Here is a 230,686-nt window from a genome sequence, read left to right as displayed (position 1 = left end):
TATTGAGCATCATACCATAAAGTCGGACAGGATGGCATTTTCCCTGCTGAATTTAAGAAAAGAAAAAAATGAAAAAATGATTTTTTATTAGTTTGAGGCTTTTTTTTGAATGTCATGCACACATTAATGATTTTTTTAATATACCCGCAGCGTCAAGAAGGCTTTTTTACTAATTCATCAAAATCTTCTTTTGAAATTTTGCAATATGTAATGATTCAGGGGTGAACATCTCGCCGCATTTGCCGACTAATATCTCTTACACCGCCATGCAGCATTGGTACGGGGGGCAGGCGCTGAATGACTATTTTTGTTCCTTCCAGTGTTCCATGTTTTCCCCTAGTTAGGTTTATTGTTTTATGGATTGTCTTATGCTTTGGCAAAATAAAAAACTTGGCGGGGGTAGCGCCAAGTTTTTTCGGATCTTGATCTGATAGAGGGGTTGGGGAACAGAGAGTAGGTATCTCTCTATAATTAAATGATAATGATTATCAGTATCAATGTCAATCGTTTTTTAACATTTTTTCAATTATAAAAAAAACGGCCTTTCAGCCGCTTAAATCAATCCATCCTGCTCATATAAATAAGAGTAAGGCAAGTCTATAAATAAATACATCTGATCATCCATTGGATATGAAAACGTTCTGATCATTTCACCAGTTTCCAAATCGCTGTACAAATCACTGAAAAACCCTTTTCTGAGGTTTCTCATTCTCATGATATTCTCCAAAAAATAAGGACGCCAGCTCCAATTCTTTTCCGCGTATTCCGGCTGGTAAATCCACTCTCCATCCTGTTTAAACACATTTCCCGTCAGCTGATCGCCTTCTTCATCACACATGTAAATTCTAAAGCTGCAATCTGTCAGCTCTTTTGCGAGTTTTTTTATAAAGTCATCATCAGAAGACAAGTTGTTTTTTCTTAAAGATGTCACAGCTTGATGGACTCGTTTGTAAAACTGTTCGGAGTGCTCATAGACGGTTTCAAGCTTCTTTTTCTCATGTGTGATAAATTGGTGAAATTCAGCTTTAAGTCTTTGCTTCAATACATCTCTCTGTGGAAACGTTTCAGAAGGAGACAACAAGTAATACCCCTGAAAATAGCGGCCGCCGTTTCTCCAAGCGTATTGAAGCTGGAAGTTCGCCTCAATATCTTCATACAGCAGCGCCGCACCGATTTTTCTCGCTAATAAAGATATGCTGAACAGCACATGCTCATATGATGGTGACGGCTGTGATATTTTCAGCGCCTGCAAATCGATTTTTAACAGATCTGGTGAAAGCAGTGCGATTCTGTCCAGGTTGCTGCTTTCTTTCCCGATGTTATCAACTGCGATTTTAATTCCGTATGTACGATAGTAGGCAAGCATATGGTAGAGCTGCTCAATATCCCCTTCAAAATTGTGCTCCGTAATTTCAAGCACAAAACGATGAAGTTCGATTCCCTTTGCTTCATACTCTTTCAGAAGCTCCAGAAAGCTTTCACCATGATCAAGCATCAGCAGATTGGCGTCCTGATTCATAAAAATCAGCAGATCAGAATCAGCCTCTAAAAAGCGGTCAAGAGCTTGGCGGATAATTCTGTTATCCACCTCTAATTTATATTCTTCGGGTATCCCCGCGTCTAAAAAAAAGGGCCCGAGACTTTGGATTTCTGAATCTGCCATTATACGCCCAAGCACCTCATACCCGACGATTTTCTGCTCCTCAGCACTGAAAATCGCTTGGTAATATGGAAGGACATCATCAATGTTCGTTAAAATATCAAGTGGATCCAACATGTTATCACCTGCTTCTCTATCTTTGTCTGATTATACCACATTGAATCCAAAGTTTAATATGCTTTAAAATGGATAAGGATTGAGCCATTGCCCCCCATCTAGAGTGACACATTCCCCATTCATATAGGAAGCTTCATCAGAAAGCATAAACGCGGCTAAAGATGCGATTTCCTCCGGCGTGCCGAGCCGGCCGAGCGGCACACTGTTCAGCGTTCGGGCTCTCGCTTTTTCTGATTCAAATAGTTTCTCCGCACCGCCTGTTCGTTCAATTGGACCTGGTGCAATCGCGTTTGTGCGAATGCCGTATTGGCTCCCCCACTCCACGGCCAGAGTTCTTGTCAATGACAATACCCCTGCTTTGGCTGCAGCGGAATGGACGACCCCCGCTCCCGCTCCCCAAGCGTATGTGGCGGCCATATTTAAAATGACGCCCTGCTTCTGCTTCTCGATCCAATGTCTGGCTGCAGCTTGGCTGCAAAAAAATGTGCCGTTTAAGACAATCTCAATTACGGCTTTCCATCCATTGGGCGTCAGCTTTTCTGCCGGGCAAATAAAGTTTCCGGCCGCATTGTTGATCAGCGCATCAATCCGCCCAAATGCTTTTATCGCTTCTGTCATCATGTCAGAAGCGGCGGAATCAGAACGGACATCCATTTGAAAACAGGCGACCTGTCCCTCAAAGGTTTCAATGTCTCGTTTCGTTTCTGCGAGTGCTTCCTCGTTCCTCCCTGTCACCATAACGTACCAGCCTAATTCAGCCTGTCTTTTTGCCATTGCTTTTCCCATGCCGCTTGACCCGCCGGTAATAACAACCGCCTTTTTTTCCATGATTTCTCCCCCTTGTTATGAATGAGTATTCATTCAATTTTATTCTATCATGGTATGCCTGCTTCTGTCAGTACACGCTGATATGAGATTTTTTCAAGATACAGATGATATAATAGAAAAACTCTATTAAAGGTTGGTTTGAAATGAAAAAGATGTCCAGAAGGCAATTTCTAAAAGGAACGTTCGGGACTCTTGTTGCCGGGGCTTTAGCGGCCGGCGGCGGATACGGCTATGCCAGATATTTGGAGCCGCATATGATCGAGACAACCGAACACACAATCAAAAGCTCTCTCATCCCGCACGGATTTGACGGTTTCAAAATCGTGCAGTTTAGTGATACACACTTAAGTGATTCTTTTACTCTTGAAGATTTAAAGACTGTTATCCAGTCAATTCATGAATCTAAACCTGATCTCATTGTGTTTACAGGTGATATCATCGATAATCCTGATACGTATCAGCAACATCAGGAAGTCATTCCATTATTGAGAAAACTATACGCGCCCTTTGGCAAGTTTTGTGTTTACGGCAATCATGATCACGGAGGCTATGGAACTGCCGTTTACAAAAGCCTGATGACGGCCGGCGGTTTTACGGTAAACCGCAATGGCTATCAAACATTGTCGCTTGCAGATGGCAGCAAGATCGAGATTGCATCACTTGATGACTTAATGCTAGGAAGCCCGGACTATGAAGGCATCCTTTCAAGGCTAAGTGACAGACTTTTTTCTATTCTGCTCGTTCATGAGCCTGATGCAGCATTAAAAACAACAGGCTATCCGGTGAACCTTCAGCTTTCCGGCCATACACACGGCGGCCAGATTCAGCTTCCTTTTTACGGGCCGATTATTACACCTCCTTATGGAAAGGTCTACACAGAGGGAATGTATCAGACAGGCAGCACCCATATTTACGTGAACCGCGGCCTCGGGATGACCAGATTGCCTTTGCGGTTTCTGGCCAAGCCTGAAATCTCTGTCTTCACCTTAAAAAACGCAAATTAATGTAGCAGGATGGGCTCCTCATCAATACTTATAAGTAAAAAAGAGAGGATGAGGAAACTGCTTACGTACCGGGTAAAGCAAGGTGAAACACTAAGCAGCATCGCGGCTGATTTCAGAATCAGCACCGCTTCATTACTCAAAGCTAATCCGTCACTGCAGGCAGGGCTCACTGCGGGACAGTCCATTGTCATCCCCGGCCTGCCGGACCCTAATACGATTCCGTATCATATCTCAGTCTCAATCGGCGCGAAGACCCTTACGCTGTTCCAGAATAATCGAATGATGAAGACCTATCCGATTGCGGTCGGCAAAATACTGACCCAAACGCCGACTGGCGAATTTTATATTATTAACCGCCAGCGCAATCCCGGCGGCCCATTCGGCGCCTATTGGCTAAGCCTTTCTAAGCAACACTACGGAATACACGGGACGAATAATCCTTCTTCGATTGGCAAGGCTGTCTCTAAAGGCTGCATTCGCATGCATAACAAAGATGTGATCGAACTCGCTTCAATTGTGCCAAACGGAACAAGAGTCATGATGAACCGGTAATGTTTTCTTATTTGTTTCAAAAACAGGCGGTTTATAATATGATAAAGTGGGACCTTTAGGGTAAGGAGCGTTTTTATGGATATATTTAAAAATCGTAATTTTGTTCGTCTATTTTTCGCAGCACTCGCTTCTCAAATGGGGACGACAGTAGGCAACATGGCATTTGCTTTTTTCTTGCTGGACCGCTTCAGCAGCCAGCCTTCATATACGACCTTGGCGGAGCTGATGTATTCTCTTCCGACCGTATTTGTATTTCTGATCGTGGGAGTCGTCGCGGACCGGTTTGACAGAAAAAAGGTGGCGGAAAACTGCGATTGGATTAGAGCAGGTCTGACTGTCGTCCTTTTTTTCACTTTATTTACCGGCAATATTCCTCTTGTTTTCTGTATTTTATTTGTCAGAAGCGCTGTCACGAAGTTTTTCTTTCCGGCAGAAAACAGTTTGGTACAAGCCATCCTGCCAAAGGAGCACTATGCCAAAGCAGCTGGGCTTAATCAGATGCTCTTTAGTATTTTTATGGTGTTCGGAGTCGGAATAGGTGCTTTTATGTACAACACAATCGGAATTGAAGGCGCCATTATTCTCGATTTTGTCAGCTTTATCATTTCCGGGCTGCTGATCCGCAGCTGCCGAATTCCAAAGGAAGCCCGACAGCCAAATGGCGCATTCAGCTGGAGAAAAGCCTCTGTTAAAGATTCAATAAATGATTTTAAAGAAGGCATTCTCTATATATCAAAAAACAAACTGCTGGCATCCCTGATTTTCGGCTTCTTCATTTTTGGATTTGTCAACGGGGGATTCGCTGTATTGCCGATGTTTACAATGAAATATGGATTGGCGCCCGACCGTTATGAATGGCATACGTCTGTATTTACGATCGCACTCGGTTTTGGGCTGCTGGCGGGAAGTGTTCTCGGCACGATCATCTCAAAAAAAGTGAAACCTCACTTTTTAATGTCGATACCGATTTTTATCGCAGGTTTGCTGATTTTTGTCCTCGGCTACACAAATGTGTTATGGGTGTATTACGCGGCAGCATTTGTCCTCGGAATGTGCATCGGACCGGTCAACATTGCGATCGGAGGCTGGATGCCAAAGATTGTTCACCCTAAGCTGATGGGACGTGTAAGCGGCTTGCAGGACCCGTTTATGATGTTTGCACAGTCACTGACACTCGGCTTAGTTGCGCTGTTATTCCCTAAGTTCGTTTCAAACATTGATTATCTTTATTACGGCATGGGCGTTATCACCCTGCTTGTTTTTATTTTTTATTTTGTTGCACTGCCAAAATACAGTGCACAGGCTGTGGAAGTGAATGTTCAGGAAGCCTTTCAAGAGCAGCCCAAAAAGAAAGTAAAATCTGTATAATTTAAGTTGTAAATGCGCTTTTTTTCTCAGAAAAAAGCGCATTTTCATATTCAATATTTGCATTTCAACTTTAAAAAAGTATAATCTAATCATATAGAATTTGATAAGAGCAAAGGAGAGAAATAATGGACGACCATGCACATACGAAAGATCTGCAGCCAACCGTAGAAAATCTTTCAAAAGCAGTTTACACTGTGAATCGCCATGCAAAAACCGCCCCTAACCCTAAATACCTATATCTACTGAAAAAACGGGCTTTGCAAAAGCTTGTCAAAGAAGGTAAAGGAAAGAAAATAGGGCTTCATTTTTCAAAAAATCCAAGGTTCAGCCAACAGCAATCGGACGTGCTTATCTCAATCGGAGACTACTATTTTCACATGCCTCCAACGAAAGAAGACTTCGAACATCTTCCGCATTTAGGTACACTTAATCAATCGTACCGAAATCCTAAAGCTCAAATGTCTTTAACAAAGGCGAAACACCTATTGCAAGAATATGTCGGCATGAAAGAAAAGCCGCTTGTGACAAATCGCCAGCAGCCAACTTATCATAAACCCGTCTTTAAAAAACTCGGCGAGAGTTACTTTTAACATAAAAACAGCCGTGCCCCCTCGGGCATCGGCTGTTTTTATTTATTCGATAACATACGTATCCACTTTTTTAATCAAATCACTGATCTCAGGCTTGCTGATCTGTTCATCTGCGCCAACGACTTCCCCGCGGTGACGCAAATCATCGGTAATTAGCGATGAGAAAATCATAACCGGCACGTCTGAGCTTTTCGGATTTTCCTTCAGCAGCTTTGTGAGCCTGTGTCCATCCATTTTTGGCATTTCAATATCAGTGATGATCATATCGATCTGTTCTGATAAATCTGTTTCGTTTTCAGCAAGGTCCATGATATACTCATAGGCCTCTTTTCCGTTTTCAAACGAAGAAATATTATTGTACCCAGCCTCTTTTAATTCATCCTGCAAGAGGCGCATTAAAAGCGGTGAATCCTCTACAATAATAAGCTTTTTATCAGCTCTTCTTTGATCGAAGCCCTCGGTATGCATATTGTACGTATCCACACCTGAGTCAGATTCAATATCATAAATAATTTTTTCATAATCAGGCAAAAAGATCATCAGGTTTTCGAGCTTAATAATCCCGGTAAGGTGCCGCTCCATTCCTTGGTTTAACGATGTCGGCTTTTCAATTGCTTCCCAGGATACTCTGTGAATTTGAGACACAGAGCCGACATGGAAAACAATTTTCCGTTTATTAAATTCAGTTACGATATATTTCTCATCTTTTGATCCGTCAGGCTCCACACCAAAAAATGAGAAGAGGCTGATCACAGGGAGAATTTCTCCTCTGAGCTTGATCATTCCTTCTACATGCTGATGAGAGTGAGGCACAGATGTTACCTCAAGCGGCTGAATAATTTCCCTTACTTTCATGACGTTAATTCCAAAAGCATTATCGCCCACGCCAAACTTCACAATTTCCAATTCATTTGTTCCAGAATCCAATAAAATTTCGTATTGTTGTAACGACACTTCAATCCCTCGCTATTCGCATTCAGTATTGTACTGTATATATCGGCGTAAATTGTAAAAAGTGAATGGCATGGCTCTTCAAAATCCGATTTGGAGAGCGTTAAGACGCGTTTCTCTAAAAAAGAAACTTTTTTTCTGCTAACCATTGACTTTACAACTAGCAGTGATAAAATAGTCAGGGATTTTTCCAAAGAAGGGTGTAAATAATGGGTACCTTAGTAATATTCAAAGAAAATGAAATGACTGTTTTAGAAGATATCAGTGAAGAGACTTACCTGCATATGAAGAAAGAATCAGCTGACCTTCAAGAAGAGCATCCCCCGTATATGATTTGGCACGAAGACCTTCACTTTGATTATGGTTATTAATGAAAGCAGCACATATAAACAATAATAGAACATGATACAATAAAGACAATCAAAATGCTGGTTGTCTTCTTTTTTTCTGAAAAGAAAGGTATGTTTAGAAAAAAGGCGCATACAATCGATATATATCGGCTAAAAAGGTGACAAATAGCCAGCTAGTGGTAAAATAGGATAAACTCATTATATTTGTTAAGGTGATGAATTATGGAACATTTGCTGAATCCGAAAGCAAGAGAAATTGAAATTTCAGGAATACGCAAATTCTCAAATCTTGTAGCTCAACACGAAGATGTCATTTCGCTAACAATCGGCCAACCAGACTTTTTTACACCGCATCATGTGAAAGCTTCCGCAAAAAAAGCCATTGATGAAAACGTGACGTCATATACTCCGAATGCCGGCTACCTGGAACTGAGACAAGCTGTACAAATTTATATGAAGAAAAAAGCGGATTTCAACTATGATGCTGAATCTGAAATCATCATCACAACAGGCGCAAGCCAAGCCATTGATGCCGCATTTCGGACGATTTTATCTCCTGGTGATGAAGTCATTATGCCGGGCCCGATTTATCCAGGCTATGAACCGATTATCAATTTGTGCGGCGCTAAGCCTGTGATTGTTGATACTAGGTCTCACGGATTTAAGCTTACTGCCCGCCTGATTGAAGAGGCTCTGACTCCTAACACCAAGTGTGTCGTGCTTCCTTATCCGTCGAACCCTACCGGTGTGACTTTATCTGATGAAGAGCTGAAAAGCATCGCTGCCCTTTTAAAAGGCAGAAATGTCTTCGTATTATCTGATGAAATATACAGTGAATTAACATATGACAGGCCGCATTACTCCATCGCTACGCATTTGCGGGATCAAACGATTGTCATTAATGGCTTGTCAAAATCACACAGCATGACTGGCTGGAGAATTGGATTTTTATTCGCGCCGAAAGACATTGCTAAGCACATTCTAAAGGTTCATCAATACAATGTGTCGTGTGCGTCATCAATCTCTCAAAAAGCCGCGCTTGAAGCTGTGACAAACGGCTTTGACGATGCCCTGATTATGAGGGAACAATACAAAAAACGACTGGACTATGTATATGACCGCCTTGTCTCCATGGGACTTGACGTTGTCAAACCGTCGGGCGCGTTTTATATCTTCCCTTCTATTAAATCATTTGGAATGTCTTCATTTGATTTTAGTATGGCTCTTTTGGAGGATGCTGGTGTCGCACTCGTGCCGGGCAGTTCATTCTCAAAGTATGGTGAAGGATATGTGAGATTGTCTTTCGCATACTCGCTGGATACGCTAAGAGAAGGGCTGGACCGCTTGGAAATATTCATATTAAAGAAACGGGAATCCATGCAGACAATAAACAACGGCGTCTAAGCCGTTGTTTTATTTTTTTGGAAATGAAATTTTAAACGCTGTGCCTTTTTCCGGCTGGCTGTCTACATGGATGGCTCCCTGATGATTTTCAATGATATTAAATGTTACCATCAGCCCAAGCCCCGTGCCTTTTTCTTTTGTCGTTAAAAATGGTTCACCAATTCGGTTCAGCACCTTTTCAGGTATGCCTTCCCCTTCATCTTTGATCGTGACATGAACAGAATGCTCATCCTCAGTTATGATAATGTCTACTGTTCCTCCGTCAGGCATCGATTCAACCGCATTTTTAATTAAATTAATGAATACCTGCTTCAATTGATTCTGATCACCGTTTATATAAATGCTGTCTTTTTGATAGCTTGTTCTGATAAAAATGCCATTCAAATTCGCCTGCGTTTCCAACAGGGCCGAGACCTCACCAATTAATTTTTTTAGGTTCAAATATTCTTTAACGGCATTTTGCTGGGGTTTCGCCAGCATGAGAAGCTCACTTAGTATTAATTCGATGCGGCTGAGTTCAGAAAACACAATATCAAAGTAGTGTTCATTTTCTTCCATCGTCGGTTTCATCAGCTGTAAAAACCCTTTAATCGCTGTCAGCGGGTTGCGGATCTCATGGGCGATTCCCGCCGCGAGCTGCCCTGCGATTGATAATTTTTCCGATTGCAGCATCAACTCTTCTGTTTGTTTTCTCTCAGAAATGTCTCGAAGAATGATTTGGACTGCCGCTTCACCAAAAAAGGTCGTCGGAATGCAGACCATCTCGGTATAGATGACCCTATTTTGGAAGGTGAACCAGGATTGCTTGACAATTTCTGATTCTGTTTTTTTCTCGGCGATGTTTTGAATTCTCTCTTTTACATCCTCATGATCGCAAGGGTGCAGCTGATCATATATGTTTTTGCCAATTAAATCCTCATAGGTAGCTGCTTCAAACAGTGAAATTCCCGACTCATTCATAAACACCCATTTCCCATTGTGAATCACCGCAATGGTATCGATTGAATTTTGAATGAGCAGCTGATATCGTTCACGGCTTTTTTGCAGGATGGTTTGGAATTTTTTCCTTGAAGAGATATCGATCAGCAGCAGCAGTTCAGCCTGCTGGTTTTTGTAGACGGTCGGGGACGCTTTCACTTCTAAATGAACAGGTGTGCCATCAAGCCTTTTCCACGTCTGTTCAATCATTCCGACTTCCATTCCTTTTTGCATTCGTATAATCCTGTTTTTCACGATATCGTGATATTCTTCTTCAATAAATTCATAGGACCATTTGCCAATAATAGTATCCTTGCTTTTCGCTCCCAGCATTGAAAGCATCGCGCTATTTGCATAGACGATCTTTCCTTTGACACTGATGCATAGCGGACTCGGAAGATTTTCAACGAACCGTTCATAATCATCCGTTATATATGTAGTCGATTCCGGGCTTGCAGGCTCGATTTCATGTTTTTCGCAGTTTAGGGATTGATGGCCTGTTTCTTCTTCAAGAACTTTCATTTTCAAAATGATTTCCCGTTCTGTCCGCTCAGCTCTTGTCGTAACAATTTCTACTGCAGCCTCCACCCACACAATCGTATGATCTTTTTTTATAAAACGAAAGGTACACGGCATCAGATGATGTTCATTATAAAAGTAGCTTTCAACTAAAAATTGGTCTTCCTCATGCAGGAACGTTTTGAGGAATGATCCGATCATCTCTCCTTGGAGATAGCCCAAATGCAGTTTGGAGTTGGCAGATATGTAAATGATGCGTCCATTAGAGGCCAAGACTGCATGAATATCGGTTTTTGTTTGAAATGGTTTAACATGCTGCATATCCTGTTCCACAGAATCCCTCCTTTGCATGATCATCTTGTTTCGACATATACAGATTGACTTTTACCTAGTATGATTCGCTAGAAAATCAGGATTCTCCTTCTATTCTTATGGTGAACGTCATTTTTTGAATAAATGAAAGGGCGCACAATCATTTAGATGTGCACCCTCTTTTTTATTTTTTGCTGTGTTTTTTTTCGAGCTCTGCGTAAGCGTGGATCGCTCTTTTCGCAATAATTTTATTGATCTTATCATCATCCTTTACAGAAGGTACAACGACACTGAAAGCCACTTTTGGATTTTTGGAGGGATAATAGCCTACGAAAGTTAGGTTATATGTTTTTTTCCCCCACCAATTACGGTTCGTGCCATAGTAAAATGTTTCCGCTGTTCCTGTTTTTCCAGAAACATCTTCTGTAAACGTATTTTTAGCAGTCCCTGAAGCGGTAACTAATTTCATTCCTGTCTTTACCTGCTGTATGTCACTTTCTGTATTGTTAATTTTATTGAGAATGTTTGGCTTTCGTTGTTCTATTGTTTTTCCAAGACCGTCTTTACTGCTGGGCTCATGAATACTTGTAACAATTCTTGGCTGAATACGGTAGCCTCCGTTGGCTATGGATGAAATGTACTGCGCCATTTGAAGCGGTGTATATGTATCGTATTGACCGATTGCCAAGTCTAATATTAATCCCCCTACAGCATCAGGCGTGGTTTGCATACCGGCTGATTCCTGCGGCAGATCAATACCTGTCTTTACGCCCAGACCAAATTGGCTGTAGTAATTTCTCATCTTATTTAAATCCTTCTGATCAGCAGGCAGAGGTCCATGCGGCTTATATGTTACACCTGCAATATGCATGGCGACATTAAACATGTATACGTTTGAGCTTTTTTGCAGTGCGGTTAATTCGTTAATAGTTCCCATATTCATATAGGACTTCTTAGGCTTGTTACCGTTTCCTGCAAAATAAAGAGGTGTATCCACAAAATATTTATAATGCGGAATCCCGTCCTGATAGCCGGCAAGTACGGTGGCACCCTTCACTGCCGAACCCATTTCATATTGGGTCGTAAATGCGCCTATCGCATAATCTTGAATTTTGTTTGTTTCTGCATCTATCTTTTTTCCCGCCATCGATAAAATATCGCCGTTATTCGGATCCATCATCACAACAAAGGCCCTGTCAAGCATATAGTTTCCACGTGCACGGCTGTTTCTCACTTCTTCTTCAATGATCTTTTCTACTTTTGCCTGAAGCTCCATATCGAAAGAAAGCCGTAGATCGTATCCCCTGCTGCCCTTATCAATGGTTTTTTGGCTGACGACATTTCCTTTATTGTCTTCTACGTATTGCACTTTTTCTTTATGGGAATTTAAGTAGTCTTCATATTGATATTCTAAATAACTTTTCCCCACCCTGTCATTATTGGCATAACCTCTTGTTAAGTAGAAATCTTTCCGGTCGCTAAGCAGGCCCTGTTCAGGTGTTGTGACGCCGCCGAAAACGGAATAGAGGGTTTTGTCATAAGGGTATTTTCGTGTCCAATCGTTTACGATGTCGATTCCCGGAAGCTCTTCTAAATGCTCAGAAACAATTGAAATTTCATCATATGTTAAGTCATTTTTTGGTCTTTGCGCGGAGCTTTTCTTCTCATCGAGGAGCGTGCCATTTTTTCCAGTGCTGTTGCTTTCATTTGGATTCATCGCCTTTACGATTTGAGGTTCGTAAGCATTGCCGCTTGAAAACCTTGTATATATTGCAGCAGTTTCCATTTCTTCATCATTTCGCTGAATAGCCTTCAATTCTTCATCCGGAACACGCTCGATTTGGAGTTTGTAAGCCTCCGCCCCTTTCAGATTGCTTTCAGATTCCTTGAGCAGAGCAGCAGCTTTTTTAGGGTGGGATGCGATCCAGTAATCACGCAAATCCCTATCCTTCAAAAATTCTGTATCAATATGAATGAAAGCAGCAAGCTTCTTCGCTGTTTTGATTTTATCCTCTGTTTTTGTGCTTGATGTTGAAACATAGACAATCTCAGGCACGCTCTGGTTATCGACAGCAACTTTCTGATTTCTGTCATACATCTTCCCTCGAGGCGCGGGATAATACGCTGTTTTTGCATTGGCTACCTCAGCGTCTTCTTCATGCTGTTCACCTTCAACAATTTGAACAACACCTAGCTTGAAAATTAATGCAGTGAATAGAACAAAGACAGCAAGGAAAAAAAGGTTCATTCTGATCGTTCTGTTTCCTTTGCTCTTTTTCTTTGGTTCACGTCCTATTTCAGTCACTTCTGGTTACCCCTCTCAGATCATTCAATATATTTACATATACTGAGATTAATTGTAACACCTTTGTAATAGTTGTTACAGCATAAAGGGATAAAAAAAACTGTCAATATAAAAACATATTTAAATTTAACTAACGATTCAAAAAAAAGGAAGACATGTAACAGTCTGATAAAACATGATTTGCAGCTGATTCCCTGATTTTCAACGATTCAGCACACACTGATTACAAAAATGACAATCTCTCTTTGTCAAAGGAAAGAGATGGTTGCTTTATGACAAAAAAGCTATGTTATGATTTTTTTGTAGAAACAAACAACTCTAGGAGGTTATGAACTAATGAAGAAAGCATTTATTTTATCTGCTGCCGCTGCGGTGGGATTATTCACATTCGGAGGCGTACAGCAAGCATCAGCGAAAGAACTCTCCTGCCAGCATGTGGTAAAGGTAAAAATGGGGAACACAGTGCAAAACATGTCCCTTAACGATATCGTCAAAAAACTGCATATGAAAACAAATATCAAAACATTAAACGCTGCAAATGAAAAAGAGCTTAAGAAGCTTCTTCAAAAACATGCGAAGCAATCTAACATGAATATTCAGGATGTTCAAAAGACAGAAACGGCAAAACCTGCGAAAAAGACAGCCAAAAAAGCAGCTCCTAAACAAAATACTGCTTCTAAAGCACCTGCAGCTGCTGAAAAAACAAATAAAACAACATCTGCGCCTTCATCTGTAAGCGCATATGAGAAAAAAGTTGTTGAGCTCACAAATGCAGAAAGACAAAAACAAGGCTTAAAGCCGCTTCAAATTGATGAAACATTAAGCAAATCTGCACGCGCAAAATCTCAGGATATGAAAGACAAGAACTACTTTGATCATCAAAGCCCAACTTACGGTTCACCGTTTGATATGATGAAATCTTTCGGTATCAGCTACAAAACAGCAGGTGAAAACATTGCTAAGGGCCAGAAAACACCAGAAGAGGTAGTGAAAGCCTGGATGAACAGTGAAGGACACAGAAAAAACATCCTAAACGCTAACTTTACTCATATCGGTGTCGGCTACGTTGAGTCCGGAAGTTACTGGACACAGCAATTCATCGGAAAATAATATAAAAAAGATTGCCTGTATCTTACCAGGCAATCTTTTTTATTTCACCCAAAGCTTATAGATACTCTGAGTTCCGCTGTTTTCTTCACCTTGTGCAGCGAGCTTGTCATAAAAGGATTTCGCAAGCGATAAGCCTGGCATTTCTTCTCCCATTAATTCCGCTTCCTCCAACGCAATTCCCATATCTTTAATAAAATGCTTTACATAAAAGCCCGGTTCAAAGTTGCCTTGCAGCATACGGGGAGCAAGATTTGACAATGACCAGCTTCCCGCTGCGCCCGTCGTGATGCTTTTCAGGACATTTTCAGGCTGCAAGCCAGATTTTTGTGCATATGCCATTGCTTCAGCCACACCGATCATTCCAGCTGCGATTGCAATCTGATTACACATCTTGGTATGCTGGCCGCTTCCAGCCGGTCCTTGGTATTGAATATTTTCTCCCATTAAAGAAAAAATTGGCATGCAGGCCTCAAAGGCTTCTTTTTCTCCACCAACCATAATTGCGAGTGTTCCGTTTTGTGCACCGATATCTCCGCCGGAAACAGGGGCATCTAAAGCGAATAATGCTTTTTCTTTGGCCGCTTCAGCAATCTTCTTCGCAAGCGAAGGCTTAGATGTCGTCATATCAACCAGATATGCGCCTTTTTTTGCGTTTTCAATGATTCCGCTGTTTCCGAAATACACTTCTTCAACGTCACTGGGATAGCCGACCATTGTAATGATAACGTCCGCTTCTTTTGAAAGATCTTTGACGGTTTCTTTCCATACCGCGCCTTTTTGCAGGATGGTATCTGCTTTTTCTTTTGTCCGGGTGTACACCAATACAGGATGCCCGTCATTCAGAATATGTGATGCCATACTCTTTCCCATCACGCCAAGACCGATAAAACCAATTGTTTTTTTCAAAGTCATTCCTCCCAGAGGGCTTATTTGGATTTTAGTTAAAATTTATCATATTTCCTTCATTTTCTAGACTACCATATCTATTCTTCGTATAGTAGACTCTTCACATAAAAAAATCCCCAAGTTTTTGGGGATGTAAGGGTTACAATGTGAATTTCGCAATTGTGTTCATCAGCTCTTGGCTTGCATGCTTTAATGTTTCCGTTGAGTGTTTGACTTTATCAAGGGTGATCAGCTGCTCATCAGTTGATGCATTCACTTCTTCTGCTGCAGCGGCTGATTCCTGTGATATGGCTGAAATGCTTTGAATGGCTTCAGAAATCGCGAGCTGTTCGTTACTCATTCTTTGAATTTCTTCGTAAATGTGGTCAATGCCTTGAACCAGTGACTGCATTTCCACGGTAATCGTGTTTAATACCTCTCCAGTCTCATGAATGGCACCGTTTTGTTCATCATTCATTCTGCTTGCCTCAACCATTGCGTGAGAAGCTTCTTTCGTCTCAACCTGGATAAGCTTTACAGTCTCGCTGATATGCTTTGTCGAAAGCGCAGATTGCTCAGCAAGCTTCCGCACTTCTTCGGCTACGACAGCAAATCCGCGTCCGCTTTCTCCGGCTCTGGCAGCCTCAATGCTGGCATTTAAAGCAAGCAAGTTCGTTTGGTCAGAAATATTCGAGATCGCTGTAACCACTTCTTCAATATTCTTTGTTTGATTTTCTAAATCAAGCAGCATTGTTTCAACTTTTTTCGTTTCCGTGTTGGCTTCGTTTGACTTCATCAGCAGCTGGCCAAGCGCATCAAGCCCTTTATAGCTTGCATCCTCAGACGATTTTGAGCGTTCTTTCATTCCGCCTGCCTCCGCAGCAATTTGTCTGATTTTTGTTGACAGACTTTCTGATTTTTCGTTAATGGTCTCTACTTCTGAAGCTTGTTCCGATGCCCCTGCTGCCACTTCTTCAATCGCTTTTGCAATCTGTCCGCTTGTTTCATTTGTTTCGGCGGAGACAGCTGTTAACTGCTCAGAGGTATCAGATACTTTCCCTGAAGACAGTCTCACTTGTTCAACCATTTCCTTCATATTTTCTACCATCTGGTTAAAGTCTCTAGTGAGGATCCCGACTTCATCCTTGGATTTAGATTCAGCATGAACGGTTAAATCGCCTGCGGAAACTGCCTTTGTTTTTACAATCAGCTGCTGTATCGGACCGGTTATCGTTTTGGCCAGTAAGTAGCTGAGAATGATTGTAACAACAAGCGCAATCAATGATATCAAAAGATTCGCCCGATTCATTTTATCGGAAATCCACATTAATTTGTCAGTATCAAATTGGGTTCCGACTTTCCAGCCCGTTTCTTCAATCGTTTGGTACACAACCATTTTCCCATTGTCATTCTGTATCCCTTTTTTGTCAGATGCAATGGTTTTCAGTGTTTGATCCTTTGATATATTTTTGCCTTGGTTTGCCGGATGGGCTAAAAGATTGCCGCTCGCATCAGCTAAAAAGGCAAATCCATTGTAAGGCACCTTTTGCTTATTGACCATGCTCTGGATGGCAGAGAGTTTCAAATCGTAGCTGGCAACCCCTACCACTTTTTGTCCGTCAAGGATCGCTTTCGAAGCGGTGACAATCATATCTCCCGTCACGACATCTTGATAAGGCTCCGTCCAAACGGCTTGATCAGGAGTTTCAGCTGCAAGCTTATACCATGGTCTCGAGGTTGGATCATAATCATCAGCAAAATCGGCTTTCGGATATGTAAACATTTCTTTTTTTGCGGTGCCTATGTAAGCCATCGCAACATAATCATCATGATCTTTGATTTGTTTAATATCATCGTTAAACAGCCGAGAAGCTTCTTTACTTGGTTTCGTTACAAACGTATGGGCTAATTCCCCGTTAGCCAATCTTGATAACGATGTGGCATAATTTTTTAATTGCAATTCAATATTTTGTTCAAGTGACTGCGTCACGTTTTGAGTAGTATTTTTCCCATCCTCTGTAATCAACGGTTTTAGTGTCAGATACGAAGACAGCATTAAAAGACCAACTGTGACGATTAACATGATCGAAACAAAAACAGCAATCTTCATGTGCAGTTTTTTAAACAAACCAATCCCCTCCTACTTTCTATATCGGTCCCTTCGTTTAAAAAATGAATAATCAAAAAATAAATTATATGAAAAACGGAACGTATTTACTGAAAATTCAGTCTCATTCTTGGTTGAAACGACATAAGGAGGGGAATGGCCATAAAATCAAATGTATGTGCACCACGGCCGTAGTTTGAGGCGATGTTTCAGCAGCCGACCAAATGGAGCTGATTTAATCAAAGAGATGGAAATACTTTCATTGTAGTGAATATTTCAGTTTTGATTGCTTCGAATTGGAAAATGGCTCATGAACACCATGTATGAGCTGACTATTGAGAAACGGCTTGAGCGCCTTCTCGGCGGTGGGCGTATTCCTTCTATCATAGATTCGCACACGAGATCAGCGCTGTACAATACAGGATAAAGGGCAAGAAAAAACCCATGTGCTCTCTTTCTCCTCCAGTGCGGCCGTTCACCGATTCATGTAATCGGCAATGATTTCGAGGATAAAGAATGATTGGATGTCGGTGTCTTAATGGAATGGAAAAATTCTTTTAATATAAAAAAGCGAGCTGTTCATCACAACAGCCCGATTAAGTGAAATATTCGAGTTTCGCATTAGGGAAATAAGCATCAATATAGGATTCAAGCGTTTCCCGAAGATCATGTTCTTCATCTTTCTGATAAATATATTTTCCGATCCCGTAACGGCCCCATTTATAACGCCGCTTTTCTTCATCTAATTCGAGTTTTGTCTTTGGATAATTCTTCTCAATCACCCGTTTGGCTGGTTTGGTAAAACGGTGCTGTATTAATTCAAACGTAATATCATGTCTAACGTCCTGCGGCAAAGCAGCGTCAAGCTTTTCAAACAAATGTCTGTATCCTTCTTCCCAGCCTTCATGAATATAAATCGGCGCTACTATAAAGCCTAGTGGATACCCTGCTTTTGCAACTTTTACAGCGGCCTCTATCCGTTTATCAAGAGGTGATGTTCCCGGCTCAAAGTTTTTAATTACATAGTCGGCATTAATACTGAATCTAAATCTTGTTTTCCCGTTGTGCTTTGCGTCTAAAAGGTGATCGACATGATGGAATTTCGTTACAAATCTAAGCTTTCCGAGATCACTTTGTCCAAAATGTTCAATGGCGCGCTTCAATGTGTGAGTCAGGTGATCAATTCCGACAATATCTGATGTACATGAGGCTTCAAACCTTGTGAACTCCGGTGCTCGCTCCTTCATATACTTATCTGCCTGATCTAAAATCTCTTCGACATTGACATAAGTTCTGATATACGGCTTTGATCCCATGGTTGTTTGCAGGTAGCAGTAATGGCAATGCCCCATGCAGCCTGTTGCAAACGGAATGGCATATTCAGCCGAGGGTTTGGAAGAGTCAAACTTTAATGTTTTTCTGACACCGATGACTAAAGTTGATTTCGCATTGCGATATTGCTGAAGGTGGTTTTTCCCAGGAATATTACGCACCTGATTGTGGGATGTCGTTTCTCTGATTTCAATGCCCATGTTCTCAAATTTATCCTGTAGTTCTTGGGCCAACGGGTATTCCAGCGCTCTCGGTTCAATATACACAAGCTGCGGAACAAATGGGTTCTGCATAATGCCACATCCTTTTCCTTTACTAACGTTACTTTTCTCATAAGACGGAAAGGATATGAGTTGTAATGATTTCCTTGTTACTCATAAGGATCGATATCAAATAGTTCTTTGTAACTTGATTTCGCTTCTTCATAGCTTGCAAACACAGCATCATCCTCTGCAAACGGATGATAGGTCTCAAAAATAAACAGAGAAAGCTCACCTTCATGGTATGGGTGATGCACAATTTCTGCTTCCTTTATGTGAGCAACATTGGCGGCGTGCGGATTTCTGTAGATCACATACACCTGATCTCCTGCGTTAAAATGGTTTGACATACTATCCCTCCTAGCCATGTTATTGTGCCCTTTTATACCCTTGCTTATGAAAAAAACCAGACAGGCCGAAGGCCGTCTGGTTTTTGTATATTACTTGAATGTTTCTTTTACAAACGCGACAACTTCTTCTGTCGTGCTCATAGATAAGATTGTCTCTTTGAATGATTCAGCTTCTTGTTTAGACAATTTGCTGATTTGTGTTCTAGCCGGAAGGATAGAAGTTGCGCTCATTGAGAACTCATCTAAGCCCAAGCCGAGAAGGATTGGAATCGCTATCTCGTCTCCTGCCATTTCTCCGCACATGCCAACCCATTTACCTTCTTTGTGTGCCGCTTCAATCACGAGTGTAATCAAGCGCAGGATTGCCGGGTTGTATGGCTGATACAGGTAAGATACACGTTCATTCATACGGTCAGCAGCCATTGTGTATTGAATCAAATCGTTTGTTCCAATACTGAAGAAATCAACTTCTTTAGCAAACTGATCAGCGATGACTGCAGTTGACGGAATTTCAACCATCATACCGACTTCAATATCGTCAGATACAGTCTGTCCCGCTTTGACAAGCTTTTCTTTCTCTTCAAGCAGGATCGCTTTTGCTTCTTTGAATTCATTAACTGTCGCAATCATAGGGAACATGATTTTCAGGTTTCCGTATGTACTTGCGCGAAGCAGGGCGCGAAGCTGTGTTCTGAAGATTTCTTGCTCTTCAAGGCAAAGACGAATCGCTCTGTAACCCAAGAATGGGTTCATTTCTTTAGGAAGGTGCAGGTAAGGAAGCTCTTTGTCTCCGCCGATATCAAGTGTCCGCACGACAACTGATTTTCCTTCCATACGCTCAAGAACCGTTTTGTATGCATCAAATTGCTCATCTTCTGTAGGCAGCTGATCTCTTCCCATGTAAAGGAACTCTGTACGGTAAAGGCCAACTGCTTCTCCGCCGTTTTCAAGAACGCCTTTTACATCATCAGGTGTACCGATGTTTGCTGCAAGCTCTACATGATGGCCGTCTTTTGAGACAGTCGGTTCATTGACAAGCTTCGCCCACTCAGCTTTTTGAGCCAAATAAGCATTATGTTTTTCTTCATACTCTTTTATAGTTTCCGCAGATGGATCGATAATGACATCGCCATTGATACCGTCAACGATAACAGTCACGCCGTTTTGGATCGTGCCTGTAGCCGTTTTCGTACCGACAACTGCTGGAATCTCAAGAGAACGAGCCATGATGGCAGAGTGAGATGTGCGTCCGCCGATATCAGTTGTGAATCCTTTTACGAACTCGCGGTTTAATTGAGCTGTGTCAGACGGTGTTAAGTCTTCAGCTACGATAATAACCTCTTCTGAGATCATGCTCGGGTTTGGAATTTCGACGCCAAGCAGGTGGCCGGTTACGCGTTTTGTTACGTCGCGAATATCAGCCGCACGCTCTTTCATATATTCGTTGTCCATTGATTCAAACATAGTAACGAACATAGAAGACGTTTCTTTTAAAGCGAATTCAGCGTTCACTGAATCAGTGCTGATTTTTTCTTTCACAGGGTTTAGCAGCTCAGGGTCACTGAGAACTAAAAGGTGAGCAGAAAAAATGTCAGCTTTATCCTGACCAAGTTCTTTCAAAGCGTGCTCTTTAATTTTTTCGAGCTCTTCTTTTGAACGTGCAATCGCTTCATCAAAACGGCTTACTTCCGCTTCAGAATCAGAGATGTTTTTCTTTTCAACCGTTAAATCTGGCTCTTCAAGCCGGTACGCTTTTGCAATCGCGATGCCGGCTGAAGCGCCAATCCCTTTTAATTCTTGCATTACTCGCCGAGTCCTTCGCTTTTCATTGTTTCTTCTAAAGCGTTAAGAGCATCGTTTTCGTCAGCGCCAGTAGCAGAGATTGTGATCTCAGCGCCTTTAGCGATTCCTAGAGACATAACACCCATGATAGATTTAAGGTTTACTGTTTTGCCGTTATATTCTAAGTTAACATCAGCGTCGTATTTGCTTGCAGTTTGTACTAGAACTGTCGCAGGACGAGCGTGGATTCCAGAATCTGCAGTTACTTTAAATGTTTTTTGTGCCATTTTTATCATTCTCCTTTTAACTTAAAGCTATATTACTTCACAATATTATATCATACAGCTGTACTTGTCATCTGACAAGCACAGCGTACTAACACCTTATTTTTCAATCTTCACAATTTCTTCTTGTTCTCTATTGACCGAACCGCTTGCCTTGATGCTGACTGTTTCTCCTTCAGCAAGATTCGTAAACACAATCGGTGTCATGAGAGATGGTACATTCGGTTTGACTGCGTCAAGATCAACTTCAAGAAGTTTTTGTCCGGGCTCAACGCGGTCTCCTTCTGATACGAAAGACGTAAATCCTTCACCCTTCAGGCTGACCGTATCAATCCCAAAGTGGATCAAAATTTCTCTTCCACCGTCGGATTGCAGGCCAATCGCGTGTTTTGTCGGGAACACATTAAGAATTTTTCCTCGAACCGGCGATACAACAACACCTTCTGAAGGGAGAACCGCAAAACCGTCGCCCATCATTTTTCCTGAGAAAACTTGGTCAGGAACATCGGTAATCGGGTGAATTTCCCCGGTAATCGGAGAAACGAAAACTTCCTCGCCGATTTCATTTTGCAGCGGTTCTGCAATGACTTCCTCTACCTGCTGACCTACTTCTTCTTGAGCAGATGTTGTCGGTTCAGGTCTTGGCTTGCGTCCCGCAATGATATCTTGCATTTGTGTTTTTAAACCGTCAGAGCGAGGTCCGAAAATAGCCTGAATGTTGTTGCCGACTTCCAGCACGCCGGAAGCGCCAAGCTGTTTCAGACGGTCTTTATCAACCTTTTTCTGATCGTTTACAGTCACACGCAGACGAGTGATACAAGCATCAAGGTGTTTGATGTTTTCTTGGTCACCCATTGCCTGCAGGATCTCATACGGAAGATCTCCAGCTTCACCTGTTTTCCCAGTTTCTGCAGTTTCAGCAGCAGCATCCTCGCGTCCCGGTGTTTTCAGATTGAATTTGCGGATGGCAAATCGGAATCCGAAGTAGTAAATGACCGCAATCGCTAAGCCGACAGGGATGACAAGCCACCATGCCGTCCGGTTCGGCAAGATACCGAATAGGAAGTAGTCAATAAGACCGCCGGAGAATGTCATCCCAATTTTAACATTCAACAGCTGCATGACCATAAATGAAAGCCCTGCGAACACACAGTGGATCGCAAACAAAACAGGGGCAACGAATAGGAATGAGAATTCCAATGGCTCTGTAATCCCTGTTAAGAAAGAGGTCAAGGCCGCAGAACCCATAATACCCGCAACGAGTTTTTTGTTTTTCGGTTTTGCTTCATGATAAATCGCAAGCGCCGCGGCAGGCAGACCGAACATCATAAATGGATATTTACCTGTCATGAACGTACCTGCTGTTAACTGTACGCCGTCTTTAATCTGCGCCATAAAGATACGCTGATCCCCGCGGATGATTTCCCCTGCTGCACTCTTATAGCTGAAGAATTCATACCAGAACGGCGAATAGAAAATATGGTGCAAACCGAATGGAATGAGCGAACGTTCAATTACCCCGAAGATAAATGCCGCAAGGGTTGGATTCGCTTCCACTAATCCTGTTGAAAAGGCATTCAATCCATTTTGGATAGGAGGCCAGATCACTAACATAATAAGACCCAGAATCAGTGCAGAAATTGACGTAATAATTGGAACGAAGCGTTTACCCGCAAAGAAACCAAGATATTGCGGCAGTTCAATTGTGTAAAATCTGTTAAACAATAAGGCAGCTAACACACCGACGATAATACCGCCGAACACGCCTGTCGCCAAGGTAGGTATACCAAGCATGTTTACATATGCTGGATGGCTTTCCGTGAAAAACTTGGCTCTTTCGATTGAATCGGAAGGAATGGTTCCGTTTGCAAGAAGAACCGCACTCATGGATACGTTCATCACCAAATAACCGATAATTGCTGCAATCCCTGCAACTCCATCACCGTTGGCAAGCCCGATGGCTACACCTACTGCGAATAGGAGCGGAAGGTTATCAAAAACAATCTGTCCAGCGCTTTCCATAACACCTGCTACGAGCTGGACATTGTCATTGCTCAAGAAATGCAGGACTTCAATCATGTCCTTATTTTGCATCGCATTTCCGATCGCAAGCAGGATGCCCGCAGCTGGAAGGATCGCAACTGGAAGCATAAGGGCGCGCCCGATTTTTTGAAGAACGCCGAATAATGCTTTAAACATAAGAATTGACCTCCTCTTTTTTACTAGTCTGACCTTACAGCTAAAAATCATGACAACGAATTCACAGGCGTAAATTTCCCAGTTTAACCGTTTACATTTGCCCTTTTACACAACAAAAAGGGCATGAGCAAAATTGGGTGCACAAAAGAACGAGAATTGATTTCCCGTTTTTTCCCCTCAATCACTCATGCCTGATCGGATCAGTAACACGTTATAAGGATAAACTGATTTTATGAAATTTTATTGGTTAATCGGTACAGATGAAGCGTCAGATAAACCGCTTCCGCCTCATGAACTGGTTTCTTTAATGTTTGCTGCAAGATTTTAATCAATTTCCAAGCTGTATTGTAGCATAGCGGATATTCATTTTTCAATAACAACATTAATTTTTCTGGTTCTTTAGTCGGTTCTTCTTTTTTAATTCTTTCTATTGTAAATCTGATATGGCGGATCAGCCGCAAATAGTTGACACTTTCTTTGTTCACTTTCATTTGAAATGAGTCTTCAATCACCTCGACAAGCTGCGCCATCAGCTGCGAGTGCTGATTGACTTCGGACAGCGAACGGTTTGTCAGGGCCGAATGAATATGAAGGGCGATAAAACCGACCTCCCCTTCTGGAAGGAAGATTCCAGCTTTTTCATTGATCATATCTATGACTTCTTTGGCTATTTGGTATTCTTCAGGGTATAGTGATTGAGTCTCCATTAAAAATGGATTTTTCATATCAAAGCCCTGCTGCTGTCTTTTGATCGCAAAAGCGATATGGTCAGTCAGCGCAATGTGAATATGTTCATTTAATGAGTGGTTCGTCCTATTGCTGATGTGATAAATGACATCGTTTGAAATATCAACAAGTTTTTCATCAACATAGTCAAGGAGCTTTTTAAACTGTTTTTGTTCCTTTTCGTCCTTTAAAATGAACATTTTCTCGTAGCCTTTATCTTCAATGACGTCATCTTGTTTTTTTCCGAAACCAATCCCTTTTCCGATTAAAACGACTTCACTGTATTTATGATGAGAAGCAATTAATACGTTATTATTCAGTACCTTTTTCACTGTAAAGGACCCATTCACGATCCTCAGCTCCTTTGTCATTCAATACCTCATATCGTACATAACGAACGGAATGCACGTCAAACATTTTTTCAACGCTTTCACTAAACAGTCGATCTTTCGATGAGGCGGTAATCGAGAACTTTCTTTTCAATCGGCTGTCCCTGAATTCTTTTTTCCAGCATCGCAAACGCCTGCTTTCCCATTTCCTTTGTTTGAATGTCGATCGTTGTGATGCCAAGCGATTGGCTGATTTCATGGTTATCAACACTTAAAATGGCAAGCTCATCTGGCACCAATACCCGCCGCGCCTTTGCTTCAAGTAAAAGCCCTGCTGAAACTTGATCATTGGCGACAAAAATAGCCGTCGGCTTCTCCTTCCAATTTTTCCACTTATGAAAGAGCGCCTTCCCATCATTGATTGAAATCGCTTTCTCGATCACCCAATCTTCATGAAACGCCTCTCCGATCTCTTCCAATGCTTCTCTATAGGCTTTGATTCGAAAATGGCTGTTCATGCCCTTCTTTCTTGCCAAACAGATGGCTATTTTTTTATGGCCTTTGGCCATTAAATAGTCCAAGCCGTACCTGAATGCTTGTTCATGAGGGATGCTGATGGTTGAAAAACGGCCGATATCTGAATTCTGGCAAAGCAATATCGGGCCCTTCCAATCCATGAGCCTCTCATCAGCAAGCGCTTTCGAACAAAAAATCAAACCATCAACTTGGCACTCTTTTAACTGGGTCAGCGCAAAAATTTCTTTCTGTACATCGTAGTTGGTTTGGAATAAAGAGAGGTGAATCCCGGATTCCTCGGCTGCATCGGCTATGCCCGCAATCAGCTCTGCAAAATAAGGCAGATGAATCGTCGGCAAGACAACGCCAATCATGTTTGAATATCCTTTCGATAAATGCACGGCATGGATATTTCTCGTGTACGCCAACGCTTCCATTGCCTCAAGCACCCTATTTCTTTTGTCTTCGCTGACGTAAGGATGGTTGTTGATGACTCGGGAAACCGTTGTAATGGAGACACCGGCTTTTTCTGCAATGTCTTTAATATTGGCCATAGATTCCCTTCTTTCGAAAACCCCTTGATCTGGAATGCGTTTCATACAATAAGATATGAACATACCAGACATATTTTATGTTTTTAGCTGAAAGGAGAAGGATTACATGGGTTTCTTCATTTTAATTGGATTATGTTTGACTGTTCTCGGCGGCAGCTATCTTGCAGTAAAACCGCTCAACCAAAAACATGAAATCGAACCATTTCGAACATTTGATGATTTTTTTATGTAATGCAGAGAAAAAAGGACGATGTCGAGAACAAAGTCCTTTTTTATTCCTGTTATGGCAGTATGATCAATTCCTTCGGAAATTGGGTCAGAGCAACCGCTCCGTCTTTTGTCACATGAACGTCATCCTCTATGCGCACGCCGCCGATCTCAGGCACATAAATCCCTGGTTCGATCGTGTAGACCATGCCTTCCTGCAGCAGTGTATCGTTGGCTTGGCTCATTGATGGGTACTCATGGACAGAAATTCCGAGTCCGTGTCCCAGCCGGTGAGGAAAATAATCACCGTATCCCGCCTTTTCAATGATACCGCGGGCAGTTAAATCCAGGTCTCCGATTCTGATTCCGGGTTTACTTGCCTCAATCGCGGCTTTTTCCGCTTGAAGCACCGTCTCATAGATCTCTTCTTGCTTCGTATTGATGCTCTTGTATGCAAATGTTCTTGTAATATCAGAGCAGTACCCGTCAAGAATAACCCCGAGATCAAATAAAACAAAATCACCTTTCTTCAATGTGGCTGAGCCCGGATTTCCGTGGGGCTGGCCTGATTTTTCCCCGAATAAAACCATTGTGGAGAAAGACATGCCCTGAATCCCTTTTTTCTTCAGCTCATACTCGATTTGAGCGAGCACTTCCACTTCACTAACGCCTTCACGTAAAGCAGCTGTGCCGACTTCAACACCGAAATCAGCAAGCTTTGCCGCCTCTTGCAGCACACGAATTTCCTTGTCGTCTTTAATGAGCCGAAATTGATTGAGTGTTTCTTCGGCTGAAACAAACTGAGCCCCGCCGACAGAGTGCTTCAGCTGTTCTCCGCGTGACAGTGAGATCGAGTCCTTTTCTACCGCAAGTGTATGTATGCCGATATGTCGCTTTTTCAAGGCTTTCTCTATCAGCTCCCACGGATTTTCGTGATCCGCATAACCAATGATTTCATGATTCCAGCCTGCATTGCGGGCCTGGTCTGCTTCCATTCCGGGACAAACAAAGAAAGGCTCTTCTTCTTGAAAAATAAATAAACCCATTAATCTTTCATGCGGCTCTGTGTAAAAGCCGGTTAAGTAAAAAACATTTTCTTTCGTATGAATAAATGCGGCAGTATGCCCTGCTTCCTTCAGCCATGAAGAGACGCGTTGTATTCTATTCACTTTTTGTTCCTCCCTGCCATTTCAATACATCGTTCTATCTTTCCATTGTAACAGGTTTTACAGGTGTTTGCCTTTCGCGGCGCCTTCATTTTCAGATCCATTTTATTTCCTCTCTCCCATCCTGTATACTGACAGTAGAGTTCAAACGCAGGGAGTTGTTCCGTTTTGCTGATGAATTTTTTTAGGCGAAAAGCAGTTATGCTCTTAACGGTTTTGGGAATTTCCGCTCCTTTTATTGGCATGAAGATGGTTGGTTTTTATTATTACAGCTCGATCATAGGCTGTGCAGCGGGCTGCCTATGTTGCATCCTTGCACTCATTCTCGTTACGAAAAGACCTGAAAAAGACAAAAAAGAAGGAAAAGCTTGATACATAAAAAACCAGCAGCCCAATTGGACTGCTGATTTTATTTTAAAAGTCTTAATCCATTTAATATAACCAAGATCGTACTTCCTTCATGACCAATCACGCCAAAAGGCAATTCCATCACCTGTAAAAAGTTTGCACAAATCAGCAAGCAGATGACAGCTAGAGAAAATACGATATTTTGTTTGACAATCCTGTTCATTTTCCGTGACAAGCGGCACATGTTTACGAGCTTTTTCAAATCGTTTTGCATGAGGACCATATCGGCGGTCTCAAGAGCGACATCTGTTCCGCCGCCCATTGCAATGCCGACATCCGCCGCTTTGAGTGCCGGCGCATCATTGATTCCGTCACCGACCATTGCAATCGTTCCAAATTCTTCTTTTAACCGTTTGATTTCATTCACTTTTTGGTCAGGCAGGCACTCAGCTGCAACAGTTGTCATTCCGGCTTCCTTCGCTATCGCTTGAGCCGTGTCCTCATGATCCCCTGTCAGCATGGCCGTTTTAATCCCCAGTCGGTTCAATTCTTCCATGACCTCTTTTGCTTCGGGCCTGATTTGATCTTTCAGTGCGATACAGCCTGCTATTTGGTCATCCTTTTTCACAAATACAATCGTATGGCCGCTTTGAATAATATCTGGTGCTGTTTGTTTGATAAATTGTGCTGCCTTTTCCTCGCCGATAAAACCCGCTTTACCGATCTTCCATTTCGCGCCCGACACTTCTGCCATAACACCAAACCCTGATGTTTCTTCTATTGATATGTATCCGGACTGATTCACGCCGCGGCTTTCAGCGTACGCTGTTATAGCTTGAGCGAGCGGATGGCTTGATTGCGTTTCGATGGCATAGACGGCCTCCAGAACCTCCGTTTCGCTGAAACCGTCTGCGATCCTGACAGCTTCGACAGCAGGCTGCCCTTTTGTTACAGTGCCTGTTTTATCAAAGGCGATCATTTGCACAGAGCCCAGCTGCTCAAGATAGACACTTCCTTTTACAAGCATGCCGTTGCGGGCGCCGTTAGAAATCAAGGAGAGCGCCGCCGGCATAATAGAGGCGACAAGCGCGCAAGGTGACGCGACAACCATAAACACCATTGCGCGGTAGAAGGTTTCACTCCAGCTCCACCCAAGCGCAAAGTGCGGCACGAATAACAGGAGCCCCACCACGATCAGCACACCTTTTACATAAGCATTTTCAAATCGTTCGATGAAAGCCTGTGCGGGTGAAACACTGTTTTGGGCTGATTCAACCAGTTTGATGATTTTTCTGAACAACGAATCTTCATTTGCTTTTGTGACACGGACGGTTAAGGAGCCGTTGCGATTCACAGTCCCAGTAAATACCGCGTCACCAATGTGTTTTTCTACAGGCATTGACTCACCTGTTAATGCTGACTCGTCTAGATTTGTTGAGCCAGATTCAATGACACCGTCTGCCGCTACTCGTTCTCCGGGCTTGATCATAATCATATCACCGGCCTTCAAGTCGGCAACCGCAACTCTTTTTGTTTCGCCATTGACCATCAGTGTCGCCTCTTCTGGCTCAAGTTGCATCAAAGAAGTTAAATCTCTGCTGCTTTTATTCATCGTGTATGTTTCTAAAGCGCCGCTTAAGGAAAAAATAAATATTAAAATAGCACCCTCTGCCCAGTATCCGATTAATGCCGAACCAATGGCAGCGAAAATCATTAAAAGTTCTACATTCAGGGTTTTGGATTCGAACGTTTCTTCGATTCCTTCCTTTGCTTTAGCAAACCCGCCGATCACAAAAGCCAGCAAGTAAAGCGATACTGACAATACTTGATGTCCGGATAAGAGCCAGCCGGCCAAAATAAGAGCGCCTGATACGAGTGCTGCAATAAGCTCAGCATGCTGTGCCCAGTTATTTTCTCTCTGTTCTGTTTTTAATGGCTCGTGCGGATCGTGTGGAGCGATAACTTGTTCATTCATATCAAATTCTCCTCTCTAATTGAGAACGCAAATCATCTTCATTTCCCTTATAAAAACAAAATTGCTGCCCAAAAGGCAGCTTTATTGTCAGATATTCCTTGATGTCTTCCTTTATTATAGCACGCCCGAAGAAAATTACAATTATAATTATTTTAATTTCTTTTTGATAATAATTATCATTAACATTTATCCAATTCTTCTTGAAACATAAAAGCTGAGAGTTTACGCCCTCAGCTACAGAAAAATGGTTTTCGTTTTCGGATGTTGTTGAAAATCCTTGAAGTCTAGGAAGGACGAGTATTGGAGCAGACTTCCACAGGATGTGATGAAGTTAAGGCAGGACGTCTAAGCATTTAGCCGCCGTTCCTTTCATAACACGTGAGCACCAATGTGCAGGACTGACACCGAATGCGCGGGTTTGTCGACACGCTAAAGCTTAAAGACTACACGCTCAGCTTATTCTTTCGTCCACTCTTTCAGTTGTTCTGCCGTCATTGGGCCTACTTTTGTTTTTTCAATTTCGCCCTTTTCATTTAGCAAAAACGAAGTTGGGATCGTGATGATATGGTACTCCTTCATTAATTCTCCTTTTGAATCAAGAACAATCGGAAAGGTCAGCTTGTTTGCTTCAATAAAGTTTTCGACAGCTTGCTGATTTTGCTCCGCGTTCACTAAATTCACTGTTACCAGCTTCACGTTCCCAGATTGATGGGCATCATAAAACGATTGAAACTGTGGAAGCTCCTTTTTGCAGGGCGGACACCATGAGGTCCAAAAATGCAGGATCGTTTTTTGCCCTTTATGCGGGATCGAGATATCCTCCCCTTCTATCGTTTTCATAAGAAAAACAGCGGGAACTGCAGGCTGTTTATCCTCAGCGGCTGCTACATCGGGAAGGCACGCAAGCACCCCCCATAACATAAGGCATACAGCAAGCAAGCGCTTCGTCAACATGGAATCTTCCTTTCATGCTTTTTAATTAGCTTGCCCCTGCTTTTCTTTATCATCCTTCAATACGCGGCGTTCTGTTTCCTCCCGTAAGAAAAACAGATACACGCAGCGCTTTGCAGATCGTGGCATAGTGCAGGCTCGTCAGCAAAATCATGCCGGTGTTCATTCCCAAAATAATCCCGAGCATTTGCAAATTCTCCATTGACCCCAGCACATACATCATACTTAACGCAACGATATGACTCCACACATTGTGATAAAAAGCTTCTTTCACAAATCCCATCCCAATTAAGCACGCCTGCAGCGGCATGACAAACAGATGAAAGAGAAAATATGGCCACAACAGCTGCAAGTAATACTGCGCCTCAGGTGAGTGAAAAAACAGATGTGTCAGAGGGCCTGCAAACTGGAACATGATCCAGACAGCCGGTATACCGTAGCCAAATGTAATGAAAATCGACTGCTTCAGCCTTTTTAATACGATGTCATATTGCGAAAGCGCATAAGCTTCCGAAATACTAGGTATCATGACAACCATTAACGAATGGGCAATGAAAGCAGGGAACGAGCCTATTGTTACAGCCACCCCGGCAAGCATTCCGTATTGATCAATTGCAGCTGTCCCGGCAACGCCAGCTGCCAAAAGCGCTCCTTTTACTAAAAAGGGTTCAATTGCGTTGACAATGGCATGAAAAATACGCAGCCCTGTTGTAGGAATGGATACTGCAAGCAGTCGTTTTCTTACATCCTTTCCGCGCAAATGAATGTGCTGCTGGCCGGATACCGCCCGCCTCGCGATGATAAATTGTGAATATAAATAAACAAGCACGACCACATCACTCACGACGAGGACAAACAAGGAAATCAGCACAGCCATATCCAATTCAAATGAGTACCATTGAAAAAAGAGGAATAGGCACAAGAGCTGGATGATTTTTTTCAGCACATTGGCGATTGCGATTTTCCCCATTTTTTGAACACCCATAAAGTAGCCCCTGGCAATTGAAGTAAAGGCGACAATAGGAATTAAGCCGATCACAATCCCTTTAATAAACGGGTGGTATGTATCAAATACCGGAATAAACGGAAGCGCAATACTGGCGGCGGCAGTAGAAAACGCTGTAAAAACGGCTGTCATTTTGAAAGCGTGCCTCAGCATGCTTTCATGAAGCTTAGGGTTTGACTCGGCAATAAATTTAGAAATCGAGATCGGCAGTTCCAGGCTTGCGATGACGATAATTAAAAAGATCGTGGGCAAAATACTCATGTAAAGCCCCATCCCGTGCTCGCCAAGCTCCCGCGCCAAAATCATATTCACGACAAATTCAAGGCATTCGGCGAAAAAGGCGGCAATGGATAAAAGTATGATCCCTTTCACAAATCGATTCATGATGTCTCTCCTTGTCTCTTGTACTATCAACATCATATGAGACAAGTTCAAAAATTATTTTATTTTTACTCTTTATATAAAAAAAAGCACAGCTGAGACAAATTGTCTCTTCTATGCTTAGATGGCAAAAACGTGCCCGCCGATTTTTTCTATGATTTTTCTTGAACGAATCCAATCATCCGACGCTGTTTTTGGATTATAAAAGAATATGGCATCTGTTTCTCTATTTTGTGAGGACAGCGCTTCTTCAGCAGCAGCAATCGATTCTTTATCAGGTTTTTGCTTAATGCTTCCGTTTGCGACTGGTTCAAAGGCGTTTTTCTGATAAATAACCCCTCTAATGGTATCAGGAAACCCTTTTTGTTCCGTTCTGTTCATCACAACGCTTGCTACAGCGACCTTGCCTTTATAGGATTCTCCCTTAGCTTCTGCGTGAACGAGACGAGACAGCAGATCTTTTTCAGACTGTGTATATGTTTCTTTCTTTTCAGTTGTTTTGGCTGGCTTGTCTTTTTTTTCTTTCTTTTCAGTGTGTGCTGATAGCTTGATCGGCTTTATTTTTTTCTTGTCCTTATCAGCAGACAGTGAAGGGAAAGATCCGTCTGTACCTCGTTCTATATGTGAAAGCCATTTCGCTTCTTCATGTTTTGTCTTCTTTGTGCTCATGAGTGAAGCATGTGTATGTTCAATTTTTGCTGCAGGCATGAAACAAAGAAGCAAAACAGCCAGAGCAGTGAATTTTGTCGTCATACAGTTCCCTCCTTAAAGTGCCCAAAAAACACTTCATCACCTTAACAAGAGATCCATTCATTTTCACGGAAAAAGATTTTCCAACTCTCCCAAGGAGGCATCGGGATGGAATATACCGGATGACAGACTGATTAATGGAAGAAAAACAGCCCGAAATTCTATAAATCTTGTCAATAAGAAACACATTTATCCATTTTTGGCGATTTACATTTTGTTTACGCCTGTTACAGTTGCTTGTCATAAAAGGCCTGCATTCTGTCACATATGAGAAAAAGGCTCCTCACAAATGAGAAACCTCTAGCTTCTTGGCTGTTCTAAATATTGAAAGATCACATCTCCGCCTTGTTGGGCAATTCCTCGGAAATATTTAAAATCATCTTGCTTAGATAATACGGCCCTGAACGCCAAGAAATGCTCTTTCTGGACTCTCAGTTCGTTAATTGTGCCGGTGCGCAGCTGGTCAATTATTTCTATTATCTCTTCTGGACGCAATGAAATCCCCCCCTTTTTTCTTTTTATTGACGAAAATCAATATATCATCTTTATCGCATCTGGACAATTCATGAGGGAGATAACACTCCTTATCACTTTACTTCTTAATGAAAATACTGCAAAATACTTTCAAAAGGCATTATTATGTTAAAAGGAGAGGAAGCTTGTGAAAATCGCTAAGGTTGGAAACGTCATTGAATTTAAAAATGGATTAACCGGTGTTGTTGAAAAAGTAAATGAGAATTCTGTTATCGTTGATGTGACGATCATGGATAACTATCGGGATCTTGAGTTAGATTCATTGACAGTTGTTAATCATAAAAATTATAAGATCATCAGAGACTCCTATAAAACCTCCTAATTTCCCACATTCATTCGCAAAAACTGCAAGACGGTCAATTAAACACCTTACATATGAAATTCGCTTTCTCAAAAGCTGCCGGCCGGCAGCTTTTTTACAACCAAAAACACCGATTATGAATCGGCGTTTTGATCTGTTTCCGTTATCTCTATATAGAACTCGCTGACGGACCCTGCTTCGTACAGGTTGGTCAATGACGTTGAGTAATTGGCGATGTCACCCCGGAAGGCAAGACTCTCGTCAGGAATCTCGACGTTGAACGTTTTTTCATATAACAGGACAGTGATATCATGATAAGTCTCACTTGTCACATTCAGGGTGAAAGCGATTTTGCGCTTCGGCTCGCTTTCCACTTTAAATGCATCCATTTCTAGCGTTACATCATTTAAACGCAATGTCTTCACTTCGTATCACTCCTTTAAAAGTCCATGTATCTTAGCATACCTTAACAACCGTTTACAACGAATCTGTTCTCCAACCGTTATATTAACCATTTCTTAAAAAAAGACACCTTTACAAACATACGTTCGATAAATTATAATAAAACAGACGAGCTGCCATCCAGCATCCCGTCTTTTCATGGGAAAGCGGCGAGTGGAATTCCCCCCGGATTCACTCGTCTTTTTTTACATAAGTCCGGCGATAAATATGATTTTAGGGGATGGTTGGTTTAGTTAAATAATGAAAAAGTTAATATAGGAGATCTTTTGGAAAAGCAGAATCTTTCGCTCAGAGCTCTTGCTGATAAATGCGGAATAAGACAACCAGCGTTAAGCGAGCTAATAAATGGTAAGAAACAGAATATTAATTTCGGTCATATCGAACGTATAGCAAATGCCTTAGATATTGAAGATATAAACGAGATTATAAGTTTAATCGAAGTAGAAGGAGATAATCTTGATATTTGAAGGAGAAAAACAAGAATAGCTACTCTTTAAGGAGAGGGATCTATCGGTTAGAGTGTTTAAAGCCAATAATACATACGAAGCATATGCGACAATAGCAGATAAAGGTACACGTGTAGCTCGCGGTTTAGAAAAAGTCCACGATATCCGAGGCAATTGAAGGTATAATACAAAAATAAAGACGCCAGCCTGGCGTCTTTATTAATAATCACACTCTTTCTCCTGACAATCCGGCTTCTCTTCTGCATCGACTGATGAAACCCCTATTTCGTCATTAGTTTCATCATAAAGTCCAAAGAATTCTTTTTCCTTATTACCATTCAAATACCCTTTTACAGAAATACCGCCCATAGGATTTATTTTGTACTCGTTATAGTATGTAATTTGATTTATATCGCTGTAATTAGCTTTTATGTAACTATCCATTTTTTCTTTCGCTTGGTTAAAGAGTTCTTGTTCTGTTTCATCTTTATCGTGTTGGTACTTCATGTAAATACCTCCTAATGCTATAATTACAACAGAGATTAGGATAATTATGTTTTTTTTCACAAACTCATCCTTTCTTATATTAATTTTACATCAACTTTGAGGTGTTGTACATGTCTAAAAACGTCGTTGTGCCGAAAATCAGTGATCGAGAATATTTTTATATAAGCCAAATATCTTATGATTATGAAACCCTTAAAAATCATTTAAGAACCCAAAAACCCTTAAAAATAAAATCTCCTACTAGGTGGTACGTTGACCAAATAAAATCAGACGATGACACAGGGCTTGACGCGGTTGTATTAGTGCAAGCGGAACAGAAAAACGGCAAATGGGTGAAATCCAAAAACCCAGAAAATGTTGTCGTATCCTTTGCAGGAACGGATCTCGCAAAAGATCCTATTAATGACGGTGTAAAAGCCGACGGCGGCAACATTGTTTTTGGAAGCGACCCCAAAAATGGAGCTCATTATATCGTTAAAAAGGACGCAAAAGACACGTCTAAAACACTCGGAAAATACAACGGAACACCTTCTCAAGACGCGCTGCTTACAACCGGAGACTATAAACTCATTATGAAAACATCGCAAATCGACCAAGCAGATCAGCTCGTTAAGGAAGTGAAAAGAAAGTATAACGGAACATCGACGATTGTTTCAACAACAGGTCATTCGCTTGGAGGCGCAGAAGCCGAATACAGTGCGGTCAATAATGATATTTATGCGGTCGCATTTAATAGCCCTTCTGTCGTCAAACTGCATACTGATAACAAGCAAAAAGAAATAAACGATGGCTTGTACGACCCTTACGTGAGGTCTATCATCAACCCGGATGATATGGTCGGAGCCGGTTACTGGAACGAATATGATCGCCACAACGGGACCACAATTTACACAAAAAATCCAGCTCTATCGCAATTCAGTCGCGAACAGAGACTTAGCGGGAGATGGAGTGACCAAATCGCTAAGAACCTCGCCTACTTTATAGGCACAGTTATTGTCCGCAATCCAGATACACACGGTTTAAATGAGGCTAATTTTACTTTTGATGAAAACGGAAATATCACAAACGTAAACGGCGATGGGCTTGTGTACGAAAAAAACTTAAACGTATTGCTGCCGGCTGGCACGATCAGCGGCGGGGATGCCATTAAAGTCACTCCCAAAAGTGCGAAAAAACTCGCCGAAAAAGTTGACGCGATGGTCGAGGATCTGAGAACGATGATAAAAGAAGCGCAAAATGCTTATCAAGAGCACGATGAGAAAGTTGCCGAACTAAAAACGGAATTTTACGGTCAAGTTGGGCATGGCTTTTATGACCAGCTTAATGCGCAGGATGTAACAAATACGTTAGAGGATATAGCTCAATCTTACGATAAAGGACCAATATTTTACGACACACAGGCAGAACAATCATACATAGACTCATTGCAGGCAGCGATTACAGACCTTGAGGAGATAGGCGGCTTCTTGAATAAAATCGCCGACGACTTTGAGGAAAAAGATCAAATGCTCGCCAATTGGCTTAGATTATAGGAGTGACAAAGCAATGCCTACATTAGATAACCTTTTAGAACATAAAGATGACCCGATGCGAAAACAGCTGCAGCGCCAAATGCTGAAATCAGGGATGACGCAAGTGGCCAATACTAAGCTGGCTACCGTTCGAAAAAATCTTAAACCAACGTTCGAAATGAATTCGCTGCAGGAAGAATTAAACGATGTTTATTCAGCCCTTTTATACAGCTTTGAAGGGAAAGCACAAAAAGCACTCGCTCAGCGGATTAGTGAAAGTGCCTTGCTGATCGTTAACGCAGAGAACGACGGAGAAACTTTTGTTACTAGCTTTAAAACGAGATAAAAAGCTACCTTAATTATCGATGATAACCAGTAGTTTACTATAGACAAGTTCAGTCACAAAGGTGATCGAAATGAAACTTAACGCTACACCACGCCTACACATTGTTATGAAGGCAAAAGGATGGACGCAGGCAAGACTCGCATAAGCATCAGTCGTCCCGCAAGATTCAATAAGAAGAGTCGCCACGAAAGTTGGCATATTTCCCCTATTGCGGAGACGCTCGGCGTGAAAGTCAAGGAGCTATAAAAAATAGAGGAAACTACGGAAGATGACGCTGAGTAAATCGGCGTCTTTTAAATAATTTTATCAAATAAAAATCCCCGTCAAAAAGACAGGGATCATGGTCATACGTTTATATATTTTGAGTCACGGTGTGGTCACAGGAGGGCCGCCAAATTGTGACCGGGTCACATTTCCACTTACAAATAACGCTAAATGTTCGGATTTTACTGGGACCTCACTCCGTAACACACAACGGATTCATTAACGATTATCAATCGTCTCCGGATACAAATCATGATTCATCATACGATACTCGGCCATTTCCTCATACTTCGTGCCCGGTTTTCCATAGTTTGTGTACGGGTCAATTGAAATTCCGCCTCTTGGCGTGAATTTGCCCCATACTTCAATGTAGCGGGGGTCCATTAATTCGATCAAGTCGTTCATGATGATGTTCATGCAGTCTTCGTGGAAGTCACCATGGTTTCTGAAGCTGAACAAATACAGCTTTAATGATTTGCTTTCAACCATTTTTTCATCAGGAATGTAGCTGATGTAGATTGTCGCAAAGTCAGGCTGTCCTGTTTTCGGGCATAGAGATGTGAACTCAGGACAGTTGAATTTTACAAAGTAATCACGGTTTACATGTTTATTCGGAAATGATTCCAGCACGTCCGGCGCATATTCAAACAAATAATTTGTACCTTGGTTGCCAAGCAGTGTGACACCTTCTAATTCTGAGTCTTTTCTTGTCGTCATATTTATCTTCCTTTCTATTATACGCCGCGTTTGTTGCCCCATAACAGGGTGTGCAGCTGCGGAAGCACCCTGACCAGATTCAGCTCCGCGTCAGCAGCTACCTTATCAACAAGCGCTTCATATTTTCCTAACAAATGTGCGATCAGTGACTGATCATCTGTCGTATGCACGTCATCATTACCGACTTGTAAATAAAACGGGATTCCCGGGTAACGCTTGTGCACTGTTTTGGCAAACGCCAAATCTTCATCATTAAAAATGACTACCTTCAAGCTGACTGCGTGCTGCCTGTTATTCTCTTTAAGTGAAGTCAAAATGTGATCGAGCTTTTGAAAGTTCGTCACCATTTTTGAGCTTGGCGGTTTTGGAGAAATTGTCAGATCATCGATCAGCGTAAACCAATCTTGATAAATGGTCCCTTGGGTTTCCAGCGCTGCACGAATGTTGTTTTCTCTAAGCAGTTCGATAAAAGCATCCAGCTGCTTTAACAGGGCCGGGTTGCCGCCCGAGATCGTCACGTGGGAAAACGCGTCTCCTCCAATGTCTTTAAGCTCTGCAAAAATCTCCTCAGCCGTCATCCAGCGAATATCTTTTTTAGCAGACCCGTCCCAAGTGAAGGCGGAGTCACACCAGCTGCAGGAATAATCACAGCCGGCTGTGCGAACGAACATTGTTTTCTGTCCGATCACCATGCCTTCTCCTTGAATCGTCGGGCCGAAAATTTCTAATACAGGAATTCCTTTAGCCATTCAAACCACCCTTTTTCGGACGGTAGACACAGTAACTTGTCGGTGTTTCACGAACAAACACCTGTACACAGCTTGGCTTATTCTCCAATGTGTCTAAATAAGCCTGTACGTTGTCATAAATCGTTTTCGCCACGACTTCAGTTGTCGGCAGGGAATATCGATCGTCCTGAGAAAAATCATCATGATCATTTAAAAGCGTATGATCATAGTTTCCGTGCACCAGTTTTTTGAGCACGCTGAAATTGACAAGGAAGCCGGAGTTGTCAAGTTCGTCGCCGGCAACGGTTATATTTACGGTATACGTATGCCCGTGAACCCTGCTGCACGCTCCCGCATTTTCCCGGGGGATAAAGTGGGCAGCTGAAATGTGCATATCCTTATTCAATTCAAATGAATAAGGATGCTGGGCCTGCGGGTAAATTTGAGATAACAATTTATGCACGCTCCCCTTTCATCACCATATATTCTTCATAACCTCTTGAACGCAGGTGGCATGCCGGGCATTCGCCGCAGCCGTCTGCGATAATGCCGTTATAGCATGTCAGCGTGTTGTTTTTCACAAAATCAAGCGCGCCAAGCTCATCTGCAAGCTTCCATGTTTCCGCCTTATTAAGCCACATGAGAGGCGTATGAATGACAAACGGCTTCTCCATTGCCAGGTTTACCGTTACATTGCAAGATTTCACGAATTCGTCACGGCAGTCAGGATAACCGCTGAAGTCTGTCTCGCAAACTCCTGTAATAATGTGGCGCGCGCCAATTTGATATGCCAGAATAGACGCAAAGGATAAGAATACCAAATTGCGGCCCGGAACGAATGTGGATGGCAATTCACCGTCTTTTGCTTCTATATCAATATCATTTCTTGTCAAAGCATTCGGTGCAAGCTGATTTAAAAGGGACATATCGAGCAAATGGTTTTTCACACCCAGCTTTTCCGCAATCGATTTTGCCACTTCAACTTCTTGTGAATGACGCTGATTATAATGAAAAGTCACCGTTTCGACTTCTTTGAATTCCTGTAAAGCCCATAGTAAGCAAGTGGTACTGTCTTGACCGCCGCTGAATACGACAATTGCTTTTTCTTTTTTCATGATTCCTCTCCTTCTCCGCAATAAAACCATCGGCGAGAGACATCGCTACAGCTGATTCACACAAAAAAACACCTTGTCGGAAGGTGCTCTAGAAAAACGTAAAAAAGGCCGTATCCAAGGATACAGCTCGTCCTTAGTTTTTTATAGAGGGTGTAGCTAGAACCTCTCCCGCATATCGCACGGATTTTCTTCAATTTTTCACTTCTGCTATCTTACCATAATACTGTTTTTCTTGACAATAAAAAAAGTCAGCCCTGACTTCCCGAGCACATATTGCTCTGCAATGACGGCCCGCTTCATTAGATGTATTTACAAGCCGGGCTTCCTGGGGACCTTTTTGCAAATCAGGGCGCCTATGAACGCCAGACTCACATAACCAAACAAGGGATAAATCGTTGAAATGAGCTTTCCGTATCCTATTTGGCTCGTAATGTAAGCCGTGGTCATAATGGCTGCAAAGATATATTTGCTTTTTATCGGAAGAAAGCTTTGCACTTGTTTTTCCAATCCGTATAGATTGCCGATAACCGATGTGAACACTTCGCCGAAAATAATGAGCAAATAAATCAAATGGACAGATCTTGCAAAGAGATAAACCACTTGAGCCATCGGTATATCATACAAAAAAACATCCGGCAGCATCGATAAAGACAGAAAACTCGCGGACAGCACAATCGTCAGCATCGTGCCTCCGATTAAAGCGCCTTTTTTTATCACTTTTTCCGATGACATTTCATTCGCCAGCGGAACCAAAACCGCTTGAGCAAGCGATAAATTTAAAGCGCCGTAAGAAAACGCTGATAACAGCCAATCCCAGCGGTGCGGCCATACCCACTGATCTGCGTTACGAGACTCGGTGAAAATAAAAGAGTCGGCCACCACAATCATAGAAAAGATGATTAAAAGAGGAACAACAAACACATTGACACCAAAAATGCCTTTCACCCCTCTAGTCATCACAATTAAGCTCAAACCGATTGTAATCAGCATCCCTATCTGTGGAGACATCCCCAGCTGTTCCTCAAAAAGCGCCCCTGCCCCGGAAAGCATAACAGATGTCACGCCGAGGAGAACAAACAGCATAAACACATTGATAAACCGCCCAGCCGTCGCCCCGAACAAGAATATATTCATTTCTTGATAAGAATTGGCATTGATTCGCTTTGAAATGATCATCAGCTTGGCCCCCAGAAATGTAAACATCCCGCCGCTGACGATAATCCCGAATAAACCGAACCAGCCAAACTTCAAAAAAAACTCAACAATTTCCCTGCCAGTCGCAAACCCAGCTCCGACTACTGTACCCACATACACAAAGGCAAGCTGACTTGCCGACCCTTTTGATTGTTCCATTTCTCCCCTCCGAACGAACCGCCGTTTTGTCCACATGCGCCTTTTTATACCCTATGAGACAAGTTCCTTGAAAAGAAGAAGAAAACATGTTTTACTTTGTAAACGATCCAAAAAGATTTTGCGCAAATGACTTGAAAGTCAAAGAAGGTCAGAGTATACTATGAATCAGGGCTGGTCAAACGAACCGGCATTTTTAATAACCGATTGGTCAAAGTTAGTCAAATAATCAGACAGCTCTGAGCATATCGTTTTGAAATCCAATAAGTTTCCCGTATACTAATAGTCAAAGAAGGTCAAATAAAAGCGGCCTTTTTATTCACATTCATTGGTCAAAGAAGATCAAATTTTTAAGGAGGTTTTGGCAAATGCGTTGTCAACATTGTCATCAAAACGAGGCGACGATTCGCCTTAACATGCAAATAAATTCCGTTCATAAACAAATGGTTCTATGTGAGACTTGCTATAACGAACTGACTCGTCAACCTTCAATGAGCATGGGGCCTCACTCATTCGGTTTCCCGTTTGAACATGCATCCCAGCCGAAAGAACAAAACGCGGCAAAACAAAGTGAGAAAAAAGGGTTGCTTGATGAGCTTGCCCAAAATATTACAAACGGTGCAAAAGCCGGTCTCATCGATCCCGTCATCGGGCGTGATGAAGAAGTGGCGCGCGTGATCGAAATTTTGAACCGCCGCAACAAAAACAATCCTGTTCTCATTGGTGAGCCGGGTGTGGGTAAAACCGCCATCGCCGAAGGGCTCGCTTTAAAAATGGCTGCTGGTGATGTTCCAAACAAACTGAAAAACAAAGAACTCTACTTGCTTGATGTTGCATCCCTTGTTGCAAACACAGGGATCAGAGGCCAATTTGAAGAGAGAATGAAACAGCTGATCACCGAGCTGAAAGAACGAAAAAATGTCATTCTGTTCATTGATGAAATTCATCTTCTCGTTGGTGCAGGCTCTGCAGAAGGATCAATGGACGCAGGCAACATTCTCAAACCAGCTCTGGCCAGAGGCGAACTGCAAGTCATCGGTGCGACAACACTGAAAGAATACCGTCAAATCGAAAAAGATGCCGCGCTGGAAAGACGTTTTCAGCCTGTCATGGTACAGGAGCCTTCCATTGAACAGGCCATCCTCATTCTAGAAGGGATCAAAGACAAATACGAAGCATACCATGGCGTGACATTCAGTGATGAAGCAATCAAAGCATGTGTGACTTTATCATCCCGCTACATTCAGGACAGACATTTGCCTGATAAAGCAATTGACTTATTAGATGAAGCAGGTTCAAAAGCCAACCTGTTAATTGATGAGCTGAATGATGAGGATGCGGCCGAACGCTTAACTGCGATTGAAGCTGAAAAAACAAAAGCGCTGGAAGAGGAAAATTACGAACTGGCAGCAAAGCTCCGTGATGAGGAGATCTTATTAGAGAAAAAACTGAACAGCTCTTCCGCCCATTCCGCTGTCACTGTGGAAGCTGACCATATTCAGGATATCATTGAACAAAAAACAGGCATCCCTGTCGGCAAGCTGCAGGCGGATGAGCAAACAAAAATGAAAGAGCTTGAAGCAAAACTTCATGAACGTGTAATCGGACAAGAAGCCGCTGTTCGAAAAGTGGCAAAAGCGGTCAGACGAAGCCGCGCCGGATTAAAATCCAAAAACAGACCAGTCGGCTCCTTCCTATTTGTCGGCCCTACCGGCGTAGGGAAAACAGAGCTTTCTAAAACGCTGGCGGATGAACTTTTCGGCACAAAAGACGCTATGATCCGCCTTGATATGAGCGAGTACATGGAAAAACACGCCGTCTCCAAAATCATTGGTTCACCCCCTGGATATGTCGGCCATGAGGAAGCTGGACAACTAACAGAAAAAGTGCGCCGCAATCCTTACAGCATTGTGTTGCTGGATGAGATTGAAAAAGCACACCCTGACGTTCAGCATATGTTCCTGCAAATGATGGAGGACGGCCGTCTGACAGACAGCCAAGGCAGAACCGTAAGCTTTAAAGATACTGTCATTATTATGACAAGCAACGCGGGTGCTGGTGAGAAACAAACGAAAGTCGGTTTTCAATCAGAGGACAGTGTATTCGAAGAACAAACATTGATTGATTCACTCAGCATGTTCTTTAAACCTGAGTTTCTCAACCGCTTTGACAGCATTATTGAGTTCCGCTCACTGGAAAAAGAGCATCTGGTCAAAATCGTCAGCCTGCTGCTTGGTGAACTTGAAGAAACATTGGCAGAACGCGGCATCACCTTGAGTGTGACGGACGAAGCGAAAGAAAAAATCGCAGAGTTGGGCTACCACCCTTCATTCGGCGCACGTCCGATCAGAAGAACCATTCAAGAATGGATTGAAGATGAAATGACCGATCTGCTGATTGACAATAGCGAGATCACAAGTTTTCACGTGGCTGCAGAAGATCATACAATCAAAGTGCAAGCGAAATAATAAAAAGCGGTTTCCTGTCTAGGGAGCCGCTTTTTGCGGATTCATACTCTTGACTGATAAAATACCGTCCCTTCCCCTGAAGTGTTACTCCCCTTCATCCTATACACTTTTACTTAAGGAGGGGTGATACATGTTTATATACAGTGAATATTTATTTCTATTATCCTATGAAAACCGTTTGAAGGACAGCTTGCGAGAAAGCTGCCAATCTCAATACCGCTAAACACGAGGGCTTTTCAATTTTGAAAAGCCCAAATTTGTTTATTCCTCCCTTCTATTCCTCTTCCTTGAATATTTCATGAACAAATTCACAAAGTCCCTAAAGTTCCGGGTACCGAAACCGATATTAACCATAGACAAGCTAGTAAAAAAGGATTTGGTGAAAACTATGGATAAAACTTCGTTAATTGGTGTTATTCTTGCTTTTGTGGCATTGAGCGTGGGGATGGTTCTGAAAGGCGTCAGTTTCAGCGCGCTTGCAAACCCCGCTGCCATTTTAATTATTATCGCTGGGACCATCTCGGCAGTCGTTATTGCGTTCCCTACAAAAGAAATTAAAAAAGTGCCCGCTCTGTTTCGAGTGTTATTTAAGGAAAACAAACAGCTGACAATTGAGGAGCTCATTCCTATGTTCTCAGATTGGGCCCAGCTTGCGCGCCGCGAAGGCCTTCTTGCTTTAGAAGCAAGCATTGAAGATGTAGACGACGCTTTCCTGAAAAACGGACTCAGCATGGCTGTTGACGGACAAAGCGCGGAATTTATCAGAGATATTATGACAGAGGAAGTTGAAGCGATGGAAGACAGACACCAGGCTGGAGCCGCTATTTTTACACAGGCGGGAACGTACGCGCCGACACTTGGCGTACTCGGCGCTGTAATCGGCTTGATTGCCGCCCTCTCTCATATGGATAATACGGATGAGCTTGGACACGCCATCAGTGCGGCCTTTGTTGCCACCCTTCTCGGTATCTTCACGGGATATGTATTATGGCATCCTTTCGCAAATAAATTAAAACGAAAATCGAAACAAGAAGTAAAACTGCGTGAAGTCATGATCGAAGGCGTCCTGTCCGTATTAGAAGGACAAGCACCGAAAGTCATCGAACAAAAGCTTTTAATGTACCTTCCTGCGAAGGACCGCTTGAAATTTGCAGAACAAGGAGAGGCGCAAAATGGCGAGAAAAAAGAAGAAGAAGCATGAGGACGAGCACGTTGATGAATCATGGCTGGTTCCTTACGCCGATATCCTAACTCTTCTCCTGGCATTATTTATTGTGCTGTATGCGAGCAGCTCGATTGACGCAGGCAAGTTTAAGATGCTTTCAAAATCATTTAATGAAGTCTTTACAGGCGGCACGGGAGTCATGGATTATTCCAGTGTCATCCCCCCTGAAAACGAGTCAGACGGAATAGATGACGTGAAAAAGGAAAAAGAAGAGCAAGAGAAAAACAAGAAAGACCGAGAAAAAGCGGCTGATCAAGAAGAACTTAAAAGTGTGAAGAGCCAGGTAGAAAAGTTCATCAAAGACAAAAAGCTCGAACACCAGCTGGAAACAAAATTGACTAGTGAAGGGCTTCTGATCACGATTAAAGACAGTATATTCTTTGACTCTGGAAAAGCGACCATCCGTAAGGAAGATGTTCGGCTTGCACAAGAGATTTCCAATCTTCTTGTGATTAACCCGCCGAGAAATATCATCATCAGCGGCCATACTGATAATATGCCAATAAAAAATTCAGAATTCCAATCAAACTGGCATTTAAGCGTCATGAGAGCGGTAAACTTTATGGGACTCCTGATAGAAAATCCTAAGCTCGACGCAAAAGTGTTCAGTGCCAAGGGCTATGGTGAGTATAAACCGGTGGCTTCCAACAAAACAGCGGAAGGCCGAAGCAAAAACCGGCGCGTTGAAGTTCTTATCTTGCCGAGAGGCGTGGCAGAAACAAATGAACAATAAAAAAAAGGAAGCCCTGTGACATATCAGGCTTCCTTTTTTTACTTATAATGAAACTGTTTTGCGTTTAACCCTACTCTTTTTAACATTTCTGTACACATCTCTACCTCTTCTTCGCTTAATACGCTTATCATTTCATCAATTTCAGCTGCGTGATCAGGAAAAATATCATTCAAAAGACTGATACCTTTATCAGTGATTTGTGCAAATGTCACTCGTCTGTCTGTAGGAGACGCTTTCCGAATGAGGAGATCTTTTTGCTCCAGCTTATCTACAACGTATGTGATGCTTCCGCTAGCCAAGAGAATTTTATCCCCTATCTGCTGCAGCGGCTGATCGCCTTTATGGTACAACAGCTCAAGCACAGCAAATTCAGTCGGATTCAGTCCATGCTTATGAATATGCTTATTCATATGATCGTTAATAGACCGATACGCGCGCGACAGCACGATAAATAATTTCAGTGATTTTTCTGTCATGTCTCAATCATCCTTTTAGAAACCGTTACAGAGAAACATTAATAAACAAAGACGAAAATGTCAATAAAAATCTTTCCAATATTTCTCTTCTTTTTTATCATATAAGCTGTTCAACATCTTTTTCTCATTTTTTTGGTTATTTTTTCTTATTAAAGAAGAAGAAACAATGATATAATACCTCTAATCAGGTGTAAGTTGGAGCGATGCAAATTGAAAATACTAAAAGGCGCCTGCGGGAGAGTCAAACTTTATATCATACTGGTCGTGATTCCGGCACTCGTCATCAGCTTTTTTGTATATAAAAAAGAAAAAGATACAATAGCTATAGAACATAAGCAGGAAGCAAGTGTGATGCTGAACCTTCACCGCAACAAAATCAATTATTTAATCGGTGAAACAATGGCGAGAATGACCTCTTTGTCCATCGCCATTGACAGACCGGTTGATATAAGCAAAATGCAGTCGATTTTGGAAGAAACCTTTGATTCAGAGCCTAGATTTTCCGGTCTCTATCTTCTGAACACTAAAGGAGACGTCACTGCAAGCACATCAGAATTAAAAACGAAAGTAAACCTGGCCGACAGATCTTTTTTTGCAAAAGCAAAGGAAACAAAAAAGACAGTCATTTCAGATAGTTATTCAAGCAGAATTACTGGCCAAAGGATTTTTACAATCTGTGTCCCTGTTCTGGACTCAAAAAAAAATGTGACAGATTATCTTGTCGCAGCGATTCAAGTTGATTATTTAAAGAACCTCATTAACTTGCTGAGCCCTGATGTTTATATTGAAGTGGTGAACCAAGAAGAGAAAATGATTTTCACGAGCGGACAAGCCTCTCATGCCAAAGATCAGAAACCAGTCAGCGGATACCTGGATGATATCAGCTGGAATATGAAAGTCTATCCGAACCCTGTCACAATAGAAGAACTGACGAAAAGCCTTGTGCTTCCGCTTTCATGTATTATTGTTCTGCTGAATATCCTTTTTATTCTTGTGCTGTATTACTTGCTGAAACGCAAGACCCAGCTGGAGCGCTCCGAAAATGAGGCGCAAAAATTAGAGCTGATCGGGACGCTTGCTGCCAGCACGGCTCATGAAATCCGCAATCCGCTCACTGGCATAAGCGGCTTTATTCAGCTGCTGCAAAAGAAATATAAAGGTGAAGAAGATCAGCTGTACTTCTCCATTATTGAACAGGAGATAAAACGGATTAATCAAATTGTGAGTGAGTTTCTCGTTCTCGGAAAACCGACAGCGGAAAAATGGGAGCTGAACTCACTTCAGGATATTATCGGAGAAATTATGCCGATTATTTATTCTGAGGGCAATCTATACAATGTTGAAGTCGAATTACAGTATTTAACCGAACAGCCTTTACTCGTAAAATGTACAAAAGATCATATTAAACAAGTGATTTTAAATGTAGCAAAAAATGGCCTTGAATCTATGCCTGAAGGAGGAAAACTGACGATCTCCTTGGAAGCCTCGGATCAAAAAGCCATTATCAAAGTTGTGGATAACGGTGAAGGGATTTCTCAGGAAATGCTGGATCACATCTTCCTTCCCTTTGTTACTTCTAAAGAAAAAGGAACTGGCCTCGGCCTTGTCGTATGTAAACGGATCGTGCTGATGTACGGAGGAACCATTCATATCGAAAGCGAAGTGCGAAGAGGTACAGAGGTAACGATCAATCTCCCCGTATCCGCTACATAGCCCCCCTGACGATGTCAGGAGGGCTTTTTATCTTCGTGACCGGGCATTGCCATTTGACTTGCTCGCTGTTCTGCCTGAGAAGAGTATTGTAATGACGCGCAACAGCATTTTGAGAAGCAAAAAAAACATAAAAAACACCAAAAATCCCTTTAGGCCCTCAGTGGCATCTAAAAGCTCCATATTCCCTCTCCCCGTCACTTTCTGCTGAATTTCTATCGCAAATACGACAACAATGATGACTGTAACGGTATAGATAAAGGACAGGGCTGTCATGCTCCATTTTGAAAGCCATGTAAACACAGCGTGAGTGACACCGAAAAAGATAATGCCAAAAATGCCAATCACCCAGAAATGCATTTCTTTGTCAGTTAAATGAATCCCGAACATTACGCATAATGATATAAAAGCATCATGAAATTGATTAACCATTTCAGTAATGATAACCGCCAGTTCTTTCATCAGTTCCCTCTTTCATATGAATTTTCCCAGAAAAAAAGAGCGCTTCTGGAAAGCTCTCTCTCTTTATATATGCATCTGATAGCGCCGCTATTTATTTGCATCATATGCAGGCATGACATCCCTGCGAGGCCACAAGCCTAATTTCTTTACAAGGCCTTGAATGCCTTGAGAATGTTCGCTTTCTTGCATTAGCTGGTGATATTCATTCATTAAACAATCCAGCTCCTGACTGTGTTTGATCGTGTCATGGCCTGTAAATCCCTGTTTTCTAGCGGCATCTATCATTAACTTTCTTTTTTCATCAATAGACACCAACAATTTTTCATGTTCTGAAGAACCGCCCATTCACTTCACCCCTCGCCGCTAAGAAATAGGAAACAAGTTTGATTGGGTTATTGTGCATTATTACAGATTATACTTTATTTGTAAACATATTTTCATTAAATAAGTTATTTTTTCAGGTATAATAGATTTATTGATAGGATTAGAAGAACAATACCCAGATGAAGAATATCTTAAACACGCCGCTAGGCAGGAGGTATGCCACATGAAGAAAAAGAAAGCATTGATGCTCGGAGCGGCAGGCGGTAAAGCGATATTAAAAAGAAAAACCGGAAAAAATGTATCGAGCACATCACTGTTTTTTTCCAAATGCTTCGTGATTGGAGAAAAGGCGACTACCCCCGTTCACAGGTTAGAACGCTTTTGCTCCTCACTGCCGCCATCTTGTATATCGCCATGCCGCTCGATATCGTGCCAGACGTTATCCTTGGTCTTGGAATCATAGACGATGCAGCTGTATTAGGTTTGCTTTGGACGCTGATTAAAAAAGAAATGTCTCAATATGAAGAATGGCGTTTGCAATAGATATAAGAAGCCCCGTTCAATGAACGGGGCTTTTGCTGCTTATTGATTTACACTGTCTTTTTCATAAATCGGAACCCAGCCTTCAGTTGTGACAAAGATTCTCACCGCGACAACTTTCCGATCCTCCTGAAGTGTGAAATAATGGCGGATATTTTCAGGCACGGAGATTAAATCTCCAGGGTTTAAACGGACATCAAAAAACGTGCCATCTTTGCCTTGAATGACAAAAATGCCGTGTCCGCTTACAATAAAACGAACCTCATCGTCTGTGTGATGATGCTCTCTTTTAAAGTTCTCAAGCAGTTCATCAAGTTTCGGATTGGCATCTGACAATGAAATAACATCCTGTGCTTTGTAACCGCGGCGGTTAGAAATATCTTTAATTTCCGTTTCGAATGTATTGAGGATTTGCTGTTTTTCTTCTTCTGTCAGATCGTACTTCTCTGAAAGATGTTCCGGAAGCTTCGCGATATCCCATTGCTCATAAATCACCTCTTGGCTATCCAAAAAGCTTGCTACTTCCTCTTGATTTTCAATCGTTGTATTTGCCTTATCATGAATACGAATTGTTGCCATTTCAGTTCCTCCTTTTAATTAACCAGCTGGTGCTGGAGTGTTTTCAATGTCAAATGGTAGCTGAACAAAAATTCATACGCTTCAAGCACTCTTTTTGCTTCAAATGCTGTTTTTCCCCAAGCGGTAATACCGTGATTTCGGATCAGAACGGCTCCCGAATCTTCTGAAATCTCTTCCGCAAACAGTGCCGCGAGCGTCGGAATATGGGCCGGATTTTCAATGATCGGGATAGCCACTTCTGCATTCTCTTCCCACAGGCCGAGCGCTTTTATGATTTCCTGGCCTCTGAACGTGATTTTCTTTTGGTCTCCGTATAGCTCTGAGATTACATTATTGTTTACTGTATGGACATGCAGGCAGCATCCGGCATTGGTTTTATTGTACAAATGTGTGTGCAACAACGTTTCCGCAGACGGTTTTAGAGAATGCCCGCTTTCGGCAGGCTCTCCGTTTTGATCCACCAGCAGAAAATCTTCATCCGTCTCTTTGCGTTTATCTTTACCGCTTGCGGTTACGAGAAAGGTTAGAGGCTCATCAGAAACTTTAATAGACAGGTTGCCGCTAGTCGCCGGAAACCAGTCTCTTTCGGCCAATTCCCGTTTTACTTCAGCGAGCTCTCGCCAGCGTTCTTGTTTTGCAGCCATTCCTGTACCTCCGTTACATTCTCGATTTCTTTTCTAATTTCATAAAAATCTTGATACGGGAGATGATTTAGGTTCCGCTCCCTGCATTCGTTTAATAAATAATCCCTTGCAAAGCAAAGGTCGGACAGCTTTGCGGCCTCCACATCTGTAACCGAATCGCCGATCATGATGATATATTGGTTCGATTCAGCGAGTTCATGTATCACTGACGGCTTGCAGCACCCGCATTGATTGCTGCAAGTTCCTTTGCAAGAATGAGGCCAGTCAATATGAATATAGTCATTGTCAAATGACGCATGGTTGCAATAAATACGATCTTTCTCCACAATGCCTTCAAGCAAAGGATACACAAAAAAGTCCATTCCTCCGCTTACGACATAAAACGGAATCTCATGCTCCTTGACAAACGCTACAAATTCGCGAAAGCCTTCCCTGATTTTTGCATCTTCCAATACAAATCTTGTAATCTCTTCTTTTAAACGGCTTGGCAGAAGGCCGAACATCCGTCCGACACCTTCCTTGATCGACAGCGTTTTGGAAAGGACGCCGTCTTTTAATGCGTTCCACTCCGGCGGAGCGAATGTTTTCATAATATTTATAATGTTGTCATTCATCGTGATGGTGCCGTCAAAATCACAAATAATGAATGGCTTTCGAGTCGTCATAAAGCTTCAACCTTTCCCCATTTATCAAGCGCCAGCTTCAGATCTTTGCATTGTTCAGCTTTTTTATCAATCGGCTGGGCTTCTAAGACAGCATCAATTATGGCTCTGAATGCTTTGCCACCGCCCTGGGCGCCGTTCGGATGTCCGTGTACGCCTCCCCCGGCGTTTATAATATGATCTATGCCGAAATCCCGCATTAAAAGCGGAACCATACCGGGATGAATGCCTGCTGACGGAACGGCAAATGTTTGCTTAAAAGCATCCTCTCTCACACATTCTTCGTGAATCGCCAGCGCATCTTCTTTTGGAAGCGCAACCGAACCGTACGGAGATGGGAAGAGACTGAAGTCGGCTCCGCAATACCGGTTCAATTTTCCGAGCAAAAGAGCGTGAGAAAATCCGTAGAACGGAGAAGACGTAAACGCCCCGCTGACGGCTGGATGAGCCATAATCGGGATTGCGATTTCGGGATCTTCCGCCAGGCTTTGCATGACGTCCAAGCCGTAAGCGAAGACATTAAACAATAACGCATCCGCTCCCAATTCAGCAGCGCGTCTCGCTTTGTCGTTCAGATCAGCCGTACGCCCGGTCAAATTGACCGCATACAGCGTTTTATGCCCGGTTTGCTCATACGTTTCTTTCAATACTTGCTTTCCTTCTGTTATTCTTGTTTCAAAAGGCGCCAGGCCTGTCTCAAAGAAAATTTCATCGTCCTTAATCAGGTCAACTCCGCCAAGCGCCTGCTGTCTGAGCTGTTCTTTAATATCACTCAGGTCTCTTCCGATAACCCCTTTGAAAATGCTCATTAACAGCGGTCTCTCAAACTCTCCCAGCAGCTTTCGAATGCCGTATACACCAAACTTCGGTCCCGGCAGCGTGCGCTTAAACGCGTCAGAGAAATGAAGATCGAGTAATTTGATTTTTCCGTCCAGCGACAGCTTCCCAAACACTGTTGTCAGCAAAGCCGGAATATCCTGAGAGAAATTGATGTCAGGATAGGCAATTGTGATCACCGCTTGTTTTCCTGACGCAGGAGTCCCCTCTCTTTCCTCGACCTTTATTACCCGCCCCTTGTGCTTTTGCATTTGCTCCTGTTTTACAAGGGGCAGATCAGTCCAGGAGCCTACTGTCAATCCTGTTGCGATTTGTTCCGCTTTTTTCTCTGTATCGGCTCCCGGTTCGGTCAGGAGATATGTTGCTAATAACTCACCCATGCCAGAGCTCCTTTCATTTCATCCATATAAAAAAACCTCTTCAAACAGCAATCGCGTCTAAAGAGGTTTCGTTTCTCGTCCGAATCTTATCTCTCAGCCGCCAGCTGCAAGAATTAGCACCGTGCTTTATAAGTCGGTTGCCGGGCTTCATCGGGCTCGTCCCTCTGCCTGCTCTTGATAAGAAAATATAGATTTTATAAATTATTTTGAATTATCCCATCGTTATCAAGTCTTGTCAATGCTTTTTTGGGTAAACAGGTTCAGCTTCCCAATTCGATAAGCGGCTTCTTTGAGTCTTTCTTCACTTGTCAGCAGCCCGACTCTGACATAGCCCTCGCCATATTCACCGAAGCCATTTCCAGCCGCAACGGCCACATTCGCTTTTTCCAGCAAAAGGTCTGAGAACTGCTCGGAAGTATAGCCTTCAGGCACGGGTAGCCATGCAAAAAAAGAACCTGCCGGAGCAGCCACATCCCAGCCGATCTCCCGGCACGACGCAATCCAAGCGTTTCGCCTGCTTTCATATCGGGCATTTTGCTCCGCCACACACGTTTGAGCATCTAGCAGTGCCGCCGCTGCAGCCTCCTGAGTCGCTCTGAAAAGACTGACAAACATATGGTCTTGATACAGATTGATCGCTTCAATGACCGAAGCGTTTCCGACGGCAAAGCCGACCCGCCACCCCGCCATGTTATACGTTTTTGACAGCGTATAAATTTCAATGCCGATATCCTTCGCACCTTCAGTCTGCAAGAAGCTTAACGGCTTACAGCCGTCAAATCCTACAGCGCCGTAAGCAAAATCATGAACGACACAAATCCCGTTTTCTTTCGCAAAACTCACGGTTTCTTCAAAAAACCCGGAGGTAGCAACAGCTCCAGTCGGATTATTCGGATAATTCAAGTACATCAATTTCGCCTGTTCTCTCACTTCAGCGGGGATGTTGCTGTAATCAGGCAGAAACGCCCTGTCCTTTACGAGCGGCATCATTTCCATCTTCGCTTTCGCGAGTGCCACACCTGACCAGTAATCAGGATAGCCCGGATCCGGAACTAAAATCGTATCTCCGGGATTCAGTAAACATTGCGGGAGCTCGACCAGACCAGCTTTTCCACCGAATAATACAGCGACTTCCGTCTCCGGGTCAAGGTCAATGCCGTATTCTCTTTTATAAAATGCCGCCGCTGCTGATTTCAGGCTGTATGAGCCGCGAAAAGACGAGTATTTATGATTGTCAGGATTAGCAACGGCTCGTTTCATTTCCTCGACGATATGTTCCGGAGTCGGCTGATCCGGATTTCCCTGTCCGAGATTGATAACGTCATGTCCTTCTGCAAGCTTTCGGTTCACTTTTTGCACCAAAGAAGCGAAGAATTGCTTAGGCAGCTCCTTTAATACATGAGACTGTTCAAATTTCATCTATTCTCACCTTCTAAAAAAATCTTGAAATGATAGTCCATCATCATATATGGTTAAATGAAAAAAGTAAAGAAAAATGTGGAGTGATCAAAAGATGAAATGGACGATATCTTGCCTGCAATTTGATATTTCATACGGAAAGCCTTCAGAAAATATCAAAAAGGCTGAATTCTTTATCGAAAAGGAAAGCAAACACGCGGATGTTCTTGTTCTTCCTGAACTGTGGACGACTGGCTATGATCTGGCCAACCTTGATGAGCTCGCCGATAAAGACGGGCGTTCTACTCAGAGCTGGCTGAAGAAAACAGCAAAAAAACATGGCGTCCATATTGTCGCCGGATCGGTTGCTGTCAGAAAGGATTCCGATGTTTATAATACAATGTACATCGCGGATAAGGAAGGACAAATCATTAAAGAGTACAGGAAGGCCCATCTTTTTCAGCTGATGGATGAGCATGTGTATTTATCAGCCGGTTCCGAAGACGGATATTTTGAGCTTGATGGCGTCAAAAGCTCAGGATTGATCTGTTATGATATCCGTTTTCCGGAGTGGATCAGAAAACATACGACAAAAGGCGCCAACGTGCTGTTTATTTCTGCGGAATGGCCTCTTCCCCGCCTTGATCATTGGAAAAGCCTGCTTATTGCGCGGGCCATCGAAAATCAATGCTTTGTCGCTGCCTGCAATTGCACTGGGTCAAATCCAGATCATGAATTTGCCGGGCATAGCTTGATTATTGATCCATGGGGACGTGTACTTGCTGAAGGCGGCCGGGAAGAAGGCGTTGTGCGTGCGGAAATTAACCTTCAGGAAAGCGTTGAAGTTCGGGAAAGCATCCCTGTTTTCGATGATATCAGAAAAGATTTATATTAAAAAATAGATTGACAACTCACTAAAACACCTGTTACTATGTTCATCAACTGATAAATTAGAATTGTTTAACAAATGAATATATTCTCTTATCGAGAGTTGGGCGAGGGATTTGGCCTTTTGACCCCAACAGCAACCGACCGTAATTCCATTGTAAAATGGGGCGCATCTTGTTCGCGCCGAGACGCTTGTCTCTAAGGCACGGTGCTAATTCCTTCAGATCTGATCTGAGAGATAAGAGAGGCGGACATAAATGTTAAGCCTCCTTCTCTCTGAGAAGGAGGCTTTTTTACGGCCATTCAGCTGCAAACATATCAGAGATTACATAATTGGAGGTTATGACAATGGCAGTCACAAAAACACCTTTATACGAAACGTTAAATGAAAGCTCCGCAGTGGCGTTGGCGGTGAAGCTTGGCTTATTTCCAAGCAAAAGCACGCTGACATGCCAGGAGATCGGCGACGGCAACTTAAATTACGTTTTTCATATTTATGATCAAGAACATGACAGAGCATTGATTATTAAACAGGCGGTTCCTTATGCAAAAGTCGTCGGAGAAAGCTGGCCGCTGACAATCGATCGCGCCAGAATCGAAAGCAGCGCTCTCATCCGCCAAGGCGAGCATGTCCCTCATCTCGTTCCAAAAGTGTTTTATTCTGACACAGAAATGGCGGTTACCGTCATGGAGGATCTTTCTCATTTGAAGATCGCAAGAAAAGGGCTCATTGAAGGTGAAAACTATCCGCACCTGTCACAACACATCGGTGAATTTTTAGGCAAGACCCTTTTCTATTCTTCAGATTACGCGCTTGAACCTAGGGTGAAAAAACAGCTTGTTAAACAGTTTACAAATCCGGAGCTGTGCGACATTACGGAAAGGCTTGTTTTTACAGACCCTTTCTTTGACCATGACACAAATGATTTTGAAGAAGAGCTTCGTCCTTTTGTCGAAAAGCTCTGGAGAAATGACAGCGTCAAAATCGAAGCGGCTAAGCTTAAAAAGTCTTTTTTAACATCTGCAGAAACGCTGATTCATGGTGATTTGCACACAGGGAGCATTTTCGCCAGCGAACATGAAACAAAGGTGATTGATCCTGAATTTGCTTTTTACGGACCGATCGGCTTTGATATTGGCCAATTTATCGCCAACTTATTGTTGAATGCACTCAGCCGTGACGGAGCTGACAGAGAGCCGTTATATCACCATGCCAAGCAGGTCTGGGAAACGTTTCAAGAGACATTCACTAAAGCCTGGGAGAAGGACAGTCTCGATGTTTACGCCAAAATTGACGGTTACCTTACTGATACGTTCAGTCATATTTTCGAAGAGGCGATCGGTTTTGCGGGCTGCGAGCTGATACGCCGGACAATCGGCCTTTCCCATGTGGCTGATCTGGATACAATCGTGCCGTTTGATAAACGAATCGACAGAAAACGGCTGGCGCTTGAAACCGGCACAGCCTTTATCGAAAAACGTTCGGAATTCACAACGATCACGGATGTTATTGAATTATTCAAGCTACTTGTAAAGGAATGATCTCTTCATGACCCATTCATTTGCTGTTCCTCGTTCTGTTGAATGGAAGGAAACAGCTATACTCATTTTAAATCAGCAAAAACTTCCGGAAGTGACGGAATATTTGGAACTGACGACCAAAGAGGCTGTATTTGACGCCATTGTCACACTCAAAGTAAGAGGCGCTCCCGCTATCGGCATTACGGCTGCCTTTGGACTTGCGCTTGCCGCCAAAGACATTGAAACAGATGATGTCACGGAATTCCGCCATAAACTTGATGACATCAAACAGTATTTAAACAGTTCACGGCCTACCGCCATTAATTTATCTTGGGCTCTTGAGAGACTGAGCCAATCGATCGAAAATGCCATTTCCGTAAATGAAGCAAAAACGAACCTTGTCCATGAAGCGATTCAGATTCAGGTCGAGGATGAGGAAACGTGCCGGATGATCGGCCAAAACGCCCTGCAGCTTTTCAAAAAAGGCGACCGGATTATGACGATCTGCAATGCAGGCTCTATAGCGACGAGCCGCTATGGAACGGCGCTCGCTCCATTTCACTTAGCCAAACAACAGGATTTGGGACTGCATATTTTCGCCTGTGAAACAAGGCCTGTCCTTCAAGGTTCACGACTTACTGCGTGGGAGCTGATGCAAGGGGGCATTGATGTCACTCTGATTACAGACAGCATGGCTGCTCATACGATGAAGGAAAAACAAATTTCCGCCGTCATCGTCGGAGCTGATCGAATTGCTGGGAACGGTGATACGGCAAATAAAATTGGAACATACGGTCTCGCGATTTTAGCAAACGCCTTTGATATTCCGTTTTTTGTCGCCGCACCATTATCTACATTTGATACAAAAGTGAAAAGCGGCGCTGATATTCCGATAGAGGAACGGGATCCAGAGGAAGTAAGGCAGATTTCCGGAGTCCGGACCGCACCATTCGATGTGCCTGTCTTTAACCCCGCTTTTGACATTACACCGCATCATCTCATTTCAGGTATCATCACAGAAAAGGGGATTATGACCGGTAACTATGAGGAAGAAATTGAACAGCTGTTCCAAGGCGAAAAAGTTCACTAAAAAACCGCTGGACTTTGCTCATTATGGGCGAGTCAGCGGTTTTTTTGTTTATTTTTATTGATATGAATGATTTCATCTTTTTGAGCGCTTGATAAGATATGCAGTTTCACAAACAGATTGGCAAAACCAGAAATTTTTTCAAAGCGGCTCGGCTTCAATGGCTTTGTCCTCCTTTTTCATTAGACCAACTTTTTTAACTTAATAAAATGATATGTCGGGCAGTAAAAAAAGGAACGTGCCATATGTTTTATTTTTCTTTGTAGGAGATTTGCTCGATGTTCAGCAAAAATGCTTTGAGGTCGGTTTTGCTCCCGGCGTATCCTGTTAACGCGCTGTTTTTGCCGATCACTCTATGGCATGGGACGAAAATTGGCAGGTCATTTCGTTTATTCGCCTGTCCGACGGCGCGCACCGCTTTCGGGCTGCCGACCGCAGCGGCAATGTCAGCATAGCTTCTCGATTCTCCATATGGTATCATCGTCAGCGCCTTCCACACTTTTTGCTGAAAAGGGGTGCCCTTTTGGCTGAGCGGCAAAGAGAATGTCTTTCTTTCGCCAGCGAAATAGTCATGAAGCTGGGCTTTCGCTTCCGCTAAACATGGCGTTTCCTTGTGTTCTGTGTGCTGAACGGTTTCATTCCAATCCATCCAATCTTCCTGACTGAGAAATAGACGGGTAATCTGGCCATCCTCCTCGGCAATGACAAGTCCCCCGAGAGGCGTTTCCGCTGTCGTATAGTAGTTCATTCATCAGTCCTTCTTTCTTCAGCATTCTGTCTGACGGGAAGTGTAAGGTGGAAAACGGTGCCCTTGCCTTCTTCGCTTTCTACCATGATCTCGCCTTGATGTTCTTCAATAATTTTATAGCTTACCATTAGCCCAAGTCCAGTTCCCCGTTCCTTTGTCGTATAAAACGGTTCACCTAGGCGCCTTACTTTATCTTCTGACATTCCAACCCCCTCGTCTTTTAAGGAAATGACAACATGATCTTGATCCAAAGTCCTTATCGTGACTGAGATGTTTCCGCCGTCAGGCATTACTTCGATGGCATTTTTTAATATATTGATAAATACTTGTTTTAGCTGATTCGGTTCACAGTAGATGGGAGGAATGTCGTCCATTAAATCAAGATGCATTTGCACGTTGCTGAGATTGGCTTGCGCGTTTAGGAGGTCTATGGTGTCTCTCATAATTTGGGTTACATGTTTTTCTTCATACATGATGGCCTGGGGCTTGGCTAAAATCAAGAATTCGGTGATGATGGATTCAATGCGCTTTAGTTCTGAGGTGATCACGTTGAAGTAAAGGGCGTAGTCTCCCGCCACACTTCCTTTCAGGAGCTGTATAAAGCCTTTAAGTGCTGTCATCGGATTTCTGATCTCATGAGCGATGCCGGCAGCGAGTTCGCCGACAACATGAAGGGTATCCGACTTGCGCAGGCGTTCCTCCAGTTCTTTTCGCTCCGTTACGTCTTTAAAGATAGCCAGGTTCATGTTTTGAATAATATTTCGTTTAAATGAGAATTCAAGTTTTCTATTGTCGCTGCTGCTCAGCAAGAACGGAATTTCGTTGTCCATTTCATCAAAATTAATCTGCCTTGCCGGTGATGCAAGGTTTTCTATATCGTACGAAGAGATAATATCTAACAGACTGTGCTTTTTTATCTCTTCATGTGACAGGCCTAGAATTTTGCTTGCTAACGGGTTGGCGTCGATGATCCTGTATTGATTGTCGAACAATACATTGCCGTCCATCGAGCCATTGAAGACTTTTCTGAATTTTAGCTCGCTTTCCCGAAGCTCTTTTTCCATCCGCTTTCTGTCGCTGACATTTCTTAATATCGTCAAATGCTGGTTTTCGAGTATGGTTCGCTTTGACGTAAATTCGAGTTCTTTAAACTGGCCGTTCCCCATTTGAAACAGCATCTCTTCTCTAATCTCTCCGTATTTTGCGTATTTCTTTTTCGTTATGCTGTATTTGCGCTGCGAATGAACGAGAAAATCACACAGCTTTCGTTTCAACAGCAAATTCATCGGCAGCTCGAAGATTTTACAGGCGGATTGATTCGCCTTCACGATTCTTCCGTCATTTGACCAGATGATAATGGCGTCCATCGCATTTTCAAATATTTCTCTGAAGCGCTCCTCACTTTTAAATAGCTGAAGCTCCATAGACCGCTTCTCTGTGATATCCCTCATAATGGACATATAAAAACCACTGATGATGTTTGATGTAATCGTGAATTCAAATAGCTTATGGACTCCTGAACGAAGCTTGACGGGCAGCTCCCCCTTCGCTTTTCCCTTGCGGTTGAGCGTCTTCCAGGTATTATCGAAATCTTTATGTGAGCCGCTGTCTATGAATTCATATAACGATAAATGAGACAGCTCATTTTGATTGATTTCAAAACTTTTACAGAAGGACAAATTGGCGTCAATAAAACCGCCATCTTTATCAAACAGGACGATTCCGTCAACAGCTCTGTCAAATAAGTCCTTGAACAGCTGTTCATTCATAGAGAATTCCCTCTCCAGAATCTTCTTGGAAGATATATCTCTCATGACAACAAAAAAGAAATCCTCGCCAATCCCTCTTTTGGCCAGAAACTCTATGTATTTTATCGCTCCGCCATCAAGCCTGACCGGCACCTCCTTCCATAGGAAGCCTTTCTTAAAAAACTTCTTTACAGCAAGGTTCAGCTCATCCTTTGGAATAGAAAACAAAAAGTCCAAAACGGAACGATTCTTCAAATCTTCTGAATCAACTTGAAGCATCCTCTCCGTGGCTTCATTGGCCTGAACGATGCGCAATTCATTATCACATATAAAAATAGCATCGAGCGTATTGTTGACAATCACTTGATGCTGATTCAATTCCTTTTTCAACCGTGCATTTTCTTCTTTGAGGCGCTTCAGTTCTTCCCGCAGCTCTGAATTTGTCTGGGCATCAAGAGTTTCCATGCGCGTACACTCCTTCTTCAAAACCTATCTCTCAATATTTCTACAAAATGCGGGAACTTCCTTCATTTGCCCTATAAGTTTCAGAAAATTTCAGTGTGATGACATAACGAAGACATTTTCTACGTTCCTTACCACCACTTTACATCGCCCTAACAATCAGCTGTTTTTTTCATTCGTTTTTCCTCTTTTATTTTAAAATAGATACCAGCAGGGAATAATCTCTTAGTGACTGATGAAAGAGAAGGTGATGCTATGAGTAAATCGCGTGACAGTTATTTTGATAATGCCAAATTCTTATTGATATTCCTTGTTGTATTCGGTCATATTCTTCGTTCTTTTATTCATGATAACAACTTTATGCTCTACCTTTACAAGTTCATTTACACATTCCACATGCCTGCTTTTATCCTTGTCTCCGGTTATTTCGCGAAAGGCTTCAAACGCGCCGGTTATGTAAAAAAGCTGGCGGTCAAGCTGATTATTCCGTATTTGATTTTCCAAATCATCTATTCCGTCTTTTATTACATGATGCAAGACGAAAGCATGGCAAATGTGAATCCGATTGATCCGCAATGGTCGTTATGGTTTCTCGTAAGCTTATTTTTTTGGAACCTGCTGCTTTATCCTTTTTCAAAGCTTTCAAAGCTGTGGGCGCTGTTTGTCAGCTGCGGCATTGCCGTGCTGATCGGTTATCTAGACTTTGTCAGCAGCACGCTGAGCCTGTCGCGGACATTTGTATTCTTGCCGATGTTCCTTGTCGGGTTTTATTTGAATAAACATCATTTTGATTTATTGCGGTCCAAGCGAGGCAAACAAATCGCGCTTGGGGTGCTTGCCGCCGTATTCGTCATCTGCTGGGGCATTGACTTTGACTATTCTTTTCTGTTCGGCTCTAAACCGTATTCTTCGTTTGGAGACGTTACCTTGGCAAGCGGGCTTTCCCGAATCGGCTGGTATGTACTCGCCTTTGCGGCAACCTTCAGTTTTTTAGCGCTCGTTCCGCAAAAGAGGTTTTTCTTTACGAAATGGGGAACCCGGACATTTTACGTGTATTTGCTTCATGGGTTCATTATTAAAACTCTGAGACAGGTCGGGCTTGAGGATTCGCTTACTGACTATCAAAGCTTAGTGATTCTATTGCTTTTAACGGCAGCCTTGACATCAATCCTCTCCAGCAATTTTGTTAAGACAGTGGCTCAGCCATTCATTGAGCTGAGAATGACCAACTTATTGCAATATGTCAGAGGAACGGGCAAAAATGTTTATTTAAAATAGGAAAGCACCTCTTAAGCGGGCCTCCGCCTAAGAGGTCTTTTTTTATTTTTGTTTGTTCTTTTTTTCTTTTCAGGCTTTGTGATTTCTAGCGTCTCGATGATTTTCCCGGCATTGTAATCCCCTAATTCACTTGAGAATTCTTCCTCCAGCACCTGCTTATTCATAGGCTTTTTATGATTTTGCATATCTCTGCTATGGCGGTTTTTCTTCAAAATCACATGCCTCCTTGCCGGCCCTGTTTGGAATTACGGTTTGCACCTCTAAAATTCGGGTTGTCATGATACTGTGTCTTAAATGAATTCGGGTCCATGCTCTCGGTAGGTGTATTGTTATTTTTAATGGCTTCATCGACTTCGGCTTTGCGCTTCATACGAATCCTCCTTGCCTGTTTATAGAGATTTTTTCGCTACATGATGCAGGAGCGCTAAACCGCACCTGTAGATATTAGGTTCTCCAACTGAAACAGAGGCACACATCTTTTTTTTGGCAATCAAAAAACACCGCACAACATGCGGTGTTTCAGATTGTTGACAAAGTCATAAAACGGTTTTCGTTTTATGACTTTGTCATCTTTTCAGCGTGATTGAAAACCCTTGAAGTCTAGGAAGGACGAGCATTGGAGCACAGCGAATGCAGCAATTCGTGAGCACCAACGCGCAGGACTGACAACGAATGCGAGGGTTTGGCGACACGCTGAAACACCGCACAACATGCGGTGTTTTTCTATCCGATAATCACTCTTTCCTTCGGATAATGATAATTCGCTTCAATTTCTTTTCTTCCGATCAAATACAGGAAGGTCAGGATACCGATTCGCCCGATAAACATGCAAATCATAATGACACATTTTCCAACGCTGCTCAAATCAGCAGTAATTCCAAGTGACAGACCGGTTGTACCGAACGCTGAGCACACTTCAAATAGAATCTCCAGCAATGAATGCTCTTCTGTTATCGTAAGTATGAGTGTCGCGCCAAAAACAAGCAGGATCGCCATCATGGCGACAACAAGCGACTTCATGAGATCAGCAGGATGCAGTTCACGTTTGAATACCTTTACTGACTTATTGCCGCGGGCAAAATGAAACAGCGCCAGAAGGTTCAGGGCAAAAGTCGTTGTCCGTATGCCTCCCCCTACTGAACTTGGCGACGCTCCGATAAACATCAGCGCACTCATAAACAGCAGAGTGGGGTCAGACAGCTGGCTGATATCAATCGTGGCCAGCCCTCCGCTCCTTGTTGTCGTTGATTGAAATAGAGAAAGGAATAAAATATCATGCCACGATTTACCGGCAAACAAATGATTTGCTTCAAGCACATAGATCCCTATAGAACCAAACAAAACTAGCACGCCAAACATACTAGTTGTAATTTTTGTAAATAAGCTAAACGGATATCTTCGGTTTTTTGAAAACAAAAAGTCTTTCACTTCCACTAAAACGGGGAAACCGATCGCTCCGAAAACAATCAATAACAGTGTAATAAATTGCACAAAATAATCATGCCGATATGGAATCAGTGAGCTGCCTGTTATATCGAAACCAGCATTTGTGGTCGCACTGACACTGGCAAAAAAACCATGCAAGTAAGCATCTTGAATGGAATCGTAGTAGGTTAAAAAATATGTCCCAAGAATGATCGCGCCAAAGAACTCAATCCATAATATGAGAAAGAGAATCTGTTTCATGAGATTCACGATCCCAGAAAATTGTGATTGATTTTGATCGACCATCATTAATTTCCGTTCTTTTAATCCTATTCTTTTGCCCATTAACAGCCAAACAGAAGTGCCTAATGTCATAATGCCAATTCCGCCAAACTGCAGAACAAACGCAAGAATAACAATTCCGGTTGCACTAAATGTATCAGCGGTATTCACAACAGAAAGCCCGGTGACACTTACGGCGCTCACTGCTGTAAACAAAGCGTCGATAAAAGACCACTCTGCCCCTTGTTTATGGGCTACAGGAAGGCTCAATAAAATAACTGCAACCGTCACCGCAAGAAAGTAATAGACAGCGATCAGCTGGGCCGGCGACAAAGCCTGTATCAATTTTCCAAACATTAATTTCATGTAAAATCCTTCTGCCTCTCTTTTTAAGTACGGTAATTATTCTAAAGATATTGGACACATTTTTAAAGGCTTTTACGCAACATTTTCTTAACTTGCTTATTTTTTTATCATTTTAGTCAAAGGATCAAATAAAAAACCTCTGAGAGGTTCTCTCAGAGGAACAAAATGTTTGTTTTATTTAGCTTCTAACCGTCTGATTCGCTCATCCAAATCAGGGTGAGTAGAGAAAAGCGAAGAGTGCTTCTTGCCATTAATTTTTAATGTTTGAACAGCTGCCTGATCGTCTTCCTTAATGCGGGAAGAATAGCTCTGAAGCGTCCGCAGCGCGTGAATCATTTTATCCTTGCCGGCCAGATCGGCTCCTCCTCTGTCAGCGTGGAATTCACGATGGCGTGAGTACGCAAACACAACAAGGCTGCCGAGAATGGAAAAGACAATCTGAAAGACAATCACCGCAATAAAATGCACGATCGGCGCAAGGTCTTCCTTGACAAAACGGCTTGCAATCCATGCTGCGATACGGGATAAAAAGACGACAAAGGTATTGACGATACCTTGTAAAAGCGTCATCGTTACCATATCACCGTTAGCGATATGCGCGACCTCGTGGGCAAGCACACCTTCAACCGCGGCATCATCCATTTGCTCGAGCAGTCCTGACGACACTGCCACAAGAGAACGGCGTTTTGACGGTCCAGTCGCAAATGCGTTCACTTCAGACGACCGGTAAATGCCAACCTCCGGCATTTTCGTTAAACCGGCAGAACGGCTTAATCGATGAACACGATCAACCAATTGCTGTTCTTCGTAACTGAGCGTATGTTTCTCCGGATTCAGCACTTTGACGCCCATCATCGTCTTTGCCATCCATCTGGACATCGCAAGAGACATAAAGGAGCCGACAAAACCAACGACCAAACTGAACACGAGAAGCGCGATTAGATCGATACCGCCATCAGCGGTAAAGTAGGTCCCGACTCCGGTGACAGAACTTAAAACAGATAAAACGATCCCGATTGTGGTAAGCACCAAAATATTTGTTAAAATAAACAGAAAAATTCGTTTCGCCATAATAACCTCCGTTATTTTAAGTTCAAAAGAACCTGTATATTTAAATTATAAAACATCTGTTTGAAAATGCAAGGAATTAGACGTATGATGTTAATGTATTGCTGACGCTTCCATTTGAATTCATACATAGACTTTATCTTCACGTCAAATTGTTTTGAAGAGGTGAACAATGAACATTTTCAAACTCACTCGAACCGATATGGTGCGGCTGCTGTATTCCCTAAAAGGACAGGGAGAAATAAGCCCGCTAGACATTGTCGTCCAATCAGCGAACATGTCAGCAAATAAAGCTGCCAATCATCTTGAAATTCCTGAATTTCTTTCAAGATATGAACGAAAAAAACAAAAGAAAGAATACGGGCTCTCTACAAACGAAATTGTAGAACTTGGCAACTTATGTGAGCTGACTTCATTAAAGTCAACCGCAATCCAAAATTGGGTAAAGCGTGATTTCAAAGATTTGATCGGACATCCTGAGCTGGGCAAAAAATATTCGGTTGAACAGGCTGTCATACTTTTAATTGTACGTGATTTAAAATCCATTTATGACTTTGAACATATACGTGGTATTTTAACAGTAGCGTTTAACACCATCTCAGACAGAACCGATGATGTCATCAGTCCGATTTCTTATTATGAAAGCTGCGCATACGTGCTTGATGCCGTTCATCACCAGGACAAGCCTTCTATGAAGGAATCGAATCTGCAGGAGATCGTCGAACAGGAAACTGATCGTCTCCGCAACCGTTTTGAAGAACTGAATGACAGCCAATGGCTTAAAATCAGACAGATTATAGCCATTACAGTTCTCTCCATTTTAACGTTCCATATTCAGGCAACCGCACATAAAATGACAGCTGATATCTTATAAGCTGCGGCACCCCCGGCTCAAATCCGGGGGTTTTGCTATTCTCCACAACAATTGCCAGCATAAATAACCCCCGTACATTTCAAACTAAATACGCGTTAAGAATTCTTTATAGAAAAAGGAGATGAAAAAGATGGCGAGCAGAAATAAACTCGTTGTTCCAGGGGCGGAGCAGGCACTAGACCAATTTAAACTCGAAGTGGCTCAAGAATTCGGTGTGAACCTTGGTTCTGATACAGTCGCACGCGCTAACGGCTCTGTAGGCGGAGAAATGACAAAGCGGCTGGTACAGCAAGCACAGTCACAAATAAATGGCACAACTAAATAAATCCAGGCCTTTATTCGCCGGGGTCACTCGGCGAATTTTCAGTTTGGGCTGAATGATTTTCACTGTTGTAGCCGTTTGGATTACGGCGGTCAGAAGCGTTATCTCCATTTGACGAAGAACGATTCTTTCCTTGTTCACCGTTATTCCAATCCCTGTGATATTGGCTTTGATCCTTCCCAGTGCTGTTTCCTTCATTTCCTTTATCTTGAGGATCTTGTATTGGGGTTTTTTGATCCCCATCTTTTTCAGTGTTTATGTTTTCATCTGATTCCTTTACTTTTTTATCTTTGTCACCATCGTTAGTCTTATCATCTATTGTATCTTTTTTCTGATCTTTGGAATCCGTATCATCCAGCTGTTCATGATCTCCTTGCTTGCTGTCCTGTCCGTCAGGTTGATCGATGGTTTCATCCTCATTTCCGGCATTCTTCTGATCCTCTGTATCGGATGGTTTGCTCGGGTCCTCTTTTGAATCTTTATTGTCATTCATTTCAGTTGATTTGATGTAACTGCCTGTTGAAACGCCTTTTTTCCTTGCTTTTTCCCTTGTTTGCATATCTGACTCAAGAGATTCCATGCGGTATGTTGTTTTATATTTTTCGGTCACATCATTGAGCTGTTTTTTCACAGCTTTTTTATATGTATGGTCTTCCGTATTTTCATAAACAGTGGAAATCAATATTTCTTTCGATTCCTTTACATATCCATGTTCACTGCAGTCGGTAATAATATCATCTATCACCTTTTTAAAATCCGTCTTCTCCCAATCAACTATATCATTGACAACCTTCTTACCCTCTTCATTTAGAGGCGTCAGTTCAATCACTTCGTAATCGCTGTTTAACGCCATTTCAACGCTTGGATTGATATCAATTGTCATATACGCATAGGCCTTATTATTAGAAAAAACGGGGAGAATAATAAAAATAAAAAGCATAATAGCGGTCATCGTAACGATCCCCATCTTGAAAGGGCGCAGTTTGAAAAAATCAAAAAAGCTGGCCCTTCTGCCCATGCGTGATTCACTCGGAAGCATGATTTCTTCTCCGATTTCATAGCTGCGGCGATCATTTTTTGCTTTTAAAAATTGTCCGTCAGGGGTCAGCAACGTGACGAATTTTCTATTTTTCTCTACTATAATCCCTCTTCTCATGAGTGCAGCACCCCTTTAAGATAATCTTTCAAATAAATATAATCACCTGTAATGATAATACACATCGCAATAATATATTTTCGGTTTCTCTCAATCGTTTTTCGGCTTACAGAGACTAGCTGCTCGAGCTGTTTCACCGGAAGCTGTTTCTTTGTATACAGGATAGCGGCCAATTCTTCATGTTCAACAAGGGTCACCGCCACCTTTATGGCGTTTTGCCTTGCGTCCGCGTGCTTTGGAGAGTTTTCAAGCAGCTCTTGAAACGATAAACCATAATCTTTGAGCTGCTTTTGGAAATAGATGATTTCCTCCCGCCTTTGCTCCTGTTCAATCTGACGGCGGTATTCATCAATGGAAAGCTCAGCTTCAATCAGGCTTTGCGATGACTCCTGATCGTCCCTTTCCTGTAAATCGATATTAATATTTTGTGCGCTTCTCGCTTCTTTTCTAATGTAATCAATGACTTTTCTTTTTATAATAAGCTCAGCAAAAGCGAGCAGAGAATTCCCTTTTTCAGGTGAATATTTTTCAATAGCTTCATTAAATGCGATGAGCCCGATGCTGAACTCATCGTCTTTTTCATCTATATATCGTTTACAAACGGATGAAACCGTCTTTGCGATAAATGGCTTATATTGCTGTATTAATTGATTCTGCAGATCTTTATTGCCTTTTTGTATACTTTCAACCGTTTTTTCAAGCGTTTGCTTCTTTTTTCCTAATTTAAACAAAAGGCTAAGCACTGGTTTCACCTCAGTTCCTCCCTATAACTACTCATTAATGATAGCTAATTTGATAGGGATTCGCAAAGGAGAAAAAGAAATATTGATTTCCAATGTCTCAATTATGACAAACCATTCTGACGTACTATACATGATTTCGTGCCTTTCTAGAGAATTAAGGGGGTTTTATCAGTGTTTTTTGTAACAAAGCTGTTATAAAAATGTTATTTTATTTCGGCTATGAAAACGTTTCAAACATGAAAAGACTCCGCTTTTTAGCAGAGTCTCAGAACGATGCGAGGGTTTGTCGACATCTGAAACGCCGGTTTCTTCAAGCGGAGTCTTTCAGATTATGCCCTTTCCCGGCTGTTATTTTGTTCGTTTTGTGTGCCCTCCGGCTGTTTTTTGCCTGACATGAACCAGCCGCAAACCGCAATAGCCGCTAAGACAACCCAGAATATCAGCTTCCATGTTCCAGAATGGATAAAGTGCTCGGAAACAATTGCGATGTCGTGATGGGCAAGTGTGTATAAAGCGAGTTTCACTCCGACCCAGCCGACAATGACAAAGGCTGCCGTTTCTAGGCTTGGACGTTCCTTTAATAACTTAACAAACATTGAAGCCGCAAACCGCATGATCACCAGGCCAATGATTCCACCGGCCAATATGACGAGAAATTGTCCCCCGTCAAGTCCGCCGATCTTCGGAAGTGAAGTTGCAGGAAGCGTAACCGCCAGCGCTACTGCCGCTAAGATAGAATCAACCGCAAACGCGATATCTGCCAATTCAACTTTTAAAACAGTCGGCCAAAAACCGCTTTGCTTCGCCTCTTTATGTGTGTCTTCTTTTTTAAATACGTATCTTTTCAATAAGTGGCTGATTGAGATATACAACAAGTAGATCGCGCCAATCGCTTGAACCTGCCATACGTTGACCAAAAAAGAAATGGCGAATAAAGAGCCAAACCGCAGAACAAAGGCTCCTGCCAATCCATAAAATAAAGCCTTTTTTCTTTTTTCCTCCGGCAAATGTTTTACCATTACCGCCATCACTAACGCGTTATCAGCGGCCAAAATACCTTCCAGCCCGATCAAGACGAGAAGAACCCAACCATACTCCAATAATAATGCTGCATCCATAAGTGATACCCTCCCCAAAAAGTTGTTTTCTTTCTCTTCATCCGATCTTATGACGGCCGGCCCATGCAAAAAAGACCTTTGCCGACATAAGGCAAAGGTCTTGCTAGACATGAATGAAGGCATGCCAACAAAGCCGATGGATCTCACAATCCATGAAATGACGACTTTGTTTCCGGAACACAATCCGGACGCTACTCCCCTTTGGGATTTCAAGAAATATGATTTTATACGTCAATGATATGCGTAGCGCGATAATTTGTCAACGCTTATTTTTTAAAAATACAGATAAGTTTTCGGCGTGCGCGCGTTTTTTCCTCTTTTTGATCAGCAAGTAAGCCACGAACAAAGCCAAAATGGCGATCCCGATCGGAAGCATGTATTGATCGAGAATAGAGCCGACTTCCTTCCAATTTTCACCGAGCTTCACACCGAGGTACACATATACAAATGTAATGGGCAGCATGGCGATGAATGTGTAAATCGAAAACACCCAAACGTTCATTTTTGCAATGCCGCACGGTATGGAGACCAATGTGCGGATACCTGGCAAGAAACGGCCGCTAAAGGCCACAAAACCCCCGTGTTTTTTAAAAAATTCATCCGATTTATCGAGCGCTTCAGGCTTAATGAAAAGGTACTTCCCGAAACGCTCAAGAAACGGCCTCCCGCCGTATCGGCCTATCCAATATAGCGTGAGCGGGCCGGCCACTCCTCCGAGAGATCCTGCCAAAACAGCGCCGGCAAGCGTCATATCCCCTTTAGACACCCAATAACCCGCAAGCGGCAGGACGATTTCAGCAGGGATAAACTCAATACAGAGCGCCAGAAATATTCCGAAATAGGATAAGCTCTTAAATGCTTCTATCCAAGACATAACCAGTTCTTCGATATCCATCACTTCCCTTTTTTCATCTTTATGTATCATACATTTTGTTTTTTTCGGAAAACGTCAAGATGATTTTAACATATATTTCACGGTCAGCTGAACTAAAAAAAGATCTCTTTCAATTTCTATGATCTCAAAGGCTGTAACTCTGCGGTTAAGCAGCCGATAATAATGAGAGTCAACAAGACTGGAACACACGGGGGGAATCTCCATTTGGAAATACACGTATCGTATAATATAACACTCATATGTTTATCAATTCTAATTGCATGTGCCGCAGCGTATATTTCCCTTGAACTGTCAAGGAAAGTCACCATTCATACAGGTTTAAAAAGTAAGATTTGGCTGATCGGCGGCTCACTTATTATGGGATTCGGTATTTGGTCAATGCATTTTGTCGGGATGATGGCCGTCGATATCGACATGCCGATCCAATATGAATTCATGCCTTTAATTGCGTCCATTGGCGCAGCTGTTTCCGGATCATTTGTATCCCTCTATTTTGTCAGCCGGCACATTCTTACATATTATAGACTGCTTACCGGGTCAGTTGTGCTTGGCGCGTCTATTGCATCTATGCATTATATCGGAATGTCTGCCATTTCCCGGGTAATGATTACGTACGAACCGCTTCTTTTTACAGCATCCATTCTGATTGCGATTGCGGCCTCTTTCGTCTCGTTAAAAATATTCTTTGACTTGGCCATGAAAAAACATTCTGATCACCTTATGATCTATAAAGTCATCAGTTCGATTGTAATGGGGATAGGCATTTCAGGCATGCAATATACAGGGGTGCTTGCGGCAACTTTCCGTTTGGATATGGCACCGCCCGGAAGCCATATGGAAATCCATACGTTTCATTGGTCGATTTTTGTTGCGTTAATTATTTTCTGTATTCAAACGCTATTGTTATTCAGTTCCCATGCCGATCGAAAGTTTATTAAACAAAGCGAACGCATAAAGGATAACGAACAGAGATTTGAGTCTTTAATCGTCCATAATATTGACGCCATCTTTATTTTATCATTAGAAGGTAAGATTATATCCTCTAATCACGCTGGAGAGGACATGATCAGAAAATTCGGATTTAATATGAAAAATTGGAAAGATTATACTTCAGAGAAATTTAAACAACTTTTTGAGCAGGTCAAACTAGATAAACAAGCCATCAACAGTGACAGCGAACTGATCACTGAAAAAGACCATTTTCACTTAAATATTACGCTCATACCCGTTGAAGTCCATCAAGAGCTGGACAGCATTTATGTCATTTGCAAAGATATGACAAAGCAGTATAGGGCAGAAAAAGAAATCCATAGAATGGCTCATTACGATTCACTTACAGATTTACCAAACAGACGGCATGCCATCTCTCACTTAACAGAGGTGCTGAATCGCGAGCATACCTTGGATTATAACACCGTTGTCTTCTTTCTAGACTTAAACCGATTTAAAGTGATAAACGATGCGTTAGGACATAATATCGGTGATCAGCTGCTTCAGATGACAGCTAAACGCCTGTTATCTGTTGTTCCTGATAATGGGTTTATCGCCCGTCTCGGCGGTGATGAATTTATTATTATATTGACTGATGCCAATACCGGAACAGGCGAAGCGGATAGTGTAGCAAGAAAAATAATCCAAAAATTCAAAAAACCTTTTAAGATTCAGGAGCATACGCTTATTACATCTGTCAGTATCGGAATTGCGATATCACCGAAAGATGGGACGAACGGTCTTGAATTGATGAAAAAAGCCGATATGGCGATGTATGCCGCCAAAGAGCGAAACAAAAGCAAATTCAGATTCTATTCTTTTTCAATCGGCAACAAAGAAACGGTCAAGCTTAACCAAGAGATGGAGCTCAGAGAGGCAATAGAAAACGATCGATTTATCTTGCATTATCAGCCGCAATTCAGTGCAAAAAACCAAAAAATGACGGGTGCTGAGGCGCTGATACGCCTTGTCACACCTGACGGACAGCTGCGTCCTCCCGGAGAATTCATCGGCGTTGCTGAAGAAACGGGTCTCATTATTGATATCGGAAAGTGGATTATAGATGAAGCATGCAAGCAGGCAAGAGCCTGGTATGAGAAAGGCTTTGATCTTTCTGTCGCCATTAATATTTCCGCCAGACAGTTTCAATCCGAAGAACTGATTCCTCTGATCAAGGATACGCTTGATAAATACCAGCTCCCACCGCAGCTTCTGGAGGTGGAAGTGACAGAAAGCATGACAATGGACAATCTCGATCACTCCAAGAAGGTGTTGTCGTCTTTAACGGAATTAGGCATCAGGATCAGCATTGACGATTTCGGAACGGGACACAGCTCCCTTAGCTATTTAAAGGACTTTCCGATTCACAGGCTTAAAATCGACAAATCGTTTATCGACGATATTCAGACACATCCGAAATCAGAGCAAATTACCGGAGCCATTATTGCCATGGGACATCAGCTGTCTTTGCAGGTGATTGCTGAAGGCGTGGAAAACTCAGCCCAAAAACAGCTTCTTTACGAAAAAGGCTGTGACCATTTACAGGGCTTCTTTTTCAGCAGGCCGATACCGCCGGAACAACTCGAACAATTAATTCTCGAACAGCCGCCGCTTTCATAGCGACGGCTGTTTTTTTACCCATAAGTTACTACACATGAATCGTTCTCCACCTCTTCACACTAAAGAAAAAAAGGGGTTTATCGATATGCATACAATGTGGAAGGGATCGATCAGTTTCGGATTAGTAAACATCCCAATCAAGCTTTATGCGGCCACAGAAGATAAAGACATCAAGCTGCGCAGCCTCCATAAGGAGGATCACGCACCCATCAAATACGAAAAAATTTGCACGAATTGCGACAAAACACTCAGTCCTGATGAAATTGTGAAGGGATATGAATATGTAAAAGGAAAATATGTTGTGCTGACGGACGAAGATCTAAAAAGCTTAAAGCAGGAGCATGAGGAAAAAGCGGTTGAAATTGTTGACTTTGTTCAACTTCAAGACATTGATCCGATTTATTTTAACCGCTCCTATTTTGTCGGACCCGGAGATAACGGCACGAAAGCCTATACCCTTCTCCGTGAAGCGCTCCGTTCAACCGGAAAGATCGGCATCGCCAATATGACAATCAGATCGAAGCAGCAGCTAGCCATTCTCCGCGTTTATGAAAATTGTATCGTGATGGAGTCTATCCATTATCCTGATGAGGTCAGAAGCGCGGCCCATGTCCCGGGTGTACCGGATCAATCGAATGTAAATGATAAGGAGCTGCAAACCGCGATCACATTAATAGATGAACTGACAGCTGAGTTTGAGCCGGAGAAATACGAGGATACGTACAGGCAAGCGCTGCTGCAAAGAGTCAACGACAAGCTTGAAAATAAGGAAACAGCCGTCACACCTGACAAAGCGCCTCCTCGTGAAGATGTCATTGATCTGGTCAGCGCCCTGCAAGCAAGCATCGACAGAACAAGAAAGCCGAACCGGGAAAAACCGGCAGCAGAACCCGCACAAGCCGCTGAACCGAAAGGAGCCGGAGATAAAAAACAAAAAACGACTAGAAAAAAAGCCTCCGGCACGTCATAGCCCATGGCGTTCACCATGCAGCCCGTTCTTACTTCGTCACCGCCAATCGGAGCAGAATGGCGCTACGAAATAAAATATGACGGGTACCGCTGTATTCTCAGCATCCATTCAGCAGGTGTGACCTTAACCAGCAGAAATGGCTTGGCGCTTACCAGTACCTTCCCTGAAATCACGCATTTCGCCAAAACCGCCTTTCAGCATATGGAAAAAGATCTTCCGCTGACACTAGATGGCGAAATCGTATGTTTGGTGAACCCTTGCCGTTCAGATTTTGAGCGCATTCAAGTGAGGGGGCGTTTGAAAAGACCCGATAAAATCCAAGAAGCGGCCAATGCGCGGCCGTGCTGCTTTCTCGCCTTTGATTTGTTAGAGCGCCGCGGAGAAGATGTATCGTCTCTTTCCTATCTGGATCGAAAAAAATCGCTGTATAACCTGATGGCCGCCGCAAAGCTTCCTGCATCTCCAGACCCTTATGCAAAGGAAACCATTCAGTACATCCCCTCCTGCGACCATTTTGAATCGACTTGGGAGAAGGTTGTGAGATATGACGGAGAAGGAATTGTAGCGAAGAAAACAAACAGCAAATGGCTTGAAAAGAAGCGGTCATCCGATTGGCTTAAATATAAAAACTTTAAACAAGCTTACGTTTGCATAACAGGGTTCAACCCCAATAATGGATTTCTGACGGTGTCAGTGCTAAAACATGGCGTAATGACACCGATTGCCTCTGTCTCGCACGGAATGCGTGATGAGGAAAAAAACGCCATACGCGAGATTATGGAACAGCATGGACATCGAACACCAACAGGCGAATTTACGCTTGAACCATCGATTTGCGCAGCCGTTCAATACTTAACGATTCTCCAGGGCACATTAAGGGAGGTATCGTTTGTCAGTTTCGAATTTCAAATGGATTGGAGCGAATGCACGTATGCCCAAGTCATACGCCATTCCAAAACCGTCCATCCGAAGCTTCAGTTCACAAGCCTGGATAAAATCATATTTGAAAAGAATAAAAAAACAAAGGAAGATTTTATTCAGTACATGATTGAAGTCAGTGACTACCTGTTCCCATTTCTAAAAGACCGTGCCGTCACCGTCATCCGCTATCCCCATGGATCTGGGAGCGAATCGTTTTTTCAAAAAAACAAACCGGACTATGCGCCGGATTTTGTTCAATCTTTCTATGACGGAAGCCATGAACATATCGTCTGCGAGGATATATCCACTTTATTATGGCTTGCCAACCAGCTTGCTTTGGAGTTTCATGTTCCCTTTCAAACCATTACAAGCAGGCGTCCGGCTGAAATTGTCATTGATTTGGACCCGCCCTCACGAGAGGACTTTCTTATGGCCGTGCAAGCTGCGAATGAACTGAAGCGGCTGTTTGACTCCTTCGGTATCACATCATACCCGAAGCTGTCCGGCAACAAGGGCATCCAGCTTTATATTCCCTTGTCCCCTGAGGCATTTACGTATGAAGAAACACGCCAATTCACACAGCTGGTGGCAGCGTACTGCACCAATGCATTTCCCGAGCTATTTACCACCGAACGCCTGATCAAAAACAGGCACGGCAAATTGTACCTTGATTACTTGCAGCATGCTGAAGGAAAAACGATTATTTGTCCTTATTCGACAAGAGGAAACGAGCTTGGCACTGTCGCGGCCCCGCTCTATTGGCACGAGGTCCAAACCTCCTTAATACCTTCTATGTTTACAATTGATACCGTCGTCGAACGGATTAGGAAGCAGGGCTGCCCTTTTTTTGATTTTTACCGCAGTCCGCAAGACGAACCTCTTAGCGCGATTTTACATCAGTTGAAAAAACAAAGCTGACTCACGTTCGAGCAAGGACGCCAGTCAGTATCACAAGGTTTGTCAACATGCGAAAGAGCTGACGACATAGTCAGCTCTTTTTCGTTCAACTGTACTTTTTTTCCAGCCTCTCTTTTTCCTGACGCTGAAGCGGGCTCAGCGGCTCATTATACAAATCGATATCAATCGCATATTTCGGCCGTCTTTTCACTTCGGAAAAAATGGTTCCGATATACTCTCCGATGATCCCGATTCCCATTAATTGCAGTCCGCCCAAAAACCAAATGGAAATGATGAGCGACGCCCAACCTGCGTTTGTATGGCCGAGCAGCTTTTGTATAAAGGCGCCCACTCCCGCCACAGCGCTGAGGAGAAATAAAACAAAACCTAAAAGCGTAAAAAAGCGTATCGGCGCGACACTAAATGAGGTAATCCCGTTAAAAGCGAATGAGAGCATTTTTTTCAGCGGATACTTCGTTTTTCCGGCAAAGCGCTCCTTCCGGTCATACAAGACTTCAGCTGATCTAAAGCCGATCATGGGAACAATGCCTCTTAAAAACAGATTCGCTTCCGGATAGCGTGCAAGCTCTTCAAGCGATCTTTTATTCATTAAACGAAAATCAGCATGATTATAAATTAATTTAATTCCAAGCTTATTCATGAGGCGATAAAATCCTAAAGCGGTCGTCCGCTTAAAAAAGGTATCGGTTTTTCTGCTGCGGCGGACACCGTAAACGATCTCGCACCCCTCATGATACTTTACTATAAAATCCCGGATAACAGAAATGTCGTCCTGCAGATCAGCATCAATCGAAATCACGCAGTCAGATTTGTTCTTCGCTTTATGCAGTCCTGCTAAAAGCGCTCTTTGGTGTCCGACATTGCAGGCTAATTTTAAGCCGGTAATCTTCTTGTTTTTTATGCTCTCCATGGCAATCAAAGCCCAAGTGCGGTCTTTGCTGCCATCATCGACAAACAGGATTTTACTGTCTTGTGCGATTAATGTTTCTTCAATTAATCCGTCTATAACCCCTGTCAGCTGACGGCAGGTCTCTTGAAACACTTCCTCTTCATTGAAACACGGAACGACGATGGTTAACACTGGCTGTGGCTGTTTCAATCGATATCCTCCTTATCTTGTTTCATATAAATAAATGCGCCAGGCCGAATCTTTATGGTCAAACGTCTTTACCAGCGCGAGATGGTTTTGATCAGCATTCATGATCGGAACGGCAGAAAAAATGTAACGCCCGCCCATTTTTTTAAATACAGCTGTATTTAATTGAAGATGATTGATCGTTTTGTTCGAGTTCTTTTTAAAATCGTATCGTTTCCCGAGCTCATCGACAAAAAGGTAGCAACGGCTTCCCCATTCATCAAAATATTGTTTCAGCCGAGCGTTTTTTTCCAGCTCTTTTTCAATGATTTGTCTAAATTGATATTTATATGAAAGCGGATACAGGTTGTTATATGTATCTAATGTGTAAAACCCGTTATATTGGGCGATAGACGGGTGCAGTCCGATGCTCGCCACCCTGTACGAATCTTGCGGACGCCCGATATACTCCTTAATCTCCTTGAATTGCTCAGATGCATAAAACTCCCGGAATGTCGGCGTGTTGTAGTGAACGCCATACGTATATTCTTCATTAAAAGGCGCCAACACCATCAGCTGTGCAGCGACTGCGCCGTGCACAAGCCATTTCCACCCTCTCCCCATCCGCCAAATAAGGTATAAAGCAAGCGCAAAGCTCACGTATATGACAAGCGGCCGCAGAAAATGAAAACGCGCAAAATTAAATTCAGCTAAAAAGGCAAATTTCTGCTTTGGCACCGCCCATATTTTGTTGAACCAAAACGCATACCATAAAGACAGGCCGTAATTTAGCCCACATAAAAACAGATAAACATTTTCCAGCTTTGTCCGATTTCGCTTGAACAGTATAGCTGCGAAAACAATCAGCAGAATCGGGAGGATGACAACGGTATGAACGGTCATCACATGATTATGCCCGTAGACAAAGTTTTTCACGGATAGACGAAGTGAATGCCATACATCATGCCGGGATGAGATAAATTCAAGCCGATGCATCGGCGCGTGCGAGAACAGCATCGAATACACGAGCCGATACTCAACGAAAAGATAAATACTCGTCATAAATGCAATGCTGCCTAAAAACATCAAATTCCATCTTCTTTTTGTGATGGCATCATATAGCCAAAAGCACGCCATTCCTGTCAAGAAAAAGAAGAAACCTAAAACAAAGCTTGAGTATAAAGGAAGCAAACCGAGCGTCAGCCACTCTCTCCACGAGATATCACCTTTTCGGATATTCAAAAAAGCCCACAGTGCCAAAGGATATCCAAGCGTACTCAGCATTCCAGAAGGCCAAAAAGGTGTTAAGGCAAATGCCAGCGATACGCCTATTCGGATAAAAGCCGCTTTTGGCTCCGGAATCACATGTTTCTTCAGCAATACATACATTCCAAAAAAAGCGACGACCCTCGTAATCGTCTGGCTTATCGCATAGGCGGTCATGGAAGAAAAGAAAGCGTGCAGCCAAACAATTCCGCTCCACTCAGTGCCAAAAGCATCTCTCGGCAGCCCGTTAATAATTTGCGGAATGGCAGCGTCAACCTTGCCGACGATTTCTCCGCTGTCTGCCAAAACCTTGTACCAAGCGATATTGGAATCTAAATTATCGTGGACGCGAATATGGGCATCTTCCTTTAAAATAAAAAGCGGTGATACATACAGCAAAAGGAGAAATAATGCGATCCAGAGATAATATGTTTCTTTTTTATGTTGTCTCATCAATCGTAACATCGCTTACACATCCATTTGTTATTCTGACTCCATATCCGGCATGTTCTGCCTCATGTGTCAAAATTTATTATCCCTTTTCCCTTCCAAAACATTCATCAGAAGACAATCCGTTTTCACCCCGTCTGCTACCCATTAATTCCCGCTATCTTTAAGGTACGACCACTTACTATACTGATAGAAGGGAGGGGATATACGTTGTTTACAATCTTACTTTCATTGGCCATAATACTCGTATCTGTGCCATTTATATATAGAGCGAACCGCAATACAAAAGATGTGAAGGTCAACACCATTTCAATTGATCAAAAAGACGGCCTTCCAGCCAGAAAAAAATTGAATATCCTTCATTTATCAGATTTTCACTTAGAAAACATTTCTGTTTCACCTGAAGAGCTATATCGTTTAACAAAGAATCAGCCTGTGGATATCATTGCGCTTACCGGAGATTTTCTAGATCGGAAACGCAATATTCCGAAGCTGGCGGGTTATTTACATGCATTGCAAAAGCTGAAACCTGCATATGGAATGTACGCGGTGTTCGGCAACCATGATTATGTATTGAAAGATAAGGACTTTCAGAGACTGAAGCGTGTTTTAGAGGAAAACGGCTGCGTCACGCTCCAAAATGAACATGTTCAAATCGAGACGGCCGCAGGGCCTGTCAATATTATCGGCATTGATGATTACAGCACGAAACGCAGTAATATTACCGGCTCTTATCAAAATTTAGAAAATGGCTATCAGCTCGTATTGACACATGACCCAAACATTATTCTGGATATGAAAGATGTTCATTTTGATTACCTGCTATCAGGCCATTTCCACGGCGGGCAAATTCACTGGCCCAAACCGTATCATTTGGTGAAAATGGGCAAGCTCGTGCGTATGAACATGATTAAAGGCCTTCATTATCACAATGATAAACCGTTTTATATCAGCGAAGGCTTGGGACAAACCGGTGTAAATATCCGTGTCGGAAGCCGGCCTGAAGTGACATTTCATCAGATCTAATCAAAGACTGTGCTGACCAAAGCATCAGTCTTTTTTTTGGTAAGTGTTCTCAAGCTTTTCTTTTGAGATAAACAAATAGGATGAATTCGGTATTTGCCGCAAGCTTGCTGGCTTTGACGTTACATATAAAATTGGCAGATGGGTCATCTTTTTAAAGCATCTGTAAAAGGGGTTGATCGGTGGAACCACGTCAAAGCCGAGTCTTTCCACGCCTTTGTCAAGCATCGTAATCCCAATGATTCCTTTGATTTTCTCTCTTTTTTTATGATTGTTGATGTAATCCAAAAGAATCGGCATCGATTGATATACTTTTTGATAGATAATGACCCCCTTTCTGACGGCGCTCTCAATGCTTTGCAGCTCTCTGGCCAGCTTAATGTTGTGCAGGTGGATTTTCACGAGCACATCATTTTTTCTGATATGCGTTCCGTCGCTCAGCACAACATGATGCCCTTTGTACTTCGTCAACCTGACACGAAAGACACTTTTTCGCTCGTTGTCAATCAAGGTTAATCTTGAAAAAAAGAAATAAATCGGGTCAATCACTCTCCAAATGGAAAGGAAACAGGTTTTCATCTCTTCACTTCCTTATGATCAAATACACCCTTATATTTTGTGACCATTCTCCCCAAAATATAGTTGCCATATTTTTTAGGAGGACCATCATGAAAAACATTCTCATTTTTCCTTTTTTAAGCATTTCCACCGGGCACCACCATGTTGCAGATGCCCTTCAGGCTGAACTGGATTCTCAAGGATTCGCATCTGAGAAAATGGATATCTTTTCACACACATATAAACGATTAGAAAAATTGACTTCTGAGGCGTATTTAAAATGGATTCAGCACTTCCCGAAAACGTACAGCGGCATTTACAGGCTCCTCGCCTGCGGCCAATATCAGATTGACAAACGCTATACCATGTACGAATGGCTGTTCACACAACAAATGAGACACATCCTTAATGAAAAGCAGCCTGATATCGCCTTTTGCACACATGCGCTGCCTTCCTATTTGCTAAATCGGCTAAAGCCTGAATATTCGGATATGACGGTTGTGAATGTATATACCGATTTTTTTGTGAATCAATTATGGGGACGAGAGAACATTGATTACCATTTTGCTCCGAGTATTGATATCAAGTTGCAGCTCATGTCTGAAGGAATCGATCAGAAAAACATATTCATGACTGGCATTCCCGTTCACCGGATGTTTGAAAGAGGATCAGATGACATCTGTCAGCATCATCCTCCATATACCATCATCATTACAGGCGGCAGTATGGGAGTCGGGGGTATTTTGAAATGGGTTCAGGATCTGTCGCCAGGCGGAAACATCTTATACAAAATATTATGCGGCCGGAACGAAAAGCTCTACAGCTATGTCAAAAGTTTACGCCACCCTTTGATTGAGGCGATTTCCTACCTTCACAGCAAAGCAGAGATGAATCGTTTATACGAACAAGCGTCAGGCATTATGACAAAACCCGGGGGCGTGACCATCAGCGAATGCTTACAGAAACGGCTTCCTGTCTTTATTTATCATGCGCTTCCAGGCCAGGAGGAAATGAATGTGAATCTTCTAAACAAACGGAAGCTTGTCACTGATATGAGGAATTGGGACATGCGGCAAGCGGAAGAACGTATTGCGGCATTTTTCCAATCGAATGAACAGGTGAAAGAATATGAAAAACATGTCAATGAATATCTCAGCGAAATCTCTGATCGGAAGATAGAAGATGTGTTAAAAAGGCTTATAAGAAACAAAAAACACTCCCTGACACAGAGAGTGTAACTGGTTAACGAAACAGCAAATGCTGGCTGTGAATGCCTGCTTTCTTCAGCAGGTCGATCAGCTGGTCCTGTTCATCAGGCGATAGGCCTGAAAACGCTCTCGCAATACGCAGTGCATGAATCGGATAAATTTTATCCAAATACTCATTTCCCTTGTCAGTTAAATGCGCGTAAACAGAGCGTTTATCTTTCGGGTCCTGCTCCCTGACTAAAAACCCGTTTCTTTCTAATTTGTCAATGACATATGTGACGTTTCCGCTCACTAGCAGAAGTCTCGACCCAATTTGCTGCAATTTTTGCGGGCCTCTTGTGTAGAGAAGCTCCAATACAGCAAATTCAGTGGGATTAAAGCCATGCTCTTTGCTGTCACGGATACTATGTTCAGACACACTTTTGAAAGCCCTCGCAAAAACTCTGTACAAATTCATCGCACGCTCAACTTCTTCTTCGTTAAACGATAATCTCATCATATCTACCTCGTATATAGGATTTTTATAAAAAAATAATGAAAACCCTTACATATAATAAGAGTTCAGACCCTTACTATATGTATTCGCTATCATTCGAGAAATTCCTTCTAAAAGCAAAAAAATCCTTATACATTATCTTGTATAAGGATATTTTTTGTGATTTGGAATGCTGCGAAAAAAATACGCATATTCCTTCCGCAATTCGGAAATCGTCATTTTGTTCATGACTTCTTTATTATAAACTCCAATTTGAAAGAGTTTTTCAGAATAGTGGCGTCTTTCTTTTTCTAAAGCTGATTTTAATAAATTACTCATAGCGTCCTCCTTCATTATGAGGTATCCTATACACAAGATACTCTTTTTACATGAACGTGGTATGAATCTAATGTAAAGAATTTATGATGACGAAGATTGTCGGTAATGTCCGTTTTGAACTGATCTTAATAATTGTAAAGCATGCTCTCCGGCAAGCTGCATAAACATCTCCAACATCTCATCACGCTTGATATCCAATTCAATAATTTCTTTTGCCAGCGAGACCGCTTTTTCTTCCTTCATGATTATCCTTCCTCCTCAGTCATTCATTACATAAAGGATAAAACGCGATTGTGTGTGACGCATTCTTCTTGTTAATTTTTCTTCCGTGTTTTTTCAAAAATCTTCTCTTTGATGTTAGAAAATATGACAAGTGTCAGGTTTTTTCTCATTGTTTTTTATATACTATTATCAAAAGACAGCCAGGGGTGGAAAAATGACCACAGAAGATCATTCTTATAAAGACAAAAAAGTGATTTCAATCGGAATTGTGAGTGAATTGACAGGATTGTCCGTAAGACAGATCAGGTATTATGAGGAACGAAAGCTCATTTATCCGCAGCGGTCTTCAAGAGGAACGAGAAAATATTCTTTTGCCGATGTGGAGCGGCTGATGGATATTGCCAATAAACGTGAAGACGGCGTACAGACGGCAGAGATTTTAAAGGATATGCGCAAAAAAGAGCAAATGGTAAAAAACGATCCGCAAGTGCGGAAAAAAATGCTGGAGGGGCAGCTTAATGCGCACTTTCGGTACAAAAACCGTTAAATGATAAAAGTCCGACTCACAATTGAGACGGACTTTTGTCATTTATAATGAGTGTATAAATGCAGTGGCAATGCCAAAATAAATTAATAATGACAAAATATCGTTTAACGTTGTAATCAGCGGTCCTGAAGCGATCGCCGGGTCTACTTTCAGCTTGTGCAAAATTATTGGGATAATGGTTCCTGACATTGTGCCGATAATTAAAGTGAAGAACAGTGAAGAAGCGACAACAAATCCCAGCAGCGCGTTCCCCTGCCATAAGACGGAAACAATTGCAATCAGCACTGAACAAACCGCTCCAATATAAATACTTGTTCTGAATTCACGGAAGATCAGGCGCACAATCGTTTTTTTGTTCAATTCTTCTTTAGACAACCCTCGGATGACAACCGCAAGAGATTGTGTCCCCGTATTTCCTGTCATCCCTGACACCATTGGCATGAAAAAAGCCAGCGCGACAACCTGCTGCAGCGCATCTTCAAAATAACTGATAATGCTTCCGGAAATTAGCCCGATAAACAAGAGCAAAATCAGCCATGGCAGGCGCCGGTATGCCGCTACATACGCCTTTGTGTCAAAAGTGATGTCTTTACCGGAAGCGGCAAACTTTTCGTAATCTTCATCAGCTTCCCGTATGACAACGTCGATAATATCATCTACTGTTACAATGCCGACAAGCACGTTGTTTTCTTCCACAACCGGAATCGCCAAGAAATCGTAACGTTCGATCAGGCGGGCAACCTCTTCCTGATCCTGAAGAGCGTCTGCAGATATGACGCGGGTAAACATTAAATCCTGCACCTTTTCTTCAGGTTCGCCCAGAATCAAATCACGGTAGGATAGCACGCCCACCAGCTGTTTGCTTTCATTGATGACATATAGGTAGTTGATCGATTCAGCAATTTCGGCAAAGCTTTTCAATTTGATGACCGCGTCTTTCACGGTGTAATGCTGAGGAATCCACACAAACCGGTTTGTCATCATGCGTCCCGCTGACTCGGCTGGATAATTCATCAAAAGCTGAACAGCTTTGGACTCTGATGCTTCCATGCTGGACAAAAGCTGTTCCTTTAGTTCTTCGTCCATTTCTTCAAGCAATTGCGCGAGGTCATCGTTGTCCATTTTGTTCATCGCAAGTGTTGCTTTTGTTTTTCCGACTTTATTTAAGACGGCAAGCTGATACTCGCGTTCCAGCTCCCCGATCATATCAGTGATATCATCTACAGTTAAATAAGATAAATAGCGGGCGCGGTGTTTTTCCGGCATTTCTTTGAAAATAAACGCCATATCATAGGGCTGAAGCTCATCAATAACGCTTCTGAAATCCCTAATCTTCCCGTCTCGCAATAAAATAATGATGCGTAAAATGAGTTCGTCATAGGTCATGTTTTGAACCATCGGGACTCGTACCTCCTCTACGGAGACGTGCCGGCCTCGCCTGAAGGTGCGGCAGATCGTCTCCTCATCGTGTAATCAATTGTCTTGCTGTCATAGTATATGGGTACCTCTTCAGATTGACTCGAATGGGGAGAATCCATACTCCGCACCTCCTTTGATCAGTTTCGTTTTCAAGGCATAAAAAAAGCCTTCGGGATTGAAGGAGAAAGAAGCACGACAAAAAAGCGTGCGGGCGCCTTCAATCGTAGAGCTTTAGCACTGTATGGCATAGGATTGATTTAATCATCCAGCTGCGTTAAAAATCACCTTATGTCGATGATTTCTGTTGACCCATTGGCGTCTTTGGACATTTTTGGGCAGCAGCGTATCTCCATACAGGAGCCTCACCTAACGAAGTTCTTAATTGAATTGACACACTGAGATTACAGAAAAAAACAAGCTGTGTCAACAAAAAAAAGTAATTAATGCGTTTTCATCAAATTTACGGAACAAAACAAGGGCCTAAGCCCTTATTCTGTTGTTTCCGTCTCATCATCTTCTGAGAGCAAATGATATGTTTCATGAAGAAATAAAGCATATTCTCCTTCTTTTGTCGGATGAGGGACATATTCAGCCTGATTGATGTATTGCTCCTCTTTCTTTTCCATTTGTTTCGCCTCCTTTTCTGCTTAGATTGTCCAAACGAAGGTTTTCTTATCATGAAAAACCCCCGCTGCTAACGGGGGTTCCAGATTGTAGACAAAGTCCTAAAACGGTTTTTGTTTTAGGACTTTGTCATCTTTTCAGCGTGATTGAAAACCCTTGAAGTCTAGGAAGGACGAGTATGAAAGCGGACTTCACAGGCTGTGATGACGGCGGTGTTTAGGCATGACGCCTAAGCATTTAGCCGCCGCTCCTTTCATACCACATGGGCACCGAAGCCAGTCCTGACAACGAATGCGAGGGTTTGCGGACACGCTGAATGATTAGTCGTCTATATCCTGCTTAACGATCCGTCCATCCTTTGCGGAAATGTCAAATTCCGCCTCAATGCCTTGTTTCGTTTGAATCTCAATTTCGTAGATGTAAGCGCCGTCGTCTTCGTCAAGCTTGCTTTCTGTTACGGTTCCATTTGTTTGCTTTACTGCTATTTCTTCAGCTTCTTCTTTTGTGATGGAAACTTGTTCTGCTTTCTCCTTTAACGGGTCATTGAGCGCTTGTTTTGAATTGATGTCCTCATAAACGTCGTAGTCTTCCCCGTCTTTTTCAATCTCCACTTCATAGACTTATCTGCCGTTGTAAATGTCTCTGTCAATGTCGTCCACTGTTCCGTCAACAACCGTTTGGGCAATTGATTCTGCTTCCTGTTCAGTAAGTGCTTCAGGATTTGCAGCGGCAGTCTGTGTATTTTCATTGTTTTCTTGCGCAAACGCGTTGTAGCTGAATCCACCAGCCGCTAAACACCCTGCTAAAAGACCAACTATCTTCTTTTCTTAAGCATAATTGATTCCTCCTTTGTTTTGTGAGTATAGTTTACATCCTCAACATGAAAGGAAAACGAGAGGAATATGAAAAAAATGATTTCTTTGTTTACAAAATGATTCTGATCATCTATTATGATGTCAACATAAAAAATTGTATACGGAAAGCACTAGGGGTGCTGTTTTTGGCTGAGATAAAGCGCGAGAGTACGCGCTTTGATCCCTTATGACCCGATCTGGATAATACCAGCGTGGGGAAGTGCAGGTTGACCGAATGGTGTATTTTTTTGTGCGCTTAATCGGTCTATGACTGCATATTCCCTTAGGATATGCAGTTTTTTATTTTACCAAAAAAACAGGGGGTTAAAGAAATGGAACACTTATGCGGCACAAGCAGAATTGCCGGTTTTCGGTTCTCTTTATATCCGATGTCGGATGATTTTATCAGTGTGATCAAGTCTGCACTGAATAAAACCGATACATCTAAGGTTTGGGCGAAAACCGATCATATCAGCACAGTTCTGCGCGGTTCAATTGATCATGTATTCGACGTTGCCAAAGCGATTTATCTTTATGCGGCGAACAGCGAAAAACACATCGTCATGAATGGGACGTTTTCCATCGGATGCCCGGGCGATACCCAAGGAGATACATATCTTTCCGCAGACGAGAAGCGTGTCAATGAAGAGGCTATCCGGAGCCTGAAAGCGGAAGCGCCCTGCCAATTAGCTCTTTATCCGATGAATGAGCCGGATTATATGGGCTTAATCATGGAAGCTGTCGACATTGCGAAAGCAGAAGGCACCTTCGTACAGGGTGTCCATTACGCGAGTGAGCTTGACGGGGATGCGCATGACGTATTCAGGACATTGGAAGCCGTTTTCCGCATGGCTGAGCAGCAAACAAACCATGTTACCATGACTGTGAATCTCTCAGCTAACAGTCCATCAAGAAAAAACCGAAAGCAGGGATAAAATGAAAAGCTGGAAAGTAAAAGAAATTGTCATCATGTCCGTTATCAGTATCGTTTTTGCCATTGTTTATTTATTATTTACGCATTTTGGAAACGTACTTGCAGGTATGTTCGGGCCAATCGCCTATGAACCGATTTATGGCATTTGGTTTATCGTTTCTATCATTGCCGCGTACATGATTCGAAAACCGGGTGCGGCGCTTATTTCTGAAGTGATCGCCGCTCTCGTTGAATGCCTGCTGGGAAATCCGTCCGGCCCGATGGTCATCGTCATCGGCATCGTTCAAGGTCTCGGGGCTGAAGCTGTATTTTTCGCGACACGCTGGAAAGCATACTCTCTTCCAGTCCTTATGCTGGCGGGAATGGGATCTTCAGTAGCCAGCTTTATCTATAATCTTTTTGTTTCTGGCTATATCGCCTATTCACCAGGCTATCTTTTCATTTTGCTCATGATCCGTCTTGCTTCCGGCGCGCTTCTTGCGGGACTTCTCGGGAAAGCTGTCAGCGATTCTCTCGCTTATACGGGTGTGTTAAACGGAGTGGCGCTCGGAAAGGAACTGAAAAAGAAACGGAAACGGGTATCAGAACATGCAAGCCTTTGATAAGCTTCTGACGGTTGACCAGCTCAGCTTCTCTTATGAAGAAGACGAGAAACCGGTATTTCAAAACATCTCGTTTGCGCTTCAAAAAGGAGAATGCGCTTTATTGTTAGGACCGAGCGGATGCGGAAAAAGCTCGCTCGCCCTTTGTTTAAACGGTCTTTACCCGGAGGCTTGCGACGGCATACAGTCCGGACATGTGTTTTTATTTCAACAACCGGTCACAGATACCGAATCTGTTGCTCAGCATGCCGGCGTCGTCTTTCAGGACCCGGATCAGCAGTTTTGCATGCTGACGGTAGAGGACGAAATCGCTTTCGGGCTCGAGAATCTGCAGATCCCAAAAGCAGAGATGACAGAGAAGGTCGATGCCGTTTTAAACACATTACGCATTCCACATATAAAAGAAAAAACGATATCCACTTTGTCAGGAGGACAAAAACAGAAAGTTGCTCTTGCCTGTATACTGGCCATGGAGCCTGAGCTGATTATATTAGATGAGCCGACTTCTCTTTTAGACCCTTATTCAGCGCGGGAGTTCGTTCATATGATGAAAGATCTTCAGCGGGAAAAAGGCTTCAGCCTCCTTATCATTGAGCACCAGCTTGATGAATGGATACCTTGGATTGAGAGAACGATTGTACTGGACAAAGAAGGAAAAAAAGCGCTGGATGGCCGAACGGCAGTTGTATTTCAGCACGAAGCGGAAACCTTAAAGAAACTAGGTATCGCAATTCCAAAAGTGTGTGACCTGCAGAAAAAGCGCAGCATCCCTTTTACTTTATCAAAAGAGCGACTGTTCAAAGAGCCCTTTCCTCCCTGCCATGCTGAAAAGAAGAAAGTTCCTTTCGGGGAGAGTGTGCTGGAAGTCAACAGCCTTTCGTTCGCAAGAGGGCAGCAGAGGATTTTCGAAGACATCGGCTTTTCATTGCGCGAAGGCACTTTGACGGCGCTTGTCGGCCCTAACGGCACCGGAAAATCAACACTCTTATCCATCCTGGCACGTCTGATGAAGCCGAAAAGCGGAAAGATTCTTCTATATGATAAGCCACTGCAATCGTATAAAGAAACTGAACTGCGAAAACGAATGGGATTTGTTTTTCAAAACCCGGAGCATCAGTTCGTCACCGGCACAGTATATGACGAGCTGCTGTTCGGCCGGAAAGTAAATGCTGAAACTGAGAAAAAAGCGCAGCATCTGCTGCATCGTTTCGGTCTTGCGCATTTGGCTGATCATCATCCGTTTGCAATCAGCCAAGGGCAAAAACGGCGACTGAGCGTCGCCACCATGCTCATGCATAACGTAAAGGTTTTATTATTAGACGAACCAACCTTTGGCCAGGACGCCCGCACGGCGGCTGAATGTATGGACATGATTCAGCGTATTAAGGAAGAAGGAACCGCTGTCCTTATGATTACACATGATATGGAGCTTGTCTCTTCGTATGCCGACCGCGTCCTTGTCCTGCACGATACGAACCTGGCTTTTGACGGATCTCCAGCGCAGCTATTTTCTCAGGAAAAGGGGCTTGTCCAAAAAGCAAAGCTTACCCTTCCCCTTTTATATGAATGGATGGCCTGCCAGAAGGAGGTGCGTGATGAAACAGCCGTTACATCATATTAATCCGGCAGTAAAAGCGGCGGCGGTTTTTTGCTGTGTCATCATGCTGTCGTTCATTTACAACCCTTACACCCCTGCGTTTTTTTATGTCATCATCGTAGCGGGTGTCCTAGTGGCGGCCAACATCCCATTGAAAAAATGGTTTTTGTTTACGATTCCGTTTTTGATTTTGGCATTCGGGTGCGTATGGACAGCCGCTGTTTTTGGAAAGGTTCCGACAACTCCGGATAATTTCTTGTTTCAGGCCGGCCCTATCTCGATCAACAGTGATAATGTCTCTGTCGGCATCTCTCTCGGTTTTCGGATTTTGTGCTTTTCCGCCTTATCAATGATGTTTGTTTTTACAACCGATCCGATTTTATTTATGCTGAGCCTTGTCCAGCAGTGCAAGCTCTCACCAAAGCTCGCATATGGCGTTATTGCAGGCTTTCGTTTTCTTCCTTTGTTAAAGGAAGAAATCCAGCTGATCCAGCAGGCCCATAAAATCAGAGGAGGAGCGGCAGAGAGTGGGTTTATTGAGAAAATCAGCGCCTTAAAGCGGTATACCATCCCGCTTTTGGCAAGCGCCATCAGAAAAGCGGAGCGGACAGCGCTCGCAATGGAATCGAAAGGGTTTACAGGAAGCAGAAACCGGACATATTACAGGACACTTACCGTTAACCGCCTCGACTGGCTGTTCTTGTGCCTCATTCTCTTAGTATTCGCAGGATCTTTTCTCGTATCCTTATGTTTTGCCTCATAAAAAATCCGCTATCGGCGATGATAGCGGATTTTTTCTTATTGATGATAGTTTAAAGCCTGGGCAAGATTAGTCTTAATTGTAATATTCGAAAAATCAATCCCCAGCTGTACAGCGGTTTGCGCGATTTCCGGCCTGATTCCTGACAGGGTTGACCTGACACCGATTAAAGTGAGCGCCTCGATCAATTTAAAGATTTGGTGCGCCACCATCGTATCAACCACAACCACACCTGATAGATCAATTAACAGATGCTCCACACGCCTTTTTGCACAAGCATGAAGCGTGTTCTCCAGAATGAACTTTGCCCGCTCAGTATCAATGTCTCCGACAAGCGGCAGCAGAGCTGTTGATTTGCTCAGGGTAATGACAGGCGAGCTTAATTCCAAAATCATCTCTCTCTGGGCGTTTAACTGCTGTTTGGCATTCGCCTCAGCGTGATCGACGAATGTATAAATGGTAAAATCAAAAACTCTCACAATCAAATCGGCCCATCTTTGTTTCTCTTCCGGTTCAAACGCCGACTCATTTTCGTTTGCGAACTTCTCAAAATACTTCGTATATAATCTCCGGTTTCTCATAAACTCCCGAATCACATACTGAACCGGAGTATCGAGATGCTTTTGATCGTTCGTCAGTTCAATAACCCACTCTTGAAATTCTTCGAGAAATTGTTTTTCCGGCAAAACATACATGTTATTCAGATGCCTGTAAAACTCTCTGTCCTGCTCTTTCAATTCTTCCGTTACAGATGCATTATGTAAGGCGTAAAGCGAATTCGGATCACTTTCCTCCATTGTTTCAATCCATTCCTCTGCCATTTGTTCCACATGCTCTGAAAAAAATGCATATAACTTTTCATTCAGTTTCATCACTCACACCGCTCCTTTCCCCAACACTATTATAACTTGACTGACAGCTGAATCCCAGTCATACACGCTTAAACATCCAATATTTTGACAATTGATCATTCTTTGGGATGTATCCTTTTTTTTTCAAAATGCTTCAAATGGCTCTGTCCGAGCGGTTGCTTTTTTCATATAATATGAGGCAACACCCTTGAATCCACTTGCAAGCATAAAAAAGGAGGGCTTTTTTATGAATGGTGAAATCCGCTTGATCCCGTATGTGACGAATGAGCAGATCATGGATGTAAACGAGCTTCCTGAGGGCATTAAAGTGATTAAAGCGCCAGAAATGTGGGCAAAAGGGGTAAAAGGCAAAGATGTAAAAATTGCAGTATTGGACACGGGATGCGACACAAGCCATCCAGATTTAAAGAGCCAAATCATCGGCGGAAAAAACTTCACTGATGATGACGGCGGTAAGGAAGATGTGATTTCCGACTACAACGGACACGGCACACACGTCGCCGGAACGATTGCAGCTAACGATTCAAACGGCGGCATTGCCGGAGTCGCGCCTGAGGCAAGCCTATTGATTGTAAAGGTTCTGGGCGGCGCAAACGGAAGCGGCCAATACGAATGGATTATTAACGGCATTAACTACGCGGTGGAACAGAAAGTTGATATCATCTCGATGTCCCTTGGCGGACCGAGCGATGTGCCAGAATTAGAAGAAGCGGTGAAAAACGCCGTCAAAAACGGAGTGCTTGTCGTTTGCGCAGCGGGAAATGAAGGTGACGGAAATGAACGAACAGAAGAACTTTCCTACCCTGCGGCTTATAATGAAGTCATCGCGGTTGGATCTGTTTCCATAGCGCGTGAATTATCTGAATTTTCTAACGCAAATAAAGAGATTGATCTTGTGGCGCCGGGAGAACAGATCTTATCGACTCTTCCTAACAAGAAGTACGGAAGACTCACCGGCACTTCAATGGCTGCCCCTCATGTCAGCGGAGCGCTTGCTTTAATCAAAAGCTATGAAGAAGAATCTTTTCAAAGAAAGCTTTCTGAAACTGAGGTTTATGCACAGCTGATCCGCAGAACACTCCCTCTTGATATTGCAAAAACGCTGGCAGGTAATGGCTTCCTATATTTAACCGCTCCTGATGAACTGGCAGAAAAAGCAGAGCAATCACATTTGATGGCCCTATAAAATTACTTTTCTTATATAACATAATCCAAATATAGTAAATATAATTTCAAATTCTGTGTTGACAACAAATTTGGATTACTGTTAAGATTACCAACAAATGATTTAACTTTTCAAAAAATTAATAACATTTTCTCTTATCGAGAGTTGGGCGAGGGATTGGCCTTTTGACCCCAACAGCAACCGACCGTAATTCCATTGTGAAATGGGGCGCACTGCTTTTCGCGCCGAGACTGATGTCTCATAAGGCACGGTGCTAATTCCATCAGATTGTTCTGAGAGATGAGAGAGGCAGTGTTTTACGCAAAAAGCCTCTTTCTCTCATGGGAAAGAGGCTTTTTAGTCGTAAAAAAACCTCTTAGCAGCCTGTATCCGCGGGTTAACGAGAGTGTTTTACATAAAAAGGAGGAGAAACAATGACAACCATCAAAACATCGAATTTAGGATTTCCGAGAATCGGACTGAACAGAGAATGGAAAAAAGCACTTGAAGCGTATTGGAAAGGCAGCACGGATAAAGATACATTTTTAAAACAAATCGACGTCCTTTTTTTATCCGCAGTGAAAACACAAATTGACCAGCAGATTGATGTTGTGCCTGTTTCTGATTTCACACAGTATGACCATGTACTTGACACAGCCGTCAGCTTCAACTGGATTCCGAAACGATTCAGACATTTGACTGACGCTGCCGATACATACTTTGCGATCGCCCGCGGAATAAAAGACGCTGTATCCAGTGAAATGACAAAATGGTTTAATACAAATTACCATTACATCGTTCCGGAATATGACGAGAGCATCGAATTCCGCCTGACAAGAAACAAACAGCTTGAAGACTATCGCCGGATCAAACAGGAATACGGTGTGGAGGCCAAACCTGTGATTGTCGGACCTTATACGTTCGTTACGCTTGCTAAGGGATATGAACCGTCTGAAGCAAAAGCGATCCAAAAACGCCTAGTCCCGTTATATGTACAGCTTTTGAAAGAGCTTGAAGAAGAAGGCGTAAAATGGGTTCAAATCGATGAGCCAGCGCTCGTCACCGCCTCTAGCGAGGATGTCAGCGGCGCAAAAGAATTATTTGAAAGCATCACAGATGAGCTTTCCTCCTTGAATGTGCTTTTGCAGACGTATTTTGATTCTGTTGATGCGTATGAAGAGCTGATCTCTTACCCGGTACAAGGAATTGGCCTTGATTTCGTTCACGATAAAGGCAGAAACCTGGAACAGCTGAAAACACACGGGTTTCCAGCAGACAAAGTGCTGGCAGCCGGCGTTATCGACGGACGCAACATTTGGAAAGCGGATCTCGAGGAACGCCTTGATGCCGCTCTTGACATTATGAGCACTGCAAAGGTTGATGAACTGTGGATTCAGCCTTCCAGCAGCCTGCTGCACGTTCCGGTAGCGAAGCACCCTGATGAGCACCTGGAGAAGGATCTGCTGAACGGCTTATCCTACGCAAAAGAAAAGCTAGCCGAGCTGACAGCTTTGAAAGAAGGCTTGGTATCAGGAAAAGCGGCGATCAGCGAACAGATTCAGCAGGCGAAAACTGATATCCAGGCGCTCAAACAGTTTGCAACAGGCGCACATTCTGAACAAAAGAAAGAGCTTGAGCAACTAACCGATAAAGACTTTAAGCGCCCAATTCCGTTTGAAGAACGTTTAACCGTGCAACATGAATCTCTTGGCCTTCCGCTTTTGCCGACGACTACAATCGGAAGCTTCCCGCAGTCCGCTGAAGTGCGGAGCGCGCGCCAAAAGTGGCGGAAAAATGAGTGGTCTGATGAACAGTATCAAAACTTTATCAATGCAGAAACAAAACGATGGATTGATATTCAGGAAGAATTGGAACTTGATGTCCTTGTTCACGGTGAATTTGAACGGACAGACATGGTCGAATACTTCGGTGAAAAACTGGCCGGGTTCGCCTTCACAAAATACGCTTGGGTTCAATCATACGGCTCACGCTGTGTCCGTCCGCCAGTCATTTACGGAGATGTTGAATTTATTGAACCGATGACAGTGAAAGACACAGTATATGCACAGTCCCTGACATCCAAGCATGTGAAAGGAATGCTGACCGGTCCTGTTACAATCTTAAACTGGTCTTTCCCTCGAAACGATATTTCGAGAAAAGAAATCGCCTTCCAAATCGGGCTCGCCCTTCGCAAAGAAGTAAAAGCGCTTGAAGACGCAGGCATTCAAATTATTCAAGTGGATGAACCGGCGTTGCGCGAAGGCCTGCCATTAAAAATCCAAGATTGGGATGAGTATTTGACTTGGGCGGCGGAAGCATTCAGATTAACCACTTCATCCGTCAAAAACGAGACGCAAATCCATACGCATATGTGCTACAGCAACTTCGAAGACATCGTCGATACGATCAATGATCTTGATGCTGATGTGATTACAATCGAACACAGCAGAAGCCACGGAGGATTTTTAGATTACTTAAGAGAGCATCCGTATCTGAAGGGCTTAGGCTTGGGTGTTTATGACATTCACAGCCCCCGTGTGCCATCAACTGAAGAAATGTACGACATCATCGTTGATGCGCTTGCCGTCTGTCCGACTGACCGCTTCTGGGTCAATCCAGATTGCGGATTGAAAACAAGACAGCAGGAAGAAACGGTTGCCGCATTGAAAAACATGGTCGAAGCCGCAAAACAGGCAAGAGCTCAGCAGACACAGCTTGTGTAAGACGAAACCATCTGTCTTTGGCAGAAGGTCAGCGTGTCGACAAACCCTCGCATTCGTTGTCAGTCCTGCGCGTTGGTGCTCACGAATCATAACATTCGCTCCGCTCCAATGCTCGTCCTTCCTAGACTTCAAGGGTTTTCAATCACGCTGAAAAGATGACAAAGTCCTAAAACAAAAACCGTTTTAGGACTTTGTCTACAATCTAACCATCTGTCTTTGGCAGATGGTTTTTTCTATTAGAAAGCGGAAATCGGTTTCCGATGCTTCCCGTCCCCTTCTACTGCTATTTTGGCTGTTCCATTTTTATCACATTCCACCAGACTCAATGATGTATCATGTATGTAAGCAGAATTCCATCCATATGTCATTAAGGCGTTTTCACCGTCACAGGTTATAGGCAAACCCTTACCATATTTATTCACTCAATTCAGATGATTAAGATTGACACCCGAGTAGGTGGGGGTGACTACCCCCCAACCTCTCATACCGTCGTTTCATCTAAGTCCAACGCATGATCTGATATCGGTCAGCTAGACCCTTACGCCTTTTTTGTTCGTAGTTATGTCAGTATCTGGACTGGCTGCACAAGGTCTGGTTGTACCCGAAGTCCCACTCCCCTCACTATTACCGCTTTTCCTTCTTTTTTGTTTTGACAGACTTTGATGGCCCTGTTGTAGATTCATTACCTGCTGCGTCAATTGCTTCTATCTTAAAGGTATACTTTGTTCCTGCTGCCAGCCCCGATACTTTATAACTGCTTTCTGTAACGGTAGCAAGTTCAGTTTCATCTTGATATACTTTATAACCGCTAACCTTGTCACTAGCCCCACTCCAGGTCAAAGTGAGGCCTGTATCTGTTACATTTGAGGTTTTTAACTTTCCTTTGTTCCATAGAGTTGTTGTATCTTCTTTAATCACCTCAACACCATCAACGATTAGTTTGATGTCACTGAAGGTAATGTCAGCATTTCTCGCTACAAACATTCCTACATAAACGTAATCGGAATCAAGACTTGTTAATTTAAAATCAAAACCTCCCGTAATCGTAGCTTCAGTCCCAAACATAGCAGCATAGCCATCTGAATTGCTCTCAATCCGAAGGTTAACCGTATCTCCTGGGGATATTGGGCTCTCAGCCGTTCCACCTTGAGTAAGCACTCCACTCTTCCTTGCAAAGGAATTCCAATACCTTCCGTCTGCTGCTTTTGTCAGTTTCAAAGGTGCTGCTGCAACATAATCACCCAGAGCTGTCGTCATATTCGAATCAATGTACATTTCGTCTCTGGCCATCAAACCAAAGGATACTTGATCGTTGTATTCAAAACGATTAATCTTAGCTTTTGCAGTCAGCTTAAATGTACTGTTTGCAGGAACCTTATAGTAATACATCGCAAGCCCATCCACGTTACTAGCAATTTTCCCCTTATTATTCCTAACAGCGATGTGCATATTTCCACCATCATCGGTTTCTAAAGTTTGATTGTCCGTATTTGGACTACCACCAACATTACCAAAAACCGTACCTTTCCAAATTCCATAGTCAGCCCATAACTCACTTTGCGGCAATTCACCTGTATAAGATGGTTCCTCGTAATTTGGATTAGAAACGAGTATATCTGCTTTCGTTGGTGCTTGTGTATCAATTACATGCTCAGCTAGCCCACTAATGCCTAATACCTTAATCGTCTTGGTGATAAGGTGTGCATGATAGGCAGCACCCCATATATTAGTGTGGGTATTATCTACACTTTCCGATTTCGACGATGTCCATGAATGTAGATACAACGTTTCATCCGGACCTAATTGATCATATACATTTTTCGTTAATGTTGTCATATCTACTACTGGAATTTCTAAATCAACGCCTAAATTTCGGATGGCTTGTGCATAATCTCCACCTTCAAATTCTCCAGAATCGGCTGTAATATGAAGGTTCGAATTACTCCACTCACCAGTTGCTGTTCTTCTTACAATTGGGGTAGTCAAGATGACTTGAGTTCCTGCCGCTTGAGCCTGCTTAATATAATTCTCATACAAAGAGTTCGCAAAGGATCCCTGATCCGAATAGGTTCCATTGGGATTTGTATATCTGTCAACTTCATGCTTCTCATCGTTATGCCCAAAACCTATTAATAAGTAATCTCCGCTCTTCATACCGTTTAGTAACGTTTGATACTCAGGATCAGTGATATAGCTTTTTGAACTTCTTCCTGACAATGCAAGATTTTGTATAGTGTATGAGCCACCCAAATAGTTTTCGATGTGAGTCCCCCAACCATATCTTGGATAATAGTAGTTGTCTGAGAAGGCACTTACGGTTGAATCGCCAACAATCCAAATGGTTGAAGTAGGATCAGTCGTTTTTGCTGTTATTGTCACCTTTATGATAACTCCCGGAGCAAAACCGTCTACGGTTCCGTGAACTTTCACTGTTCCAACCTTTGTAGTGTCAACCGTATCCCAGGTCACATCCACATCCTTTTGAGTTCCATCACTGTATACCGCTTTTACAGTTTGTGGAAGTTCGGCTGAATTTCCTTGAGTTACAGCTATATCTCCTGGTTGTACGATTGAAATAGGTTGTTCCGGTACAGCAGATAGACTGTTAATTAAAGCTTGTGTTTCATTCGTCCAATAGTTATCTAACTCTTTTGTATAAACGCCGTTTTCATCACGAGTAAAAACACTTACTTCGCTGCGTGAATTAACTTCAAATAGTACACTCCCCTTACCGTCTACAGCGCCTACTCTTACAGGTGGAATTATGTAGCTGGAGATGTTATATCCAAGATCCTGTATTCCCTTGGTTAGTAAACCACTGTTATAAAATCCTCCAATTTTATTATTATGAGTTGAATCTGCAGGATTCATGATTGCCCTAGCTACAGGAGAGACTCCATTATTGGCTGCAGGATCATTTTTATATGCCTTTTCAAAGGATTCCTTTGTCAAATCAAACATATTAATGACTTCAACACCCTGCTCTTCACCCAACTGCTCAACGGCTTTTACATAAGCATTATTGGACGTTGTTATGGTTCCTGTTGTAGTATCCGTTGCATCATGATGAGGCCTAATCGTTCCATCGGAGTTAAAATATTGTCTTGAAACCGGAGTTACTAAAATAGGTGTGGCACCTGAATTTCTTGCTACATCAATATACTGCTGCAAATACCACTTGAAGGTACCGCTTGTATATGGAAAATACTCTGGCCCATATTTTGAAAGGCTCTCCGGCGTTGCTTCCTTCATACCCGGAACAGAAGGGTAAATACCATGTTCATCCGATTCTCCCATAGAGACAAATCTATCTAAAAGATATCCAGTTTGATTTGATGAATCATTATGTCCAAACTGAATCAGCAAGTAGTCACCAGCTGTAATAGTAGAAGCAATTTTATCAAGACTTCCTTCATTAATAAAACTTCTCGAGCTTCTACCTCCGTTCGCATAGTTCACAATATTCACTTTATCGGAATTGAAAAAGCTCTGTAAATATTCTCCCCAGCCACCTAAGTCTGATGATGAACCGTATGTCTTAACCGTCGAATCACCTGCTACATAAATATTTACACGCTCTCCATCCGGAATTTCATTATCTCCGCCACCGGATGAGCCAGCTTTAACCAAATTGTCAAGCTGAACAGACATCGGAGTGCTCTTTAAACCATTAACGGTTTCCGGTGTAACAACAGCCTTAATATAATAACCTTCATCGGCACTAGTTATTTTATAATTTTTTGAGATATACGCTGTTGTTGCATGGATTAACGTTTCCGTTCCATCAGGACTTACCTTATACCACTGGATTAACGAACTGTCGTTTTGATTATCATTTGGATCCTTAAACTCATAACCTAAGCTAATCGTGTTTCCGGTGTAAGGCATATTAATATCATCATCTGTTGTAAAGAAAGGATTAATCTTAAATGTCGGGGCAGCATCACTGTCAGCTGAATAGTAAGATGGTTTCCACCCTCCGAGGTAATTCTCAACATTTATTGCGTCTGCTTGTTTTTTTGTCAAAACGGGTACTCTTCTTTGCGATGTATCGACAGCTTTACCATTATAAGTTGTGTTGTATTCTGCATAATTTGCATTTTCAGGTTGATTGCCAGACATCTCATGCCAACCGCTTGGGTTCATAATATCGCTTGTCTGAAGCTTAGTATTTAAGAAGGTTACTTTTGCCCCTGCTCCCCATGGTCTTCCGAAATAACCAGGTGAAAACAGCTTTTTACTGTCTGCCGTAATTGTACTGTTCCTAAACAGGTACCCATAGGAAGCTGTATCTTTCGCTGCTGTTATATAACCGCCAACAGCCTGCTCACTGTAACCAGCAAAATTCAATGTAACATTATCAAATACTACGTTCCCATCACCAAATATATAATCTGTGTTGCCTTCTATAAAAGAGTTCTTAAAATAACTGCGATTCGTACCTGTATAAAGGGTATCCTGACTTCCAAGAAAACGACAGTTCAAAAATTCTGTACGGTCTCCCTCCATGATCATTGCTGCCGCTCTTTCTGTAGCTGCTTTTGACGTAACATCAGTAAAAGAATTTCTTTCTACATTTATAGAGCTTCCCGCTACATTGGCCAACTCCACACCATCTGCTAATTCCTCATCTGTCACATATTTGTTAAAGGAATTTTCAAATATGATATTTTGAGCTTTGAAGTTTTCTGCAGCACTGGTGACATACACAGTACCTCCCCATTTACTGGCGGTATTTTTGGAATATTGATCAAATGCCTTCTCTTCATCATAAAAGCCGTCATCGCCGATGCTGTAATATTTATATCCAATACCGTAATACCACGTAATTTTCACTTGCGTATTTGGATCACTCGTTGGGTTTGGATTGGAATTCACAAGGGAAATGTATGGAGTTTGTATTACAAGCTGCTCCCTGTATACCCCCGGCGCAATATGAATGGTGATTCGCTGCTCTTCATTGCTCGGGTTCATTCTTTCCGCTACAGCAAGAGCTTCCTTCACTGTTTGATAGTTATGTTCCTTTGAGCTATCACCAACATATAAGTCAGCAACCCATGAAAGGGGCTCTGGCTCCGAATGGTTAACAAACAGAATATCCTTTGTCGTATCCTGTCCACTAATAACGACGTGAGTGCTTGTGCTATCATTCTCAGAACTAGTCGCTGTAACGCTGTACACTCCGTCTCTGAGACTAACCGTATAACCTCCGTTCGAAACGGTCCCGGAATACACGTATCCATCATCAACATTAGTAAATGTCATACTTGAAATTTGAGCTGTTGATGATAATCCCTGGAATGTACCTGTTGCCGTGTATACTGGTTTTTTATCAACTGTAATATCCTGAATAGTGTCAGCGCTTACATTTATACGATCACCATCAACAACTTCATAATCATTGACACCAGAAATAACGGCTGTATACAGCAGTCCATCCTGAACATCAGCTGTAAATGTCATGTCCTGTGTATTAACTGTGGCTGTAACTGGTGAAGCAAGGCTACCCTCTTCAGGATGAAACTTGATTTGTAATTTACTTACATCATAACTGCTGTCAAAGCCCATAATATCCCCTCTTACTGTGACAAGCTGGTTAGCCACAACATCTAAGCTAATCGTTTTCCCCATTGCAATATCAGACGTTGACGTGCTAACTACCTTGGTTTCATCAGTAAATCTGTATTCCGGAACATCCTTTAAAGTGGCAATATACTCATAACCAGTTGCTAAAACTGCATCAAAGGTATTGTCTGCATTCATATTCACAGTTGTTGTATCACCTGTTGCCTGATTCGTAAACGTAAGTGCATAATCTGTAGAAATATCACTGCCATTTACATTCACAGCGCCACTTACCTTAACTCCAGGAGTTCTAACTACTCGATGAAACCAAGGCTTTCCTCCTGAAGTCGCTGAAACATAAATTTGATAGGAGCCGGAATACTGTGCTATAAACTCAACTTTTTGTGCTGTTCTAGTAAAATCAGCAGCACTATCCTGAACTTCCGAAGTATCCGGTGTTACCGTTACTTTTGAACCGTCTATACTTACCGCTGCGTGAACGAAGTGGATGGTTTCATCTCCATTGCTTGTGCCACCATATACCGTAATTTTATCTCCTGCAACCACATGCTCCAGAGTCAAAAACCTTCTCTCTGTACCTCCCGTACCATTTGCGTAATAAACGCCGTTTGATTGATATCCATCCTCATAACTGTGCTCTTGATTTTCCCAGCTACCAGAGGAGTTATCACCGACAGTCGTGCCATCAGCTTTATCATAATAAGACCTGTCACTTGTAACTGGATTAGCTACGGTTAAATCACCATAAGAAGTGGTTTCAAATGTACCAGATTTAATGGTGGTTTTCTTGTCAAGAATATCGGGTGTGATATTGTTGTTGTATAATTCCCCCGGCGTTTGGATTCCCCCAAAATCCCATACATCAATTTTTCTGCTGTTAGATGTGTCACTGGCTAATGCTAAACCACCAATACTGTTTAAGGCTAAGGTGAAAAGCGTTGTAAATATAAGGACTTTCCTAAAAGCTTTTCTAGACTTACTTTGCATTATTACACCCCTCTCAATAATTGGTGATAGTTTTTAAAAAATCGTCAGTTCATTTTGGAATTCATGATCCCTAAACTTTGTTTCTTATACACACATCAAAGACATATTAGGAGATTAAATGGATTCGTCCGCTTTCGCATTTTTATTTAACAGCCATTATTCAACTAGATCGGACATCCCTAAATAATCGAATAGTGTGTCACCTCCTCTTTCATCTTTTCCTAGGTCTGCATAAGTATTATGGAGGTTGACACAATGTCAAAGTCAATAAAGCGCTTACATTTTTGTTATAGGAATACCTAGTAAAATATACTGTATCTCTTGATTCTCTTCCAACACATTGGCAACTACAATCCCAATAATATCACCAGTCACCTGTAAATTGTGATCCTTCATATATTGAAAAGGTTCATTAAGTAAAAATTTCTTTAAACTATTAGACTTACTGGCCTCGTCAATAGTTAACGGTAGCTTGGCCATAGTGAGCAGAGATTTCCGTTTATCATATTTTTCCGTATATTCATTATGTGCTAACTGATATTTTTCTAAATGGACGCTCTTTATGGCCCAACCTGCATTTAAAATGATATGATCTCTTTCAACGTCTTCTTTTCGTATTAAGTAAATCCTTTGCACCTCAGGTGATACATTCAAAAATTTTTGTACAGTTACTAGTCTATTAGGTTCTTTTAAAATCTTATCCCCACTTTGATAAAGTACATATGACAAATCAACGCAATCTCTGATATAGCAATGGTTTAAGCCATTCGCCTTTTTCATTAGAACCAAATCATCTTTTAATCTATGTCTTAAATTCTTTAAATAGCTAATCTTATTGTCAAAATCCTCTATTTTCCTCTCAAATGCAGTTATTAACCCTGGCAATTCACTGCTCTTCATCTCATCTATTTCCGGAAGTGTAAAATCATACTTCCGCAATAACTTTAGGTTCATTAACATGATAATATCTTCTTCATGATAATATCGGTAGTTACTAGTTTCAGATCGTTTCGAAGTAATATAGCCCATTTTTTCGTATCTTCGGATTGTGTTAGTGGAAAAGTTAAGTAAAGCCGCTACCTCACTAATCTTGTATTTCATAACAACCTCTCCTCAAAGTTTAGTGTATACTTCTTCACATCTATTTCCAAAATCCACCCATCTTTTAGTGTATTTTCTGTACGATTCGATACCACTGTTGCTCCACACTAAGGAAACTTTAGTAAACCTGCTAGCAAGTATTTTCTTGATTACTTGATGTTCTCGTCTTCAAACAAATTGCTTGCTTCGTGCTCTTTGGATAGTTTCTTAGTTTTTCTGCGTACTCTTGAATCTTGCCTTCTCCTTCAGGTTCAACTTGATCTTTTTCGGATTTGGATGATGTTTGAACTCTCGGGAGGTGGTCAAAGTCTTTTGAGGTCGAGTCCACATTTACCCGGGAGTAGAACTTTATCTGTGAAAACGGAGCGATATTTAAGCATATGTACGTCACATGTTTCTAAAGAGAGACAGCTCTCAACGTGGACTGAAGAGCGCTTCCTCTTCTCATGACTACTAATGGCCTAGCCGCACCTATCATCTCCTTCCTGATGAAGATGTCGGGGCCTGACAGCGGATTTCGGGAATTTTCTTTTGTAACTCCCTTACTATAAAGGTTTCAAAGTAAGTTGATTACACCTAATATTCAGTTCATTATTGACAGCGCTTTCAAACGTAGGTATTTTAAAATTACAATGTTGTTAACACAAACTACTTTTTATATCCACTATTTAACTCCATTCTACTTCATTCGCAGCAAACTTATCCAAAAAACATGCCTGGCAATTTAATTTATCTGGAGGTGTTTGACCGAACTTACTTTGTCTAAAACTTATCTAAAATTATATAAGGAGGCGTTACCAAATGAAAAAACCGCGCTTTGTCAAAAACATAGCAATGATTGCTATCTTTTTAATGTTGTTCTCTAATATGAATCTGACAGTGTTCGCACAAACTTTCAACAATCCACTTGGAGATGGATGGAGCTTTGAAGCTTTTGGCTCTAACACAAGTGACGGCAAAAACACGGCACCTACTGATAATGGGGACGGATCCCTTACAATCCTTGCTGAGGGCGGAAAAATTGCAAGCAATGAAATTGGTATATCCTTTCAGTCTTTAGAACTTAATGCGTCAGATAACTTTGAAATCACAACAACAGTGTCAGCCGACTCCTATAGTCCCGACAAACAGCGTGGTTTCGGTCTGATGATACTTGATCAAACAGGTGAAGATAAAGATGGAAAAAACCGTCACAATTACGTTGCTGTGGGGGCCCTTGATGGGGATCTTCGAGGGTATTACAGTAAAGGCGGGCTTACCAAGTTAGACGTTTTTCCAAATAGCGTAAGTCCCGCGACTGGAGAATCTTATAACTTATCTATCAAAAAATCAGGAGATACATTCGTTGTTACCTCCAATGGGGAACGTGAGACATTCAAACTGGAGGATGCCTTTTCGGGGGATATCTCAGTGGGATTGTTTGTTGCTCGTAATGGTCAAATTACATTTTCAAACACCACAGTTGATGTCTCTGATGTAGTTACTGATGAACTTCAAGCAAACAAGGATGATATAAAAACTGAGGATCTGGGGGACAAAGAGCTTAGGCTGGAAGGATTAGCAGCTACTGCTGTTAATGGAGACCATTCAGAGCCTCCCGTTGCCGAGACACGTGTTACTGGATATCCTCGAACAACATATACCGTTGGGGATGCGTTTAATGCAGATGGTCTGGAAGTATCTAAAATATATGACAACGGAGACCAGGAAGTGCTAAACTCAGATGCTTATGAACTTGATACAAGTAATTTCAATCATTCAATCGCAGGTGTCTATACAATTGGTGTAAACCCAACTGACAGCTCAACCGACGGCACTTCGTTTGATGTAACTGTACGGGAAGAAGCAGAAATAGTTTGGAACGAAATCCGATTCGGACATTCTACAAGTGATGATACAAACTATATTGAATATCTTGATAACGGAGGCATTCGAGTCGTTGCAGAGGGGACAAGCGCCGGCAAAATTACTGGTGATCATGATGGGATTACCTTCTATTACACCGAAATTGATGCTAAGAAAGATAACTTTACACTTTCTGCTGATATCAAAGTGAACGAATATGCAAAAACTTCCCATGATGGTCAAGAGTCTTTTGGTATTATGGCCCGTGATGCGATTGGTGAAAATGGAAACAGTGGTGTATTTGCTTCCAATATTGCTGCTATCGGAGGGTTTAGCGGTGGCACAAAAGAAATGAATGGTACACAACTATTTATCCGAACCGGGGTAAAATCTTCAGATGGAACTGGGAGTCAAGGGATTCAAAAAACGATGCTTAAAGCTGAGCGACCATCAATTGATAACACTCATCCTGCTGAAGACTATCGTTTAACGCTCTCGAAAACAAACAGTGGTTATACTGGACAATTAAATCATGGGGATGAAGCGGTTTTCTTTGAACCAGAGATTTTAGATGTCCAGGATGACAAGATTTACGTAGGATTCTATACTGCAAGGTTAGCAGATATTGAAGTTCATCATATCGACTTAGAGATAACAGCATCTGCTACTGATGCACCAAGGGTATATCCTCCTACTGAACCTGCTGAACCTGTTGAGCCAAACTTCAGCATTGTATCCCGCGACAAAACTTCTGAAGCGACATATGATTTACTAATGAAATCAAATGTTGACGGAGTTCTAACAGTTAAAGCTGGCCAAAAAGTAATTGCAAGCAATTTAAATGTAACAAAAGGAGAAATCGTCAAGGTACCTGCTACACTTAAAGAAAATGCTGACACAAACTTTAGTACGACATTCTTACCAAGCAAGAACCAATATTTAACTTCTTACGATAAGATAGTGAAGAACTTTACCGTATCGATGAAAACTTTTAGAGATGGTGAAGATATCCACGTCTCTCCTGATGGCACGAGGACTGGCAATGGCGCATTAGCAAATCCACTTGATCTAGATACTGCCATTGAATACGTACAACCTGGACAACGAATTATCGTTGCTGACGGTAACTATGTAAGAGATTCTAAACTGGAATTTTCTAAATATAACGATGGTACAGAAAGCTCGAGAAAGTATCTTGTCGCTGCTAACGGCGCACGTCCTGTTATCGACTTTGATAAACGCTCAGAAGGTGGCATATTAAATGGTAACTACTGGCATATAAAAGGAATTGATGTTGCACGATCTGCAGCTAACACAAAAGGTTTTGTTGTTGGTGGACACCACAATATTGTAGAAGACAGCAGGTTCTATGAAAATGGTGACACTGGTTTGCAAATTAGTAGAACAGACGGTGATGCTCCCCGTGAAGAATGGCCGTCTAACAACCTTATTTTAAACAGTGAATCCTTTGATAATGCAGACCCTGCCCACAATAACGCAGATGGATTTGCAGCTAAGCTGACATCTGGAGAAGGAAACATTTTCCGTGGCTGCATCTCGCACCATAACATTGATGATGGCTATGACCTTTACACTAAAGTTAGAAGCGGAGCGATCGGAGCCGTTACCATTGAGGATAGTATTGCCTATGATAACGGTACACTAACAGATGGTACGGTTGGTGATGGCGATAAGAATGGATTTAAGCTAGGTGGCGAAGGTGTCCATGTCCCGCATATTATTCGAAACAGTATAGCATTTAATAACGGGGCAACTGGTTTCACCAGCAATAGTAATCCAGGAGTAATTACAGACGGCATCATCGCATACAACAATGGAAAAAACATTGACTTTTCTACTTACTCTGGAATTGAAGAAGACTTTAAGTTAAGTGGCATTGTTTCCTACCACAGTGGAGTTAATGCTACTGATACCTATCCTATGGACGCTCTATCAGACGATAACTACTTCTTTAATGGCAAGGAATCTGTGAACGCATCTTCAGATGTCATTACAGATGAGAACTTTGTGAGTTTAGATCCAGAACTTCCGTATGAACGTGATGAAAATATAAAAGGCTTAAAATCAAATATAATCTGGGGCGATTTCCTGCAATATCTTCCAACTATAACAGCTGAGCTGGAGGTGCGCCCGGCTACATTAAAACTCAACGAAAATAAAAACAGCAAGGCAGTTTTAACATCTTATCTGGTATTTGCTGACGAAACTGTTTTAGAGAATATCGACTTTGCCAGCCTTCTTTTAAATGGCAAAGTCGTTCCAGCTGAACATCAAAAGAAAGATCCTGTCGTTGATTTTAACAATGATGGTATAGCTGCATACAAAATCGCATTCCCACGACAGCAGCTGTTAAGCACTCTGGAAAAAGGAGAGCAGAGGGTGACAGTTACCGGAACATTAACAACAGGGCAAAAATTTAGAGCAACAGGCATAGTTACAGTAAAATAATTCAAAAAGGATGGTGCTTTCTCCGTTAAGCAGAACACTCTTGATGAAGAAAACCTAACTGAACAAGCAAAAGGCATACCTCACTGGTATGTCTTTTTTGCTACTGCTGAATTTTGGTGTTGGCACTTTCTGAGATCCGCTAACAGGATTAGATGGCGATAAGCTTCGGGATAATGAAAATAAGGATGATAAAGCTCTGGTTCGTCCCTTTCAATCTCCTCTTGTTTTTTCCCTTTCCATGAGCCCAGTGACGTTTCTCTGAATATATGATCTATCACCAGCTGGAGCCTGCGCGATCCCAGTACGGTTTTGCGGTCTCTTCTGTTCGCTTGCTTGGGCTGATGTAATCCTGATTGAATTCAATATCCCGCAAACGCTTCCCAAGAGCACGGGCGTTGTATTGTCTAAGTTCTGTTAAATCAGAATCCTGCCAGCCCTGCATCCGTTTATCCACGTTCCATTGAGTCTGTCCGTGCCTGGCAATATATAAATGCAGCATGATTCCCCTCCTCTGATCTTAGAAAATCCCCCAAATATTTTGTTGTTTTTGCACTTTTTCGAGAATGAATTTTGCCGCTTTTTCGGCTATACTGATAACACTCAATTGACAGGAGGGTTTGAAATGAGTCATGAAATGTTCTTAAAACGGGCTGTCGACCTTGCACTAGATGGAGTGAACGCGGGAGTTGGCGGGCCTTTCGGTGCTGTTATTGTAAAAGACGGTGCCATTATTGCCGAGGGGCGGAACAATGTCACAACAAGCAATGACCCGACTGCCCACGCGGAAGTGACAGCTATTCGATACGCCTGCGAGGCGCTTGGAACACACCAGCTCGATGACTGCATTTTGTATACGAGCTGCGAGCCATGCCCCATGTGCTTGGGTGCCATCTACTGGGCGCGGCCGAAAGCCGTTTACTTTGCAGCGAAACATAGAGACGCTGCTGAAGCCGGATTTGATGATTCATTCATTTATCAAGAAATTGATAAGCCTGCTGAAGAAAGAACGATTTCCTTTTATCAAGTGACTCTGAAGGGACATTTATCCCCGTTTCAGGCATGGCGGAACTTTGCCAATAAGAAAAAATATTAAAGGATCAGGCATGCGCGGCCTGATCTTTTGTTAATTCGCTGAGAAGCCGCTGTGCCCGTGCGCACTTCGGGTTTTCTTTCAGCGCTTTTTGCAAATACAAAACCGCAGTCAAATGCTGATCCATTTCAGCATGACAGACACCGAGCCAGCAGCTTGATCTAAAATTGGCCGCCCCCTTTACCTGTATGTACTGATGGTTTTCATGATTGGTTTTCAGGCAAGCTTCAAACGCCGTAATCGCGTCTCTGACTTTTCTAAGCTGATACATGATCATTCCTTTATAATAGTGAAGCGTACAGTAGTCGGGATAATGCCTCAGCGCTTCATTGATATCGCGTTCCGCTTCTTCGTACCGTTCTGCGTCAATGAATAATTTAACCTTTACATAATAGCTAGCAGGCGGCGGGATTTGCTTTTTTCTTTTACATTCGTTGATACAATCCATTGCCAGCCGGATCGCTTTATCAGCTTCGTATCCTCTCTCATACTCAACTGCTTTCTGACAAATGAGAAACGGGTCAGCGCAGGATGTAAGCGATTTTGCATTCAATAAATTTATGTTGCGTTGATGCTTTTTCTTTGCCTCCTGCTCTAAATAGCCGTAATGGTGAATGATACATGGAAGCGAGAAAGTGCTGCTCGCGTCTTCTCCCTCAGGCCTTTCGCCAATACTTCCTGTAAACGTAATGTGTCGCTGATTCCGGATCAGCCTGATCTGACTTTGTTCAAACGCTTCATTTTCATTCCATTGCTTCCCTGTATAGCTTACAACCTTCACGCAACCGAGAGGCGGCAAGCTGTCAGTCAGCAGCGAAGGCAATAGAGCGCCCGTATCCGGGTCTAGTTCTTCATCAGCATCCAAGATTAATATCCACTCTCCCTCGGCATACTGCAGGCTCGCATTTCTCGCCTGCGAAAAGTCCTGTTCCCATCTATGATGATACACTCGGGCATGAAAGCTTGTGCAAATGTCTTCCGTACGATCGTTTGATCCGGTATCAACCACAATGATTTCATCAGCAATATGCTCCACACTCTCTAAACAGCGGGCGATATGGCGTTCTTCATTTTTCACAATCATACATACTGACAGCTTCGGCCTTTTCATGTACTCACCTTTTCTCTCGTCTGAATTTACCTATATTACATGTATTCACACTTTGAAAAGATCATGCCCGCCTCGCATGCTTCCGCACAAAAAACATCCTGAGAGAGCCCTCAGGATGCCGGTCATTATTTTAATTCTAATTTCACATCAATATTTCCTCTGGTTGCCTTTGAATAAGGACAGAAATCATGAGCAGCATTGACAAGCTCTTGTGCCTTGTCGCGATCCAAATCTTTCGTATTCACAACAAGTGTGACGCCGATTTTAAACCCGTCGTCGCTCTCATCCTTCATGAGGCTGACTTGTCCTTCAATTTCGGAATCAATCTCGATATTTTGTTCTTTGGCCACGTGTTCGAGCGCGCCGCCGAAGCATGCAGCGTATCCTGCCGCAAAGAGCTGTTCCGGGTTTGTACCGGTTTGTCCTTCTTTTTTTGCATTGGGCATGACAATGTCATAATCAAGTACGCCGTCATCTGATGTAATATGTCCTGCCCGTCCGCCTCGCGCGGTTGCTTTTGCTGTAAATAGTGCCATATGTCTCAACCTCCTTATTTGTATCTAATAGTTATATTTCCCTTTCTGATTTTTTTAAACATGCTATGTTGCCGAGAATAGGAAAAGTGATGTTTTTAAGATACAATAGAATGGAATGTCAGAAAGAGTTGGTGAACAAAATGAAAAATGAATTTGACCATATGAAATTGGAGAATCAGCTATGTTTTTTGCTATATGCGAGTTCGCGTGAAATGACAAAGCAATACAAGCCGCTGCTAGATCAGCTGAATGTGACATACCCTCAATATTTGGCTTTGCTATTGTTATGGGAACATGAAACGCTTACTGTCAAAAAGATGGGCGAGCTGCTGTATTTAGATTCAGGAACGCTCACTCCGATGCTAAAACGAATGGAACAGCAGGGCTTCATTACGAGAAAACGATCTGAAGAGGATGAGCGGTCCGTGTTGATCAGCCTGACAGAGGACGGAGAATTACTAAAAGAAAAAGCGGCTGACATTCCTGGAAAGATTCTGGGACTCTCATATCAGTCCGGAGAGGACCTGAAACAGTTAAAATCCGTTCTATATACATTGCTGGAAATACTTCATCAAAAAAATGAGGATGCCTGATATGGAGGCATCCTCTCTTTCGTTTATTCAGCTACTTCCAGCGTAACATCGATATTTCCGGAGGTTGCTTTTGAATACGGGCAGACGCCGTGCGCTTTTTGCACAAGTGCCTGTAATTCTGATGCACTGACTCCTTTTCCTTTCACCTGCAGCTTCACACCCAGCTTGTAGCCTTGATCCGCTTCATCCTTTAACAGGCTCACATTCGCTGTCACCTCTGTCTCCACTTTGACTCGTTCTGTTCTTGCTACCAGCTGCAATGCGCTGTCAAAGCAAGCTGCGTAACCTGCGGCAAACAGCTGCTCCGGATTTGTCACTTTTTCTAATTGATTTGCTCTCGGTGTCCCCGGCATTGCGACATCAAGCTCAAGAACGCGGTCTGATGATATCACCTTTCCTTCTCTGCCTCCTACCGCTGAAACAGTTGCAGTAAATAATGCTTGACTCATTTTCATTCCCCCAATTCATTTTATGCAATTAAATTGTACACAACTTAATTTACAGTGTCAATTTTCGGTGCACAAAAAAAGCTTATCCCGTTAAGAGATAAGCTTTCACCGAACTTTCCCCCGCTATTCGCGGATTTGCCCCGTTCCTTTAATGATATATTTAGTAGAAGTCAGTGCAGGAAGCCCCATCGGCCCTCTTGCATGTAGCTTCTGCGTGCTGATGCCGATTTCGGCTCCGTATCCAAATTCAAAGCCGTCGGTAAAACGGGTTGACGCATTATGGTAGACAGCGGCAGCATCGACAGCCGTTTGGAAATAAACTGCGTTCTTGTCATCTTCAGTTAAAATCGCTTCTGAATGATTGGTGCCGTATTGTTGGATATGCTTCACAGCTTCTTCGACGTTCGCAACCGTCTTTACGCTGAGGACAGGCGCTAAAAATTCTGTTTCCCAATCTTCTTCGGACGCTTTTTTGCATGAAGGATGAAGGTCACATACACATTCATCTCCGCGAATGTCAACTCCCGCGTTTTCCAGCTGAGTCAGCAATTCTTTCCCGTGTTTTTCCGCCCACGCCTTGTGAATCAGCAATGATTCAATTGCATTACAGACAGAAGGGCGCTGTGTTTTGGCGTTTACGACAACCTTTCCCGCCATTTGCGGGTTGGCAGTCTCGTCAATGAAAATATGGCAGTTTCCTGCTCCGGTTTCTAACACGGGCACCGTTGATTCTCTCACAACGAGATCGATCAGCTTTTTGCCTCCGCGCGGAATTAATACGTCTAGGCCATCGTTCAGTGTAAAGAGTTCTTTTGCCGTTTCTCTGCTCGTATCCTCAATCAGCTGGACGGCGTCAATTGGAAGCGCTGATCGCTCAAGTGCTCTGTGAATGACATTGACGAGAGCTTTGTTGCTGTGAATGGCTGAGGAGCTGCCCCGCAGGACAACCGCGTTTCCCGTTTTTAAGCAGAGGGTGGCCGCGTCGACTGTTACGTTCGGTCTCGCTTCATAGATCATTCCGACCACACCAAGCGGAACACGGATTTTTTCAATCAGCAGGCCGTTCTCCTTTTCAATCGTTTCAAGAGATTCACCGACTGGATCTGCCAAATCAATTAAAAGCTCTACCGCGTCCGCTATATCAAAAATGCGTTTCTCATCCAATGTCAGGCGATCAATGATATCTGATGTTAAGCCATTGTTCTTTCCATTCTCAATATCTTTCGCATTTTCAGTTAAGATAAAATCCTTTTCTTGCCGGAGCCCGTTTGCGATAAGACTGAGCGCCTCATTTTTTTCAGACGTTGTTTTCATGATCAGTTCCGCTGCTGCTTCATTTGCCAGTCTCGCTTTTACAGAAACTTCACTCATTTTTCCGCCTCCTAGTCTTTTAGATTGACCCAGTCATTCCTGTGGATCACCTCAAACGTTTTCTCAAAATCGAGTTCATCACTGCGTTTGCCTTTGGCCGCCATTATCTCCTCGGAGGAGTAATGTGTTTGGCCTTTTCCGATCACGCCGCCCGGCCCCCGAACTTCTACGACCGCCCCTTTTGGAAAGCTTCCATTTACGCCAACTACGCCAGCAGGCAGCAGGCTGCTTCCGTGATGGATCATCGCCTCCTCGGCACCCGCATCAATCACAATTTCTCCTGCGATCGGTGAGTGGAACTGAATCCACTGTCTCGTGTTGTTAACCGAGGATCGTTCTTTGTCACCGATGTAAGTGCCGTCTCCCCTGCCGTCCAAAATATCCGCAAGCTTTTGCTCTCCGCTTCCTGTTCCAATGAACACTTTCACGCCAAGAGACAGAGCGGTTTGTGCGGCTAACAGCTTTGATTTCATACCGCCGGTGCCGACCTTTGATCCGGCTGAACCCGCATACCCCAGCAATTCAGGCGTGATCTCCGGCAAATCATCAAATCGTTTCGCCTCAGGATGTTCATTCGGATTGGCATCATACAGCCCGTTGATGTCAGTGAGAATCATAAGCTGGTCCGCATGAATCAATCCGCTCACTAACGCAGAAAGCATGTCATTATCACCGAATGTCAATTCTTCAACAGATGTAGAGTCGTTTTCATTGATAATCGGAATGACACCGCGCTCCAGTAATTCCATAATCGTTGCGTACGCGTTTCGATACCGTTCTCTTTTCGAAAAATCATTTCTCGTTAAAAGGATCTGCCCCGGAGTCAGTGCGTATTGTTTGAATTGATTCATATATTGCTGCATTAACAGTGTTTGTCCGACCGCGGCCGCCGCCTGTTTTCCTTTAATGGTAACGGGGCGGGACGGATAACCGAGGCTGGAAAACCCCGCCGCTACGGCTCCCGAGGTAATCAGAATCATTTCATGTCCCGCTTTCTTCAACAGTGAAATGGCTTGAACATGCTCTTTGATTTTCGCCTCATCAATGCTTCCGTTGCTATTCGTGAGCGAACTGCTTCCTATTTTTACTACTATTCTTTGTTTTTTCATTTATTCTCCTCCGCGGCTCTTCGCCAGCCAACTTACAATAAAAAAACCCATTTCATCCTGATTCATAAGGACGAAATGGGTTTCCGTGGTACCACCTTGATTGAACGCGCTTATGCGCGCTCCGCTTTCCTGTAACGCCAGGTTATGCGCCTAGGTTTTCCCCCTAAGACTCCAAGGCAGGTTCGGCAGGTTTCATGCGGCAAAATGTTTCAGCGGTTCATTTTGCTCTCTGTCACAGAAAGGTCTGCTTACTAATCCTCTTCAACGCTCAATGATTTTTTTATATTATGCAAAGAAAAAAGTCTCTTGTCAAGTTTTTTATCATCAAAAAGAGCCCGCTTGGCGCGGGCCTTTTGCAGTCTAGTTAAAGACGATTGTTTTATTTTCGTGAACGATGACGCGGTCTTCCAAATGCCATTTCACAGCACGGGCAAGAACGCTGCGTTCAATTGTTCTGCCGATGTTTTTCAGCGCTTCCGTATTGTCACGGTGGTCTACGCGCTCAATATCCTGTTCAATGATCGGCCCTTCGTCAAGATCGTTTGTGACATAGTGGGATGTCGCTCCGATTAATTTCACGCCGCGTTCGTAAGCCCGTTTGTACGGATTCGCACCGATAAAAGCAGGCAGGAATGAATGGTGAATATTAATGATGCGATTCGGATGGGCTGAAACAAAGTCAGGGGTTAAGATCTGCATATAGCGCGCAAGCACAATCGCATCAATCTCATATTGCTCAAGCAGTTCAAGCTGCTTTTTTTCGACTTCCGCCCTGATGTCTTTGTTCGCTTTCATATAGTGGAACGGGATATTAAGCCGCTCAACCAGTTCTCTCGCTTCCTCATGGTTGCTGATGACAACAGCGATTTCCGCCATAAGGTTGCCGGTTTGCCATTCCCAAATCAGCTCGTGCAGGCAGTGAAGCTCCTTTGAGACAAAAATGGCGACACGTTTCAATTCGCTTGCCAATGTTAAGCTCCATGTCATGTCAAATGTTTCCGCAACAGACGCAAACGCATCCTGCAGTGTTTCTTTTTTCTCACGAATGCCCTCGCAGTTGAATTCGATTCTCAGGAAAAACCGGCCACCTTCAGGGTCTGTCGTATATTGGTTGGATTCTATAATATTGGCGCCGTGTTCAAATAAAAACGCGGAAACCGCAGAAACGATACCCGGCTGATCAGGACAGCTGACCAAAAGACGGCCTTTGTCCTCATTTCCGTCGCGGAATTCGTTTAAACGCTGAGTCATATATGATTTCATGAATAATCCCTCTTATCTTTGTAAGTCTAAACTATTTATCCATTATACTGAAGATTTGATAAAAATCAATTTATGACAGAATTTTTAAACCAACCGCTGAGCACAAAATCAAAGCGATAAAGAAGATCCGTTTGGCGTCTTTCGGCTCCTTGTAAAAGAGGATGCCGACAAGCGCCCCGCCTGCGGTGCCAATGCCTGTCCAGACAGCGTAAGCCGTGCCCATCGGTATGGTTTCCATTGCATAAGACAGCAAGGAAAAGGAAGCGGCAAAACCAACAATGATCAACAGCACCCATTTCATGCTTTTTTCTTTCGCATATTGATTCATAAGGGCCACGCCGGCCATCTCCAAACAGCCCGCACACAATAAACTGATCCAGTGCAGCATTATGCCTCGCCTCCTTTTTCCTCTGTCTCATCCTGTGTCACAAGCTTCAATCCGATTACACCAACTAGGAGCACACCGATTAACAAAAGCTTCGGCCATCCAACCGGCTCATGAAACAGAATGATTTCACTCAGCACTGTTCCTGCCGTCCCAAGTCCGGTAAAGACGGCATACACGGTTCCGACAGGCAAACTGTTTGTCGCCTTTATTAAAAGAGAAAAACTGACTATGATGCCGACGGCAGTGCCGCTCCATGTTAATGCTGAGTCAGCATGCTTTAAGCCTACCACCCAAACAACCTCGAAAACGGCGGCAAACACGACTAATCCCCATTTCATTTCAAGTCATTCCTTTCTTTCTGGTAAGATTCTCCGAAAACAAAAAAAACCCGGACAGTCGTCTCACATGAGATTGACTCTCCCGGGCTTTTTTCCCTCCGTGTGCATACACGCCTCTATTTACGCGTATGTGTTTTCTCTCGGACCAGTCCATGTCCATTGACATACGGAACCCTAGAAAACTTTACCTGACATCATGATACTATAACTCGCCTCTTTCTTTCAATTGTAAGATTTTCTTTCATATACCGCGATTGGTTTATTCCATTTTCTGATCGTTCTGCTGTAAAGCATGCCGATGTGCTCCGCCACCCGAATAGACGCTTTATTATCCGGGTCGATCAAAGCCGCCATCTTGCCGAACTGCCGCTCGTTGAAGCCGTAGTCCAAGCAGGCCTGAGCCGCTTCTTTCGCATAGCCGTTCCCCCAGTGGCGGCGGGCCAACATATAGCCGATTTCCATGACTGTTTGATTTTCAATCTGTTGGGGAACGATGCCGCATTGCCCCAAAAAGTCTCCCGTCTGTCTATCTTCAGCAATCCACAGACTGACGCCGTACCCTTTTTCATTTCTTTTGTTCCAATTGATCCACTCGCGGGTTTGCCTTTTATCTTTTAAGTCGGAGTAATATTTCATCACATCATGGTCGTTAAAAAGCTTAAGCAAAGAGACATAATCCCGATCTTCCATACAGCGCAAACGAATTCGGTCGGTCACAAGCTTCGTTTTAACGCTCATATCATCCTCTCCTGCTTCCATTCTTTTTTGAGGACTTCAATATGGGCTTGGTGATAGCGGTTATGATCCGCCATAGCCAAATGCCCCACCTTACCGTCGCAGTGTCATCAGCGTAAGTAAGCGGCCGATGCAAATCATCATCGGTTAAGGTGAAACATACCGATTTCAGCTCGTTTACCACATGCTGATGTCCTCTTAGAAGTTCATCTAAACCGGGTTGGTTTTTCGGTTCAGTCAGCTGTCCGTTTTCATCTGTCATCGGGCCGTATGTCCGCTCAATATGATCTGGTATCCGATTTTCCTTGACACACCAGATCCACCTGATATCAACATTTGCGATATGGCGCAAAAGCTGAGCCGTGCTGTTTTTTGTTTGGCAGCTGCCCTTATAATATAGTTTACCCTGCGTTATGCGACTTACAATAAAAGCCAGACGGAGACTATTTTCTTCCACTGCGGAATACAGCAGACTAACCATCGGCGCCATGTCGTTTCTAATACATAAGTCCTTCATGTTCAGCTCCCCCCTTACTAGGTACATTTGACACCAAGAAAAAATCCCCTTTAAAAAAGAAAAAAGCTCCCTTAAATAGAGAGCAGGATCAATTGTTATTTCCCGGTTTATATAAGTAGGGATCATGCTGCGGTCCGTTGGAGGAATTCACATCAAGCGAGATATCGCCATGGGCATTCATCGTGCCTAGTGTGACCGAGGACAGCAGTTTAGGGCTGTATCCTTTTTCCTCAAGCTGCTGAAAGAGCCAGGATCGATTTTTTTGGAGGTATTTCAAATTATGGTCAAGGATTTCACCATCCAATATGAGTGGAATCGGGATAAAATTCCGTTCAGCTTCCATATTCAAATCCCTCACCTGCACCGCCCTCGCTTCCTCTTTTGGAATGACGCTTACTTCTCCCGTTTCCTCAATGATGGCAAGATCAATGTCAGCCGGATCGGCATAGCCCTTTTCCCTCAGCTTTCCGAGCAGTTCATTAACAGTCAGCCTTTCTTTACGCAGTCCCTGTTCATCAATATCCCCATTTCGGATTAAGACTGTCGGGCTTACGACAAGCAACCATCTCCATTTATTAGAAAGGGAGAGCTTGGTCATCAGGAGATAAAGCATCAAAAAAGCGCCTGCGTAATAAATGGACATCGGCAGCCTGGATGTAAGAATTGGTTCACTGATAATTGTGCCGATCGCGAAGGTCAAAAGCAGATCAAAATTGTTCATTTGCGACACCGCTTTTTTACCGGCAAGCCGAAACAAAATATACGCAATTAAAAATACGATAACTGGCTTCAGCAAAAATGCCCATACCATCCATAACACTGATCCCTTACCTCCATCCGCTCGTTATATTGAGCCTATTGTTCCCTGAGGCAGAGCCTCTATGCGTCATTCCCCTTTTATCCGGCCCTAATCTAACGGCGGGGAGTCAGTATCGTCGGATGCAGAAAGAGTCGCCTGTCTGCCACTTCTATCATGATAAAAAAACTCTTCTCTTAGTGAGAAGAGTTTCACGGGATGCTCAAACGGACTGTGCCAAACTTAATTGCGGGCCGAACAGCTCGTAATGGATAGATTCCGGCGCTGATCCAAGTTCTGACACTAGCTTATGCATTGCCGTAATAAATGAAGGGGAACCGCAAATATAATAATCCGCGTCTGTATTGGCAATCAGTTCTTTGAGGAACTGCTGATCAATCTGTCCTTCATGAAATTGAAGATCACCTGCTCGGTCTTCCTCAGTCGGCTCACGATACACAAATGCGGTTTTCACAGAAGAATGGTTTGCAGCTTCTTCCACCTCATGGCGCAAAGCGTGGTATTCACTGTTTTTCGCGGCATGAATGAACAGAATCTGCCGTTCAGGCTGGTTAGAAACAGATGTTTTCAGCATGCTAATCATTGGTGTAATACCAACTCCGGCACTGAGCAGAACGAGATTTTTTTGTGATGAAGGATTCAAAACAAAATCTCCTGCCGGTGCGCTGACCTCTATTGAATCTCCCTCATGCAGCCCATCGTGTAAATACGAAGATACGGCCCCGTCTTTCTTCACTGAGATTCGGTAATGGTCTTTTCCCGGCATATCAGACAGGCTGTATTGACGAATATGCGTATATTCAGAACCAGGAATCCGCACTTTGATGCTGATATACTGTCCTGCTTGACACTCAGGTAACGGCTTGCCGTCTTCCGGCTTCAAATAGAAGGACATAATTTCTTTGCTTTCCCGCTCTTTTTTCACGATGATGAATGCCTTATACTCCTTCCAGCCGCCTGCTTGCTCTTCCGCCTGCTCATACATTTCTTTTTCAATTCCGATGAACGCGTCAGCGATTACGCCGTACGCTTTCTCCCATGCCTGCATAATATCAGGTGTCGCGGCGTCTCCTAGAACATCTTTGATCCCAATCAGCAAATATTTGCCGACGATTGGATAATGTTCAGCCTTGATTCCGATACTGCGGTGTTTATGGCCGATTTGTTTGACGACAGGAATAATATTTCCGAGCTGGTCAATATTTGCCGCAGCTGCAATAACGGCATTTGCAAGGGCAGTTCGTTGCGTTTTTTTCTTTTGATTTGTTTGATTAAACATGTTCAGAAGCTCTGGATGATCGTGGAACATCAGATCGTAAAAACGGCCAGTGATCGCTTCTCCATGCTGTTGTAATACGGGTACAGTGCTTTTAATGATTTCGATTGTTTGATTATCTAACATCGCATAAACAATCCTTTCAAAAGATGTATTTAAAATATATCTTTAAGATACACGATCCCGCGAATAAAAGATATATTTTAAATAAATCTTTAATAAATTTGTCACAAAATTATCCATTTAATGTGACAATTGTTGCTTTTTTATAGCATCCACTAGCAAATACGGACTACCCCCTGTCATGATCACTGGCGGAAAGACGCAAGCACAAAAAAACCCAAAACAACTTGTGTTTTGGGTGTGACGATTACCAAGGTTTTTCAGTTCCAAGCGCATTTGCTAGCGCCTGGCTGTGTTTCTTGCGGTTCTTCCGTTCATTGGCGCGCTGAACGGCTGTATTATGAAGCATCACCTCTTCTTCCGTTTCCGGCACAATTCTCGGAACAGGCATCGGTTTGCCATTTGAATCCAATGCGACAAATGTCAAAAAGGATGTCGCGGCAAGTTCCCGTTCGCCAGTCATCAGATGCTCCTTAATGACTTTCACAAACACCTCCATCGAGGAAGTGCCGACCCATGTCACATATGACTCCAAGCAGACAGACTCCTTTTGGCCGATCGGCTTCAAAAAATCGACTGAGTCCATCGAAGCGGTTACTGTTTCACGTCTGCAATGGCGCGCCGCGGAAATAGAGGCAATGTCATCGATATAACTCATTAATTTTCCGCCAAACAGCGTGTTATGGTTGTTCGTATCAAGCGGGAACACCCTGCTGGTTTTTACAACCTTTGACTCTTTACAAAATCTTGTTTCTGGTGTTTCCATATCTTTCTCCCCTTTGATGTCTGATCGTTTAGCAACATACACTCATATTCTCCTATTAAACAATATTCTCTGCCATTTGTCTAAAATTTAAAATGGTTTGCCTGTCTTCTTTCCAAAACGTTTAAGGATTTTGGCGATGGGGGAATAATACCTGTATTCTTCAAACGGTCAGGAGGAGAACCTATGGAAGCATCCATCCCGAAACAACAGCAAAAAACGGTATGCCGAACGGAATACGGCGCACTTGAGAAAGTCATTTTATGCAGGCCGGAGCATATGACGATAAAAGATGTCATAAACGAAACACAAAAACATTTTGAAGAGGACAATATCCATGTCAAAACCGCTACAGATCAGCACAGCCGCTTTGTTGAAGCACTCAGGTCACACAACATTGAAGTCATTCATTTGCCCGTGCGCGACGGACTCCCCGAGCAGGTCTTCACTAGGGACATAGGGTTTGTCATCGGAGAAAAAGCCTTCCTCTCGAGCATGACGGAACCGATTCGCCAAGGGGAAGAAGCTATTATAAAAGAGTTTTTCCACACTCAAGGCATTTCTTACACCCGTATGCTTCATACAAGCATTGAAGGCGGTGACGTCATAATTGATGGCGATATTGTCTACGTCGGAATCAGCCAGCGCACGGATATGTCAGCCATCGGCCAGCTAAAAAAAGCGCTTCCTGGCTATACAGTCGTCCCCGTTCACCTGCATGAAAAATATTTGCATTTGGACTGCGTATTTAACATCATATCTGAAAACGAAGCGTTAATTTATCCTCAAGCCCTTGAGCCAGAGGAAGTTGATATGCTGGCAAAACGTTATAATCTCATTGAAGTGCCGGAGGATGAACAATTTACGCTCGGAACCAACGTCCTTTCCATTGGAAGAAAAACGATTATCAGCCTCCCTTGCAACCGCCATGTCAATCAGCAGTTATTAAATAGAGGCTACCATATCATCGAAATTGACCTGACAGAAATTATTAAATCAGGCGGCTCCTTCAGGTGCTGTACGATGCCGCTGATTCGCGGCGAATGAAGAATCCTCCCATTTTATACGTTTTGAACAGCTTATTTTATCAAGATACGTTAATATAGAGGTGACATCATTTTTAAGGGGGCATTCGCATGACAAAGTACATAGGATATGTCGGAACATATACAAAAGGCGGAAGTGAAGGAATTTATTCTTTTGAGCTTGATACTGAGAAAAAATCACTCAGTGAGCCAAAGCTTGCCGCTAAACTGGGCAATCCGACGTATGTAACACCGAATAAAAACAACACCATTCTATATTCAATTGAAAAAGCAGACGGCCAAGGCGGAGTTGCTGCCTATCAAATCGATCAAAACAGCGGTGAATTAACATTTCTGAATCATCAGTTAATCGATGGCCCATCGCCATGCCACGTAAGCGTTGATGATCAAAATCAGTTCGTACTGACTGCCAATTATCACAGCGGGAAGGTCCACGCTTTTCCGGTTCAGGAAGACGGAAGCTTGCAATCACCTGCTTCAGAAGCCGCCCACACAGGAAAAGGGCCGCACGAAAGACAGGAAAAACCGCATACACACTACGCTGGATTCACACCTGAACACAACTATGTTGTAGCGGTTGACTTAGGAACTGATAAACTGTACACCTATAAGCTGAAGGACGGCGGATTCACTGAATCCGGAAGCCATGCCTTCGCTCCCGGCGCAGGACCTCGCCATATCGCTTTTCATCCGAAAGAAAAGTACGCTTATGTGATGACAGAATTAAGCAATGAAGTGATTGCGCTTGAATACAATCCGACAGCCGGAGAATTTAGAGAAATCCAGGTTGTCTCTGCCATTCCTGATGATTTTACGGATAACAGCCAGGGAAGCGCCATTCATGTCACACAGGACGGACGTTTTGTTTATGTCGCAAACAGAGGCCATGACAGTATCGCTGTCTTTGAAGTGAATCAATATTCAGGCGAGCTGGCTTTCGTGGAAAGAGTTTCGACAGAAGGAAACTGGCCTCGTGATTTCGTCCTTGATCCAACAGAAGCGTTCCTTGTTGCTTCAAATGAAGAAACAGGCAACCTTGTCCTATTTGAAAGAGACAAAGAAACCGGCCGATTGACAGTGCTTTCTTCAACTGTTTCCGTCCCTTACCCGGTATGCGTGACATTTTTACATCAAGCATAAAAGCAAAGACTGGCTCCGCAAAACGGGCCAGTCTTTTTGATTTATCTCACCTTTTCTTTCGTATCAGCATTTCGATACAAATGGCACGCAACAAATCGGCCTGCTTCGATTTCCTGAAGCTGAGGACGAGATTTCCCGCATTCAGGGATTGCCTCCGGACAGCGTGTCCGAAACACGCAGCCGCTCGGCGGATTGACCGGGCTCGGCAGCTCCCCTTTTAAGAGGATGCGCTCGCGCTTGTCCTCCAATTCAGGGTCCGGAATCGGAATCGAGGACAAAAGCGCCTTTGTATAAGGATGCAGCGGTTCGCGATACAAGGTGCGGCTCTCTGTGATTTCCATCATGTGCCCTAAGTACATCACACCGATCCTGTCGCTGATATGCTTCACCATCGAAAGATCATGGGCAATAAATAAAAACGTAATCCCTTTCTCTTTTTGAAGCCGCTTCAGCAGGTTGACCACCTGCGCCTGAACCGAGACATCAAGTGCAGAAATCGGTTCGTCCGCCACAATACATTCAGGATTCAGCGACAGTGCTCTGGCAATCCCGATTCTTTGTCTCTGCCCTCCGCTGAATTCATGAGGATAGCGGCTGCCAAAGTCCGAGTGAAGCCCCACTGCCTCAAGCAGCTCGTCCACAACGAGAAGCCGCGCTTTATGGGTATTGTATAGATTGTGAATCTCCATCGGCTCCAAAATGATTTCTCTGACGGTCATGCGCGGGTTTAATGAAGCATAAGGATCCTGGAAAATCATCTGCAGCTTGCGGTTGAAAGCAAACTGCTCTTTCTCACTTAGTGCGCGGAGGTTTGTGCCGCGGTATTTCACACTTCCTTCCGTTGGCTGATACAGGCGCATCAGCACTCTCCCCAAGGTTGATTTTCCGCACCCTGATTCACCGACTAGCCCGAATGTTTCTCCCTCAAGAATCTGAAAGGTAACCCCGTCGACGGCTTTGACCGTCCGCTTTTTCCCTGCGTCAAAGTGCATTTTCAGCTGGCTGACCTCTAACAAAGGCAGTGGCGTCATTTGTCTCCCTCCTCCTCTGAAAAACAGCGGCGGACCGCACAAAGTTCTTTTTCATAGATGGTCTCTTTCAACGTGAGGATTTCGATTGATTTTCCTGTCTTTGGAGAATGAAGCATTTTCCCGCCGCCGACGGACAGACCGACATGATGAATCGCTCCTTTTCCTTCCTCATCAGCAAAAAACAGCAGATCACCGGCTTTCATAGCATCAACCGGGATGTCCTTCCCCGCCTTTGCCTGATCTCCCGCATCACGAGGGATGCAGTATCCATTGGCTTTACATATACTGTACATAAACCCTGAGCAATCAAATCCAAATCCGCTGATCCCTCCCCACAGGTAGGGCAGTCCGCGAAAAAACATCCCCGTTTGAATGATGTCTTCAACAGTCCCTTTCTGTTCGCGGACAGGCGCTGCGTCCGTTTGCTTCACAAATCTTTCCCCCAAAGCGGTTGAAACCTTAAGATATCCGTTTTCTTCTGCAATAAAGGGCAGGAGCGTTAAAAAGCTTAATTCAATTTCCTTTTCGCCATTACTTTTATATAAAAAGGCAGCAGGTTTGCTGATCATCACATCGCTTTGCGTCTGAATGAGGCTGATTTTTTTCAGCTGGTTCTTTCTCATCCAGCCCGGATATCCGCGCGGATCCTTTCGGGATAGCTGGCTCGGCACGATCACAGAAACCCATTCGCCCTGTTCTCCTGTCACCAATACCTTTTCGCCAAAGAGAACCTGGGTCTGAATCACATTGTCTGTACATAATCCAAGCCTGTCATCATACGTCATGCGCTCCAGCCAGTCTCTGATCATTACGGTCGGACGAAGCATCACTTGGTCAGCAGGACGCGGCGAATCAGGCGCGGTCCAAATGTTGGCCACTGCTGATATGACAGTATGCATCATGGTTTTATTTCCCCTTTCTATAGCGCAGCTCCGGTGATTCCGAGACCCGGTTTGTCAGGCATCGTAATTTTGCTGTTGCTGTATGTGATCCCGCCTTTGATGACATCTGTTTTCAGCATCAGCGGCGCGTCAAAATCAAAGCGTGTAATATTTCTTTTGCTTGCGGCGAAATGCGCCGCGGCCGTAATGCCCAGCTTCGTTTCGATCATGCTGCCGACCATGCACTCCACTCCGCACACCTCGGCCATGGCATTGATTCTCTCTGCTCCGCTGATGCCGCCCGCTTTCATCAATTTAATATTAAGTAAGTCAGCGCTCCGGGTTTGAAGAATGTCGAACGCCTGCCGCGGCGTAAACACACTTTCATCAGCCATAATCAGTGTACCTGTCGCATCTGTCACCTTTTTAAGCCCTGCGAGATCGTCTTTATGGACAGGCTGCTCGACAAGCTCAATGCCAAGACCTGCATCCTCCATTTTCCGAATGGCTGTTATCGCTTCCTTCGGCGTCCAGCCCTGGTTGGCGTCTAATCGAAGTTTCACGGCTGGCCCGACACGTTTTCTGATCTCTTGGATTCGGGTGATATCTGTTTCGATATCATCTTTGCCGACTTTTATTTTCAGCGTTTGAAAGCCTTGTTTGAGATATTGCTCAGCATCAGCTGCCATCTCTTCAGGCGGGTTGACGCTGACGGTATAGTCCGTTTCCAGCGTATCTCGGTATCCGCCGAGCAATTGGTAAAGCGGCAGTCCGCACATTTGCGCCCAGCCGTCGTATATCGCCATCTCCACAGCCGCCTTCGCGCTCTGGTTTCCTGTGAGGAGATGCTGAATGTCGTGAAAAATGGCCTCACAGCCGGACAGGCTTTTTCCAACTAGTGCCGGCTTCAAGACATTGTGAATCGCACTTTCAATGCCTTCCATGCTGTCTCCTGTAATCACCATCGTCGGAGGCGCCTCCCCCCATCCGATAGCGCCGTTGTCATAAGTGATCCTTACAATGACCGATTCAGCTGTATGCACAGTGCGAAGCGCGGTTTTAAACGGCTTTGTCAGCGGTACGGCGATTCGGGTTGTTTCGATTCGCGTGATTTTCATGTCTTCAGCGCCCCTTCTGAAACGCCCGCCTCGATCACGACTGTTTTTTGTTCTGTATTCATAGCAGCTTGCGCACCGATCGGTACGGCGAAACTCGGTGAGCAGTGGCCGATTTCACATCCTCTCAGAGCAGGCTTGCCCGCCGAAACAATATAGTCTTCAAGCACCTGCTCAAGCGAGAGGGACTTCTCCCTCTTCACCGGGACACAGTTATGAAAATCACAAACAAGAATTCCGGCTGCATCGGTCAGCTTTCCTGCCATTTTCAGCTGATTCAGCATCCGGTCGATTTGATACGGCTCCTCGTCTATATCTTCAATAAACAGAAGCTTCCCTCTCGTATCAATTTCAAACGGCGTGCCCAGCGTAGACGTCAGCAAAGAGAGGTTTCCTCCGACAAGCTCGCCTTCCGCTTTCCCCGCTACAAGCACGGTTAGCGGAGAAAGCTTTTCAGTATAGGTGAATTCCGTCTCTTGGAAGAGCTGCTCATACGACGCTTTTGTCAGCGGGTGAACGTCGTCGAGGCCAATATCTGAGCTGAGCATCGGGCCATGGAAGGTGACAAGGCCTGTGTTTTGATGGATGGCAGTATGTAAAAACGTAATATCGCTGTACCCCCAAAAGATTTTAGGATGTTTGCGAATTAAGCTGAAATCAATGCCAGCGGCGATACGTCCTGTCCCAAAACCCCCGCATGCGCACAGCACGGCTTTTACCTCCTCGTCTCTGAACATCTCATGGAGATCAGCCAGCCGCTCATCATCCTGTCCCGCTAGGTAACCGTGCTGGTTTTTTAGCGCCTTGCCCAATTTCACCTTTACACCTAGCTCTTTTAAAAATAAAAGCGCAGTGTCAAGCTTTTTTGGATCCGGGGGGCTTGCGGGCGCGATTACTCCGACTGTATCACCCTTTTTCAGCGCTTTCGGCTTGTGATTCAACTGAATCGCTCCTTTCATTTGCTCTGCACCCTACGTATACGTGCAAGAATGAGAAAAAATACCGCTTCTTCGCGATAAAGAAGCAGTATATCTCAATTGCCGGCGTCAGTTTTTATCGGCCCATTTTAAATCGATATAGCCGACAGGATGCCGGACGATTCCCTTCACATGTTCGTTTTGAAGATTGACCTGGTTATAGAAATAAACCGGTATGATCGGGGCTTCATTGACCAACAGCTTTTCCGCTTGATGCATGAGGGAAAAACGCGTTTTTTCATCGGCTTCATGTTTCGCCTGTTTGATCAGCTGATCGTATTTCGTATTGGCCCAGCCTGTGCGGTTCATCGAATTTCCTGTTTGGAAGGCTTCCAGAAAACTAATAGGGTCCGCGTAATCAGGCAAAAATGAACTTTGAGAGAATTGGAATTTTAGCGCTTTTTGGTCTTCTAAAAATACGTTCCATTCCATATTGGCCAGCTTCACATCGACTCCAAGGGTATGTTTCAATTTTTGCTGGATCGCTTCGGCAATTTTTTTATGCTCGGGCTTTGTGCTGTAAGTGAGAGTGATCGCAGGAAGCTTATCATAGTTTTCTTCCTTCATGCCGTTTTCCAGCAACTGCTTCGCTTTGTTTTCGTTTGGTGTGAGCAGGTCTCCGCCCGCTTCACGGAAATCCTTGCCGTCAGGCTGCGTAAACCCGGGCGATACAAAAGCGCGTGCCGGCTTTTCATTGTTTTTTGTGACGTATTTTACAATTTCCTCTTGATCGACAGCCATCGCAAAGGCTTTTCTGATGTTTTTATTTTGGAACGGCTCCATGTTGACATTAAACCGGTAGAAATAGAGGCCCGCTTGGCTGGCAATGCTGACGTTTTCCTGATCCATCAGCTGCTCGCTCAGCTCAGCAGGGACATAAGCGGTATCCAGTTCCCCAGACTGAAACATCTGGTAATCTGTATTTCTATCACTGACCATCGCCCATTTCACCTTGTCAAGCTTCACCGTGTCTTGATCCCAATACGTGTCGCTTTTCTTCATTGTGATGCTGTCATCATGCTTCCATTCCGTCAGCTTAAACGGACCGTTCCCGACGAATGTATCCGCCTCAGCAAACCACTTTGGATGTTCTTTATCGACCTTTTCGTTTACTGGAAAATACGCCGGATTGGACACGACGCTGAGAAAATATTTTTGCGGTGCTTCAAGCGTTACTTCAAGGGTTCGATCATCCTTTGCCGTCACCTTCACATCCTCTTTTTTCCCTTTCCCGCTGTTATACGCTTCACCGCCTTCAATAAAATAGCCTAGAAACGCGGAGGAAGCCCCTTTTTTCGGATCAAGCATCCGTTTCCACGCGTATTCAAAGTCTCCGGCCGTTACCGGATCTCCGTTTGTCCATTTCGCATTTTCCCGTATCGTAAATGTGTAGGTTTTTTTATCTTTTGACACAGACCACTTTTCCGCCATTGCCGGTTCAGGCTCATGATCTTTGTTAAGACGTGTCAGCCCCTCCATGATGTTATTCAACGGCTGCCACGATACATTATTAAAACCGATTGGCGGATCGAATGAAGTCGGTTCATTCTCGTTATTTACATACAGCACTTTTTCTCCGCTTGTTTTCGCTTTGTCATTACCGTTTTCTTTTCCGGCTTGTTCGTTTGCTGTACATCCCATCAATGCAAATGAAAGCCCTAATGCAAGACTCATTCCCCAAAGCTTTTTCACTCGTTTCATTCTCTTCCCCCTTTTCATGGATCAATCCTTCGCGTCGCCGTACAGCACCGCATGCTCAGCCCGTTGATCCTGCAGCCAGCAGTTGACGGTGTGCGTGTCAGACCTGATCGTCTGGCCCGGGTATACCCTGTCACACACGATCATCCTGTTCGGACAGCGGGCGGCAAACGGGCAGCCTGGCGGAGGTGAAAATAAATCCGGCGGCGTTCCGTCAATTGGAATCAGCTCCGCGCCCTCCGTATCCAACCGCGGGACAGAGTTCAGCAGCCCTTTCGTATAAGGGTGCTGAGGCTGATAAAAAATATCTTTTCTCGTGCCGATCTCCGCTATTTTGCCGGCATACATCACTGCGACTCTGTCGGCAACTTGGGCAACGACCCCTAAATCGTGTGTAATCAGAATGACAGACACATTCGTTTTTCTCTGAATCTCTTTAAACAGCTCCAAAATCTGTGCCTGAATGGTCACGTCAAGTGCGGTGGTCGGTTCGTCTGCGATTAATATGTCAGGCTCGCACATGAGCGCCATCGCAATGACGATCCGCTGTCTCATGCCGCCGCTGAATTGGTGTGGATACTGTTTGAGACGCTCTTCGGGATCGGGAATGCCGACCAATGACAGCATGGAAAGCACTTCTTCCCTCGCCTCTTTTTTGCTCCTGTTTTTATGGCGCAGAAGTGCTTCCCCCAGCTGGTCTCCGATCGTCAGCGTCGGGTTTAACGCCGTCATCGGGTCTTGAAAAATCATAGAAATGTCGGCTCCTCTTATGCTTCTCATGTCTTTGTCAGAGAGACGGCAAAGGTCTTTGCCCTTAAATAGAATGCTGCCGTCCGTCACCTTCGCCGAGTAGGACGGAAGCAGGCCCATGATGCTTTGGGAGGTAACGCTTTTGCCGCAGCCGGATTCGCCGACGATTGCAAAGGTTTCACCTTGATACAAATCAAAGCTGACCCCTCTGACCGCCTGAACCGTCCCGCCGTAAGTCGTAAAAGAAACGTGCAGATGTTTGACTGACAGAACTTTTTCCATACAGCTACCTCCTCAGCTTAGGGTCGAGCGCATCCTGCAATCCGTCCCCGAGCACATTAAACGCATACATTGTCAAGGAAATGAAAAAGGCCGGAAAAAACAGGCGCCACCAATGCCCGGATAAAATTGTAGGCAGGCCGTCATTCGCCATCACACCCCAGCTGGCAAATGGGGCCTGTATGCCGAGGCCGAGAAAGCTTAAAAAGGATTCTGCGAATATAGCGGCAGGTACGGTTAATGTCATTTGTACGATAATCGCTCCCATTGTATTCGGAAGCAGATTCTTCCGGATGATGCGAAAGGTTTTCGCACCAAAGGTTTTCGAGGCGAGTACATATTCATAATGTTTCATCTGAAGCACCTGTCCTCTTACAATTCTCGCCATGCCGACCCACCCGGTCACAGTCAGCGCCACAATGATAGTGCCGAGTCCCGGCCCCATTAGCACCATCAGCAAAATGACAACAAGCAGATACGGCAAGCCATACAGCACTTCGATAATCCGCATCATGATGCTGTCAGTCCTGCCGCCTTTATAGCCGGCAACACCTCCATAAATGACACCGATCACAAAATCAATCAGCGCTGCCATCACGCCGACAAATAACGAAATCCTCGCTCCGTACCATGTGCGGGTAAACACATCCCGGCCGAGCTCATCGGTGCCGAACCAATGCTCGGCTGAGGGCGGAAGATTTTGCTCAGTCAGCGATTGGCGCGCGACACTGTGGGGCGATAAAAAAGGCCCGATCACTGCCATGACAAAAAGAATTAAAAGAATCAAGAGCCCCGCCATCGCTAATTTATTTTTCTTCAGCCTCCTCCAGGCATCCTGCGTGTATGACAAACTCGGCCGCTTAACCGAATCGGCTTCTCGATTTTTTTCCTGATTCGAGACAAACCACTCATCCGGCACCTGAAAATCTTGCTCTGACTGGCGTTCATCTGTTTGTACAGGGAGATTCACACGCCTCACCCTTTCTTATGCAGTTTCATACGCGGGTCCAAGAAACCGTAAGCCAAGTCAACCAAAAACAGCATGATGATCAGAATGACGCTGTAAAAAACGGTCGTTCCCATAATCACGGGATAGTCCCGCTGATTAATGCTTTCAACAAAATATTTTCCCATTCCCGGAATGGCAAAGATTTTTTCAATGACAAAGCTTCCTGTTAAAATGCTGGCGACGAGTGTGCCCAGGACGGTAATGACGGGCATAAGTGCATTTCTGAGTGCGTGTTTTATGACAATTTTGAACGGAGAAAGCCCTTTTGCTTTTGCTGTGCGGATATAGTCCTGTGTCAGGACTTCGACCATGCTTGACCGTGTCAGCCTGGCAATGATCGCCATTGGCCCTACAGCAAGCGCCGCAGTCGGAAGCACCATATGAATCGGACTCGTCCATGTGGCAGCGGGAAATAGTTTGAGATTGACAGCAAATTGCTGAATGAGCAATGTTGCCAGAATAAAATTCGGAATGGAGATGCCAAGTACAGCCAGACTCATCGCGGCGTAGTCCAAAAAGCCATTGCGGCGGAGCGCAGCGATTACACCCAGCACGAGCCCTGAAATCACAGCAATGACAATCGCTGTCATTCCAAGCTCAAAGGAAACGGGAAATCCGCGTTCCAGCATGTCGTTTACGCTGTCTGACGGTTTTTTAATGGAAGGTCCGAAATCGAATGTAATGATGGATTTTAGGTAGATGATGTATTGGAAAATGAGAGGATCGTCTAAGTGATAGTAGGCTTCGAGATTTTTTTGAACGGCTTGATTTGTGCCTCTCTCCTCGTTAAAAGGAGATCCGGGAATGACCTTCATGAGAACAAAAGTCAGGGTGGTGATCACCAAAATCGTAGCTGCCATTGCCCCAAAACGCTTCATCATGTATCGAGCCAATGCCTAAAACACCCCCTTCAGCTGAATGATGTCCGCATCGCAAGCTCAGTCATGACAAGCATCGCCTGATAGGCTTCAAGCATGTCCTTCGCCTGAAATTGAACAGTTGTGGTACCCGGGTTGATTTCAGTTCCCGGCATCAGGTTGGCCCATTCTGCCTGGCCGTAATTGGCGAATTCAATGCCTAAGATCGGTCTGTCAGGCGGTGTGAGCGGTTTGACTTTGTCTTTGTTTTGCAAGGCAAATGCGGTTTTTTCTGTCAAAAGCCGGCCGGCTTTCGCGGGGGACATGCACTTCACTGCGGATCTTGAAATGGTTTGTTTGACAGCGGCTGTCGTGACATTCGGTATGAGCTCTTCCGCTTCCTTGGCCGCCCGGTCATCTCCGGCGACCATAATTACCGGAACATCATAATAACCGGCAACATACGCATTTAACCCAAGCTCACCGACAGGCCGATCGTTTATGTAAAAATGCCTGACGCCGAAAATCATGCTGTGCGACATCACACCGGGAGTCGAAGCTCTCGCATGATAACCGAGAAACAAAGCGCCTGTGAACGTATCATCCAACCCTTCTACCATTGAAAACGGTTTGACGTCACCGGAAATCAAGTCTGCTTCAGGATGAAGCTTTTCGACCAACAGATTATTCATCTTCGAATGGCTGTCATTGACCAGCACCTCGGTACACCCGCTATTAAACGCTTCGGCAATACAGTAGTTTGCTTCTTCAGTCATGATAAGCCGCCCGCGTTCGTAATTTCGCTTGCCGGAATCTACAAAGGTATCATCCGGAAGACCCGAAATCCCTTCCATATCTACTGACATGTACAGTTTCATAACGCTCCTCCTTTTTACTAAATTATGAATATTCTAACAAATTATATTAAAAAAAGAGGAAAAATGCAATATAGCTGGGGCAAATCACAACTTTTCAGTGAAAAAATGAATCCTCTTTCAAGGATTCACGTCTGTTTCTCCGCCTGTTCTGTTAGCAGCTCATATTTTTTCAAGGTTCTTTCAAACACCTCATCAAAAACGTCCGGCACCAAGGTCCGGATCACCTCAGCTCCCTCTCCTGTGATTCCGCCTTTCGTTGCGACACGTTCCAGCGTTTCCTCGAAAGACATCTTCTTTTCGATCAGCAGCTTGCCAGTTCCATATAGCGAGTGAATCAGAAAATCAAAGGCTTCTTCCTTGGACAGGCTGCTGTTTCTTACTGCAGACAGCGCCAGTTCTTCGAAGATGGCAGCTATGAACCCTGGTGCCGAGCTCGTCAAATTGCTGGCGGCGTCTATATTCGATTCATTGATTTCTCGTACACGGCTGAAAACCGATAACCGTTCATTCAGGCGTTCTTTTTGATCAGTTGTCAGTGTTTCACTGTGAACGACAAGCGAGATGCCCGCTTCTGCTTCGGACGTAATGGCAGGGATGACACGTGATATACCTGCTTCCGTTTCAGCCTCCAAAAGACGCAGCGGCACACCGGCGGCAATGGATACGATATGCGTGCTCCTGTTCACATACGGGTGCAGACGGCGCAGTGTTTCAATAACTTGTAGCGGCGGGACACATATCAATATCAAACGGCATGTATCCGCCCAGTTCTCAAGCGAATCAGCCGATACATGTGGATAATCTGATATTAGCGCCTTCAGCCGCTCCCCTTTCGTTCTTGTTTCAATAAAGAGTTCATTCTCCTTGATTTGCCCATGCTTCAACAGCTGCCTGGCGATCATATCGGCCATGCTGCCATATCCAATCAATCCAATCTGTTCCATCGACTCAGTCCTTTCATATACAATAAGAAGTGTACCGTTTTCCGCCCTTTTTCACAATTTCCCATAATCTTTTCATTTTTATCCCACAGTTTTTGTTTATGATAAACTCAAGTCATAAACCTATCATAATCAAATTGAAAAAATGTATGAAAATAGAGAAATGGAGTGAACATGATGGATAACTATCGTGACGAAAACAAAACGGAAGGAAATGAGAATGAGGTCTTTCTAGCGAAAGAGAACGATCAGGGCACCTCCTACTCAGCCCATAACGTCATTCATGATCAGGAGAAGAAAAAACGAGGCTTCGGATGGTTCAGACCGTTGCTTGGCGGCGTAATCGGCGGCAGTCTCGCTCTTGGCATTTACACGTTTACACCGCTTGGCGACCATAATGCCCAGGACACAGCAAAACAATCATCAGGCCAGCAGCAAACGCAATCTGTTACTGCGAAAAGCACATCCTCTGAATCTGGCAAAGGCTCGTCAGACTCAAGCAGCTCATCTGCATTCAAGAGCGAGGATTCTTCTAAAATCTCAAATATGGTGGAAGAGATTTCACCGGCCATTGTCGGTATCACTAATCTTCAGGCCCAGTCAAACAGCTCTTTGTTCGGCTCTGGCTCATCCGGTTCCAGCGAAGATACGGAAAGCGGTTCAGGATCTGGTGTCATGTTTAAAAAAGAGAACGGCAAGGCTTATATCATTACGAATAACCACGTCGTAGAAGGGGCATCTTCACTGAAGGTATCTTTATATGACGGGACTGAGGCGACAGCAAAGCTGGTAGGCAGTGACTCGTTAACAGACTTAGCGGTCCTTCAAATCAGTGATGACCACGTAACAAAAGTGGCAAGCTTTGGCGATTCATCCGATCTCAGAACAGGCGAGACCGTCATTGCGATAGGAGATCCGCTCGGAAAAGATCTGTCCCGCACAGTAACGCAAGGAATTGTAAGCGGTGTGGACAGAACGGTTTCAATGTCCACATCAGCCGGTCAAACCAGCATTAACGTGATTCAAACCGACGCAGCGATTAACCCAGGTAACAGCGGTGGTCCATTGTTGAATACAGACGGCAAAATCGTCGGCATTAACAGTATGAAAATCAGTGAAGATGATGTTGAGGGCATTGGATTTGCGATCCCAAGCAACGATGTAAAACCGATTGCAGAAGAATTGCTGTCTAAGGGGCAAATTGAACGCCCTTATATCGGTGTCAGCATGCTTGATTTAGAACAAGTGCCGCAAAACTACCAAGAAGGCACACTCGGCCTGTTCGGCAGCCAGCTGAATAAGGGCGTATACATCCGTGAGGTCGCCTCAGGCTCTCCTGCTGAAAAGGCTGGATTGAAAGCGGAGGATATTATCATCAGCCTGAAGGGCAAAGAAATCACTACAGGCAGTGAACTGCGCAATATCTTATATAAGGACGCAAACATCGGTGATACCGTGGAAGTGAAAATTCTCAGAAATGGCAAAGAAATGACGAAAAAAATCAAACTCGATCAAAAGGAAGAAACAACTTCGTAAGACATAACGCCTCAGGCCGCAAAGCGGCCTGAGGTTTTTTATTGGACAAAAGGCCTGTCAGCTCAGCGAAACAATCTGCCTCAACATCTAAGAAACTGGTATGAACATAGAAAACGCGGCATCGAGCATGGTATCAGCAAGCTTAATTTTTCTGCTTCTATTATCTTTTTGTTTCTTCCTACTGTATCTGCGTCATATCCAGCACATCAAAATTTCCGGGTTTCCATATCTGTATTTTACATTTGTGTGTCGATCCAATACATTAAGCTGCTTTTCCTTCTCAATATCCCCAAATGCCGATACACTTATCTTTGTCAACAATCTGGAACCCTAGGCCTAGTCTAGGGTTTTCTTTTTCACACAAAAAAGCCTTCCGGCACGCCGGAAGGCAAATGAATTACAAATTATTGAATCGGTTTTAGTTTTGCTTCAATTTCAGCTCTTCGATGCTCAAGGTATGGCGGAAGAGCGATCGTTTGGCCAAGCTCATCAAGGTTTTCATCTACCATAAAGCCCGGTCCGTCTGTTGATAACTCGAACAAAATGCCGTTCGGTTCTCTAAAATAAAGCGCCTTGAAATAGTAGCGTTCAACGATGCCTGAGTTGCTGTAGCCTTCCCGGCTGATGATCCGATGCCAGCCGGCTAGTTCTTCTTCATCTCTTACCCGGAACGCAACATGGTGGACACTCCCTTTTCCTTGGCGCTCGCGTGGAAGATCGTTTCTTTCTATTAAATGGATTTCTGTTGCAGCACCGCCTTCTCCAGATTCCAAAATAACGGCGGTTCCTTGTCCTTCGACTGATTCACGGCTGATTTCTGCAAAGCCGAGAATATTTGTCAATACGTGTAAGGTTGGTTCAGCGTATGGCACAGTCAGTTCAACCGGCCCTAATCCGCGAAATGAAAACTCTTCCGGAATGCCGCTCTGTTGAACAGGCAGCCCATATCCTTTGCCTTTCTCATCAGCAGTCAGCACCAAGCGCTGTCCTTCATGATCTTGAAATGCCAATATGTCGCGTCCCGCTCTTTTCGCGATGCCGCTATGCGCCACCTGATGCTCTTCAAAACGTTGTTTCCAATAATGCAGGGCTTCTGTGCTTGGAACGCGCAAACCAATAGAAGAAATACTGTTTGTACCCGCATGAAACGGCGCAATGCGGGGAATCTCGAAAAACGTCAGCTCAGTTCCCGGATTTGCCACTTCATCTCCGTAGAACAGATGATACATTGTCGGTTCATCTTGGTTGACGGATTTTTTGACGAGTTTTAATCCTAATACTTTTTTATAGAAATCCAAGTTTTGTTGTGCGTCGGCCGTTAATGCAGACACGTGATGAATACCGTTGACTTTCATATGCTATCCCTCCAGGTTATTTTATCTCGATTTCGAGATATTATATCATAGTTGTATAGTTAGTGTTCTAATAACAAGGTATTTTATTCCCTTGGGAAAGTCAACATATCAGCTTCAACGAAGATTCGTTATTTTCACAAGAATTCACACCTCACTCGATGCGGGATAAACCCCTCACGAAAACACGAACTTTATATCCTTATTAACAGTAATTTATTCGTTTATAACATTTTAAATCAGGAATATCTTTCATTTTATCAGCTGCAATAATGCAAATATCGAAAATCAGAAAATTTATTTTATTTCACTTTTCTAAAATAGGGTTTACAATATGAAAAATAGATTCTTCATCATGAAGCTTCAACATCATAGGAGGTTAAGGACATGCATACTGAAGACAACGGGTTAAAAAAAGAGATAGGTCTCTTGTTTGCCCTTACTCTTGTTATCGGAACCATTATCGGTTCAGGTGTGTTTATGAAACCTGGCGCCGTTCTCGCTTATTCTGGAGATTCAAAGACAGCGCTTTTCGCTTGGCTGTTAGGCGGCATTTTAACACTGGCGGGCGGTTTGACAATCGCGGAAATTGGAACGCAGATTCCGAAAACCGGCGGGCTCTATACGTACCTAGAAGAAGTGTACGGAGAGTTTTGGGGATTTTTGTGCGGCTGGGTACAGATTATCATTTACGGTCCGGCGATTATCGGCGCGCTGGGTTTATATTTTGGATCTTTAATGGCGAATCTTTTCGGCTGGGGATCTGGCCTATCTAAAGGAATTGGAATCTTAGCCGTTCTCTTTTTATGTGTCATTAATATTATTGGTACAAAATACGGCGGCTTCGTCCAAACGCTTACAACAATTGGAAAGCTGATCCCGATTGCATGCATCATCATTTTTGGCCTTTGGAAAGGCGATCAGCACATCTTTACAGCAGTAAACGAAAGCATTTCTGATATGAACTTCGGAGCAGCCATTTTGGCTACACTGTTTGCTTACGACGGATGGATTCTTTTGGCCGCTCTCGGCGGAGAAATGAAAAATCCTGAAAAACTGCTGCCACGCGCAATGACAGGCGGATTATTAATCGTAACAGCCATCTATATTTTTATTAATTTCGCATTGCTTCACATCCTGTCAGCGAATGAAATTGTCACACTAGGCGAAAATGCGACAAGCACCGCTGCCACCATGCTCTTCGGTTCCATCGGCGGAAAACTGATCAGTATTGGTATTATTGTCAGCATCTTCGGCTGCTTAAACGGAAAGGTTCTTTCCTTCCCGCGTGTGTCCTACGCGATGGCCGAGCGCAAACAGCTTCCATTTGCCGATAAACTGTCACATGTGCATCCGACGTTCCGCACGCCATGGATTGCGATTTCCTTCCAGATTGCTGTATCTTTGATCATGATGCTGATCAGCAACCCTGATAAGCTTTCGGAGATCTCTATTTTCATGATCTACATTTTTTATGTCATGGCTTTTTTTGCAGTATTTATCCTCCGCAAGCGAACGAAGGGAGAAAAGCGCGCCTACAGTGTCCCGCTTTACCCATTCATGCCGATTTTGGCAATCGCGGGCTCATTCTTTGTATTAGGAAGCACTCTGATTACAGATACACTGAGCTGCGGATTATCCATTCTGATCGGCCTTGCCGGACTGCCTGTTTATTACTGGATGAAAAAACGAAAAGCAAGCTGATAAAACGGTTCCCTCATTTAGGGAGCCGTTTTTTGGTGTAACAGAAGAGAAATGTTGACAGGAAAAACACAACTTTTGATATACTTTTTACGTTAAGCAGAAGAATTTTGCTCATATGGTTCGTTTTTTGTGCCGAAGCAGGCCAATATATGGACATGATTTACCGAAAAAGTCAAGGCACGTTTTTTTCGACTTTACCTGTTTTTTTTCGACAAAAGGCTATATAATAATTTGATGTGTGCATTGTCTCATTCAAACTATGGAGGGTTTTTAATGATAAGAAGAAAAAAAGATAAGTTCTCACTCCTTTTAACAGAAATCGCAAAAAATATAGACGAAACTGCCGAATATTTTGTGAACTTTAAGGTCACAAACCAAACGACGCTTAAAGAATTCGCAGATACGTTAAAAGAATATGAAACAAAAGGTGACAATCATGTTCATGTCATGATTAAAGAGCTTAACAAAGCGTTCATCACTCCTATTGAACGCGAAGATATCCTTCAGCTGACAAACAGCCTGGATGATGTGCTTGACGGCATCGAGCATTTTTCTGCCATGATGGAGATTTTCTCAATCACTTCATCAGACGAGCATATCGATAAATTCAGCGGATACATCAGAGAATGCGCGAAAGAAATTTTGATTACAATTGAGCTGCTGGCAGAAAACCGCTTAAAGGACATTCAGCCACACGCGATCAAAATTAAAGAGTACGAGCATAGCTGTGACAACCTGCACAGAAAATCATTAAAGAATCTTTTCGGAAACGAAACAGATCCGATCAAAGTGATTCAATATCGTGAAATTTACGAAACACTTGAGGAGATTGCTGACTCTTGCCAAAGTGTTGCCAATAATCTTGAAACCATCATTATGAAAAACGCGTAACGAGGGATAAAAATGGATATTCTATTCATATTAACGATACTAATAGTCATTTGCGCTCTGGCGTTTGATTTTATCAACGGGTTTCACGATACGGCGAACGCCATTGCAACGTCTGTATCGACAAAAGCGCTGAAACCTCGCCATGCCATTATTATGGCGGCTGTGATGAACTTCATCGGGGCGATGACATTTACAGGTGTTGCCAAAACCATTACGAAAGACATCGTGGACCCTTATACACTGGAAAACGGCTCAGTTGTCATTTTGGCTGCGCTACTTGCCGCGATTGCCTGGAACCTGATCACGTGGTACTACGGCATTCCAAGCAGTTCATCTCATGCCATCATCGGAGCTATTGCCGGTGCAGCTATTGCGGCAGCGGGTTTTGCTGCGTTAAATTATAAGGGCTTCATCAAAATCATTGAAGCACTCATTCTATCACCCATTATTGCCTTTATTCTTGGTTTTATTCTTTACAGCATCGTTAAGGTGATTTTTAAAGACAGCAATTTGTCGAAAACGAATAAGCAATTCCGCAGAGTGCAAATTGTAACAGCTGCCCTGCAATCATATACGCACGGAACAAACGATGCGCAAAAAGCCATGGGGATTATCACAATGGCTCTCATCACAGCGAATTTACATACTTCTGCTAATGTCATTCCAACATGGGTGCAATTCGCCTGTGCGACAGCCATGGGTCTCGGCACTTCAATCGGCGGCTGGAAAATCATCAAAACCGTAGGCGGAAAGATCATGAAAATCCGTCCGGTAAACGGTGTTTCCGCTGACTTAACAGGAGCAGCCATCATATTCGGCGCCACATTTATTCATTTGCCGGTCAGCACAACCCACGTCATTTCTTCATCAATCCTTGGCGTCGGTGCGTCACACCGCGTAAAAGGCGTAAACTGGGGCACAGCTAAACGCATGCTCGTGACATGGGTCATTACGCTTCCGATTTCAGCGACACTCGGTGCCATCGCCTACTTTATTTTAAATATGATTTTTTAATGGTACACCGCTTCTGTCAAAGGAGCGGTTTTTTTGATGAAACAGGAAAACCAGCCGGATCTCTCGAATACAATAAGCAGAACCTATTTCAGATGTGAGGGATTCATGTATGCTTTTATTCTTTCAGATCATGGTCTGGTGCATCATGGCCGGATTAGGCTTGTACGTTTACGCCACGTGGCGTTTCGAAGTGAAAGTCAAAGAAAAAATGTCAGCCATCCGGAAAACATGGTACTTGCTGTTTGTTTTGGGTGCTATGATATACTGGACATATAAGCCCTCTTCCCTGTTTGACGACTGGGAACGGTATCTCATTGTCGCCGTCAGTTTCGCTTTAATTGACGCTTTCATCTTCTTAAGTGCGTACGTCAAAAAACTGGCCGGCAGCGAACTGGAAACAGACACAAGAGAAATCCTCGAAGAAAACAACGAAATGCTCCACATGTATCTCGATCGGCTGAAAACATACCAATACCTATTGAAAAACGAACCGATCCACGTTTATTATGGAAGTATAGATGCATATGCTGAAGGTATTGATAAGCTGCTGAAAACCTATGCAGATAAAATGAATGTAACGGCCTCCCTCTGTCACTATTCAACACAGACCGACAAGGACCGATTAACTGAGCATATGGACAATCCCGCGGACGTGCAAACACGGCTCGATCGAAAAGATGTGTATTACGACCAATACGGAAAAGTGGTTCTCATCCCTTTTACCATCGAGACACAAAGCTACGTCATCAAGCTGACGTCTGACAGCATTGTCACTGAATTTGATTATTTGCTTTTCACATCATTAACGAGCATATATGATTTGGTGCTGCCAATTGAGGAGGAAGGTGAAGGATAATGGAACGCGCGTTTCAAAACGGGTGCGAGCCCAGAGCGGAAAAACCGTCAAAGATCCTGAAAAAACGTTCAACCACCAGTGTCGCAAGCTATCAAGTCAGCCCGCATACAGCAAGAATCTTCAAAGAAAACGAACGGCTAATTGACGAGTATAAACGAAAAAAAGCATGATCACACTAAAAGGACAAGGGAAAACAGCTCTTGTCCTTATTCCTTTTCTTAAAGGGCTACATATAATAAAACAAACAGAGGATATTGTCAGGTGATATAGTGAAAAAATTGGTGAGGCGTGTGAAGTTAGTTGATTATGGAAAGTTTGGCCTTTCCGGGTATTCGCTTCGGGTGAGGGAGCGCAGTGCCATGGTATTGAAGCATCTAAAAAAACGAACAAAAAAAAGCGACATTTAAACCACATGTCGCTTTTTATAGTCATCATTTTTATCTTTTTGATTAATGAGCCGTGCATAAAAGAATTCTAAATACTTCATTGGATAAATGATATATTTCACTATGCGGTTAAATGCGCGCGATCCGAAAAGAGACGTTATTCCTAATGCCATTGTAAAACATAACATTAATCGCGTGTCAGGGTTTTGCTCGTTTAACCAGCTATTATAAGTAAATAGCGGGAAGACAAAGATCATATGAAATAAAAAGATCGCAAGTGAGTTTTCTCCCCATTGAGTCAATTTGTTTTTGCCTGCCCCAACTAAATTTAATAATAAGAAAATGCCTAACACAGCTAATGAATAATGAAAGAATACAATCCCAGTATAACTATGATTCTCTATTTGGAACTTTTGGTAGCCAAGAAAACCGAAAAACAGCTGATCAAATTTATCATGATGCTTACCTAGAATAATAAATACCACTACAGAGACAGCTAAAGTGAAAAATAATTTAAACTTCAATTTGTCTAAAGAAGAGTATATTTTATTCATGAGGTCTCTTGAACAATAAAAACCAGCCAAGAAAAATGGAAGGAAAACAAAGGTTCTTAAAATAGACATTGTTTGCGTATGCATGTTGCTGTAGTATACTCTGATAAATTCCACAATTTGATCTGCGTAAAATCTAGAATAAAAGCTCAGCACCAGCAACAAAATCAGCAACACCGCTTTTAAAACGTTTCTTCCGTTTATTTTCTTTAAAACAATAGCCAATGCATACCAGCTGCCCAGACTGACAATATACCATAAATGAGTATGCGGTCTGCCGTAAGTCAATTGCATGACAGAAAAATTACCTGCGTAGTAACGGTACACACAGTAAAAGGTTTGAAAAATAACATATAAGAGGATAAGATTGATGACTTTTTTCATTGATGGCCTTTTTGAAAAATAACCATTAAGAAAAATAAAAGCAGGCATGTGGAATGAATAAATGATTTCAATCATATTTTCCAGCCCGCTTTTACTTGCAATTAATAGATGACCAAACACTACAAAAAATATTAATACGCCTTTTACATTATTTAATCTAATATCTTTTTGCACAGTATAACCACCCAAATACAAATTCATATTCAGTATGGTTTTACTAGCAGGCGTTGTCAATGTTTTCTTTTTATAAACCTAATAGAGCCTTGATCTTTGCTCTTGTCGCCGGTCCATAAATACCGTCGGCCGCTAAACCATTAACAGACTGGAAACGCGCAACCGCATCAGCCGTTTTCGGTCCGTAAATGCCATCAATTCCGTTGTCGGCAGCTCCTTTATCAGGATAAAAATGAAGAGCGGCCAGCGCTCGCTGCACCTGAAGGACGTGTTCCCCTGAGGTGTAAGGCGTTGTCAGTTTGATGATACCGTCCGGGAGCGGATAAAGCTCTGGTTCTTCAGCATTCGATGGCGCACTTACAAGTAACACTTGACCGACCTGAATGAGATTCGGGTCTTCAATATGATTCCACTCTTGCAGCTGAGCAACAGTGACACCGAACGCTCTCGCTATGGATGTAAGCGTATCACCCTGTTTCACGACATAGGTTTGGCTCGCGCCTCCCCCAATCCCAGCTTTAAACGTATCCCATATATTCAACAGCTGGCGCGGACATTCCTTCCCTGACCAATACTTATGAGGGACGACATTGGCGAGACTGATCTTGTGTTCAGCCATTAATGTTTTGATAAGCCACTGGGCATTTGCTGTTGCTTGTGCGAAATCTCCATCCGCATTTTCACAAATTTCAATCCCGATAGAAGCCCGGTTGCCGCTGCCGTTTCCGTCTCCCGCATGCCAGCCGTTTTCATTTAATGGCAGATGCTGATAAATGTCTGTATCATCAACAGTAAAATGCCAGCTTGTCGCCGTATCTGGATTTTTCAAATAGCGGGCATGCGCCTCAGCATCCGCTCCGGGTGCAGTGTTCGCTGTATTATGAACTGTAATATAAAGCGGAGTCATCAGGTAGCCAGGACGGTTATTTGCCCCGACTGGAATAAAGTCTTGAATCACGTTCAGCATGTTCAACTCTCCTTATTTCGTCAAATTATTTTCCTTTAACAAGTCACGCTGTTTTTTTCCTTTTTCTGTTACATAGTTGTTTTTAAACCAAGCGGCAAGTGTCGTTCCAATTGTAAAAATGAGAGAGGCTGCAGTATAGAGTGCGTCCGCAAGCTGATTGACCTGCTCCTCCTGAATGTCCAATGGTGATTTGCCAAACATCAGCATGGTTTGGTTAATGAATGCAACCAAAAGAAGCACCGTCCTGATGACCGTGCCTTTGTCATACGTTTTCATGAAAATCCCCCTTTAATGCTGCAGCAGGTTGTACATAATGGCGATGGCTCCGCCAATGATCCCTGTGCATACTGCTGTAACAATGGCACCTGTGATGGTGCGTTTAATCCACGTTGTATTTTCATCAATTTTGTTTAACTTTTCGTTCAGCGTCATGATTTGCTGGTCTTGCCTGTCAGATACGCGTTCCAATACGGAAACCCGCTGCTCTAGTGCTTTGTGTTCACCCTTTATGTCTGTTAAATCCTGCTGAAACACATTCACATCTATCTCTTGCTGCATCACTCACTCCTCCTTTACATGCGGATCACCTCCCTTCCGAGGGCCGAAATGGTTATGAAATCGCGGTTCCTTTTACCGAAAGAGATCCGCCGGTGATACTGGCGATCTCCATGATGATCTCCTTAAACCCTTTAATATCAAAAGCCCACGCCTCAGCTTTCCCTAACGTACCCGAGGCAGAGGACGCATCATCAGATTTCACGCCTCTGATTGGAAGTTTCTGTCCTGACAACGATTTACCCCAAAATTTCACCTCACTCGTTTCCGCTGTGCCGTATACTTCAACGAGTAAATGCTCGGCACCGTTCACAAGTAAAGCAGCACCTTCGCCGGCAGAATCGGCATTTTCATGAAAGACAAAGTCAAACGTGTTGCCGGCTTTTACTTTCAGCAAGCCATCGTCTGTCTGAATCGTCGAAAAGTCAATCTGCAAAGGAGCTTTTTCACTTACGCGCACATCCATTTCTCCCGCGCCTACTGATTGGTAGACTGCAAATTCCGATTGCTGAAGGTTCCCGTTCACATAACGGAAGCGGTAATAGCGTTTAGATAGATATATCCAGTCCGTCTCCGTCAGGACACCAGCTGAGACATTAACTGCTGCTGTTGTTGTCCAAACATTGTTATTCTCGCTTTCTTCCACAAAGAGCGTGCCTTCGTGATCAGCATACGCCCAGCCCTTTACTTTCGAAATCAGAACAGCGCCCAGTCTGTCTTGTCCGAGCTGACTGTATGCCTCAGTTGCCTTTAAGGCAGCGTTTGTTAAAATCTCCGCGACACCTGACAAATTCGAAACAGGTGTCACAAAATCATTTTTCTCTCCTCTGTAGGGCCTTACAGCTCCGGCTTTTCCAGTCTTATCGAGAGGAAATTCGTATTGATACTTCACCATCTTCATCCTCCTTTTTCTAAAAACAGGCAAAATAAAAAAGCCTACATGGCTTTGCCGGTAATGTCTTTATACTGGTCAGGGGTAATCAGCTTTTTATTCACACCCTCTGCCAGATCCTCAATTGAACAGTCTTGATATGCGATGGCCTGTTTCACCATCTCCGCTGTCGCCCATTCAAAATGCAAGGCAAGCACCCAATAATTCATTCAGCATGATCTCCTTTCAAGGAAAGTAATGAAAGCTTAATATCTGACAGCTCGCTCCCCAATGTTTTGTTCAGTTCTTCAAGCTGCTTGCGAGCCAGCTTTTCCTGCGACAATTCCTGAGCGAGAAGCTCCACCTGATTAGGCGGCTCGTACGGCGGATTTTTTCGTGATTCCTCCCACCAGGATTCGAGTTCTTTTTGGGTTGGGATGGGGGCGCGCAGGTTCCAATTTTCAATATAAGAACCATTACCGTCATTACGCAGCTCAAAATCTTTTCTTGGCACTGCGTGTGGGTATTTGTACATGATGGCGTCGTATAATATCATTTAAATACCTCCTATAGTTATTAGTAATTCCGCCCACCTAGTTCTAATATATCAAAGTAATTAAAAGTAATTGGTTTATCAGCGATATATCGAGCTGCTGTGCCTGTATACCCGACATAAACATAAATTTCAACGTAATCTCCTGCATTTAGCGGGACTGTCACCGAACCTGTAACTGTAGCATTAAATTCATTCGTGTCATTGTTATCTTTAGGTGAAGTTATTCTATATTGATTTATTAATTTATACTGTGTTCCATTGACATAGGCGTATAACTCAAAGTTTGAGTATTGCAATTTATTGTCTACAAATATACTAGCATTTATTAAATACATGCCAGGATGACTTGCCACAAATCTGCTATTTTGTGAATCATATAAATTGTGGCTGTCTTTCACAGTGTTTTTAAAATAAATTTTATTTTGTTCACCTTTTTTTAGTTCTTGTTTTCCGTCTGTACCAGCGATTACGTGAGCAAAACCTGAGATTTTTTCCCATTCCGTCCAACCAGACTGATTATACCACTGACGTATCCAACTACCTGTTCCAGAATAAGAATATGAAAAATTACCGTTATTATAAAAATATTGAGTAAATCGATAATTATTATATTTTTCATTTCTCACAAGTCCCAACTTACCGGGATAACCGGTTGTATTTTCTTGATCAATAACCATCAATGTAATTCCTGAGGGATATGCATCACCACCAGTTCTTGCGTCTTGAATTGCATTAGAGCCTGTAAGAATAGTTAGTTTCTGATTTGTATAGTTTGTATCAACATAGTTTTTAGCATCAGCTAAGGCTTTATCTGCTTTTACCTGTGCTCCTTGTGAATATTCAATCTCCATCCATGGAGTCCACTCTTCTGAATCTTGCTTTTTATTTCGAATGAATTTTCTTCTATTGTCTGGAATAGAAGCTGTTTCTCCCGAATAAGAAGTAAATTCTTGATAAGGATAGGTTCCAACATTATAGACAAGCAAATACCCATTTCTATTAATTGGGGCATTTAATTCCATGGTCGTTGAATAAATATAATAAAACCCCGTTTTTGTTATATTATTCAAATCTTCAGTGTAGTATTTCCCCAACGTCCCATCATCTTGAGTCAATTTAAAAACCTGGCTGTTATTCCACTTAGTTTTATCATTCTGTGTAACATGAATTTCCATGTTATTTGCATGACTGTCCGTATAAAGCTTTGCTGTATTTAAAACAGATTCTAGTTCATCTGACGAAGGAATGGTAATAAACTCAGTCCAACCTACAGTATCGTACCAATGGCGAATAAAGATTTTCTTTTGGCCTGTGTTTCCGGCATAAAAGAAAAATTGAGCAAAACGGTATTTACTCGATTTTATATTCAGCACTTCACCGTATTGATAGGGATATCCAGTAGATCCCTGAAGAATGGCGACAGTAGTAATACCAATTGGATAGTTGTTTCCAGAGTACGTTGCGTCTTGATAAAGTGACTCATCAGCAATTTTATTGATATTTTCACTTTTCAACTCATCTGATGTAACCAAACGTTTCCATCCTTTGAATTCACCGTTAGTATGAACCATTCCGATCCACATGGTGACGTCAAAGCTTTGGTAAGCAACGATGGTTTTTCTGCCGCTCTCACCTTCTATCACATCATAATTATACCAAGCATTATCACCATCAACCGGATTGTTTACTACATTCTTTCCTACTCCATAATAAAAACCCGTCGATAATGATAGAATATCAGTCCCATCAGGAATCCCAGTTCTTCTGCCATTATCTTTCGTTAACTTTGTCAGTTGAGCCCCGTTCCATTTTGTACGTTCAGCATTTGTGATATGAATATTGCTATTGGCAGTATGATTGTCCGTATAAGATTTAGCATTTGTTTCAGCTTGATCAGCCTTCTGTGTTGATCCACTTTCTGTCTCGAAACTGACCCACTCAGACCATACACCCCCTGTTAGAGTTTTTCTCCAGATGCCCCCATCGTTTGTCATAGCCACCGCTTCCCCTTCTATTTCTGAAGAGTACAGATAAATGCCTTTAGTGGGTTGCGGAGGTGTATTCAGACCTGTTTTTGCCGTGTAAAAAGTAAAAGATCGCTTTTGTTGAGCAGCTATCTCGTTAAAGTCTTGTCCATTGTCAATAGTAATAAAGACTGAACCATCATCTTTCGTAATCTTAGATAACTGCGCACCATTCCATTTCTCCCGCTCTTCCTCAGTAATGTGCCGCACCTGATCTTGCTCATGCTTGTCAAAATCCTTCTTCGCCGCCTGCTGCACGTTATCCACATTCCCCAGCCCGACTTGCGCCTTTGTTGTGTTGTGGGGGTTGTTCATGTCGTTTTTGTGGGCGGCCAGGTCTGTGTGGGCGTCTTTTATGCCTTTTTCCCAGCGGTTGACGTCATCTTCGTTGATTGGGTCGTCCGGGAGCCAGTCTGTTTTTTCTTCGTATGCCATGGTTACACCACCTCAAAAGTAAATCTGAAATCGAGTGTTCTGTTTTCGCTGACGTCCAGGTCTGTTTTTCTTTCTGTGATCACGTTGCCCAGTTCGTCAAAAATTTGCACCGTTTCGATATGTTTGATGTCTTCCTCACGTTTTGTCAGAACGGTGACTGTCGCTCCGTCAATGGTGAGTTCTACTATTTCTGTTTTTTGTCCGTTCAGCAGCACGTGATCAATTCTGCTTTTTAGATCTGCCGCTGTACGTTCTCTGTATATGGTTGAAATCAAGTTAAAACCACCTCATTGTTGTTAAGGGTGACCGAATAACCGACCTTCAGCTCACTGGCTGTTCGGTATCTGCGGTGATTCAGGATGACTGTGTCTTTGATTTGTAGCGTCTCGTTCAATCCGCCTCTGAGCGTATACGCCAAATGAGCGGGCTTCATGTTTTCTATCGCTTCGATCAGTTCATTCATGTGCTGAAGGTCATCAACATTGATATCCACATTAAATCGGTATTCGCCGGGCAGCAGGCGGACCTGTGCAGAGGGGTTCTTCAAGAAACGATTCACCGCCTGCTCAATGGCCTTGTAGGTGATTGGCGGAATGTTCGACATTTTTGAAATGAGACGCAGTCGCCTGATCTCATCCGTATCGCCTGATTCCCGCGGGACGTTTAAAATTTTTTCCCAGCGGCTGAGCCCCCATGTCGCTGTTGGCACAAATAGCTGATCGGTCAAATCAAAGATGCTGTTATTCTGTTGATCAAACTCAGGCGCTTCCGCTTTCAGCAGCTCAGCCATTTCTTTCAGGCTCGTGAGAAACGGCGGCAGATACGCTGTCATGTCATCTTGTTTGCTCAATGATGTTCACCTGCCCAAGCTTCGGAATTTCCACGTCGCTCAGCACGAGATTTTCCGAGGTTCCATTGATTTTAATATTGGAATAATCACTGACTGACGGTGAATTATAGACGATATTGTTAATTTGAGAAAGTCGGATGACGTTCTCTTCAAACGCCATTTTCTTAAAGAGGTTTAAAACCCCCTCTTTGATTTCCGATTTTACTTCTTCAATTGAGTGATTGATCTCAGGCAGCACTTCGGCAGAAATCTCAACTTCCTTCCAGACCGCGCTTTCGACTGTGACATAGGCTCCAATTGGCGCCTGTCCCTCACCCTGTCCCGGTTCAGGATCAATATAATCTTTCACTTTTTGTATCAAGATATCGGTAGCGGGCTCAAGATTCACATTCGTGACGACGATTTTGACCGTGCCCTCTCCCTTCCAAAGCGGAAAGATCTTTGCTTTCCCAATACCGTCCACCTCTTCAGCCCACTCTTTATAGTGCATTTTGTTAGCGCTGACAGCCTCGCGCCGAACTCTTGTAAAATACCGTTCTCTTAGGCTGTCGTCTCCTTCTTCCTCTCGCCCCGGGATCAGAATTTCTTTAACAATGGCTGTCTCTAATCCGGGAATGGTATCCAGCGACAATAAATGGCGTCCAGTCAGATTGGCGTTTCCCGCTTCACCAGGTGTTTCACAGATGAGCGTTCCATCTGCCGTATATTGAAAATAAAGATTTTCCACATAAAAGCGGGAGCCCGCAGGAATGGTAACGCCAGATGTAAACTCTCCCGCTCTGACCGCCTTTGTCGCGGCTGTCCGTTCAATCCCCGCTTCCGCTGCGCGCCGGTCTAAAAATTCGCCTTGGGCGGTATCAGAAAAGACCAGCTCGAGCGCGGTGTCCAGCCATATATATGACTTCGCAAGCTCGGCTGCCGCCGGAGCTAACGCATTATAAACGACGCTGCCTTCTCTTGTGTCAATATCTGCGGAAATGCTGTTGAGCATGCGTTCCATAATATGTTCAAAAGTCTGCTCCTCAAACATCTGCACCAATCACCTCCTCAATCTCAAGCGCCCCTTCATCTGTCTCCACCACAAAGGAAACATGAAACGCATCGCCTTGTTTTTCGATCTCAAAATCTGTTACAGCAGATATCCGGTCGTCATAAACCAGCGCCTCTTCTATCAGCCTCGGAATCTCCATTTTTTTATAGGCATCAGTCGTCTCATAATCTGTCAGCACGTCCTGAAGCTCATTTCCGACATTATGGCTGTATACCGAATACGCATATCGTTCTGTTTGTAAGGCGATATATACGAATTGTCTGATCGCTTCAAGCCCGGTAATCAGTTCATTTGTAATTCTGCCGTTTACAAAATCTATTTTGTATGTTTTCGAGGTTTCAATGACGTCACTTTCATCCTCAAAATCCTCAAACTCCATTTCTGGTGTCAGGGCCATAGCGCCCACTCCTTTATGACAAACTAAATAAAAAACCCCTTCGTATGGAAGCGGTTTGTCTATACTTTATCTAAAATAAAAAACGATTGACCGCCAGTCAGAGCCGCGGTCATGACGCGATCCCCCCGCTCGAGTGCATCGTCTCCGGACTTCATCCGTTTTGGGATGATGAGGGCGTCAGCCGGTATGATCAGTTTGCTGTTTTCTTTTAATTTGATTTCAACAGGAGAAACCGAAACCACCTCAGCCGGAAGCAGCTCCACCGGAGACTCAGCGTCAACTGCGCCGACGGCCAAATGTTTAATCGCCTCACTTAATCTCATCAGGACACTCCTTCCGGCATGGTATTCTTTTCGACAACATCAATGGTCATCGTATGTTTTGTTCCTTTAAATTCGTGGCGGTCCGTATCTACCCAGTAGGTTTTCTTGATCCCAGCCTCCGGAATGGATATATAGACAGGCAAACCGCTCCTTACTTCCGGAATGCCGACCGCCTGAATATTTTTTAGCTCTTTTTTGACGCCCTTTTTTTCAGCAAGGCGCACATCTGCCCGCTGCTGCAGCTGAGCCTTGTTGATGTCATCTGTGACCGTTTCTGTATATTGAAGCACACCGTATTTGTTTACGCCTGAACTGTCCTTGGCAGACGCTTTATACGTCTTATTGTCCTTCTGCCGGCGGAGCACCACCCGTGTAGCAGTGTCGTTTATGGAAGTGCTGTATTGGTAGCCCGTGATATTGACACCCGTTTCCAGCACCCATACCTCCGACGGATCTGGCCAAGCGCGCAAGCCTAGCTTTCCTTTTTCCGAATACAGCTGATAATGTCGTCCTGTCTGGCTTTTCGTCTGTTTCAACGCTTTCAATATGATGTCATATAAGGTCGTATCATTTTTTATGACGAGGCTTTTGATCGTATGGCCTGTGTTCGCAATCGAGGTTGTCGGTATTTGAAAATCATTGGCGATCCTCCTGATCATCTGGTCGGCTCGCTGATTGGAAAACACGTACACGTCCTGATTTTTGACCAAGTATTGCAGCATATCATACGCGCTAAAAGCAAGCGTATGCTCGTCCGGTGTTCTTGCAAAAACAATGCCGCGAAAAAGCTCTTTTCCCTTCCACTTAAACAAGACCGTATCACCCTCAGTAACGCTGTAATACGTCTGGCCGCCCTGTTTGATGACGATGGTGGCTTCAATAGAGCGCGGCGCCTGATAACGATGGCCTTCCAGCGATACGCTTTCTGGCACTAGCTCGAGCCACTCTGTGTCTTTAATGACAAACAGTTCTATCATCACACATCACCTGTTTCATTGCGGTATCTTTAATTTCTGGCCGGGAAAAATCCAGTGCCCCGGCTGCCTGATGTTCCGTTTGCTCCGTTTGATCATTGCGGTTTTATTGGCGTTCCAAATTTTGCGCCATTGCGTGCTCTTCCCATAAAACCTGCCGGCAATGTCCCATAGCGTATCTCCCTTTTTTACGGTGTAGGTTTTGGGAGACGCCTTCGACGGGCGTTTTGCCTTTGTTTTTTTCTTCTGCTTGATTTTTCGGGGAGAAGCGGTTTTGTATTCTTTTAATTGAATATCAAACGAACGATCTCCGATATCCTGCTGGCCTTCGCTATAGGAAAAACCTTCAATACTGCAGGTCAAATTCACTTTAGTTCCCGTAATCAAAAACTGGACTGGCTTTTTGGCCTTCATCCATTTTTCAATTTTAGTTATCGCATTTTCCGGCGACGGGAAGTTTTGATATTCTGCTATCGGGCTGTATTTCTTCGGAAAAAACGAAGAGAACGAAATCTCTTTCGCTCCCTGTTCGTCAATAAATGTAAGGTCACCGAACTTCGCTACTTTAACCGTCTCATTCTGAACCGCATTTGAAATATTCAGCTGGTCAGGAAGAACAGGAAACCGCAGCTTTTCCTTCCCCTGTGATATCCAAAATTCATAAACAGACTTAGTCAAAAGCTACGACCCCCTTTGTTCCGGTGTTTATGTCTTTTTGTAATTCATCAAGCAATGCCTGCTTTATTTTCGCCACTAGACTGTCAGCGTCCTGTCCATTATGAAAATGCTGATCGCCGTTAAACTCAATCTTAATTTCTTTCGTTCCGGCCGTTTGGATCGTTTGCCGGGTTCCAGAGGTAACGGCTGAAACTTGGCCTGAAGAAAGCTCAGGCTGCTGGGATTGAGATGGATCTGTCACTTCCATTCCCAGAGCTTGCGCCGCTTTCTGAAGGAGGTAGCGGCCGCGGATGCCCCGCTCCTCAGGAATGATCCATTCCCGCTTGTTTCCTTCACCGACACGGGCGATTTGCTCTTTTGTAATCAGTCCGCCGTTGGCATAACCGACATACGGACCGCCACGTTTCAAGCTTTTAATACCAGGTACATTGTCAATTGAGCCGTATCTGCTTTTAATATATCCTATAGCGGCAGCAGCGTTGTGAATCGGATTTCTGATGTTACCCATGCCCGGTGCTTTATGAGCATTAAATGTGGTCGGAACTGTCTGCATCAGACCTTGCGATGGATTCCCTGCCTTCGCGTTACTATCCCAAAGGTTAATAGAGTTAGGATTGCCTCCTGATTCATACTGAGCAATCGTCATTAATCCCGAGAGCCAGCTCAATGGTGTCTTTGTGGCCATCATTGCAGCCATAAGCCACTGCTTCACATTTCCGCCTGCTGCGCCCATTCCGGAATATGCAGCCGCCAGTGAACCTGCTTGCTTTTCAGCATATTTTTTCACATCGACAGAATCCAGACCTTTTACAACACCGACAGAGGCAAAGCGACCGAGACTCATCATAACTCGAGAAGGCGAATGAATATCTAGCTCTTCACGGAATGCCTTTTCAACTTTTTTCGCGAGTTCCTTGGCAGCTTCATGAACGTCACTTGCCTTAGAAGTCATACCTGAAACAAAATTCCCGATCATGCCGCTGCCCCAGCCGTTTGAGGATTCCTTCGAACGGACAAACGGTTTATTCACATGAGTATTCACGTACTGATCAGTGCCAGTTTGTGAACTATTTTGACCTGAAGCAAACCCTTTGATCGTACCGGTTCCCCATGAAGAGGATTTATTCACAGTGTTCTGGAATGGTGTTTTGACTTTCGTTTGCAGGAAGCCATCTGTACCGGTTGCCGTACTGTTCTGACCATTAGCATAACCGTTGACCAATTGTTTTCCGTAATTCGGAGAGTAGGAAATCAAATTTTTCATAGGCTGGCCAACGTTTTTCTGTTTCCAAGCATCCATTGAAACGACATTGTCGTCAATACCTTGATCAAAGCCCTGCGTGAACTGTTGACCGAAAGAAGCAGATTGTTCATTAAGGCTCGATGTGTCAACGGTAGGAGATACTGTAGCGGAAACTGTTGATCCGCCTGCTAATGGAGAAACAGCAGTTCCTCCACCTGCTGATGAAGCAGAAGCCATGTCATCAACAACGCTCATCCCTAGTTTAGAAGCGGCCTGAGAAAGAAGCATTTTACCGCGACCCTTGTTGTTATCAACAGGGATCACAAACTCCTTACCCGCTTCACCAATCCATGAAATGGTTGGTTTCGTAATATAGCCACCCGTCGCATTCTTTTCAGTTTCAAGAACGCTTTTTTGTTTAGGAAAAATACTTGTTGGCGCTGATGACTGAGACTGAACAAGACCGTTAATTCCTCCGCCCCCGCTATTATTTTTTCCAGATGAAGACTTACCGGATTTCTTTGTTGAGAATCCAGTAGCTTCCTCTCCTCTACCGATGATATTGCCTATGATCTCCCCTCCAGCGTCAGCTAACCCTTTTAGTTTAATGATCCACCAGAAGGTCTTTTCAAACTTCTTCTTAATTCCGTCAGCAATATCACCTAATGGATCACCAACATTTTCAGCGAACCATTTTTCAACGTCTTTCCATGCGTCTTTAACTGCTGTTATAGCTGACTCAAATTTTTCCGAAATGGATTTTTTGGCATCTTCCACTTTTGAGACAATTGGATTCCAAACATTTTCACTAAACCATGTCGAAACTGCACTCCATTTGTCAGATATCCACGTCCACGCATCGTTAAGCTTTGTCCAGATCCAATTTGCCACATTACTAACTGCTGTATTGATCGGATTCCAGACGTTGTCATAAAACCAAGTCGCCACTTGAAGCCATTTTAATTGAATCCAGATTCTCGCATAATCAATATGATCCTGTATCCAGCCCGCCACAGTTGCCACTGCATTACTAATCGGATTCCAAACATTATCCATGAACCAAGTTGAGACAGTGGACCATGTGTCTGAGATCCAAGTCCAAGCGTCATTTATTTTTGTCCAAATCCAATCAGCAGCATCAGTGACACCGTCAACTAATGGATTCCAAACATTATCCATAAACCACGTTGAAACAATCTTCCAGAGAGCTTGGATACCATCCCAAGCAAATAAAAAGGCACCTACTACTAAATTTATGATCGGGACAGCCGTGTTATAAAGAGGTGTCCATACGTTATCCACAAACCAGGATGAAACATCATTCCAAGTATCAGTCAACCATTTCTTTGCATCCTCAAATTTATCGGTGATCTTATCAATCTTATCTCCGGCCCAATCACTAACAGGAGTCCAGACATTATCCGTAAACCAATCCGAGAAATCAGACCAAGTATCGCTGATCCAATCGACAGCATTTTTAGCACCGTCAACAATTCCATCCCATGCTTTTGAAGCGCCACCATCATCAAACCATTTGCCGATAGAGGATCCTAAATCAGAACCTCCGATACCGCCAGCGATACTACCGACAACTCCGCCGACAGCAGTGCCGACAACAGGGACGACAGAACCAATGGCTGCTCCCGCGGCTCCACCTGCAACAGCTCCGCCAAGATTCCCCGCAAATGAGCCAACTTTCTCACCTGCATTATCTTTGTTCATCCCCAGCAAATCGGTTGCCGCTAATGCAGTTCCCAAAAGAGGGATACCTTTAGCAAATTTCCCCAAACCTTTTAAAGGTGTTAAAACTTTCCCCCATTTTGATGAGTCGGTGGCAACGGATCTCATGCTTCCAAACCAGTTTCTGAACTTAGAACCAGAATTTCTTCCGCTTGTGGCATTTTCTCTTGATGCACCGCCCTGACGTCTTCGCAATACCTCGCCGGGAACTCTCAGTGTTCGTCCTGAAGTCCTTGCACTTGTTGGGCTTTTTCTTTTTTTATATCTTTTGTTGGCTTTGCTTCTAGATCTATTACCTCCACCCCCGCAGCAGCAGCAACAGCACCTGCGCCCGGTGTTGCGTTTATCAACTTTATCATTACTCTGCGTATTCCCAGGCGCATGATTTGGGGTATTTGTTTCATTATCATTTTTTTTAAACCCGGGAATTTTTTCAAATAACCAATCAAGAATCTTATCTATCACTTTATCTTTAAAGGCTGTTCCAAAGTCTTCTAACAGCTGCATAAACCAATTCTTTTTTTCTTCCGGTTTCTTCTCGTTGATCTTATCAGCAGCTAATTTTTCTTTTGCGGTGATATTAACTGTATATGTTTTTTCAAAATCTCTTAAAAGGGCTGTAATTCGATTTACGGTTTTTGTTATTTCATCAATCACTTTTAATTTAACTGAATACCCTTTTTTAAGGTTCTTTTGTAAATATCCTAATATTCGTTTTGTAGCTGGGGTGACTTGATCGTTGACGAAAAGATCAACTGAAAACTGATTTCCGCTCAACATTTTTTTTAGTTTTTTATAAGCATCTGTTGCATGATCAATTAGACTTACAGTAATGTTTCTTTCTTTCGGGAGACGTTTCAGCTTTTGCTCTATAACATCAAGTCCGGCAGTAGCCTGATCATCAAGAACCACTTTAACTTCAAGTGACTTTGCGAACTTCAAAACAATATAGTCATTGATCTTTCTCAATCTGTAAAAGGCTTGGTCCTCTGCCTTAATACTGATTTTGATCTGTCGATTAATGGTTTTCACCTTTTTTTCGACCATTTGAAACCCTTTATGAATTCGTTTTAACTTTTTAGAAACTTTATCTTCAAGGTCAAAACGAGCTGTCAATTTAGCGATATTATGTACCTCCTTTCCTCGATTCTTTTTCCATTAATTCCAGCTTATAACCGATCAGCCCATACAACAGCGCTTTAAAATTGCGCGGCGCTTCATGCAGTTCTAATAAATCAGATGGAGAATAATGAAGCTCGTGCATCGCATAGTAGAGATACACGGCTTCTTTATCTCCATCTTTGATTAGTTTTTTGCTTCTTCTTCCAGGTCTTCTAATTCATCTTCGAAGCCATTAATCTCAATCGCTTTGTTTAACCAGTTTGCGTATTCGCCCCCGACGGACAGGACGCGTTTCGCAACTTCTACCGGGTCGGCCGTTTTGTATGCTTCTCGAAGATCTTTTGAACGGAAGTCAGGATAAACGGTTGATTCCACTGCGATTCGGGCATAAAAGCGCTGGCTGTCTAAGTCTTTTACACGGCCTCTGCCTTTGACATTTTTATACGTTGTTGTTTCTTTCTCCAATTCATCAATGCGCTCTGTCGTGATCGCTTTAAAAACAAATGGCACGATGTTCCCTTTTTTATCAACAAAACGCTTTGAGATCGGCACTTTGATTTCCTCAGCTTCAATTGTTTTCCCCGGCATAAAAAAGGAAAGATCATATACGTTTTCGTTCTTCTCGCTCATGTAAAAAACTCCCTTATCTTTTAATTGATTTCATCATGTAAAAAAACAGGCCTTTTTGAGAAAGGCCTGTATGGCTTGTTCAGCTCTGATTAAAACGTGTCAGAAAGCTTTTCAGGCACGTCGAAGTCCTCGAATGTAAATGGAACTTCTTCCTCTAATGCTTCTGAATCGACATCAAGGCTTGCGATTTTCGCTGAGTCAAAGTTGACGTCGTAAAGCGTGACTCTTTCCGTTCCTCTTCCGGAGGACTTATCATCCAGCACAGCTTGCAGCGTAAAGTAAGGATCACTGCCTTTTTTGACGTAGTCCATCATCAGGATCACGAATTTTGATGTGACTTTATAGAACGTCGCTGTTCCTGTTCCGTTTGCCCCTGTTGTTTTATGGCCGGTCATGCGGCGGCCCATAATGTTTACTTCAGACTTGTTTTTCTCGACATTGGCTTCAAATGTTTTGATGTGCGCCATTTCTTCGCCATCGAGAAATAAGCGGCCTTCTTTTCCTGAAATTGTGTTTTGCGCTTTTAATGCCATATTAGTTTACCTCCACATTAAAGTAGAATTTTTCTGCCGCGTCGACAGGCTGTACAGCCAGGTCGATCAAGAAGCCGTCACGGTCTTCATTCATGGAAATGGTGATATCTTCATCAGAATCAAAGCCGGTGATGCCGCCCGCATCCTGAAGAGTTGTCATGTATTGCGTGATCATCGTTTTCACATACTGAAGCCCGTCTTCAGACGCCGGAATATCGCTTCCGCTGCCTTTTCGTGATTTGATTAAGGTTTTCAGCTCGCGAGTCAAATCATTATTTACAGCGTCCAGAACTCGAACAATTTTATTTTTCGCAAACTTTTTGTTTTTCTCGGCTGTAAATGTGACGAGTGAGTTAATGTCTTTTTCTACGCTCACGGATTTATCGCGGGCATCGAATGTGAATAAAAATTCGCCTTTGCCCAGACGTTCAACAATCGCATCGTGGTCAAGGCGGTGTAACACATCAACGGCGCCTTCGTACTCTACAAATGTCAGTGATTGGTTAAAGGTAGCGCCTGCGCTCGCTCCAGCTACCCAAGCCGTTGCTTTGTCCGGCGTAACTTCCGTGCCATCTTCCAACAGCACACCTTCTGTTACGTTGATGATGCCTTCATAGTCACCGGCATAATTGGCTGTGACCCCTTGCACTTTTTGCCCTTGGCCGTCGCGCAGGCGCTTAATGAAAGCGGCAAACGTCGCCTTCAGCTGATCACCTTCCGCAACAGGCAGCACAATCACATCAAAACTCTCCGTTTCAGCCGCGGCTAAGAAATCTGTATAGTCGGAGTTGACAGGGGCCTTATCCGTACCGCCGGATAAACGGATTCCCGCAGATGCATTCAGTGTCTCAGCTGAAGTATCTCCTTCTGAACCAGTGAGCGGAATGGTCGAAGAAAGATCGCCTGTTCCAGTAAAGGTCACATAGCCGTTAGCTGTTAATTCTTCAGCCTTTTTGACCGTCTGTTTATCAACCTCTGATTCATCCATATACGTTGTCACATCAAAAGAAGCAGCATCCAGCACATTTGGGTTGATGCGGATGATAATGTCATTGCCTTTTGAACCGCCATATACAGCTGTCGCTTTGACGCCTTCAGCAATATCAGCAGACGCTCGGACACCTTCGGTTAAACGGTACATCAATACCGTTTGCGCATTTTTCTTCGCTTCACGCAAAAGCAATAAGGACGGGTCATCAATGCTGAGGCCCACTTTTTTGTTTAGGTCCTCAACACTGGAAATGGAAACGAACGTTTTCGCTTCGCCCCAGCTTGATGCGACTGGAAGCGCGACAGTTCCCCGCTCACCGAGTGACACCCGCTCCTGTGCTGTCGTTTTAAAGTTAAAATAAATGCCTGCACGTTCTTTTTCTTTGCCTGTTGTAAATGTTCCGCCATTCATGATGACATGACCTCCTTGGTTAGAAATGTTTGAATCAATCGATTGGCTTCTGATTTCGTCATACGTGTTTGATCCACGCCAAATAAAGCCCCCTGAAGGATATCCGGCTTAACGCCGAACAGCTCCTTCGCGTGCTTAATCAAATCCGCTGTATCAAAAAGAGCTTCCCGGCTCTCTGTATGTACAGCCTTCTTCTGTTGTTTGTTTTTTGCCACCGCTTATTTCACCCCGCTGTTCATGTCGATATCCTGTAAGACAGGCTGTTCTGATTTGTGATAATAATATCGGCTGCTCCACCTGATCACCATGACCGCCTCGCCCCTGTCTCCCACCCTAGTCTCGATTCGGGTAATGCGAACCATATCCCGCGTCTTCTCACCGGATTCATTGAGGAGCGGAACCATGTTTCTCGCCTCTCGGATGGCATCCGCGAGCCTGTCCGCTTCATCCAGCGCCTGAACGGAGTCATGATGAAACAACTTCACATTGAGACTGTAGGTTTTTTTAAATGTGGAGACCGTATCTGTTTCCTCGAAAACAGATGGCGATGGGACGTATAACGACGGCACCTGAAACTGATCAGGCAGCTCTCGTTCATATATGGGAACAGACCACCGGCTGTATAAAAACGCCATGATCGATCCTGTTTCGCTGTTCATCCTGCTCCTCCTTTACAGCTTCTTCAGCCACTGTCGCCATTTGCTTTCCAGCGATGTTTCAAACAGCTGTTCATATAAAAGCAGCGCATGGTCCCAGTAGCTTGTGCCCGGAATCCATTTTCTCTTGAGTGCCATTCCCGTGGAAGCGGCGGGATCATAAATAAACCGCGCACCTTGAAAATGCCCCGGCACCCATCTGACATTTTCTTGTGACGTCCAATGGCCGTCATTCAGAAATGAAGCGTAATCAAGCTGTGTCCCCACCTCAAGCGAAAGCCCTCCGCTTTGCGCAATCCAGAGATTGTCCTCCGCGCCTTTTTGAAAGGAGCTGAGCAGTTTTTCTGTATCAATCGTTTGTGTGCTGATCAGTTCAGATTGAACGATCTCCAGAAAATCTTGCCCGCACTCCTCAAGCCAGCGGGATGCCTGATGTGAAAAGCCGCCTGATGCCGCTTTTTTTAATGATGTATTTAACTGTTTCAGCCCCGCTATTTTCATAGGCTTTCATCCCTGACCGCGATGACTTCCCAATGATGATGTCTGATCCTTTTCGGCAGCTTTAGTATATATTGATGATTCTCCCAAATGATTTTATCGTTCACGCGGATGTCCGCTGACAACGGAAAATGGACGAGAAAGCTATGATATACAGTTTGATTCGGCTCCTTCTGGATCAGCTGCTGCGTTTTTTCGGTAAAATAGCAAGGAACACCTTGTTCATCGGGTTTGTCCGGATAGGAAATCACCGGCTGCAGCTTGTCCGCCGGAATTCCGAATCGGCCTGCATACGGCGCTTTTGCTGCTTCATGATAAATGTCGCAGCAGTGAATGAGCATCTGCTGATAGCTCATAAAGACCTCACCTTGAGTCTAGAGGACTCGGGAAAGTACCCAGGCGTGATAAACGCTTCGAGCAAATGATACACCTCTGGCCGCTGAATGCCTCCGTCTCCGGACATCGTGTAGGAATAATCCCCCATTTTTTCAGACTGATAGCTTGATGAGGCTGATTCATCGCTGTTTACAAGCGCAAAATACTGGGCTAGTTTCAGCAAAGCCAATTTCGCCTTGTCGGGCAGCGGGTCATAAACGCTGTCTTCAAAGCGGTGGCCCGTGATGAGGGCCGCTTCCGCTTCCGCCTCGATGATATCCTGTGCCAGCAGTTCTTCCGGCCTGTTTTTCACTCGATCAAAGACCGAATAGGAGGCTACGTCAGTCGGTTCAATGAGCATGAGCTGACCACCCCGTTTCTATTATTCTTTTACGTTAATTAATTTCGCGCAGGCATCCTCTTCCTCGAACTTGCTGTCCAGCTTGGCTGTTAAGACGATAACGAATTTACGGGCGCGGATGTCTTTGTCGACTTCAATTCGGATATTGCGGGAGAAGCCGAGAATGATATTTTTCGGATGTGTGAGAATGATATCGGAAGCGTCATATTGCGCGTCTCCCTCACCGACTGTGTACGGCTGCATATTGGATACCCCTTTAACCGGTACGCCGAATGCTGTTGACAAGCCGCCCTGAACAGCCTGGTCCCCAAGGTTTGTCTGGCGGTCTGCCACACGGTCCTTCCATTCAACTTCTAAACCGTGAGACGTATAGAATCTGAAGTCCTGAGGAATGCGCAAATATTTCGGCGGAACAGCCTTTAAGCCTTTCTTGAATGTCGCTCTGGACAGTTCCTCACCGTTCATGTCCACGATATGGGACACCGCTTGTTTACGGATGCCGTCCAGCTGTGCCAAATACGGATCAGCTGATGCTGTATCGCCGTTTACAATCAGCTCTTCAATATCAACTGCTGCGCGCTCTGCTAAAATTTGCATGATGGTTTGCTGCAGGCCGTCTTTTTCAATATTGTTTTCGAGTGTGTCATACGTAATGTTGATTTCCGCAATGACTTCCTTCGCGTTCAGCTGGACAGTGCTGGTCGTTGGAACAGTCAGCTCGTCGTTTGACAGTGCTTTTCCTTCTTGAGCCGCCCGCAGAATACGCTGGCCAAAGCCGATTTTCTCAAATTTTTGCGAGTCATTTTCCATTTGAATCACGCGCGATTCACTGAAAATGGTCGGCGTGTTTTGCACCATGCGGATGAAAGCCGATGCTTGCGCAGGATTCATAAGCCCGCCGCTTTTTAAAGCAGAAAGCGACATTTCCGCTTTCCGAATGATCTCTTGATTTCTCAATTGATTTCCTCCTCTTTGACTGGTTTTACAGCAGTCCGCTCCAGATTGATTTTTTCACTTGCTCTGTATTGCCGCCCGCATCGTCAGCTGTCTGTTTAGACGTGCCTCGTGCTTTTTCCAACGCCTCGATGCGTTCGATCAGCGGGGCGATCATGTCCTCAACGAGTGTTTTCAAACGCTCGTCATCACCCGTCTGCTCCGGCTTTTCCTCCATATTTGTATTTTTTTCAATTCGTTCAAGCCGTTTGAGCAGAGGGTACAGCGCATGCTCGAATGATTCTTTCATGTCTTCTTTTCTCATTTCTTCAGTCTCCTTCCCTGTTTTGTCAGCCAGCATCTGCTTGAATACACTGAAGAATCCCGCTTTTTCAACCGGTTCTTCCTCATACACATCAGCAGTGCCCGCCATGCTGTAGCCGGTAATGATTCCAGCCTTGATCTGTTCCCACACCTCGTCAGACGCTCTTGTTACGAGCACCCACGAGCCTTTTGCAATCTGCTTTGACCCGATCATAAAATCATCGGGCGCCACATATGACTCGACCACGACGCCGGTTCCGCCCTCAAAACTGTGATTGATGTCAATCTCCCGTGCCTCCGCGAGAAATCCGTGGGCTGCTTTTTCAATTTCCTCGGCGGTCATAAAATCGCCGTGGGCGTCAGGAACATCAGGCTCGTACACGATTCCGTACACGAGCTTTTGTTCGTCCTGCTCACTTTTTGTAAACAGCCGAACCTTTTTTTCAAATGACGGAGGTCCCGCTGACTTCGTAAAGAAAAATTCTGTTTGGTTAGCCGCCTTGTCCACATAGCTGACAAAGCTGATTTTGGCATTTTTTAATTCCCGCGCCACCTGCTTGATTCACCTCCCTTCAGGACGTTTTGATCTCATCGATGCTTTCTTTCAGCTCCTGCATGAGCGCAGCCAGGTTTGTTTTTTCCGCATCCTGTCCTGCAGGCCGTTTATACATTTCTTCGGGCCACTCCTCCAGCGTTTTGCCAAGCACCCGTCCGGCAAGATCGCGTAAATCATTCGGCGAGACCGCTCCGGCTGTAATAAAAGGACCGAGCACTTTCGCAATCTCAAGCGGATCACGAAAGTCCGGTCCTTTTAATGTCAGCCTGACGTCATGAATATTCAGCTCCGGCAAAAGCAGTGTGTTCAGTTTATTCACGAGCGTTTTTCGCTCCGGCTGAAAGACCTGCTCCTCCGTAATTTTTCTGGCGGTATCGGCTGTCGCCCGGTTGTATTCCTGGGCCTCGCCTGTATACAACGGCGGGAGGCGGAACGCCGAGCGCAGCTTATTTCTGCTTTTTTCATCGTATTCAAGAAACAAGGCGTCGTTTTGGAGAATTTCCGCGAGTGATTTGATTTCAACAGAAACCGGCGTAATATCCTCTCCCCCGTGCAGGTCCTTCTCTTTCGCGATTCCCTCCGCTTCAATAAGGAGGAATTTATGGGCATTTTCCACGCCTTCAAGATCATTCATGTACTCTTGCAGCTCCCGATAAGAAGCTTCCGACAGCATCCCGTTTTCCACTGTGATGGCGGCGGGTACGTGACGGCCCTGTTTAAAATACATAAAATTGAGCTCTTCCGCTTTTCGCGCCCCGTATAAATTGACGATATTGCCGACCCATCGGGGCACCCCGTATACACCGCTTCCGATTTTGAGGTGAATCGCTTCATTCGCTTGATGCTTCTCTGCCAATGTATTTACATATTCACCCGTTCGCATGTCCATTTTTCGCGGATCGCCGTATTCCTTGAAAAACACTTTCTCTCCATTAATCATCTGCACATATTTTCGGAAGCGTTTTTGCCTTTTGAACCTCTTCACTTTCCCGTTTTCTTCGTATACAAATGAAACCTCGACTGGCTCACCGGCTCCGCATACTCGCATATGCTTCACATCTAAATATTCAATGCCGGCCGGTTTTCCCATCCCGTCACGCAGCACTTCCATAAACCCGTTGCCTGTTTTTTCTCTGTCTTCGATGGCATGGCCCAAAATCATTTCAGCTGATTCATCAAAGTGAAGGCATTTATAAAAGGCTTCGAGTCTGGCCCATTCTTGTTCCGCTTTTTTCTTTTTCGTTTGATCGACATCACTCGCGTTGACATCAAATGTGTACTCAACATCGAATCCAAAACCTGTAATATTGACTTTGTATGCATCAATGCATTGCTGGAGAATCGTCGAGTACTCAGCAATGCTTTTGAGCTCGATCATATTGTAAGGCGGTGCGATAATATCGTCTCCGTACAGCTCAGAAAAGTCATCTTCATAGATTTGCTTTGTCTGAGGAGCGGCGGAATTGGATTTGAACACAGTCGCTCTGACTGTTTGATTGTGCATCATTTATGACCTCCTCCTTTCACGGTTCGGCCGGATCCGTTTGTGTGCTGTCTCTTTCATATCAGCCACCTCATAGTCATCAAGCGCATACCAAATGGCAGACAGCGTATGCGGGTCAATCGTGAATTCATCCTCTATCAGCGCGCCGTTTTTGTCTTTGGCATACGTCAGCGTCTTGAGCTCATAGAGGACATTTTCACAGCGGTCCGAACAGAAGATCTTTTTGAATCGTTTCACTTTTTTTGTGTATTGAAGCCTTGAGCCGGGAAACTTTCTGGCTCCGACCATTCGAAATCCCTGCTGACGGAAATATTGGATGCTTTTCGGCTCAGCAGCGTCGGCTTTAATTAATTCCTGTGTATCAATAAACGCACGCAGCTCCTCAGCCGTCCTGTCATCTGTCATTTTGTTTCGATAATACTCCCAATAAATGTAGAGGTGTTTTTTCTCAGGATCGACAGCGAGCCGGATGACGGCATTGTAGGATTCCTCAAACCCAAAATCCATGCCTGTCCGAAAAATCGGCTGGCCGATGGCTTCGATGCGTTCTTTTACTTGATCATGCGGAAGCACCTCGAACTGCGGCAGCACCCTGATCCCATTGACGCCGAATCGTCCTTTACGGGCAATCCGGTATAGGTCAGGATCATACGCCTTGAGTCCGTCAAGCTGTTTCACATAGCTTTTCGGAAGAAAGAGATTGTCGTTTGCCGTGGAATGATGATAATACGTATCTCCCTTCACAATCGTCCGCTTTTCGTAAAGCTCGCTGTCATCAAGCACAAACCGTTTATTGCGCTCATCCCGAAAAAAATGCCGGTACGTCCAATTGGAGGTGCCGACGGGATTGGTGGTGCAGATCATGTGTAGCTTCAGCTCAGCGTGGCGCAGACGGCCAATTAATTCCTTGAAGCCTTCGTATTTCACCTCTGAGCATTCTTCAATCCATATTAAAGAAATGTTATGAACCGATTTTAATTTCGCCGGATTGTCCATTCCTTTGAACATGATCCGGCTGCCGTTTTGAAACCGCAGCTGCAGCGGGGAAGAAAGGGGTGCCACAGCCTTTGTGAGGCCGAGCTCTTCGACCACCTCTTGAAACAAGGAGTAGGTTGAATCCCGATGGGTATCGAACACCTCACGTATGACAAGAGCCGTCCGTTTTTCCTTCAGCAGCTTTAATACGATTTTCAATGCGGTATGATAGCTTTTGGAAGAGCCGTAGCCGCCGACGAGAAACTGGTACGTCTGCTCCCAATTGAACACGTAATCTTCGAAATGAGGGTTGATTTCTTTTACAATCATGGGTTGCCCTCTTTTCGTTTGATCATGATTTCAATCGGCGCTTGGCTGTCATCTGTTTTCTCCGCTTTTTGTTTGGCAAGCTTTAATTTCTCGTTTTCAATTTTTTGTTTCAATTGATCCGGAAACAAATCGAAATATAAGGACAGCTTCTCGAGCGCCTTCATTTTATCTGCGAGCTTGATGGCGATGCCTTCTTTGCCGAGCTTCGCTTCCGTTACAATGGTGCCGTCCACAAGACCGGAATCTTTGACATCGACATAGCTGATTTCCTTCATAATCGGATTATCATCTTCATCAAACAGCGGCCCCGATTTCCCGATTGCCTGGACCTCTTTTTTTCCGAAAGTCACATAGTCCGTTATATCCGCAAACGCGATTTTGATGTAAACCTGCAGCACGTCCATCGCTTCAATAAACATTTCATTGACCATTTCTTTTTTAATGCGCCTGATTTCTGCAGCGACCTTTTCATTCTTTAACAGCCGGCTGCCCGTCACATGGGCGCTGTCCGGAGAATAGCCCGCTTTGATTGCCGACTGTGTGGCATTGAAGCTTTTGACGTAATACAGGCAAAACAGCCGCTGCCGTTCATTTAATTCATCATTATCTATCCGGCGCTGTTTTTGTTCGTTTCTAGTTTCAGAAAACAAGGCCTCTTTCCAATTGTCTTGTTTTTTCCAGATGCCGATTGTTTTCGCGGAAACGCCGATTGTCTCCGCGATCGCTTGATTTGTGATCTTTCCTTGATGTTGTTGATAGATTGCTAATGCTTGTTCGCGCTGTTGTGTTTTCATGCTACGGCATCACCGCCACCTCCAGCATGGATGTCTATTCATAAAAGCGGCTGATCCTGCCAGCCGCTTATGTGTCATGCTCTATTCACTTATAGGTGGCAAACGTATGACAAGCGTTCAGGCAAGCGATTGATTCATTTCTTCCTGCTGTCTTTGCATCTTGACGATCGCCCGTTTAATGGTCGTTTGCACAGTCGATTTTTTCACGCCGAGAAGATCAGCAATCCGTTCATAAGAAAAGCATTCTACCTTATGCAGCAAAAATATTTCTTTTTCCCTGTCCGTTAACAGGGATAACGCTTCTCGGATTCTCTCTCTGTCTTCTTCTGATACCTGTCCGTCCGGCTCAACCATCATAGCGCTGGAAAATGATTCGATGATTCTCGGATCCTTGATCATCAGCCGCTGGTACGCATCACGCCGGTCAATCGCCCGTCTGATGCCGGGCTGTCTTCCTTTTTCAAGCCATTCTGTTACATATTCCAGATCGGTAATCATGTTTCGGATGATTTTTTTATCCTTCAGCTCTTCAGCTGAGAGCATGGATTCATCTGCTTCTGCGAGCGGTTTATATTGTGTTCGGGTCTTTTTTAGCGTGCGTTTATATTCAAATAGTAAATCTTGCATTCTATGATCCTCCTTATTTTGGACAAAAAAAACGGACACCAATCAACGCACAAATGCTGTGCAAGTTGATCAGTGTCCGCAGGCTTTCCGTCTTGGACGTATTCTTTTTTCGCTTTAATTTAATTTATAGCCGATTTCAAATTCCACGCGGGCAAGGTCTCCCTTTCTCGTTTCAATGAGCGTTTTACCATGCTCCGGCGCCTCCGCAATCCATGCTTCCCGTTTGATGCCGTCCACAATAATCACATGGATTTTTCCCTCCTCCAGCTGGCTCTCCAGCGTGATGGAATTGATATTGACTAGTTTTTTAGGATCGATCATGTTTCTTTTCCTCCTTTTGGCGGTTCCGCGCTTGTGTTGGCTTTTTCTAATAGCTGAATGATGCGCTCTTTTGAATGAACAGAATTTCCTTTCAGATAATCAAGCGCTGCTTGAGACGCTTCCAGCAGTACTGGCGCAGCCGCCATTAAAGCGGCATTCATGTTTTGTGAATATGAGCTGAGGTCAAATACAGCAGCAATCAACCTCCCGTTTGAATAGGGGAATCTTTCTTTTTCTTCTTCACTGTAAGCTGAATAAATATAGATCGGTTTTGTATCCCCGCACGGGACGGCACGCCACGGTGCGGGGCTTTTCTCTGCCTGTTTTGTTTTTTCCAATACCTTCACTTCCCGTCATCCTTATACCATTGTTCAATGTTTTTTTCCGTTTGCTTCGCCCGAAACAGCAAAGCTATGAAAGCAGTCAGCTTTTTAATCATGGATATTCAGCCTCGCTTTTCCCTCTGTCATCATGTCCTCCAGCTTTTGAATGACCGGCGTTAAATCAGTGCCGGATCGGCAGTTCGGACATGGATGAAAAACGGCGCCAATGTCTGTATGCTCCACGATGACTTTCTTTGTCAGACAAAGCTCACACATTATCTGGCCCCCTCCAATCTATGATTCAGCTCGCGGGCTGTTCCTTTGATAATCACTAAATAGTCACTGCACATTTCGTAGATTCTCGTCCCGAGCGCTTCATCAACCCGGACAAGTGTTTCGATCGTCAGCTCGCTCGAAAGCAAAATCGGTTTGTGATTTAAGTAGCGATAGTTGAGTACCGAATACATTTGCTCTAATTGCCAATCGGTGGCGCGGGGTTTGCCGTTAACCGGTTTAAACAGGTCATCGATGAACAGCACATCTGCCTGCTTCATCCGGTTCAGCTTCGCTTCCAAAAGATCAAAATCATTTTTCAAATCGGTAAAGCCCTCCACAAACGGAAAATAAATGACCGGCACATGGCGTGTTTTCATCAAATCGTTGGCGGCAGCGGTCAAAAGATGCGTTTTTCCTGAGCCGGGCTGTCCTAAAAGGGCGATGCTATTTTTCCGACTATCCTTGATTTGTTCATAATCCGCCACATACTCTTTTGTGCATTCAAACGCGTCTTCTATAGCCTGCGGCTTCCCCTCAATGCTGAACTCTTCGAAGCCCAGCTGTCTGAAGGCAGGGGTAATCTCACTGGTACCGAGGAGCCGCTTCACTTTCCGTTCTGCCATACAGCTGCACCTCGTCCATACCTCCAGGCCGTTCTGCTGGATGAGGTAGCCTCCCTGATCCTTGCATCGCGGGCAATCATACCGGCTTGCGTCTGATTCGGCCGGTTTGTCCGCCAGTAATGGACGTCTCCCTCTTCTCAGCTCGTCTAAAATCTGCTCGATTGTTCGTTTTGTCATGTCTTTCCATCCTCTCATGTTGAATCGCGGTGTTTTTTTTGGCCTGCTGCGCGAAAAAACGGTCTTCAATAAATTTCGAGCAGTAGCGAAAGGCCTTGATTGTTTCTGAAGCGGCGGTCCGCCGGTTTTCAAAGGCTTGAAAGCATTCCTCAAGCCATTTGATTGTTTGCGTTACAGGAACGCCGATGGCGACAATACGGGCGATGGCTTGATAATCTCTGGAGGAAGGATACACGGTGCGTCCTTCTTGAGCCGACCGTAATTGTGTAAAGCGCTTCGCAATGTGATCCACTGCATCAATAGCAGCAGTATTGTTATTTGTTTTATCTTTATTTGAGCGGACGTCTGTGTCCGGTGCCTGCGGCGAAAATGGCCGTTCCGTTATGCTCAGGTGTGCCATTTTGTCCGATCTGAAGCTGTATTTTTTGGACTGCTTGACCGAAATCACCAGTCCGTATGGCGCGCGGACAGCCTTTATGTACTCATGGGCTTCAAGGAGCTCCAGCCATCTTCTGACGGTTTTTTCACTGACACCGAATACAGCCGCCATTTCTCTTGCTTTTAACGGCTTATGGCCGAGCACGATTCCCCAGCATATCCCGTCTTTTTCAATTTCTTTTGTTGTTGAGCTAATGAACCAGAGAAACAGCCATAGAGCCGGACCTATTTTGTCATAATGTTCTGAATTCAATAACCCTGAATACATAGGAAAAGGATAGCTTTTATCGGTTTTCATTGTACGCGGCTTCTCCTTTTAACAGCATATATGTTTGAAACTGTTCTTGCGTTTCAAAGTGGAATACCGGAAGGCCGCATGGCGTAAACGAAATGGTGCCGCCGGATTGTCCGAGATGGCGCTGATCTATGGGATTTTCACTAAAAACAATTTGGATGGGATACATGTGATCACTCTCCTGATTTGTTTTTGATACATTTCGTATCAGCTGTATCCAAGTATAAACGATACATTCTGTATCATCAAGTTATTTTTGATACTTTTTTTATCATCACTTTATTTTGATACATTTTGTATCTATAATCAATAGTAACTTAGAGCGTTTAAAAAAGAGAGGTCATAGCATGATAGGCGGCAGATTGAAGAATCTCAGAGGGAAAAGGACACAGGAAGAAATCGCATCACACATCGGTGTGTCACGGGCACGATATTCCCACTATGAAAACGGGCGGAGCGAGCCTGATTACGATACACTGCAAAAGCTGGCTGATTACTTTCAAGTAACGGCTGATTACTTATTAACAGGGAAAGACAAAAAAGACGACGATATGTTCTCAGATCCGGACCTGCAGATCGCATACCGTGATATGCAGGATTTTTCCCCCGAAAGCAAACAGCAGGCCATCGAGTTTATCAACTATTTAAAAGAAAAAGAGAAAAACCGAAAACCAAAAAATAAATAAATCTTTCTCCGTTCTCTAAAACATATGAAAAATAGACCGATATAAAGAAAAAATTGTTTATTTTTTTTAGAAAAGGGAAAGATTTCTACACACTTTCCAGTCCTATACGGGGCTTTTCTTTCTCGCTAAAAACAGAACAAATGTTCGAAAGGGAGTATTCAATTGGGCGATTACTTATCACATCTGGAGGAATACGTAAAAAATGTATACAGTCGGCTGGGCATCACCTCCCCGCATCACATTGACATGCTGAAAATCGCAAAAGATCTTGATATTTGGGTTCATTTTGAGGATATGGGGAGCATGATGGTCAAGTACGATGGGATGTACAGCATTGTATTGAACCAGAGAAAATCACTGGAAGAGCAATGGGAGGATTTTGGCCATGAACTGTGCCATGTGTTAAAGCATGCAGGCAATCATTTTCAGATGAACAAGCTCTTCAGAGAATTGCAGGAATTCCAGGCAAATCAATTTATGTACCACTTCTGTGTGCCAACCTTTATGCTGTTGCAGATGGAGCTGCCGCAATGGAGAAGCCAGGCGCTTGCCACAATCACGTCAGTATTCCGGGTGACAAAAGAATTTGCGGATAAAAGGCTTGAAATGTTTGAACGGCGTAAAGCAGGTATTCAATTTCAGAAGCGGCTCGCTTATTTATTATCACACAAGCGGCCAAATGCGTACGAGGAAGGCGATCAGCAGCACTTGCAGGTCGCTGAAGAAAAAGCGTTATATCATATCGGCAAAAACAGGTAACCAAAAACGGGCTGAACAGATATCATCTATCCTCAGCCCGGCAGAAAAACTAGCATTTTGACATTGGAGGCATCGTATCATGCACCCACATTGGCGCCGGTTTAAGATGAGGCGCAGGCCCGAATGCAATAGGGGCCGGAATATACCTGAATTCTCCCCGTCCGTCAAAGGCTTCGCCATGAGCCCATCTTCCTTGTGAGCTTTCATCCCCTCTGGAAAAGTTAAACAGGTCATAAGCCACTTCACGCTTTTCGAGTTCACGCGGGAACGTCGTTGGCACCACAATATCCCGTTCTCTTTCTTCCAACTCTCTAATGGCCGCATACCACATATTTTGATGATAAGTATCCCTTGCAATTAAAAACGAGAGCATATCCCTTACACCAGGATCATCCGTCATCGCATACAGCCGGGTCACCTGAAGGCGCCCTTGAGATTCCGCATTTAAGTTTGCGCGAAAATCCGCGAGCAAATTTCCGCTTGCAATAATGTATTTGGCATTCCACGGATAGCCCTCACTATCTGATGGCATTGCACCCAAACCGGACACAATCGCATGCTGAGGATTCATTCCCGACATTACTGCTGCAATAGCGGGATTGCTTTTATAAGCATCCTCCTGTACATCAGCTGGCGCATGATCCAGAAGTCTGGAAATCATTGTCGCCAGCATTTCGACGTGTGCAATCTCTTCAGTGCCTATGTCACATAACAAATCTTTATATTTGGCATCCGCCCTGCAATTAAAGCCTTGGAACAAATATTGCATCATCACACTGATCTCACCGAATTGGCCGCCCAGTATTTCTTGAAGCTTTTTCGCATACACCGGATCGGGATGAGCTGGCTTTGCTTGATATTGAAGCTCTTTAATATGATAAAACACATGCATTCCTCCCTACACTTTCACACAACCTCAGCGTATGAAGGAAGAGGCCGATCGTGCAGGTCCCGTTTCATTTATTCATAAAAGCCGAGCTTAACAGCTTCCACATATCGAGAAAATAGATCGTTTTGTGTGTAGCTTTTATCACGGCAGCCAAAATGGCGAAACAACGCCTTTCGCTGTGCCGTGCTTACTTCCAATTGCAGCCCCATTTCCCTTTTCGTCCGATTGACAATATTTTCGGGATGGACACCTGCCAGCCGGCCTTTCTCACTCGTGAGCTCGGCGCTGAAGCCCGCTTCATTCAGCCGCTCACAAATGAGCTTAGCTTTTTTACGGTCCGCGCCTCCGACCAGCGTATGCGGAGTTTTTGGATCATGGTACCCATGAAATGCCAATGCGTAATGGTGGGCATTGACTTTTTCTAAAGCCAGCGGCTCGTCAAACCGAGTGCTTGTCAGGTGTAAAGAACGGTTGTTTCGTTGCTTCACACCTTCAAATAAATAAATGGAACATTGATCGGAAAATGCCCGTACCAATTCACTGACACCGGGCTCAATTTTGCCGCCGTGGGGACCGAGGACAATAAGCTCACTTCCGTTTTTCTCGTCATATATAATCCGGTACTCCGATTCAGAAGCAGAAAGGGCTGCAAAACTTTCATACTTATCTTTCATTTTGAACGCTCTCCTTTACCAGTCAGCACCAGTTTACTCTACTCACCTATGAATGAAAACCTTTTTATTGTATGATTTGATCAAGCACATATCAGGAGGGATATCATGGGATTTATTGATGGATTACTTGGAAATGCATCGACACTGTCAAAGGCTGCGGCGAAGGAAGAACTGGCTCATATTTTGCTGGAGGGTGAGAATGTCAATGCCGCGTTTAAATTGGTTCGCGACCTACTTGTCTTTACTGATAAGCGGCTTATTCTTGTAGATAAGCAGGGAATCACAGGCAAGAAAACGGAATTTCAATCAATTCCGTACAAAAGCATTTCCAGATTCAGCGTAGAGACCGCCGGCCGCTTTGACCTAGATTCAGAGCTGAAAATCTGGATTTCCGGCGCGGAACTTCCCGCTGTTTCAAAACAGTTTAAAAAAGATGAAAGCATTTATGATATTCAAAAGGTTCTTGCAGCAGTTTGTATGTAAGGTGAAACGGAAGCTCAGCAGCTTCCGTTTTATTGATTACAGCTTTTCCATTATTTTCGCTTTTGTTTTCGGACCGTAAATCCCATCTGCCGTTAATCCGCTGACAGACTGAAAACGTTTCACGGCATTTGCTGTTTTCGGGCCATAAACACCATCAACGCCATGGTTTTTCGCCCCTTTATCAGGATAAAAATAAAGAGCAGCTAAAGCGGTCTGCACCTGCTTTACGTTTGTCCCTTTCGTCAGCGGGCTTGTCACTTTGATCACTCCGGATGGGAGCGGATAGGAAGATGCGGCATGGCTTTTACAAGAAGATGCCGCTTGAGACAGCTTAATCACCTGTCCGACCTTGATGTGATCCGGGTCAGTAATATGATTTATGTTTTGCAGTGTTTTCACACTGACACCATGCGATGCGGCAATACCGGACAGTGTGTCGCCTTTTTTCACATGGTATTCAGACGCCGAAGAAGAGACTGAAGCCTTTTTCACTGACACGCTTCCGTTCAATTCCTTTTCAATTGCCGCCTTCACTTGATCCCAGCGCCCCTCTGATAAAATGCGGTGCGGGCAGTACTTGCCGCTCCAGTCCTGATGCTTTCTCACCCGGTCTATTCCCCAGCCCCGCTCTTTCAAAAGCTGAGCCACGAAAGAAATCGCCAAGGCTTCGGCCGCTTCATACTTTGGACCTCCCGATTTGCTGTAGCAAATCTCAACACCGATTGATTTGCGGTTTCCTGTACCATTTGTGCCATCACCCGTATGCCATGCGTTTCGGTTAAGCGGCAGGCCTTGAATCACCTCTTTATCATCAACTGCAAAATGGAAGCTTGTCGAGCTGGTATTTCCAATCATATAGCTGATTTCATTAGCCGCTGAGGCGTCGTTTGCCGTGTTGTGGATGGTAATGTATTCAGCGGACATCGCATTGGGGCACTTCAGCGCGTATTTCGCCCCAGAAACCAAATTTTGCTTTACTTGAATGCTCACCTATCATCTCTCCTTTTTCTTTTTCACCAATAGGTGGCATTCGTAGGACGAAAAACTCATTTCATCCGTCACCGTAATATGGATAATTGTGTTAAACTAAAATTCAATAGGAGGGAAATGATCATGCACACGTATTTAATGCTGACAACAAGAACAGATCAATTCAATCAGGAGCATGTAGCCGGACACTATGAATTTTTGGACCGCTTACAGGCAGAAAAACGTTTAAAAATGTTCGGGCCATTCAGCGACGCCACAGGCGGAGCCTACGTCATAGAAGCAGATTCGCCAGAAGAAGCGAAGGAAATCGGCCATCAAGATCCGCTGGTGGCAAGCGGATCTTCCGAGCTGACGATAAGGGAATGGAAGCTGAAATAAAAAAGACCCCTGGGGGTCTTTTTTCGTCAATATCATGTTTGATTACGTGCCGCAATATGAAATGTTTTATCTTCTTTGTCTGCTGTCTCTCCTGGATGGACCATCACCTGAGTAAAGCTGAACCCGACCGCAACGAGCAACAAACCTGACATCCATTTAGATTTCATATAAACAATCTCCTCTCTGGATTTGTTTTTGTGCGTGCACCATTTTCTCATAAAATGAAAGTGCTTTTTCAGGCTGTCCGTTTTCTATATAGAATTGGGCAGCATCATGCGCCAGCTCTTCAATATAAGGATACAGCATATGTTCTTCAAGAAATTGAAAGGTGTGTGAGACTGATTCTGTGTTCATGTTTTTTCCGTATAACGCATGTAAAAATTGAAAAAGCTCCACAAACAAATCATCACTGTATTGACGGGCGATTTCCAATCCTTCACGATACTTTTTTTGCGCTTCGGCATCATTTTTTTGTTTATACAGAACCTGTGTTAAAGAGTAGATAGAATGCGGAAGATTATCGAACTTTTCCGACTTGCAAATAGAAACGGATTTCTCAAAGTATTCGGCTGCCTTTTGCAGTTCACCCATTTTCTCAAAACAGTTTCCGAGATTATACAGGGCCGAACTGATCAAGCGGGGATTGCCTTCTTTCTTTGCAAGATCTAAAGCCAGTTCTAAGTGGGGCAATGCTCTTTCTGGATACTGCATATCATCATAATTTCCTGCAATAACGAATTCACATTGGATTCTGCGGACGGTGTACGTTTCATACATTTGGTACGTTTCTAAGGCCTGAACGGCGTAGCTCATTGAAACATAGGTTTGTTTTAAATTGTAAAAGATCTCGGCCATTTTAAAAGCAAACTCGGCTTTTTCAATATCATCCGAGACGAGGGCAAGATTCTTTTCCGCCCGCTTATAGTACATCATGGCACTGACAAACATTTTCTGCTTAAATTCAAACATTCCGCGAAAAAAGTTAAAGTAATAATCGAGAAGCCCGGTCAGCTTGTACTGATTCCCCTCTATGTCTTCTAATAATTCTGAAAATTCCAGCTGCGACGTGTCCTCTCCTAAAGGCTTAATGTAATCCAGCATGACTCGATGCCTGAAATCCATTAAAGAATAATACAGCAGTAAATCTTGGTCTTCTTCCATATCCTCGATTTCTCTTTCTACTTCGAGCTTGACCCGTTCGGCTTCAGCCACGTGGAACTGCCGGATATGGGTATACCATTCATTAATTTTAAGCCCGACATAAGAGGACGGAATCGTCTGCTTCATCCTCAATTAATCCCCCCTTTTGAGTTACCCGAGATATGTCATATTTTATCATATTTACTAGAAAAAGAAGAACGCAAAAAGACCGCAATTGTCGAATTTCGGCTAACCGCAACAAAAAAGCGCGGGTTTTCAAAACCCGTGCTTTCATTTAGTGAAAACCGACCTTGTTTCTTTCCATCCAGCTTCCGTGCCGGCTTTTTCTTTGTTCTCCTGTCATGTCTTTTACCATGGCTTCAATATGATGCTCCCCTTCTTGGTGCCATTGAAGGGCAGAAGATACATATAATTCTCCCAGCTGGGCAAAGGAAAAGCCTTCTGTAAGCTTCGCGGCACTTTTGATTTCTTCTTCATTCAGGAAGATGCCAAAGCCTCTCATTTTCATATATTCCCGCCGCAGCTCTTCATCCGGAAGCCCGATTTCGTAGGCACGGTCAAACCGTCCTGCACGATTCATCAAGCCCGGATCGATCTTTTCGGGATAATTTGTCGTGCCGATGAGAAAAATCCCCTCTTTTGATGTCGCGCCGTCCAGCGTATTGAGAAAAAAGGATCGCACATCTTCCGGCATCGAATCTATATCCTCGATGACCAAAACTGCAGGAGCGAGTCGTCTCGCTGACTGAAAGACTTCTTCTATTGTCTCGCTCGACGTAAATTCTGTAATTTGCCAATAGGCAACAGGTGCATCGATACTGCCTGCAATCGACTTTACTAATGTTGTCTTTCCATTTCCGGGAGGTCCATATAACAGGATGCCGCGCTTGTAAGGGATGTTATACGTTTGATAAAACGTTTTATCACTATGAAAAAATTGATCAATTGACCGGTATATCTCTTTTTTCAACACTGGGCTCATCATCACCTGATTTCGTTGAACCTCTCTGACGATCGCTTCCTGTTCTTTTGAAGTCCCGCCATCCCCATCCGTAAAAACGGTCACTTTCCGCTTGCTTTTTTCCCAAAGGCGTGGCCTGACGCTCTCTAGGAATGCACGCATTTTTTCATCGTTAACCGCAAACAGGCAATCGAAACTCATCATGCTCCCATCTTGAAAATATGGAATTCTGGCAAAAGCAACACCCTTTTCAGGATATGCATATACGCTGTTTCGTATAGATTGATGAACGGTATAATCCGGTTCTTTTTCATCTTCATCGTAAGCGAAGGTTTTCTTTTCAAGCTTTTCAAATATATAAGCCACATGCTTAGGCTCCAATGAACCGCTCCGGACATCTTCTTCAAGAAGCTCCCAGTACTCAGTGTTCGGGTCATCACTTGCATAAAGCTCATAGAAAACGCCATATTGATCATAAAGCGCCTCTTCAATTCGTGTAATAAGATAACCGAAAGTGCCGTAGCCCGCCGCAGCTCTTTCATTCTCTTTTTCTTCGTACTGATAAATGAAAGGTATGTTTGTCATGTTAATCTCCATTTCTTGTTCTTTTGTGAACGTTATATAGACGATTGACATCGCTTTTTGTTTCATCCCACAGCATATTGCTTGTGAAATGATAACCGTTGATATAGGATTTCATTGCACCATTTATTTTTCATATGGAGGAGATCATATTGAGTCAATCCAATCAAATTGTGAGCCATTTTTTATCCCATCGAAACGTGACAAATGAGCTGGCTGAAAAAATCAGCAAAGACCATTACAGCTACAAACCGGCTGAAACATCAATGTCAGCGGAGGAGCTGGTCAAACACATTCTTACGTCTTTCCACTTGTTTGCAAATGTCATTAAAGAAGGCAACGCCTCACCATTCCAAAACAAACAGGAAGAAGTGGAAACAGATCTCAATGTTTTGGCAAAATCATATACAGAAAAAACGGCCGCTATCCTTGAACAGCTGACTGAAGAGCAACTGGACAGAGAAATTGATCTGACAGCCACTTTTGGCAGAAACATCACAGGCCGCACACTGCTTCAGCTTGCGATGGAGCATGAAATTCACCATAAAGGCAACCTGTTCGTTTATGTGCGGGAAATGGGGCACACAGAACTTCCTTTCTATCAGCAGCGCATGTAAATACATAAGACAAAAAGATACCGTTTCAGGGTATCTTTTTTTGTGCCCCTTGCTTCCTGCTGGATTCTGTCCAGACACTCATTCTAGGGCAAATGAATAAAGATATTGAGCAAACCAAAAATTCAAGCAGCAAACGCATAAACATTCTAAACATTCAATTGATTAACTTGACCTAATTATATATCATCTGATAAAAATAGTCGGGTTTTCAGGAGGCCTTTATCATGAGTGTAAGCATCATATTGATGGGTTTGTTTGTCGGAGCCTTAGTCGGATTGACAGGAGTGGGCGGAGCGGCCTTATTAACTCCTCTTTTAATTGTGCTTGGCATTAATCCTTCGATCGCTGTCGGTACGGATCTTGTATATAACTCGATCACAAAGCTGTTTGGCGTTGCCTCCCATTGGCGGCAGAAAACGATTAACTTTACATTAGTCAAATACTTAGCCATCGGCAGTATTCCGAGTGCTTCTCTAGCCATTGGCATATTGCATTTGTTCCCCGCCTTTCACCAGCATCAGGAAGACATTATAAAGCACGCTCTTGGCTATGTGTTAACGCTAGTTGCCATTTCCATTATCGTTCGTTTGTTTTTGGATAGAAAACTTCGCCCCAACCGCTGGCAGCTGATGCCGCTTGAAAATAAGCGGACGCTCACGATTCTCATTGGTGTCGTGTTTGGATTTATCGTCGGATTAACATCAATCGGTTCCGGCTCATTATTTGCCATTGCCATGATTTACTTATTTAACATGAAAGCGTCACAGATTGTCGGAACCGATATCGCGCATGCTTTTCTTCTCGTGACAGCAGCAGGCATCTTGAACGCAAGCTTCGGAAGCGTAGATTATATGCTGGCAGCTAACCTGCTGCTCGGTTCAATTCCCGGCGTGCTGATTGGAAGCCATCTCTCACCTCGCTTCTCCCCGCGTCCGCTGCAATTTATTATGGCGTCCATCATTCTGATCAGCGGCTTAAAACTGATTTAATGAAAAAGGCTATCCCCTCGCAGGATAGCTCTTCTTCATTATAACGTCACACCTGATTTAAAAATGGCAAGTTCTCTGAAATCATTTTTTTCATGGTTCACAAGCTGACCACTGGCCACTTCAATCATATAGTGGATAAACTCCCGCAGTACATATTCCTCATGCACATCATCCTCCGCTAAAAGACCCGCGTTGAAATCAATCCAATGCGGCTTCGTCTCATACAGCTGGGTGTTTGTCGCGACCTTCACTGTCGGGACAAAGGTGCCAAACGGCGTGCCTCTTCCCGTTGTAAACAAGACAATTTGGCAGCCGGCAGCCGCCAATGCGGAGGACGCGATTAAGTCATTGCCTGGCGCGCTCAAAAGCGTCAGCCCGTTTGTCTTGAGCACTTCGCCGTATTTCAAGACATCCGTGACAGGGGAAATCCCCGCTTTTTGCGTGCAGCCCAGCGATTTATCCTCAAGCGTAGTGATGCCGCCCGCTTTGTTGCCCGGTGAAGGGTTTTCGTACACCGGCTGTTCGTGTTTGATAAAATATTGTTTGAAATCATTGATTAAATGGACAATTTTATGAAACACTTCCTCATTGGCAGCCCGCTGCATCAGGATGGTTTCCGCACCGAACATCTCCGGGACTTCCGTCAGCACCGTGCTTCCTCCCTGTGCGATGATATAGTCTGAAAAACGGCCAAGCAGCGGATTTGCCGTTACGCCGGAAAAACCGTCCGACCCTCCGCATTTCAGCCCGATTTTCAGTACAGACAGCGAAATGTCTTCTCTCCTATCCCCTTTAGCGGCTTCATGAATTTCCTTCAGCAACGCAACGCCTGCCTCCATTTCATTCGTCACCGACTGCGATTCAAGAAACTTCACCCGATTCAGATTCACATCTTGCAGCGCTTCCTTCATTCCTGCCAGCTCGTTGTTTTCACAGCCAAGCCCTAACACCAAGACGCCGCCGGCATTTGGGTGGCGAATGGCATTTAGAAGGATTTGCTTCGTATTTTCGTGGTCGTCGCCAAGCTGCGAGCAGCCGTATTGGTGTTTTAACACGAGCACGTTATCGAATGGAGCGATATCCCCCGTTTCTTTGACAAAACGCCGGAGCATTTTTTCAGCGATCCCGTTGACGCAGCCGACAGTCGGCACAATCCACAATTCATTCCGTACACCGGCATCTCCGTTTTCTCTTCTAAATCCCTTAAACGTCCGGTTTTCATTTGAATACGGATTTTCATCAAATCTCGGTGTATAGCTGTATGTTTGGATATCAGACAGGTTTGTTTTCGTATTATGGACATGAATATGCTCTCCGATCGATATATCTTGTGATGCATGCCCGATTGGAAATCCGTATTTGATGATGCTGTCGTTTTCTTTGATAGGCTGGAGCGCAATCTTGTGGCCTCTTTTAATATCATCCTTCACTTCAATCGACTCGCCGTCCGCATTCAGCCGCTCTCCCTTCCCGATATCCCGCAGAGCAAGAAGGACATTATCTTGTTTATGAATCTTGATAAATGACTTCATCGCACTTCTCCCCTTTGTGTGCAGCTTTGTTCAAGAGCCCGCTGCATGCCCAGCTTATGAATATGATTCAAGTGATCAGCGACTCTTTCAGTCAGCCTCGGTATCTCGTTCAGATCTGCCCCCCACAGCCGCTCTTCGCCTAACACCCTTGAGGCAATACGGAGCATGTCTCCATCCTCCTGATGCCACACCTCTTTGAAAAATTGAAGAACAGCCGGATCATCCTGCAAATACTCGTTTCCCTGATAAAAATACAGAAGAGCGCTGAAAGAAAACACCATGCGTTCAGGAAGCTGTCCTTTCTGTTCAACATATTCCTGAATGGTCGGCAGGTTTCTCGTTTTGAATTTGGAAACGGAATTCAATGCGATGCTTTCTAAATAATGCTTCATATACGGGTTTTTGAAACGGTTCAGCACATCGTCAGCGTATTGAGAAAGCCCTTCCATTTTTAAAACAGGAAGAATGTCGTCACTGATCATCTCTCTAATAAACTGCCCTACTTCCGGATGCTCTACAGCATCCCGCACCGTTTTCAAGCCGTATAATAAAGCCACTGGCGTCATGGCCGTATGAGCGCCATTTAAAATTCTCACTTTTTTGGTTCGATATGGAGTGAGGTCGCTGACGATCTTTGTATGGAGCCCGGCAGCTGCAAAGGGCAGTTCCTCTCCAATCCACTTCGGCCCCTCGATCACCCATAAATAATACTGTTCTCCCACAACAATCAAATCATCTTGATAGCCCAGATCTGCCGTGATCTCATCAATGCGATCCACAGGAAAACCCGGGACAATGCGATCGACTAAACTATTGCAAAACGTGTTGGCCTCATGAAGCCACTGTGTAAACCCTTCTTCCAGCTTCCATAGATCCGCATAATGAAGAACCGTTTCCTTCAGCTTTTCGCCATTATTCTCGATCAGCTCACATGGGATTAAGACACACCCTTTTGTCTGATCTCCTTTAAAAGCCTGATAGCGAAAGTAGAGAAATGCCGTTAATTTCCCAGGGAATGTTTGTTGCGGCCTATCCTCTAAACGATCCTTTTCATCACATACAATACCGGCCTCAGTGGTATTGGAAATGATAAATCTCAGGTCTTCGCTTGAAGCCAGTTCTTTGTATGCTTCATAATCAGAAAACAGATCAATGCCGCGGCTGATTGAGTTGATAATCATATGCTCGTTTACCGCTTCTCCGTCTTTCATTCCCTGTAAAAAAAGCGTGTATAAACCATCTTGCTGATTTAACCTTTTGATTTTTTCTGACCCTCTCGGCTGCACAACTGCGATGCTCCCATGAAAATCAGTGTGTTGATTCAATTGATCAATCTGCCAATCGACAAACCCTCGCAGAAAGTTTCCTTCTCCAAATTGAAGGATTTTTTCCCGGTACTGAGTATAGTGATCGTACACGTTTTTATTGAGCTTCTGCACCTTCATTGCCTCCATCTCTTATTTATGCACACGTTAACATTTTTCTGTATAAAGAATGCCCGCTGAACACGGGGCATCATATCGTCAATTGTCTAACTGAATCACGGACCATAAATTCTGTATTTTCGAAGATTTTTTCTGCTTTTGTTTCCGGTTCGCTGATCAGCGACAACAGTTTTTGCGCGCCGAGCACGCTGATTTTCTCCACTGGGCGCTTTACTGTTGAAAGCCTTGGTGTGATGTATTGCGAAAACCCAATATCATCAAATCCGATTACGGAAATGTCATCAGGAACCCTCAGGCCCTTGGCGAATATCGCATTCATCGCTCCGATTGCCATATCATCATTCGAACAAAAGACAGCGGTTGGAGGATTCGGCAGTGCCAGCAGCCGTTCCATCGCTTGAAAGCCGCTTTCCATATCGTATTGCCCTTTGACACTGTATTCATGTTTGATCGGTATATGATGATGAATCAATGCGGCTAAGTAGCCCTCCTTTCGCTGCTGGGAGGATTTAAAGCCTTCTATTCCTTCGATGATGGCGATATCTTGATGTCCGTTTGTAATGAAGTATTCTACAGCTTCCTGAGAGCCTTCCTTGTCATTGGACAAGATATTCGTGATGCTGCGGTCATCAATATCGCGGTTCAGTACGACGAGCGGGATGTTTTTTTCCCGAATATGATAAATAAAAGAATTATCAATGTCACTTTGGCTCATTAAAATGATGCCGTCATATCTCATCGGCGTAACAGAGTCATAGGTTTTCAGATCATCAATGCCGCGCACATAAAGATTGTAATTCTCACTTATGGCTTGGTTTACGCCTTTGATTGTATGAGCGAAGAAGCTGTGTGAGGTTCCGTTTGTAATGCTTGTAAAGAAAAGCCCGATCGTATGAGACTTTTGCATCGCCAGGCTTTTCGCGTTTACATTTGGCGTATAGTTAAGCTGTGCTGCGAGCTCCAGTATTTTTTTCTTCGTATGTTCTTTGATGTAAGGGCTGTTGTTGAGTGCTCTGGAAACGGTTGTGTGGGATACATTTGCGAGTTTTGCGATATCTTTTATGGTTACCATCTAATTCCCTTCCTTACCATACCGGCTGCGATTTACTGTATATTGTATCATCAAACATACCGCCTCTCCCACTATATTTCCAGATTAATAAGTCATCGAATCCTTCGTTCCTGTTCCTGCCGGTTTGCCGATGATCGGACGGACAAAACGAATAACAGCAAGTGAAGCGAAGACCGCCAGCCCTCCGGCAAGCAAAAATGCTCCAGAAAACGTGCCCGTTTGGTCAACGATAAAACCGGTGAAAGCCGGTCCGATAATTCCTGCCGTGTTGGCGAGGAAATGCATGAAGCCGCCTACAGAACCGACATTGTTTTGATCGACCACATCTTGAATGACAGCCCAATAGATCGCGCCGGTTAAATAGAGAAAGAATACTGATAAAGCGACAAGTGTGACAGCCCCCGCAGTAGTTGTCACAATCCCTGCCAAACCAATCAGGATCGCCGATGAAAACAAACATGAGACAAGCACAACCTTGCGCGAGAACAGCACACCTTTTCGGGCTGTTTTTTTATACACATAGTCAGAAACAAATCCCCCCGCCGCAAGGCCGATGAAGCCTAAAATCCACGGAATGACCGTAATCACACTCATCGATTCAACACTTACCCCCCGCTCTTCGACAAGGTAGCTCGGAAACCACGTCAAAAAGAAGAAGAGGATGTAGTTGTAAGCGAAAAAAGCAAATGCTGTGAACAGGACTGTTTTTTGCTTCAGGTAAAAAATAAGCGGAATGTTTTCACGGGGAGACGTTTCTGTTTTGATCGCGGGGGCATCTCCCATCGCCGCTGGCGGCTTTTCTTTGACGAACTTGAGCCAAAGCACTGCCCATAATAATCCAATGATCATAATGAGAACGAAGGATACCTTCCAGCTGAAAGCGATTGCGATCATGCCGACGATCGGTCCGGAAATGGCTCCCCCGAGCGGCGTTCCGCTATTGGTCACCCCGATAACGGATGCCCGTTGTGTCGGCGGGAACCAGTTATTCACCATCTTATTGATGGTCGCAGACAGCGGACCTTCTCCCATTCCAAAGAGGATGCGTATCATCAGCAGGCTGACAAAACCAACGGCGAGGGCGACTGCGCCGCTGAACAGCGACCAAACGACCATGGCGACAAACAAGGTCAGCTTCGCCCCATAGCGGTCAGACGCGACTCCCCCAAGAAAGTTGAAAATGGCGTAACCAACCGAAAAACTGCTGAAAATCAAGCCCATTTGCGTGGCAGACAATGTGAGATCATCCTGAATAAAAGGTGCGGCAATAGAAAGCGCCGAGCGATCCAGATAATTAATCACTCCTGCCAAGAACAAAAAAAGGATAATGGGAAGCTTATCTTTTGAGAACATCTCAACCTCACCCCTATGTTGGTTCAGTTTCTGTTGTGCTGATTCGCTACACGCCTGAATAAGCCATAAATCCTCCATCGACAGGGACGGTAATTCCGGTGACAAAACCGGAATAGGATTCATCCGCCAGCCAAAGAAGCGTGCCGAGCAGGTCTTCCGGTTTTCCAAAGCGCTTCATCGGTGTTCCCGCAATAATGTTGTTAGATCGGCTGGTGAATGTTCCATCTTGATTGATCAGCAGATCATGATTTTGTTTCGTCAGAAAGAATCCTGGGGCAATCGCATTAACCCGCAGCCCGGTCTCGGCAAAATGAACGGCCATCCACATCGTAAAATTATTGATCGATGCTTTGGCGGCACTGTATGCCGGAACCTTCGTCATCGGTGAATAAGCACTCATGGAAGAAAGGTTGATAATCGCAGGTGAATCAGCCTTCAGCAGCTCTTTTCCAAACACTTGAGAGGCCAGAAACGCACCGGTGAAGTTGGTGGAGAATACGGTTAAAAAGCCCCCCTCATCCAGATCAAAAAAGGATTGGCCTTCTCCCGCTTCTTCATACGTCTCCACATCGGTTATCGCATCAGGATGATTGCCGCCAGCCCCGTTTATTAGCAGATCGACAGAGCCAAAACGGCCGAGGATATCCTCCTTTGCCTGCACCAGTGACCCCCTGTCCAGCACATCCGCAGAAACAGAGCATGCTGTGCCGCCGGCAGCCGCAATCTTATCCACGACCGCTTGGCCTTTTTCAGCCGTCCTGTTCAATATCGCTACCTTCATGCCTTGTCTGGCAAGCTCTCGGGCCATCGCTGAGCAAAGCACGCCGCTTCCGCCAGTGATGACAGCCGTTTTACCAGCCAGGTTCTCATGCCGCGGAATCATGCTTTCACCTCTTTTTTCGCCTTTGCTTCATATGCGTCCCACAGCCCGTTCAAATACATAATGCCAAGGGCCCGATCGTACAAGCCATAACCCGGGCGACATTGCTCACCCCAAAGATGGCGCCCATGATCCGGTCTCACATATCCTTCGTAATCCTGCTTATGCAGTTCTTCCATCACGCCTTGAATGTTGATCGAACCATCATTTGTCAGATGAGATGTTTCAATAAAATCGCCATTCTCGTAAATTTTCACATTGCGAATATGTGAAAAGGGGGCGATGCCGGCATACCTTTTAGCGATTTCCATCATGTCATTTGCGGGATTGGCTCCCATTGAACCTGTACAAAGGGTGATGCCATTAGACGGTGAATCTGATATCGCTCTTAGTCTCTTATAACTTGCCGTCCCTGTGATAATGCGCGGCAGTCCGAAAATCGGCCATGGCGGATCATCCGGATGAATGGCCATTTGAACACCGTGACTTTCTGCAACCGGAAGAATTTCTTCCAAAAAGAATGATAAATTGTCCCATAGCTGTTCTTCATCGACCGTTCTGTATGCTGCAAACAGCTCTTTGATCCGGGCTAATTTTTCCGGCTCCCACCCCGGCAGTGTCATGTCAGATGCTTGCTCCACCGTCCGAATCAGCTCTTGGGGCTCAAGGCTCTCCACCTTGGCCTTTTCAAAAAACAAAGCGGTTGATCCATCCTCCAGCGGGCGGAACATGTCCGTGCGTGTCCAGTCAAAAACCGGCATAAAATTATAGCAAATCACTTTCACGCCAAATTCGGCAAGATTGCGGATTGTTTGTTTGTAGTTTTCAATATACCGGCCGCGTTCTTCCTTACCGAGTTTAATCGCTTCATGAACATTCACGCTTTCCACAACTTCAGCATGAAAACCATAGGATTGAATATATTCGGTCTCGGCTCTAATTTCATCTTTTTCCCACACATCGCCGACAGGTTTTTGATGGAGAGCCCAGACGATGCCTTTGACTCCGGGAATTTGCTTCACGTGTTCAAGTGTGACTGTATCGTTGCCTCGGCCATACCATCGAAATGTCATATTCATGTGCACACCTCCGGATTCAGTCGATTAATCAAACGTGATGACGGCTTTCCGCACTTGATCTGGTTGCTCCTTGATAAGCTCAAATGCGTGATGGACGTCATCTACTGAAAATGTATGCGTTATCAGCCCATTATGCGTTAACCATCCTTTATTCAAAAGCTCTACCACTTTCGGAAATTGATTGGTCTGCAATCTCGATCCGGTTATCGTGACTTCTTTTTTGGTTATCGGGAGCTGAGAAATTTGTGCCGCTCTTTCATCAAATCCAAGGACAACCACATGCCCCGCCGGAGAAACGGCCTCAACTGAAAGCTCAAAAGTCGCCGGCAGACAAACCGCATCAATGACCACATTGGCTCCTTCATTCCCAGTCCATTCCCGGACCCGATCAGCAACATGTTCTGTTTGTGCATTTACGACAGCATCGGCACCGTTTTCTTTCGCAAATGCCAGCCGTTCGCTGTTCAAGTCAGTCATCATGACGGCAGCGCCCGCCAGCTTTGCCATTTTTAACACACAGATCCCGATGGGCCCCGCTCCCTGGATCAGAACGGTGTCTCCTTTTTCCACCTGGCCTCTCCACACTGCCTGGGCGCCTATCGTATAAGGCTCGGCCATGACCGCTTCCTCCCAAGGCAAGTCCTTTGAGACTGCGTGAAGCTGTCTTTCCGGAAGCACAACATATTCCCGCATGCCGCCGTCCACATGTACGCCGAACACAGAAAGCTTTGCGCAGACATTCGGGCGCCCTTTGCGGCAGGCATAACACGTCCCGCAATAAGAAATCGGCTCAATCACAACGTGGTCACCGGTTTTTAGGCTCTGCACATTCGCGCCAACTTCCTCCACTTGCCCCGTTACCTCGTGTCCGATGACTCTCGGGAGGGTGGCGAGCGGATTCGTGCCATGATAAATGTGCATGTCTGAGCCGCAAATCCCAACTCGCTTGACTTTCACGAGCACTTCATCATCCTTTGATAGAACCGGCTTCTTCATCTCCGCTGTCACCAGATCATACGCCTTTCGCACTTGAACCGCTTTCATTTTTCTCACCTGCTTTTTAAAAATTCATACACGCTCCGAGCGATTGATATTCCGTGCACCTTATTTCTTTCTTCATGCAGCTGTTCGATCTCGCCGGGTACATACACTCTCTCGACTCCAGCAGCCGGCGGTGACTGCTGCAATTCATTGAGCATGGCATCCATCTGCTCTAAAAACGTATCATGGTCTGTAAAAAAGGACGGATTGATCGCGCAAACGTAATGACCCAGCTTTCTTTTTTGCTCAAGCCCGCTGTACATTTTGGCGATATGAGGGCCAAAAGCCGCGCCCGCCAGCAATCCAGAAAACACATCTACTATTATAGATAGCCCATAGCCTTTCGGGCCGCCGAATGTTGAAAGAGAGGCGACCTTGTAAGGATCAGTTGCTGCTTCTCCGTTTTCATCGACTCCCCATCCCTCGGGAATGGCTTCGCCCTCTTCACGGGCCTGCAAAATCTTCCCAAAAGCCACTTTGGAGGTCGCCATATCAAGGATAAATGGTTTTTTATGCTTAGCAGGGACACCGTAAGCAATCGGATTTGTCCCTAAAAATGGAGCCCTCCCTCCAAAAGGGACAACGATACTGTCCGTATGCGTCATTGCCATACCGATCAGCTTTTCGTCAGCCGCTTTTTGCACAAAATAGCTTAGCGCTCCGCAATGGCTGCTGTTTACAGCCGTCACCATGCCGACTCCGTTTTTCTTTGCCATGTCCATTGCACGGTCCATCGCCATATCACAAATCACATGGCCGAATCCGTCATCACCATCCAGTATCCCGGTCACAGGCCCGGTTTCTTTAAAAACAGGATGTGCTTCGGGGTTGATCCCTCCTGCCTTTAGCCTGTTTACATAGTGTTCTGTTCGCAGCACACCATGTGAGTGCACATTGCGTAAATCGGCGTGTACGAGGACATCTGCCACTTTTTCTGCGTCTCGTTCATTCAAATGGGCACAGGCCAGCTTTTGCCGAACAAGTTTCGTTGCTTCTTCAGCTGATATCGTTACCGTGTTCAATCATATGCCTCCTTCCTCTTTCATTCTTTGGGCACTCTCAATAGAAAACCCTTACAAATATATTTATTTACGGATTATTTTAAATATTCTTTACTTTATTTTGTCAGCTCTTTTGATGAATATCCTGAACAATCTGTGCATGCTGCTGATCTGTGAGTTTATAGAGAAAGCCGATAATGATCATCGCTAATGCCAAAGCTATAGCCGGATACAGAAGCAGCAGCGCTTTGATTCCGATCAGCGCCTGTGCTGTCTGGACAGCATTCGGCACATAGCCGATAATCCCTAAACCAATACCCGATAGAAAACCCGACAATGACTGGGCAAGCTTTCTGGAGAAGTTAAAAAGTGAATATGTCGTTGCTTCTTTCCGTTCACCGGATTTCCATTCGCCATAGTCAATAATATCGGAGACAAGCGCCCACGTGATGCCATTTGGGATACTGATTCCGATAAAGGCGATGCTGGCAAGAATCGTAAACACATAAACGTTTGATGGAAGCATAAAGTTGACCAGATCCGCGGCCACACTGATGCCGAAGCCGATCATTGCCGTTCTTTTCTTTCCAAATATTTTGACGAGCTTTGGCAGAAATATGACGCCCAAAAAGGAAGAACCGATAATAATAAAGTTCATATACGCCATCAGTTCAACATTGCCTAGATTATATTGTGCGAAATAGACGAGCATGGCGGATTTAATGTTGTATGCGGAAATTGAAAAAATCGTCATGAGGACAAGGGTTAACAGCGGTTTGTTTGTGATAAATGTTTTGACGACAGATGAGAATGTTAATTTTTCTTTTGGCGCTTCCGATATGACAATGCGCTCTTTGCAGTTGCGGTAACAAATATAAAACCAGACTACACCGAGCGCGGCGAACAAGCCCATGACCACCGGGTAACCGATCTTTGGATGATCAAACTTGACGAGCAGCGGCATCACGGCCACACTTGTGATAAACAAAGCCCCAAGTGATCCAATTTGGCGGAAAGTCGAAATGGAGGTTCGGTCCTCAGAGTTTTGAGTCATCGCTGCTCCTAATGAGCCGTACGGAATATTCACAAATGAATAACCGATGCCCCAGATCATATAGGATGCATATGCATAAATGAGTTTTCCGGTCGTTGATACATTGGGAGACAGAAAGATAAGAACAGTAAGCACCGCGAGCACGATGCTTCCGATTAATAGATAAGGCCTGAATTTCCCCCGTTTGCCGATATGTTTGCGATAATCAATAGATGATCCGACAATCGGATCTGTTATCGCCGCAAACAGCTTGCTGACTAAAAAAATGCCGCCGGCCATCGCAGCCGGGATTCCCGCTACATCAGTAAAATACTTTAATAAATAAATCTGGCCGAGATCAAACATAAAGCCGTTGCCAAAATCACCAAAACCATAGGATATTTTCTCTTTCAATGAAAGCCTTTTCTCCGTTTCGAGTGACACAACCTTATTTGCCAGTTCAGTTCGCATCTTCCACCTCTGTGTTTAAAAATTTTCGGGTAGTGGCCCGCTCAGGATGACGCATGATCACGCCTGAGCGGACATGTGGTTACACGTTTGCTTTCTCTTCTTGAAATTGAAAGTAGCGTTTCGCATTGTCATAGCAAATTCCCCGAACAATGCTTCCCAAAAGCTCCATGTCACGCGGCACTTCACCGTTTTCCACCCATTCCCCAATCAAATTGCAAACGATCCGCCTGAAATATTCATGGCGCGTATAGGAAAGAAAGCTTCTGGAATCGGTGAGCATGCCGATAAAGCGACTGAAAAGCCCGACGTTTGATAACGCTTTCATTTGCTCAAGCATCCCGTCTTTTGTATCGTTAAACCACCAGGCTGTGCCAAATTGGATTTTCCCCGGGGTAACACCATCCTGAAAACTGTTGATCATGCTGGCGATGACATAGTTATCGTTTGGATTCAATGAATATAAAATCGTTTTCGGCAGCTTCTTCTTCATCTCAACTGAGTTCAGCAGCTTGTATAAAGGCTTAGCAATGTCTTCATCATTCATAGAATCATAGCCTGTGTCAGGTCCGAGCCTCTTCATCATTTTTGTATTCGTGTTTCTTAAGGCGTTGATATGAAACTGCATCGCCCAATCGAGCTCCGCATACAAACCACATAAAAACTGAAGCGTATACGTCTTAAATTTCTTCTCATCCTCATAAGAAATCTCTGTTCCTTGTAATCTGTCAGAAAAAATCCGTCCCGCTTCCTCTTTTGTCGTTTCAGCAAATACCATCGAATCTATCGCGTGATCAGACACTCTGCCGCCGGCTGAATGGAAGAATCGCACCCGTTTTTCCAGCGCCTCTAGAAACTCATTATAGGTTGTAATCGGTATGGCTGCCGCATCTTCAAGTGCCTGCACCCAATCAGGAAAGCCTTCACGATTGATCTCAAGTCCCTTATCCGGCCGAAACCCGGGCAGCACGCTGACAGGAAAATCTTTGTCTTCTTTTAATAATAGATGGTATTCAAGAGAATCGACGGGGTCATCAGTCGTGCAAACGACCTTTACATTTGATTTCACGATGAAATCCCTCGCGCCAAAGCCTTCTCCTTGAAGCAGTTCATTCGTCCGTTTCCATATCGCGGGCGCTGATTGCTCATTTACAATCTCATCAATGCCAAAATAACGCTGCAGTTCTAAGTGAGTCCAATTGTAGAGCGGATTGCCGATCGCCATCGGCACGGTTTTCGCCCAGGCCATAAACTTCTCCTCATCAGGCGCATCACCGGTAATGTATGTTTCTTCAATTCCATTGGCTCTCATGAGGCGCCATTTGTAATGGTCTCCATACAGCCAGGCTTCTGTGATGTTTTGAAATTTCTTATTTTCATAGATTTCTTTCGGGCTTAAGTGGCAGTGATAATCAATAATCGGCATGTCTTTCGCATGATTGTGATAGAGGCTGACAGCGGTTTCATTTTTCAGCAAAAAATGTTCGCCCATGAAGGGTTCCATGTCCTCACCGTCTTTCATTCGATTTCAAAATGTTAACGTTAACATTTTGATTTAGCTTTATTTTACCTTTATATTCCTCTGCAATCAATCTCTTTTTCGAAAATGAATTGTTAACGTTAGCAAACACATAAAAAAAGACATTGCCGGAAAGCATCCCGAAAGGATGGCTTTTGGCAATGTCGATCCCACAAGAAAGGCTTAGTAAGCCAGGCTGAAAAGTCCTTTAATGTGTGTTAAGTAGCGTACGTTACTTGCTTCTTTCATCAAGGAAGCAGGAAGGCCTTTAAGCGGTGTAGAATTAGCACCAATGATGGCAACCGCATCTTTGCGTCCAAGGCTTGCAAGTGTACCAGAGTTTACTGGATTGAATGTTTCAAGCGTTTTGCCTTCTAAGTAAGCGAATAGGTTGTAGCCGATCAGCTCACCCATTTGCCATGCGATTTGTGCAGTCGGCGGGTATGGACGGCCGTCTGGAGCGAAGTAAACTGCGCTGTCACCGGCAACGAATACATCCTCATGAGATGTAGATTGCAGGAAGTCGTTTACTGTTGCACGTCCGCGGTTCACTTCAAGACCTGATTCACCGACTAATGGGTTGCCTTGTACGCCGCCAGTCCAAACAAATGTGTTGGCAACAACTTTTGATCCGTCTTTCAGATCGATCACGTTTCCTTCTACATTTGTAACAGGCAGGCCTGTTAAGAACTCTACGCCGCGTTTTTCAAGGCTTGCAGTCGCACGTTCGATCAGATCATCCGGAAGAACAGGAAGGATTTTCGGACCTGCTTCAACGAGCTTCAATTTAATTTCTTTATGGTCTACGCCATATTTTTTTGCAAGGTTCGGCATGATGTCAGCAAGCTCACCGACAAGCTCAACACCTGTTAAGCCGCCTCCGCCGATAAGGATTGTTGCATCAGCTTCGTTTTTCGTTTTAGAATACTCGCGCACACGATCTTCAACATGCTGGAAGACTTTGTTCGCATCAGCAGCGGATTTCAATACCATGCTGTGTTCTTCAAGGCCCGGGATGCCGAAGTAAGCTGTTACAGAACCAAGGCCTACAACAAGCGCATCGTAAGATAATGTAGAACCGTCAGCAAGCGCAACTTCTTTTTTATCAACAGAGAAAGAGCTTACTTCCGCGATTTTAAGATCAATGTCTTTGCCTTTGAAAAGTTTTTCTAATGGCATTGCAACCGCTTTTTCAGACACGTTGCCTGCTGCAAGACGGTGTAATTCCGTAATGATTTGGTGAGTTGGGTATTTGTTTACCACTGTCACTTTTGCTTGTTCTTTTGTGTAATGTTTGCGAACTGTTAAAGCAGAAAGAACTCCGCCATAACCAGCGCCTAGAATGACAATATGTTTTGACATCGTATATCCTCCGTCCTTTATATCAATTTGAGTCTGAGATTATTTTTGGTTTTCGCGTTCGTTCATGACTTCAAGGTAGCTGTTAGCAAAACGGAACAGCTTTTGCGCTTGAGGATCTTTCAGCATGCGCAACAGGCCGAATAGACCAATCGTTTCGTTGCTTGCATCAGCGCGGTCTTTCGCTTCGATTGCAGTCGCAGCCACTTCTTTCGCTGTTTCTTTTACAGGCTCAAGCATTTCAGTGATCGCACCGACAGTGTCGCTTTTTAACACTTCGTCAGTTGCTACAGACTGAGCGAAATCATAAGACTTCGTTAAAATATTCACTAACTCAGTCAGCTTTGGAAGCTGGTCAACTAGAACAGTCAGTGATTCTTGAACTTCCGGCTTTAACAGCTGATCAATAAGATCTTGCTGGCTTTGGCTGACAGACGCATTTGTTTGATCGATTGTTTCTGGCATATCCAATTCTCCTTTACTATAAGCAGTTTGCAGATTTTTTTGGAAAGGGTAGTGCCCTCCCTGGTCTCATGTTTGAAAGCATAAGAATAAGGATTGTGAATTCGTGCACAATCATTTACAAAAATAAATGTTTACTACCCAGTTTTTCATCTTGCCATATTCAGTATTATTTTTATCTCAAAAATAAACAATTGAATAAGTCAAAAATCCTTTACTCTCTCTGAAAATAGCAAACACAAAAAACTCCAATTCGATTACCTTCTATATGATAACACTTTTTGAACAAAATTTGAACGTGAATTGCTTCGATTATGAAATTAATTTAAATAAAGCCCGTATCATAACGTTTCTGCGGCACTAGTTATTGACAATCCGGCAATTTTCTCCCCTTCACTTGACCCATATTTCCAAAAGAGGAGCTCTATTTCCTGTGATCGGGTCATTATCCGGCAATGCCACCTGTTTGATCTGCTTCATCGCTTCCTTCCGTTCACTTGGCTCTCCCGTCTTCATATCGTACTGAACGCCTCCCGGATAAGCGCCAATAACGGTAAAATCACCGCTCGCGCTTTGCTTTTTATGGCCAACTCCAGCTGGAATCACGACTGCGTCGCCCGATTTGAAGGGAATGGCAACTCCTTTTTCTCCCCCAAACTGAATCACAGCCTCTCCCCGGACAGCAATCAGGACTTCATGCGCATTGCTGTGATAATGATGGTATGGAAAAACACTCCCCGACCAGCTGTTTGACCAGCCATGCCGATTGACGATCCGCTCTGCCGAACCGGTGTCCTTGAGTGCGTTTTGATACACAACGAGCGGAAAATCAGGGTGGTTCGGAATCCTGCCGTCATCCTGTAAAAAGTAGGTCTGTGTCTCTGGTTCCATCAATGTCACCTCCATTTTTTGTCTTCCACACATTGCGGTTTGTAAAACATGCTTATTTTCTCACGACTTCATTGATCTGTGCGATATCGAGTAGTATAGTATAAAAAATAATGCCAGAATGAGGGATATCATGAAAGCAATCATCATCGGAGTATTGGCTTCACTCTTTTTCGCCGTTACCTTTATGTTAAACAGAGCGATGGAATTATCCGGAGGCAGCTGGCTTTGGAGCTCTTCGCTGCGATTTATTTTTATGGTGCCGTTTTTATGTGTGATTGTCATCATGAGAGGGACATTCGCCCCACTCTTACTAGAGATGCGGAAAAAACCGTTTTTTTGGATCAAATGGAGCTTTGCCGGCTTCGTGCTTTTTTACGCGCCGATCACATTTGCGGCTGCATACGGTCCAGGTTGGCTCGTAGCCGGAACTTGGCAAATCACCATTGTAGCCGGCGTGCTCCTATCTCCTCTTTTTTATGTCAAAAAAGAGATGCCGGGCGGCCCGCAGCTCGTTCGGCAAAAGATTCCCCTTGTTTCACTTGGCACGTCCGTGATCATTCTGATCGGAGCGGCGCTCATCCAGCTTCAGCATGCAGAATCGCTTTCCGGAAAGATGCTGCTTTTCAGTGTGCTGCCGGTTGTCATTGCGGCTTTTGCCTATCCGTTAGGAAACCGGAGAATGCTCGAAGAATACGGAGGCCGGCTTGATACATTTCAGCGCGTGCTGGGAATGACCTTGGCGAGCCTTCCGTTCTGGCTGGTCATAGCAGCTTACGGGTGGTGGTCAGACGGCCTTCCAACAGCGGGGCAAACCGGTCAATCCTTCATCGTTGCCGTCAGCTCAGGCGTCATTGCTACCGTTTTATTTTTCTGGGCAACTGCTATGGTAAGAGACAATCCGCAAAAGCTCGCAGCCGTTGAAGCAACCCAATCCGGTGAAGTGATATTTGCGCTGCTTGGTGAAATCGTTCTGCTGTCAGGTGTTTTTCCATCCTTTTTATCATTTGCCGGTTTATTCATTATTATTGCAGGGATGGTGTTGCACACCTTTGCTTCACAACTGGGAAAACCGAAAAAGAATACACAGTCAAATCTGACCGCATAGCATCTGCAGGAGAATGGGTGAAAGCCTGTTCTCTTTTATTTTCGCTACCATAAAGCATCTGTTTCACGTTATATTTACATAAAGGATCATCCTACTTATATACTGAAAGGTGAATAATATAATGGAAGCAAACGATCAAACACAAAACAGACCAGCCATCTCCTTCAGATCAGTCAGAAAAAGCTATGAACAAGATAGACAAACTTATGATGTATTGCAAGATGTCACCGGAGACATTCAACAGGGCGCAATCGTCGCCGTTTTAGGACCTTCTGGTTCAGGCAAAAGCACCCTCCTGTCGATGTGCAATGTAATGAGAACGCCTGATAGCGGCGACATATACATATACGGAAAAGAAGTCCGAGAATGGAATGTCAATGAGCTGAGGCGAACGGCGGCCCTCGCGTTTCAATCGGCTCCCGTTCTTGACGAGACAGTCCGTGACAATCTTAATCTGGTCCATAGGCTGCATCAATCCCAGCAGCACTCTCCTGAGGAGCTCGCATCTCTTACAGGGCTTCCGCCAGAGCTCCTAGACAGAAACGCCAAGGATTTATCAGGCGGACAGCGGCAACGGCTGTCACTAGCCAGAACGCTCGCAAACCCTTCCTCTATTCTTTTATTGGACGAAATCACATCAGCCTTGGACCCGGTTTCCGCTCTTGAGATTGAGGAACTGATCAAACGCCAGCATCAAGAGAAAAAATGGACGGTCATGTGGGTGACTCATAATATGGAGCAGGCGAAGCGAGTTGCCGACACCATTTGGTTTATGGCGGACGGACGGCTGCTGGAAATTGCTGAAACCGAAGCGTTTTTCTCCAATCCGCAGCATGAAGCAGCGAAAGAGTTTTTGAAGGGAGGGACCCGATAATGGATTACCTTTCTCTCTCTTTAACAATGATCTTTGTTTTGATCGCCTTGTTTTTATCCAAATCCTTTAAAGCCGGCGTTGAAAAAGACATGGTCATCGCCACGATCCGGGCTGCGGTACAGCTGCTTGTCATCGGTTATGTCCTATCGCTGATTTTCCGCGGAGACCACCCTGTTTTTATCTTGTTCATGGTGCTGCTAATGCTGGCAGTGGCGGCACAAAATGTCGTCAAACGAAAGAAAAATGCGATCGGTTCGTTTTGGAAAGTATTCGCAGCGTTAGCGATTGTAGAAATGGTAACGCAAGGCATATTGCTGTCTCTTCATATCATCCCGTTTACGGCCCGATATGTCATTCCGATCAGCGGAATGGTCATTGGAAATTCGATGGTGCTCGCAAGTCTGTTTTTAAACCGGCTTAGCTCAGAAATCGGTGTTCGCAAAGAAGAGATACAATTGATATTGTCTCTTGGAGGCACACCGAAGCAATCCATACAGCGTATACTTACTTCAGCGATGAAAATGAGTATGATCCCGACGCTGGAAAGCCAAAAAACGCTGGGGCTTGTTCAGCTTCCAGGCATGATGACCGGCCAGATTTTAGCGGGCGCGGACCCGATTCAGGCGGTACGCTTTCAGCTCTTAATCGTATTTACAACGATGGCGTCAGCCGCGCTGACATGTGTGATCTTAAGCGTTCTGACATACCCTTCATTATTTACAGCGCATCAGCAGCTGAAGGAAAATGGATAACCGAAAAAGATGAGCCCTTCCCGAAACGGAAGGGCTCACCTTTATTTCACGCCTAAAAAAGCGGTTGGATTCAAATAACAAATCTCATCAGCGATTTTTTGATTAAAATCAAATCCGTTTGCTTCAGCAGCTTTTTTTACCTCTGTCACATACTCCGTATAACCCTCAGTTACTGTCCCATTCTTTAACTGGCCGAAATCCGTCGAGACACATATGCGATCTGTCCCCCATGTTTTCAGCACTTCAACTACATCCTCGTGCCGGTCATAACCGATTTTGCTCATTAAAACAGCAAATTCAACATAGACGTTTTTGGAAGAAGACAGCATATCAATGACCTCAGCGATTGTAAAATTTGTACACTGGTAAAACGGGTGCGTAATCATCAGCTTACATTTTTGCTTTTCTGTTTCTTCAATCAGCATATACACTTCTTCTTTTGAGGAATGGCCTGTCGCTAATGGAATGTTAAACGCCGATGCTACTTGAATGACTTCCTTTGTTTCTTGACGCAGTTTTCCGTTTTCGCTGACCCTTTCATATTTCACTGTATGTTCAGCTAAAACAGGATGAGATGTGGTTTGTATTGTTTTTGGTTTGTTTGACGGCAAGGTCAAAGTGGGAAACCAAATCATCATTGAAGAATGATCCGGACCGTTCGCAGCAATCGCTGCTTCCACCACCGACCGGTTAATGCCGCCGTTGTACTGGTTTAATGTAATAGATCCAAAGAGCGGCAGCCCCATCTCCCGGGCCGTGCGCGCAAGCGGCGTTGTGGCCATCAAGTGGCTTTTCATAACGGCTGCCCCATTGTTCGCTTTTAATTCTTCACCCAGATTAAAAATCGTATATCTTCTTTTATACGTATCAGGCCATGCGTGGACATGAAGATCTAAAAATCGCTCGAGTTTCATTTGGCTGTCACTTCGTTCTCCCAAGGTCGGTGATACTTATACATGTCACGCGCTTCTTTTAAATGTACGCCCCGCGAAACGGCTTCTTTGATTTTCTCTTCTGTTTCTTCAATGGCTCTAGAACGCTTGATGACTTCTTCGGCAACGTCTTGGGGAATGACGATCACGCCATTTTGGTCCGCGCGGACAAAATCGTTCGGCTGAATGACCGTGCCGCTGATCGTGACAGGGACCTGATGGGCTGTCTTTTTTGTCCGGCCTTTTCCTGTTTTCATATAGACAGCAGTACTGAACATGGCGTACTCCGTTTTCCGAATATAATCAATATCACGGCAAGCACCATCTATTACAGTGCCCGCGATTTTCTTTTGAATCGCCAATTGGGTTAAAATATTGCCCCATACGGTACAGTCTGTACGGCCGTTATTAGCAAGAATAACAACTGAACCCTCTTCGGCCGCATCAATAAAATCGGCTGCCTTGGCAACTTGCTGTTCCTCTTCGCTCGGATCTCTGTATTCCACTGTAAACGCTGTTCCGCAAATATCAGCAGACGTGTTTCTCGGTACGATACCGCTTAATCCGCCATCTATGTTTAAACTGTCCAATGCGTCGGAAATCGTCGGCGTATCAAACGATTTCAATTCTTTTATGATTTGTTGATGATCCACTTATTTGGCCTCCCTAGCAATTTTCAATGATGGCATTTGCCGTTTCTTTTGTGCTTGCGATCCCGCCTAAATCGTACGTAAGCGTTTTTCCTTCTTTTAATACTTTGTTGACAGCGTTTTTGATCCGCATGCTTTCTTCCATAAAACCGCAATGCTCAAGCAAAAGGGAAATGGTCAAAAATTGTGCCATCGGATTCACTTTCATTTTTCCGGCATGTTTTGGCGCTGAGCCGTGTACCGGTTCAAAATATGCATTCTCGTAGCCGAAGTTAGAACTCGGCGCAAGGCCTAAGCCGCCCATAATGCCCGCCCCGAGATCGGAGAGAATGTCGCCAAATTGGTTTTCGCTGACAATGACGCCGAAATGTCCCGGATCTTTTACCATCCACATCGCTGTCGCATCAACGTTTTGGACCTCCCAATCCACTTCTGGATAATCCTTCGCCACTTCTTCTAAAATGGTTGATGCAAACTGACCGGACTGCCTCATCACATTTGGCTTATCTGACCACGTCACTCGTTGGTAGTTGTATTTTTTCGCCCATTCAAAGGCAAACTTCAACAATCGCCTTACACCATTTTTCGTAATCAGGCGAATCGCGGCGCCGCCATCCTCTTCTCCGTCTAGCTGCCAATTATTTAGTCCGTTCTTGTTTGCCTGAATAAAATCATACAAATCTTTGGGAATCGGTGAAAAGTCGAGTCCCGCATAAAGTCCCTCTGTGTTTTCGCGAATGACAGTCATTCTAAACTTTTTTGAATGCTGATGGTCTAAGCTGTAAGCCGGACGCACATTGGCGAACAATTGTAATTTTTGTCTCAGCTGAATGACAGGTGAAACATACTTCAGGTCTTGACCTTGCAATGACGGATCTAATTCTTTTAGGCCCTGAGCATGAGGTTTGCTGGTAATCGCGCCTAATAATGCCACATCACATTTATCAATTAAATCCCACGTTCTTTGCGGAACCGGATCCCCTTCTTTTTTCCAAAACTCCCATCCGATATCACCAAACTTCAGATCAATATCGACACCTAATCGGTCAAATACCGGCAAACTGCACTCGATCACTTCAGGACCGATTCCGTCACCTGGTAAAACTGCTGCTGTTAATTTTGCCATTTGTTTTTACACCTCTGCTCCAAAATGTGAATCAATAAATTTCTCGATTACTTGTTTGACTTCTTCTGGTTTTTCACCAAACATGCGCATACCGCTGTTTTGGATAAAATTGATGTTCGCCTGCGGCAGATATCTTTCAAAATATTCAGATTCCTCTTGTCCTAATAAAATTGATTCTTCTCCGAAAATGATTTGAATCGGCGACTTCATCTGTTCATGATATGCTTTTCCGTTATGATTGATAATGGCTTGGACACCAGCTTTCATTTTGGCAACGGCGATCGCCTCATCTTCTCGGTCTGTCGTCTCCAACTGGAATAACGGCAGCTCGCTTTCTTTGACGACCCACGGCACTAGACCCGCTTGAAGCCCTTTGACGCCAAATTTGTCGCAAAGCATATACCATGTGGAAAAGACGGCCTTTAATTTTTTATTTGGGCAAAGCATGGTGGATACCAACAAAACAGGAGTGTCTGCGTATTCATTGAACGTGCTTAAATACTGAGCCATCATCCCGCCAAGAGAAAAGCCCCAAATCATATAAGGGGTAATGTTGTTCTTTTCGACATAATCATGTGCCCACTGAGCCAATTCAGGAACAGTAAATGAATCTTGTCCCTTATGTTCCTGTATCAGTTTTTCCGGGACATCTAAAATGAGAAATGTATAGTCGTTCAGGTACGGTGCAAGTGATACCAGCCATTCTTCCCGGCTTAATGCGTCTGCGTCCATTCTCGGCAAAACCAAAATCACTCTGTCTCCGGTCCCTAACTCCAGCTTCCAGCTGCGTTTTGCGTTTTCTTTGTTCATCATCATACTCATCCTACTTGACTCAGCTCGGTGCTTCGCAGCGCAAACTCCGCACGATGAACCAACGTCTGCTTTTCTAAACTAACGAGTAAATCCAATAATTTAAGGCCGCTTGATTGCGCCATTCTATCGAGCTTGTCTAATACATCTAAATTCAAATTATGCAATCCCGACAAAATCCCTTCTTCTTTGTCATAGAAGGAATTCTCTGACGTATCGTTAATGAATAGGGTGTAGGCTTGTCTTGATAGCTGGATTAATTCACAAATGTCATATTTTTTGCTGAGGTCTAAGCGGTTGAGTATCGCTGCAAATGTCTCGATGCACAGGTTTCCAGGCCCTTTGCCAAAACCGTATAAACTCCCGTCAATGAACTGGACACCGCATTGGATCGCATCAATTGCATTTGCCGATGCAAGGCCTAAATTGTCATGAGGATGAAAACCGAGTTCTACAGATGAATGTTCTTTCAGCTTGGTAAATAACGATGAAACAGCAGGCGGCATCATGGCTCCGTTGGAATCAGCCAAGTAAATGTAATCGGCTCCCGCCTCTATTACTTTTTCTGTAAATAAGATGATATCTTGGATATTGGCGTGGCTTGCTCTAATTAAGTTTGCGCTGACATGAATGCCGTGTGCTTTCAATTCTTTGATGACCGGAAGACTGGCATCCGTTTTCGCAAGAGGAATGCATAAACGAACCATACCGACAGATGGGTGCTTCATCCGTTCAAGAAATTCTTCTTGATATTGTGCCGGATGCAGCATGAGCACCAATTGTGAGCTTGACTCCGATCCTATCGCGGAAGCCATTTCTTCTATGTATTCAATCGGACAACAGCTTTGAAGATTCATTCCTTCATGTGAAGACACATAACCAATTTCGATAAAATCAACATTCGCTTTTGAAAGTCCGCTGACGACTTGGCGGGCGGCATCTAAATTGATCTTCGCCCCTTCCACATGAACTGATTCTCTTAACGTGACATCCATTAATTTTATACTCATCTTAAAACCCCTTTTTGATTGGATTTGATGCTATACCGCTTCTTTTTTGTTTGTCTTTACTGCAGGCATGACAGACCGCCGTCTCTGATAAAAATTATTTAATACAATCGCACCGATCGTTAAGAAAGCCCCGCCCGCTTCAACAGGCGACATTCTATATCCTGCGATGATGGAAATGATAAACGAGACAATCGGAACCAAGTTCATAAACAAAGAACCATTGATTGGTGTCAATATCTTATTGCCGATATTCCATGCAAATACGCCGATTACACCTGCAAAAATACTCATGTAAATCATTTCCCACTTGATGTCCATAACTTGATTGACAGAAGGCATTTCCACTTTTCCCAATAGTACGAATATTGAAATAACAACAATAGACGTAATATTTCCGAAAATACAGCTCAAAGCCGTGTAACGCAAGGATGACCATTCCGGAAAGCTGCTGCCTCCAATCGTATAAAGAACCCAGGCTAACACGCTAATTGACATAAGAATAATAGGAACTGCCTGCTTATTACTGTCTGCAAAGAAAGCAACATCTCCCTTTGTCACGACCAGCAGCACACCGATGAAGGACACCGCAACCAAAAGCAATGTAACATTCGCCGGCCTGTTCTTTTTGTACACCCATAAAACAAGCAATGACACCATTGGGATCAGCGCCATTAAAATAGAGCCTAAAATAGCCCCGTTATCGCCCGCCATCTTTTGCCCTAAAAATACAAGAAAATTATAAGCGCAGAATGCCATACTCCCATAAAACCAGATTGGAACCAGTTTCCCTTCTGTTTTAAAACTTTTAGCCCCCTCTGTAAAAAACAGAATGACAGATAGCACCACTGCCACAATCAAATAACGTATCAATGTAAAAAAGAATGGATCAATATGTTTCAGAGCTCTTCCGGCGACAGGCCACTGCGCTCCAAAACAAATACCTGCAATCAGGCAAAAAAGCACGCCTTTTTTAAAATGAGATGTTGTCATGTTCTCACTCGCTCCTTTTGTGGTGAAATACTCCCAATTTTCTCCTTTCCGTAAGATATTTCCTAATATACACAGATGGGTAATATTTGTAAACTATTATTTTCAAAACATTTTTATTTTTATAAATTTTGAATTTATAAGTTTCGGTTCACGAATAAACAGCCTTAAACATGCATCACGACGGGATTTTACGCTTTTTGGAAACGTGAACATCCCGCATTATTATTTTACATAAAAAATAAATTCTTTTATTTTTTTGGTGAATGTAAACAAAAATAAAGAAAATATTGAAAGCAGAATGTAACCCATATAGAATGTAAAAGTGACATAAGAAATTTAGAAAATTTTGAAAGGTCGTTTTATCAGATGCAAAAATTATATTTTTCCAGCTATATCGGTGCCCAAAAACCTGAAACCATTGTCAATAAACATAACGCCTGTCCTTTTTGTGATCGAGATAACCTCACCGGCATTTTAGAAACAGAAGGGGATATGATTTGGCTCGAAAATAAATACCCCACCATCCAGGATACGTACCAGACGCTGATTGTTGAGACAGGCCAGTGTGACGAAGATATAACGACTTACAGCAATCAAAAAATGAGAAAATTGATACAGTTTGGTTTAGAGAAATTAATACATATGGAAAAAGATCCCCAATACAAAAGCGTCATATTGTATAAAAACCACGGCCCGCTTTCAGGCGGCAGTATAAAACACGCCCATATGCAGATTGTCGGATTAAAACATGCGGATTATATGAAATCACTTTCATATGAGAATTTTCTGGGGATCAAGGTTGCAGAACATCCTAATAAAGCCGAATTCAATCTGTCGAGCGATCCGATTATGGGTTTTACAGAAATGAATGTGATCATTAGTGACTCGCTGGAGAATACTGACCTGATGGCTGATTATATTCAAACAGCTGTTACCTATTTGACCCAAGATTTCAGCTATAAATGCACAAGCTATAATTTATTTTTCTATCATACAAATCAAAAGATCATCTGCAAAATCGTGCCGCGTTTCGTCGTTTCCCCTTTCTTCGTTGGCTATAAAATCCCGCAGGTCTCCGTAGATCAGCGTTTGCATGAAATAAAAGAAGAATTGCAGATAAAATTGAAAGCCTCACAAAAAGAAAACAATGTGCTATGAAAACATAATGCTCGAAGTTTGGCAGTATAAAAACAGCTGATAAGGATAAACACAAAGCCGTTTTCACATCCAAATGCAGGCTTCAGTCTTTTGCCGGCATATAAAAAGCCGCTTCCTTTCGGAAAAGCGGCTTTTGTACTGGTTATTCTTTTTCTTCATAATACTTAGACAGCTCAATAATCATCGCGCCCATCCGCTCAATCTCCGGAGCGAGCAATCTTGTCATGCCTTCTTCCCTCAGCGCTTCCGCGGTCACTTTGCCGACAGCCGCAGCGATAGCGCGCTCTTCGAATACAGCCTTCACTTCATTGATATAGCCGCGCTCCTTGGCAAAGTCAAACAGGGAACGAACCTGAATGGCCGTTGTAAAACAAACGGCGTCGATCTCACCATTCATCAGCTCCCGGCATAACTGCTCCACTGTTTCCTCCTCAGGCGGGATATGCTGATAAGGCAGAATCGGCAGGACAGACGCGCCCTTTTCTTCAAGAAATGCCATGAGGGCAGGCGCATTTTCTCCATGAAGCTGCACCATGACTGTTTTTCCTGAAAAATCGTGGGGCTCCAGAGAACGGATTAAGCCTCTTGTTGTCCCGTCTTCATCTGAAGCTTCCGGGGTGATCCCAAGCTTTTTCAGCGCAGCCAGTGTTTTGTATCCCCGGCATGCAGCTTTCGCTTGGCGAATGGCCTGCAAAAACTCATCTTTCAGACCGATTTTCTCTGCCATATCGACAAGCGTCTCCGTGCCGATGCCTGTTGTGAAAATAACCCAGTCAGCTTTTTCCTCCACAAACGTCCGCAAATCCGGCTCCACCTGCTTCTCTGCTAAGTAAACCGTTCCTTGGAGAGGACGGATGACAGGTGTTCCGCCCTGTTTTTCAATGATTGTGCTGATCTCTTCCGTTTTTCGGGAGCCCCCGATCGCCACGCGTTTTCCATGTAATCCTTTTCCCATACCCGCTTCCTCTCCTCTATGCATATGTTTTTATGTCTACGAGCTTAATAAAGCTATTGTGGCGCAAACCGAGGGAGAAATCAAGATAAACCCAAACCTCTAAAATCCATTTGAATACGACTGAAGCTTGCTGTAATATAAACAGCAGACATGTTTTCTAACGGAGGTTCGCCATGGACACAAAAGAAGAATATGAGACTAAAGGCTTCGATACAACGATCGTTTACGAATTCAATGAATACCCGGACGTCCGCAGCGGGCGCTGTGACAATTGTGATTACACACTGTTCAAAAGCTCTGTTAAAGACGGAAAATTTCTAAGAGAATGCCGGAGATGCGGAATGAAAAAGAACATTTAAACAAAAAACCGAAATCGAATGTTTGATTTCGGTTTTTATGATTTATTGTGTAACAGCGGATTTTTTCATAAACGCTTCAACCTCTGCGGCCGCACGCTCTGCTCCGCCCGCCTCTTTTACATCCTTTTGCATGTTCTTGACGCGGTTTAACACCCCTGGATCACCGGATACAGCCTGAACCGCTTCCTGCAGCTTGGAAACCGTCACTTCCTCTTTCGGCAAATAAACGCCGAGGCCTAAATCATCGACACGCTTTGCGGTGAGCTCCTGCTCATACATTTGCGGAATGACGACAAGCGGCACACCGGCATTCATCGCTTCCATTGTACTGTTCATCCCGCCATGAGAAATAAATAAATCAGCTTTCGCCAACACCTCAAGCTGCGGCACGCTTTGGCGAATGGTAAAGTGAGCAGGGATATCATCCAAGCTTTCAGGGTCAATCGTTTTTCCGACCGACATGATCACTTGCCACGAAGAATCTCGAAATGCCTCGATGCACATCTTGTAAAATTCCGGCCATGCGTTAAACGCCGTTCCCAATGAGATCAGCATAAGCGGGCGATCACCCTTTTTCATCAACAGGCTTTCTTGTTCCGTCCGTTTTCCAAGGGAAGGGCCGACAAAACAGAAACGGTCATCGAACGTCTCATGCTGGATTTGAAAAGACTTCGGCATAAACACAATATTTAATGGTTCCGGCACAGCTAATTGTTCAAATGAAACAACCGGCAATTGCTCTTGCTCCAAATAGGCTTTAAATTCAGCCTCGGCCTCTTTTATCATTTTCAGCATGTCTTCGCTTCCGAGCTGAAAGGATTCATTTTGGGCATAGGATGAACAAAGCTTGACAGCGGGCACATGAAGCTTGTCAGCAAACAATTTTCCAGCCAGCGCGACAAAATCATAGATGATCAGATCAGGCTGATCATCTTGATATAACTCCTCAAGTTGCGGCAGAATGCTCAGTGATTCTTTTAAGAGAATGAGCGGCGCATCATTCTTTTCCATCATCTCCCTGATTTGCTTAGGGTCAATATTCAAGGATGTACGATAGATCAATGCTTCTCCGCCGGCTTGTTGTACAGCAGGCGCGAACTCCTCCGTCGTGGCATAGGTGACACGATGCCCTCTCTCACAAAGCTTCTCTACTAATGCAAGCGTAGGATTGACATGCCCGTACGCCGGGATATTGATCATCGAAATATGGTGCTTTTTCATGAATCTCCATTCTCCTTCTCTATTAAATTTTCACACGGAAGCTCTTTAATCCGTATATCACGCTGTTTTCAATCGGTGTGATACTGACGCATTCCATATGAGGAAAAGCAGAAATCAAAGACGTTAACGCGATATTCGCTTCAAGACGGGCAAGGGGCGCCCCAAGACAAAAATGGATGCCGTGCCCAAACGCGATATGCGGATTGGGATGGCGGTGAATATCAAACAGGTGTGGCCTGTCAAACTTCGCTTCATCACGATTTGCTGACGCCACAAAAGCCAGAACCATATCCCCTTCTTTCATGCGGTGTCCCCCGATCTCCGTATCTCGCTTGGCAATGCGCCTCAAAACCGGTGCTGGCGCCCTGAAACGCAGGGCTTCCTCCACTGCCTGAGGCATGAGTTCAGGATGGCTCCGCAGTTCCTCATAAACATCCGGCGTTTCCAATATGCTGTACATTGCATTTGAAATCAGGTTTGTTGTGGTTTCATTCCCGGCCACCAATAGCAGCGTGCAAAACGGAATCAGCTCTTCTCCTGACAGCTTTTCGCCTGTTTCTTCCGCTTTCACTAAAATTGAAATGATATCCTGTGCTGGTTTGTTTCGCTTTTCTTCTATGATGTCGGCAAAGAACGCGGCCAGTTCTTCCTCGCACTTGTTTCGTTCTTCTAAAAAGGCTTTTTCAGCTTCTTCACTTTTATCCTTTGGCGTGCTGACCAGAAGATCAGACCATGTTTTAAACCGATCCATATGCTCAGAAGGCACCCCGAGCAGCTCAGATATCACGATGACCGGAAGCGGATATGAAAAATCGCGCACTAGATCAAACTCGCTTCGCCCCTGAAACGTTTCAATCAGTTCATCTGTGATCTCCTGAATTCTCGGTTCCCATTGCTTCATCACACGCGGCGTGAAGGCTTTATTTACGACAGAACGGATTTGCGTATGCCTTGGCGGGTCCATGTTAATGATTGAATGTCCAATAGCGCTTGACTGCTGCGCTATATAACTGGAAAACAGCTCTTTATCGCCAATGACTTTTTTGACATCATCATATAGAAAAACGCTCCACACTTGGTTTTCTTCTTCATAGGAAACAGGCGCATCCTTTCTCATCGATTCGTACCACGGAAACGGATGATATGCATCCTGTTTGTTTTTTCCATTGAGCAGTGCTCGCTGCAAGGCTTGACGTCGGTTCAGCACATTCATGTATTGTCACTCCCCTTGAAAGAATTCAGCAATTAACGTTCGTCTTCACCTCCCGCTTTCGAGAAAGAGAGGGACAATCAAGTATAGACAGATTAATAACAGCAGGCAGGCGATTACGATGTCCAATGCAGGCATCATATATTCCCTCTCGAATTTCGTTCATCTTACCATAATCTCTCAATTTTTTTCTATTCTGCACCCCTCCTTTGGCTCACAACGTGACCTTAGACATAAGCATGCAAATTCAATATGCATTCAATTGCACACGTTCCACTAAGAAAATCCCCCTATTTTCAGCCAATAGCACTAACTCTTAAGAGTGACTTTTCCATTATGTGACCAAGTTGAATCTATGATGGACTAAAAAGGTGGCAACTCTAGACCCGTTTAAAAAAACAAGATGTCGGCAGCTGATTAGAAGGAAAAGTGAAAACAAAAAACCAGCCGTAAAACTCGCATCGAAAAACATATTACGCTATAAAAAAAGAAAGAACCCGGAAGGCTCTTTCTTTGCTTAGTCACATATCGTTCTCTTGTCCGGATGGCGCAAAAAGTCAAACAGCATGCCGAGCTGTGAGGCTGTGTTTCGTTTTGGAGAAAGCGGCGGGAGCCTGTCTTCCGGAAAAAAAGCGGCATGGTTCGTCTCAATTCCTGTTTCACCATGTCCCCCTGTTATGCTGCATTCAATGAATATCTTATAATAGTGATACGGCTGAGGCGGATGACTGTGCTTATGGCTGTCTAGCACGGCCAGCAATCGAGACGGTTCTGTGTCATACCCCGACTCTTCTTTGATTTCCTTGATCACGTTTTCAACCGGCGATAACCCAATCTCACAAAACCCACCCGGCAGTGACCACAGCTCATCATGCTTCTCCCGGACAAGCAAAATCTGATTGTCTCGGAATACTGCGCCGCGAACATCCGCTTTCGGAGTCGGATAGCCTTTCTCACCCTTCCATAAATCAGTGATCACCTCAATTTCCGTTTGTGAGTAATCCGCCATCATCTCTGCGCTGAGCTTCATCAGCTCTTCGTACCTTTCCCTGTCATACACATCCTTGGAAAAAGCGAGTCCCGCCTGTGCGATCGCCCGAATCCGCATCGCCCGTTCCAGCCATTTGGTTTGCACTTTATCACTCATCCCTTCACATGATTTGTCACTATAAAAAAGCACGTTTCTCCCCTGATGAAAACGTGCTTTTTTTAATGCTATTTTTTTAATTTTATCAAATAATCTATATTGTATTTTGCGCTTTCTTCAATTCTATCACTTCTAGTATCTGTTAAAAAAGGATTATACACTAATGTGTAATTTTTCTGTTCCCCTTTGGGTATTACATAACTAACTACTCCTGTCACCTTTTTTCCTGACGCCAGGTTTCCCCCCAAAAACATTTTTCCTTTATCCTCCAACGAAATGACTGAGCGAACTGATTTATTCTTCTTGTCTTTCAGGTCTAATCCCAATCGGCTGTATTCCATCGAACCTTTTCCAACGTATTCCAAGGTCACTTCTATAATTAACCGCTCTTCATTACCTTTTATTGTTTTTATTTTATCATTGTCTTTTCCACCCAAATCTCCATATTGGCCATTCTGTTCACGATCCACTTTATTCACCGTAAAATGAATATCATTTGCTTTAATGGTTTCTCCTATTTTATGTATTTGATCATCTTTTTTGGTCTTCGGCTCACCGCCTTTTTTCAATTCCTTATCAAGTTCCTTTTCAAGCTCTTCTTGCGATTTTTTCTCTTTCGGTTTTTCTTTTTCTGACGCATCGCTCGATTGGCTGCACGCGGAAAGCGCAAGCCCGATCGTCAAGACAAATAATAGTAATAAGACTTTTTTCATGATTGTTCCCCCATCTAAAGTAATCGATTTCTATTATAATCTGATTTTTCCTTTTCTTAACAGGTAATAAAGTAACGATTATTTCTATCTCATTCGTTACAAACTTACTTATTACTAGAATTTGAACATTTTTTACTAGTTCATTAGACCTTCTTATCACAAAAACCCGAGCTGGCGGCAGCCGGCTCGGGCGGGTGGTCAATCTCGCTTATTCATTCCTCTTTTCTCTCGAGGTTCCTGTTGTTGTTTTTGATGCTCCGGAGGCTGAGTCGTGCGTTCCATCTCCTTTGTATCCTGTCCCATTCCTTTTAAAAACGAGAAAAGCAGTGTAATGGATTTGTTGATGTCCGGGTCTTTGAGCGAACGGATGATATCGAAATAACCTGTTTTCTCTTCGCTGTCCTTCTGTTCCACCGCGTTTGCCACACCCGCATTCACTTTCAAAATGAGGGGCTCCAGCTGTTTCACATCCAGCATGCCGAGCGTTCCAAACAGAAGAAGCAGATTTTTCAGCGTATTGGCCGTTTCCTCTGTATCTGCTTTTTTCACTAGAATATCGAGGACTTTATCCCCTTGGCCAAAAAGGCCGCGGAGCAATGGCAGGGCGCCGCGCTCGTTCATATGGCCGAGCATTTGCAGCGTTTCTAGAATGGCTTCCTTATTTTCAACTAATGCATCTTCAATTTCTTTCATATCACGCTTACGCTGATCCTCTTCGGTTACTTGGATTTTCTGGATTTGTTTAATTGCTTTAGCCATTACGCCCAATCCCCCTTTTCACTGCGTCGCCAGGGAAAATATAATCCTTCCGCGCCCATTTCTTTTGCACTTGCACACCGATTTGCGGCTGCGGGTTGCCATTGCGGTGATTGATTTTAGGGAGCGGGTTGGTTCCGTCGCGCTTCAAAATTTCCATTTTGGCTGATGTTTCTTTGTATGCCGGCGTATCGGTATCCTTATCTGCATGGCTGCTAGTTAACAGGTTGATCGCTGCTTCCCCTGAATCGTTCATTGGCAGATATACTTCCTTCCCTTTGACACGATCAGTGATCACACATTTCACTTTGACATTTCCGAAAGGCGATGTGAGTCTGACAAGTGTTCCGTCCTGAATTCCACGTTCTGCCGCTAGCTCAGGAGAAATTTCTAAGAATACTTCCGGTGTTTTCTCCGAAATCCCTTTTGATTTGTAGGTTAAGTTTCCTTCGTGGAAATGTTCTAAGAGCCGCCCATTGTTGACGTGGATATCATATTCCTCACCGAATTCATCCGGCTCCGTCCATTGAACAGGATAAAGAATGGCTTTACCGTCCGGAAAAGGAAACCGCTCTGTAAAGAGTAAAGGCGAATCCTTTCCATCAGCGCTTACAGGCCATTGCAGAGAATTGTAGCCTTCAAGTCGTTCATAGGTAACGCCGGCATAAATCGGCGACAGCATCGCTGCTTCCTCCATAATGTCACTAGGGTGTTCATAGCGCCAGCCAGCGCCAAGCTTATTGGCTACTTCCATAATAATTTGCCAATCAGGCTTTGATTCGCCCAACGGTTCAAACACCTGATACAGCCGCTGAATACGGCGTTCTGTATTTGTAAAGGTTCCCTCTTTTTCAAGGCTTGGGCTCGCAGGAAGAACAACATCGGCATACTCTGCTGTTCGTGAAAAGAAAATATCCTGCACCACAAAGAAATCAAGCTTTTCAAATGCGGCATGCACATGATTGATGTTGGAATCGACAAGACCCATTTCTTCCCCTTTTACATACATCGCTTTCAACTGGCCGGAATGGATTTTTTCAATCATTTCGTGATTGGTCATGCCCGGCTCCTTCGGCATCGGCACACCCCATGCCCGCTCGTATTTTTGGCGGACTTGTTCATCCATTACATTTTCATAGCCAGGCAGTTTGTTAGGCATGCTTCCGAAGTCACTTGCCCCCTGCACGTTGTTATGGCCGCGCAACGGATAAGAGCCTGTGCCCGGTTTTCCGTAGTTTCCTGTCACAAGCAGCAGATTCGAGATCGCCGTGCTCGTGTCGCTTCCGCCAATATGCTGTGTCACGCCCATTGCCCATAACGCGCACACACTATCTGCTTGACCAATCATCTCGGCCATTTGGATGAGCGTTTCTCGATCTATTCCGGTTTTCTCCTCGGCATATTCAAGTGTGTACGGCGTGAGGCTTTTCACATATTCATCCCGTCCGTTCACTTTTTCTCCTAAAAATCGTTCATCAGCCTTGCCGTTTTCAATCAAATATTTGGCGATAGCATTCAGCCAGACGATATCTGAACCCGCACGCGGCTGAACAAATAAATCAGAGCGCTCTGCCATTTCGTGCTTTCTGATATCCGCCACGATCACTTTTTGCCCTTTCAGCTTATGAGCCCGTTTAATGCGCGTGGACAAGACCGGATGGGACTCTGACGTGTTTGAGCCGATAATCAACACAAGATCCGCTTGCTCGATATCTGTAATCGATCCTGAGTCACCGCCATAGCCGACTGTCCGAAACAGGCCTGCAGTTGCGGGAGATTGGCAATAGCGCGAGCAGTTGTCGACATTATTCGTGCCGATGATTCCTCTGGCCAGCTTTTGCATAAGGTAGGATTCCTCGTTTGTGCATTTAGAGGATGTAATAAAGGCCAGTGAATCAGGGCCAAAAGAGTCTTTCAAATCGGTGAACTTGCTGGCGATCAGGGATAACGCTTCCTCCCATTCCGCTTCACGGAAATGGTCGCCTTCGCGGATCAGCGGCTTTGTCACGCGCTCCTCGCTGTTTACGAAATCCCAGCCAAACTTTCCTTTCACACAGGTAGAAATGCCGTTTGCCGGCGCTTCCTCTTGCGGCTCGACTTTTAGAATGTCTCTCCCCTTTGTCCACACATCAAAGCTGCAGCCGACCCCGCAGTATGTGCAGACGGTTTTCGTTTTCTTGATTCGTTCATCACGCATGGCGGATTCCATATCAGAAATGGCGAGAATCGAGCCGTAACCTGTTTCTGCGCCTTTTGTGATCTCGATCATCGGACGCAGTGTTTCGTCATTGATTCCTGTTAAATATCCGGCTTCCCCTTCCATTCCTTTTTCCATCATCGCATTACATGGACAAACCGTTGAACAGTGGCCGCATGACACGCATGACGACTCATTGATCGGCACATCATTATCCCAAATGACGCGCGGGCGTTTCCGCTCCCAGTCAATGGTCAGTGTTTCAGTCACCTGAACGTCCTGGCACGCTTCAACACAGCGGCCGCACAAAATACACTGATCCGGATCGTACCGGTAAAACGGATTTGATTCATCCTTATGGTAAGGCTTTTTATCGAACGGGATGCTTTGGTGATTGACTTTCATTTCTTTCACCGTATTATGTATTTCACATCCCCCGTTGTTGTAATCGCAAACTGTACAATAAAGCTCATGATTATATAAAATCTTGTCCATCCCAATGACTTGCGCTTTTTTCACATCAGGCGAAAGCGTATCAATGACGTCTCCATCCTTTACTTCAGCGGAGCACGACCTCTTTAGCTCACCATTGATGCTGACGATGCACGTATCACATGTTTCAATCGGCCCTAAGCTGGGATGATAGCAAACTTGCGGCACTTCAATTGAACTGTTGTTCAAAAGCTGAAGCACTGTCTGGCCTTCGGACACTTCCATTTCAACGCCGTTTATTGTGATTTTTTTCTGTTCAGCCATCTCCATTCCCCTTTCTTGCTTGTGTATATACCGAATCACCCATTTCTGTTCCCTTACAAGTGATTAATAAAACATCCAAAGCGCACTCAAATGTTTTATCCCAATCACACCGGGAAACGGGATGATAGATAAAAAAGGAGGGATCGCATGAAAAAAACAATGTCTGTTCTAACAGCGGCAGCCGCACTGTCAGGCACTCTATCCGGCGTTGGCGCAGCACCCTTTCCAAGTCAAACTCAAGCAGCCACGCTCTCCGAAGACACGAATCAATCCGCCGGCGAGCTTGTCAAAGATCTCTACAACACCGCCTATAAAGGGGAAATGCCTAAGCAGGCGCAAGGCCTTGTCATTAACAAAAGTACGAAAGGCGACGTCCATGCCGCATTAGGGGAACCGGAAAGACCGAGTGCAGGAGACAATCGATTTGAATTATATCACTGGAATATGGGGCAGCCGGGCTATGGGTTTTCCTACCATCAAGACATGACCATTTCAGAAATCCGCTACTTTGGAACCGGCGTGGAGCGGCAGCAGAATGTAGGCGGCGTTACCCCGGAAGTGCTGCGAAATGAATTAGGACGTGCAAATCGAGTGTTAACCGTCCCGTTCACCGACCAAATCGATTATGTATATGATACAGGCCGATATGAACTCCATTTTGTAATAGGCACGGACCAAACCGCTGATCATGTAAACCTTAAAGCAAAATAAATACATGATGCGGCTCGGCAGCCGCTTTTTGATTGGACAAGCAGAGGAATTTCCCTTACAATCATGGGAGTTGAGCAGAGACGGGGTATCAATTTTCAATGAAGCGCAAACGATGGATATATGCAGCTCTTACCGTCATCATCATGACGATAGGGCTGGGATCCAGAACATTCTCCAGTGTTCTGCCGGATGCTGTCAATCCTTATCTGGGAGACTCGCTGTGGGCCGCCATGATCTTTACGGGATGCGGGTTTTCATTTCAGAAAATGACGACAATAATGACGGGCATTATCAGCCTTTCTTTCTGTTTTTTCATTGAAATCAGCCAGCTGTATCACGCAGATTGGATCGACCAGATCAGAGACACTTCTCTTGGCGGCCTTGTACTGGGATACGGGTTTTTATGGAGCGATATCGAGGCGTATACGATCGGAATTGCACTCTGTTCCGCCATGGAATTGTTCGTTCTGGGACTCAAAAAGCGCCGCAACATGTGACGCTTTTTTCAGTTGCCAAACAGCCCGCATTGAGAAAGAATGGTCTCCGCATCCAAGAGCGTTGCCTCGCTTATTGTAACTTGATGTTGAGCCATAAATGACTGAACGGCATGATACCCAACCGCATAACCGGCAAAGGCTGATAATCCCGCAGGCTCATAGCCTTGGACTTTCGCGATTGGATCACCAAACATATAACGGCTCACCTCCGAAAAGCCTTTCACATCCAGCACCTCATTGATGACATCAATGGAATACCGCAGATCTTCTTGATCAAAACGTGTTACCCAAGGACCCAACTGCTCATCGCCAAACAGTTCTCTGGCAAATGACTCAGCCAACCCTTCAATCACAAGATAATCCCCGACACTCACAGAGCCATGATGAAAATCAACATACGAAAACCGCAGATTATGATGAAACTCGTGAGCAATAATGGAAGGAATCCTCGGCAGGTTATAGCTGTCCGGCTTCATCCATACATGAATAAAGCCCGGTATCCCGCCAAATCCGCAGTAGCCTTTTTGCAGCTGAAGTTTCGTGGGATCAGCGATATAAAGTCCGAATTTGATCTTGTCTGCATTTACCCGCAGCTGTGCACGCTCAGCAAAATGGATACATTGCCGCAGCGCAGATTCAGCTGTCTCTTCAGCACATGATTCTTTCAGTATTTGCAGGGCTTTCTGCCCGGCTTCAACATCACGGACATCCAAATAACCAAGCATTTTCACAGCCATGATGACATCATAGCCGTTCGGCTCCTTCGCGCTCAGCGGAACCTGAATGGCGCTCCACATCTTTTCAAATGGCTCCATCATCGTATACCGAAACTCATCAACTCTTTTCTGTTCTTCCATTGAAAACAACTTTTCATATTGCTCAAAGGTTTTTTCCATTACAAGTTTCATCCTGATTTCCCCCTTGTTAAAAACATACGGTATGCCGCAGCGTAAGGGTCAACATGCAAAATTAAGCCCTTTTGCACTGTAAAATCATCCAAAGCCGCCGATAGGTAAGGCATAGGAGGTGGAACGATGGATATTCCCGCTTTATCAGTTGCGATGCATCAAGCATCACTTGCCCAAAATGTTGAGATCGCCTTAACGAAAAAAATGCTGGATACCGCCCAGCAAAATGCCGATCAAACCTTAAAGATGATTCAGCATCCGACGCTCGGGCAAACCATTGATGTAAAAGCTTAACCTCATACCAAAGGCGGCCGGGAGCTCCATCCTCCCGGCCGCCTTTATTGTTCACAAAAAAGCATGCATGTTTTGATTGTTCCCCCGTATGATGTATTGTTTGCCATATGAGGGAGGTCATAAAGGACATGAAAAAACGGTTTGCAAAGGCTTCATTGGTGTTATTCGCAGTTGTATTTATGTTTGCCTTTAAAGGAGCGCCCGCCAATGCGGAAACCCATGCCTACGATGGAAAAAGCCCTTATTACAATGATTGCGCGTCCAGCGGCACTACAAAAAAATCTTCAAACTTAGTGAATGCCAACAATCAAGTCATCGGAGTGGTCGAGCTTAAATTCAGCAGTACATGTAAAACGGCTTGGGCAAAAATCACGATGAACAACACATTGGCAACAGGCTTTGAAGCAAATGCGGAGATTACACGGAACACGGACAAAAAGAGATACAATTGTGATTCTGCAGGCGGCAACGGAAAAGCGGTGGCCGGCCAAAAATCTTGTTATACACCGATGGTCTATGATTTAGACCCAAGGACTTCTTACGCTTTCGGCAAGTATTCAGGGCCGAATCTCAATGTTTGGGCCACCACAGGCTCTTACTAAAAAGAAAAAAGGCTGCCCAAACGGAAAACATCCGCGGCAGCCTTTTCGTATTAATTCGCTTCTCTTTGTTTTTTAACTTCTTCAAGCTGGGAGACCGTCACCAATTGATAGCCTTGATCGGTGAGTTTTTTGATGATTTCATCGGCCGCATCAGCAGAGGTGCGGTAAATATCGTGAATCAAGATGGTTCTTCCATCTCCCGCCTGACTCATGACCCGGTCAACGATCGTTTTTTTATTGCGTTCTTTCCAATCTTCCGGATCAACATCCCATAATGCGACATCCATTTTCAACTGGCTCCGCAGCTCATCATTAATGCCGCCGTATGGAGGCCTTACAAGCGTTGGGCGGTATCCGCTTACTTTTTCAATCACATCCTGCGTGTCGTTAATCTGCTTTAACGCTTCTTTCACTGAAAGCCTTGTGAGAAGCGGATGGCTCCATGAATGGTTCCCCACCTCATTCCCTTCTTTCAGCATCCTTTTCAGTGTTTCCGGATAATATTGCACCCTGCTCCCAAGAACAAAAAACGTGGCATGCCCCTTATGTTTCTTCAAGGCGTCCAAAATCTGATTTGTTGTCGCAGGATTCGGGCCGTCATCGAAAGTAAGAGCGATGACTTTTTGATGGGGATCAATCGTTTCCTCTTTTGGCAATGAAATCACTTCATGCTTCGGCTTTTGCTCTTTAATTTTATTTTTGTTTTTTCTTTATCCATATATTGCTCTTTCACAATGTCTTTTAAAAGGCTTTTCTTAATGGCAATCGATCGCTCTCCAAGATAGCCTGCCGCGACCTGATACATATCGAAATAAAATTCGATATAATCTTGCTTGATGGCAAAGCGGCTGAAATTTTCTTTTTTCGGTGCCGTTCCTTCCTTTAATAAGGCATCATCCGCACGAATGTCCTTATCTTTTTTCAACTCATGATACGCAATGAACGAAAGCTCATGTAAATAGTCGGCGTCCTCTTTGAAAATATCATCAATTGAAAGAAAAGCTTGCTTACTAAAATCATAGTTAAACGTTTTTGTCATGGTTTGTCCATGTGCACCGGAGATATATTGATATTCATGAAATACAATCGCTACTGTCTGCTTGGCATAATGGGCAATGTTATAATCAACGTTTAATTCGTTGCGTTTTTTCGTATGTTCCTGATCGACGTCTTTCGTTTCCTTTTGAAATTGGCGTACCTCTTTCTCTGCGAAACTCTTTAATACCCCATCTATTTTTTCATTTTTAAAAACAGGATAATTGACCGCGTAATTGAACGTTTTACCGTCATTCACAAGCGTTGCGATCTCCACATTCCCATATTGAGAATCAGCCTTTACTTTCGTCATGACTGTTTCTTTTTTCAGTGAATTATAGAAAAAGCCAATAAGGCCTGCCACACATACAACTGTTAATAAGATATGAAACCATTTGATTCTTTTTGCCAACACCCCAAATTCCTTCCTTCATGACCATGTCGATTTATGTTTCATTAGTTAAAACTGTATCTATTTAGAAATATTTTTGTAATATTAAAGTAATATTTATTTCACATTTGTAATGTTATGAGATTTAGAAGTTCTTGTCAATCCTTTTCTTCAGAGAATTCATCATAAAAAAACGATTTTAAGAATGTACATACACCCAACTCAAACATCGAGAATATGGTAAAAGGAATAAAAAAAGCTAGGGAGGTTTTCCTTTTGGAATACCCTTTGAATGAACAGCCATTTGAACAAATGACACCTTATGATGAAAGACAGCCTTATTATTATCCGCGCCCACGACCGCCTTTTTATCCGCCTTATTATTACCCAAGACCGTTCTATCCGCGGCCGCCTTACTATTACCCTCGCCCACGACCGCCTTACTATCCATGGTCCGGTTATGGCGGCGGCTTCGGCGGCGGTTTCGGCGGAGGATATGGCGGAGGATATGGCGGAGGATACGGATACTAAGCGCCATTAACCAAAATGGGGGCAGTCCAGCTCCCCATTTTTTTGTTTTAAAAACGACAATATTATGACAAATCTAGGAAATAATTGTGATTCTATAGCCGTCTTGTTACGATGACAAAAGCATGCAGTCTTGGGGAGGTGTCTTTTTGGAGAATACAAGTGATTCTGCAGCCATTTCTGAAGCCAAATACATAAAACCTTCAAATCGGGTAACAGTTTACGATTTTATCAAACTTGCAAAACCCGGGATTATCATATCAAACTCGATCGCTGCCTTCGGTGGATTCTGGATCGCGTTTGCAAGCGCAGAAAAACCATTAACAGGAATGGCTTTTTTGATGACAATGGTGACAGCAATGCTCGGAACCGCGTTTGTTATGGCTTCCGGCACTGTCTATAACAATTATTTTGACCGGCATATGGACGCAAAAATGGCGCGCACCCGCAGCAGAGCGTCGGTCACAGGGAAAATGCCGCCAGCCATGATCGTCACGTATGGTTCTGTTTTAGGAATCACCGGTCTTGCGATGCTCTACTCCCTCAATCCATTAACCGCCCTTCTCGGACTGGCCGCTTTTATTTTTTATGCAATTATCTATACCGTATGGGTGAAACGAACTTCTGTGTGGAGTACATTTGTCGGGAGCTTTCCCGGAGCTGCGCCGCCATTGATGGGGTATTGTGCGGTAACCGGTGACATCAGTATGACTGCAGTGCTGTTGTACGCAATCATGTTTCTGTGGCAGCCGCCGCATTTTTGGGCGATTGGAATCAGACGCAAAGAAGAATATCGGGCAGCGGGCGTTCCGCTCTTGCCTGTTGTAAAAGGAAATCATGTAACAAAAATAAAAATGCTTCAATATATTGCAGTTCTGGTGCCGGTCACACTATTATTTCCTTTCTCTCTTCCCGCCGGCTATATCAGCTCATTTTATTTCTTAGCAGCCCTGATTCTCGGAGGCATATGGATCAAAAAAAGCATCCAGGGATTCAAAACGGACGATGACGTGAAGTGGGCAAAGGATATGTTTATCTACTCGCTCGTTTATTTTTGCTTGCTGTTTTTCTTCATGATGGCAGATTCATTTGTCATGTTATTGATTAGGTGATCATCATGCAAAAGAGCCACACATTAATGTGACTCTTTTTTGTTTGGAAACACAGCCTCTAATAGAAATGCCACGCAAAAAAACACAGCCATGCAAATCAAGAACCGGACGATCTCACTCAAAATCCAGCTATCAGCAATACGCATACCATCGGTTTCATGAAGAGTTGCACATATTGAAAAAATCATGAGTATGTATTTTAAGGTTTCTTTGTTCATGAAATACCATCGCTTTCTTACATTGATCATGCAAACTCCATTCGGAGAAAAAACATGCCTGCATCACTGCATGTTTTGATTGGATGAGGTCCTTGTTTTTTCAGCCAGCCATTTGCTAAGTTCAGGCAAACAAATGAAAAACGCTTCTGAAAAAAAATAAATCTTTTGCGATAAACTAAGCGGCGGAAAGCTCGAACCGGCTGCTGCTGTACTCTCTCCTAATGAAAATAAGAACATTAGAAAATGTAGTAACGGCATGAAAAAAATATATAGCATCCTTAATACGTGGATCGGGACGTGTACTTTTTTCTTAAAACCAATACAAGAAAAAATAAATCCATAAACGAAAAGACAGTACGTCCCCCAGCCTAGTATCGGGTGTGTGCAAAACCACAAAAATAAAATTGCTAACAAATACATATCACTCTCCACTCATAAACTCGAACTCTTTTTTTCATTATCAGGTATTATAAGCCAAAAACAAACAAAAGAATAGACATGTTGCTATATTTAGTACATAAACATAAAGAGAAGTAAAAAGGAAACCTATCTAGATCAAAAACTTATGAGGCTTCTCCCTCTTGAATGAATTTATATTTCCATTTGAATAAAAATTCCACTTTCACTACTTTCTTAAAGACTTCGAAACTTTTTTGCCAATCTAACGTATACCTTCACAAGGAGGTATCAAACGATGAAGGAGTATGAATTCGTAAGAGTTGAACTGAGTACGATGAGAAGAAGGCCTAAAGAAGACTACCAGCAAATCATCCATGACTATGCCAAAGAAGGCTGGAAGTTCATTCAGATTTTTGCGCCCAGTATCAACGGGTATGGAGCGGCTGCTTATTTTGAAATGATATTTGAAAGAGATGCGTAAAAAGCTTAGTCTATGGGTCTAAGCTTTTTCATTTGCCCTTTATATCCCAATCTCGTTGCGTACCATGTATACAAGTTCAGCAAATGATTACTCACATGCTTTGGCTTAGGCTTATTCTTGCTGCACTATTTTTAGCTCCATACCGATTTTCCCTGCACTGACCAATGATAAAATCAAGCGCTGCATCAATATAGGCCGGGAACCTTTGCATGCCAATTGGTGAGCAATTAAAACAAAAGCAGGCTCCCATAAAAAGAGGGAAAACCCTCCCTCTATACTGAGAGCGGGTTCAACAATGATTAATTCCGTTTCCTTATTCATCTTTCTTATCTTTATCGGTATCTTCAGCATCCTCAACTGGATCTTCTGGATCAGCTTCATTATCGTTTTCATCATCTTGATTGATGGTATCATCCTCATCGACACCTGGCACGTTGTTATTGTCCGTATCTTGGTTGTTTCCGTTATGATCTTGATCGTTCTCTTCAACATCTGGGGCGTTGTTGTCATTATTTTCATCTTGATCATTATTACAGCCCATTAATACAAAACTGGATAGGAACAACACACTTATCATTTGCAGCCATTTTTTCATTTTCATCCTCCTTTCTTCATTTTCATCCCTATCAGTTTGTCCAGCATGCTTTCTTTCATTCGTTCCCATTCTTACCTGTTCTATCTTGATAACTGAAAAGAAATGGCTCGAAGATGAAGCAATACGGATAAATAACAGCTCTTTTATTTGGTGATTTTGCATTGCTTGATGTGGTTTAAAATGAAGGAAGCTGATCACATCCTTTCATACCATCAAAAAACCCTTCCATTTAAGAAGGGTTTTCCATTCTGCGACCGTCAAGCCAAGCGTGAATTGATGCACTTGTTATCTAGATCGTTTCATAAATGAGATACGATGCACTCTGCCCGCCCCTCCAGTTTAAATGCTCCAAAACCGTACGGCAGCAGTATATGATCTCCTTTTTTGAAGGTATTGATATTCACACCGGAGATCATACGGCCTTCTCCTTCAATCACACTGACCAGAAGGAACGTTTTTTGCTGTTTTAATGTCGCAGCTCCTGTTAAACGCCATTTTTCCACTGTAAAGTAAGCACATTCAACAAACGTGGTTGTAAGCAAATCATCTGTTTGTTCATATTGAATAGTGTGACGATCTGGAATGGATGGAACCTCTATGACTTCTAAGCTCTTCTCCAGATGAAGCTCGCGCATATTGCCTTCTCCATTTTTTCGCTCGTAATCATATAATCTGTAGGTTGTATCAGAATTCTGCTGTGTTTCTAAAACGAGAATGCCTTTTCCAATCGCATGAACGGTACCGCTTGGCACATAGAAGAAATCCCCCGGCTTTACCTTTACGCGGCGCAAGAGCTCGTCCCATTCTCCAAGTTCAATCATCGAGATCAGTTCTTCCTTTGTTTTTGCGTTGTGGCCGTAAATGATCTCTGCGTCTTTTTCGCAATCAATGATGTACCAGCATTCGGTTTTTCCGTGCTCTCCGTTTTCATGTATTTTGGCGAACTCATCGTTCGGATGCACCTGAACGGATAAATCTTGGTCCGCATCTAATATTTTTGTAAGCAGAGGGAAACGGTCCCCTTCAAGCTGTCCGAATAAATATCTGTGGTGCTCCCATAATTCGCAGAGTGTGAACCCTTTATACATCCCGTTTTGAACAACGCTTTGCCCATTTTTATGAGCAGCAAAAGCCCAGCATTCCCCTGTTCGTTCTGACGGAATGTGATAACCGAAATCAGCTAAAGCGGCGCCGCCCCAAATCCTCTCTTTGAAAACAGGCTTGAAAAATAACGGTTCAGTCGTCATGAAAATCCCCCCGCATTACACGATTTCATCCAGCAGCTTGTATGCCTCTTCTTTTGTTTGCACGGAGAGCAGCCGCTTCCTATAACTGTCATCCATTAGTTTCCGGGATAACATCTGCAATATTTTCAAATGCTGGTTCCCTCTGCTATCTTCCGGGACAGCTATCATAAAGATTAATTTCGCATCTGATCCATCGAGGCTGTTCCAGCCAACGCCTGATCGTTTGATCCCAAAGGCAACACTCGGCTCCCTGACCGACTCAGATTTTCCGTGCGGAATTGCGATATTCATGCCAATCGCCGTTGTGCCTTGTTGTTCACGCTTCAAAATGGCTTGTTTAAACCCGCTCTCGGACAGCAGCATACCTCTCTGTGACAGCTGTTGAATCATTTCATCAATAATGTCGTCCCTGGTCTCCCCGGATAAATGTGGGTCGATCAGCTCTGGGCTGATGATGTCTGTCAGTTTTTTGATTTCCGTCATCCCGGCTTTTTGACTTTCGGCTTGAGTCGGCTGCGGTATTTCTTTTGCCGCAGCAGCTTCACTTGGCGGTGCAGTTTCGCTGAGCACAGGGGACGCCACCGTAATATCCTTTTTTAATACATTGATGAACAGAGCAGTGACAAGAGATCCCGCAATCACAGCAATAAAAAACATCAAAACATGATCAACTGCGCCAAGCACTGCGACGATAGGTCCGCCATGCGCCACTCTGTCTCCGACATTTCCTATCATCGCAATCACAGAACCCGTCATAGAACCCGCCATAATACTGGGGATGACCCGAAGAGGGTCCTGCGCCGCAAATGGAATGGCTCCCTCAGTGATACCGAAGAGTCCCATCGTAAATGCCGCTTTCCCCATTTCTCTTTGCGATGCCTCGAACTTTCTTTTCCCTAAAAACGTTGCAATGCCGAGGCCGATCGGCGGTATACAAATGGCGGCGGCAATCGGTCCCATAATTTCATAGTTTCCTTCTCCGATCATGGCCGATCCAAACAGAAATGCCACTTTGTTTACGGGACCGCCCATATCAAATGAGATCATCGCACCTAAAATCAATGCCAGCAGGATGGAGCTCGACCCTTTCATACCTGCCAGCCATACCGTTAAAGATTCGAATATTTGGGCTACAGGTGCGCCGATCAAACACACAAACGCCAAACCTACAATCAGTGATGCAAACACCGGGATAATAATAATCGGCATAATCGGCTGGATTGCTTTTGGAACTTTTATTTTTTTGATCCAAAGGGCAGCATACCCGGCCAAAAATCCGGCAATGATGCCGCCAAGGAAACCGGCGCCGCTTGCGCTGTCATAAAAACTTCCAGTCGCTGCAATATATCCGCCGATCATCCCAGGCACAAGCCCCGGTTTATCAGCGATACTATAGGCGATATACCCGGCTAATATCGGAATCATGAACGAAAAGGAAGCACTGCCGATCTGTTCAATCGTTTTCCAGAAAGAATCATCCGGAATGACTAAGCCTTTTGGCGTTTTTTCGCCCCCAAGCGTTAATGCAATCGCTATCAGTAAACCGCCGACGACAATGAAAGGAACCATAAACGAAACACCATTCATCAAATGTCGGTAAATCGGATTTTGTTTCTTCTCCTGTTGATTGATTGATACCGGTTTTGAAGCGGAATGGTAGACCGGGATATCCCCGCTAAGTGCCTTTTGAATCAATTCTTCCGGTTTGCGAATGCCCTCCTGAACCCCGACAGACAGCAATTTTTTTCCTATAAACCGGTCTTTGTTTACCGAGCGGTCTGCCGCAATAATGATCGTGTCCGCTTCCCGAATGTCCTCCGCGGTTAGCTCATTTTCCACTCCGATTCCGCCCTGGGTCTCGACTTTGATGGAAACGCCTAATCTGTCGGCAGCTTTTTGCAGATTTTCCGCTGCCATATATGTATGGGCAATTCCGTTCGGACAAGAGGTTATCGCCAACAGTTTCATATACATCCTCCTTTACACGATGAATCATAAGATCTTGTCTCAACTGTATACTGAAATCTGGCCGTAAAAATGGCTTTATTTTACCGTTAATTCCGGAAATAAAGGCATTTTTCCTTATAAACAAAAAAAGCAAGGAATCAATCCCTGCTTTAATAATCCAAATAAGATAAAAATGTCATGACGTCTGTTTCTTTCGTCAGCTTCTGGACGAAAGCCGGCTGCTCACTGAGATATGAAAGCTCACGAAACAGCTGCTTTGTCATATTTTGATCCTCGTGTTTGACAGCGAGCATAAAAACAAGCGATACTTTCTCATTTCCCCAATCAAGCGGTTCTTTTAATGTGGCAATCGCGATGGCTGATTGTTTGATATATGTAACGTTTGCATGAGGAATAGCTATGCCTGCCCCGATATTTGTCGCCGCCATTTTCTCCCTCTTCACCGCATGAACAGCATACTCTTTTTCAACATAGCCTTTCTCAAACAAAGCAATCGACAGCTGTTCAATTACCTTGTAGCGGTGCTCTGTTTCTTGCTGCAAAAATACCAAAAAAGGCGTCGTATTGTTCAGCATTTGAAATGTTTTGTTTTCGCGTTGCGATTTTTCAAGCTGATCGATAAATACGTTCAATTCTTTCTCATCGCCAGGCTCTAAAAGCGGTGATACAACAATGTGAGGAATCGTTATATATTCCAAAGCAACGGTGGAGATGACAAGATCAATATCCTCATGTTTTTTTATAAAGTCCGCTAAATCCGATTTTGCGATACAAGCCATGACAGCGATTTGATGACATTTCCGTTCAATTTTCGTCCGCAGCAATTGTGACATCCCAATGCCCATGTGGCAGACGATGATCGCCTTTTTACGCGTCTCGCTGTTGTGATGCATTCGTTCGATCGCTGCCTGAAAATGCAGTGTCAAATATGCCGCCTCTTCCTCGGGAATAGGAAGATCAAACGTTTGATTGATGTCTTCCAAAACGTCAATGATCAGGTGAAACAAATAAGGATACATCTTTTTGATGTCATAAAGCATAGGATTTGATACAGAAAGATCGTAGCTCAGCCGTTGTAACACAGTATTCAAATGAATGCTCAATCCGTTAATCAAATCCTGGTCTTTGTGAAAATCCAGCATTTTCAGCTCTGAAACACGATGGATTAAATGCCTTACCACCTTAGGAAGCACAGCGTTTTCAAGGGTCTCTTCTTGCTGCTGTAAGTGATAACGAACTTTCCCGCCCAATATATGTAATGTTAAATACACGGCTTCTTCTTCAGGAAAACGGATGGCAAAAACCGGCTCAAGCCGTTGTAAACAAGCAAGAGTCCATTGATATTCTTTCTTCCTTTTTACGGCCGCCAGCTCTCTTGGAGATATCGAGATCGGCTGCTTCATTTTGATTCGTCGGATCATGAACAACGTATGCAGCAGCAAATTCTCAAACGTTTCATCTGTAAAATAGAGAGAATGCTTATTTTGTAATGCTTTGATTTCTTTCGTCACAAAGCCAACTTCATAACTTAAAAACTGCCTTTTCATAAATTGGCTAGCAAACTCGGTGCTTTCAATCAAATCAGATATTCTTGCCAGTGCTTTTCTTTTATTTTTTTCGTTCCCTTCAACTTTTAATCCAAGCCGCTGCCTCGAAACCAGTGTGAGATCAAATCGCTTCAGCCACTCCTCTACCGCACATAGATCCTTTTTAATAGAAGATCGATTGACAAAATGCTGAGCGGCCATTTCTTTTGCGGAAACAGGCTTTACATTCATTAATAGGTCATAAGCCATTTGCAGCATTCTTTCTTCATCGGTCCGCCGCCTAGAACGGACATGTACTGTATGTAATTGTTGGCTTAACCAGGCCCTTTCCTGTTCCTCTATATGTAAAAAGACGCCTAACCCTGGTTTCCGAATGAGCTGGGCATGAGAATGTTCATTGAGATAATCCTCGATCGCTTTCAAGTCATTCCTGATCGTTTTCTCAGAACACTGTACCCTGTCTGCGAAATCTTGCACAACTAAATAGTCATCAGGTTCAGATAACAACAGATACAAAATCTCTTTTTGTCTTGTATTCATGTATTTCATCTGTTTTTCTATCCTTCCTGTCAGTATCCTATAAATGTAACCGTTTACATTATAACGTGAAATCATAGAGTCAAAAGTTTTGTTTTTTACCGAAGGTTCCGGAAAGAGCGATTTTTATGTTTTGGAGTGTTCTATGATCCAGTATTCCCCGCTTCCCATTCCATTTTAATAGAATAAGAAATGCTAAAATCCACCTCTAACCTGCGTCTCAATACGACTAAACCAACGCAATAAAAAAACGGATAGAAACGTTGATATAACGTCTCGAACCAGCGACATTTACCCTATCAAGTTAGTTGTTGCCTTTGAACAAATATATTCGATTCTGATCAGCCCTTTAATTTCAAGGTCGATTGAATTGTACATCTGATGATTGCTAAATGAAAATGGCGATTGGTGGCAGAGTTAACAAAATCAATCAAACGAGTTTCCACTTCATTATTATTTGTTGATTTTTGAATGTATCTTTTACTCATTCACACTGCTTTTCATTAACCATCGACTTCCGTTAATGCTTTTTTTGAACGTCTTTTGTATGTTTTTTCGTGAAATGGGCTTTAACAGCTTCTTTGTTTTTCCAAATATTCCAAATCATTATTTTATGGCTTATCATTATGACATTTTCATGATAATTGTCATTTATAAATCATAAACGACATTGGGAGCCTTTTTAAACCAACTTTCTATAATTTCTGAATCAAGCTAAAGGATTCGTATCAGACGATTTGGTCCTTATTATGCTTATTCTGACCTTTGTTTTAGTCTAAATAGAAAGTTATTTCGAAGAATGGTTCTATTAGAGGGCGCCCGTAGTGGTATAATATTAAATATATGTAAATAAAAGGAAGTATTCGATTGTCTGTTTCGGATTTAATCCCATATCATTACGTAACCACAGACATTAATCATTGGTATGTTGTAATAAAGCAGGGCCGAGTTGAGAAAGCAAAAGAAATGAAACAAAAAGTTGAAAAAGAATTTGATATGATGGAGAAAAATGAAAAGGTAGCAGTCTATCTTCAGCTATTAAAGCTACGGCACGAAATAATGCTGTCGTATCTCGAGCCTGACTCTGTTAAAAATATAGATTGTGTTTATTCTGATCTCAAAAAGACACGGGAAAGTATGGCTCCTGAATCTCTTTCGAATACAATTGAGTTCTATTATCACTTTTTCACTGGTATGTATCATTTCAGAACAAGAGATTTAGTTATTGCTTTAACATATTATCGAGAAGCTGAAAAATATCTTGATTTATTAGACGAAAACGCAAATACAGATAAGGCAGAGTTCTATTTCAAAGTGTCAGAAGTCTATTACTATATGAAAGAGACTCATTTCTCAAAGAATTATGCTCAGCGTGCATACTCTATATTTAAAAAGCAAAAAGATGCTCAGGGGAATCTTACATACGGCAAAGAAATGGTCCAATGTCAGTTTGTTATTTTGGGAAACTGGCTAGATAAAATGTGTTATGAGGATGCTTTAGAAACAGCTCAAAAGGCTTTAGATGATGCTATAAAAATAGGAGAGCAACATTTAATTGGTTCCGCTCATTTTAATGTCGGTTTATGTTATAATAACCTTGAAGAACTTGACAATGCTGAGAAACATTTTCAAATCGCCTATGAAATTCATAGGGATCGAAAACACATTTATGAGTCTAAAGCGATTTTTAATATAGCATATGTCAAAGCAAAGAAGAATGATTTAAAGGCTGCTTTAGAATTGTACCAGGAAGGTCAGAAGGTCGCTTTCAGACACAACAATCAGGAAGTAACAGAGAAATTAAAACTGGTTAAAGGTCTTTATTTATCATTCGACTTACAAACACTTAGAGAAATGTTCAAGTTCTTCAAAGATAAAAACCTTTATGGTGATATGGAAGAATACGCTGTTGCTGTTGCTGATTTTTTGACCAATAAAGAAGACAGACATGATGCGGTCGATTTTTATCAAATGGCAATTGAAGCACGCAAACAAATTCAAAGGGGGAAGCATTTAAATGAAAAAATGTAAAATTGCAATTTGTTTAGCACTCTTGCTTGGCATTGTTGGAGTATCTAGCGCTTCATACGCTCTTTCTGAGCAGTCCACTTATAAGGTCGCAGATAGAGCAGCAACTTAATATGATATTAAGAAATAACCCCATTTCGGACTTTACAAATGGGGTTTTGTAGATACTTCACTGAACGAATCATTCACTCTGATATCCATAATATAACATTCAGATGCTCTATCCATCTGTGACTGCTACCCTGTTATGAAAAAAATACGTTTAAGGCTTTATAATCTTTTTCTTCAAAAGAAACAGTTACTCTATCTACTTTTTCAGAGTCTGCGAACATAAAGATTGTTTGGCGAAATTTAATTTCTCTAGACCCAATTATGTTAAATATACAGTCAAGGACTTTGAAACAGTCTATATCTATCCCATTTTCCGAATGGTTTTTGATACTTACAGTAATAAAACCATCGCTTTTTGTAAAACTTGCTTTTTGCGGTGACATATTATGTCGCTTACAGAATGACTTAATAGCTGCTTTGAAGTAATCCATTGGTGCCCTCCTTCTCTCCCCCTTGCGATAACAAGAATACTAATCCATATTTTATCACACTGTGACATGTCAATATGTTAGGTTAATCCCCAAAATGAGGATTTGCTCTTAGGGTGTAAACGTTACTTACTCCCTTTATATACAATATATAGAGTGCCTAAGAATAGTATTAAGTTAAGGGTGTATACACTATGTAAATACGCCTGTTGCAAACTAAACTAAAAAAAGGATAGACAATTTGTCCATCCCTCAAAGCTTATAACCTATGCACATGCAGCAATCATTGCTACATCACAAACAACTCCACAAGTGAAACCAGCTGGAGCATTAATCAAACCAACAACCCCACAATAGTTGACACAAGTCAATAAACCTAGCGCTCCACAGGCAAAATTCTTTCCCCAAACACTATGGAAGTCCCCCTCCTGAAGATTATCTGAATTTTCCCCATAAATTTTAAAAGAGTTATCATTATCTTGGATCAATACATCGAGTTCATCAGAATCGCCATTAAAATCTTTAGGCATTTTTAGGCATTCCTAATAAGTTAAAATTAAAAAATTCTTTAGTATCTTTGCTCTAACCCAAAGTATAAATTATGGAGTCGCCTTCTTCATTTTTTTAAGCCCCATAAACAAATTCTAAATCAGATTTTGTACCTTTTTTATCAACTTGAGCGCCTTTGAATAAAAGACTCTTATCTTTTAAATTTACGTTTTTGAATCCAACATTTTGTATTCTTCAATGTGCTTTTTAAACGTTTCTTTCTTATCTAGAGCGATTTGCTCTACATTTTTTACCTCTTGTTCACTAAGTACTTCAGTTTAGACATTGTAAACATCTTTAATTTCCGATGATTTGTTCTCTGTCTCTCTCTTTCTAACAAGTTGTACATTCTGTTTTGGCATTACTTCCATTTCCAATCACTAAAGCATTTATTGGCATGATAGATACTATAGCAATTAAAAAATCAGCACAAACCTTTTCATACACTTTCCTTCCTTACCATAATATATTTAAAATAAGCAAAACCGTATTTTAATCCTTACTATTATCTATCCAAACATCTCCAATCTTTGAATAGAAGTATTTTAAAATAAAACCTATAGCAATTCCAAAGATCACAAATCCAATTGAGAAAATAAGAAATTCAACGGTAAATACAGGCTTGCCTTTTAAATAACCTATTAACAGTTGTCCAAGAACAAACACCACTGACATTCCTGTCGTAATTAGAGGTAAACTTCTAACCCATGTTGTAAAATTCTTTTTCATTTGTTCAATAGTTAATTTTCTTTTTGCCATTTTCATCACCTCTTTAATTAGTGAAACACAAACTCTTTTTCCGAAAAATGAATATTACGAATCGAATTTCTATACAACTTAGTTACTTATTTTCTATTTTAAGATTGAGACATTATATATATTAATAGGTTTTACTTCTGCGCCACTCTTACAATTGGTAATAGCCTAAGTAATGTTTTATCTTTGAGTACTGTTTGAAGGTTTACATGTTATACCTTCTTGACTTTTCTTTTGATTTTTTGCTTGATTGGTTGAGACAATGTCTGGACAAGTTGTCTGTCTGAATTTGCTTGTAAAAAATAAACAAACTCAGGCAGGTGACTGAAACTTGATTGTATATCAACTTGTGGTATCCGTGTGTTCACCCTATTTGCCATTGGTTATTCCCCAAACAAGTCTACTGTGCCAAGTGTCCCTAACAGGTTCTCAAAGCTCAAATTTGAGCCCTGATACTTGTGGCTTGTCCTGCATCGTCAGAAACGATACACCCATCCTTCGTCAGCACTTAATGACAGCTTTCACCTTTCAGATGCATGTGTAAATAGGGAAACACAGAAAGCATCCTATCCTCATTTGTCACTTCTGCGAATGATTATGCGTTTCAATTTTGCGCACCCTCGTAATACAAGTTCGACTTCTTGTATTTAATATACTCATAAGCCAATGCTTTTTAACGAAATTTATTTTACATGTCGTTCATGTTATATTAAATGGGATACAATAGGTATACCTCATCGAACGTGAGGTGTTATTAAATTGAAAATCAGCTATAAACCAATGGAAATAACATCAATAAAGCGTGATAAAACACGAAGTGACTTAAAGAAGGATTTGGGGATTTCGCCTTCAACACTGGCTAAAATGTCAAAAGGCTTAGTAGTGGCGTTAACTGTTATCCTTAAGATCTGTGAGTATTTAGATTGCCCTATTCAGGAAGTTGTAGAGTTTATAGAAGATAAATCTGAACAGGCTTAAACAAAAGTATTGCAATAGCTGTTATACTGTACGGAGAGGTGAACGGGATGGAGAAACAAATATTAGAAGCTATTCAGCAGTTATCAAAGGATATTGCTGAAGTTAAACAGGATGTAAAAGAAATCAAGAATACAGTTACACGTATAGAGGAAAACGAACCTGAAGAAATCATGTCGATGCTCAAATTGATTAACAAGAACATTGAGCGTGATCATAGTTATAACGATAAGAAATTCTCTAGCTTAGAGAGACGTATCCATGAATTAGAAGAGAGATTGAATAACTAATTATTTTCGCAGCCGTCTGCGAATTTGATAAACGGTATACGTAAACCGATTTGCGACATCATAAGTTAAAACAACCCCCTCACACCTAAAAGTGAAGGGGTTGTTTTAATTATTTTGTCTTAATACTTTTCAGAAAAGCACTTCTGTTCTCAGTGGCAGTTGTCAGCATAGTCGCATTTTCATTAAGCCTTTGCACTAATGCTTCTTTCGCTTTTCCTTCAAATGAAGAGAGTAAAGCAACATACACTTCAGCTATAACCTGTTGGGCTGATGAAAAATCTGATGCGTTTTTTGTGTCTTCTTTTAGATTCTGACAATGAGTTTTTAAACTTGTACCCACCAGTTTTTTTAATTCCTCAGTCTGCTGAAGCTTCCTATAAAAATCAACTGTATCCAACCCTAGATCCCCCTTACAACCGTAACCAGCTGGCTAATTCATTATCCTTATCTTTTAAATCCTCAGCCATTGTAACAATAAACTCACTAATATCCTCTAGATCTCTAATCAAATAATGAAGAGAAGCCTCAGTTTGGTACTGTTCTTCTGAGTCATAAAATGCTGCTACTCCATCTTTTTCAGAGGGTGCGTGAAACAAAACAGCATGATCAACATCACTGGGAGCAAGATCTTTGAATTCTCCCAATCTCTTCCCGTAAATCGATTTTACGTCATAAACCATTTTGCTGTGATCATGAGGGAATCGTTCAATTGCTTGTTTCTTTGTTTTTAAGTCTTCAATAGCTGCCTGTAATCGTTTAGCTAATTCTTTTGCGTACTTAGCATCCACTTTAATGGTTTGCCCATTCATACCTGAATAAGATGAGAACGATTCGATATTCTGGTTATAAACGCCGTTGCTGCCGTCAACACTCTTGATATCACCATTCTTATCAAACGTAAAATTCGAATCATTTAAACTATGAGTATCGGGATTTTTTGCAAATGCTTGGCCATAAAACGTTGTAATCAGACCGGTCAAAATACCAGGAATGCCTAGAGACGAGGTTAATCTATTAGCCCTATCTTGACGTGCGATACTTGGATCTTTCGTATATATAGTAGTGCCGTTATGTCGGTCATATTCTAAAAACCAACCTGCACCAACCATGTCATCAGGATTAATAATCGCCTTATGATATGTATCAAATTCACCATTTCTGATTTTCTTCTGTGTTTCTTCATCATGCAGCTTAACAATTGAAGGGTTGTTAAAAGCGACACTATAAACGTTGTTATTTACAGCGGCATATTCAGCATCAGCACCACCAAGGGAGTGACCTGTAGTCGAGATTACTGTTTTAGTGCCAGCATACTTTTTCACTTCATTGGCAACAACCTTATCACCTTGGTCAAATTGAGATGTTTTTGTAACGATTTCATACTTTCCGCTGCTAAGCATGTTTAATTGTTTTTTGCTCCCAATAAACTTTGCGACAGATTCTACTTCCTCAGAAACACCTTTTTCCCTAATGAAATATTTTTCTTTCTTAGGGTCTTGTCCCATTACTACGTTGCCGCCATCGGCACTTATAATATCAGCTTTAATTTGTTCCTGGTTTGTTCCTTGAAAGCCTACTACTACGTTCTCTGGCTCTTTTGGTTTAACCCATTTACCTTCTTTTTTCTTGGCTTGGACAAAGACGTATACATCTAGCCCCGTGTCTGGGTCTTTTTTGATTTTATCTACGTAAAAAGCTTTTTTTGATTTATTTACGATGGGAGTCTTATTTTCATAGGCTTTTTTCATTTTCTTTTCACTGTATGTATTTTGACTGAGATAAAAATAGTCTTTATCTGATAAATTAGGTATGTCAGTCTTTGTATTCATGTACAATGCCCCTTCCCTCATGTAAAATGTAAGACAGAAAGGATGGTTTTATGAAAAAATACATAATTATCCTTATAGCTCTGGTTATTATAACACTTGGAGGGATATTTATGAAGGAACAACACGACAAAAAAATGGAAGCCCAAGAAACTCAGCAAAAGGAAGAATTGTATTCCTTGGCTAAAAAAAGAATGACTGACTTTATTAAAACAAACTATAAAGATATTGAACAAATTGATTACACTAATGATTATGAGGTAAACCCAATGGGTGGCATTGAAATCAATGGTTATCTCAATGGAAATAAGAAAAAAGAAATATGGGGAATCTATGATAAAACTAATGACGAAATAGGATCATTTACTGTAGATGCAACCGAGAAGCCTGAGTGCGAAGATAATGTATGCGAGTATTAAGAATACAACCCCTCACCATAGTGTAGAGGGGTCTTTTATGATTTCTCCATACTTCATCACGAAAAAATACAACAATAATTAAAACAAGTGAAAGAAAATTTTTTCTAACAGAACATTTTATTCTTTCTCAAAACTCATTAGTATTATCTAAGGAAGGTACCTTTCTTAACCCACTTCAAAAAATTAGATTTTAAAAAAAATGATAATCTACTCTCATTATACGGCAAGAAGGATGGTTTTATGAAGAAACCCATAATTATACTTACTACTCTAGCTCTAATAACACTTGGGGGAATATACACGAAACACCAATATGATGAAAAGCAAGAAAAAGTTAAGACTGCAGAACTAGAGCTATTTGATAAAGCTAAAAAACGAATGACTGATTATCTTGAAGCTAACTATAGTAATGTTAATCCAATTAACTTCTCAAAGGATTACGAAATAGATCCTATGGGTGGAATTTCAGTGGAAGGTACATACGGAGAAAAGAAAGAACATTTCTGGGGGCTATATGATAACAGCAATAATAAAATAGGCTTGACTAGAATTGATGCTGAACCAAAACCTGGATGCGAAGATAAAGTATGTGAGTATTAAATATACAGCCCCTCACCATAGTGTAGAGGGGTCCTTTATGCTTTCTCCATACCTCATCAAGGATAAATGCTACAAGTATCAAAATAATTGAAAGAAAAATTTTCTCCACAGTTAATTTAATGTTAAACAAAATATATAAATCCACTCTTATTTTACGGCTAAAAGGATGATTTAATGAAGAAAGCCATAATTATACTTACTACTCTGGCTCTTATAACACTTGCAGGACTGTACATGAAAGAACAACATGACAGAAAAATCGAAGCGCAAGAAGCAAAAAAAGAAGAATTGTATACCTTAGCTAAAAAAAGAATGACTGATTTTATTGAAACAAACTATAAAGATATTGAACAAATTGATTACACTAATGATTATGAGGTAAACCCAATGGGTGGCATTGAAGTCAATGGTTATCTCAATGGAAATAAGAAAAAAGAAATCTGGGGAATTTATGATAAAGGCAATGACAAAATTATATCATTCACTGTGGATGCAACCGAGAAGCCTGAGTGCGAAGATAAATTATGTGAGTATTAAGTATACACCCCCTCACCATAGTGTAGAGGGGGTCTTTTATGATTTCTCCATACCTCATCACGAATAAATACAACAATAATTAAAACAAGTGAAAGAAAATTTTTTCTGACAGAACATTTTATGCTTTCTCAAAACTCATTAGTATTATCTAAGGAAGGTACCTTTCTTAACCCACTTCAATAAATTAGATTTTTCGTATAATGATAGTCTACTCTCATTATACGGCAAGAAGGATGGTTTTATGAAGAAACCCATAATTATACTTACTACTCTAGCTCTAATAACACTTGGGGGAATATACACGAAACACCAATATGATGAAAAGCAAGAAAAAGTTAAGACTGCAGAACTAGAGCTATTTGATAAAGCTAAAAAACGAATGACTGATTACATAAATGCCAACTATAAAGATATAGGTAAAATTGATTTC

At 43.5% G+C, this 230,686-nt stretch carries 233 protein-coding genes, 9 pseudogenes, 7 riboswitches and 1 other annotated feature (1 of these 250 cut by a window edge); of the genes and pseudogenes, 74 read left to right on the top strand and 168 right to left on the bottom strand.

Features of this window, described 5'->3' with window-relative positions:
- Window positions 1-553: 553 nt before the first annotated feature.
- Entirely contained in the window at window positions 554-1,777 is a 1,224-nt protein-coding gene (locus SC79_RS02765) for an EAL domain-containing protein (protein WP_039073784.1), read from the bottom strand.
- Window positions 1,778-1,840: 63 nt separating this feature from the next.
- Entirely contained in the window at window positions 1,841-2,605 is a 765-nt protein-coding gene (fadH, locus tag SC79_RS02760; protein WP_039073783.1) for a 2,4-dienoyl-CoA reductase, read from the bottom strand.
- A 143-nt stretch (window positions 2,606-2,748) separates the two neighbouring features.
- On the opposite strand from fadH, the gene SC79_RS02755 reads away from it, so the two are divergent.
- From SC79_RS02755 to SC79_RS02740, 4 genes are all read left to right on the top strand, one after another.
- The gene (locus tag SC79_RS02755) at window positions 2,749-3,609 is read left to right on the top strand and encodes a metallophosphoesterase (RefSeq protein WP_039073782.1); all 861 of its coding nucleotides are present in this window, start codon (window positions 2,749-2,751) and stop codon (window positions 3,607-3,609) included.
- A 57-nt stretch (window positions 3,610-3,666) separates the two neighbouring features.
- The gene (locus SC79_RS02750; RefSeq protein WP_082022529.1) at window positions 3,667-4,161 is read left to right on the top strand and encodes a L,D-transpeptidase family protein; all 495 of its coding nucleotides are present in this window, start codon (window positions 3,667-3,669) and stop codon (window positions 4,159-4,161) included.
- A 75-nt stretch (window positions 4,162-4,236) separates the two neighbouring features.
- The gene (locus SC79_RS02745) at window positions 4,237-5,529 is read left to right on the top strand and encodes an MFS transporter (protein WP_039073780.1); all 1,293 of its coding nucleotides are present in this window, start codon (window positions 4,237-4,239) and stop codon (window positions 5,527-5,529) included.
- A 125-nt stretch (window positions 5,530-5,654) separates the two neighbouring features.
- Entirely contained in the window at window positions 5,655-6,119 is a 465-nt protein-coding gene (locus SC79_RS02740) for a YkyB family protein (RefSeq protein ID WP_039073779.1), read from the top strand.
- A 42-nt stretch (window positions 6,120-6,161) separates the two neighbouring features.
- On the opposite strand, the gene cheV is transcribed toward SC79_RS02740, so the two are convergent.
- Window positions 6,162-7,073: a chemotaxis protein CheV gene (gene cheV, locus SC79_RS02735; protein ID WP_039073778.1), complete on the bottom strand. Its 912-nt coding sequence runs from the start codon at window positions 7,071-7,073 to the stop codon at window positions 6,162-6,164.
- A 206-nt stretch (window positions 7,074-7,279) separates the two neighbouring features.
- Between cheV and SC79_RS19770 the strand changes: the two genes are divergently transcribed.
- Complete coding sequence (locus SC79_RS19770; RefSeq protein ID WP_003238943.1) at window positions 7,280-7,441, top strand: hypothetical protein; 162 nt, start codon at window positions 7,280-7,282, stop codon at window positions 7,439-7,441.
- Window positions 7,442-7,642: 201 nt separating this feature from the next.
- Window positions 7,643-8,824, top strand: a complete 1,182-nt coding sequence (locus SC79_RS02730) for an aminotransferase A (RefSeq protein ID WP_039073777.1) — start codon at window positions 7,643-7,645, stop codon at window positions 8,822-8,824.
- A 9-nt stretch (window positions 8,825-8,833) separates the two neighbouring features.
- Here the strand turns inward: SC79_RS02730 and kinA are convergent, their stop codons facing one another.
- Complete coding sequence (gene kinA, locus SC79_RS02725) at window positions 8,834-10,654, bottom strand: sporulation histidine kinase KinA (RefSeq protein WP_039073776.1); 1,821 nt, start codon at window positions 10,652-10,654, stop codon at window positions 8,834-8,836.
- Window positions 10,655-10,817: 163 nt separating this feature from the next.
- Complete coding sequence (locus SC79_RS02720; protein WP_039073775.1) at window positions 10,818-12,938, bottom strand: peptidoglycan D,D-transpeptidase FtsI family protein; 2,121 nt, start codon at window positions 12,936-12,938, stop codon at window positions 10,818-10,820.
- Between the two features lie 336 nt (window positions 12,939-13,274).
- On the opposite strand from SC79_RS02720, the gene SC79_RS02715 reads away from it, so the two are divergent.
- Window positions 13,275-14,048: a CAP domain-containing protein gene (locus tag SC79_RS02715; protein WP_039073774.1), complete on the top strand. Its 774-nt coding sequence runs from the start codon at window positions 13,275-13,277 to the stop codon at window positions 14,046-14,048.
- Window positions 14,049-14,087: 39 nt separating this feature from the next.
- On the opposite strand, the gene SC79_RS02710 is transcribed toward SC79_RS02715, so the two are convergent.
- Window positions 14,088-14,954 (bottom strand): NAD(P)-dependent oxidoreductase, encoded by an 867-nt coding sequence (locus SC79_RS02710; RefSeq protein WP_039073773.1) that lies wholly within the window; start codon window positions 14,952-14,954, stop codon window positions 14,088-14,090.
- A 139-nt stretch (window positions 14,955-15,093) separates the two neighbouring features.
- Window positions 15,094-17,061: a methyl-accepting chemotaxis protein McpC gene (gene mcpC / locus SC79_RS02705; protein ID WP_039073772.1), complete on the bottom strand. Its 1,968-nt coding sequence runs from the start codon at window positions 17,059-17,061 to the stop codon at window positions 15,094-15,096.
- Window positions 17,062-17,329: 268 nt separating this feature from the next.
- Between mcpC and SC79_RS20365 the strand changes: the two are divergent.
- Window positions 17,330-17,640, top strand: a pseudogene (locus SC79_RS20365) (GNAT family N-acetyltransferase); the annotation flags it as partial.
- Here SC79_RS20365 and splB read toward each other — a convergent pair.
- From splB to SC79_RS02670, 7 genes are all read right to left on the bottom strand, one after another.
- Window positions 17,637-18,665 carry a spore photoproduct lyase gene (gene splB / locus SC79_RS02700; RefSeq protein WP_010328517.1) on the bottom strand — a complete coding sequence of 343 codons (1,029 nt, stop codon included), beginning with the start codon at window positions 18,663-18,665 and terminating at the stop codon, window positions 17,637-17,639. The pseudogene SC79_RS20365 and the gene splB sit on opposite strands and share 4 nt — an antisense overlap.
- A gap of 77 nt (window positions 18,666-18,742) precedes the next feature.
- A complete protein-coding gene (gene splA / locus SC79_RS02695; protein WP_039073771.1) occupies window positions 18,743-18,982 on the bottom strand; it encodes a splAB operon transcriptional regulator SplA in 240 nt (79 codons plus the stop codon).
- 90 nt (window positions 18,983-19,072) lie between these two features.
- A complete protein-coding gene (ptsP, locus tag SC79_RS02690) occupies window positions 19,073-20,785 on the bottom strand; it encodes a phosphoenolpyruvate--protein phosphotransferase (RefSeq protein ID WP_039073770.1) in 1,713 nt (570 codons plus the stop codon).
- Window positions 20,785-21,051, bottom strand: a complete 267-nt coding sequence (locus SC79_RS02685) for a phosphocarrier protein HPr (RefSeq protein WP_003218637.1) — start codon at window positions 21,049-21,051, stop codon at window positions 20,785-20,787. The genes ptsP and SC79_RS02685 overlap by 1 nt, the downstream gene beginning before the upstream one ends.
- Before the next feature lie 96 nt (window positions 21,052-21,147).
- A complete protein-coding gene (gene ptsG, locus SC79_RS02680; protein WP_039073769.1) occupies window positions 21,148-23,247 on the bottom strand; it encodes a PTS glucose transporter subunit IIABC in 2,100 nt (699 codons plus the stop codon).
- A 230-nt stretch (window positions 23,248-23,477) separates the two neighbouring features.
- On the bottom strand, window positions 23,478-24,344 hold the full coding sequence (gene glcT, locus SC79_RS02675) for a glucose PTS transporter transcription antiterminator GlcT (protein WP_039073768.1): 867 nt from the start codon (window positions 24,342-24,344) through the stop codon (window positions 23,478-23,480).
- A gap of 62 nt (window positions 24,345-24,406) precedes the next feature.
- Window positions 24,407-25,372, bottom strand: a complete 966-nt coding sequence (locus SC79_RS02670; protein ID WP_039073767.1) for a LacI family DNA-binding transcriptional regulator — start codon at window positions 25,370-25,372, stop codon at window positions 24,407-24,409.
- A 106-nt stretch (window positions 25,373-25,478) separates the two neighbouring features.
- On the opposite strand from SC79_RS02670, the gene SC79_RS21490 reads away from it, so the two are divergent.
- Complete coding sequence (locus SC79_RS21490) at window positions 25,479-25,604, top strand: hypothetical protein (protein ID WP_052245559.1); 126 nt, start codon at window positions 25,479-25,481, stop codon at window positions 25,602-25,604.
- A 49-nt stretch (window positions 25,605-25,653) separates the two neighbouring features.
- Here the strand turns inward: SC79_RS21490 and papB are convergent, their stop codons facing one another.
- On the bottom strand, window positions 25,654-26,748 hold the full coding sequence (gene papB / locus SC79_RS02665) for a di/tri-peptidase (RefSeq protein WP_039073766.1): 1,095 nt from the start codon (window positions 26,746-26,748) through the stop codon (window positions 25,654-25,656).
- A 165-nt stretch (window positions 26,749-26,913) separates the two neighbouring features.
- Here papB and SC79_RS02660 point away from each other — a divergent pair, with 165 nt between their 5' ends.
- The gene (locus SC79_RS02660) at window positions 26,914-27,117 is read left to right on the top strand and encodes a hypothetical protein (protein ID WP_010328525.1); all 204 of its coding nucleotides are present in this window, start codon (window positions 26,914-26,916) and stop codon (window positions 27,115-27,117) included.
- Window positions 27,118-27,154: 37 nt separating this feature from the next.
- Here the strand turns inward: SC79_RS02660 and pfeT are convergent, their stop codons facing one another.
- The 5 genes from pfeT to SC79_RS02635 form a co-directional block, all read right to left on the bottom strand.
- Complete coding sequence (pfeT, locus tag SC79_RS02655; protein ID WP_039073765.1) at window positions 27,155-29,068, bottom strand: metal-transporting ATPase PfeT; 1,914 nt, start codon at window positions 29,066-29,068, stop codon at window positions 27,155-27,157.
- 456 nt (window positions 29,069-29,524) lie between these two features.
- Complete coding sequence (stoA, locus tag SC79_RS02650) at window positions 29,525-30,022, bottom strand: endospore biogenesis thiol-disulfide oxidoreductase StoA (protein ID WP_039073764.1); 498 nt, start codon at window positions 30,020-30,022, stop codon at window positions 29,525-29,527.
- A 49-nt stretch (window positions 30,023-30,071) separates the two neighbouring features.
- Window positions 30,072-31,409, bottom strand: a complete 1,338-nt coding sequence (gene ykvU / locus SC79_RS02645) for a sporulation protein YkvU (RefSeq protein WP_010328528.1) — start codon at window positions 31,407-31,409, stop codon at window positions 30,072-30,074.
- A gap of 117 nt (window positions 31,410-31,526) precedes the next feature.
- Window positions 31,527-32,159 (bottom strand): cell wall hydrolase, encoded by a 633-nt coding sequence (locus SC79_RS02640; RefSeq protein WP_039073763.1) that lies wholly within the window; start codon window positions 32,157-32,159, stop codon window positions 31,527-31,529.
- A 297-nt stretch (window positions 32,160-32,456) separates the two neighbouring features.
- Entirely contained in the window at window positions 32,457-32,651 is a 195-nt protein-coding gene (locus tag SC79_RS02635; RefSeq protein ID WP_039073762.1) for a hypothetical protein, read from the bottom strand.
- 166 nt (window positions 32,652-32,817) lie between these two features.
- On the opposite strand from SC79_RS02635, the gene SC79_RS02630 reads away from it, so the two are divergent.
- Complete coding sequence (locus SC79_RS02630; RefSeq protein ID WP_010328531.1) at window positions 32,818-33,012, top strand: YkvS family protein; 195 nt, start codon at window positions 32,818-32,820, stop codon at window positions 33,010-33,012.
- Window positions 33,013-33,125: 113 nt separating this feature from the next.
- On the opposite strand, the gene SC79_RS02625 is transcribed toward SC79_RS02630, so the two are convergent.
- Complete coding sequence (locus SC79_RS02625; RefSeq protein ID WP_039073761.1) at window positions 33,126-33,416, bottom strand: DUF3219 family protein; 291 nt, start codon at window positions 33,414-33,416, stop codon at window positions 33,126-33,128.
- A 303-nt stretch (window positions 33,417-33,719) separates the two neighbouring features.
- Between SC79_RS02625 and SC79_RS02620 the strand changes: the two genes are divergently transcribed.
- Window positions 33,720-33,920: a helix-turn-helix domain-containing protein gene (locus SC79_RS02620; RefSeq protein WP_052245558.1), complete on the top strand. Its 201-nt coding sequence runs from the start codon at window positions 33,720-33,722 to the stop codon at window positions 33,918-33,920.
- 198 nt (window positions 33,921-34,118) lie between these two features.
- Here SC79_RS02620 and SC79_RS02615 read toward each other — a convergent pair whose 3' ends face one another.
- A complete protein-coding gene (locus tag SC79_RS02615; RefSeq protein WP_039073759.1) occupies window positions 34,119-34,406 on the bottom strand; it encodes a DUF1433 domain-containing protein in 288 nt (95 codons plus the stop codon).
- A 110-nt stretch (window positions 34,407-34,516) separates the two neighbouring features.
- Between SC79_RS02615 and SC79_RS02610 the strand changes: the two genes are divergently transcribed.
- On the top strand, window positions 34,517-35,938 hold the full coding sequence (locus SC79_RS02610; RefSeq protein ID WP_039073758.1) for a lipase: 1,422 nt from the start codon (window positions 34,517-34,519) through the stop codon (window positions 35,936-35,938).
- Between the two features lie 13 nt (window positions 35,939-35,951).
- Entirely contained in the window at window positions 35,952-36,263 is a 312-nt protein-coding gene (locus SC79_RS02605) for a hypothetical protein (protein WP_039073757.1), read from the top strand.
- Between the two features lie 483 nt (window positions 36,264-36,746).
- On the opposite strand, the gene queF is transcribed toward SC79_RS02605, so the two are convergent.
- The 5 genes from queF to SC79_RS02580 form a co-directional block, all read right to left on the bottom strand.
- A complete protein-coding gene (gene queF, locus SC79_RS02600; RefSeq protein ID WP_039073756.1) occupies window positions 36,747-37,244 on the bottom strand; it encodes a preQ(1) synthase in 498 nt (165 codons plus the stop codon).
- 17 nt (window positions 37,245-37,261) lie between these two features.
- Window positions 37,262-37,993, bottom strand: coding sequence for a 7-carboxy-7-deazaguanine synthase QueE (gene queE, locus SC79_RS02595; RefSeq protein ID WP_039073755.1), 732 nt, complete (start codon window positions 37,991-37,993; stop codon window positions 37,262-37,264).
- Window positions 37,986-38,435, bottom strand: a complete 450-nt coding sequence (gene queD, locus SC79_RS02590) for a 6-carboxytetrahydropterin synthase QueD (RefSeq protein WP_082022511.1) — start codon at window positions 38,433-38,435, stop codon at window positions 37,986-37,988. Before queD ends, queE begins: the two co-directional genes overlap by 8 nt.
- Window positions 38,428-39,087, bottom strand: coding sequence for a 7-cyano-7-deazaguanine synthase QueC (queC, locus tag SC79_RS02585; RefSeq protein WP_039073753.1), 660 nt, complete (start codon window positions 39,085-39,087; stop codon window positions 38,428-38,430). Before queC ends, queD begins: the two co-directional genes overlap by 8 nt.
- Window positions 39,088-39,214: 127 nt before the next feature.
- Window positions 39,215-39,259: riboswitch (PreQ1 riboswitch) on the bottom strand.
- Window positions 39,260-39,396: 137 nt separating this feature from the next.
- Window positions 39,397-40,440: a YkvI family membrane protein gene (locus SC79_RS02580; protein WP_010328542.1), complete on the bottom strand. Its 1,044-nt coding sequence runs from the start codon at window positions 40,438-40,440 to the stop codon at window positions 39,397-39,399.
- Between the two features lie 365 nt (window positions 40,441-40,805).
- Here SC79_RS02580 and clpE point away from each other — a divergent pair, with 365 nt between their 5' ends.
- The 3 genes from clpE to motB all read left to right on the top strand — a co-directional run bounded on the left by clpE (window position 40,806) and on the right by motB (window position 44,863).
- Window positions 40,806-42,905, top strand: coding sequence for an ATP-dependent protease ATP-binding subunit ClpE (clpE, locus tag SC79_RS02575; RefSeq protein WP_039073752.1), 2,100 nt, complete (start codon window positions 40,806-40,808; stop codon window positions 42,903-42,905).
- 388 nt (window positions 42,906-43,293) lie between these two features.
- Complete coding sequence (motA, locus tag SC79_RS02570; protein WP_010328545.1) at window positions 43,294-44,106, top strand: flagellar motor stator protein MotA; 813 nt, start codon at window positions 43,294-43,296, stop codon at window positions 44,104-44,106.
- Complete coding sequence (gene motB, locus SC79_RS02565) at window positions 44,078-44,863, top strand: flagellar motor protein MotB (RefSeq protein WP_039073751.1); 786 nt, start codon at window positions 44,078-44,080, stop codon at window positions 44,861-44,863. Before motA ends, motB begins: the two co-directional genes overlap by 29 nt.
- A gap of 38 nt (window positions 44,864-44,901) precedes the next feature.
- Here the strand turns inward: motB and mhqR are convergent, their stop codons facing one another.
- Window positions 44,902-45,339 carry a MarR family transcriptional regulator MhqR gene (gene mhqR / locus SC79_RS02560; protein WP_039073750.1) on the bottom strand — a complete coding sequence of 146 codons (438 nt, stop codon included), beginning with the start codon at window positions 45,337-45,339 and terminating at the stop codon, window positions 44,902-44,904.
- A 195-nt stretch (window positions 45,340-45,534) separates the two neighbouring features.
- Between mhqR and kinD the strand changes: the two genes are divergently transcribed.
- On the top strand, window positions 45,535-47,052 hold the full coding sequence (gene kinD, locus SC79_RS02555; RefSeq protein ID WP_156122656.1) for a sporulation kinase KinD: 1,518 nt from the start codon (window positions 45,535-45,537) through the stop codon (window positions 47,050-47,052).
- A 27-nt stretch (window positions 47,053-47,079) separates the two neighbouring features.
- On the opposite strand, the gene SC79_RS02550 is transcribed toward kinD, so the two are convergent.
- Both SC79_RS02550 and spo0E read right to left on the bottom strand, forming a co-directional pair.
- Window positions 47,080-47,511, bottom strand: a complete 432-nt coding sequence (locus tag SC79_RS02550; protein WP_039073748.1) for a hypothetical protein — start codon at window positions 47,509-47,511, stop codon at window positions 47,080-47,082.
- Window positions 47,512-47,598: 87 nt separating this feature from the next.
- Window positions 47,599-47,856 (bottom strand): aspartyl-phosphate phosphatase Spo0E, encoded by a 258-nt coding sequence (spo0E, locus tag SC79_RS02545; protein ID WP_010328550.1) that lies wholly within the window; start codon window positions 47,854-47,856, stop codon window positions 47,599-47,601.
- Between the two features lie 202 nt (window positions 47,857-48,058).
- Between spo0E and SC79_RS02540 the strand changes: the two are divergent.
- A pseudogene (locus SC79_RS02540) lies at window positions 48,059-48,378 on the top strand (YkvA family protein).
- Window positions 48,379-48,417: 39 nt separating this feature from the next.
- On the opposite strand, the gene mtnD reads toward SC79_RS02540, so the two are convergent.
- The 5 genes from mtnD to mtnE form a co-directional block, all read right to left on the bottom strand.
- Window positions 48,418-48,954 (bottom strand): acireductone dioxygenase, encoded by a 537-nt coding sequence (gene mtnD / locus SC79_RS02535; RefSeq protein WP_039073747.1) that lies wholly within the window; start codon window positions 48,952-48,954, stop codon window positions 48,418-48,420.
- Window positions 48,955-48,968: 14 nt separating this feature from the next.
- Entirely contained in the window at window positions 48,969-49,598 is a 630-nt protein-coding gene (locus SC79_RS02530; RefSeq protein ID WP_039073746.1) for a methylthioribulose 1-phosphate dehydratase, read from the bottom strand.
- Complete coding sequence (gene mtnX / locus SC79_RS02525) at window positions 49,556-50,263, bottom strand: 2-hydroxy-3-keto-5-methylthiopentenyl-1-phosphate phosphatase (RefSeq protein WP_039073745.1); 708 nt, start codon at window positions 50,261-50,263, stop codon at window positions 49,556-49,558. Before mtnX ends, SC79_RS02530 begins: the two co-directional genes overlap by 43 nt.
- Window positions 50,260-51,477 (bottom strand): 2,3-diketo-5-methylthiopentyl-1-phosphate enolase, encoded by a 1,218-nt coding sequence (gene mtnW / locus SC79_RS02520; protein ID WP_039073744.1) that lies wholly within the window; start codon window positions 51,475-51,477, stop codon window positions 50,260-50,262. Before mtnW ends, mtnX begins: the two co-directional genes overlap by 4 nt.
- Before the next feature lie 83 nt (window positions 51,478-51,560).
- Window positions 51,561-51,661: riboswitch (SAM riboswitch) on the bottom strand.
- Window positions 51,662-51,702: 41 nt separating this feature from the next.
- Window positions 51,703-52,896 carry a methionine-glutamine aminotransferase gene (gene mtnE, locus SC79_RS02515; RefSeq protein WP_039073743.1) on the bottom strand — a complete coding sequence of 398 codons (1,194 nt, stop codon included), beginning with the start codon at window positions 52,894-52,896 and terminating at the stop codon, window positions 51,703-51,705.
- A gap of 94 nt (window positions 52,897-52,990) precedes the next feature.
- Between mtnE and SC79_RS02510 the strand changes: the two genes are divergently transcribed.
- The 3 genes from SC79_RS02510 (at window position 52,991) to mtnA (ending at window position 56,374) form a co-directional block, all read left to right on the top strand.
- Complete coding sequence (locus SC79_RS02510; protein ID WP_039073742.1) at window positions 52,991-53,770, top strand: carbon-nitrogen family hydrolase; 780 nt, start codon at window positions 52,991-52,993, stop codon at window positions 53,768-53,770.
- 83 nt (window positions 53,771-53,853) lie between these two features.
- A riboswitch (SAM riboswitch) is annotated at window positions 53,854-54,008 on the top strand.
- Window positions 54,009-54,111: 103 nt separating this feature from the next.
- The gene (mtnK, locus tag SC79_RS02505) at window positions 54,112-55,305 is read left to right on the top strand and encodes an S-methyl-5-thioribose kinase (RefSeq protein ID WP_039073741.1); all 1,194 of its coding nucleotides are present in this window, start codon (window positions 54,112-54,114) and stop codon (window positions 55,303-55,305) included.
- A gap of 7 nt (window positions 55,306-55,312) precedes the next feature.
- Window positions 55,313-56,374 (top strand): S-methyl-5-thioribose-1-phosphate isomerase, encoded by a 1,062-nt coding sequence (gene mtnA / locus SC79_RS02500; protein ID WP_039073740.1) that lies wholly within the window; start codon window positions 55,313-55,315, stop codon window positions 56,372-56,374.
- A gap of 32 nt (window positions 56,375-56,406) precedes the next feature.
- On the opposite strand, the gene SC79_RS20870 is transcribed toward mtnA, so the two are convergent.
- The 3 genes from SC79_RS20870 to kinE all read right to left on the bottom strand — a co-directional run bounded on the left by SC79_RS20870 (window position 56,407) and on the right by kinE (window position 59,332).
- Complete coding sequence (locus tag SC79_RS20870; RefSeq protein ID WP_052245557.1) at window positions 56,407-56,532, bottom strand: hypothetical protein; 126 nt, start codon at window positions 56,530-56,532, stop codon at window positions 56,407-56,409.
- An 89-nt stretch (window positions 56,533-56,621) separates the two neighbouring features.
- Complete coding sequence (locus SC79_RS02495) at window positions 56,622-57,119, bottom strand: methylated-DNA--[protein]-cysteine S-methyltransferase (RefSeq protein ID WP_039073739.1); 498 nt, start codon at window positions 57,117-57,119, stop codon at window positions 56,622-56,624.
- A complete protein-coding gene (kinE, locus tag SC79_RS02490; RefSeq protein WP_039073738.1) occupies window positions 57,116-59,332 on the bottom strand; it encodes a sporulation two-component system sensor histidine kinase KinE in 2,217 nt (738 codons plus the stop codon). The genes SC79_RS02495 and kinE overlap by 4 nt, the downstream gene beginning before the upstream one ends.
- Window positions 59,333-59,584: 252 nt before the next feature.
- On the opposite strand from kinE, the gene SC79_RS02485 reads away from it, so the two are divergent.
- Window positions 59,585-60,607: an acyltransferase family protein gene (locus SC79_RS02485; protein ID WP_039073737.1), complete on the top strand. Its 1,023-nt coding sequence runs from the start codon at window positions 59,585-59,587 to the stop codon at window positions 60,605-60,607.
- Window positions 60,608-60,618: 11 nt separating this feature from the next.
- Here SC79_RS02485 and SC79_RS02480 read toward each other — a convergent pair whose 3' ends face one another.
- The 4 genes from SC79_RS02480 to htpX form a co-directional block, all read right to left on the bottom strand.
- A complete protein-coding gene (locus SC79_RS02480; protein ID WP_039073736.1) occupies window positions 60,619-60,819 on the bottom strand; it encodes a hypothetical protein in 201 nt (66 codons plus the stop codon).
- A gap of 2 nt (window positions 60,820-60,821) precedes the next feature.
- Window positions 60,822-60,977: a hypothetical protein gene (locus SC79_RS19750; RefSeq protein ID WP_010330197.1), complete on the bottom strand. Its 156-nt coding sequence runs from the start codon at window positions 60,975-60,977 to the stop codon at window positions 60,822-60,824.
- 353 nt (window positions 60,978-61,330) lie between these two features.
- On the bottom strand, window positions 61,331-62,680 hold the full coding sequence (locus SC79_RS02475; protein WP_039073735.1) for a TrkH family potassium uptake protein: 1,350 nt from the start codon (window positions 62,678-62,680) through the stop codon (window positions 61,331-61,333).
- A gap of 174 nt (window positions 62,681-62,854) precedes the next feature.
- Window positions 62,855-63,751, bottom strand: a complete 897-nt coding sequence (htpX, locus tag SC79_RS02470) for a protease HtpX (RefSeq protein ID WP_039073734.1) — start codon at window positions 63,749-63,751, stop codon at window positions 62,855-62,857.
- A gap of 169 nt (window positions 63,752-63,920) precedes the next feature.
- On the opposite strand from htpX, the gene SC79_RS02465 reads away from it, so the two are divergent.
- Together SC79_RS02465 and sspD are read left to right on the top strand one after the other, a co-directional pair.
- Window positions 63,921-64,622, top strand: a complete 702-nt coding sequence (locus SC79_RS02465) for a DUF1836 domain-containing protein (RefSeq protein WP_039073733.1) — start codon at window positions 63,921-63,923, stop codon at window positions 64,620-64,622.
- Window positions 64,623-64,752: 130 nt separating this feature from the next.
- Window positions 64,753-64,947, top strand: a complete 195-nt coding sequence (sspD, locus tag SC79_RS02460; RefSeq protein WP_039073732.1) for an acid-soluble spore protein SspD — start codon at window positions 64,753-64,755, stop codon at window positions 64,945-64,947.
- Window positions 64,948-64,957: 10 nt separating this feature from the next.
- On the opposite strand, the gene SC79_RS02455 is transcribed toward sspD, so the two are convergent.
- The 4 genes from SC79_RS02455 to SC79_RS02440 all read right to left on the bottom strand — a co-directional run bounded on the left by SC79_RS02455 (window position 64,958) and on the right by SC79_RS02440 (window position 68,886).
- Window positions 64,958-66,100 carry an anti-sigma factor domain-containing protein gene (locus SC79_RS02455; RefSeq protein ID WP_039073731.1) on the bottom strand — a complete coding sequence of 381 codons (1,143 nt, stop codon included), beginning with the start codon at window positions 66,098-66,100 and terminating at the stop codon, window positions 64,958-64,960.
- Window positions 66,097-66,852: an RNA polymerase sigma factor SigI gene (gene sigI, locus SC79_RS02450; protein ID WP_039073730.1), complete on the bottom strand. Its 756-nt coding sequence runs from the start codon at window positions 66,850-66,852 to the stop codon at window positions 66,097-66,099. The genes SC79_RS02455 and sigI overlap by 4 nt, the downstream gene beginning before the upstream one ends.
- A gap of 320 nt (window positions 66,853-67,172) precedes the next feature.
- Complete coding sequence (locus tag SC79_RS02445) at window positions 67,173-67,961, bottom strand: TerC family protein (protein WP_039073889.1); 789 nt, start codon at window positions 67,959-67,961, stop codon at window positions 67,173-67,175.
- A 259-nt stretch (window positions 67,962-68,220) separates the two neighbouring features.
- Window positions 68,221-68,886 carry a DedA family protein gene (locus tag SC79_RS02440; RefSeq protein ID WP_082022507.1) on the bottom strand — a complete coding sequence of 222 codons (666 nt, stop codon included), beginning with the start codon at window positions 68,884-68,886 and terminating at the stop codon, window positions 68,221-68,223.
- 174 nt (window positions 68,887-69,060) lie between these two features.
- Between SC79_RS02440 and SC79_RS02435 the strand changes: the two genes are divergently transcribed.
- The 3 genes from SC79_RS02435 to SC79_RS02425 all read left to right on the top strand — a co-directional run bounded on the left by SC79_RS02435 (window position 69,061) and on the right by SC79_RS02425 (window position 74,275).
- On the top strand, window positions 69,061-71,466 hold the full coding sequence (locus SC79_RS02435) for an EAL domain-containing protein (protein WP_039073728.1): 2,406 nt from the start codon (window positions 69,061-69,063) through the stop codon (window positions 71,464-71,466).
- Window positions 71,467-71,551: 85 nt separating this feature from the next.
- Window positions 71,552-72,436 (top strand): non-homologous end joining protein Ku, encoded by an 885-nt coding sequence (gene ku, locus SC79_RS02430; protein ID WP_039073727.1) that lies wholly within the window; start codon window positions 71,552-71,554, stop codon window positions 72,434-72,436.
- 3 nt (window positions 72,437-72,439) lie between these two features.
- Window positions 72,440-74,275 (top strand): DNA ligase D, encoded by a 1,836-nt coding sequence (locus SC79_RS02425; protein ID WP_039073726.1) that lies wholly within the window; start codon window positions 72,440-72,442, stop codon window positions 74,273-74,275.
- A gap of 85 nt (window positions 74,276-74,360) precedes the next feature.
- On the opposite strand, the gene SC79_RS02420 is transcribed toward SC79_RS02425, so the two are convergent.
- Complete coding sequence (locus SC79_RS02420; protein WP_039073725.1) at window positions 74,361-75,374, bottom strand: glycosyltransferase family 2 protein; 1,014 nt, start codon at window positions 75,372-75,374, stop codon at window positions 74,361-74,363.
- Between the two features lie 12 nt (window positions 75,375-75,386).
- On the bottom strand, window positions 75,387-77,081 hold the full coding sequence (locus SC79_RS02415; protein WP_039073724.1) for a DUF6044 family protein: 1,695 nt from the start codon (window positions 77,079-77,081) through the stop codon (window positions 75,387-75,389).
- Between the two features lie 195 nt (window positions 77,082-77,276).
- On the opposite strand from SC79_RS02415, the gene SC79_RS02410 reads away from it, so the two are divergent.
- The gene (locus tag SC79_RS02410) at window positions 77,277-78,092 is read left to right on the top strand and encodes a metallophosphoesterase (protein WP_039073723.1); all 816 of its coding nucleotides are present in this window, start codon (window positions 77,277-77,279) and stop codon (window positions 78,090-78,092) included.
- A 24-nt stretch (window positions 78,093-78,116) separates the two neighbouring features.
- Here the strand turns inward: SC79_RS02410 and SC79_RS02405 are convergent, their stop codons facing one another.
- Entirely contained in the window at window positions 78,117-78,668 is a 552-nt protein-coding gene (locus SC79_RS02405; protein WP_039073722.1) for a YkoP family protein, read from the bottom strand.
- Window positions 78,669-78,757: 89 nt separating this feature from the next.
- On the opposite strand from SC79_RS02405, the gene SC79_RS02400 reads away from it, so the two are divergent.
- Window positions 78,758-79,885 (top strand): MGDG synthase family glycosyltransferase, encoded by a 1,128-nt coding sequence (locus SC79_RS02400; protein ID WP_039073721.1) that lies wholly within the window; start codon window positions 78,758-78,760, stop codon window positions 79,883-79,885.
- Window positions 79,886-79,889: 4 nt separating this feature from the next.
- Here SC79_RS02400 and SC79_RS02395 read toward each other — a convergent pair whose 3' ends face one another.
- The 3 genes from SC79_RS02395 to SC79_RS19745 form a co-directional block, all read right to left on the bottom strand.
- Window positions 79,890-80,354: a MarR family winged helix-turn-helix transcriptional regulator gene (locus SC79_RS02395; protein ID WP_014113553.1), complete on the bottom strand. Its 465-nt coding sequence runs from the start codon at window positions 80,352-80,354 to the stop codon at window positions 79,890-79,892.
- A gap of 132 nt (window positions 80,355-80,486) precedes the next feature.
- Complete coding sequence (ykoL, locus tag SC79_RS02390) at window positions 80,487-80,669, bottom strand: stress response protein YkoL (protein WP_039073720.1); 183 nt, start codon at window positions 80,667-80,669, stop codon at window positions 80,487-80,489.
- An 81-nt stretch (window positions 80,670-80,750) separates the two neighbouring features.
- Window positions 80,751-80,912: a hypothetical protein gene (locus SC79_RS19745; protein WP_052245556.1), complete on the bottom strand. Its 162-nt coding sequence runs from the start codon at window positions 80,910-80,912 to the stop codon at window positions 80,751-80,753.
- Between the two features lie 193 nt (window positions 80,913-81,105).
- On the opposite strand from SC79_RS19745, the gene tnrA reads away from it, so the two are divergent.
- Window positions 81,106-81,438: a MerR family transcriptional regulator TnrA gene (tnrA, locus tag SC79_RS02385; protein WP_003239028.1), complete on the top strand. Its 333-nt coding sequence runs from the start codon at window positions 81,106-81,108 to the stop codon at window positions 81,436-81,438.
- Between the two features lie 42 nt (window positions 81,439-81,480).
- Here tnrA and mgtE read toward each other — a convergent pair whose 3' ends face one another.
- The 4 genes and pseudogenes from mgtE to SC79_RS02375 form a co-directional block, all read right to left on the bottom strand.
- Window positions 81,481-82,836: a magnesium transporter gene (mgtE, locus tag SC79_RS02380; RefSeq protein WP_039073719.1), complete on the bottom strand. Its 1,356-nt coding sequence runs from the start codon at window positions 82,834-82,836 to the stop codon at window positions 81,481-81,483.
- A 17-nt stretch (window positions 82,837-82,853) separates the two neighbouring features.
- Entirely contained in the window at window positions 82,854-82,976 is a 123-nt protein-coding gene (locus tag SC79_RS21485) for a hypothetical protein (RefSeq protein ID WP_010330178.1), read from the bottom strand.
- Between the two features lie 90 nt (window positions 82,977-83,066).
- A riboswitch (M-box (ykoK) riboswitch) is annotated at window positions 83,067-83,238 on the bottom strand.
- Between the two features lie 107 nt (window positions 83,239-83,345).
- The gene (locus SC79_RS19735) at window positions 83,346-83,483 is read right to left on the bottom strand and encodes a transcriptional regulator SplA domain-containing protein (protein ID WP_052245555.1); all 138 of its coding nucleotides are present in this window, start codon (window positions 83,481-83,483) and stop codon (window positions 83,346-83,348) included.
- A 318-nt stretch (window positions 83,484-83,801) separates the two neighbouring features.
- Window positions 83,802-84,299: pseudogene (locus SC79_RS02375) on the bottom strand (PepSY domain-containing protein).
- 159 nt (window positions 84,300-84,458) lie between these two features.
- Window positions 84,459-84,571, top strand: a riboswitch (TPP riboswitch).
- Window positions 84,572-84,667: 96 nt separating this feature from the next.
- Here SC79_RS02375 and SC79_RS02370 point away from each other — a divergent pair.
- From SC79_RS02370 to SC79_RS02355, 4 genes are read left to right on the top strand one after another with little or no spacing between them, the layout of a single operon-like run.
- Complete coding sequence (locus SC79_RS02370) at window positions 84,668-85,270, top strand: Ykof family thiamine-binding protein (protein WP_039073718.1); 603 nt, start codon at window positions 84,668-84,670, stop codon at window positions 85,268-85,270.
- 1 nt (window position 85,271) lies between these two features.
- Window positions 85,272-85,871 (top strand): ECF transporter S component, encoded by a 600-nt coding sequence (locus tag SC79_RS02365; protein WP_039073717.1) that lies wholly within the window; start codon window positions 85,272-85,274, stop codon window positions 85,869-85,871.
- Window positions 85,858-87,492: an ABC transporter ATP-binding protein gene (locus SC79_RS02360; RefSeq protein WP_039073716.1), complete on the top strand. Its 1,635-nt coding sequence runs from the start codon at window positions 85,858-85,860 to the stop codon at window positions 87,490-87,492. The genes SC79_RS02365 and SC79_RS02360 overlap by 14 nt, the downstream gene beginning before the upstream one ends.
- Window positions 87,467-88,231: a CbiQ family ECF transporter T component gene (locus SC79_RS02355; protein ID WP_039073715.1), complete on the top strand. Its 765-nt coding sequence runs from the start codon at window positions 87,467-87,469 to the stop codon at window positions 88,229-88,231. Before SC79_RS02360 ends, SC79_RS02355 begins: the two co-directional genes overlap by 26 nt.
- A gap of 35 nt (window positions 88,232-88,266) precedes the next feature.
- Here SC79_RS02355 and rsbRB read toward each other — a convergent pair whose 3' ends face one another.
- The gene (gene rsbRB / locus SC79_RS02350; protein ID WP_039073714.1) at window positions 88,267-89,100 is read right to left on the bottom strand and encodes an RsbT co-antagonist RsbRB; all 834 of its coding nucleotides are present in this window, start codon (window positions 89,098-89,100) and stop codon (window positions 88,267-88,269) included.
- A gap of 226 nt (window positions 89,101-89,326) precedes the next feature.
- On the opposite strand from rsbRB, the gene isp reads away from it, so the two are divergent.
- The gene (gene isp, locus SC79_RS02345) at window positions 89,327-90,286 is read left to right on the top strand and encodes a serine protease Isp (RefSeq protein ID WP_039073713.1); all 960 of its coding nucleotides are present in this window, start codon (window positions 89,327-89,329) and stop codon (window positions 90,284-90,286) included.
- Between the two features lie 131 nt (window positions 90,287-90,417).
- A riboswitch (SAM riboswitch) is annotated at window positions 90,418-90,572 on the top strand.
- A 127-nt stretch (window positions 90,573-90,699) separates the two neighbouring features.
- Window positions 90,700-92,988, top strand: a complete 2,289-nt coding sequence (gene metE, locus SC79_RS02340; protein ID WP_039073712.1) for a 5-methyltetrahydropteroyltriglutamate--homocysteine S-methyltransferase — start codon at window positions 90,700-90,702, stop codon at window positions 92,986-92,988.
- 236 nt (window positions 92,989-93,224) lie between these two features.
- Here metE and SC79_RS21645 read toward each other — a convergent pair.
- From SC79_RS21645 to SC79_RS02330, 3 genes and pseudogenes are all read right to left on the bottom strand, one after another.
- Window positions 93,225-93,344: pseudogene (locus tag SC79_RS21645) on the bottom strand (histidine phosphatase family protein); the annotation flags it as partial.
- Window positions 93,345-93,612: 268 nt separating this feature from the next.
- Entirely contained in the window at window positions 93,613-99,561 is a 5,949-nt protein-coding gene (locus SC79_RS02335) for a pectinesterase family protein (RefSeq protein WP_039073711.1), read from the bottom strand.
- A 276-nt stretch (window positions 99,562-99,837) separates the two neighbouring features.
- Window positions 99,838-100,662 (bottom strand): MerR family transcriptional regulator, encoded by an 825-nt coding sequence (locus tag SC79_RS02330; RefSeq protein ID WP_039073710.1) that lies wholly within the window; start codon window positions 100,660-100,662, stop codon window positions 99,838-99,840.
- A gap of 801 nt (window positions 100,663-101,463) precedes the next feature.
- Between SC79_RS02330 and SC79_RS02325 the strand changes: the two genes are divergently transcribed.
- Window positions 101,464-104,976 (top strand): bacterial Ig-like domain-containing protein, encoded by a 3,513-nt coding sequence (locus SC79_RS02325; protein WP_039073709.1) that lies wholly within the window; start codon window positions 101,464-101,466, stop codon window positions 104,974-104,976.
- 155 nt (window positions 104,977-105,131) lie between these two features.
- Here SC79_RS02325 and SC79_RS02320 read toward each other — a convergent pair.
- Window positions 105,132-105,475, bottom strand: a pseudogene (locus tag SC79_RS02320) (histidine phosphatase family protein); the annotation flags it as partial.
- 123 nt (window positions 105,476-105,598) lie between these two features.
- Here SC79_RS02320 and SC79_RS02315 point away from each other — a divergent pair.
- A complete protein-coding gene (locus SC79_RS02315; protein ID WP_039073708.1) occupies window positions 105,599-106,069 on the top strand; it encodes a nucleoside deaminase in 471 nt (156 codons plus the stop codon).
- Between the two features lie 4 nt (window positions 106,070-106,073).
- On the opposite strand, the gene SC79_RS02310 is transcribed toward SC79_RS02315, so the two are convergent.
- Window positions 106,074-107,177: a glycosyltransferase family 2 protein gene (locus SC79_RS02310; protein ID WP_039073707.1), complete on the bottom strand. Its 1,104-nt coding sequence runs from the start codon at window positions 107,175-107,177 to the stop codon at window positions 106,074-106,076.
- A gap of 125 nt (window positions 107,178-107,302) precedes the next feature.
- On the bottom strand, window positions 107,303-107,713 hold the full coding sequence (locus tag SC79_RS02305; RefSeq protein WP_010330466.1) for an organic hydroperoxide resistance protein: 411 nt from the start codon (window positions 107,711-107,713) through the stop codon (window positions 107,303-107,305).
- Window positions 107,714-107,853: 140 nt separating this feature from the next.
- On the opposite strand from SC79_RS02305, the gene SC79_RS02300 reads away from it, so the two are divergent.
- Entirely contained in the window at window positions 107,854-108,306 is a 453-nt protein-coding gene (locus tag SC79_RS02300; RefSeq protein WP_039073706.1) for a MarR family winged helix-turn-helix transcriptional regulator, read from the top strand.
- Between the two features lie 23 nt (window positions 108,307-108,329).
- On the opposite strand, the gene SC79_RS02295 is transcribed toward SC79_RS02300, so the two are convergent.
- The 11 genes and pseudogenes from SC79_RS02295 to SC79_RS02245 all read right to left on the bottom strand — a co-directional run bounded on the left by SC79_RS02295 (window position 108,330) and on the right by SC79_RS02245 (window position 117,458).
- Window positions 108,330-108,755, bottom strand: coding sequence for an organic hydroperoxide resistance protein (locus SC79_RS02295; protein ID WP_039073705.1), 426 nt, complete (start codon window positions 108,753-108,755; stop codon window positions 108,330-108,332).
- 123 nt (window positions 108,756-108,878) lie between these two features.
- On the bottom strand, window positions 108,879-110,126 hold the full coding sequence (gene proA, locus SC79_RS02290; RefSeq protein WP_039073704.1) for a glutamate-5-semialdehyde dehydrogenase: 1,248 nt from the start codon (window positions 110,124-110,126) through the stop codon (window positions 108,879-108,881).
- Between the two features lie 11 nt (window positions 110,127-110,137).
- Window positions 110,138-111,235 (bottom strand): glutamate 5-kinase, encoded by a 1,098-nt coding sequence (gene proB, locus SC79_RS02285; RefSeq protein WP_039073703.1) that lies wholly within the window; start codon window positions 111,233-111,235, stop codon window positions 110,138-110,140.
- 63 nt (window positions 111,236-111,298) lie between these two features.
- Window positions 111,299-111,509 (bottom strand) — a binding site (T-box leader).
- A gap of 86 nt (window positions 111,510-111,595) precedes the next feature.
- Window positions 111,596-112,498, bottom strand: coding sequence for a formyltetrahydrofolate deformylase (gene purU / locus SC79_RS02280; protein WP_039073702.1), 903 nt, complete (start codon window positions 112,496-112,498; stop codon window positions 111,596-111,598).
- Window positions 112,499-112,568: 70 nt separating this feature from the next.
- Window positions 112,569-112,886, bottom strand: a complete 318-nt coding sequence (gene ykkD / locus SC79_RS02275) for a multidrug efflux SMR transporter subunit YkkD (RefSeq protein WP_010330460.1) — start codon at window positions 112,884-112,886, stop codon at window positions 112,569-112,571.
- Window positions 112,886-113,224, bottom strand: a complete 339-nt coding sequence (locus SC79_RS02270) for an SMR family transporter (protein ID WP_039073701.1) — start codon at window positions 113,222-113,224, stop codon at window positions 112,886-112,888. Before SC79_RS02270 ends, ykkD begins: the two co-directional genes overlap by 1 nt.
- 77 nt (window positions 113,225-113,301) lie before the next feature.
- A riboswitch (guanidine-I (ykkC/yxkD leader) is annotated at window positions 113,302-113,413 on the bottom strand.
- A gap of 33 nt (window positions 113,414-113,446) precedes the next feature.
- The gene (locus SC79_RS02265; RefSeq protein ID WP_039073700.1) at window positions 113,447-113,962 is read right to left on the bottom strand and encodes a GNAT family N-acetyltransferase; all 516 of its coding nucleotides are present in this window, start codon (window positions 113,960-113,962) and stop codon (window positions 113,447-113,449) included.
- Window positions 113,959-114,476: pseudogene (locus tag SC79_RS02260) on the bottom strand (DinB family protein). The gene SC79_RS02265 and the pseudogene SC79_RS02260 overlap by 4 nt, the downstream one beginning before the upstream one ends.
- Before the next feature lie 88 nt (window positions 114,477-114,564).
- The gene (locus SC79_RS02255) at window positions 114,565-115,296 is read right to left on the bottom strand and encodes a DUF421 domain-containing protein (RefSeq protein WP_039073699.1); all 732 of its coding nucleotides are present in this window, start codon (window positions 115,294-115,296) and stop codon (window positions 114,565-114,567) included.
- 199 nt (window positions 115,297-115,495) lie between these two features.
- A complete protein-coding gene (hmpA, locus tag SC79_RS02250; protein WP_039073698.1) occupies window positions 115,496-116,695 on the bottom strand; it encodes an NO-inducible flavohemoprotein in 1,200 nt (399 codons plus the stop codon).
- 244 nt (window positions 116,696-116,939) lie between these two features.
- A complete protein-coding gene (locus SC79_RS02245) occupies window positions 116,940-117,458 on the bottom strand; it encodes an acyl-CoA thioesterase (protein WP_039073888.1) in 519 nt (172 codons plus the stop codon).
- 183 nt (window positions 117,459-117,641) lie between these two features.
- Here SC79_RS02245 and SC79_RS02240 point away from each other — a divergent pair, with 183 nt between their 5' ends.
- Together SC79_RS02240 and pgl are read left to right on the top strand one after the other, a co-directional pair.
- Window positions 117,642-118,502, top strand: a complete 861-nt coding sequence (locus SC79_RS02240) for a dimethylarginine dimethylaminohydrolase family protein (RefSeq protein ID WP_039073697.1) — start codon at window positions 117,642-117,644, stop codon at window positions 118,500-118,502.
- An 89-nt stretch (window positions 118,503-118,591) separates the two neighbouring features.
- The gene (pgl, locus tag SC79_RS02235) at window positions 118,592-119,641 is read left to right on the top strand and encodes a 6-phosphogluconolactonase (protein ID WP_039073696.1); all 1,050 of its coding nucleotides are present in this window, start codon (window positions 118,592-118,594) and stop codon (window positions 119,639-119,641) included.
- A gap of 41 nt (window positions 119,642-119,682) precedes the next feature.
- On the opposite strand, the gene SC79_RS02230 is transcribed toward pgl, so the two are convergent.
- From SC79_RS02230 to proG, 10 genes are all read right to left on the bottom strand, one after another.
- On the bottom strand, window positions 119,683-120,672 hold the full coding sequence (locus SC79_RS02230; protein WP_039073695.1) for an ABC transporter ATP-binding protein: 990 nt from the start codon (window positions 120,670-120,672) through the stop codon (window positions 119,683-119,685).
- Window positions 120,669-121,574 carry a C40 family peptidase gene (locus SC79_RS02225; RefSeq protein ID WP_039073694.1) on the bottom strand — a complete coding sequence of 302 codons (906 nt, stop codon included), beginning with the start codon at window positions 121,572-121,574 and terminating at the stop codon, window positions 120,669-120,671. The genes SC79_RS02230 and SC79_RS02225 overlap by 4 nt, the downstream gene beginning before the upstream one ends.
- A 17-nt stretch (window positions 121,575-121,591) precedes the next feature.
- Window positions 121,592-122,671 (bottom strand): L-Ala-D/L-Glu epimerase, encoded by a 1,080-nt coding sequence (ykfB, locus tag SC79_RS02220; RefSeq protein WP_039073693.1) that lies wholly within the window; start codon window positions 122,669-122,671, stop codon window positions 121,592-121,594.
- Window positions 122,668-123,627, bottom strand: coding sequence for a S66 peptidase family protein (locus SC79_RS02215; RefSeq protein WP_039073692.1), 960 nt, complete (start codon window positions 123,625-123,627; stop codon window positions 122,668-122,670). Before SC79_RS02215 ends, ykfB begins: the two co-directional genes overlap by 4 nt.
- An 87-nt stretch (window positions 123,628-123,714) precedes the next feature.
- Entirely contained in the window at window positions 123,715-125,364 is a 1,650-nt protein-coding gene (locus tag SC79_RS02210) for a peptide ABC transporter substrate-binding protein (RefSeq protein WP_082022505.1), read from the bottom strand.
- A gap of 3 nt (window positions 125,365-125,367) precedes the next feature.
- Window positions 125,368-126,375 carry an ABC transporter ATP-binding protein gene (locus SC79_RS02205; RefSeq protein WP_039073690.1) on the bottom strand — a complete coding sequence of 336 codons (1,008 nt, stop codon included), beginning with the start codon at window positions 126,373-126,375 and terminating at the stop codon, window positions 125,368-125,370.
- Between the two features lie 4 nt (window positions 126,376-126,379).
- Entirely contained in the window at window positions 126,380-127,342 is a 963-nt protein-coding gene (gene dppC, locus SC79_RS02200; protein WP_039073689.1) for a dipeptide ABC transporter permease DppC, read from the bottom strand.
- A gap of 5 nt (window positions 127,343-127,347) precedes the next feature.
- Window positions 127,348-128,274 (bottom strand): dipeptide ABC transporter permease DppB, encoded by a 927-nt coding sequence (dppB, locus tag SC79_RS02195; protein WP_039073688.1) that lies wholly within the window; start codon window positions 128,272-128,274, stop codon window positions 127,348-127,350.
- A gap of 17 nt (window positions 128,275-128,291) precedes the next feature.
- Complete coding sequence (gene dppA / locus SC79_RS02190; RefSeq protein WP_039073687.1) at window positions 128,292-129,116, bottom strand: D-aminopeptidase DppA; 825 nt, start codon at window positions 129,114-129,116, stop codon at window positions 128,292-128,294.
- A gap of 125 nt (window positions 129,117-129,241) precedes the next feature.
- Window positions 129,242-130,060, bottom strand: coding sequence for a pyrroline-5-carboxylate reductase ProG (gene proG, locus SC79_RS02185; RefSeq protein ID WP_039073686.1), 819 nt, complete (start codon window positions 130,058-130,060; stop codon window positions 129,242-129,244).
- A 174-nt stretch (window positions 130,061-130,234) separates the two neighbouring features.
- Between proG and htrA the strand changes: the two genes are divergently transcribed.
- Window positions 130,235-131,593 carry a serine protease HtrA gene (gene htrA, locus SC79_RS02180; RefSeq protein WP_039073685.1) on the top strand — a complete coding sequence of 453 codons (1,359 nt, stop codon included), beginning with the start codon at window positions 130,235-130,237 and terminating at the stop codon, window positions 131,591-131,593.
- A gap of 404 nt (window positions 131,594-131,997) precedes the next feature.
- Here the strand turns inward: htrA and SC79_RS02175 are convergent, their stop codons facing one another.
- Window positions 131,998-132,948: a ring-cleaving dioxygenase gene (locus SC79_RS02175; RefSeq protein WP_039073684.1), complete on the bottom strand. Its 951-nt coding sequence runs from the start codon at window positions 132,946-132,948 to the stop codon at window positions 131,998-132,000.
- Between the two features lie 384 nt (window positions 132,949-133,332).
- Here SC79_RS02175 and steT point away from each other — a divergent pair, with 384 nt between their 5' ends.
- The 6 genes from steT (at window position 133,333) to spoIISC (ending at window position 137,817) form a co-directional block, all read left to right on the top strand.
- Window positions 133,333-134,649, top strand: a complete 1,317-nt coding sequence (gene steT / locus SC79_RS02170) for a serine/threonine exchanger (RefSeq protein WP_010330437.1) — start codon at window positions 133,333-133,335, stop codon at window positions 134,647-134,649.
- Window positions 134,650-134,922: 273 nt separating this feature from the next.
- Window positions 134,923-135,540 carry a DUF47 domain-containing protein gene (locus SC79_RS02165; protein ID WP_003218470.1) on the top strand — a complete coding sequence of 206 codons (618 nt, stop codon included), beginning with the start codon at window positions 134,923-134,925 and terminating at the stop codon, window positions 135,538-135,540.
- 12 nt (window positions 135,541-135,552) lie between these two features.
- Complete coding sequence (locus tag SC79_RS02160; protein ID WP_039073683.1) at window positions 135,553-136,554, top strand: inorganic phosphate transporter; 1,002 nt, start codon at window positions 135,553-135,555, stop codon at window positions 136,552-136,554.
- A gap of 109 nt (window positions 136,555-136,663) precedes the next feature.
- A complete protein-coding gene (gene spoIISA, locus SC79_RS02155) occupies window positions 136,664-137,410 on the top strand; it encodes a toxin-antitoxin-antitoxin system toxin SpoIISA (RefSeq protein WP_039073682.1) in 747 nt (248 codons plus the stop codon).
- Window positions 137,410-137,580: a three component toxin-antitoxin-antitoxin system antitoxin SpoIISB gene (gene spoIISB / locus SC79_RS02150; protein ID WP_039073681.1), complete on the top strand. Its 171-nt coding sequence runs from the start codon at window positions 137,410-137,412 to the stop codon at window positions 137,578-137,580. The genes spoIISA and spoIISB overlap by 1 nt, the downstream gene beginning before the upstream one ends.
- Window positions 137,581-137,664: 84 nt before the next feature.
- Entirely contained in the window at window positions 137,665-137,817 is a 153-nt protein-coding gene (gene spoIISC, locus SC79_RS20865) for a three component toxin-antitoxin-antitoxin system antitoxin SpoIISC (protein ID WP_142354823.1), read from the top strand.
- On the opposite strand, the gene SC79_RS02145 is transcribed toward spoIISC, so the two are convergent.
- The 37 genes and pseudogenes from SC79_RS02145 to SC79_RS01975 all read right to left on the bottom strand — a co-directional run bounded on the left by SC79_RS02145 (window position 137,814) and on the right by SC79_RS01975 (window position 165,811).
- The gene (locus SC79_RS02145) at window positions 137,814-138,905 is read right to left on the bottom strand and encodes an acyltransferase family protein (RefSeq protein WP_039073680.1); all 1,092 of its coding nucleotides are present in this window, start codon (window positions 138,903-138,905) and stop codon (window positions 137,814-137,816) included. The two genes, spoIISC and SC79_RS02145, sit on opposite strands and share 4 nt — an antisense overlap.
- Window positions 138,906-138,975: 70 nt before the next feature.
- The gene (locus tag SC79_RS02140) at window positions 138,976-139,872 is read right to left on the bottom strand and encodes an N-acetylmuramoyl-L-alanine amidase (RefSeq protein ID WP_039073679.1); all 897 of its coding nucleotides are present in this window, start codon (window positions 139,870-139,872) and stop codon (window positions 138,976-138,978) included.
- Between the two features lie 12 nt (window positions 139,873-139,884).
- Window positions 139,885-140,148, bottom strand: a complete 264-nt coding sequence (locus SC79_RS02135) for a phage holin (protein WP_039073678.1) — start codon at window positions 140,146-140,148, stop codon at window positions 139,885-139,887.
- 12 nt (window positions 140,149-140,160) lie between these two features.
- Window positions 140,161-140,430 (bottom strand): hemolysin XhlA family protein, encoded by a 270-nt coding sequence (locus tag SC79_RS02130; RefSeq protein ID WP_039073677.1) that lies wholly within the window; start codon window positions 140,428-140,430, stop codon window positions 140,161-140,163.
- A 52-nt stretch (window positions 140,431-140,482) separates the two neighbouring features.
- Complete coding sequence (xepA, locus tag SC79_RS02125; RefSeq protein ID WP_039073676.1) at window positions 140,483-141,322, bottom strand: phage-like element PBSX protein XepA; 840 nt, start codon at window positions 141,320-141,322, stop codon at window positions 140,483-140,485.
- Between the two features lie 41 nt (window positions 141,323-141,363).
- Entirely contained in the window at window positions 141,364-141,528 is a 165-nt protein-coding gene (locus SC79_RS02120; RefSeq protein ID WP_039073675.1) for an XkdX family protein, read from the bottom strand.
- Window positions 141,525-141,854, bottom strand: coding sequence for an XkdW family protein (locus SC79_RS02115; protein WP_039073674.1), 330 nt, complete (start codon window positions 141,852-141,854; stop codon window positions 141,525-141,527). Before SC79_RS02115 ends, SC79_RS02120 begins: the two co-directional genes overlap by 4 nt.
- Window positions 141,855-141,874: 20 nt before the next feature.
- The gene (locus SC79_RS02110; protein WP_039073673.1) at window positions 141,875-144,313 is read right to left on the bottom strand and encodes a pyocin knob domain-containing protein; all 2,439 of its coding nucleotides are present in this window, start codon (window positions 144,311-144,313) and stop codon (window positions 141,875-141,877) included.
- A 2-nt stretch (window positions 144,314-144,315) separates the two neighbouring features.
- Window positions 144,316-144,588: a hypothetical protein gene (locus SC79_RS02105; RefSeq protein WP_010330427.1), complete on the bottom strand. Its 273-nt coding sequence runs from the start codon at window positions 144,586-144,588 to the stop codon at window positions 144,316-144,318.
- The gene (locus SC79_RS02100) at window positions 144,585-145,163 is read right to left on the bottom strand and encodes a YmfQ family protein (protein WP_039073672.1); all 579 of its coding nucleotides are present in this window, start codon (window positions 145,161-145,163) and stop codon (window positions 144,585-144,587) included. The genes SC79_RS02105 and SC79_RS02100 overlap by 4 nt, the downstream gene beginning before the upstream one ends.
- A complete protein-coding gene (locus tag SC79_RS02095) occupies window positions 145,147-146,193 on the bottom strand; it encodes a baseplate J/gp47 family protein (RefSeq protein ID WP_039073671.1) in 1,047 nt (348 codons plus the stop codon). The genes SC79_RS02100 and SC79_RS02095 overlap by 17 nt, the downstream gene beginning before the upstream one ends.
- Window positions 146,186-146,611 carry a DUF2634 domain-containing protein gene (locus tag SC79_RS02090; RefSeq protein WP_039073670.1) on the bottom strand — a complete coding sequence of 142 codons (426 nt, stop codon included), beginning with the start codon at window positions 146,609-146,611 and terminating at the stop codon, window positions 146,186-146,188. Before SC79_RS02090 ends, SC79_RS02095 begins: the two co-directional genes overlap by 8 nt.
- A gap of 59 nt (window positions 146,612-146,670) precedes the next feature.
- Window positions 146,671-146,934, bottom strand: coding sequence for a DUF2577 family protein (locus tag SC79_RS02085; RefSeq protein ID WP_039073669.1), 264 nt, complete (start codon window positions 146,932-146,934; stop codon window positions 146,671-146,673).
- On the bottom strand, window positions 146,934-147,911 hold the full coding sequence (locus SC79_RS02080) for an XkdQ/YqbQ family protein (RefSeq protein WP_039073668.1): 978 nt from the start codon (window positions 147,909-147,911) through the stop codon (window positions 146,934-146,936). The genes SC79_RS02085 and SC79_RS02080 overlap by 1 nt, the downstream gene beginning before the upstream one ends.
- A gap of 15 nt (window positions 147,912-147,926) precedes the next feature.
- Window positions 147,927-148,586, bottom strand: coding sequence for a LysM peptidoglycan-binding domain-containing protein (locus SC79_RS02075; RefSeq protein ID WP_039073667.1), 660 nt, complete (start codon window positions 148,584-148,586; stop codon window positions 147,927-147,929).
- Entirely contained in the window at window positions 148,579-152,694 is a 4,116-nt protein-coding gene (locus tag SC79_RS02070) for a transglycosylase SLT domain-containing protein (protein ID WP_442852858.1), read from the bottom strand. Before SC79_RS02070 ends, SC79_RS02075 begins: the two co-directional genes overlap by 8 nt.
- 1 nt (window position 152,695) lies before the next feature.
- Window positions 152,696-152,833: a hypothetical protein gene (locus tag SC79_RS19730; RefSeq protein ID WP_082022526.1), complete on the bottom strand. Its 138-nt coding sequence runs from the start codon at window positions 152,831-152,833 to the stop codon at window positions 152,696-152,698.
- Window positions 152,834-152,874: 41 nt separating this feature from the next.
- Window positions 152,875-153,321 carry a phage tail assembly chaperone gene (locus SC79_RS02065; protein WP_010330418.1) on the bottom strand — a complete coding sequence of 149 codons (447 nt, stop codon included), beginning with the start codon at window positions 153,319-153,321 and terminating at the stop codon, window positions 152,875-152,877.
- Window positions 153,322-153,410: 89 nt separating this feature from the next.
- Complete coding sequence (locus tag SC79_RS02060) at window positions 153,411-153,854, bottom strand: phage tail tube protein (protein ID WP_003220592.1); 444 nt, start codon at window positions 153,852-153,854, stop codon at window positions 153,411-153,413.
- A 1-nt stretch (window position 153,855) separates the two neighbouring features.
- A complete protein-coding gene (locus SC79_RS02055; RefSeq protein ID WP_039073665.1) occupies window positions 153,856-155,256 on the bottom strand; it encodes a phage tail sheath family protein in 1,401 nt (466 codons plus the stop codon).
- Window positions 155,253-155,471: a hypothetical protein gene (locus SC79_RS02050; RefSeq protein WP_010330416.1), complete on the bottom strand. Its 219-nt coding sequence runs from the start codon at window positions 155,469-155,471 to the stop codon at window positions 155,253-155,255. Before SC79_RS02050 ends, SC79_RS02055 begins: the two co-directional genes overlap by 4 nt.
- A 3-nt stretch (window positions 155,472-155,474) precedes the next feature.
- Window positions 155,475-155,915 carry a phage tail terminator family protein gene (locus tag SC79_RS02045; RefSeq protein WP_039073664.1) on the bottom strand — a complete coding sequence of 147 codons (441 nt, stop codon included), beginning with the start codon at window positions 155,913-155,915 and terminating at the stop codon, window positions 155,475-155,477.
- A 12-nt stretch (window positions 155,916-155,927) separates the two neighbouring features.
- On the bottom strand, window positions 155,928-156,413 hold the full coding sequence (locus SC79_RS02040) for an HK97 gp10 family phage protein (protein ID WP_039073663.1): 486 nt from the start codon (window positions 156,411-156,413) through the stop codon (window positions 155,928-155,930).
- Window positions 156,410-156,766, bottom strand: coding sequence for a YqbH/XkdH family protein (locus SC79_RS02035; protein ID WP_039073662.1), 357 nt, complete (start codon window positions 156,764-156,766; stop codon window positions 156,410-156,412). The genes SC79_RS02040 and SC79_RS02035 overlap by 4 nt, the downstream gene beginning before the upstream one ends.
- A complete protein-coding gene (gene yqbG, locus SC79_RS02030) occupies window positions 156,763-157,146 on the bottom strand; it encodes a protein YqbG (RefSeq protein ID WP_010330411.1) in 384 nt (127 codons plus the stop codon). The genes SC79_RS02035 and yqbG overlap by 4 nt, the downstream gene beginning before the upstream one ends.
- Window positions 157,147-157,167: 21 nt before the next feature.
- Window positions 157,168-158,106, bottom strand: a pseudogene (locus tag SC79_RS02025) (phage major capsid protein); the annotation flags it as partial.
- 22 nt (window positions 158,107-158,128) lie between these two features.
- Window positions 158,129-158,956: an XkdF-like putative serine protease domain-containing protein gene (locus tag SC79_RS02020; RefSeq protein WP_039073660.1), complete on the bottom strand. Its 828-nt coding sequence runs from the start codon at window positions 158,954-158,956 to the stop codon at window positions 158,129-158,131.
- A gap of 19 nt (window positions 158,957-158,975) precedes the next feature.
- Window positions 158,976-160,463 (bottom strand): phage portal protein, encoded by a 1,488-nt coding sequence (locus tag SC79_RS02015; protein ID WP_082022525.1) that lies wholly within the window; start codon window positions 160,461-160,463, stop codon window positions 158,976-158,978.
- A 3-nt stretch (window positions 160,464-160,466) separates the two neighbouring features.
- Window positions 160,467-161,768, bottom strand: coding sequence for a PBSX family phage terminase large subunit (locus tag SC79_RS02010; RefSeq protein ID WP_039073658.1), 1,302 nt, complete (start codon window positions 161,766-161,768; stop codon window positions 160,467-160,469).
- Window positions 161,765-162,562 carry a phage terminase small subunit gene (gene xtmA, locus SC79_RS02005; protein WP_039073657.1) on the bottom strand — a complete coding sequence of 266 codons (798 nt, stop codon included), beginning with the start codon at window positions 162,560-162,562 and terminating at the stop codon, window positions 161,765-161,767. The genes SC79_RS02010 and xtmA overlap by 4 nt, the downstream gene beginning before the upstream one ends.
- 117 nt (window positions 162,563-162,679) lie before the next feature.
- Window positions 162,680-163,189, bottom strand: coding sequence for a sigma-70 family RNA polymerase sigma factor (locus SC79_RS02000; RefSeq protein ID WP_039073656.1), 510 nt, complete (start codon window positions 163,187-163,189; stop codon window positions 162,680-162,682).
- Window positions 163,190-163,303: 114 nt separating this feature from the next.
- Window positions 163,304-163,510, bottom strand: coding sequence for an XtrA/YqaO family protein (locus tag SC79_RS01995; RefSeq protein ID WP_039073655.1), 207 nt, complete (start codon window positions 163,508-163,510; stop codon window positions 163,304-163,306).
- The gene (locus tag SC79_RS01990) at window positions 163,507-163,857 is read right to left on the bottom strand and encodes a hypothetical protein (RefSeq protein WP_039073654.1); all 351 of its coding nucleotides are present in this window, start codon (window positions 163,855-163,857) and stop codon (window positions 163,507-163,509) included. The genes SC79_RS01995 and SC79_RS01990 overlap by 4 nt, the downstream gene beginning before the upstream one ends.
- An 84-nt stretch (window positions 163,858-163,941) precedes the next feature.
- Window positions 163,942-164,109, bottom strand: coding sequence for a hypothetical protein (locus tag SC79_RS19720; protein ID WP_052245553.1), 168 nt, complete (start codon window positions 164,107-164,109; stop codon window positions 163,942-163,944).
- Window positions 164,109-164,909 (bottom strand): ATP-binding protein, encoded by an 801-nt coding sequence (locus tag SC79_RS01985; RefSeq protein ID WP_082022503.1) that lies wholly within the window; start codon window positions 164,907-164,909, stop codon window positions 164,109-164,111. The genes SC79_RS19720 and SC79_RS01985 overlap by 1 nt, the downstream gene beginning before the upstream one ends.
- Complete coding sequence (locus tag SC79_RS01980) at window positions 164,809-165,645, bottom strand: hypothetical protein (protein WP_039073652.1); 837 nt, start codon at window positions 165,643-165,645, stop codon at window positions 164,809-164,811. Before SC79_RS01980 ends, SC79_RS01985 begins: the two co-directional genes overlap by 101 nt.
- The gene (locus SC79_RS01975; protein WP_039073651.1) at window positions 165,632-165,811 is read right to left on the bottom strand and encodes a hypothetical protein; all 180 of its coding nucleotides are present in this window, start codon (window positions 165,809-165,811) and stop codon (window positions 165,632-165,634) included. The genes SC79_RS01980 and SC79_RS01975 overlap by 14 nt, the downstream gene beginning before the upstream one ends.
- A gap of 178 nt (window positions 165,812-165,989) precedes the next feature.
- On the opposite strand from SC79_RS01975, the gene xre reads away from it, so the two are divergent.
- Window positions 165,990-166,328 (top strand): HTH-type transcriptional regulator Xre, encoded by a 339-nt coding sequence (gene xre / locus SC79_RS01970; protein ID WP_039073650.1) that lies wholly within the window; start codon window positions 165,990-165,992, stop codon window positions 166,326-166,328.
- A gap of 162 nt (window positions 166,329-166,490) precedes the next feature.
- Entirely contained in the window at window positions 166,491-167,087 is a 597-nt protein-coding gene (locus SC79_RS01965) for an ImmA/IrrE family metallo-endopeptidase (protein ID WP_039073649.1), read from the top strand.
- Window positions 167,088-167,136: 49 nt separating this feature from the next.
- Here SC79_RS01965 and SC79_RS01960 read toward each other — a convergent pair whose 3' ends face one another.
- Window positions 167,137-167,973, bottom strand: a complete 837-nt coding sequence (locus SC79_RS01960; RefSeq protein ID WP_026014525.1) for a manganese catalase family protein — start codon at window positions 167,971-167,973, stop codon at window positions 167,137-167,139.
- A 74-nt stretch (window positions 167,974-168,047) separates the two neighbouring features.
- Window positions 168,048-168,650 (bottom strand): poly-gamma-glutamate hydrolase family protein, encoded by a 603-nt coding sequence (locus tag SC79_RS01955; protein WP_039073648.1) that lies wholly within the window; start codon window positions 168,648-168,650, stop codon window positions 168,048-168,050.
- A 105-nt stretch (window positions 168,651-168,755) separates the two neighbouring features.
- On the opposite strand from SC79_RS01955, the gene SC79_RS01950 reads away from it, so the two are divergent.
- Window positions 168,756-169,133 carry a PH domain-containing protein gene (locus SC79_RS01950; protein ID WP_039073647.1) on the top strand — a complete coding sequence of 126 codons (378 nt, stop codon included), beginning with the start codon at window positions 168,756-168,758 and terminating at the stop codon, window positions 169,131-169,133.
- Between the two features lie 36 nt (window positions 169,134-169,169).
- Here SC79_RS01950 and SC79_RS01945 read toward each other — a convergent pair whose 3' ends face one another.
- Entirely contained in the window at window positions 169,170-170,123 is a 954-nt protein-coding gene (locus tag SC79_RS01945; RefSeq protein ID WP_039073646.1) for an N-acetylmuramoyl-L-alanine amidase, read from the bottom strand.
- A 123-nt stretch (window positions 170,124-170,246) separates the two neighbouring features.
- On the opposite strand from SC79_RS01945, the gene SC79_RS01940 reads away from it, so the two are divergent.
- Entirely contained in the window at window positions 170,247-170,501 is a 255-nt protein-coding gene (locus SC79_RS01940; RefSeq protein ID WP_039073645.1) for a YciI family protein, read from the top strand.
- Between the two features lie 32 nt (window positions 170,502-170,533).
- Here the strand turns inward: SC79_RS01940 and phrA are convergent, their stop codons facing one another.
- The 3 genes from phrA to yjoB all read right to left on the bottom strand — a co-directional run bounded on the left by phrA (window position 170,534) and on the right by yjoB (window position 173,208).
- Window positions 170,534-170,668 carry a phosphatase RapA inhibitor PhrA gene (gene phrA, locus SC79_RS01935; RefSeq protein ID WP_010330391.1) on the bottom strand — a complete coding sequence of 45 codons (135 nt, stop codon included), beginning with the start codon at window positions 170,666-170,668 and terminating at the stop codon, window positions 170,534-170,536.
- The gene (gene rapA, locus SC79_RS01930; protein WP_082022502.1) at window positions 170,658-171,794 is read right to left on the bottom strand and encodes a response regulator aspartate phosphatase RapA; all 1,137 of its coding nucleotides are present in this window, start codon (window positions 171,792-171,794) and stop codon (window positions 170,658-170,660) included. Before rapA ends, phrA begins: the two co-directional genes overlap by 11 nt.
- Before the next feature lie 142 nt (window positions 171,795-171,936).
- The gene (gene yjoB / locus SC79_RS01925; RefSeq protein ID WP_039073887.1) at window positions 171,937-173,208 is read right to left on the bottom strand and encodes an ATPase YjoB; all 1,272 of its coding nucleotides are present in this window, start codon (window positions 173,206-173,208) and stop codon (window positions 171,937-171,939) included.
- A 149-nt stretch (window positions 173,209-173,357) separates the two neighbouring features.
- On the opposite strand from yjoB, the gene SC79_RS01920 reads away from it, so the two are divergent.
- Both SC79_RS01920 and SC79_RS01915 read left to right on the top strand, forming a co-directional pair.
- The gene (locus tag SC79_RS01920; RefSeq protein WP_039073643.1) at window positions 173,358-173,822 is read left to right on the top strand and encodes a DinB family protein; all 465 of its coding nucleotides are present in this window, start codon (window positions 173,358-173,360) and stop codon (window positions 173,820-173,822) included.
- 224 nt (window positions 173,823-174,046) lie between these two features.
- Window positions 174,047-174,811, top strand: coding sequence for a sulfite exporter TauE/SafE family protein (locus tag SC79_RS01915; protein WP_039073642.1), 765 nt, complete (start codon window positions 174,047-174,049; stop codon window positions 174,809-174,811).
- 38 nt (window positions 174,812-174,849) lie between these two features.
- Here SC79_RS01915 and SC79_RS01910 read toward each other — a convergent pair whose 3' ends face one another.
- The 13 genes from SC79_RS01910 to SC79_RS01850 form a co-directional block, all read right to left on the bottom strand.
- Window positions 174,850-176,343, bottom strand: coding sequence for a UxaA family hydrolase (locus SC79_RS01910; protein ID WP_039073641.1), 1,494 nt, complete (start codon window positions 176,341-176,343; stop codon window positions 174,850-174,852).
- Entirely contained in the window at window positions 176,340-177,782 is a 1,443-nt protein-coding gene (locus tag SC79_RS01905) for a tagaturonate reductase (protein WP_039073640.1), read from the bottom strand. The genes SC79_RS01910 and SC79_RS01905 overlap by 4 nt, the downstream gene beginning before the upstream one ends.
- 76 nt (window positions 177,783-177,858) lie before the next feature.
- Entirely contained in the window at window positions 177,859-178,860 is a 1,002-nt protein-coding gene (locus SC79_RS01900) for a LacI family DNA-binding transcriptional regulator (protein ID WP_039073639.1), read from the bottom strand.
- A gap of 84 nt (window positions 178,861-178,944) precedes the next feature.
- Window positions 178,945-180,213 (bottom strand): MFS transporter, encoded by a 1,269-nt coding sequence (locus SC79_RS01895; protein ID WP_039073638.1) that lies wholly within the window; start codon window positions 180,211-180,213, stop codon window positions 178,945-178,947.
- Window positions 180,214-180,259: 46 nt separating this feature from the next.
- Entirely contained in the window at window positions 180,260-181,096 is an 837-nt protein-coding gene (locus SC79_RS01890; protein ID WP_039073637.1) for an SDR family oxidoreductase, read from the bottom strand.
- On the bottom strand, window positions 181,093-182,172 hold the full coding sequence (uxuA, locus tag SC79_RS01885) for a mannonate dehydratase (protein ID WP_039073636.1): 1,080 nt from the start codon (window positions 182,170-182,172) through the stop codon (window positions 181,093-181,095). The genes SC79_RS01890 and uxuA overlap by 4 nt, the downstream gene beginning before the upstream one ends.
- A gap of 24 nt (window positions 182,173-182,196) precedes the next feature.
- Window positions 182,197-183,216 (bottom strand): zinc-binding alcohol dehydrogenase family protein, encoded by a 1,020-nt coding sequence (locus SC79_RS01880; RefSeq protein ID WP_039073635.1) that lies wholly within the window; start codon window positions 183,214-183,216, stop codon window positions 182,197-182,199.
- Between the two features lie 5 nt (window positions 183,217-183,221).
- Entirely contained in the window at window positions 183,222-184,235 is a 1,014-nt protein-coding gene (gene allD / locus SC79_RS01875; RefSeq protein ID WP_039073634.1) for an ureidoglycolate dehydrogenase, read from the bottom strand.
- Between the two features lie 103 nt (window positions 184,236-184,338).
- The gene (locus tag SC79_RS01870) at window positions 184,339-185,718 is read right to left on the bottom strand and encodes an MFS transporter (protein ID WP_039073633.1); all 1,380 of its coding nucleotides are present in this window, start codon (window positions 185,716-185,718) and stop codon (window positions 184,339-184,341) included.
- A 79-nt stretch (window positions 185,719-185,797) separates the two neighbouring features.
- Window positions 185,798-187,219 (bottom strand): glucuronate isomerase, encoded by a 1,422-nt coding sequence (gene uxaC, locus SC79_RS01865; protein WP_039073632.1) that lies wholly within the window; start codon window positions 187,217-187,219, stop codon window positions 185,798-185,800.
- A 198-nt stretch (window positions 187,220-187,417) separates the two neighbouring features.
- Window positions 187,418-188,596, bottom strand: coding sequence for an NAD(P)/FAD-dependent oxidoreductase (locus tag SC79_RS01860; protein WP_039073631.1), 1,179 nt, complete (start codon window positions 188,594-188,596; stop codon window positions 187,418-187,420).
- Between the two features lie 39 nt (window positions 188,597-188,635).
- Complete coding sequence (locus tag SC79_RS01855; RefSeq protein WP_010329466.1) at window positions 188,636-189,058, bottom strand: DUF1641 domain-containing protein; 423 nt, start codon at window positions 189,056-189,058, stop codon at window positions 188,636-188,638.
- A 390-nt stretch (window positions 189,059-189,448) separates the two neighbouring features.
- Window positions 189,449-189,946, bottom strand: a complete 498-nt coding sequence (locus SC79_RS01850) for a cupin domain-containing protein (RefSeq protein ID WP_039073630.1) — start codon at window positions 189,944-189,946, stop codon at window positions 189,449-189,451.
- A 130-nt stretch (window positions 189,947-190,076) separates the two neighbouring features.
- Here SC79_RS01850 and SC79_RS01845 point away from each other — a divergent pair, with 130 nt between their 5' ends.
- The 3 genes from SC79_RS01845 (at window position 190,077) to SC79_RS01835 (ending at window position 192,677) form a co-directional block, all read left to right on the top strand.
- The gene (locus tag SC79_RS01845) at window positions 190,077-191,051 is read left to right on the top strand and encodes a DMT family transporter (protein WP_039073629.1); all 975 of its coding nucleotides are present in this window, start codon (window positions 190,077-190,079) and stop codon (window positions 191,049-191,051) included.
- A gap of 121 nt (window positions 191,052-191,172) precedes the next feature.
- Window positions 191,173-191,925 (top strand): ABC transporter ATP-binding protein, encoded by a 753-nt coding sequence (locus SC79_RS01840; RefSeq protein ID WP_039073628.1) that lies wholly within the window; start codon window positions 191,173-191,175, stop codon window positions 191,923-191,925.
- On the top strand, window positions 191,925-192,677 hold the full coding sequence (locus tag SC79_RS01835) for an ABC transporter permease (RefSeq protein WP_039073627.1): 753 nt from the start codon (window positions 191,925-191,927) through the stop codon (window positions 192,675-192,677). The genes SC79_RS01840 and SC79_RS01835 overlap by 1 nt, the downstream gene beginning before the upstream one ends.
- Before the next feature lie 41 nt (window positions 192,678-192,718).
- On the opposite strand, the gene SC79_RS01830 is transcribed toward SC79_RS01835, so the two are convergent.
- From SC79_RS01830 to SC79_RS01805, 6 genes are read right to left on the bottom strand one after another with little or no spacing between them, the layout of a single operon-like run.
- Window positions 192,719-193,591 carry a DUF6282 family protein gene (locus tag SC79_RS01830; RefSeq protein ID WP_039073626.1) on the bottom strand — a complete coding sequence of 291 codons (873 nt, stop codon included), beginning with the start codon at window positions 193,589-193,591 and terminating at the stop codon, window positions 192,719-192,721.
- Complete coding sequence (locus SC79_RS01825) at window positions 193,588-194,262, bottom strand: RraA family protein (protein WP_039073625.1); 675 nt, start codon at window positions 194,260-194,262, stop codon at window positions 193,588-193,590. The genes SC79_RS01830 and SC79_RS01825 overlap by 4 nt, the downstream gene beginning before the upstream one ends.
- Window positions 194,263-194,275: 13 nt before the next feature.
- Window positions 194,276-195,385 carry an isocitrate/isopropylmalate dehydrogenase family protein gene (locus SC79_RS01820; RefSeq protein WP_039073624.1) on the bottom strand — a complete coding sequence of 370 codons (1,110 nt, stop codon included), beginning with the start codon at window positions 195,383-195,385 and terminating at the stop codon, window positions 194,276-194,278.
- Window positions 195,386-195,391: 6 nt separating this feature from the next.
- Entirely contained in the window at window positions 195,392-196,198 is an 807-nt protein-coding gene (locus SC79_RS01815; protein ID WP_039073623.1) for an alpha/beta fold hydrolase, read from the bottom strand.
- A gap of 5 nt (window positions 196,199-196,203) precedes the next feature.
- On the bottom strand, window positions 196,204-197,205 hold the full coding sequence (locus SC79_RS01810) for a hypothetical protein (RefSeq protein ID WP_039073622.1): 1,002 nt from the start codon (window positions 197,203-197,205) through the stop codon (window positions 196,204-196,206).
- Window positions 197,206-197,235: 30 nt separating this feature from the next.
- Window positions 197,236-198,195 (bottom strand): DMT family transporter, encoded by a 960-nt coding sequence (locus SC79_RS01805; protein ID WP_039073621.1) that lies wholly within the window; start codon window positions 198,193-198,195, stop codon window positions 197,236-197,238.
- Window positions 198,196-198,561: 366 nt separating this feature from the next.
- Here SC79_RS01805 and SC79_RS01800 point away from each other — a divergent pair, with 366 nt between their 5' ends.
- Window positions 198,562-199,353: a DUF4931 domain-containing protein gene (locus SC79_RS01800; protein WP_039073620.1), complete on the top strand. Its 792-nt coding sequence runs from the start codon at window positions 198,562-198,564 to the stop codon at window positions 199,351-199,353.
- A gap of 142 nt (window positions 199,354-199,495) precedes the next feature.
- Here SC79_RS01800 and SC79_RS01795 read toward each other — a convergent pair whose 3' ends face one another.
- Window positions 199,496-200,308, bottom strand: a complete 813-nt coding sequence (locus tag SC79_RS01795; protein WP_039073619.1) for a uroporphyrinogen-III synthase — start codon at window positions 200,306-200,308, stop codon at window positions 199,496-199,498.
- A gap of 173 nt (window positions 200,309-200,481) precedes the next feature.
- On the opposite strand from SC79_RS01795, the gene SC79_RS01790 reads away from it, so the two are divergent.
- A complete protein-coding gene (locus SC79_RS01790; protein ID WP_039073618.1) occupies window positions 200,482-200,667 on the top strand; it encodes a hypothetical protein in 186 nt (61 codons plus the stop codon).
- Window positions 200,668-200,709: 42 nt separating this feature from the next.
- Here the strand turns inward: SC79_RS01790 and SC79_RS01785 are convergent, their stop codons facing one another.
- From SC79_RS01785 to fdhF, 6 genes are all read right to left on the bottom strand, one after another.
- Window positions 200,710-201,888 (bottom strand): glycosyltransferase, encoded by a 1,179-nt coding sequence (locus tag SC79_RS01785; RefSeq protein ID WP_039073617.1) that lies wholly within the window; start codon window positions 201,886-201,888, stop codon window positions 200,710-200,712.
- Window positions 201,889-201,910: 22 nt separating this feature from the next.
- Window positions 201,911-203,101: a cytochrome P450 gene (locus SC79_RS01780; RefSeq protein WP_039073616.1), complete on the bottom strand. Its 1,191-nt coding sequence runs from the start codon at window positions 203,099-203,101 to the stop codon at window positions 201,911-201,913.
- A 514-nt stretch (window positions 203,102-203,615) separates the two neighbouring features.
- Entirely contained in the window at window positions 203,616-204,245 is a 630-nt protein-coding gene (locus tag SC79_RS01775) for an NUDIX hydrolase (protein WP_082022524.1), read from the bottom strand.
- Between the two features lie 68 nt (window positions 204,246-204,313).
- On the bottom strand, window positions 204,314-204,958 hold the full coding sequence (locus SC79_RS01770; RefSeq protein WP_039073615.1) for a DUF4352 domain-containing protein: 645 nt from the start codon (window positions 204,956-204,958) through the stop codon (window positions 204,314-204,316).
- Between the two features lie 198 nt (window positions 204,959-205,156).
- Window positions 205,157-205,717, bottom strand: a complete 561-nt coding sequence (locus tag SC79_RS01765; protein ID WP_039073614.1) for a DUF1641 domain-containing protein — start codon at window positions 205,715-205,717, stop codon at window positions 205,157-205,159.
- On the bottom strand, window positions 205,710-208,667 hold the full coding sequence (gene fdhF / locus SC79_RS01760; protein ID WP_039073613.1) for a formate dehydrogenase subunit alpha: 2,958 nt from the start codon (window positions 208,665-208,667) through the stop codon (window positions 205,710-205,712). The genes SC79_RS01765 and fdhF overlap by 8 nt, the downstream gene beginning before the upstream one ends.
- A 147-nt stretch (window positions 208,668-208,814) precedes the next feature.
- Here fdhF and SC79_RS01755 point away from each other — a divergent pair, with 147 nt between their 5' ends.
- Together SC79_RS01755 and SC79_RS01750 are read left to right on the top strand one after the other, a co-directional pair.
- Window positions 208,815-209,378: a YjgB family protein gene (locus SC79_RS01755; protein WP_039073612.1), complete on the top strand. Its 564-nt coding sequence runs from the start codon at window positions 208,815-208,817 to the stop codon at window positions 209,376-209,378.
- Window positions 209,379-209,476: 98 nt separating this feature from the next.
- Entirely contained in the window at window positions 209,477-209,875 is a 399-nt protein-coding gene (locus SC79_RS01750) for a ribosomal maturation YjgA family protein (RefSeq protein ID WP_039073611.1), read from the top strand.
- 8 nt (window positions 209,876-209,883) lie between these two features.
- Here SC79_RS01750 and SC79_RS01745 read toward each other — a convergent pair whose 3' ends face one another.
- Window positions 209,884-210,783, bottom strand: a complete 900-nt coding sequence (locus tag SC79_RS01745; protein WP_039073610.1) for a DUF2268 domain-containing protein — start codon at window positions 210,781-210,783, stop codon at window positions 209,884-209,886.
- Window positions 210,784-210,909: 126 nt separating this feature from the next.
- On the opposite strand from SC79_RS01745, the gene SC79_RS19710 reads away from it, so the two are divergent.
- Both SC79_RS19710 and SC79_RS01740 read left to right on the top strand, forming a co-directional pair.
- Complete coding sequence (locus SC79_RS19710) at window positions 210,910-211,077, top strand: YjfB family protein (RefSeq protein WP_052245551.1); 168 nt, start codon at window positions 210,910-210,912, stop codon at window positions 211,075-211,077.
- Window positions 211,078-211,205: 128 nt separating this feature from the next.
- A complete protein-coding gene (locus SC79_RS01740) occupies window positions 211,206-211,679 on the top strand; it encodes a YjfA family protein (protein WP_039073609.1) in 474 nt (157 codons plus the stop codon).
- Window positions 211,680-211,729: 50 nt separating this feature from the next.
- Here the strand turns inward: SC79_RS01740 and SC79_RS01735 are convergent.
- Window positions 211,730-213,129 (bottom strand): annotated as a pseudogene (locus SC79_RS01735) (polysaccharide deacetylase family protein).
- A gap of 252 nt (window positions 213,130-213,381) precedes the next feature.
- On the opposite strand from SC79_RS01735, the gene SC79_RS01730 reads away from it, so the two are divergent.
- The 3 genes from SC79_RS01730 to SC79_RS01710 all read left to right on the top strand — a co-directional run bounded on the left by SC79_RS01730 (window position 213,382) and on the right by SC79_RS01710 (window position 215,843).
- Entirely contained in the window at window positions 213,382-213,636 is a 255-nt protein-coding gene (locus tag SC79_RS01730) for a hypothetical protein (protein WP_039073608.1), read from the top strand.
- A 122-nt stretch (window positions 213,637-213,758) separates the two neighbouring features.
- Window positions 213,759-214,745 (top strand): heme o synthase, encoded by a 987-nt coding sequence (gene cyoE, locus SC79_RS01725; protein ID WP_052245550.1) that lies wholly within the window; start codon window positions 213,759-213,761, stop codon window positions 214,743-214,745.
- Between the two features lie 912 nt (window positions 214,746-215,657).
- Complete coding sequence (locus SC79_RS01710) at window positions 215,658-215,843, top strand: DUF4177 domain-containing protein (RefSeq protein ID WP_039073605.1); 186 nt, start codon at window positions 215,658-215,660, stop codon at window positions 215,841-215,843.
- A gap of 111 nt (window positions 215,844-215,954) precedes the next feature.
- On the opposite strand, the gene SC79_RS01705 is transcribed toward SC79_RS01710, so the two are convergent.
- The 6 genes and pseudogenes from SC79_RS01705 to SC79_RS21205 all read right to left on the bottom strand — a co-directional run.
- Window positions 215,955-216,164 carry a hypothetical protein gene (locus SC79_RS01705; RefSeq protein WP_039073604.1) on the bottom strand — a complete coding sequence of 70 codons (210 nt, stop codon included), beginning with the start codon at window positions 216,162-216,164 and terminating at the stop codon, window positions 215,955-215,957.
- Window positions 216,157-216,438: a hypothetical protein gene (locus SC79_RS01700; RefSeq protein ID WP_039073884.1), complete on the bottom strand. Its 282-nt coding sequence runs from the start codon at window positions 216,436-216,438 to the stop codon at window positions 216,157-216,159. Before SC79_RS01700 ends, SC79_RS01705 begins: the two co-directional genes overlap by 8 nt.
- 299 nt (window positions 216,439-216,737) lie before the next feature.
- The gene (gene manA, locus SC79_RS01695; protein ID WP_039073603.1) at window positions 216,738-217,685 is read right to left on the bottom strand and encodes a mannose-6-phosphate isomerase, class I; all 948 of its coding nucleotides are present in this window, start codon (window positions 217,683-217,685) and stop codon (window positions 216,738-216,740) included.
- A gap of 15 nt (window positions 217,686-217,700) precedes the next feature.
- On the bottom strand, window positions 217,701-219,653 hold the full coding sequence (locus SC79_RS01690) for a fructose-specific PTS transporter subunit EIIC (protein ID WP_039073602.1): 1,953 nt from the start codon (window positions 219,651-219,653) through the stop codon (window positions 217,701-217,703).
- Between the two features lie 149 nt (window positions 219,654-219,802).
- Window positions 219,803-221,749, bottom strand: coding sequence for a BglG family transcription antiterminator (locus SC79_RS01685; protein WP_039073601.1), 1,947 nt, complete (start codon window positions 221,747-221,749; stop codon window positions 219,803-219,805).
- Between the two features lie 468 nt (window positions 221,750-222,217).
- Window positions 222,218-222,350 (bottom strand): annotated as a pseudogene (locus SC79_RS21205) (putative quinol monooxygenase); the annotation flags it as partial.
- 254 nt (window positions 222,351-222,604) lie between these two features.
- On the opposite strand from SC79_RS21205, the gene SC79_RS01680 reads away from it, so the two are divergent.
- Entirely contained in the window at window positions 222,605-223,768 is a 1,164-nt protein-coding gene (locus tag SC79_RS01680; protein WP_039073600.1) for a response regulator aspartate phosphatase, read from the top strand.
- A gap of 242 nt (window positions 223,769-224,010) precedes the next feature.
- Here SC79_RS01680 and SC79_RS01675 read toward each other — a convergent pair whose 3' ends face one another.
- The 4 genes from SC79_RS01675 to SC79_RS01665 form a co-directional block, all read right to left on the bottom strand.
- A complete protein-coding gene (locus SC79_RS01675) occupies window positions 224,011-224,307 on the bottom strand; it encodes a hypothetical protein (protein ID WP_039073599.1) in 297 nt (98 codons plus the stop codon).
- A 263-nt stretch (window positions 224,308-224,570) separates the two neighbouring features.
- Window positions 224,571-224,834, bottom strand: a complete 264-nt coding sequence (locus SC79_RS01670; RefSeq protein ID WP_039073598.1) for a putative immunity/bacteriocin fusion bifunctional protein — start codon at window positions 224,832-224,834, stop codon at window positions 224,571-224,573.
- A gap of 352 nt (window positions 224,835-225,186) precedes the next feature.
- Window positions 225,187-225,300 (bottom strand): putative immunity/bacteriocin fusion bifunctional protein, encoded by a 114-nt coding sequence (locus SC79_RS21640; protein WP_082022500.1) that lies wholly within the window; start codon window positions 225,298-225,300, stop codon window positions 225,187-225,189.
- A 45-nt stretch (window positions 225,301-225,345) separates the two neighbouring features.
- The gene (locus SC79_RS01665) at window positions 225,346-225,612 is read right to left on the bottom strand and encodes a hypothetical protein (RefSeq protein ID WP_039073597.1); all 267 of its coding nucleotides are present in this window, start codon (window positions 225,610-225,612) and stop codon (window positions 225,346-225,348) included.
- Window positions 225,613-226,362: 750 nt separating this feature from the next.
- Here SC79_RS01665 and SC79_RS01660 point away from each other — a divergent pair.
- Window positions 226,363-226,587: a helix-turn-helix domain-containing protein gene (locus SC79_RS01660; RefSeq protein ID WP_039073596.1), complete on the top strand. Its 225-nt coding sequence runs from the start codon at window positions 226,363-226,365 to the stop codon at window positions 226,585-226,587.
- A 47-nt stretch (window positions 226,588-226,634) separates the two neighbouring features.
- The gene (locus SC79_RS01655) at window positions 226,635-226,874 is read left to right on the top strand and encodes a hypothetical protein (RefSeq protein ID WP_052245549.1); all 240 of its coding nucleotides are present in this window, start codon (window positions 226,635-226,637) and stop codon (window positions 226,872-226,874) included.
- A gap of 109 nt (window positions 226,875-226,983) precedes the next feature.
- Here the strand turns inward: SC79_RS01655 and SC79_RS01650 are convergent, their stop codons facing one another.
- Window positions 226,984-227,271, bottom strand: coding sequence for a hypothetical protein (locus SC79_RS01650; protein ID WP_039073594.1), 288 nt, complete (start codon window positions 227,269-227,271; stop codon window positions 226,984-226,986).
- Window positions 227,272-227,284: 13 nt separating this feature from the next.
- Window positions 227,285-228,703 (bottom strand): hypothetical protein, encoded by a 1,419-nt coding sequence (locus SC79_RS01645; protein ID WP_039073593.1) that lies wholly within the window; start codon window positions 228,701-228,703, stop codon window positions 227,285-227,287.
- A gap of 50 nt (window positions 228,704-228,753) precedes the next feature.
- Here SC79_RS01645 and SC79_RS01640 point away from each other — a divergent pair, with 50 nt between their 5' ends.
- The 4 genes from SC79_RS01640 to SC79_RS01625 all read left to right on the top strand — a co-directional run.
- Window positions 228,754-229,119, top strand: coding sequence for a DUF1433 domain-containing protein (locus SC79_RS01640; RefSeq protein ID WP_039073592.1), 366 nt, complete (start codon window positions 228,754-228,756; stop codon window positions 229,117-229,119).
- Window positions 229,120-229,359: 240 nt separating this feature from the next.
- Window positions 229,360-229,719, top strand: coding sequence for a hypothetical protein (locus tag SC79_RS01635; RefSeq protein WP_039073591.1), 360 nt, complete (start codon window positions 229,360-229,362; stop codon window positions 229,717-229,719).
- A gap of 174 nt (window positions 229,720-229,893) precedes the next feature.
- A complete protein-coding gene (locus SC79_RS01630; protein ID WP_039073590.1) occupies window positions 229,894-230,256 on the top strand; it encodes a DUF1433 domain-containing protein in 363 nt (120 codons plus the stop codon).
- Between the two features lie 241 nt (window positions 230,257-230,497).
- Window positions 230,498-230,686, top strand: the 5' portion of a protein-coding gene (locus SC79_RS01625; RefSeq protein WP_039073589.1) for a DUF1433 domain-containing protein. The gene runs 174 nt beyond the window's last position; only the first 189 of its 363 coding nucleotides appear in the window; its start codon is at window positions 230,498-230,500; the stop codon falls past the right edge of the window.

The organism is Bacillus sp. MSP13, assembly GCF_000815295.1.
Taxonomy (GTDB): domain Bacteria; phylum Bacillota; class Bacilli; order Bacillales; family Bacillaceae; genus Bacillus; species Bacillus vallismortis.
The sequence above is the reverse complement of the archived record's forward strand: the minus strand, read 5'-3'. Positions and strand labels throughout refer to the sequence as shown.

What these genes read in the sequence shown, in the direction of transcription:
- mtnE (WP_039073743.1), bottom strand. Translation starts at nt 52,896, where the DNA reads ATGAAATTTGAACAGTCTCATGTATTAAAGGAGCTGCCTAAGCAATTC.
- uxaC (WP_039073632.1), bottom strand. Translation starts at nt 187,219, where the DNA reads ATGGAACCCTTCATGGGCGAACATTTTTTGCTGAAAAATGAAACCGCT.
- SC79_RS02530 (WP_039073746.1), bottom strand. Translation starts at nt 49,598, where the DNA reads ATGGCTGCAAAACAAGAACGCTGGCGAGAGCTCGCTGAAGTAAAACGG.
- clpE (WP_039073752.1), top strand. Translation starts at nt 40,806, where the DNA reads ATGCGTTGTCAACATTGTCATCAAAACGAGGCGACGATTCGCCTTAAC.
- SC79_RS02270 (WP_039073701.1), bottom strand. Translation starts at nt 113,224, where the DNA reads ATGAAATGGGGATTAGTCGTGTTTGCCGCCGTTTTCGAGGTTGTTTGG.
- SC79_RS02445 (WP_039073889.1), bottom strand. Translation starts at nt 67,961, where the DNA reads ATGGATGCAGCATTATTATTGGAGTATGGTTGGGTTCTTCTCGTCTTG.
- SC79_RS01740 (WP_039073609.1), top strand. Translation starts at nt 211,206, where the DNA reads ATGAAAAAACGGTTTGCAAAGGCTTCATTGGTGTTATTCGCAGTTGTA.
- SC79_RS01670 (WP_039073598.1), bottom strand. Translation starts at nt 224,834, where the DNA reads ATGCCTAAAGATTTTAATGGCGATTCTGATGAACTCGATGTATTGATC.
- SC79_RS02765 (WP_039073784.1), bottom strand. Translation starts at nt 1,777, where the DNA reads ATGTTGGATCCACTTGATATTTTAACGAACATTGATGATGTCCTTCCA.
- SC79_RS01820 (WP_039073624.1), bottom strand. Translation starts at nt 195,385, where the DNA reads ATGGCAAAATTAACAGCAGCAGTTTTACCAGGTGACGGAATCGGTCCT.
- SC79_RS01645 (WP_039073593.1), bottom strand. Translation starts at nt 228,703, where the DNA reads ATGAATACAAAGACTGACATACCTAATTTATCAGATAAAGACTATTTT.
- SC79_RS02205 (WP_039073690.1), bottom strand. Translation starts at nt 126,375, where the DNA reads ATGGAAAAAGTTCTGTCAGTCAAACATCTGCACGTTTCTTTTACGACT.
- SC79_RS02475 (WP_039073735.1), bottom strand. Translation starts at nt 62,680, where the DNA reads ATGAAATTAATGTTTGGAAAATTGATACAGGCTTTGTCGCCGGCCCAG.
- SC79_RS01765 (WP_039073614.1), bottom strand. Translation starts at nt 205,717, where the DNA reads ATGGCTAAAGCAATTAAACAAATCCAGAAAATCCAAGTAACCGAAGAG.
- SC79_RS01710 (WP_039073605.1), top strand. Translation starts at nt 215,658, where the DNA reads ATGAAGGAGTATGAATTCGTAAGAGTTGAACTGAGTACGATGAGAAGA.
- SC79_RS01770 (WP_039073615.1), bottom strand. Translation starts at nt 204,958, where the DNA reads ATGAAAAAAGTCTTATTACTATTATTTGTCTTGACGATCGGGCTTGCG.
- phrA (WP_010330391.1), bottom strand. Translation starts at nt 170,668, where the DNA reads ATGAAATCTAAATGGATGTCAGGTTTGTTGCTCGTTGCGGTCGGGTTC.
- SC79_RS02055 (WP_039073665.1), bottom strand. Translation starts at nt 155,256, where the DNA reads ATGAATGGCGGAACATTTACAACAGGCAAAGAAAAAGAACGTGCAGGC.
- SC79_RS02015 (WP_082022525.1), bottom strand. Translation starts at nt 160,463, where the DNA reads ATGCACAATCAAACAGTCAGAGCGACTGTGTTCAAATCCAATTCCGCC.
- SC79_RS02335 (WP_039073711.1), bottom strand. Translation starts at nt 99,561, where the DNA reads ATGCAAAGTAAGTCTAGAAAAGCTTTTAGGAAAGTCCTTATATTTACA.
- ykkD (WP_010330460.1), bottom strand. Translation starts at nt 112,886, where the DNA reads ATGCTGCACTGGATCAGTTTATTGTGTGCGGGCTGTTTGGAGATGGCC.
- SC79_RS01755 (WP_039073612.1), top strand. Translation starts at nt 208,815, where the DNA reads ATGAAAAAAACAATGTCTGTTCTAACAGCGGCAGCCGCACTGTCAGGC.
- SC79_RS01630 (WP_039073590.1), top strand. Translation starts at nt 229,894, where the DNA reads ATGAAGAAAGCCATAATTATACTTACTACTCTGGCTCTTATAACACTT.
- SC79_RS02245 (WP_039073888.1), bottom strand. Translation starts at nt 117,458, where the DNA reads ATGGAAACACCAGAAACAAGATTTTGTAAAGAGTCAAAGGTTGTAAAA.
- SC79_RS02465 (WP_039073733.1), top strand. Translation starts at nt 63,921, where the DNA reads ATGAACATTTTCAAACTCACTCGAACCGATATGGTGCGGCTGCTGTAT.
- SC79_RS02755 (WP_039073782.1), top strand. Translation starts at nt 2,749, where the DNA reads ATGAAAAAGATGTCCAGAAGGCAATTTCTAAAAGGAACGTTCGGGACT.
- SC79_RS02370 (WP_039073718.1), top strand. Translation starts at nt 84,668, where the DNA reads ATGGAACACTTATGCGGCACAAGCAGAATTGCCGGTTTTCGGTTCTCT.
- ykfB (WP_039073693.1), bottom strand. Translation starts at nt 122,671, where the DNA reads ATGAAAATCACGCGAATCGAAACAACCCGAATCGCCGTACCGCTGACA.
- SC79_RS02740 (WP_039073779.1), top strand. Translation starts at nt 5,655, where the DNA reads ATGGACGACCATGCACATACGAAAGATCTGCAGCCAACCGTAGAAAAT.
- manA (WP_039073603.1), bottom strand. Translation starts at nt 217,685, where the DNA reads ATGACGACTGAACCGTTATTTTTCAAGCCTGTTTTCAAAGAGAGGATT.
- SC79_RS01845 (WP_039073629.1), top strand. Translation starts at nt 190,077, where the DNA reads ATGAAAGCAATCATCATCGGAGTATTGGCTTCACTCTTTTTCGCCGTT.
- SC79_RS19710 (WP_052245551.1), top strand. Translation starts at nt 210,910, where the DNA reads ATGGATATTCCCGCTTTATCAGTTGCGATGCATCAAGCATCACTTGCC.
- SC79_RS01860 (WP_039073631.1), bottom strand. Translation starts at nt 188,596, where the DNA reads ATGTCAAAACATATTGTCATTCTAGGCGCTGGTTATGGCGGAGTTCTT.
- splB (WP_010328517.1), bottom strand. Translation starts at nt 18,665, where the DNA reads ATGCAGAACCCATTTGTTCCGCAGCTTGTGTATATTGAACCGAGAGCG.
- SC79_RS01975 (WP_039073651.1), bottom strand. Translation starts at nt 165,811, where the DNA reads ATGTATCCCATCCAAATTGTTTTTAGTGAAAATCCCATAGATCAGCGC.
- rsbRB (WP_039073714.1), bottom strand. Translation starts at nt 89,100, where the DNA reads ATGAAACTGAATGAAAAGTTATATGCATTTTTTTCAGAGCATGTGGAA.
- SC79_RS01635 (WP_039073591.1), top strand. Translation starts at nt 229,360, where the DNA reads ATGAAGAAACCCATAATTATACTTACTACTCTAGCTCTAATAACACTT.
- isp (WP_039073713.1), top strand. Translation starts at nt 89,327, where the DNA reads ATGAATGGTGAAATCCGCTTGATCCCGTATGTGACGAATGAGCAGATC.
- queE (WP_039073755.1), bottom strand. Translation starts at nt 37,993, where the DNA reads ATGGCTAAAGGAATTCCTGTATTAGAAATTTTCGGCCCGACGATTCAA.
- SC79_RS01750 (WP_039073611.1), top strand. Translation starts at nt 209,477, where the DNA reads ATGAAGCGCAAACGATGGATATATGCAGCTCTTACCGTCATCATCATG.
- SC79_RS19745 (WP_052245556.1), bottom strand. Translation starts at nt 80,912, where the DNA reads ATGAAGGAAGAAAAAGCGGTCTCGCTGGCAAAAGAAATTATTGAATTG.
- SC79_RS01675 (WP_039073599.1), bottom strand. Translation starts at nt 224,307, where the DNA reads ATGGATTACTTCAAAGCAGCTATTAAGTCATTCTGTAAGCGACATAAT.
- SC79_RS01785 (WP_039073617.1), bottom strand. Translation starts at nt 201,888, where the DNA reads ATGAAAAAGCACCATATTTCGATGATCAATATCCCGGCGTACGGGCAT.
- dppA (WP_039073687.1), bottom strand. Translation starts at nt 129,116, where the DNA reads ATGAAACTGTACATGTCAGTAGATATGGAAGGGATTTCGGGTCTTCCG.
- yjoB (WP_039073887.1), bottom strand. Translation starts at nt 173,208, where the DNA reads ATGACAAACATACCTTTCATTTATCAGTACGAAGAAAAAGAGAATGAA.
- SC79_RS19730 (WP_082022526.1), bottom strand. Translation starts at nt 152,833, where the DNA reads ATGCACGAGCTTCATTATTCTCCATCTGATTTATTAGAACTGCATGAA.
- SC79_RS02110 (WP_039073673.1), bottom strand. Translation starts at nt 144,313, where the DNA reads ATGGCATACGAAGAAAAAACAGACTGGCTCCCGGACGACCCAATCAAC.
- spo0E (WP_010328550.1), bottom strand. Translation starts at nt 47,856, where the DNA reads ATGGGCGGTTCTTCAGAACATGAAAAATTGTTGGTGTCTATTGATGAA.
- SC79_RS01950 (WP_039073647.1), top strand. Translation starts at nt 168,756, where the DNA reads ATGGGATTTATTGATGGATTACTTGGAAATGCATCGACACTGTCAAAG.
- SC79_RS01705 (WP_039073604.1), bottom strand. Translation starts at nt 216,164, where the DNA reads ATGAATAAGGAAACGGAATTAATCATTGTTGAACCCGCTCTCAGTATA.
- mtnA (WP_039073740.1), top strand. Translation starts at nt 55,313, where the DNA reads ATGACCCATTCATTTGCTGTTCCTCGTTCTGTTGAATGGAAGGAAACA.
- SC79_RS01795 (WP_039073619.1), bottom strand. Translation starts at nt 200,308, where the DNA reads ATGGGAAAAGGATTACATGGAAAACGCGTGGCGATCGGGGGCTCCCGA.
- mtnK (WP_039073741.1), top strand. Translation starts at nt 54,112, where the DNA reads ATGGCAGTCACAAAAACACCTTTATACGAAACGTTAAATGAAAGCTCC.
- mtnW (WP_039073744.1), bottom strand. Translation starts at nt 51,477, where the DNA reads ATGGGTGAGTTATTAGCAACATATCTCCTGACCGAACCGGGAGCCGAT.
- SC79_RS01910 (WP_039073641.1), bottom strand. Translation starts at nt 176,343, where the DNA reads ATGAAGTCATTTATCAAGATTCATAAACAAGATAATGTCCTTCTTGCT.
- SC79_RS01980 (WP_039073652.1), bottom strand. Translation starts at nt 165,645, where the DNA reads ATGAAAACCGATAAAAGCTATCCTTTTCCTATGTATTCAGGGTTATTG.
- SC79_RS02065 (WP_010330418.1), bottom strand. Translation starts at nt 153,321, where the DNA reads ATGAGCGAGAAGAACGAAAACGTATATGATCTTTCCTTTTTTATGCCG.
- SC79_RS02360 (WP_039073716.1), top strand. Translation starts at nt 85,858, where the DNA reads ATGCAAGCCTTTGATAAGCTTCTGACGGTTGACCAGCTCAGCTTCTCT.
- SC79_RS02210 (WP_082022505.1), bottom strand. Translation starts at nt 125,364, where the DNA reads ATGAAAAGGGGGAAGAGAATGAAACGAGTGAAAAAGCTTTGGGGAATG.
- SC79_RS01655 (WP_052245549.1), top strand. Translation starts at nt 226,635, where the DNA reads ATGGAGAAACAAATATTAGAAGCTATTCAGCAGTTATCAAAGGATATT.
- mtnD (WP_039073747.1), bottom strand. Translation starts at nt 48,954, where the DNA reads ATGGCAACAATTCGTATTCATGATAAGGCAAATACAACGATTGAAAAT.
- SC79_RS02080 (WP_039073668.1), bottom strand. Translation starts at nt 147,911, where the DNA reads ATGATAGAACTGTTTGTCATTAAAGACACAGAGTGGCTCGAGCTAGTG.
- spoIISB (WP_039073681.1), top strand. Translation starts at nt 137,410, where the DNA reads ATGGAACGCGCGTTTCAAAACGGGTGCGAGCCCAGAGCGGAAAAACCG.
- mhqR (WP_039073750.1), bottom strand. Translation starts at nt 45,339, where the DNA reads ATGACAGAAAAATCACTGAAATTATTTATCGTGCTGTCGCGCGCGTAT.
- SC79_RS02240 (WP_039073697.1), top strand. Translation starts at nt 117,642, where the DNA reads ATGGAAGCATCCATCCCGAAACAACAGCAAAAAACGGTATGCCGAACG.
- SC79_RS02115 (WP_039073674.1), bottom strand. Translation starts at nt 141,854, where the DNA reads ATGATATTATACGACGCCATCATGTACAAATACCCACACGCAGTGCCA.
- SC79_RS02745 (WP_039073780.1), top strand. Translation starts at nt 4,237, where the DNA reads ATGGATATATTTAAAAATCGTAATTTTGTTCGTCTATTTTTCGCAGCA.
- SC79_RS02605 (WP_039073757.1), top strand. Translation starts at nt 35,952, where the DNA reads ATGCCTACATTAGATAACCTTTTAGAACATAAAGATGACCCGATGCGA.
- ku (WP_039073727.1), top strand. Translation starts at nt 71,552, where the DNA reads ATGCATACAATGTGGAAGGGATCGATCAGTTTCGGATTAGTAAACATC.
- SC79_RS02175 (WP_039073684.1), bottom strand. Translation starts at nt 132,948, where the DNA reads ATGAAAGTCAACGGTATTCATCACGTGTCTGCATTAACGGCCGACGCA.
- SC79_RS02365 (WP_039073717.1), top strand. Translation starts at nt 85,272, where the DNA reads ATGAAAAGCTGGAAAGTAAAAGAAATTGTCATCATGTCCGTTATCAGT.
- stoA (WP_039073764.1), bottom strand. Translation starts at nt 30,022, where the DNA reads ATGTTGACGAAGCGCTTGCTTGCTGTATGCCTTATGTTATGGGGGGTG.
- proB (WP_039073703.1), bottom strand. Translation starts at nt 111,235, where the DNA reads ATGAAAAAACAAAGAATAGTAGTAAAAATAGGAAGCAGTTCGCTCACG.
- cyoE (WP_052245550.1), top strand. Translation starts at nt 213,759, where the DNA reads ATGCAGTCTTGGGGAGGTGTCTTTTTGGAGAATACAAGTGATTCTGCA.
- proA (WP_039073704.1), bottom strand. Translation starts at nt 110,126, where the DNA reads ATGAGTGAAGTTTCTGTAAAAGCGAGACTGGCAAATGAAGCAGCAGCG.
- SC79_RS02640 (WP_039073763.1), bottom strand. Translation starts at nt 32,159, where the DNA reads ATGACGACAAAATTCACTGCTCTGGCTGTTTTGCTTCTTTGTTTCATG.
- pgl (WP_039073696.1), top strand. Translation starts at nt 118,592, where the DNA reads ATGACAAAGTACATAGGATATGTCGGAACATATACAAAAGGCGGAAGT.
- SC79_RS21485 (WP_010330178.1), bottom strand. Translation starts at nt 82,976, where the DNA reads ATGGATTCTCCCCATTCGAGTCAATCTGAAGAGGTACCCATATACTAT.
- SC79_RS01835 (WP_039073627.1), top strand. Translation starts at nt 191,925, where the DNA reads ATGGATTACCTTTCTCTCTCTTTAACAATGATCTTTGTTTTGATCGCC.
- SC79_RS02135 (WP_039073678.1), bottom strand. Translation starts at nt 140,148, where the DNA reads ATGAAAACGTATGACAAAGGCACGGTCATCAGGACGGTGCTTCTTTTG.
- uxuA (WP_039073636.1), bottom strand. Translation starts at nt 182,172, where the DNA reads ATGAATATGACATTTCGATGGTATGGCCGAGGCAACGATACAGTCACA.
- SC79_RS02045 (WP_039073664.1), bottom strand. Translation starts at nt 155,915, where the DNA reads ATGAACAGCGAAACAGGATCGATCATGGCGTTTTTATACAGCCGGTGG.
- SC79_RS02330 (WP_039073710.1), bottom strand. Translation starts at nt 100,662, where the DNA reads ATGAAATACAAGATTAGTGAGGTAGCGGCTTTACTTAACTTTTCCACT.
- xepA (WP_039073676.1), bottom strand. Translation starts at nt 141,322, where the DNA reads ATGGTGAAGTATCAATACGAATTTCCTCTCGATAAGACTGGAAAAGCC.
- SC79_RS02095 (WP_039073671.1), bottom strand. Translation starts at nt 146,193, where the DNA reads ATGTTTGAGGAGCAGACTTTTGAACATATTATGGAACGCATGCTCAAC.
- SC79_RS02440 (WP_082022507.1), bottom strand. Translation starts at nt 68,886, where the DNA reads ATGATACATAAAGATGAAAAAAGGGAAGTGATGGATATCGAAGAACTG.
- SC79_RS02310 (WP_039073707.1), bottom strand. Translation starts at nt 107,177, where the DNA reads ATGAAAAGGCCGAAGCTGTCAGTATGTATGATTGTGAAAAATGAAGAA.
- htpX (WP_039073734.1), bottom strand. Translation starts at nt 63,751, where the DNA reads ATGGCGAAACGAATTTTTCTGTTTATTTTAACAAATATTTTGGTGCTT.
- queF (WP_039073756.1), bottom strand. Translation starts at nt 37,244, where the DNA reads ATGACGACAAGAAAAGACTCAGAATTAGAAGGTGTCACACTGCTTGGC.
- SC79_RS02325 (WP_039073709.1), top strand. Translation starts at nt 101,464, where the DNA reads ATGAAAAAACCGCGCTTTGTCAAAAACATAGCAATGATTGCTATCTTT.
- SC79_RS02130 (WP_039073677.1), bottom strand. Translation starts at nt 140,430, where the DNA reads ATGCAGCAAGAGATAGATGTGAATGTGTTTCAGCAGGATTTAACAGAC.
- SC79_RS02405 (WP_039073722.1), bottom strand. Translation starts at nt 78,668, where the DNA reads ATGAAAACCTGTTTCCTTTCCATTTGGAGAGTGATTGACCCGATTTAT.
- xre (WP_039073650.1), top strand. Translation starts at nt 165,990, where the DNA reads ATGATAGGCGGCAGATTGAAGAATCTCAGAGGGAAAAGGACACAGGAA.
- SC79_RS02010 (WP_039073658.1), bottom strand. Translation starts at nt 161,768, where the DNA reads ATGATTGTAAAAGAAATCAACCCTCATTTCGAAGATTACGTGTTCAAT.
- SC79_RS01665 (WP_039073597.1), bottom strand. Translation starts at nt 225,612, where the DNA reads ATGGCAAAAAGAAAATTAACTATTGAACAAATGAAAAAGAATTTTACA.
- SC79_RS01790 (WP_039073618.1), top strand. Translation starts at nt 200,482, where the DNA reads ATGGACACAAAAGAAGAATATGAGACTAAAGGCTTCGATACAACGATC.
- spoIISA (WP_039073682.1), top strand. Translation starts at nt 136,664, where the DNA reads ATGCTTTTATTCTTTCAGATCATGGTCTGGTGCATCATGGCCGGATTA.
- SC79_RS01805 (WP_039073621.1), bottom strand. Translation starts at nt 198,195, where the DNA reads ATGACAACATCTCATTTTAAAAAAGGCGTGCTTTTTTGCCTGATTGCA.
- SC79_RS01800 (WP_039073620.1), top strand. Translation starts at nt 198,562, where the DNA reads ATGCAAAAATTATATTTTTCCAGCTATATCGGTGCCCAAAAACCTGAA.
- ykoL (WP_039073720.1), bottom strand. Translation starts at nt 80,669, where the DNA reads ATGAGTAATTTATTAAAATCAGCTTTAGAAAAAGAAAGACGCCACTAT.
- SC79_RS02395 (WP_014113553.1), bottom strand. Translation starts at nt 80,354, where the DNA reads ATGATGAGATTATCGTTTAACGAAGAAGAAGTTGAGCGTGCGATGAAT.
- SC79_RS01880 (WP_039073635.1), bottom strand. Translation starts at nt 183,216, where the DNA reads ATGAAAGCGGTTCAAGTGCGAAAGGCGTATGATCTGGTGACAGCGGAG.
- ptsG (WP_039073769.1), bottom strand. Translation starts at nt 23,247, where the DNA reads ATGTTTAAAGCATTATTCGGCGTTCTTCAAAAAATCGGGCGCGCCCTT.
- SC79_RS19735 (WP_052245555.1), bottom strand. Translation starts at nt 83,483, where the DNA reads ATGGAAAAGAAAGAGGAGCAATACATCAATCAGGCTGAATATGTCCCT.
- SC79_RS01890 (WP_039073637.1), bottom strand. Translation starts at nt 181,096, where the DNA reads ATGATTCCGCGGCATGAGAACCTGGCTGGTAAAACGGCTGTCATCACT.
- SC79_RS19750 (WP_010330197.1), bottom strand. Translation starts at nt 60,977, where the DNA reads ATGAAGCGCAAAGCCGAAGTCGATGAAGCCATTAAAAATAACAATACA.
- motA (WP_010328545.1), top strand. Translation starts at nt 43,294, where the DNA reads ATGGATAAAACTTCGTTAATTGGTGTTATTCTTGCTTTTGTGGCATTG.
- SC79_RS01685 (WP_039073601.1), bottom strand. Translation starts at nt 221,749, where the DNA reads ATGAAATACATGAATACAAGACAAAAAGAGATTTTGTATCTGTTGTTA.
- SC79_RS01775 (WP_082022524.1), bottom strand. Translation starts at nt 204,245, where the DNA reads ATGAGTGATAAAGTGCAAACCAAATGGCTGGAACGGGCGATGCGGATT.
- SC79_RS02510 (WP_039073742.1), top strand. Translation starts at nt 52,991, where the DNA reads ATGAAATGGACGATATCTTGCCTGCAATTTGATATTTCATACGGAAAG.
- mtnX (WP_039073745.1), bottom strand. Translation starts at nt 50,263, where the DNA reads ATGACGACTCGAAAGCCATTCATTATTTGTGATTTTGACGGCACCATC.
- fdhF (WP_039073613.1), bottom strand. Translation starts at nt 208,667, where the DNA reads ATGGCTGAACAGAAAAAAATCACAATAAACGGCGTTGAAATGGAAGTG.
- SC79_RS19720 (WP_052245553.1), bottom strand. Translation starts at nt 164,109, where the DNA reads ATGTGTGAGCTTTGTCTGACAAAGAAAGTCATCGTGGAGCATACAGAC.
- SC79_RS02000 (WP_039073656.1), bottom strand. Translation starts at nt 163,189, where the DNA reads ATGCAAGATTTACTATTTGAATATAAACGCACGCTAAAAAAGACCCGA.
- SC79_RS02615 (WP_039073759.1), bottom strand. Translation starts at nt 34,406, where the DNA reads ATGAAGTACCAACACGATAAAGATGAAACAGAACAAGAACTCTTTAAC.
- SC79_RS01815 (WP_039073623.1), bottom strand. Translation starts at nt 196,198, where the DNA reads ATGATGAACAAAGAAAACGCAAAACGCAGCTGGAAGCTGGAGTTAGGG.
- SC79_RS01855 (WP_010329466.1), bottom strand. Translation starts at nt 189,058, where the DNA reads ATGCCAGAAACAATCGATCAAACAAATGCGTCTGTCAGCCAAAGCCAG.
- SC79_RS01895 (WP_039073638.1), bottom strand. Translation starts at nt 180,213, where the DNA reads ATGTTCTCAAAAGATAAGCTTCCCATTATCCTTTTTTTGTTCTTGGCA.
- SC79_RS01995 (WP_039073655.1), bottom strand. Translation starts at nt 163,510, where the DNA reads ATGATCGATCCTAAAAAACTAGTCAATATCAATTCCATCACGCTGGAG.
- SC79_RS02415 (WP_039073724.1), bottom strand. Translation starts at nt 77,081, where the DNA reads ATGTTACGATTGATGAGACAACATAAAAAAGAAACATATTATCTCTGG.
- purU (WP_039073702.1), bottom strand. Translation starts at nt 112,498, where the DNA reads ATGAAATCATATATGACTCAGCGTTTAAACGAATTCCGCGACGGAAAT.
- SC79_RS01900 (WP_039073639.1), bottom strand. Translation starts at nt 178,860, where the DNA reads ATGGTAACCATAAAAGATATCGCAAAACTCGCAAATGTATCCCACACA.
- queC (WP_039073753.1), bottom strand. Translation starts at nt 39,087, where the DNA reads ATGAAAAAAGAAAAAGCAATTGTCGTATTCAGCGGCGGTCAAGACAGT.
- SC79_RS02455 (WP_039073731.1), bottom strand. Translation starts at nt 66,100, where the DNA reads ATGAGAAGAGGGATTATAGTAGAGAAAAATAGAAAATTCGTCACGTTG.
- SC79_RS02610 (WP_039073758.1), top strand. Translation starts at nt 34,517, where the DNA reads ATGTCTAAAAACGTCGTTGTGCCGAAAATCAGTGATCGAGAATATTTT.
- kinE (WP_039073738.1), bottom strand. Translation starts at nt 59,332, where the DNA reads ATGGAAACTCTTGATGCCCAGACAAATTCAGAGCTGCGGGAAGAACTG.
- tnrA (WP_003239028.1), top strand. Translation starts at nt 81,106, where the DNA reads ATGACCACAGAAGATCATTCTTATAAAGACAAAAAAGTGATTTCAATC.
- SC79_RS02215 (WP_039073692.1), bottom strand. Translation starts at nt 123,627, where the DNA reads ATGAAAGGAGCGATTCAGTTGAATCACAAGCCGAAAGCGCTGAAAAAG.
- SC79_RS02305 (WP_010330466.1), bottom strand. Translation starts at nt 107,713, where the DNA reads ATGGCACTATTTACAGCAAAAGCAACCGCGCGAGGCGGACGGGCAGGA.
- SC79_RS02090 (WP_039073670.1), bottom strand. Translation starts at nt 146,611, where the DNA reads ATGGCCCTGACACCAGAAATGGAGTTTGAGGATTTTGAGGATGAAAGT.
- pfeT (WP_039073765.1), bottom strand. Translation starts at nt 29,068, where the DNA reads ATGAATGAACAAGTTATCGCTCCACACGATCCGCACGAGCCATTAAAA.
- SC79_RS01700 (WP_039073884.1), bottom strand. Translation starts at nt 216,438, where the DNA reads ATGAAAAAATGGCTGCAAATGATAAGTGTGTTGTTCCTATCCAGTTTT.
- steT (WP_010330437.1), top strand. Translation starts at nt 133,333, where the DNA reads ATGCATACTGAAGACAACGGGTTAAAAAAAGAGATAGGTCTCTTGTTT.
- SC79_RS02550 (WP_039073748.1), bottom strand. Translation starts at nt 47,511, where the DNA reads ATGAAAGAACTGGCGGTTATCATTACTGAAATGGTTAATCAATTTCAT.
- xtmA (WP_039073657.1), bottom strand. Translation starts at nt 162,562, where the DNA reads ATGAAAACACAACAGCGCGAACAAGCATTAGCAATCTATCAACAACAT.
- SC79_RS02425 (WP_039073726.1), top strand. Translation starts at nt 72,440, where the DNA reads ATGGCGTTCACCATGCAGCCCGTTCTTACTTCGTCACCGCCAATCGGA.
- glcT (WP_039073768.1), bottom strand. Translation starts at nt 24,344, where the DNA reads ATGACAAAGGAGCTGAGGATCGTGAATGGGTCCTTTACAGTGAAAAAG.
- SC79_RS02040 (WP_039073663.1), bottom strand. Translation starts at nt 156,413, where the DNA reads ATGAAAATAGCGGGGCTGAAACAGTTAAATACATCATTAAAAAAAGCG.
- fadH (WP_039073783.1), bottom strand. Translation starts at nt 2,605, where the DNA reads ATGGAAAAAAAGGCGGTTGTTATTACCGGCGGGTCAAGCGGCATGGGA.
- sspD (WP_039073732.1), top strand. Translation starts at nt 64,753, where the DNA reads ATGGCGAGCAGAAATAAACTCGTTGTTCCAGGGGCGGAGCAGGCACTA.
- SC79_RS01915 (WP_039073642.1), top strand. Translation starts at nt 174,047, where the DNA reads ATGAGTGTAAGCATCATATTGATGGGTTTGTTTGTCGGAGCCTTAGTC.
- SC79_RS01830 (WP_039073626.1), bottom strand. Translation starts at nt 193,591, where the DNA reads ATGAAACTCGAGCGATTTTTAGATCTTCATGTCCACGCATGGCCTGAT.
- SC79_RS02715 (WP_039073774.1), top strand. Translation starts at nt 13,275, where the DNA reads ATGAAGAAAGCATTTATTTTATCTGCTGCCGCTGCGGTGGGATTATTC.
- proG (WP_039073686.1), bottom strand. Translation starts at nt 130,060, where the DNA reads ATGGAACAGATTGGATTGATTGGATATGGCAGCATGGCCGATATGATC.
- SC79_RS01940 (WP_039073645.1), top strand. Translation starts at nt 170,247, where the DNA reads ATGCACACGTATTTAATGCTGACAACAAGAACAGATCAATTCAATCAG.
- SC79_RS02495 (WP_039073739.1), bottom strand. Translation starts at nt 57,119, where the DNA reads ATGAACTACTATACGACAGCGGAAACGCCTCTCGGGGGACTTGTCATT.
- SC79_RS01780 (WP_039073616.1), bottom strand. Translation starts at nt 203,101, where the DNA reads ATGAATGTGCTGAACCGACGTCAAGCCTTGCAGCGAGCACTGCTCAAT.
- SC79_RS02140 (WP_039073679.1), bottom strand. Translation starts at nt 139,872, where the DNA reads ATGCTGAACGTGATTCAAGACTTTATTCCAGTCGGGGCAAATAACCGT.
- splA (WP_039073771.1), bottom strand. Translation starts at nt 18,982, where the DNA reads ATGTCAAACCATTTTAACGCAGGAGATCAGGTGTATGTGATCTACAGA.
- SC79_RS02160 (WP_039073683.1), top strand. Translation starts at nt 135,553, where the DNA reads ATGGATATTCTATTCATATTAACGATACTAATAGTCATTTGCGCTCTG.
- ptsP (WP_039073770.1), bottom strand. Translation starts at nt 20,785, where the DNA reads ATGCAAGAATTAAAAGGGATTGGCGCTTCAGCCGGCATCGCGATTGCA.
- mgtE (WP_039073719.1), bottom strand. Translation starts at nt 82,836, where the DNA reads ATGGTTCAAAACATGACCTATGACGAACTCATTTTACGCATCATTATT.
- SC79_RS21490 (WP_052245559.1), top strand. Translation starts at nt 25,479, where the DNA reads ATGGGTTTCTTCATTTTAATTGGATTATGTTTGACTGTTCTCGGCGGC.
- SC79_RS01955 (WP_039073648.1), bottom strand. Translation starts at nt 168,650, where the DNA reads ATGAAAGATAAGTATGAAAGTTTTGCAGCCCTTTCTGCTTCTGAATCG.
- SC79_RS02165 (WP_003218470.1), top strand. Translation starts at nt 134,923, where the DNA reads ATGATAAGAAGAAAAAAAGATAAGTTCTCACTCCTTTTAACAGAAATC.
- SC79_RS02300 (WP_039073706.1), top strand. Translation starts at nt 107,854, where the DNA reads ATGAAAAATGAATTTGACCATATGAAATTGGAGAATCAGCTATGTTTT.
- SC79_RS02225 (WP_039073694.1), bottom strand. Translation starts at nt 121,574, where the DNA reads ATGATGCATACTGTCATATCAGCAGTGGCCAACATTTGGACCGCGCCT.
- SC79_RS02120 (WP_039073675.1), bottom strand. Translation starts at nt 141,528, where the DNA reads ATGAATTATTGGGTGCTTGCCTTGCATTTTGAATGGGCGACAGCGGAG.
- SC79_RS02355 (WP_039073715.1), top strand. Translation starts at nt 87,467, where the DNA reads ATGAAACAGCCGTTACATCATATTAATCCGGCAGTAAAAGCGGCGGCG.
- SC79_RS02315 (WP_039073708.1), top strand. Translation starts at nt 105,599, where the DNA reads ATGAGTCATGAAATGTTCTTAAAACGGGCTGTCGACCTTGCACTAGAT.
- metE (WP_039073712.1), top strand. Translation starts at nt 90,700, where the DNA reads ATGACAACCATCAAAACATCGAATTTAGGATTTCCGAGAATCGGACTG.
- SC79_RS01690 (WP_039073602.1), bottom strand. Translation starts at nt 219,653, where the DNA reads ATGAAACTGTTGGCGATAACCTCTTGTCCGAACGGAATTGCCCATACA.
- SC79_RS02400 (WP_039073721.1), top strand. Translation starts at nt 78,758, where the DNA reads ATGAAAAACATTCTCATTTTTCCTTTTTTAAGCATTTCCACCGGGCAC.
- SC79_RS02295 (WP_039073705.1), bottom strand. Translation starts at nt 108,755, where the DNA reads ATGAGTCAAGCATTATTTACTGCAACTGTTTCAGCGGTAGGAGGCAGA.
- motB (WP_039073751.1), top strand. Translation starts at nt 44,078, where the DNA reads ATGGCGAGAAAAAAGAAGAAGAAGCATGAGGACGAGCACGTTGATGAA.
- SC79_RS02035 (WP_039073662.1), bottom strand. Translation starts at nt 156,766, where the DNA reads ATGAGCTATCAGCAGATGCTCATTCACTGCTGCGACATTTATCATGAA.
- ykvU (WP_010328528.1), bottom strand. Translation starts at nt 31,409, where the DNA reads ATGAATCGATTTGTGAAAGGGATCATACTTTTATCCATTGCCGCCTTT.
- SC79_RS01640 (WP_039073592.1), top strand. Translation starts at nt 228,754, where the DNA reads ATGAAAAAATACATAATTATCCTTATAGCTCTGGTTATTATAACACTT.
- hmpA (WP_039073698.1), bottom strand. Translation starts at nt 116,695, where the DNA reads ATGTTAGATAATCAAACAATCGAAATCATTAAAAGCACTGTACCCGTA.
- SC79_RS02685 (WP_003218637.1), bottom strand. Translation starts at nt 21,051, where the DNA reads ATGGCACAAAAAACATTTAAAGTAACTGCAGATTCTGGAATCCACGCT.
- htrA (WP_039073685.1), top strand. Translation starts at nt 130,235, where the DNA reads ATGGATAACTATCGTGACGAAAACAAAACGGAAGGAAATGAGAATGAG.
- SC79_RS01745 (WP_039073610.1), bottom strand. Translation starts at nt 210,783, where the DNA reads ATGAAACTTGTAATGGAAAAAACCTTTGAGCAATATGAAAAGTTGTTT.
- SC79_RS02085 (WP_039073669.1), bottom strand. Translation starts at nt 146,934, where the DNA reads ATGAGATTAAGTGAGGCGATTAAACATTTGGCCGTCGGCGCAGTTGAC.
- SC79_RS02230 (WP_039073695.1), bottom strand. Translation starts at nt 120,672, where the DNA reads ATGACGCCACTGCCTTTGTTAGAGGTCAGCCAGCTGAAAATGCACTTT.
- SC79_RS02580 (WP_010328542.1), bottom strand. Translation starts at nt 40,440, where the DNA reads ATGGAACAATCAAAAGGGTCGGCAAGTCAGCTTGCCTTTGTGTATGTG.
- SC79_RS01985 (WP_082022503.1), bottom strand. Translation starts at nt 164,909, where the DNA reads ATGACAAAACGAACAATCGAGCAGATTTTAGACGAGCTGAGAAGAGGG.
- SC79_RS01840 (WP_039073628.1), top strand. Translation starts at nt 191,173, where the DNA reads ATGGAAGCAAACGATCAAACACAAAACAGACCAGCCATCTCCTTCAGA.
- SC79_RS01850 (WP_039073630.1), bottom strand. Translation starts at nt 189,946, where the DNA reads ATGGAACCAGAGACACAGACCTACTTTTTACAGGATGACGGCAGGATT.
- SC79_RS02060 (WP_003220592.1), bottom strand. Translation starts at nt 153,854, where the DNA reads ATGGCATTAAAAGCGCAAAACACAATTTCAGGAAAAGAAGGCCGCTTA.
- SC79_RS02265 (WP_039073700.1), bottom strand. Translation starts at nt 113,962, where the DNA reads ATGAGCGTTAAAACGAAGCTTGTGACCGACCGAATTCGTTTGCGCTGT.
- SC79_RS01870 (WP_039073633.1), bottom strand. Translation starts at nt 185,718, where the DNA reads ATGCGAACTGAACTGGCAAATAAGGTTGTGTCACTCGAAACGGAGAAA.
- SC79_RS01810 (WP_039073622.1), bottom strand. Translation starts at nt 197,205, where the DNA reads ATGAGTATAAAATTAATGGATGTCACGTTAAGAGAATCAGTTCATGTG.
- SC79_RS02670 (WP_039073767.1), bottom strand. Translation starts at nt 25,372, where the DNA reads ATGGCCAATATTAAAGACATTGCAGAAAAAGCCGGTGTCTCCATTACA.
- SC79_RS02730 (WP_039073777.1), top strand. Translation starts at nt 7,643, where the DNA reads ATGGAACATTTGCTGAATCCGAAAGCAAGAGAAATTGAAATTTCAGGA.
- yqbG (WP_010330411.1), bottom strand. Translation starts at nt 157,146, where the DNA reads ATGCTCATTGAACCGACTGACGTAGCCTCCTATTCGGTCTTTGATCGA.
- SC79_RS19770 (WP_003238943.1), top strand. Translation starts at nt 7,280, where the DNA reads ATGGGTACCTTAGTAATATTCAAAGAAAATGAAATGACTGTTTTAGAA.
- SC79_RS02485 (WP_039073737.1), top strand. Translation starts at nt 59,585, where the DNA reads ATGAGTAAATCGCGTGACAGTTATTTTGATAATGCCAAATTCTTATTG.